221 protein-coding genes and 1 tRNA gene (2 of these 222 cut by a window edge) are annotated in these 230,686 nt (G+C 50.4%); 102 read left to right on the plus strand and 120 right to left on the minus strand.

What is annotated here, in order from left to right; genetic code table 11:
• A protein-coding gene (galE, locus tag JWZ98_RS12985) for a UDP-glucose 4-epimerase GalE (protein WP_205450359.1) crosses the window boundary here: on the plus strand, positions 1-199 show its 3' end. It extends 848 nt beyond the left edge of the window; 199 of the gene's 1,047 nt are visible here — the last part of the coding sequence; its start codon lies beyond the left edge, outside the window; it ends in the stop codon at positions 197-199.
• Here the strand turns inward: galE and JWZ98_RS12990 are convergent.
• A complete protein-coding gene (locus JWZ98_RS12990; protein ID WP_205450360.1) occupies positions 196-1,317 on the minus strand; it encodes a sensor domain-containing diguanylate cyclase in 1,122 nt (373 codons plus the stop codon). The genes galE and JWZ98_RS12990 overlap by 4 nt on opposite strands.
• A gap of 141 nt (positions 1,318-1,458) precedes the next feature.
• On the opposite strand from JWZ98_RS12990, the gene JWZ98_RS12995 reads away from it, so the two are divergent.
• The 9 genes from JWZ98_RS12995 to JWZ98_RS13035 all read left to right on the plus strand — a co-directional run bounded on the left by JWZ98_RS12995 (position 1,459) and on the right by JWZ98_RS13035 (position 14,198).
• On the plus strand, positions 1,459-2,112 hold the full coding sequence (locus JWZ98_RS12995; protein WP_240347986.1) for a sigma-70 family RNA polymerase sigma factor: 654 nt from the start codon (positions 1,459-1,461) through the stop codon (positions 2,110-2,112).
• Between the two features lie 84 nt (positions 2,113-2,196).
• On the plus strand, positions 2,197-3,159 hold the full coding sequence (locus tag JWZ98_RS13000; RefSeq protein ID WP_205450361.1) for a FecR family protein: 963 nt from the start codon (positions 2,197-2,199) through the stop codon (positions 3,157-3,159).
• Positions 3,160-3,356: 197 nt separating this feature from the next.
• Positions 3,357-5,801 (plus strand): TonB-dependent receptor, encoded by a 2,445-nt coding sequence (locus tag JWZ98_RS13005; RefSeq protein ID WP_205450362.1) that lies wholly within the window; start codon positions 3,357-3,359, stop codon positions 5,799-5,801.
• Positions 5,798-7,042 carry a PepSY-associated TM helix domain-containing protein gene (locus JWZ98_RS13010; RefSeq protein WP_205450363.1) on the plus strand — a complete coding sequence of 415 codons (1,245 nt, stop codon included), beginning with the start codon at positions 5,798-5,800 and terminating at the stop codon, positions 7,040-7,042. Before JWZ98_RS13005 ends, JWZ98_RS13010 begins: the two co-directional genes overlap by 4 nt.
• Before the next feature lie 179 nt (positions 7,043-7,221).
• Positions 7,222-7,767, plus strand: coding sequence for an RNA polymerase sigma factor (locus JWZ98_RS13015; protein WP_240347988.1), 546 nt, complete (start codon positions 7,222-7,224; stop codon positions 7,765-7,767).
• Positions 7,768-7,825: 58 nt separating this feature from the next.
• Positions 7,826-8,803: a FecR family protein gene (locus JWZ98_RS13020; RefSeq protein WP_205450364.1), complete on the plus strand. Its 978-nt coding sequence runs from the start codon at positions 7,826-7,828 to the stop codon at positions 8,801-8,803.
• 276 nt (positions 8,804-9,079) lie between these two features.
• Positions 9,080-11,473, plus strand: coding sequence for a TonB-dependent receptor (locus tag JWZ98_RS13025; RefSeq protein ID WP_205450365.1), 2,394 nt, complete (start codon positions 9,080-9,082; stop codon positions 11,471-11,473).
• 194 nt (positions 11,474-11,667) lie between these two features.
• On the plus strand, positions 11,668-12,981 hold the full coding sequence (locus JWZ98_RS13030) for a PepSY-associated TM helix domain-containing protein (protein ID WP_205450366.1): 1,314 nt from the start codon (positions 11,668-11,670) through the stop codon (positions 12,979-12,981).
• A 266-nt stretch (positions 12,982-13,247) separates the two neighbouring features.
• The gene (locus JWZ98_RS13035; RefSeq protein ID WP_033156497.1) at positions 13,248-14,198 is read left to right on the plus strand and encodes an OmpA family protein; all 951 of its coding nucleotides are present in this window, start codon (positions 13,248-13,250) and stop codon (positions 14,196-14,198) included.
• A 115-nt stretch (positions 14,199-14,313) separates the two neighbouring features.
• Here JWZ98_RS13035 and JWZ98_RS13040 read toward each other — a convergent pair whose 3' ends face one another.
• The 4 genes from JWZ98_RS13040 to JWZ98_RS13055 form a co-directional block, all read right to left on the minus strand.
• Positions 14,314-16,149 (minus strand): Hsp70 family protein, encoded by a 1,836-nt coding sequence (locus tag JWZ98_RS13040; protein ID WP_205450367.1) that lies wholly within the window; start codon positions 16,147-16,149, stop codon positions 14,314-14,316.
• Positions 16,146-16,796 carry a DUF2760 domain-containing protein gene (locus JWZ98_RS13045; RefSeq protein ID WP_205450368.1) on the minus strand — a complete coding sequence of 217 codons (651 nt, stop codon included), beginning with the start codon at positions 16,794-16,796 and terminating at the stop codon, positions 16,146-16,148. The genes JWZ98_RS13040 and JWZ98_RS13045 overlap by 4 nt, the downstream gene beginning before the upstream one ends.
• A 113-nt stretch (positions 16,797-16,909) precedes the next feature.
• On the minus strand, positions 16,910-17,296 hold the full coding sequence (locus tag JWZ98_RS13050) for a hypothetical protein (protein ID WP_033156500.1): 387 nt from the start codon (positions 17,294-17,296) through the stop codon (positions 16,910-16,912).
• Positions 17,297-17,604: 308 nt separating this feature from the next.
• A complete protein-coding gene (locus JWZ98_RS13055; RefSeq protein ID WP_205450369.1) occupies positions 17,605-18,003 on the minus strand; it encodes a hypothetical protein in 399 nt (132 codons plus the stop codon).
• Between the two features lie 255 nt (positions 18,004-18,258).
• Here JWZ98_RS13055 and JWZ98_RS13060 point away from each other — a divergent pair, with 255 nt between their 5' ends.
• From JWZ98_RS13060 to JWZ98_RS13085, 6 genes are all read left to right on the plus strand, one after another.
• Complete coding sequence (locus tag JWZ98_RS13060; RefSeq protein WP_205450370.1) at positions 18,259-19,194, plus strand: hypothetical protein; 936 nt, start codon at positions 18,259-18,261, stop codon at positions 19,192-19,194.
• Positions 19,194-20,282, plus strand: a complete 1,089-nt coding sequence (locus JWZ98_RS13065; protein ID WP_240348362.1) for an FAD-dependent oxidoreductase — start codon at positions 19,194-19,196, stop codon at positions 20,280-20,282. Before JWZ98_RS13060 ends, JWZ98_RS13065 begins: the two co-directional genes overlap by 1 nt.
• Positions 20,283-20,297: 15 nt before the next feature.
• Positions 20,298-20,759 (plus strand): amine oxidase, encoded by a 462-nt coding sequence (locus tag JWZ98_RS13070; RefSeq protein WP_205450372.1) that lies wholly within the window; start codon positions 20,298-20,300, stop codon positions 20,757-20,759.
• Between the two features lie 26 nt (positions 20,760-20,785).
• On the plus strand, positions 20,786-21,406 hold the full coding sequence (locus JWZ98_RS13075) for a glutathione S-transferase N-terminal domain-containing protein (RefSeq protein WP_205450373.1): 621 nt from the start codon (positions 20,786-20,788) through the stop codon (positions 21,404-21,406).
• Between the two features lie 209 nt (positions 21,407-21,615).
• The gene (locus tag JWZ98_RS13080) at positions 21,616-22,419 is read left to right on the plus strand and encodes a spermine synthase (protein WP_205450374.1); all 804 of its coding nucleotides are present in this window, start codon (positions 21,616-21,618) and stop codon (positions 22,417-22,419) included.
• A complete protein-coding gene (locus JWZ98_RS13085; protein ID WP_205450375.1) occupies positions 22,416-24,587 on the plus strand; it encodes a YgiQ family radical SAM protein in 2,172 nt (723 codons plus the stop codon). Before JWZ98_RS13080 ends, JWZ98_RS13085 begins: the two co-directional genes overlap by 4 nt.
• A gap of 16 nt (positions 24,588-24,603) precedes the next feature.
• On the opposite strand, the gene JWZ98_RS13090 is transcribed toward JWZ98_RS13085, so the two are convergent.
• The 24 genes from JWZ98_RS13090 to pgaB all read right to left on the minus strand — a co-directional run bounded on the left by JWZ98_RS13090 (position 24,604) and on the right by pgaB (position 48,069).
• Positions 24,604-25,554: a hypothetical protein gene (locus JWZ98_RS13090; protein ID WP_205450376.1), complete on the minus strand. Its 951-nt coding sequence runs from the start codon at positions 25,552-25,554 to the stop codon at positions 24,604-24,606.
• Positions 25,551-26,654 carry a DegT/DnrJ/EryC1/StrS family aminotransferase gene (locus tag JWZ98_RS13095; RefSeq protein WP_205450377.1) on the minus strand — a complete coding sequence of 368 codons (1,104 nt, stop codon included), beginning with the start codon at positions 26,652-26,654 and terminating at the stop codon, positions 25,551-25,553. The genes JWZ98_RS13090 and JWZ98_RS13095 overlap by 4 nt, the downstream gene beginning before the upstream one ends.
• Entirely contained in the window at positions 26,651-27,646 is a 996-nt protein-coding gene (locus JWZ98_RS13100; protein WP_205450378.1) for an NAD-dependent epimerase/dehydratase family protein, read from the minus strand. Before JWZ98_RS13100 ends, JWZ98_RS13095 begins: the two co-directional genes overlap by 4 nt.
• Entirely contained in the window at positions 27,643-28,257 is a 615-nt protein-coding gene (locus tag JWZ98_RS13105) for a class I SAM-dependent methyltransferase (RefSeq protein ID WP_205450379.1), read from the minus strand. The genes JWZ98_RS13100 and JWZ98_RS13105 overlap by 4 nt, the downstream gene beginning before the upstream one ends.
• Before the next feature lie 101 nt (positions 28,258-28,358).
• Positions 28,359-29,171: a methyltransferase, TIGR04325 family gene (locus JWZ98_RS13110; RefSeq protein ID WP_205450380.1), complete on the minus strand. Its 813-nt coding sequence runs from the start codon at positions 29,169-29,171 to the stop codon at positions 28,359-28,361.
• Positions 29,168-29,905 carry a hypothetical protein gene (locus JWZ98_RS13115; RefSeq protein WP_205450381.1) on the minus strand — a complete coding sequence of 246 codons (738 nt, stop codon included), beginning with the start codon at positions 29,903-29,905 and terminating at the stop codon, positions 29,168-29,170. Before JWZ98_RS13115 ends, JWZ98_RS13110 begins: the two co-directional genes overlap by 4 nt.
• Positions 29,902-30,579 (minus strand): class I SAM-dependent methyltransferase, encoded by a 678-nt coding sequence (locus JWZ98_RS13120; protein ID WP_205450382.1) that lies wholly within the window; start codon positions 30,577-30,579, stop codon positions 29,902-29,904. Before JWZ98_RS13120 ends, JWZ98_RS13115 begins: the two co-directional genes overlap by 4 nt.
• A gap of 152 nt (positions 30,580-30,731) precedes the next feature.
• A complete protein-coding gene (locus JWZ98_RS13125; protein ID WP_205450383.1) occupies positions 30,732-31,700 on the minus strand; it encodes a nucleotide-diphospho-sugar transferase in 969 nt (322 codons plus the stop codon).
• A gap of 332 nt (positions 31,701-32,032) precedes the next feature.
• Positions 32,033-32,899: an alpha-1,2-fucosyltransferase gene (locus JWZ98_RS13130; protein ID WP_205450384.1), complete on the minus strand. Its 867-nt coding sequence runs from the start codon at positions 32,897-32,899 to the stop codon at positions 32,033-32,035.
• A complete protein-coding gene (locus JWZ98_RS13135; RefSeq protein ID WP_205450385.1) occupies positions 32,896-33,696 on the minus strand; it encodes an FkbM family methyltransferase in 801 nt (266 codons plus the stop codon). The genes JWZ98_RS13130 and JWZ98_RS13135 overlap by 4 nt, the downstream gene beginning before the upstream one ends.
• The gene (locus JWZ98_RS13140) at positions 33,697-34,455 is read right to left on the minus strand and encodes a DUF268 domain-containing protein (protein WP_205450386.1); all 759 of its coding nucleotides are present in this window, start codon (positions 34,453-34,455) and stop codon (positions 33,697-33,699) included.
• On the minus strand, positions 34,449-35,063 hold the full coding sequence (locus tag JWZ98_RS13145; RefSeq protein ID WP_205450387.1) for a hypothetical protein: 615 nt from the start codon (positions 35,061-35,063) through the stop codon (positions 34,449-34,451). The genes JWZ98_RS13140 and JWZ98_RS13145 overlap by 7 nt, the downstream gene beginning before the upstream one ends.
• A gap of 43 nt (positions 35,064-35,106) precedes the next feature.
• Positions 35,107-36,462: a flippase gene (locus JWZ98_RS13150; protein WP_205450388.1), complete on the minus strand. Its 1,356-nt coding sequence runs from the start codon at positions 36,460-36,462 to the stop codon at positions 35,107-35,109.
• A gap of 15 nt (positions 36,463-36,477) precedes the next feature.
• A complete protein-coding gene (locus JWZ98_RS13155) occupies positions 36,478-37,362 on the minus strand; it encodes a glycosyltransferase family 2 protein (protein WP_205450389.1) in 885 nt (294 codons plus the stop codon).
• The gene (locus tag JWZ98_RS13160; RefSeq protein ID WP_205450390.1) at positions 37,362-38,432 is read right to left on the minus strand and encodes a glycosyltransferase; all 1,071 of its coding nucleotides are present in this window, start codon (positions 38,430-38,432) and stop codon (positions 37,362-37,364) included. The genes JWZ98_RS13155 and JWZ98_RS13160 overlap by 1 nt, the downstream gene beginning before the upstream one ends.
• A gap of 30 nt (positions 38,433-38,462) precedes the next feature.
• A complete protein-coding gene (locus JWZ98_RS13165; protein WP_205450391.1) occupies positions 38,463-39,704 on the minus strand; it encodes a glycosyltransferase in 1,242 nt (413 codons plus the stop codon).
• 25 nt (positions 39,705-39,729) lie between these two features.
• Positions 39,730-40,857, minus strand: a complete 1,128-nt coding sequence (locus JWZ98_RS13170; RefSeq protein WP_033156515.1) for a sodium ion-translocating decarboxylase subunit beta — start codon at positions 40,855-40,857, stop codon at positions 39,730-39,732.
• Positions 40,858-40,999: 142 nt separating this feature from the next.
• A complete protein-coding gene (oadA, locus tag JWZ98_RS13175; protein WP_205450392.1) occupies positions 41,000-42,805 on the minus strand; it encodes a sodium-extruding oxaloacetate decarboxylase subunit alpha in 1,806 nt (601 codons plus the stop codon).
• Between the two features lie 53 nt (positions 42,806-42,858).
• Positions 42,859-43,098: an OadG family transporter subunit gene (locus JWZ98_RS13180; protein WP_036274151.1), complete on the minus strand. Its 240-nt coding sequence runs from the start codon at positions 43,096-43,098 to the stop codon at positions 42,859-42,861.
• Positions 43,099-43,286: 188 nt separating this feature from the next.
• Positions 43,287-43,760: a peroxiredoxin gene (locus tag JWZ98_RS13185; protein WP_205450393.1), complete on the minus strand. Its 474-nt coding sequence runs from the start codon at positions 43,758-43,760 to the stop codon at positions 43,287-43,289.
• A gap of 4 nt (positions 43,761-43,764) precedes the next feature.
• The gene (locus JWZ98_RS13190; protein WP_033156519.1) at positions 43,765-44,289 is read right to left on the minus strand and encodes an ACT domain-containing protein; all 525 of its coding nucleotides are present in this window, start codon (positions 44,287-44,289) and stop codon (positions 43,765-43,767) included.
• Positions 44,290-44,370: 81 nt separating this feature from the next.
• Positions 44,371-44,805 (minus strand): poly-beta-1,6-N-acetyl-D-glucosamine biosynthesis protein PgaD, encoded by a 435-nt coding sequence (pgaD, locus tag JWZ98_RS13195; protein WP_033156520.1) that lies wholly within the window; start codon positions 44,803-44,805, stop codon positions 44,371-44,373.
• Positions 44,802-46,148 carry a poly-beta-1,6-N-acetyl-D-glucosamine synthase gene (pgaC, locus tag JWZ98_RS13200; protein ID WP_205450394.1) on the minus strand — a complete coding sequence of 449 codons (1,347 nt, stop codon included), beginning with the start codon at positions 46,146-46,148 and terminating at the stop codon, positions 44,802-44,804. Before pgaC ends, pgaD begins: the two co-directional genes overlap by 4 nt.
• A gap of 7 nt (positions 46,149-46,155) precedes the next feature.
• A complete protein-coding gene (pgaB, locus tag JWZ98_RS13205) occupies positions 46,156-48,069 on the minus strand; it encodes a poly-beta-1,6-N-acetyl-D-glucosamine N-deacetylase PgaB (protein WP_205450395.1) in 1,914 nt (637 codons plus the stop codon).
• 340 nt (positions 48,070-48,409) lie between these two features.
• Between pgaB and JWZ98_RS13210 the strand changes: the two genes are divergently transcribed.
• The 8 genes from JWZ98_RS13210 (at position 48,410) to JWZ98_RS13245 (ending at position 58,404) form a co-directional block, all read left to right on the plus strand.
• Complete coding sequence (locus tag JWZ98_RS13210) at positions 48,410-50,002, plus strand: SulP family inorganic anion transporter (protein ID WP_101053017.1); 1,593 nt, start codon at positions 48,410-48,412, stop codon at positions 50,000-50,002.
• Positions 50,003-50,129: 127 nt separating this feature from the next.
• A complete protein-coding gene (locus JWZ98_RS13215; protein ID WP_101053014.1) occupies positions 50,130-51,413 on the plus strand; it encodes a DUF2130 domain-containing protein in 1,284 nt (427 codons plus the stop codon).
• A gap of 129 nt (positions 51,414-51,542) precedes the next feature.
• Positions 51,543-51,797, plus strand: coding sequence for an AbrB/MazE/SpoVT family DNA-binding domain-containing protein (locus JWZ98_RS13220; protein WP_205450396.1), 255 nt, complete (start codon positions 51,543-51,545; stop codon positions 51,795-51,797).
• Entirely contained in the window at positions 51,791-52,180 is a 390-nt protein-coding gene (locus tag JWZ98_RS13225) for a type II toxin-antitoxin system PemK/MazF family toxin (RefSeq protein ID WP_205450397.1), read from the plus strand. The genes JWZ98_RS13220 and JWZ98_RS13225 overlap by 7 nt, the downstream gene beginning before the upstream one ends.
• A 215-nt stretch (positions 52,181-52,395) precedes the next feature.
• Complete coding sequence (locus tag JWZ98_RS13230) at positions 52,396-53,580, plus strand: hypothetical protein (protein WP_205450398.1); 1,185 nt, start codon at positions 52,396-52,398, stop codon at positions 53,578-53,580.
• A gap of 9 nt (positions 53,581-53,589) precedes the next feature.
• The gene (locus JWZ98_RS13235; RefSeq protein ID WP_205450399.1) at positions 53,590-56,127 is read left to right on the plus strand and encodes an ArsR family transcriptional regulator; all 2,538 of its coding nucleotides are present in this window, start codon (positions 53,590-53,592) and stop codon (positions 56,125-56,127) included.
• Between the two features lie 26 nt (positions 56,128-56,153).
• Positions 56,154-56,429 carry a transposase gene (locus tag JWZ98_RS23215; RefSeq protein ID WP_240347990.1) on the plus strand — a complete coding sequence of 92 codons (276 nt, stop codon included), beginning with the start codon at positions 56,154-56,156 and terminating at the stop codon, positions 56,427-56,429.
• 421 nt (positions 56,430-56,850) lie between these two features.
• Positions 56,851-58,404, plus strand: a complete 1,554-nt coding sequence (locus JWZ98_RS13245) for an NAD(P)/FAD-dependent oxidoreductase (RefSeq protein ID WP_205450400.1) — start codon at positions 56,851-56,853, stop codon at positions 58,402-58,404.
• A gap of 13 nt (positions 58,405-58,417) precedes the next feature.
• Here the strand turns inward: JWZ98_RS13245 and JWZ98_RS13250 are convergent, their stop codons facing one another.
• Positions 58,418-59,617 (minus strand): cation:proton antiporter, encoded by a 1,200-nt coding sequence (locus JWZ98_RS13250; protein WP_205450401.1) that lies wholly within the window; start codon positions 59,615-59,617, stop codon positions 58,418-58,420.
• Positions 59,618-59,771: 154 nt separating this feature from the next.
• Here JWZ98_RS13250 and JWZ98_RS13255 point away from each other — a divergent pair, with 154 nt between their 5' ends.
• Both JWZ98_RS13255 and JWZ98_RS13260 read left to right on the plus strand, forming a co-directional pair.
• Positions 59,772-61,052: an NAD(P)/FAD-dependent oxidoreductase gene (locus JWZ98_RS13255; RefSeq protein WP_205450402.1), complete on the plus strand. Its 1,281-nt coding sequence runs from the start codon at positions 59,772-59,774 to the stop codon at positions 61,050-61,052.
• A gap of 173 nt (positions 61,053-61,225) precedes the next feature.
• Positions 61,226-61,555, plus strand: a complete 330-nt coding sequence (locus JWZ98_RS13260) for a hypothetical protein (protein ID WP_171695683.1) — start codon at positions 61,226-61,228, stop codon at positions 61,553-61,555.
• Positions 61,556-61,697: 142 nt separating this feature from the next.
• Here JWZ98_RS13260 and JWZ98_RS13265 read toward each other — a convergent pair whose 3' ends face one another.
• From JWZ98_RS13265 to JWZ98_RS13280, 4 genes are all read right to left on the minus strand, one after another.
• A complete protein-coding gene (locus JWZ98_RS13265; protein ID WP_205450403.1) occupies positions 61,698-65,918 on the minus strand; it encodes a DEAD/DEAH box helicase in 4,221 nt (1,406 codons plus the stop codon).
• Positions 65,919-66,038: 120 nt separating this feature from the next.
• Positions 66,039-66,926 carry a succinate--CoA ligase subunit alpha gene (gene sucD / locus JWZ98_RS13270; protein ID WP_205450404.1) on the minus strand — a complete coding sequence of 296 codons (888 nt, stop codon included), beginning with the start codon at positions 66,924-66,926 and terminating at the stop codon, positions 66,039-66,041.
• 9 nt (positions 66,927-66,935) lie between these two features.
• Positions 66,936-68,117: a malate--CoA ligase subunit beta gene (locus JWZ98_RS13275; RefSeq protein WP_205450405.1), complete on the minus strand. Its 1,182-nt coding sequence runs from the start codon at positions 68,115-68,117 to the stop codon at positions 66,936-66,938.
• A 110-nt stretch (positions 68,118-68,227) separates the two neighbouring features.
• Complete coding sequence (locus tag JWZ98_RS13280) at positions 68,228-69,181, minus strand: CoA ester lyase (RefSeq protein ID WP_205450406.1); 954 nt, start codon at positions 69,179-69,181, stop codon at positions 68,228-68,230.
• Between the two features lie 207 nt (positions 69,182-69,388).
• Here JWZ98_RS13280 and JWZ98_RS13285 point away from each other — a divergent pair, with 207 nt between their 5' ends.
• The 4 genes from JWZ98_RS13285 to JWZ98_RS13300 all read left to right on the plus strand — a co-directional run bounded on the left by JWZ98_RS13285 (position 69,389) and on the right by JWZ98_RS13300 (position 73,446).
• Entirely contained in the window at positions 69,389-70,555 is a 1,167-nt protein-coding gene (locus tag JWZ98_RS13285; protein WP_205450407.1) for an aminotransferase class V-fold PLP-dependent enzyme, read from the plus strand.
• Positions 70,556-70,893: 338 nt separating this feature from the next.
• Complete coding sequence (locus tag JWZ98_RS13290) at positions 70,894-71,430, plus strand: hypothetical protein (RefSeq protein WP_205450408.1); 537 nt, start codon at positions 70,894-70,896, stop codon at positions 71,428-71,430.
• 138 nt (positions 71,431-71,568) lie between these two features.
• Positions 71,569-72,417, plus strand: a complete 849-nt coding sequence (locus JWZ98_RS13295; protein WP_205450409.1) for a hypothetical protein — start codon at positions 71,569-71,571, stop codon at positions 72,415-72,417.
• 57 nt (positions 72,418-72,474) lie between these two features.
• On the plus strand, positions 72,475-73,446 hold the full coding sequence (locus JWZ98_RS13300) for a D-glycerate dehydrogenase (RefSeq protein WP_205450410.1): 972 nt from the start codon (positions 72,475-72,477) through the stop codon (positions 73,444-73,446).
• A 118-nt stretch (positions 73,447-73,564) separates the two neighbouring features.
• Here JWZ98_RS13300 and JWZ98_RS13305 read toward each other — a convergent pair whose 3' ends face one another.
• Together JWZ98_RS13305 and JWZ98_RS13310 are read right to left on the minus strand one after the other, a co-directional pair.
• Positions 73,565-74,674 carry a hypothetical protein gene (locus tag JWZ98_RS13305; protein ID WP_101051967.1) on the minus strand — a complete coding sequence of 370 codons (1,110 nt, stop codon included), beginning with the start codon at positions 74,672-74,674 and terminating at the stop codon, positions 73,565-73,567.
• 742 nt (positions 74,675-75,416) lie between these two features.
• Positions 75,417-75,734 (minus strand): hypothetical protein, encoded by a 318-nt coding sequence (locus JWZ98_RS13310; RefSeq protein ID WP_033156540.1) that lies wholly within the window; start codon positions 75,732-75,734, stop codon positions 75,417-75,419.
• 204 nt (positions 75,735-75,938) lie between these two features.
• Here JWZ98_RS13310 and JWZ98_RS13315 point away from each other — a divergent pair, with 204 nt between their 5' ends.
• Positions 75,939-76,112, plus strand: coding sequence for a hypothetical protein (locus JWZ98_RS13315; protein ID WP_225893087.1), 174 nt, complete (start codon positions 75,939-75,941; stop codon positions 76,110-76,112).
• 4 nt (positions 76,113-76,116) lie between these two features.
• Here JWZ98_RS13315 and JWZ98_RS13320 read toward each other — a convergent pair whose 3' ends face one another.
• The 7 genes from JWZ98_RS13320 to JWZ98_RS13350 form a co-directional block, all read right to left on the minus strand.
• Positions 76,117-76,839 carry a hypothetical protein gene (locus JWZ98_RS13320; protein ID WP_033156541.1) on the minus strand — a complete coding sequence of 241 codons (723 nt, stop codon included), beginning with the start codon at positions 76,837-76,839 and terminating at the stop codon, positions 76,117-76,119.
• Positions 76,840-76,935: 96 nt separating this feature from the next.
• Positions 76,936-79,053 carry a cytochrome c peroxidase gene (locus JWZ98_RS23425; protein ID WP_269468524.1) on the minus strand — a complete coding sequence of 706 codons (2,118 nt, stop codon included), beginning with the start codon at positions 79,051-79,053 and terminating at the stop codon, positions 76,936-76,938.
• 270 nt (positions 79,054-79,323) lie between these two features.
• Positions 79,324-80,241, minus strand: a complete 918-nt coding sequence (locus tag JWZ98_RS13330; protein ID WP_129871381.1) for a hypothetical protein — start codon at positions 80,239-80,241, stop codon at positions 79,324-79,326.
• Between the two features lie 623 nt (positions 80,242-80,864).
• The gene (locus JWZ98_RS13335; protein ID WP_101051963.1) at positions 80,865-81,662 is read right to left on the minus strand and encodes a hypothetical protein; all 798 of its coding nucleotides are present in this window, start codon (positions 81,660-81,662) and stop codon (positions 80,865-80,867) included.
• Between the two features lie 420 nt (positions 81,663-82,082).
• Positions 82,083-85,418: a DUF3570 domain-containing protein gene (locus JWZ98_RS13340; protein WP_205450411.1), complete on the minus strand. Its 3,336-nt coding sequence runs from the start codon at positions 85,416-85,418 to the stop codon at positions 82,083-82,085.
• Positions 85,405-85,644: a DUF4266 domain-containing protein gene (locus tag JWZ98_RS13345; RefSeq protein ID WP_051669948.1), complete on the minus strand. Its 240-nt coding sequence runs from the start codon at positions 85,642-85,644 to the stop codon at positions 85,405-85,407. The genes JWZ98_RS13340 and JWZ98_RS13345 overlap by 14 nt, the downstream gene beginning before the upstream one ends.
• 1 nt (position 85,645) lies before the next feature.
• Positions 85,646-86,137, minus strand: coding sequence for a TlpA disulfide reductase family protein (locus JWZ98_RS13350; protein ID WP_033156545.1), 492 nt, complete (start codon positions 86,135-86,137; stop codon positions 85,646-85,648).
• Between the two features lie 926 nt (positions 86,138-87,063).
• Between JWZ98_RS13350 and JWZ98_RS13355 the strand changes: the two genes are divergently transcribed.
• From JWZ98_RS13355 to JWZ98_RS13375, 5 genes are all read left to right on the plus strand, one after another.
• Positions 87,064-87,921 (plus strand): hypothetical protein, encoded by an 858-nt coding sequence (locus tag JWZ98_RS13355; protein ID WP_205450412.1) that lies wholly within the window; start codon positions 87,064-87,066, stop codon positions 87,919-87,921.
• Positions 87,922-87,983: 62 nt separating this feature from the next.
• Positions 87,984-88,799: a VPLPA-CTERM sorting domain-containing protein gene (locus tag JWZ98_RS13360; RefSeq protein WP_205450413.1), complete on the plus strand. Its 816-nt coding sequence runs from the start codon at positions 87,984-87,986 to the stop codon at positions 88,797-88,799.
• 220 nt (positions 88,800-89,019) lie between these two features.
• Positions 89,020-90,555, plus strand: a complete 1,536-nt coding sequence (locus tag JWZ98_RS13365; RefSeq protein WP_240347991.1) for a sulfotransferase — start codon at positions 89,020-89,022, stop codon at positions 90,553-90,555.
• A 682-nt stretch (positions 90,556-91,237) separates the two neighbouring features.
• Positions 91,238-93,388, plus strand: a complete 2,151-nt coding sequence (locus JWZ98_RS13370) for a hypothetical protein (RefSeq protein ID WP_205450414.1) — start codon at positions 91,238-91,240, stop codon at positions 93,386-93,388.
• Between the two features lie 238 nt (positions 93,389-93,626).
• The gene (locus JWZ98_RS13375) at positions 93,627-94,262 is read left to right on the plus strand and encodes a hypothetical protein (RefSeq protein ID WP_205450415.1); all 636 of its coding nucleotides are present in this window, start codon (positions 93,627-93,629) and stop codon (positions 94,260-94,262) included.
• A 180-nt stretch (positions 94,263-94,442) separates the two neighbouring features.
• Here JWZ98_RS13375 and JWZ98_RS13380 read toward each other — a convergent pair whose 3' ends face one another.
• From JWZ98_RS13380 to tusD, 7 genes are all read right to left on the minus strand, one after another.
• On the minus strand, positions 94,443-94,955 hold the full coding sequence (locus tag JWZ98_RS13380; protein ID WP_033156550.1) for a hypothetical protein: 513 nt from the start codon (positions 94,953-94,955) through the stop codon (positions 94,443-94,445).
• A gap of 390 nt (positions 94,956-95,345) precedes the next feature.
• The gene (locus JWZ98_RS13385; protein WP_205450416.1) at positions 95,346-96,065 is read right to left on the minus strand and encodes a hypothetical protein; all 720 of its coding nucleotides are present in this window, start codon (positions 96,063-96,065) and stop codon (positions 95,346-95,348) included.
• 32 nt (positions 96,066-96,097) lie between these two features.
• Complete coding sequence (locus tag JWZ98_RS13390) at positions 96,098-96,838, minus strand: type III pantothenate kinase (RefSeq protein WP_205450417.1); 741 nt, start codon at positions 96,836-96,838, stop codon at positions 96,098-96,100.
• Positions 96,835-97,824 (minus strand): bifunctional biotin--[acetyl-CoA-carboxylase] ligase/biotin operon repressor BirA, encoded by a 990-nt coding sequence (birA, locus tag JWZ98_RS13395; RefSeq protein WP_205450418.1) that lies wholly within the window; start codon positions 97,822-97,824, stop codon positions 96,835-96,837. The genes JWZ98_RS13390 and birA overlap by 4 nt, the downstream gene beginning before the upstream one ends.
• A gap of 41 nt (positions 97,825-97,865) precedes the next feature.
• A complete protein-coding gene (locus JWZ98_RS13400) occupies positions 97,866-98,450 on the minus strand; it encodes a PilZ domain-containing protein (RefSeq protein ID WP_033156554.1) in 585 nt (194 codons plus the stop codon).
• Positions 98,451-98,541: 91 nt separating this feature from the next.
• Positions 98,542-98,898, minus strand: a complete 357-nt coding sequence (gene tusC, locus JWZ98_RS13405; protein ID WP_205450419.1) for a sulfurtransferase complex subunit TusC — start codon at positions 98,896-98,898, stop codon at positions 98,542-98,544.
• 7 nt (positions 98,899-98,905) lie between these two features.
• Positions 98,906-99,295, minus strand: coding sequence for a sulfurtransferase complex subunit TusD (gene tusD, locus JWZ98_RS13410; protein WP_205450420.1), 390 nt, complete (start codon positions 99,293-99,295; stop codon positions 98,906-98,908).
• 127 nt (positions 99,296-99,422) lie between these two features.
• On the opposite strand from tusD, the gene JWZ98_RS13415 reads away from it, so the two are divergent.
• The 6 genes from JWZ98_RS13415 to JWZ98_RS13440 all read left to right on the plus strand — a co-directional run bounded on the left by JWZ98_RS13415 (position 99,423) and on the right by JWZ98_RS13440 (position 106,869).
• A complete protein-coding gene (locus JWZ98_RS13415) occupies positions 99,423-100,874 on the plus strand; it encodes a M48 family metalloprotease (protein WP_205450421.1) in 1,452 nt (483 codons plus the stop codon).
• 475 nt (positions 100,875-101,349) lie between these two features.
• The gene (gene rpoZ / locus JWZ98_RS13420; RefSeq protein WP_033156558.1) at positions 101,350-101,589 is read left to right on the plus strand and encodes a DNA-directed RNA polymerase subunit omega; all 240 of its coding nucleotides are present in this window, start codon (positions 101,350-101,352) and stop codon (positions 101,587-101,589) included.
• A 5-nt stretch (positions 101,590-101,594) separates the two neighbouring features.
• The gene (locus tag JWZ98_RS13425; RefSeq protein WP_020482114.1) at positions 101,595-103,778 is read left to right on the plus strand and encodes a bifunctional (p)ppGpp synthetase/guanosine-3',5'-bis(diphosphate) 3'-pyrophosphohydrolase; all 2,184 of its coding nucleotides are present in this window, start codon (positions 101,595-101,597) and stop codon (positions 103,776-103,778) included.
• A gap of 1 nt (position 103,779) precedes the next feature.
• Positions 103,780-104,175: a RidA family protein gene (locus JWZ98_RS13430; RefSeq protein WP_020482115.1), complete on the plus strand. Its 396-nt coding sequence runs from the start codon at positions 103,780-103,782 to the stop codon at positions 104,173-104,175.
• 42 nt (positions 104,176-104,217) lie between these two features.
• Positions 104,218-106,305: an ATP-dependent DNA helicase RecG gene (recG, locus tag JWZ98_RS13435; protein WP_205450422.1), complete on the plus strand. Its 2,088-nt coding sequence runs from the start codon at positions 104,218-104,220 to the stop codon at positions 106,303-106,305.
• Positions 106,306-106,308: 3 nt separating this feature from the next.
• Positions 106,309-106,869: a chorismate lyase gene (locus JWZ98_RS13440; protein WP_051669950.1), complete on the plus strand. Its 561-nt coding sequence runs from the start codon at positions 106,309-106,311 to the stop codon at positions 106,867-106,869.
• A gap of 36 nt (positions 106,870-106,905) precedes the next feature.
• On the opposite strand, the gene JWZ98_RS13445 is transcribed toward JWZ98_RS13440, so the two are convergent.
• The 4 genes from JWZ98_RS13445 to JWZ98_RS13460 all read right to left on the minus strand — a co-directional run bounded on the left by JWZ98_RS13445 (position 106,906) and on the right by JWZ98_RS13460 (position 111,889).
• The gene (locus JWZ98_RS13445) at positions 106,906-108,945 is read right to left on the minus strand and encodes a GtrA family protein (RefSeq protein ID WP_101051956.1); all 2,040 of its coding nucleotides are present in this window, start codon (positions 108,943-108,945) and stop codon (positions 106,906-106,908) included.
• Between the two features lie 12 nt (positions 108,946-108,957).
• Positions 108,958-109,908: a glycosyltransferase gene (locus tag JWZ98_RS13450; protein ID WP_051669954.1), complete on the minus strand. Its 951-nt coding sequence runs from the start codon at positions 109,906-109,908 to the stop codon at positions 108,958-108,960.
• A gap of 297 nt (positions 109,909-110,205) precedes the next feature.
• Positions 110,206-110,877 (minus strand): zf-TFIIB domain-containing protein, encoded by a 672-nt coding sequence (locus JWZ98_RS13455; protein WP_205450423.1) that lies wholly within the window; start codon positions 110,875-110,877, stop codon positions 110,206-110,208.
• Position 110,878: 1 nt separating this feature from the next.
• Positions 110,879-111,889 (minus strand): SPFH domain-containing protein, encoded by a 1,011-nt coding sequence (locus JWZ98_RS13460; protein ID WP_205450424.1) that lies wholly within the window; start codon positions 111,887-111,889, stop codon positions 110,879-110,881.
• A gap of 80 nt (positions 111,890-111,969) precedes the next feature.
• Between JWZ98_RS13460 and JWZ98_RS13465 the strand changes: the two genes are divergently transcribed.
• Positions 111,970-112,506 (plus strand): gamma carbonic anhydrase family protein, encoded by a 537-nt coding sequence (locus tag JWZ98_RS13465; RefSeq protein WP_205450425.1) that lies wholly within the window; start codon positions 111,970-111,972, stop codon positions 112,504-112,506.
• Positions 112,507-112,606: 100 nt separating this feature from the next.
• On the opposite strand, the gene JWZ98_RS13470 is transcribed toward JWZ98_RS13465, so the two are convergent.
• The gene (locus JWZ98_RS13470; protein ID WP_033156563.1) at positions 112,607-113,146 is read right to left on the minus strand and encodes a copper resistance protein NlpE; all 540 of its coding nucleotides are present in this window, start codon (positions 113,144-113,146) and stop codon (positions 112,607-112,609) included.
• A gap of 271 nt (positions 113,147-113,417) precedes the next feature.
• Between JWZ98_RS13470 and JWZ98_RS13475 the strand changes: the two genes are divergently transcribed.
• Together JWZ98_RS13475 and JWZ98_RS13480 are read left to right on the plus strand one after the other, a co-directional pair.
• Positions 113,418-113,711, plus strand: a complete 294-nt coding sequence (locus JWZ98_RS13475; protein WP_101051954.1) for a hypothetical protein — start codon at positions 113,418-113,420, stop codon at positions 113,709-113,711.
• Between the two features lie 11 nt (positions 113,712-113,722).
• Positions 113,723-113,908, plus strand: coding sequence for a hypothetical protein (locus tag JWZ98_RS13480; RefSeq protein ID WP_033156565.1), 186 nt, complete (start codon positions 113,723-113,725; stop codon positions 113,906-113,908).
• Positions 113,909-113,954: 46 nt separating this feature from the next.
• Here JWZ98_RS13480 and JWZ98_RS23510 read toward each other — a convergent pair whose 3' ends face one another.
• From JWZ98_RS23510 to JWZ98_RS13515, 7 genes are read right to left on the minus strand one after another with little or no spacing between them, the layout of a single operon-like run.
• Complete coding sequence (locus JWZ98_RS23510) at positions 113,955-114,377, minus strand: hypothetical protein (protein WP_165385948.1); 423 nt, start codon at positions 114,375-114,377, stop codon at positions 113,955-113,957.
• Complete coding sequence (locus JWZ98_RS13490; protein WP_033156566.1) at positions 114,362-114,793, minus strand: YcgN family cysteine cluster protein; 432 nt, start codon at positions 114,791-114,793, stop codon at positions 114,362-114,364. Before JWZ98_RS13490 ends, JWZ98_RS23510 begins: the two co-directional genes overlap by 16 nt.
• 4 nt (positions 114,794-114,797) lie before the next feature.
• A complete protein-coding gene (gene ftsX / locus JWZ98_RS13495; protein WP_033156567.1) occupies positions 114,798-115,760 on the minus strand; it encodes a permease-like cell division protein FtsX in 963 nt (320 codons plus the stop codon).
• Positions 115,761-115,762: 2 nt separating this feature from the next.
• Complete coding sequence (ftsE, locus tag JWZ98_RS13500; protein ID WP_033156568.1) at positions 115,763-116,419, minus strand: cell division ATP-binding protein FtsE; 657 nt, start codon at positions 116,417-116,419, stop codon at positions 115,763-115,765.
• A 19-nt stretch (positions 116,420-116,438) separates the two neighbouring features.
• Positions 116,439-118,406, minus strand: a complete 1,968-nt coding sequence (ftsY, locus tag JWZ98_RS13505; RefSeq protein WP_205450426.1) for a signal recognition particle-docking protein FtsY — start codon at positions 118,404-118,406, stop codon at positions 116,439-116,441.
• A gap of 4 nt (positions 118,407-118,410) precedes the next feature.
• Positions 118,411-118,998: a hypothetical protein gene (locus tag JWZ98_RS13510; protein WP_033156570.1), complete on the minus strand. Its 588-nt coding sequence runs from the start codon at positions 118,996-118,998 to the stop codon at positions 118,411-118,413.
• Positions 118,991-119,734, minus strand: coding sequence for an SURF1 family protein (locus tag JWZ98_RS13515; RefSeq protein WP_033156571.1), 744 nt, complete (start codon positions 119,732-119,734; stop codon positions 118,991-118,993). The genes JWZ98_RS13510 and JWZ98_RS13515 overlap by 8 nt, the downstream gene beginning before the upstream one ends.
• An 85-nt stretch (positions 119,735-119,819) precedes the next feature.
• Between JWZ98_RS13515 and JWZ98_RS13520 the strand changes: the two genes are divergently transcribed.
• Positions 119,820-120,080 carry a twin transmembrane helix small protein gene (locus tag JWZ98_RS13520; protein WP_033156739.1) on the plus strand — a complete coding sequence of 87 codons (261 nt, stop codon included), beginning with the start codon at positions 119,820-119,822 and terminating at the stop codon, positions 120,078-120,080.
• 63 nt (positions 120,081-120,143) lie between these two features.
• On the opposite strand, the gene JWZ98_RS13525 is transcribed toward JWZ98_RS13520, so the two are convergent.
• The 10 genes from JWZ98_RS13525 to bioB form a co-directional block, all read right to left on the minus strand.
• The gene (locus JWZ98_RS13525) at positions 120,144-121,019 is read right to left on the minus strand and encodes a cytochrome c oxidase subunit 3 (protein WP_033156572.1); all 876 of its coding nucleotides are present in this window, start codon (positions 121,017-121,019) and stop codon (positions 120,144-120,146) included.
• A gap of 11 nt (positions 121,020-121,030) precedes the next feature.
• Complete coding sequence (locus tag JWZ98_RS13530) at positions 121,031-121,573, minus strand: cytochrome c oxidase assembly protein (protein WP_205450427.1); 543 nt, start codon at positions 121,571-121,573, stop codon at positions 121,031-121,033.
• 155 nt (positions 121,574-121,728) lie between these two features.
• Positions 121,729-123,345: a cytochrome c oxidase subunit I gene (ctaD, locus tag JWZ98_RS13535; protein WP_033156574.1), complete on the minus strand. Its 1,617-nt coding sequence runs from the start codon at positions 123,343-123,345 to the stop codon at positions 121,729-121,731.
• A gap of 53 nt (positions 123,346-123,398) precedes the next feature.
• On the minus strand, positions 123,399-124,529 hold the full coding sequence (gene coxB / locus JWZ98_RS13540; RefSeq protein WP_033156575.1) for a cytochrome c oxidase subunit II: 1,131 nt from the start codon (positions 124,527-124,529) through the stop codon (positions 123,399-123,401).
• A 253-nt stretch (positions 124,530-124,782) separates the two neighbouring features.
• Complete coding sequence (locus JWZ98_RS13545; RefSeq protein ID WP_033156576.1) at positions 124,783-125,178, minus strand: bacteriohemerythrin; 396 nt, start codon at positions 125,176-125,178, stop codon at positions 124,783-124,785.
• 54 nt (positions 125,179-125,232) lie between these two features.
• A complete protein-coding gene (bioD, locus tag JWZ98_RS13550; protein ID WP_205450428.1) occupies positions 125,233-125,928 on the minus strand; it encodes a dethiobiotin synthase in 696 nt (231 codons plus the stop codon).
• On the minus strand, positions 125,925-126,713 hold the full coding sequence (gene bioC, locus JWZ98_RS13555) for a malonyl-ACP O-methyltransferase BioC (protein ID WP_205450429.1): 789 nt from the start codon (positions 126,711-126,713) through the stop codon (positions 125,925-125,927). Before bioC ends, bioD begins: the two co-directional genes overlap by 4 nt.
• Complete coding sequence (bioH, locus tag JWZ98_RS13560; RefSeq protein WP_240347992.1) at positions 126,710-127,471, minus strand: pimeloyl-ACP methyl ester esterase BioH; 762 nt, start codon at positions 127,469-127,471, stop codon at positions 126,710-126,712. The genes bioC and bioH overlap by 4 nt, the downstream gene beginning before the upstream one ends.
• Entirely contained in the window at positions 127,468-128,628 is a 1,161-nt protein-coding gene (gene bioF, locus JWZ98_RS13565; RefSeq protein ID WP_205450430.1) for an 8-amino-7-oxononanoate synthase, read from the minus strand. The genes bioH and bioF overlap by 4 nt, the downstream gene beginning before the upstream one ends.
• Positions 128,628-129,617, minus strand: coding sequence for a biotin synthase BioB (gene bioB, locus JWZ98_RS13570; protein ID WP_205450431.1), 990 nt, complete (start codon positions 129,615-129,617; stop codon positions 128,628-128,630). Before bioB ends, bioF begins: the two co-directional genes overlap by 1 nt.
• Before the next feature lie 70 nt (positions 129,618-129,687).
• On the opposite strand from bioB, the gene JWZ98_RS13575 reads away from it, so the two are divergent.
• Complete coding sequence (locus JWZ98_RS13575) at positions 129,688-130,389, plus strand: ComF family protein (RefSeq protein ID WP_205450432.1); 702 nt, start codon at positions 129,688-129,690, stop codon at positions 130,387-130,389.
• 9 nt (positions 130,390-130,398) lie between these two features.
• Here JWZ98_RS13575 and JWZ98_RS13580 read toward each other — a convergent pair whose 3' ends face one another.
• Positions 130,399-132,000, minus strand: coding sequence for an AAA family ATPase (locus JWZ98_RS13580; protein ID WP_205450433.1), 1,602 nt, complete (start codon positions 131,998-132,000; stop codon positions 130,399-130,401).
• A gap of 226 nt (positions 132,001-132,226) precedes the next feature.
• Between JWZ98_RS13580 and JWZ98_RS13585 the strand changes: the two genes are divergently transcribed.
• The 4 genes from JWZ98_RS13585 to JWZ98_RS13600 all read left to right on the plus strand — a co-directional run bounded on the left by JWZ98_RS13585 (position 132,227) and on the right by JWZ98_RS13600 (position 135,041).
• Positions 132,227-132,763, plus strand: a complete 537-nt coding sequence (locus JWZ98_RS13585) for a flavoprotein (protein ID WP_205450434.1) — start codon at positions 132,227-132,229, stop codon at positions 132,761-132,763.
• Positions 132,760-134,154, plus strand: coding sequence for a DUF6513 domain-containing protein (locus JWZ98_RS13590; RefSeq protein ID WP_205450435.1), 1,395 nt, complete (start codon positions 132,760-132,762; stop codon positions 134,152-134,154). The genes JWZ98_RS13585 and JWZ98_RS13590 overlap by 4 nt, the downstream gene beginning before the upstream one ends.
• 156 nt (positions 134,155-134,310) lie before the next feature.
• The gene (locus tag JWZ98_RS13595; RefSeq protein ID WP_033156585.1) at positions 134,311-134,673 is read left to right on the plus strand and encodes a NifB/NifX family molybdenum-iron cluster-binding protein; all 363 of its coding nucleotides are present in this window, start codon (positions 134,311-134,313) and stop codon (positions 134,671-134,673) included.
• Positions 134,670-135,041, plus strand: a complete 372-nt coding sequence (locus tag JWZ98_RS13600) for a hypothetical protein (RefSeq protein ID WP_205450436.1) — start codon at positions 134,670-134,672, stop codon at positions 135,039-135,041. The genes JWZ98_RS13595 and JWZ98_RS13600 overlap by 4 nt, the downstream gene beginning before the upstream one ends.
• A 7-nt stretch (positions 135,042-135,048) precedes the next feature.
• On the opposite strand, the gene JWZ98_RS13605 is transcribed toward JWZ98_RS13600, so the two are convergent.
• Both JWZ98_RS13605 and JWZ98_RS13610 read right to left on the minus strand, forming a co-directional pair.
• Complete coding sequence (locus tag JWZ98_RS13605; RefSeq protein WP_205450437.1) at positions 135,049-136,125, minus strand: PA0069 family radical SAM protein; 1,077 nt, start codon at positions 136,123-136,125, stop codon at positions 135,049-135,051.
• 451 nt (positions 136,126-136,576) lie between these two features.
• Complete coding sequence (locus JWZ98_RS13610; RefSeq protein WP_033156742.1) at positions 136,577-136,984, minus strand: flagellar basal body-associated FliL family protein; 408 nt, start codon at positions 136,982-136,984, stop codon at positions 136,577-136,579.
• 62 nt (positions 136,985-137,046) lie between these two features.
• Between JWZ98_RS13610 and nagZ the strand changes: the two genes are divergently transcribed.
• The 3 genes from nagZ to JWZ98_RS13625 are packed head-to-tail and all read left to right on the plus strand — an operon-like array spanning position 137,047 to position 139,338.
• On the plus strand, positions 137,047-138,063 hold the full coding sequence (gene nagZ / locus JWZ98_RS13615) for a beta-N-acetylhexosaminidase (protein ID WP_240347993.1): 1,017 nt from the start codon (positions 137,047-137,049) through the stop codon (positions 138,061-138,063).
• A complete protein-coding gene (locus JWZ98_RS13620) occupies positions 138,056-138,601 on the plus strand; it encodes a hypoxanthine-guanine phosphoribosyltransferase (protein WP_205454454.1) in 546 nt (181 codons plus the stop codon). The genes nagZ and JWZ98_RS13620 overlap by 8 nt, the downstream gene beginning before the upstream one ends.
• Positions 138,598-139,338 carry an S-methyl-5'-thioinosine phosphorylase gene (locus JWZ98_RS13625; RefSeq protein ID WP_205450438.1) on the plus strand — a complete coding sequence of 247 codons (741 nt, stop codon included), beginning with the start codon at positions 138,598-138,600 and terminating at the stop codon, positions 139,336-139,338. The genes JWZ98_RS13620 and JWZ98_RS13625 overlap by 4 nt, the downstream gene beginning before the upstream one ends.
• A gap of 97 nt (positions 139,339-139,435) precedes the next feature.
• Here JWZ98_RS13625 and JWZ98_RS13630 read toward each other — a convergent pair whose 3' ends face one another.
• Complete coding sequence (locus tag JWZ98_RS13630) at positions 139,436-139,630, minus strand: hypothetical protein (RefSeq protein ID WP_033156590.1); 195 nt, start codon at positions 139,628-139,630, stop codon at positions 139,436-139,438.
• Between the two features lie 122 nt (positions 139,631-139,752).
• On the opposite strand from JWZ98_RS13630, the gene JWZ98_RS13635 reads away from it, so the two are divergent.
• Together JWZ98_RS13635 and soxZ are read left to right on the plus strand one after the other, a co-directional pair.
• Positions 139,753-140,211, plus strand: a complete 459-nt coding sequence (locus tag JWZ98_RS13635) for a thiosulfate oxidation carrier protein SoxY (protein WP_205450439.1) — start codon at positions 139,753-139,755, stop codon at positions 140,209-140,211.
• Position 140,212: 1 nt separating this feature from the next.
• Entirely contained in the window at positions 140,213-140,521 is a 309-nt protein-coding gene (gene soxZ, locus JWZ98_RS13640) for a thiosulfate oxidation carrier complex protein SoxZ (RefSeq protein ID WP_205450440.1), read from the plus strand.
• 8 nt (positions 140,522-140,529) lie between these two features.
• Here soxZ and JWZ98_RS13645 read toward each other — a convergent pair whose 3' ends face one another.
• From JWZ98_RS13645 to JWZ98_RS13660, 4 genes are read right to left on the minus strand one after another with little or no spacing between them, the layout of a single operon-like run.
• Positions 140,530-141,468, minus strand: coding sequence for a beta-ribofuranosylaminobenzene 5'-phosphate synthase family protein (locus JWZ98_RS13645; protein ID WP_275899112.1), 939 nt, complete (start codon positions 141,466-141,468; stop codon positions 140,530-140,532).
• Positions 141,469-141,523: 55 nt separating this feature from the next.
• On the minus strand, positions 141,524-142,201 hold the full coding sequence (locus JWZ98_RS13650) for an HAD family phosphatase (protein WP_205450442.1): 678 nt from the start codon (positions 142,199-142,201) through the stop codon (positions 141,524-141,526).
• Positions 142,198-143,124, minus strand: coding sequence for a hypothetical protein (locus JWZ98_RS13655; protein ID WP_205450443.1), 927 nt, complete (start codon positions 143,122-143,124; stop codon positions 142,198-142,200). The genes JWZ98_RS13650 and JWZ98_RS13655 overlap by 4 nt, the downstream gene beginning before the upstream one ends.
• A 4-nt stretch (positions 143,125-143,128) precedes the next feature.
• Positions 143,129-144,055 (minus strand): diguanylate cyclase, encoded by a 927-nt coding sequence (locus JWZ98_RS13660; protein ID WP_205450444.1) that lies wholly within the window; start codon positions 144,053-144,055, stop codon positions 143,129-143,131.
• A 158-nt stretch (positions 144,056-144,213) separates the two neighbouring features.
• On the opposite strand from JWZ98_RS13660, the gene JWZ98_RS13665 reads away from it, so the two are divergent.
• The gene (locus JWZ98_RS13665; RefSeq protein ID WP_101051943.1) at positions 144,214-145,770 is read left to right on the plus strand and encodes a Re/Si-specific NAD(P)(+) transhydrogenase subunit alpha; all 1,557 of its coding nucleotides are present in this window, start codon (positions 144,214-144,216) and stop codon (positions 145,768-145,770) included.
• A gap of 10 nt (positions 145,771-145,780) precedes the next feature.
• Positions 145,781-147,169, plus strand: coding sequence for a Re/Si-specific NAD(P)(+) transhydrogenase subunit beta (gene pntB, locus JWZ98_RS13670; protein WP_205450445.1), 1,389 nt, complete (start codon positions 145,781-145,783; stop codon positions 147,167-147,169).
• Between the two features lie 85 nt (positions 147,170-147,254).
• On the opposite strand, the gene JWZ98_RS13675 is transcribed toward pntB, so the two are convergent.
• Entirely contained in the window at positions 147,255-147,878 is a 624-nt protein-coding gene (locus JWZ98_RS13675) for a hypothetical protein (protein WP_205450446.1), read from the minus strand.
• A gap of 176 nt (positions 147,879-148,054) precedes the next feature.
• On the opposite strand from JWZ98_RS13675, the gene JWZ98_RS13680 reads away from it, so the two are divergent.
• Together JWZ98_RS13680 and JWZ98_RS13685 are read left to right on the plus strand one after the other, a co-directional pair.
• Positions 148,055-148,360, plus strand: a complete 306-nt coding sequence (locus JWZ98_RS13680; protein ID WP_205450447.1) for a hypothetical protein — start codon at positions 148,055-148,057, stop codon at positions 148,358-148,360.
• 9 nt (positions 148,361-148,369) lie between these two features.
• Positions 148,370-148,789 (plus strand): hypothetical protein, encoded by a 420-nt coding sequence (locus tag JWZ98_RS13685; RefSeq protein ID WP_205450448.1) that lies wholly within the window; start codon positions 148,370-148,372, stop codon positions 148,787-148,789.
• Between the two features lie 223 nt (positions 148,790-149,012).
• On the opposite strand, the gene JWZ98_RS13690 is transcribed toward JWZ98_RS13685, so the two are convergent.
• From JWZ98_RS13690 to rpoE, 11 genes are all read right to left on the minus strand, one after another.
• Complete coding sequence (locus JWZ98_RS13690; RefSeq protein WP_205450449.1) at positions 149,013-150,665, minus strand: ATP-binding protein; 1,653 nt, start codon at positions 150,663-150,665, stop codon at positions 149,013-149,015.
• Positions 150,662-151,933 (minus strand): HD-GYP domain-containing protein, encoded by a 1,272-nt coding sequence (locus JWZ98_RS13695; protein ID WP_033156601.1) that lies wholly within the window; start codon positions 151,931-151,933, stop codon positions 150,662-150,664. The genes JWZ98_RS13690 and JWZ98_RS13695 overlap by 4 nt, the downstream gene beginning before the upstream one ends.
• A 360-nt stretch (positions 151,934-152,293) precedes the next feature.
• Positions 152,294-152,821 (minus strand): hypothetical protein, encoded by a 528-nt coding sequence (locus JWZ98_RS13700; protein WP_225893085.1) that lies wholly within the window; start codon positions 152,819-152,821, stop codon positions 152,294-152,296.
• Positions 152,822-153,006: 185 nt separating this feature from the next.
• Entirely contained in the window at positions 153,007-153,741 is a 735-nt protein-coding gene (locus JWZ98_RS13705; protein ID WP_205450450.1) for a hypothetical protein, read from the minus strand.
• A complete protein-coding gene (locus JWZ98_RS13710; RefSeq protein ID WP_205450451.1) occupies positions 153,728-154,792 on the minus strand; it encodes a hypothetical protein in 1,065 nt (354 codons plus the stop codon). The genes JWZ98_RS13705 and JWZ98_RS13710 overlap by 14 nt, the downstream gene beginning before the upstream one ends.
• Entirely contained in the window at positions 154,785-156,041 is a 1,257-nt protein-coding gene (locus tag JWZ98_RS13715) for a hypothetical protein (RefSeq protein WP_205450452.1), read from the minus strand. The genes JWZ98_RS13710 and JWZ98_RS13715 overlap by 8 nt, the downstream gene beginning before the upstream one ends.
• Positions 156,042-156,340: 299 nt before the next feature.
• A complete protein-coding gene (locus JWZ98_RS13720) occupies positions 156,341-156,493 on the minus strand; it encodes a hypothetical protein (protein ID WP_205450453.1) in 153 nt (50 codons plus the stop codon).
• Between the two features lie 13 nt (positions 156,494-156,506).
• Positions 156,507-157,913: a DegQ family serine endoprotease gene (locus tag JWZ98_RS13725; protein ID WP_205450454.1), complete on the minus strand. Its 1,407-nt coding sequence runs from the start codon at positions 157,911-157,913 to the stop codon at positions 156,507-156,509.
• 43 nt (positions 157,914-157,956) lie between these two features.
• Complete coding sequence (locus JWZ98_RS13730; protein WP_205450455.1) at positions 157,957-158,901, minus strand: MucB/RseB C-terminal domain-containing protein; 945 nt, start codon at positions 158,899-158,901, stop codon at positions 157,957-157,959.
• 4 nt (positions 158,902-158,905) lie between these two features.
• Positions 158,906-159,412 (minus strand): sigma-E factor negative regulatory protein, encoded by a 507-nt coding sequence (locus JWZ98_RS13735; protein ID WP_171695730.1) that lies wholly within the window; start codon positions 159,410-159,412, stop codon positions 158,906-158,908.
• A 10-nt stretch (positions 159,413-159,422) separates the two neighbouring features.
• Positions 159,423-160,013 carry an RNA polymerase sigma factor RpoE gene (gene rpoE / locus JWZ98_RS13740; RefSeq protein ID WP_020482182.1) on the minus strand — a complete coding sequence of 197 codons (591 nt, stop codon included), beginning with the start codon at positions 160,011-160,013 and terminating at the stop codon, positions 159,423-159,425.
• Between the two features lie 127 nt (positions 160,014-160,140).
• On the opposite strand from rpoE, the gene nadB reads away from it, so the two are divergent.
• From nadB to JWZ98_RS13760, 4 genes are all read left to right on the plus strand, one after another.
• Positions 160,141-161,796, plus strand: coding sequence for an L-aspartate oxidase (nadB, locus tag JWZ98_RS13745; protein ID WP_205450456.1), 1,656 nt, complete (start codon positions 160,141-160,143; stop codon positions 161,794-161,796).
• Positions 161,797-161,986: 190 nt separating this feature from the next.
• Positions 161,987-163,708, plus strand: coding sequence for a lysophospholipid acyltransferase family protein (locus tag JWZ98_RS13750; protein WP_205450457.1), 1,722 nt, complete (start codon positions 161,987-161,989; stop codon positions 163,706-163,708).
• Positions 163,709-163,722: 14 nt separating this feature from the next.
• Positions 163,723-164,739: a M14 family zinc carboxypeptidase gene (locus JWZ98_RS13755; RefSeq protein WP_205450458.1), complete on the plus strand. Its 1,017-nt coding sequence runs from the start codon at positions 163,723-163,725 to the stop codon at positions 164,737-164,739.
• On the plus strand, positions 164,732-165,508 hold the full coding sequence (locus JWZ98_RS13760) for an alpha/beta hydrolase (protein WP_205450459.1): 777 nt from the start codon (positions 164,732-164,734) through the stop codon (positions 165,506-165,508). Before JWZ98_RS13755 ends, JWZ98_RS13760 begins: the two co-directional genes overlap by 8 nt.
• Positions 165,509-165,517: 9 nt before the next feature.
• Here JWZ98_RS13760 and JWZ98_RS13765 read toward each other — a convergent pair whose 3' ends face one another.
• Positions 165,518-165,835: an H-NS histone family protein gene (locus JWZ98_RS13765; RefSeq protein ID WP_033156614.1), complete on the minus strand. Its 318-nt coding sequence runs from the start codon at positions 165,833-165,835 to the stop codon at positions 165,518-165,520.
• Positions 165,836-165,897: 62 nt separating this feature from the next.
• Positions 165,898-166,593 (minus strand): DUF2914 domain-containing protein, encoded by a 696-nt coding sequence (locus tag JWZ98_RS13770; RefSeq protein WP_205450460.1) that lies wholly within the window; start codon positions 166,591-166,593, stop codon positions 165,898-165,900.
• A 139-nt stretch (positions 166,594-166,732) separates the two neighbouring features.
• Between JWZ98_RS13770 and JWZ98_RS13775 the strand changes: the two genes are divergently transcribed.
• The 3 genes from JWZ98_RS13775 to JWZ98_RS13785 are packed head-to-tail and all read left to right on the plus strand — an operon-like array spanning position 166,733 to position 171,454.
• Positions 166,733-169,576 carry a 2-oxoglutarate dehydrogenase E1 component gene (locus tag JWZ98_RS13775; protein WP_205450461.1) on the plus strand — a complete coding sequence of 948 codons (2,844 nt, stop codon included), beginning with the start codon at positions 166,733-166,735 and terminating at the stop codon, positions 169,574-169,576.
• Positions 169,566-170,756: a 2-oxoglutarate dehydrogenase complex dihydrolipoyllysine-residue succinyltransferase gene (odhB, locus tag JWZ98_RS13780; protein ID WP_205450462.1), complete on the plus strand. Its 1,191-nt coding sequence runs from the start codon at positions 169,566-169,568 to the stop codon at positions 170,754-170,756. The genes JWZ98_RS13775 and odhB overlap by 11 nt, the downstream gene beginning before the upstream one ends.
• Before the next feature lie 59 nt (positions 170,757-170,815).
• On the plus strand, positions 170,816-171,454 hold the full coding sequence (locus JWZ98_RS13785) for an MBL fold metallo-hydrolase (RefSeq protein ID WP_205450463.1): 639 nt from the start codon (positions 170,816-170,818) through the stop codon (positions 171,452-171,454).
• Between the two features lie 47 nt (positions 171,455-171,501).
• On the opposite strand, the gene JWZ98_RS13790 is transcribed toward JWZ98_RS13785, so the two are convergent.
• Entirely contained in the window at positions 171,502-171,948 is a 447-nt protein-coding gene (locus JWZ98_RS13790; RefSeq protein WP_205450464.1) for an Rrf2 family transcriptional regulator, read from the minus strand.
• A 111-nt stretch (positions 171,949-172,059) separates the two neighbouring features.
• Between JWZ98_RS13790 and JWZ98_RS13795 the strand changes: the two genes are divergently transcribed.
• From JWZ98_RS13795 to JWZ98_RS13805, 3 genes are read left to right on the plus strand one after another with little or no spacing between them, the layout of a single operon-like run.
• Positions 172,060-172,398, plus strand: a complete 339-nt coding sequence (locus JWZ98_RS13795) for a hypothetical protein (protein ID WP_205450465.1) — start codon at positions 172,060-172,062, stop codon at positions 172,396-172,398.
• Complete coding sequence (locus JWZ98_RS13800) at positions 172,391-172,996, plus strand: cytochrome c (protein ID WP_171695739.1); 606 nt, start codon at positions 172,391-172,393, stop codon at positions 172,994-172,996. The genes JWZ98_RS13795 and JWZ98_RS13800 overlap by 8 nt, the downstream gene beginning before the upstream one ends.
• On the plus strand, positions 172,997-174,502 hold the full coding sequence (locus tag JWZ98_RS13805) for a cbb3-type cytochrome c oxidase subunit I (protein WP_205450466.1): 1,506 nt from the start codon (positions 172,997-172,999) through the stop codon (positions 174,500-174,502).
• A gap of 91 nt (positions 174,503-174,593) precedes the next feature.
• Here JWZ98_RS13805 and JWZ98_RS13810 read toward each other — a convergent pair whose 3' ends face one another.
• A complete protein-coding gene (locus tag JWZ98_RS13810) occupies positions 174,594-174,788 on the minus strand; it encodes a hypothetical protein (protein WP_033156621.1) in 195 nt (64 codons plus the stop codon).
• 445 nt (positions 174,789-175,233) lie between these two features.
• On the opposite strand from JWZ98_RS13810, the gene JWZ98_RS13815 reads away from it, so the two are divergent.
• A complete protein-coding gene (locus JWZ98_RS13815) occupies positions 175,234-176,850 on the plus strand; it encodes a methyl-accepting chemotaxis protein (RefSeq protein WP_205450467.1) in 1,617 nt (538 codons plus the stop codon).
• Positions 176,851-176,962: 112 nt separating this feature from the next.
• Here JWZ98_RS13815 and JWZ98_RS13820 read toward each other — a convergent pair whose 3' ends face one another.
• Positions 176,963-178,546: a GTPase domain-containing protein gene (locus JWZ98_RS13820; protein WP_205450468.1), complete on the minus strand. Its 1,584-nt coding sequence runs from the start codon at positions 178,544-178,546 to the stop codon at positions 176,963-176,965.
• Entirely contained in the window at positions 178,527-180,266 is a 1,740-nt protein-coding gene (locus tag JWZ98_RS13825) for a GTPase domain-containing protein (protein ID WP_205450469.1), read from the minus strand. The genes JWZ98_RS13820 and JWZ98_RS13825 overlap by 20 nt, the downstream gene beginning before the upstream one ends.
• Positions 180,267-180,381: 115 nt before the next feature.
• Here JWZ98_RS13825 and JWZ98_RS13830 point away from each other — a divergent pair, with 115 nt between their 5' ends.
• Complete coding sequence (locus JWZ98_RS13830; RefSeq protein WP_033158119.1) at positions 180,382-180,816, plus strand: DUF6694 family lipoprotein; 435 nt, start codon at positions 180,382-180,384, stop codon at positions 180,814-180,816.
• A 1-nt stretch (position 180,817) separates the two neighbouring features.
• Here the strand turns inward: JWZ98_RS13830 and JWZ98_RS13835 are convergent, their stop codons facing one another.
• From JWZ98_RS13835 to JWZ98_RS13855, 5 genes are all read right to left on the minus strand, one after another.
• The gene (locus JWZ98_RS13835; protein WP_205450470.1) at positions 180,818-181,477 is read right to left on the minus strand and encodes a DUF2959 domain-containing protein; all 660 of its coding nucleotides are present in this window, start codon (positions 181,475-181,477) and stop codon (positions 180,818-180,820) included.
• Entirely contained in the window at positions 181,470-182,036 is a 567-nt protein-coding gene (locus JWZ98_RS13840) for a uridylate kinase (RefSeq protein ID WP_205450471.1), read from the minus strand. The genes JWZ98_RS13835 and JWZ98_RS13840 overlap by 8 nt, the downstream gene beginning before the upstream one ends.
• Entirely contained in the window at positions 182,033-183,406 is a 1,374-nt protein-coding gene (gene pabB, locus JWZ98_RS13845; protein ID WP_205450472.1) for an aminodeoxychorismate synthase component I, read from the minus strand. The genes JWZ98_RS13840 and pabB overlap by 4 nt, the downstream gene beginning before the upstream one ends.
• Positions 183,407-183,485: 79 nt before the next feature.
• On the minus strand, positions 183,486-184,532 hold the full coding sequence (locus tag JWZ98_RS13850) for a hydantoinase/oxoprolinase family protein (protein WP_205450473.1): 1,047 nt from the start codon (positions 184,530-184,532) through the stop codon (positions 183,486-183,488).
• A 9-nt stretch (positions 184,533-184,541) separates the two neighbouring features.
• On the minus strand, positions 184,542-185,537 hold the full coding sequence (locus JWZ98_RS13855) for an ATP-grasp domain-containing protein (RefSeq protein ID WP_205450474.1): 996 nt from the start codon (positions 185,535-185,537) through the stop codon (positions 184,542-184,544).
• 20 nt (positions 185,538-185,557) lie between these two features.
• Here JWZ98_RS13855 and JWZ98_RS13860 point away from each other — a divergent pair, with 20 nt between their 5' ends.
• Positions 185,558-186,241: a HisA/HisF-related TIM barrel protein gene (locus JWZ98_RS13860; RefSeq protein ID WP_205450475.1), complete on the plus strand. Its 684-nt coding sequence runs from the start codon at positions 185,558-185,560 to the stop codon at positions 186,239-186,241.
• 56 nt (positions 186,242-186,297) lie between these two features.
• On the opposite strand, the gene fae is transcribed toward JWZ98_RS13860, so the two are convergent.
• The 5 genes from fae to JWZ98_RS13885 form a co-directional block, all read right to left on the minus strand.
• Positions 186,298-186,813, minus strand: a complete 516-nt coding sequence (fae, locus tag JWZ98_RS13865; RefSeq protein ID WP_033158126.1) for a formaldehyde-activating enzyme — start codon at positions 186,811-186,813, stop codon at positions 186,298-186,300.
• 85 nt (positions 186,814-186,898) lie between these two features.
• Positions 186,899-187,765, minus strand: a complete 867-nt coding sequence (locus tag JWZ98_RS13870) for a triphosphoribosyl-dephospho-CoA synthase (RefSeq protein ID WP_205450476.1) — start codon at positions 187,763-187,765, stop codon at positions 186,899-186,901.
• Positions 187,759-188,661, minus strand: coding sequence for a RimK family alpha-L-glutamate ligase (locus JWZ98_RS13875; protein WP_205450477.1), 903 nt, complete (start codon positions 188,659-188,661; stop codon positions 187,759-187,761). Before JWZ98_RS13875 ends, JWZ98_RS13870 begins: the two co-directional genes overlap by 7 nt.
• Before the next feature lie 87 nt (positions 188,662-188,748).
• A complete protein-coding gene (mch, locus tag JWZ98_RS13880) occupies positions 188,749-189,732 on the minus strand; it encodes a methenyltetrahydromethanopterin cyclohydrolase (protein ID WP_033158129.1) in 984 nt (327 codons plus the stop codon).
• A gap of 5 nt (positions 189,733-189,737) precedes the next feature.
• Entirely contained in the window at positions 189,738-190,838 is a 1,101-nt protein-coding gene (locus JWZ98_RS13885) for an ATP-grasp domain-containing protein (RefSeq protein ID WP_205450478.1), read from the minus strand.
• A gap of 75 nt (positions 190,839-190,913) precedes the next feature.
• On the opposite strand from JWZ98_RS13885, the gene JWZ98_RS13890 reads away from it, so the two are divergent.
• Positions 190,914-191,003 (plus strand) — tRNA-Ser (locus JWZ98_RS13890).
• A gap of 513 nt (positions 191,004-191,516) precedes the next feature.
• On the opposite strand, the gene JWZ98_RS23430 is transcribed toward JWZ98_RS13890, so the two are convergent.
• Complete coding sequence (locus tag JWZ98_RS23430) at positions 191,517-191,714, minus strand: AlpA family phage regulatory protein (protein ID WP_205450479.1); 198 nt, start codon at positions 191,712-191,714, stop codon at positions 191,517-191,519.
• On the opposite strand from JWZ98_RS23430, the gene JWZ98_RS13900 reads away from it, so the two are divergent.
• From JWZ98_RS13900 to JWZ98_RS13915, 4 genes are all read left to right on the plus strand, one after another.
• Entirely contained in the window at positions 191,680-191,895 is a 216-nt protein-coding gene (locus JWZ98_RS13900; RefSeq protein ID WP_205454525.1) for a hypothetical protein, read from the plus strand. The two genes, JWZ98_RS23430 and JWZ98_RS13900, sit on opposite strands and share 35 nt — an antisense overlap.
• Before the next feature lie 132 nt (positions 191,896-192,027).
• The gene (locus tag JWZ98_RS13905) at positions 192,028-192,372 is read left to right on the plus strand and encodes a UPF0175 family protein (protein ID WP_205450480.1); all 345 of its coding nucleotides are present in this window, start codon (positions 192,028-192,030) and stop codon (positions 192,370-192,372) included.
• Positions 192,373-192,378: 6 nt separating this feature from the next.
• Complete coding sequence (locus JWZ98_RS13910) at positions 192,379-192,867, plus strand: DUF3368 domain-containing protein (RefSeq protein ID WP_205450481.1); 489 nt, start codon at positions 192,379-192,381, stop codon at positions 192,865-192,867.
• A gap of 120 nt (positions 192,868-192,987) precedes the next feature.
• The gene (locus JWZ98_RS13915) at positions 192,988-193,590 is read left to right on the plus strand and encodes a hypothetical protein (protein ID WP_205450482.1); all 603 of its coding nucleotides are present in this window, start codon (positions 192,988-192,990) and stop codon (positions 193,588-193,590) included.
• 3 nt (positions 193,591-193,593) lie between these two features.
• On the opposite strand, the gene JWZ98_RS13920 is transcribed toward JWZ98_RS13915, so the two are convergent.
• Positions 193,594-194,085: a hypothetical protein gene (locus tag JWZ98_RS13920; protein ID WP_205450483.1), complete on the minus strand. Its 492-nt coding sequence runs from the start codon at positions 194,083-194,085 to the stop codon at positions 193,594-193,596.
• Between JWZ98_RS13920 and JWZ98_RS13925 the strand changes: the two genes are divergently transcribed.
• Positions 194,053-194,526, plus strand: coding sequence for an AAA family ATPase (locus JWZ98_RS13925; protein ID WP_240347994.1), 474 nt, complete (start codon positions 194,053-194,055; stop codon positions 194,524-194,526). The genes JWZ98_RS13920 and JWZ98_RS13925 overlap by 33 nt on opposite strands.
• An 11-nt stretch (positions 194,527-194,537) precedes the next feature.
• Here JWZ98_RS13925 and JWZ98_RS13930 read toward each other — a convergent pair whose 3' ends face one another.
• Complete coding sequence (locus tag JWZ98_RS13930) at positions 194,538-194,810, minus strand: HU family DNA-binding protein (RefSeq protein ID WP_205450484.1); 273 nt, start codon at positions 194,808-194,810, stop codon at positions 194,538-194,540.
• A 199-nt stretch (positions 194,811-195,009) separates the two neighbouring features.
• Between JWZ98_RS13930 and JWZ98_RS13935 the strand changes: the two genes are divergently transcribed.
• The 8 genes from JWZ98_RS13935 (at position 195,010) to JWZ98_RS13970 (ending at position 206,638) form a co-directional block, all read left to right on the plus strand.
• On the plus strand, positions 195,010-195,432 hold the full coding sequence (locus JWZ98_RS13935) for a putative toxin-antitoxin system toxin component, PIN family (protein ID WP_205450485.1): 423 nt from the start codon (positions 195,010-195,012) through the stop codon (positions 195,430-195,432).
• Positions 195,429-195,683, plus strand: a complete 255-nt coding sequence (locus JWZ98_RS13940; RefSeq protein WP_205450486.1) for a YlcI/YnfO family protein — start codon at positions 195,429-195,431, stop codon at positions 195,681-195,683. Before JWZ98_RS13935 ends, JWZ98_RS13940 begins: the two co-directional genes overlap by 4 nt.
• 37 nt (positions 195,684-195,720) lie before the next feature.
• Complete coding sequence (locus JWZ98_RS13945) at positions 195,721-196,656, plus strand: DUF4007 family protein (protein WP_205450487.1); 936 nt, start codon at positions 195,721-195,723, stop codon at positions 196,654-196,656.
• A complete protein-coding gene (locus JWZ98_RS13950; RefSeq protein WP_205450488.1) occupies positions 196,656-200,045 on the plus strand; it encodes a hypothetical protein in 3,390 nt (1,129 codons plus the stop codon). The genes JWZ98_RS13945 and JWZ98_RS13950 overlap by 1 nt, the downstream gene beginning before the upstream one ends.
• 4 nt (positions 200,046-200,049) lie before the next feature.
• Positions 200,050-200,871 carry a phosphoadenosine phosphosulfate reductase family protein gene (locus tag JWZ98_RS13955; RefSeq protein WP_205450489.1) on the plus strand — a complete coding sequence of 274 codons (822 nt, stop codon included), beginning with the start codon at positions 200,050-200,052 and terminating at the stop codon, positions 200,869-200,871.
• A 76-nt stretch (positions 200,872-200,947) separates the two neighbouring features.
• Entirely contained in the window at positions 200,948-202,123 is a 1,176-nt protein-coding gene (locus JWZ98_RS13960) for a cysteine desulfurase family protein (RefSeq protein WP_205450490.1), read from the plus strand.
• Between the two features lie 178 nt (positions 202,124-202,301).
• Entirely contained in the window at positions 202,302-204,674 is a 2,373-nt protein-coding gene (locus JWZ98_RS13965; RefSeq protein WP_205450491.1) for an ATP-binding protein, read from the plus strand.
• Positions 204,671-206,638 carry a hypothetical protein gene (locus JWZ98_RS13970; RefSeq protein ID WP_205450492.1) on the plus strand — a complete coding sequence of 656 codons (1,968 nt, stop codon included), beginning with the start codon at positions 204,671-204,673 and terminating at the stop codon, positions 206,636-206,638. Before JWZ98_RS13965 ends, JWZ98_RS13970 begins: the two co-directional genes overlap by 4 nt.
• A 148-nt stretch (positions 206,639-206,786) precedes the next feature.
• Here the strand turns inward: JWZ98_RS13970 and JWZ98_RS13975 are convergent, their stop codons facing one another.
• From JWZ98_RS13975 to JWZ98_RS13995, 5 genes are all read right to left on the minus strand, one after another.
• Complete coding sequence (locus JWZ98_RS13975; protein WP_205450493.1) at positions 206,787-209,390, minus strand: DNA phosphorothioation-associated putative methyltransferase; 2,604 nt, start codon at positions 209,388-209,390, stop codon at positions 206,787-206,789.
• Between the two features lie 346 nt (positions 209,391-209,736).
• On the minus strand, positions 209,737-212,232 hold the full coding sequence (locus JWZ98_RS13980; protein ID WP_205450494.1) for a DUF6531 domain-containing protein: 2,496 nt from the start codon (positions 212,230-212,232) through the stop codon (positions 209,737-209,739).
• A gap of 152 nt (positions 212,233-212,384) precedes the next feature.
• Positions 212,385-212,966: a cohesin domain-containing protein gene (locus JWZ98_RS13985; RefSeq protein WP_205450495.1), complete on the minus strand. Its 582-nt coding sequence runs from the start codon at positions 212,964-212,966 to the stop codon at positions 212,385-212,387.
• 751 nt (positions 212,967-213,717) lie between these two features.
• Complete coding sequence (locus tag JWZ98_RS13990) at positions 213,718-214,917, minus strand: IS91 family transposase (RefSeq protein WP_205450496.1); 1,200 nt, start codon at positions 214,915-214,917, stop codon at positions 213,718-213,720.
• Positions 214,918-214,929: 12 nt separating this feature from the next.
• Entirely contained in the window at positions 214,930-215,805 is an 876-nt protein-coding gene (locus tag JWZ98_RS13995; protein WP_205450497.1) for a site-specific integrase, read from the minus strand.
• A gap of 170 nt (positions 215,806-215,975) precedes the next feature.
• Between JWZ98_RS13995 and JWZ98_RS14000 the strand changes: the two genes are divergently transcribed.
• Entirely contained in the window at positions 215,976-216,122 is a 147-nt protein-coding gene (locus JWZ98_RS14000) for a hypothetical protein (protein WP_205450498.1), read from the plus strand.
• Between the two features lie 72 nt (positions 216,123-216,194).
• Here JWZ98_RS14000 and JWZ98_RS14005 read toward each other — a convergent pair whose 3' ends face one another.
• On the minus strand, positions 216,195-217,076 hold the full coding sequence (locus tag JWZ98_RS14005; protein WP_240347995.1) for a LysR family transcriptional regulator: 882 nt from the start codon (positions 217,074-217,076) through the stop codon (positions 216,195-216,197).
• Between the two features lie 154 nt (positions 217,077-217,230).
• On the opposite strand from JWZ98_RS14005, the gene JWZ98_RS14010 reads away from it, so the two are divergent.
• The 6 genes from JWZ98_RS14010 (at position 217,231) to JWZ98_RS14035 (ending at position 221,286) form a co-directional block, all read left to right on the plus strand.
• On the plus strand, positions 217,231-217,776 hold the full coding sequence (locus tag JWZ98_RS14010) for a peroxidase-related enzyme (protein WP_205450500.1): 546 nt from the start codon (positions 217,231-217,233) through the stop codon (positions 217,774-217,776).
• A gap of 147 nt (positions 217,777-217,923) precedes the next feature.
• Positions 217,924-219,213: a pyridoxamine 5'-phosphate oxidase family protein gene (locus JWZ98_RS14015; protein WP_205450501.1), complete on the plus strand. Its 1,290-nt coding sequence runs from the start codon at positions 217,924-217,926 to the stop codon at positions 219,211-219,213.
• A 15-nt stretch (positions 219,214-219,228) separates the two neighbouring features.
• Positions 219,229-219,834 (plus strand): glutathione S-transferase, encoded by a 606-nt coding sequence (locus JWZ98_RS14020; RefSeq protein ID WP_205450502.1) that lies wholly within the window; start codon positions 219,229-219,231, stop codon positions 219,832-219,834.
• 30 nt (positions 219,835-219,864) lie between these two features.
• Complete coding sequence (locus JWZ98_RS14025; RefSeq protein ID WP_205450503.1) at positions 219,865-220,338, plus strand: nuclear transport factor 2 family protein; 474 nt, start codon at positions 219,865-219,867, stop codon at positions 220,336-220,338.
• A 150-nt stretch (positions 220,339-220,488) separates the two neighbouring features.
• The gene (locus JWZ98_RS14030) at positions 220,489-221,091 is read left to right on the plus strand and encodes a sigma-70 family RNA polymerase sigma factor (RefSeq protein ID WP_205450504.1); all 603 of its coding nucleotides are present in this window, start codon (positions 220,489-220,491) and stop codon (positions 221,089-221,091) included.
• Between the two features lie 12 nt (positions 221,092-221,103).
• On the plus strand, positions 221,104-221,286 hold the full coding sequence (locus tag JWZ98_RS14035; RefSeq protein WP_205450505.1) for a zf-HC2 domain-containing protein: 183 nt from the start codon (positions 221,104-221,106) through the stop codon (positions 221,284-221,286).
• Positions 221,287-221,310: 24 nt separating this feature from the next.
• Here JWZ98_RS14035 and JWZ98_RS14040 read toward each other — a convergent pair whose 3' ends face one another.
• Positions 221,311-222,387 carry a cobalamin-independent methionine synthase II family protein gene (locus JWZ98_RS14040; RefSeq protein WP_205450506.1) on the minus strand — a complete coding sequence of 359 codons (1,077 nt, stop codon included), beginning with the start codon at positions 222,385-222,387 and terminating at the stop codon, positions 221,311-221,313.
• Positions 222,388-222,489: 102 nt separating this feature from the next.
• Between JWZ98_RS14040 and JWZ98_RS14045 the strand changes: the two genes are divergently transcribed.
• The 5 genes from JWZ98_RS14045 to JWZ98_RS14065 all read left to right on the plus strand — a co-directional run bounded on the left by JWZ98_RS14045 (position 222,490) and on the right by JWZ98_RS14065 (position 225,639).
• On the plus strand, positions 222,490-222,984 hold the full coding sequence (locus JWZ98_RS14045) for a MerR family transcriptional regulator (RefSeq protein ID WP_205450507.1): 495 nt from the start codon (positions 222,490-222,492) through the stop codon (positions 222,982-222,984).
• Positions 222,985-223,079: 95 nt separating this feature from the next.
• A complete protein-coding gene (locus JWZ98_RS14050; RefSeq protein ID WP_205450508.1) occupies positions 223,080-223,406 on the plus strand; it encodes a hypothetical protein in 327 nt (108 codons plus the stop codon).
• Between the two features lie 15 nt (positions 223,407-223,421).
• Positions 223,422-224,294 carry a DUF692 domain-containing protein gene (locus JWZ98_RS14055; RefSeq protein WP_205450509.1) on the plus strand — a complete coding sequence of 291 codons (873 nt, stop codon included), beginning with the start codon at positions 223,422-223,424 and terminating at the stop codon, positions 224,292-224,294.
• Positions 224,291-225,070, plus strand: a complete 780-nt coding sequence (locus tag JWZ98_RS14060) for a putative DNA-binding domain-containing protein (protein ID WP_205450510.1) — start codon at positions 224,291-224,293, stop codon at positions 225,068-225,070. The genes JWZ98_RS14055 and JWZ98_RS14060 overlap by 4 nt, the downstream gene beginning before the upstream one ends.
• Positions 225,067-225,639: a DoxX family protein gene (locus JWZ98_RS14065; protein ID WP_205450514.1), complete on the plus strand. Its 573-nt coding sequence runs from the start codon at positions 225,067-225,069 to the stop codon at positions 225,637-225,639. Before JWZ98_RS14060 ends, JWZ98_RS14065 begins: the two co-directional genes overlap by 4 nt.
• Before the next feature lie 133 nt (positions 225,640-225,772).
• On the opposite strand, the gene JWZ98_RS14070 is transcribed toward JWZ98_RS14065, so the two are convergent.
• Positions 225,773-226,660, minus strand: a complete 888-nt coding sequence (locus JWZ98_RS14070) for a peroxiredoxin-like family protein (RefSeq protein WP_205450516.1) — start codon at positions 226,658-226,660, stop codon at positions 225,773-225,775.
• 26 nt (positions 226,661-226,686) lie between these two features.
• The gene (locus JWZ98_RS14075) at positions 226,687-227,268 is read right to left on the minus strand and encodes a carboxymuconolactone decarboxylase family protein (protein ID WP_205450524.1); all 582 of its coding nucleotides are present in this window, start codon (positions 227,266-227,268) and stop codon (positions 226,687-226,689) included.
• Positions 227,269-227,423: 155 nt separating this feature from the next.
• On the opposite strand from JWZ98_RS14075, the gene JWZ98_RS14080 reads away from it, so the two are divergent.
• From JWZ98_RS14080 to JWZ98_RS14090, 3 genes are all read left to right on the plus strand, one after another.
• A complete protein-coding gene (locus tag JWZ98_RS14080) occupies positions 227,424-228,299 on the plus strand; it encodes an AraC family transcriptional regulator (RefSeq protein ID WP_205450526.1) in 876 nt (291 codons plus the stop codon).
• Between the two features lie 480 nt (positions 228,300-228,779).
• A complete protein-coding gene (locus JWZ98_RS14085; protein WP_205450527.1) occupies positions 228,780-229,304 on the plus strand; it encodes a hypothetical protein in 525 nt (174 codons plus the stop codon).
• Between the two features lie 712 nt (positions 229,305-230,016).
• Positions 230,017-230,686 carry the 5' portion of a DUF4132 domain-containing protein gene (locus tag JWZ98_RS14090; RefSeq protein ID WP_205450529.1) on the plus strand. Its footprint extends 3,029 nt past the window's final position, so only the first 670 of its 3,699 coding nucleotides appear in the window; the start codon lies at positions 230,017-230,019; its stop codon lies off the right edge, out of view.

The raw sequence follows: 230,686 nt of genomic DNA on the forward strand, positions 1-230,686 counted from the left end.
GATCAATACCTTCATTGAAGTGACGGGCCAAGTAGTACCTTACAAAATCGCACCACGCAGAGCTGGCGATGTGGCGGCCTGCTACGCGGATCCGAGCTTGGCTGAAGCAAAAATAGGTTGGAAAGCGGAGCGGGATTTAAAACAAATGATGACAGACACCTGGCGCTGGCAGAAAAACAATCCCAACGGTTACAGCTAAACGGACTCAGTAACCATCACCAAACCGCCATTCTCAACACGGTTTCTGCCTTTACGTTTGGCTTCGTACAAGGCAGCATCGGCGGTTTGCACCAATTGCAAGGCAATCTCGGCGACAAGTTTTTTCGGCGCCCGGCCGGGCTGGTAAGTCGCCACACCTATCGAAATAGTCACCGGGATGGCTTGATCGCCATACTCCACCCGTAAATTAGCAATACTCAAGCGAATCCGCTCGGCAATTTCCGAGGCCGTACTTTCATCGCTTTGCGACAGCAAGGCCACAAACTCTTCCCCGCCGTAACGCGCCAGCACATCGTTATTGCGCAGCAATTTCTTGATGATACCGGCCACCACAGCCAGTACATGATCCCCGGCCTGGTGTCCAAAACCGTCGTTGATGCGCTTGAAAAAATCAATATCCAGAAATAGACAGGACAAAGGTTCGCGATTGCGTTGGCTGCGATCCAGCTCTTCCTCGATACGCTGCTCCAAAAACCGCCGATTGTTCACGCCGGTCAAGGGATCGACCAAACTGGTGCGCCGCATGGTTTCGACATTAAGATTGTTTTCCAGGCAAATACTGATGACCGAGGCGATGTGCTCGACAAAATCGGTCGCCATGCCCTGCATGAAACGCTCGTTGTGATAACTGCCCAGATTCAACGAGCCCAAATACCGATCCCGACGAATCAGCGGCGCAATCACCACCGACGCCGGTTTTTGTTGATTGGATTCGGAGAAAAACTTCTCGCAAATCGTGGTTTGATAGCTGCCCAGAAACGGCTGATCGGAGAGACCAAAACTATGCCGCAATTGCCATTCGCTACTCGCTAAAAACAGCCCTTCCCGGTCCCGATAATTATAATTATCCACTTCCAGGTAACCGGCGATTTCGTTTTTAGGGTCGATCAAACACAAGCTGATTACGTCCAAATCGAACAAGGCCTTGGCTTCACCGAGAATAAACTCGATCATTTCCGCCAGCGAACTAAGCCCCAGTAAACGCATTTCAAAGCTTTGCAATCGTTTCAAGGTCAGGCTGTTATGCTGGACGCGGTTGAGCATACCGTCCAAATGACTTTCCAACACCCGCAGATCTGTTGTTATATCCTGTTCCAAGCTCGGCCCCACCCGCTTAATCGAGGTGATAAGACTAGCAGTTTTCGCAGGAAAAGTGTGTAGTTGTAGGCACTTTCAGCGCACATCTCCCGTCCACTCTGATTGCAAATAAATCAGGCATTTCACCTATTAAAACGGCATATGCCATACCCCGCAGCCAGGCACTATGCGATTTTGTTTTTAAAAATCAATACACTTGTTTATTGGTTCAAATATTGCTGTAAATCGGCTCTATCGGGTTCCAAGCACGCCAAACACGTCTTCGCCATGAACAGCCTCACCTTCAACATCGACGATTTATTTTTGAGCCATCGCGATTCGTTGATTCACACTATTTTCGGCATCGTCGGCTGCCCGCAAACCGCCGAAGACTTGGCGCATGAAGCTTACATAAAAATGCTGCACGCCCTAGAAATCCAAGACATCAGTTACCCGCGGCCGTTTCTGTACCAAATCGCAAAAAACCTGGCACTGGATCATCTGCGTAAAGAACGTATTCGCCAACGCGCCGATGACTCAAAAACGGCCGATACGGACGAAGATATATCGCTGCTGGACAATTTGCCGGACGGTACTCCGACGCCCGAGCAGCAAGCGTCCGATCAACAAGAACTGGCATTGATGCTGGCAGCGCTTGAGCAATTACCCGAACGGCGCAGGCAAATTCTGGTGTTGCACAAATTTCACCATTGGAATTACGAGCGGATCGCCGCCTATTACGGCATATCGCGTAGCGCGGTAGAGAAGAATGTACAGGCAGCTCTAACTCATTTATTAGCCAGCCGGCAAGACTAGCCATTACCTTAGGCCATACTGATTTTCCTGAACACAGCACCAATACTGATAAAATTCGCCCCATTACCTAATCCGCCAACCGCCATGCCTTTACGTTTTGATCAGGAAGTTCCATCGCCGGGTAATGTCCAAGATCAAGCACTTGCCTGGTTTGCCCGCTTACAAGACCATAAAAGCGGTGCGGCCGATCAAGCCGAGTTTGCCTGCTGGTTAGCCGCCGACCCCACGCATCAAACCGCTTACGACAAAGTAGTACAACTCTGGCAATCGCCGGCATTGAACACGGCCCTAAGCCAATACGCCAGCATCCCACTTCGGCCGCCCGCACAGCGTAAATCGACCATTCGGCGCTGGGCTGTAGCCGCCAGCATTACCTTGATTAGCGGCTGGTTCCTGGCTTCAAGCGGCTGGTTGCAACGCTGGCAAGCAGACATTACCACCGCTACCGGCGAACAGCGCCGAGTAATACTGGCGGACGGTTCCGCGCTGGTTCTCAATACCGATAGCGCGGTAAAACTGGATTACGCCGGCCCACAACGCGGCGTAACCTTATTAAGCGGCGAAGCGTATTTTGAGGTGCAAGCCGACAAAGACCGGCCGTTTATTGTGACGACAGCACAGGGAACCGTGCGGGTGGTCGGCACCCGCTTCAGCGTCAAAACTGGCGATAGTACCCAGGTAAATGTCGAAAGCGGCTTAGTGATTTGTAGCGCCGAACAAGGCCAAAACCGGCAATTAAGCGTCGGCCAATATACCGAGATCGATACCCAAAGCGTTGCAGAAATCAGCACCATAGATACCGGTAAAACCTTTGCCTGGCTAAAAGGCCGCCTGATATTTCAAGATCGAACCTTGGCAGACGTGATAACCGAATTGGACCGCTACCATCCCGGCGCCATCGTCATCGCCGACGCCAAATTGGCAAACACCCGGATAACCGGAAATTACAAACTGGAAGATACCGCAGCCCTGATCCGAACCCTAGCGGACATTGCGGGAGCCAAAACCATCAATATCTCGCCTTATCTGACGGTGTTAAAAAGCTAAGTCCAAAACCTCGCCAACCGTTTGCCGCTCCGGCTTTACGCCGTTTCAAACCTCAGCTCAATTACCTGCACATTAGGCAACGCTGCGTTTGCCGGTAAAAATATCGCTTAACTGACTGTGTATTCCGTTTTCTGAAACGTCTCGGTAGCCATGTGCTTTTTTGCACTGACTATTAAGTTCACAGACCAGGAGTATTCATGTATCGGCTACCACCCATCCCACCCGCCGCATTACGCAAACTCGCCATGGCAATCGCTTTGGCTTTGCCGGCTATTCGGCCGCTACCAGTTTATGCCGCCGAGACCGGCCAAACCGATACTCCCGGCGCCACGCGAACCTTCAACATCCCGGCCCAAGCCTTGACCGACGCATTGAACGCCTTCATTGCCGCTAGTGATTGGCAAGTCGGTTTTCCAGCGGAAATTGCCCAAAATGCACGTTCCAGTGCGGTGAACGGCCATTTTTCGCCGCAACAGGCGCTCGACAAACTATTGCAAGGTACCGGCATTGGTTACCGGCTTACCGGTCCCGGCAATGTAATGTTGGAGAAGAAAGCAATTACCGAACCCCAATCCGCCGCCACCTTACCCCCAGTCACAGTGACCGGCAAAGTCAGCTATGCCGACAGCGACCCGCAAAATCCTTTCTATAACCGGACCATTGCCAGCTCGGCTACTAAAACCGACACGCCGATCATGGATACGCCGTTATCGATTCAGGTGATTCCCAAAGCAGTGCTGGATGACCAACAAGCCATCCGGGTCGGCGATGCCTTGCGCAACGTCAGTGGATATTTCGATTCGCGCGGTGAAGAATATGTCTACGACACGGCGTATTTACGCGGCTTTGCTACCGACAGCCGCCAGTATATTGACGGCCTCCGCGACTTGGCACAGTCGCATTCGCTAGCAATGATCGACCGGGTGGAAGTACTGAAAGGTCCGGCCGGTGCGTTGTACGGACGTATGGAACCCGGCGGCTTGATCAACTATGTCACTAAACGACCATTGGATACGCCGTACAATTCGCTGCAACAACAATTCGGCTCGTTCGATCTCTACCGCACGCTAGCCGATGCTACCGGTCCACTTAACAAAGACGGCAGCTTGTTGTACCGGGTAAACATGGAGTACTTAAGCAGCAATTCTTATATCGACGTCGTCAACAAGGAACGCGGTTTCATCGCCCCGTCCCTGACCTGGAAAATTTCGCCCCGCACCCAACTCGATCTGGATTTTCGTTACCACGACGTCAACGGCCCCACCACCTTCGGCGTGCCGGCCATCGGCAATCGGCCGGCTAACCTGCCGATCAGCCGCTTTATCGGCGAGCGCGCCACCGACAATGGCGATTCCAGCCTACTTTACGGCGGTCTGAGCCTGACCCACGCTTTTTTCGATAACTGGAAACTGAACGCCAAAGTCGGCTACAACTACGAACACCAATTCTCGGCGGGCACTTTCATCAATACCCTGGACGAAGCCACCGGCGACGCCTCCCTGTTCTACAGCGACTACGACTACACCGAGGACAGCATCCAAGGTATTGTCAATCTCACCGGCAACTTCAAAACGTTCGGCCTGGAACATACCCTGACCGTCGGCGGCGATCTTTATAAGACCGACGGCCGCACCAACAGCAGTTATTTCCTGTGCGACACCTGCGGCACCAGTTTCCCATCACCCATCAATATTTTTCAGCCGATTACCTACGACCGGCCCGGCATCAATCTGGCGGCGGAAACCTCCAGCCCGGTATCGACCAGTCGTACCTCTTGGTGGGGCTTGTACATTCAGGATCAAGTCACTATCGCCGAGGATTGGCATCTATTGTTCGGCACTCGTTACGACCAAGCCCACAGCAGTAGCGACGGCGCGGATGTCACCGACGACGGCGAATTCAGTCCACGGGCTGGTCTGCTCTACCGGCCATTGAACTGGCTGTCTATGTACGCCAACTACGTCAAAGCCATGAATGCCGCCAACACCAGCCGCCTGATTCCAGGTTCGCAACGCCGTCCGGAAATGTCGGAGGGCTGGGAAGCCGGCGTAAAAGGCGAATGGAGGGACGGCAAGTTGAATGCCGGCCTGACTTACTATGAGCTGACCAAGAAGAACATCAGCCACTCAGCCGCCGATGCCGCGTTGGCGGCGCAGGGCTTCAACGTGCTGGTCGGCGAGGGCCGCAGCCAGGGTATCGAATTGGATGTATCCGGACGCATTACCGAGTTCTGGAGCCTGATCGCTAGCTATTCGTTTACCCGCACGATGTTTACCAAGGACGTCACGGACATTCAGGGTAAGCAGTTCGCCAACGTGCCCGAGCAAGCCGCCAGCCTGTGGTCCAAATACGATTTCGCCGGCCTCGGCTGGCAAGGCTTGTGGACGGGCGCCGGGGTTTATCTGGCCGGCGAGCGCCAGGGCGACCGCGCCAACAGCTTTCAACTGCCCGGTTACGCTCGCGTCGACGCCGCCCTGGGGTACGCCTTCAACGCCGGACCGTCGAAAATCAGCCTGCAATTCAATGTCGATAACCTGCTTGATAAACGCTATTACTCGGCCTCGACCTGGGAAACCCGCAGTTTCGGCTCGCAACCGGGCATGCCGCGGACTTTTTTAGGTTCGGTCAAGGTTGAATTTTGACATCGGCACGCTTACGACGGCTGAAATCCCGGCGGCAAATCTGGTTGCGGGTGCATTTATACCTGGGATTGTTCGTGGGCGCGGTATTGGCGGTGGTGGGTTTTACCGGCGGCATTCTGGTGTTTTACGAGGAATTACAGGACGTGCTGAATGCCGAGCAGATTCGAATCCAAGCGCCGCCGGCTAGTCAAAGACAGCTTTGTCCGCTGGATGACATCATCGCGGCGGCGGAGACCATCAAACCGCCCGGCAGCCGGTTAGACAAACTGTATTATCCGCGCCATGCCGACACCGCCTACAAATTGCTGTATCACCAACCGGCGCCGGCGCACGCCGAATCGGGCGAGCAGGGCGACGGCTATTACGTTTTCGTCAACCCCTACACGGCACGGGCCACCGGCAAGCAGCTCTGGCATCCCCGCGACCGTTACTGGGGCAGGCCCTTGATCAGCTTCATCATGCAGTTGCACTATTGCCTATTGCTGGATACACCGGGAGTGATATTCGTCGGTATCGTCAGCGCGTTTGCCATTATTTCAATCCTCACCGGCCTGATCGTCTGGTGGCCGCTCACCGGCAATTTCCGAACAGCCCTGACGATTAAACCTCGCGCCAGTTTGGTCCGCTTCAACTTCGACTTGCACAAAATCGTCGGCGTTTATTCGGCTGCGGTGTTGTTAGTGGTGGTGTTCTCGGGGGTGTATTTCAACTTACCGGAGCAGGTCAATGTTTTGGTGAAGCAATTTTCGCCACTACAGCGGCCGAATGCCTGGGAAGGCATGGAATCGGCAAAAATTCATTCCCGTTCTATACCCGGCACCACCGCCATTACGCCGGGTCAAGCCGAAGCGGTCGCCCGTCACCAGTATCCGAACGGACAGATGTGGATGCTAAGCGCGCCGGCGGATGGGCAAGGTATTTACTATGTCTGGAAACGCGATGTGAGAGAACTGAGCCGCTATATCGGTTACCGGGAAATCGCGATAGATCAATACAGCGGCGAAATACTGAAAAGGTATGACGCTGGTAGCGGTTCAGCCGGCGACTTGTTTCTGGACTGGCAATGGCCCTTGCATTCCGGCCATGCCTTCGGCTGGCCGGGTCGGATTTTGGTATTTTTCTCTGGCTTGGCTTGCCCGGTTTTGTATGTAACGGGCGTGATTCGTTGGCTGCAAAAACGCCGAGCAAAATCTGCCGCCGTTATTCAGGCCAAGAAAAATCCCGGCAAAGTCCGCTGTTAAGTCACCGCTGCCGGAGGATTGGCGGCGGATACGCCCTTCTGCTTGAAATGTCGGCTATTTCCCGATGCTTGCCAACGCTATATAACATAGTTTAATTAGACCGACTGTTCGCCACCACTCATCAAACCGCTTAAGCCCTTGAATAATCGCATCGGCTGCAAATTGGGCACGATTTCGGCTTGCCATTGCGCACCATTGAACTTCAAGCCGACATGCCCAATCGCCACATTCACCTTCTGGACTTTCTATTCCAAAGACACAACAAGGAACTGCTGGTGTTCGCCGAACAACGGGCCGGCCGCCAACATGCCGAGGATCTGGTTCAGGATGCTTATCTCAGGCTCTTGCAGCACGGCAACACCGACGCCATCGACAATCACCGCGCCTACCTGTATCGCATTACCGCCAACCTGAGCGGCGACCTACACAGACGCGAGCAAATCGTCCCTTTCGTCAACGACGAAGAATCGGAAACGGACGCTGTAGCCTGCCCGATGCCGCAACCCGATGCGGTCGCCGAAAGCCGGGAACGCCTGCGAATATGCCTGCAAGCGCTGGATAGCCTGCCGGAAATTGTTCGTACCGTGTTTCTGTTACACCGCTTCGACGGCCTGACCTATCCCGAAATAGCCAGGGCTTTCGCGATCCCGCCGCGCACCGTCGAGCGCTATTGCATCAAGGCCTTGGCCCACTGTAGCAAATCCGTCAGCCAGGACATCGATTAATACCGCCAAATTCTCCGCCGGCCAGCGTAGCCGGTTGTGGATGCGATACACTAACACCATGAACCGAATCACCCCGCCAATTCCATCGTCGTTGCACGAACAAGCCAGTCATTGGGTGGTCAGACTGCGCGCGCCCGATTGTTCGGCTAGCGAACGCCGGGCGTTTCAGGATTGGCTGGCGTTAAGCCCTCGCCATCGCCAGAGCTATCAAAACGCCGAAGCGATTTGGCGAGATTTTAGTAGCATCGACGCACAACCCGACCCGCGGCTGATGGCGGCCAGGAACGGTTTACGCCGCGCGCAAATCGAGCGCCGCCGGGCACGCCGCAACCTACGGCTGTCGATAGCCGCCTCGTTACTGATTGCGGCAATAGGCATGCCGCTAGCCTGGGACTGGATAAACACCGACTGTTACTCGACACTAAAAGGCCAACGGCAACACATCGCGCTCCGCGATGGCTCGACGATAGAACTCAACAGCAACAGCCAGGTGCGAGTCCGCTACGGCTGGCGCGGCCGCGAAGCGGTGTTGGATCGTGGCGAAGCCTTATTCAGCGTGGCGCACGATGAAACCAAACCCTTCGACGTCGTCGCCGGCCACGGCAAGATCCACGACATCGGCACCCGCTTCAACGTGTGCATGCTGAATGACACCGCCACGGTCAGCGTCCTGGAAGGCGAAGTCGCCGTTGCCACTGAGCGGCGGCCCGACCCGCAAACTCTGTTGGCGGGCCAGCAAATTAAATACGATGCTCACGGCCTGGCGTCCGCGCCGACCCGTTTCGACGCCACTACTGTCACCACTTGGCGGGAAGGCATGCTGGTATTTAAAAAGACCGCGCTGGCCGAGGTTCTGGCACAACTAAGTCGCTATCACGACATCGAACTCCGCGTCGCCGACCCGCAATTGCAAAACCTTAAAGTCAGCGGCGACTTTCCCACCGACGACTTAAACCTTGCTCTCAATGCCATCGGCGCCGCGCTGCCGATCAAGGCGGTTCGAAAAAACGAGCGACTGATCGAATTCGAACGCTAAGCGACAGAGGACCTGTTCAGCCACACGTCGAAAAACGCATCAGAGGCTTGGCGGGCCCTGGCCGGAAGTCGGTTCGTCACCCCCTGGCTTCCCCGGCACCGCACATTCCAGCGCATGCCGTCGGCAGTTCACGCTTGACGGAAATAAGTGAATTTACGCTGCGCGCGAAATCGTTACCGAAAAATATTTTTAACCACTCGAAAAAAAAGTGGCGCCTCCGCCCTCGAAAACCGCTCTTACTGGGTAGTGAAATCACCACACACCACGGGAGGGCAAATGTATTCACTTTCGAGAACGCTAGTCGGCGGCCTGCTGACCGGCACCACGCTGGTTGCCGCGGCTCAGGAACAAAGCTATCAATTGAACATTCCGGCGCAAGCCCTGTCCGGCGCGCTAGAAACGCTCAAACAGCAGACCGGCCTGCATCTGTTCTACGCGGAGCAAACCCTAGCCGGTAAAACCAGTACCGCGCTGCAGGGCACTTACAGCGCCAAGCAGGCGGTAGCGATTCTGGTCGGCGGCGCCAGCTTGAGTTACACCTTCACCGCCGATAATGCCGTATCGATTAAGCCGCTAGACGTGAACAGTTTGCCGGCGGTCACCGTCTCCGGACAACGCACTTACGACCCCACCGATCCCTATAACAAGGATTACTCGGTTCCCAACACCCGTTTCGCCACTAAAACCGATACGCCGATCATGGAGACGCCGCTCAACGTCCAGGTGATTCCGAAGGCGGTATTGGACGATCGCCAAGCCATCAAACTCGATCAAGCGGTGAAATACGTCAGCGGCGTGACGACCGGCCAAGGCGCGGGCGGCTTGGGCGACCAAGTGACTATTCGCGGATTTTTTAATTTTAACTATTTCCGCAACGGTTTTCGGATCGATACCTTTGGGGGCGCGGACGGCACGCGAGCCATGGCCAATGTACAAAGCATCGAGGTTCTGAAAGGGCCGGCCGCGATGTTATATGGACGTGTCGAACCTGGCGGGATGGTTAACGTGGTGACCAAAAAACCATTGGATACTGCCTATTACGCACTACAACAACAATTCGGCTCTTACGATTTATATCGTACCAGTATCGATGCGACCGGACCGTTGACTGAAAATCGCGATCTGTTGTACCGGATGAACGTATCCTATGAGAACAGCGGATCGTTTCGCGAGCTGGTGGACTACGAAAAAGTATTCGTCGCCCCGGTGCTGCAATGGAACATCAGCCCGCAAACCACGGCTCTGCTGGAAATGGAATACCGTCACGAAAATAACGATTACGACTTGCATTCCAGACCCTTAATCATTGACGGTACCCGAGCCGACGGCAGCTGGATAAACCCGCGCTTAGTCGATATTCCACGCGAACGAAATTTAATGGAAGCCAACCCGAATCCGGTCGAAAATAAATTCGTCGGCTTTAATCTGAAACACCAATTTAACGACAACTGGGAGATCAGCGAGCAACTCGGGATCAATTTATTGGACAGAACGAGAACAGCGCTACTGCCCACCACCCTAAAAGCAGACCAACGCACGCTGAATAGAAGTTTAGTCACCAGCGATTTTTACAGCAACGAAAGCTATTTTACGACCACCAATTTGACCGGCCATTTCGACACCTGGGGTTTGAAACACACTTTATTAATCGGCGGCGATTATTACCTGCAAGACATAAATTCTGTCGGCTATGGCAGCACAACCGCAAGCACTATCGATATTTATAACCCGATTCATACCGGTAATCCGCCCATCAATCCAACCACGCGAGCCGCCAATTCGTTTTCTACCGTTACCGACTTATACGGCATCTATCTGCAGGATCAAATCAAACTGCCTTATAACGTTCATGTCATGGGCGGCTTTCGTTATCAAAATGTGGAGCAGTTCGATGTATTGTCTCAACGGATTGGGCAAAGAGCGGATGCGGTGACGCCTCAGGTGGGTGTGCTGTGGCAACCGGAAAAATGGCTGAGCATTTACGGTAATTATGTCGAGAATTTCGGCACAACCAATGGCATGGGACAAGGCAATACCTTTTTACCGCCACAGACCGCGCAACAGTGGGAAGTGGGATTTAAAACCGCATTTTTCGACGACAGATTAACCAGCACTATCGCCTACTATGACTTAACCAAACAAAACATTCCCACCACCGATTTAACCAATATAAATTTTAGCGTAGCCACCGGCGAGGCCCGTAGCCGGGGCGTCGAAGTGGATATCAAAGGGGAAATTCTGCCTGGATGGAATGCCATTGCCACTTATGCTTACACCAACACCGAAGTGTTGAAGGAAAACAATCCGAATAATATCCCGGTCGGCAGCCGATTGAGAGGCATTCCGGATCATACCGCCACTTTCTGGACGACATACGACTTTCAGCAGGCAGACTTACGCGGTTTAAAAGTCGGTGCCGGCCTCGAACTGGCGAGCGACAGGAAGGCGACCTTCGATTTTCATGATTTCAACTTCGATGGCTATGGCGTCGTGGATCTGCTGGCTAGCTATACCCGCAAAGTGGCAAAAACCAACGTTACTTTACAGCTGAATGTTACCAATTTACTGGATAAGGAATATGTCCACGACGGTTTTGCGTTAGTGTCCGGCACGCGCGCGACCTGGGGTACGCCCCGTTCGTTCTTGGGGTCGGTCAAGGTTGAATTTTGACCGGGTAAGTCGCAAAAAGCGGTAGTCCTTCCCGTTCTTTGCGACCGAACCGCCTCCTGACCATAAAGTTGCGCGAGCGGTGTCAAGTATCGTCATCTCGGCAGTTACAGCCAAGATGACGTTATTGCTGAAACCGCTTTTTAATCAGAAAACCGTCTTGTGTTCCTTAGCCGAAGTCATTTTTAAAAATCGTTATGAAACCAGCTCTTGAGAATTTAACGTCCTGCAGTGCAAAGCCTCCCGCACCCAATGCCAGTGCTAGCCGGTTAACGAAGCTTAAATCCCGTCGTAAAAGGTGGCTGGCTGTTCACCTTTATTTAGGTTTGAGTGCCGGATTGCTGTTGGCGGTCGTCGGTCTGACCGGCGGCATACTGGTGTTTTATCTGGAAATGCAGGAAATACTGAACCCTGAGTTGTCCGTCGTTTCCTTACCCGCCGCAGAACAACGACACTTGCGGTCGTTAGACGACATCGTCGCCGCAGCGGAAAACGCCAAACCGCCAGATAGTCTGTTTTTTAAGGTGTACTACCCACGAAACGCCGAAGTGGCTTACAAATTTTTGTATTTTGTCAGGGACGACAGTAAAACGAACAGTGGCGACGGCTACTATATCTTCGTCGACCCTTATACCGCGCAAGTCAAGGGTTTACAGCTTTGGCATCCCAAAGATCGATATTGGGGCCGGCCTTTGGTCAGTTTCATCATGCAGTTACATTGGTGTATGCTGCTGGGCAAGACTGGCGCCACTATCGTCTCGATTCTCGGCGCCTTTTCCATTTTATCGGTATTGACTGGCTTAATCGTCTGGTGGCCGTTGACCGGTAAATTTAGGCAGGCGCTGACCTTCAAGCGCCGTTCGGGATCAGTCAGATTCAACTTCGATCTGCATAAAATAGTCGGTTTCTATTCCGGCATCGTGTTAACACCGGTATTGTTTTCCGGTATTTATATGACGCAGCCGGAGCGAATAGACGTACTAGTCAAGCCGTTCTCGACTATCACCCGCCCGAATGCGTACAACGGCATTCCGGAAACGATTGATAGCGCCCCACCCAAAGCGGGGCAACAGACGATTAGCTTAGCGCAAGTGGAAACAATAGTGCAGCAAAGCTACCCTGCCGGCCGGCTGTGGATGCTGAATGGCCCCAAGGACAGAACCGACGTGTTCAGGGTCATGAAGCGCGATGTCGACGAATTAAGCCGCTTCGTCGGCTACCGGGATATTGCCGTCGATCAATACAGCGGCGAAATTCTGAAAGTCTACGATTCCGGCACCGGCTCGAACGCCGATGTCTTTTACGATTGGCAATGGCCTTTGCATAGTGGCCACGCTTTCGGCTGGCCGGGACGAATTTTGGTGTTGCTGGCGGGTTTGGCTTGCCCGGTGTTGTATATCACCGGCGTCGTGCGTTGGCTGCAAAAACGGCGGGCGAAACAACCTCTAAAATCACTTAGCCAAAAACAACCGCCACAGGCCGCTGAATCAATTTATTGCCCCCGCCCTTAAATCCCTTTCGCGCTTGGTCTGTCGAAGGGCACGCTCGTTTGGGCTGCGATGCGCTTAGCCCGCGGCATATCCGGGATAAATAGGGCCGGGTTAATAAGCCATTCAGGAAACCATTCCCCCGCCTGCCGGTCCATTTTAAGTGCGAGTTAAGCCTTTAAGGTTTTAATCGCCACGCGGTCCGGGACCGGCTTCTATTGGCAATACCCATAGAATTTATACGCCGCCCGACTCAACGTATTTATGAACAGCATCCAGGATGAAAAATAATGACTAAAAAATTACTTGCTATCGCCATCGGTACCAGCTTGTTGACAGCCTGTACCACTAACCCCTATACCGGCCAGTCCAGCATGAGCAACCTAGGCAAGGGCGCCGGTGTCGGCGCGGCAGTGGGAGCAGGCGCCGGTACTTTATTCGGCGGAAACGACTGGAAAAACGCCGGTCTGGGCGCATTAGCCGGTGCCGCGGTTGGCGCTGGGGTCGGTTATTACATGGACAAACAACAGGAAGAGATGCAGCAGTCGCTGCAAGGCACCGGGATTGAAGTCCAGCGCACCGCGCAAAACCAGCTGACCTTGAACATGCCCAGCACCAGTGATGTAACGTTTGCGTTCGGCAAGGCCGACTTGACGCCGGAAGCCCAGCACGCGCTGGACCCCATCGCCAGAGTGTTGACCAATTACCCGGAGTCGACGATTTCCGTCACCGGCCACACCGATGACGTGGGTTCCGATGCCGACAATCAACGTTTATCCGAAGCACGGGCTACCAGCGTGGCCAACTTCTTGGCGCAACGCGGTGTGAACCGGATGCGTATCTCCCAGCAGGGCATGGGCGAAAGTTCGCCGAAAGTACCGAACAGTAGCGATGCCAATCGGGCAATCAATCGCCGGGTGGAACTGGCGATCAACGCCAATCAAAACGCCGGTGCTGCGCAACAACCGCAGCAAGGCTACCCGCAACAGCAAACCCAGCCTTATCAGCAACAAGGCGGTTATCCGCAGCAGAACTACCCGCAGCAAGGTTATCCGCAGCAAAACCAACCGTATCAGCAGGGTTACCCGCAACAGCAAAGTTACCCTCAGCAGAATCAGCAATACCAAGGTTACCCACAGCAACAGGGGTATCCACAGCAAACTTATCCGCAACAGAGTTACCCGCAACAGAACCAGCAATACCAGCAGCAGTATCCACAGCCTTATTACCAACAACAATAAAGCTTTAGATACAAGCCAGCCATCATAAAAAACCCGCTTCTTTCCGGGAAAGAAGCGGGTTTCAGTTGAGCCCTTGGAAATTCGGCTCTGGTTTAGCCACTAGCTATTGTTAATATCAGGCGTCGCCAGCCCTGACATCAAACTCAATTTTCCAGCGCTGTTGATCGCGTTTGGAAACCGCTTTTAACTCTAAAGTCCCCACTTCGGTCACTGCCACAGACAAATGCACCGGGACGATGTCGCCGGCATGACGCCCCTCTTCCGGCAAAGTGATTTCAATTTCGTCCAGTTCTTCCAATTCGTCGTCCTGCCAATATTCCAGCCTTACCCCTACCGCATCGTCGCGGCGGGTTTTCGAACCGAAAAAGCGGAAGCGTACCGGTTCGCCGATGATCAAACCGAATTCGTCATTAGGCAATTCCTGTTCGCTGCCCTCTTCCATCCCAAACGGCGCGATGCACAAGGCTTCGATCTCCGCCGGCAATCCGGGAACCGCCGGCATGGCGCTCTCAATACCGACGTAATAAGCCGCCGCCGTGCCGCCTTTGATTCTGACGCCCTTGCCTTTGCGGACAAATCCGTAATAGGCCGCGCCATGCGCGACCGCCAAATCCAAGTCGGCGCCTTGCAATAGTCTGGCCGGCGCCGCTTGTTCGGCTTGCAACCAGCTATTTAATATCTGCATCAAGCGCTCGGCCATCACGCCGGCTTTTAACACCCCACCGTTGAACAGTACCGCGGTCGGATGCAAGAAACTGGCGTGTTCGGGCAAGACATGATCGGCTAGCTCGCCGGTCGCTTCTTTTTGCCGCGACAAAAATGCAGCCAGATGGCGAGTAATGCCGGCATCCTGCGCATAAGGCAAACCCGCGGTACGCAAACCACTGCGCGGTCTGACCACCGGCCTTTCTTCTATCGGTACCCACGGTAAAAAACCTTCGACCAAGACGCGGTTCAGTTCGTCGCGGGTCAGTTCGGTGCGCAAGGTGCCGCCAATCAAGGAAGATCCCCGGCTCGCTACGACTAAAGGCATGCTGCCCAACTCGGGCTGGTTGAACAGTTTTTCTTTGGCTTCTCGACAGGCGTGGGTCAAGGCTTGTAGTTGCCAGGATTCCAGGCGCTTGCCGCCGTCTTGTTCCAGTTTGGCTTTAACGGTATAGGCCAGCGCCAAGTCCATGTTATCGCCGCCTAACAAGATATGGTCGCCGACCGCCACCCGGGTCAATTGCAGGTTGCCATCCTGTTCGGTGACCGCAATCAAGGATAAGTCGGTGGTGCCACCGCCGATGTCGGCGACCAAAATCACGTCGCCGATTTGCACATGATTGCGCCAATCGCCTTCGCTGTTTTCGATCCAGCTGTACAAAGCAGCTTGCGGTTCTTCCAGCAATACGGCCTGCCCTAATCCCACCGCGCGGGCCGCTTCGACCGTCAATTCGCGCGCGGCCGGGTCAAACGACGCCGGCACAGTGATGGTGACATCTTGATCTTGTAAATTGTGCTCCGGGAATCGGTGATTCCAGGCATCGCGCAAATGTTGCAGATAGGCTCTGCTGGCGGCAAACGGCGAAATCTTAGTGACGTCTTCCGGGGCTTCGACCGGCAGAATCGCCTGTTTACAATCAACGCCGGCGTGGCATAGCCAGCTTTTGGCGCTGGACACTAAGCGGATAGGGGTTTTGCCGCCCAGATTGCGGGCGATCTCACCCACCAAATACTCGGGTTTGCCGGTCCAGGGTAAGGCCGTCGCACCTTCGGCAATCTCGGCAGGATGTGCCAGATAAGTAAATGACGGTAACTGGGCTTTGTCTTCTATCGTGCCGGGCGCGGTGAGCTGTGGAATGGCCAGTACGTCCAAAAGCACCTGATCGTCGCCGGATTGCAGATCGACATAAGACAGCACGCAATGCGTGGTGCCCAAGTCGATGCCGACCGAATAACGCGCGGTCATAATTCCACCTCGGCCGGCGCGACGATTTTGGCGTTATGGCCTTCGGTCAGTTTCGGCAAGCGCAAATCTGTGACTTGCCAGCCTTTGTGTACCAATGTGCCGTTAAAAGGCGCCTGACCGACGATATTGCCAGTCAATCTGAAAGCCGCTGCGTCGAAGCCTGGGTTTAAAGTCACCCGGTTGCCTTCCTGATCGGCGCTGACCGGTGCCAAGGTAAAATGCTCGTTAACCGCCTTGCTGCACCCTTGGTGCACCACCCGCGCCGCCGCGCCGATTTCGGCATCGGAGAACGCCGCGACATCTTCTTTGATGAAGTCGATGAAACGGGCTTCCTTTTGCAGCAAACTCAATAATTGCAGTGCGGCGTCCGGTGTTGCTTCCTTCAAAACAACCGGTTCGGGCGCGGGCGCTTGCACGATCTTTTCCACTTCGACGATCTTCTCGACGATTTTGACTTCCGGTTGCGGCGCAGGGCTGGGAGCGACTACCGCCGGAGCTGCGGATTTGCAGCGGCGCATGCCCAGCAATACCGAGACTAAAACCACAATCAGAATCAAAGCCAACAGTGCTGCGGTACCGGCCAAACACACGTGCCACAAATCGAAGGTGGTCGGGCGCAAGGATAAATCGATGGTGTAGGTATTCATGAAAAACGAGTGATGGTTGTTAATTGAAACAAGGGCTGTAGCATCTAATCTTCAAGCATGCCGCAACAGATAACGCTAAATTTTTACGCCAATGCCATTGCGGACAGTGGGAGTCAGTTACCAGGCATGCCGGCTTTCTTCGCGGCTTCCGCGTACATTAATTGCTGCAGCAAATTGCGCGTTACCTGGATACGCATTTTCTTCAAATGCCGGTCAGCCACCACGCCCGGCACTTCGGCGTCGGTATAAACTTTGCGCATTTCGGCCAAGGTCGGCTCACAAGACTTAATAATCACATCGGTGGCGTTGCGGCTTTCCATCTTGGCAAACTCGGGTTTTTGCATAGTATCCACTACACATTTTTTATAGGTGTACTGAGCTTGCTGAATTTTCTGGATGGTCTCATCTTTCAGAGTGGTTTCGTTCCATTCTTCCTTGGCTTCCTCGGCACAGGCCAAACCTGCGACCATCATCAATGCAACTACTAAACGGTATGTCATGTTTTGCTCTCCAATGGGGGCGTGATAATGGCTGGCGATTTTACGCGATGCTAGCTGAAATGAACAATCAGTCGGCAGCAGCAGGCGGTCAGAACAGGCCTAGCCTGATCAGCCAGCTCACTGCGGCCAGCTGTAAACTCACCCAGGCTCAGGACAAACTCGCCTTTCAACGCCAAAGCACTAAGATACCAGGCAGTGAGCTAAAAGCCACGCCAAGGCGGCAGGAACGCGCTGCTCATATAAGGGCTGGCGCGGGTCTCTTGGAAATGACCGTATCGAAAAATCCACCCAAATTGGTGCTCTAAAGCTTAGTGATCGCAAACATGCCGAGACGAACCGGCCTGATTTTGGCCTTGAGTGGTATCAGGCAATAAAGGCAGGGCTTCGGTTATTCCGTCGCCGCATTGTTTCATTTGCTGCATAGCTTTATTGGCCGATACGTCCTTACCAAACTCCATCGCTCTGGCCATCGCTTCATCGCGTTTTCCCGCCGCGCATAAGCGCTCCACCTCGGCAGTCATTTGTTTGGCCTGCGCTTGAAAGGCTTGCATGTCGGTCTTATCAATGTGCTTCACGCAGTCTTGCATGGCTTTCATTTTCTGCATCACTTGCTGCATTTGCGCTTTATCCATATTTTTAAACGCATCGTTTTCAGCGGCAGCGGCGATGGGGAGTAGTAACAGCATGGTTATCAATAAATTTCGCATGACTTTCCTCAAAATAATGAACATACCTGGGAACTGTAGAAGTGTTCTACGTGGATAGCAAGCGCTGGCGATAACGCCGACTTAATGGTGTTGTCAGACAGGATCGTCCGATTTTGTCGCATCCACGACATCGTTTGCTAAGCTGCCTTAGAGCGATAATCCCTATCAATCTACATCCTACACACACATGCGGTGATTTGCTCAATTGGCATCATTCTTGATTGCCTTATGGCTTTCGTCATCAGCAGCCCAACGATGGAACACATTTTCCCTCTGCCCCGCCCGATGCCTGCACCGCCCAAACCCAAGCATCCAGTGCTGCAAGCAGGCCATCGCTACAGCATCGACACCCAAAAATTAGCGGATAACCCACTCGGTGATGTAGAGCATGATGTACAAAACGGCTTACTCGGCGATTACTCGTTAAGCATCGAACGGGCTGCGGTAGTGCCCGTGGATACGAAACGTACACCCATACACGCATTCGTGTGGAACAGCGATTTACTGAGCCCGCCGCTCAAAAGCTGCTTAGCCCTTACCACAGCTCACCCGCAGCAACCCAAGCAGAATCGTTTGACCTTGCTTGACGCCCGCATGGCCGCGCCCACCGTAAGCTTGGCGGACGATATGCCAACCCTAAGTATCTCACCTCATTTTGAACTGGCATGGGACACCGCCGGTTTTTGCAGCCAATTGGGCGTCTTGCAGTTGCTGGAGTCTACTCGAACAGCACACTTCGCCAACGGCAAAACAATGACTTTATTGGATACCGAGAGTGAAGAAGGCGACCCGGTTTTGTATCTATCTGAGGAAGACAGGCGTGTGCCGGTCATACCGCTTGGCGGGTTTCAAAAGCAAGGCCAGCAGCAAAAACTGCTGTTCAGCCAAACCGTGACTCAAGCCATTCCGTCCGAAATTGCCGGTAATACTGTCGCGTCGATGAGCGTTTTGGAAAAATACACCGTGTACTTCATGCAAAACGCCGGACCGGATAGGCCGGATCTTTATATTTGGGTGCCCTTACATTTACCTATCGTTTGGGGATGGAGCATCCGGGTACAACTACGCTATGACGGCGTTTGGGATATTTTTCGCAAGAAATTGATCATGCCCAGCGCGTCGACCGAAGCGCCGAAATTACCCCTATGGCAGAGTAACTCCTTGCTACGCCAAACGATGCAGATGGCGTGATGACCATGCTGGACGTGGCGATTGTTGGCGCCGGACTGTCCGGTTTGTCCTTGGCAGAAAAACTGCTGACATACAAACCTAACATTGGCGTATTTGAAGCCCGCGAACGCTGCGGCGGCAGGATTCTATCCGCAGCTGACCCTACCCTGGGTTTTACCGCAGACTTGGGCCCCACTTGGCTGTGGCCTACCGAGCAACCGCGTATTTCGGCATTAGTAAAGCGCTTGGGATTGACGCTATTTCCGCAATGGGACTGCGGCCAAAGCTTATATCACGTGCAAGCAGACTCCCGGCCGGTGACTTACATCGACACTCAGACTCACGCTGAAGCCAGACGGATTGCCGGGGGTTGCCAGCAATTAATTGACCGTTTATTGCAACGGATACCGGGACGGGTGTTGCGCCTTGGATACAATTTGCTATCACTTAGCGATCACGGTAGTTATGTCGATTTGACATTCGCATGCGATAGCACCGTCAGTACCATACAGGCTCGCCAAGTTGTGCTGGCTGCTCCGCCGCGATTACTGGCTAACAGCATTACCTTTCAACCGGCTCTAGCACCCGGTTTGCTATCACTGATGCAAGACACGCCCACCTGGATGGCCGGGCACGCCAAGGCGGTTCTGGTTTACGAACAGGCTTTCTGGCGCCAACAAGGCTATTCCGGCAACGCCATTTCATCCTACCCCGGCGCGGTTTTGGCCGAAGTCTATGACGCCTGCTCCGACGATGCTGGAACATCTGCCCTGTTTGGTTTCTTTGGTTTGCCAGCCCAGATTCGCGAACAGTATCAAGACAGTCTGCCGGCACTGATCGTGCGACAAATGGTCGGCCTATTCGGTCCTGCCGCCGCCAATCCACTAAGAGTGGTGATTCAGGATTGGAGCCGGGAACCATTTACCGCGACTTCTGTAGATCGCATACCGGTGTTCGAACATCCCGCCTACGGCCATCGCGCGCTGCAATTGGACCATTGGCAAGACAAACTGTATTTCTGCGGAACCGAAACAGCCAGTAGGTCCGGCGGCTATTTGGAAGGCGCATTGGCAGCCAGCGACCGGGTTTTTAGCGCATTAACACTCTAACTAAAGGACTTTGACATGAACAATCCAGAGCTTAACGCGAACAGCATCGGCGAATTTAGTCGATTCATAATGGAGCAGAAAGCCAATATGAAGAAGCAGTACGATCAATTACTGGCCCATGACCTATCACACCAACAATGGGATGGTTGTTTTCAGCGCAATATCTTGATCGTCTTGGAAAAAACCTATCAAGACGCCCTGGCTCAATTAAAGACCTTGCCGTTTGATCACACGGGCAGCACCGTCAATCAGGGCTTGGCGGATATTACCAAATCAGTATTGGCGGTATTTGATGGCTTTATCGACGAGTTTTTGTTGATGGTAGTGGATAAACATCGCACTTCCTGCGCCTTATCCAATTTCCCAGACGAGCATAAACCCGATCAGGTTTACCTGAGCGCGGTGCGTAGCGATATCGCCTTGCTGTGGCGGAATTTTGCGCTGGACATTAATGCTTACTTTCTGGAATGCCGCTAAGCAAAACTTTTCCGATAGGATAATTTATGAAACTCTACATGACACCCGGCTCCTGCACGACCGGTATCCATATTTTACTGGAAGAGCTGGATCTGATTTTTGAAGCGCATCTGGTCAATTTAATGGCCGGCGATCAACATCAAGCCGATTATCTGGCAATCAACCCCAAAGCCAGCATCCCTACCCTGGTCCGTAACGACGGTACTGCCCTGACCGAATTCCAAGCTATCGCCTACTGGCTGGCGCGCAGCTACCCCAAAGCCAAACTATTGCCAGGCGACGCGGATGGCGATGCGAAAGCTATCGAGTTGATGGACTATGCGGTCGGCACGCTGCATGGTCAAGGCTTTGCCCGCATTTTTACCACGGAGAAATTCGCGCCCAATCCCGCCGATCACGACGCGGTTAAGGCCCAAGGCTTGGATATAGTCAATAAAGCTTTTGCAATCTTGAACGAGTTGCTGCCAGCCGAAGGCTATGCATTGAGCGCATTCAGCATCGCCGATGCCGCTTTGTTTTACGTGGAATTTTGGGCGGATAAGATCGGCATTACACTGCCGGAAAACTGCTTGAAACACTATCGTTTGATGCTGTCGCGACCGGTTGTTAAACGGGTACTGAGGGAGGAAGGTTATCGCGGGGAGTGACTTTTATCGCCGCACCATCTGTTGTTGCCTTCTCCTGTCCGGAGATTCGCGATGTGAAGCCATTCACACTCATATCCATCAATCAACCGAGTTAAGCCAATATCCCTTCATTTTTACAAGGTGACTAAATCGTCATCCGCACACTATTCACAAGACAAGCGTTGGATTTTCAAGGAAAATAGCGTCCTCTTTACCATTCGCTACAGCGCATGTACAAATATGAAGGCCTGGTGGTACACCAAAGCCACGACGACGAAGGCATCATAGAAATCGTTGATAAGGAGGGCGTCAGGGCCTTGCACTTTGGTTCGCATGCCCGGCAAAGCAGCATGCTGCTGATGGAACCCGACCGGCTACATTCGTTGTATGCCAGGGCAATGATGGCCGGCCTGCTGTTCCACGACACTCCCAACGAAATCCTGATGATAGGTTTGGGCGGCGGCACTATCGCCAAATTCATGCTGCGCCAGTTTGCCGATTGCCGGCTCAAGGTCGTGGAATTTCGTAGCAGTGTGTTAAAAGTCGCACGCAGCCATTTTGGCCTGCCATTCGATCCGCGCCTGAAAATCAAGATTGGCTGCGGCGCGCAACATGTACGCCAAGCCAGCCAGGTGCAAAGCGAACAGCACGACTTGATCGTCATAGACGCTTACGACCACGACGGCATGGCCCCGGAAGTCAGTAGCGAAACTTTCTTCGACAATTGCCGAACCTTGCTGACCAAAAACGGTCTGCTGGTGATCAATTTATGGGGCACCGATAAGGATATGTTCCAGCAAGTGGCCTGGAATCTGGGCCGCGTATTTGAAAGACGCATGCTGTTTTTGCCGGTACGCAATCGCGGCAATGTCATCGGCTTTGCCTTCGGCGAAAACATGGCAAAGCCAAGCATCAAACAATTGATCGACAAGGCCAAGCGGCTGGAACAGATGTATCAACTGGAATTCCCCATCTATTTGCTGGATTTAAAACGCCACAACCCCAACGTCTTCAACCGGATTATAAAATCGTGATACACAACGCTCCCAACATCTTCGGCTACAAAAAATACTGGGCGCACCGCTTCGGTCCAGCGCCGGAATTACCGATGAGCCGCGCGGAAATGGAAGCGCTGGGCTGGGACGCCTGTGACGTCATCTTGGTGACCGGCGATGCCTATGTCGATCATCCCAGTTTTGGTATGGCCGTAATTGGCCGAGTGTTGGAAGCGCAGGGCTTCCGGGTCGGCATCATCTCGCAACCGGATTGGCATAGTGCCGAGGACTTTAAACGACTGGGCCAACCCAAACTGTTTTTTGGGGTGACCGGCGGCAATATGGACTCGATGGTCAATCGCTATACCTCTGACAAGAAAATCCGCTCTAACGACGCCTATACAGCCGATGGTGCGGCCGGCAAACGCCCGGACCGCGCCGTGAATGTCTATTCACACCGCTGCCGCGAAGCCTACAAAAATGTGCCGATTATTATCGGCGGTATTGAAGCTAGCCTGCGTCGGATCGCGCATTACGACTATTGGTCCGATAAAGTGCGTAAATCCATCCTGCTGGACTCCAAAGCCGATTTGCTGGTTTACGGCAACGCCGAGCGGCAAGTGGTGGAAATCGCCCAACGCTTGGCAAAAGGCGAAACCATCGCCGATTTGAAAGGCATACGCGGCACTGTGCATTTTGTGAAACAGGTTCCGCAAGGCTGGATGGAAAAAGATTCCACCGACATCGATAAACCGGGGGCGGTGATTTCTCACGTGAATCCCTATCAAGAACAACCGGCGTGCGACGATCAGGGACGATCGGAGTGCGGCGACGGGTCGGGAACCCGTGCCGCGGAGGATAAACCGGCACGGGCTGAAAACGAGCAGGTGATTCAATTCAAACCCATCGCCAACAAGCAGCGTACGCAGACCGTGATCCGCCTGCCGGATTACGAAGCCGTAAAAGACGATCCGATTTTATACGCACACGCCTCCCGAGTGATGCACGGCGAAACCAACCCCGGCAACGCCCGCGCCTTGATTCAACGCCACGGCAACCGCGAAGTGTGGATTAATCCGCCGCCACTGCCGCTGAGCACGCCGGAAATGGACGGCGTGTTTGACCTGCCCTATTCTCGGCTGCCGCATACCGCTTACGGCAAGGCCAATATCCCCGCGTTTGAAATGATTCAGCATTCGGTGTTGATCATGCGTGGCTGCTTTGGCGGATGCAGTTTTTGTTCGATTACCGAACACGAAGGTCGCATCATTCAAAACCGTTCGGAAGATTCCATCATTCGTGAGATTGAAGCCATCCGCGATACCTCGCCGAATTTTACCGGCCATATCTCGGACTTGGGTGGCCCCACTGCCAACATGTGGCGGCTGGCGTGCAAAGACCCGAAGATTGAAGAGTCCTGCCGTAAGCCGTCCTGCGTCTACCCGGGAATTTGCCAGAACCTGAATACCGATCAAACCCCGCTGGTCAAACTGTATCGGCGCGCCCGCAAGCTACCGGGCATCAAGAAAATTTTCATCGCTTCCGGATTGCGTTACGACATCGCCGTGGAAACCCCGGAATATGTAAAAGAACTGGTGACCCACCACGTCGGCGGTTACCTGAAAATTGCCCCGGAGCACACCGAGCAAGGCCCGTTGTCGAAAATGATGAAACCCGGCATGGGCACTTACGACCGCTTCAAACAGATGTTTGATAAATACTCGAAAGAAGCGGGCAAGGAGCAGTATTTGATCCCCTATTTCATCGCCGCCCACCCCGGCACCGAAGACAAGGACATGCTGAATCTGGCGCTATGGTTGAAACGCAATGGCTTCCGTGCCGACCAGGTGCAAGCATTTTTGCCGTCACCCATGTCTATTGCGACAGCAATGTATCACTCCGGCAAAGACACCTTGCACAAAGTGGCCCGCAACAGTGCGGACATGGCAATTCCCAAAAGCATTAAGCAGCGCCGCTTGCACAAAGCATTTTTACGCTACCACGACCCGAAAAACTGGCCTTTGTTGCGAGAAGCCTTAAAAGATATGGGCCGTGCCGATTTAATCGGCAACGGTAAGCAGCATTTGGTGCCGAGTTTTCAGCCGAAAGCTGATGGAATAGCTAATACAAATGTAAAAAAAACTCAGGCTTTCAGAACTAAACATACCGTATTTTCTGGTAAAGATAGGAAGCGTAAACAAAGATGAACTTTGTGTTTTTAGCTCATAAAGGCTGCTGCCAATGTATAGTCACTCGCCAAGCTTGCCGCCAAAAACCAAGAAGCAATCCAAAGAATCTGTCATTTAGAGTCCACCTGCGCTGAGCCCTCACTTCCCACCCAAAAGTTGTGATGGTGTTAATTGCTCGGCGCAGATCGATGAAGTATTCGCGATAAATATGACGTCTCGTTACCAATGGTAATGGGTAAGAACCGCAATCAACAGCATAACGGACCGCGGAAAAGCCTTTTAAAATGCGTAATTCATGAAAGTGCCAGCAAACCGCTCGGCCATGCGGAAAACGGGTGGCGTTCCAGGGCGCCAGCATAAGCTCTTTATCGATCAAGACATGAACTTCTTCGGGAAATTGTTCTGTCCAATCATCCAGATATTTTTGGTCTCCGAACTTACCGTCTTCCGCGCGTGCATAGCACCACTCTAAGCAGCGGGCTTCCCACCAACGTCGAACTTCTTCTCCGCCATCTCTTTTGAAAATCATAAACTGCACGCAATACTGACCGGAGGTAGCTGATCGATCATACTCCGGAGCGTAAGCATGATCGGTTATCAGTACCTGTTTGCCGGATTCTTCAAACTCCCGAAAAATCTGCCTTGGATTTTTACGAAACCATACATCCGCATCCAGATAAGTCACTCGTTGAACAGACGAATCAGCATCAAAAACAAAACGGGGGGAAAAGGGAGTAAGTGTCCAACAATACTCTGCTATTGTGCGTTGCTGTTTAACGCAAATTAGTTCATCTGTCTCGAGTTTACTTAATTGCAGTAATCGTACATTTGGAAGATCAAGACACCCCAACTTTTCGAAAACCTCATCATCCATGCACAGGACCCATAAGGTATAAGCTCCTGCGTGCCGCTCCATGGACAAATGCAAAGCGAGGCCCTGGGGTAAAAAAAGGCTGTTAAATAAGGTTACGTAATGCTCGTTCATTTGCCCTGAAAAGAATTGACAGCCGCTATAACAGCCGCTATGTCCTCGTCCGACATTTGGGGATGACAGGGCAAAGAAAGACAAGTGTCGGCGTGACGTTCGCTGTTAACCAAGCCAAGCGGATCATGGCAAAGATTACGACAAGGTTCTTGCATATGAATGGGAATGGGGTAATGAATAAATGTTTGGATCTGATTTTTTTGCAAATGCGCTTGGAGTTCGTCACGGCAAGGGCAAGTGATCACGAATAAATGATAGACGTGTCCAGACCCAGATTCAGGCAATGCCAAGCAAGTGACATTGGAATTCTTAATACCGTCAAAATAAGCCGTCGCAATTTGCCGTCGACGCTCGGTAAAATCAGGCAGCCATTTGAGTCGCTCCGCCAAAATGGCTGCCTGTATCTCATCCAACCGGCTATTCAAGCCTAACTCCGGATGCTGATAGCGCACACTTTGTCCGTAGTTACGCAATTGGCTTGCTCTGACCGCCAATTTTTCGACATTTGTCACAATCATGCCGGCGTCGCCAATGGCACCAAGGTTCTTAGTCGGATAAAAACTATACGCTCCCATGACCCCAAAGCTACCGGCTGCTTTACCACCTAATGACGCCAAGTGCGCTTGGGCGCAATCCTCAATAAGCGCAATTTCATAATTTGCACAAAACAAATTCCACAAATCCATAGCACGAATTTGTCCGTAAAGGTGAACCAAGACCACAGCCTTGGTACGTGATGTAACACAACGCCTGGCGCTTTCCAAAGACAGCAAAGCGGTTTGTGGATCGATATCTGCAAAAACCGGTGTGGCGCCGGCCCTTATTATCGCAAGCACTGTAGCGAATGCAGTCATCGGCGTGGTGATAACCTCATCGCCTGGTCCCACTTCGAGCGCACGCAATGCAATCTCTATGGCATCCATTCCATTGCCAACTCCCACACCAAAGGCTAGGCCGCAGGCTAAAGCCCATTGCTGCTCAAAAGCGGAAACCTCCTTGCCCAAAACAAACCAACCCGACTCGATGACGCGCTTCGCAGCTTCAAGCATAGCCTGTTGTAGCTCCGGCGGCTCGGCCTTAAAGTCATTCATCAAAATCATGCGTTCGCGTCCCAATAGTGTCGGTGGTGTTCCGCATAATAAGCCAGGGTGTTTGCTAACCCTTCGCGTAAACCAATTTCCGGTTTCCAACCCAACTCAGAAGTAATTAACGAAAAATCACTGTAGTAATCGCCTATATCAATCGCTTTTCGCTCTGGCGGAAAAGGTATCAATTCAAAAGCACCACCATAGCCAAGTTCAATCATCATCTTTGCCAAATCTTTTAAGCCTATCACTTCCTTACTGCCCAAATTGTATACCTTACCGTTTGCTTGTTCGCTAGCACCAGCCAGTAATAAGGCTCTAACGCAGTCATCCACATAATTAAAATCCCTTAGTTGCAGCCCGTCTCCAAAAACCTTTATCGGATTACCTTCAATTAGTAACCTCACCCAGATACCGAGAAAGGTCTGACGTGCATCCTTGACGCGCATTCCGGGACCATAGGTATTAGTCAGGCGCAACGCGCAAGCCTTAATACCATAAACATTGTTATAAAGTAGGTGATACCACTCGCCAGCCAACTTATTAATGCCATTGACATCCACAGGGCGAATCGGATGCTTCTCATCAACTGGTAAATAATCCGGCTTACCGTAAAGCTGGCGGGTACTCGCGAAAACAATTTTGATTTCAGGATTAACTTTGCGGCACGCCTCTAATATAGAAAGCTGTGCGGCGGCATTAATCTCCAAGTCCGTTCGCGGATCAACCATCGAATCCAGATGGCTTGTTTGACCGGCCAAATTGAAAAGATAATCTTGATCTTGAAGCAAATGCGCTAATGCAAAAGAATCACGTACATCGCAAACATTTACGCAAACACGGCTACGGATACCGGCAATATTAAAGGGATTGCCGCCGTATTGCGGAATTAGACTGTCCACGAGAGTAACGTGTGCACCAAATTTAACTAGGGCACCTGCAAGATTGGAGCCGATGAAACCCAGACCTCCTGTGATTAATATATTTTTGCCTTTGTATGCCTTCAAGAAATTTTTTCCGCCAAAACGATATTATCGAGAAATAGATCCGGGTTTGCAGGTAGTAGCCAACTAAAAAATATACCGCTTAGATTAATTAGTGTCATGACAGTAAACGTTAAGAGTACTTTGCATATTTTGGGGAGAGATCGGCTAATCTTAAAAAGAAAAGCGTTTATCAGCTGAAACAAAACAGATGCATCAGCACAAGTCTTTTTTTGCACGATAATTTTAAACCCGTGAGCTTCCAGCAAAGCGAGCAATCCGAAACTGGAATACCGCCTGTAATCGTAAGGCTGTTCATGTTCATCCCAAACGAACGGAACCGTAAGTAATAATCTGCCATCAGGCTTTAACACACGATTAATTTGCTCTAGAAATTCATCAGGATTAATTACATGTTCGAGCACTTGATTACAAAGTACAGCATCAAAACACACATCATCAAACGGAAAACTTTTACCATCATATAGATAATCGGCGATTCCGCGTGCCCTGGAACAAGCGCTATCTATATCCAAGCCAGTATAAGAACTAAACTTAAAAAGCTGCTTATAAGGCTTTGTGCCGCAACCGACATCCAATATCGTGCCTCCCAATTTAGGTGATAATTCCTTCATGGCCTGGTACAACCCCAATCGAGCGAAATAAAAAGGATTTACAAAAATACCCAACCATCCCGGTGTGTACATTTGTCTAAAATAATACGATCTCAAAAGATTCATGATTCACGACGTTGCAACAACATGCCTTGAAAGGTAAATTCAAAGCCGCTATCGGAATAAACCGTGCCTTCAGGACATGTTATCTCGCCTAACATGCGCCAATCCTGGTTTATTACATTCATAAATGCAGATTCAGAAAAAACCCACATAGGGTAGCTCGCCTTATAAATAGATGGCGGGACGCGCTGAATCAACAATTTGTCTTGGGCGATTTTTGAAAACGGAGTGCGATCGATTATTAAAGTTGAAACACCAGTGAGAGACAACTTTTTCACGACCTCTAACGGAAACTCCAGATACTGTAACACGCTCGACAGAAGAACTACATTGGGTATATTCTCCACTAAACATTCATCAATCGAACTATAGAATTTCAGCACATGGTCTTGAATATAGGTTCTTCCGGCTTCCGCATAATGAGCTTGCTCGACTATGTTCCAACGAACGTGCTGTAAGGTCTTAAAGATTTTACGATTTTGAAAATACGTACTACCTAACGCTCCTCCAAAATCGAGCACGTTCAGCCTACCTGCTGTTTGCGAAGCGACAAGAAATAACCCAGCAATTATAGGCCAATTATATTCAGCCACGTAAAAAAGCACTGAGTCTCTCTCAAACTCCGCCTCGCCCTGTTTAACTTTAAGGGTTGACGTCAGAACTTTTCCCATAATTGAATCCGCGTCGTATCCAGAGCAATGTTGACTAGCCTCTTTCCAAGAATTGACACCATCAATAAATTGGTTACGGCCACGGCCAATCTTTTTAACATAGCGCCTGACAGCAGAAATATCAAAAATATTATGAATCAAACAAAATCCTCTGTGAATTCAAAATCAAAAGGTTCATCAAAAATAATATTTCTGAATGGCCTTTCTGGGAACGGAATATTATTTTCATAAAAATATCTATCGAATATTTTTAAAGCATCCTCTATTGCAAAATAATTAGTAATAACACCCGGCCAAATATACATCAATGACCTGCGAGCCAACCAAGCGCCTAAGACTCTTGCTCGCACTGTTTTATAGCCAAGCGCGTGTAATGCAGAAATTCGGTGGTTACCGTCTAGCACAAGATATCTAACTTGGGAACCAAGCATCATTTTAGCAACAGTTACATATCCATAAGCATCTGGCTGGTAGCCTTCAGATATTTTTTCCAGTGCTCTCTCTAAAAAAACAAACTCCCTGTTTATATGCGAAGCAAGAACCCCATCAAAGCTAAAATGACAAATAATATCTGGATTATCATATGCATTATAAAGATCAAAATAATAGTTATGGCTAATATAATATGGCGCAAATAACCATGGAAACAACCAAGGCCTGTAGACTCGATCAAGGGTCAATCCCAGAGCCGAACCAAAATCCGAGCCATTATATAAAAGAACTCTGAATACAAACTCTTTTTTTATGGTAGAAATATCCTCACCAGCCAATAGCGATATTATATAATCCTCATATATATTACTACCAAATCCACCATAGCGAAAACCTCTATAATGCACACAATCTTCAATCTGAATATCGCAAATATTTTTCATTTATTTAAAACAAGAAAACTGACAATATTTCCTTCATAACATGAAAAGCCGTATTCTTTAATCACACTCAGGCCAGTGCGGCTAGTAAGCGATTTTAACTGCGCCCTTGTAAGAGAGTATGACATGATGTGCGACCAAGGCTTTAGCTTAAGTTCAGTATTACATCTTTTTCTTAGAAAACGGTCTTTTAACTTTTTAATTTTAGTTAAAAAATCATACAAAATCTCTGACCTATTTGACAAATACACTTGCAATAATATTGTTTTTTTTGTCACTCTCCCTAGCTCTTTTAAAACCAAAAACCTTTCATCCTGAGTAAGAAGATGAAATAGTCGACAACAAACCACAATATCGAACGAATCGTCGTAAAATGCCAACTTTTCGGCATTTGACAACATAAGAAATATATCACTATTATCAATTAAAGCCGCCCTTTCTTGAGACTGAGCCAACATATCGATCGAAATATCAACACCAACAACTCGAGAATTGTCGGGATAAAACTGAAAAAACCTACCCGTTCCCACTGGGACATCTAGAATGGCATGATACTTGTTGCATGAAAAATATTCCTGTATGAATAAATTTTCTTCTTCCCAATGTGTTTCACACTGCCTATCGCGGTCATAAGAAAGTGCCACATCGTAGTTATAATTATTTTTAGCAGTTCCCATACCATATCAAACCAGAAAAATACTGAATTAAAAAAATTGAAACTCTTCAAAATCGAAAAAAAATAGATACTGAACTTTTGTATTATCCGACAAACCCCGGTTACGACCACTACACAGAAAAGAGGAAAGGCAAATAAAAGAAGCTCTTAATTTTATATTGAAAAGTTAGCTATATTTTTCAAAATGCGTAAAACTCCTGATACCAATACCGTATTACGAGCCTTTTTAAGTAAATACCATCTAAGTGTTATTGAAAACACATGCTTATCAATAAGCGCTTCGGCGACAAAATTTCGCGCAATTTCCTCGGGATGATTCAAAGGAAAAATTAATGGCTTCGGGGAAGATTCCGATATATATTTTGGGACCGTAGTTGTTGTGTGTGTACCTTTACCTGCTTCACCAAAACCAATATTAGTAATTTGATTTGTTTTTGGCTGAACACCGAGCATTCCGTGAAACCAACAACTAAATGCCCATTGATAGTCCCACCAAGTAACATTCTTAGAATTATAGTACGTCGCATTAAACAATCTCTTCCAATAGTATTCAAAAACTTTACTGCCACTGGACATAGACTCGAGCCCCCCCTGATCCCGCCAACTTGGCCAAGCCGACATAGAATGATCATACTTGCTCCACGCGCGCCGCCAAGTTGCCCAACCCCAAATCTGATTATAGCGTGTAAAAAAGTAACTGGTTTCCGGACAAAATTGTCTTGAAATTAAATTACAACCACTAATAACCCCAACATGCTGGTTTTCACGATAGCGTTCTAAAAGCTCGTCACAATAAGTAAAGAAAGTAGAAATAGGCAATACATCATCTTCAAGTACAATGCCCTCTTCCTCATTTTCAAAGAACCAACTGATACCTTTAATTGGCCCAAACTTGCAACCTAAATTATCATCACTGTATAGAGTTTTTACTTCACATGGCCAATCTACAAGATTTATTACATTTCGAACCTCAGCACAAAGCCGAATATCATCTGAAACATTTCTGCGTGGACCATCTGCCGCCACATAGAGCTTAGGTGGCCTAGCCCTGCGAATGGATTCGAAAACTTGTAATGTTGTATGAGGGCGATTGAATACCAGCAGGAGAATAGGACTTTTCATAATTTGTTTAAAAAAATTCACTCATTATTGTGCGCCAACACGATGAGGCTATGAAAAGCATAATTACACATTTGATAGAGTTATACTTTACCAACCCGCAAATTCTCCAGCTCAGGAGACAACTAAGTAAATTATAAGCCGATAAAACATCCAAAAAAATGTATGCAGGGACGTAATTACTATGAGAAACCCGCCTACAGCAAAAAACTAACCAGCTACTACCATCATCCAAAACAAAATCGACTTTTTATTTACTTTGACTACTTGAGAATCAAAACAACTTATTGGTATAAAAAATATAATATCCAATTAGAACTAATTATTGGAGAATATTATAGACCGTTAACATCAATTATTGTCCCCCATGAAGGGTAAATAGATGGATGAGAATCCACTTTTTGTTTCCATCCATACCAATACTTTGGAACTATCACAAGCGTTTTGTGTTCCATCAATGCCGAGCCCCACCAGGAAAATGAACTATTTGAAATTATGCCGCAAGTACACTGCGACATGATAGCTAAATCAACTTCCGCTGAGTTCCTTGATATTATCTTAGGGCGTATACAATCAAAACACCGCTCAACATAAGATGGATCATCAGATAAAAATATGAAAAATGGATTTTTTATTTTATTTTTTACTATTTTCACTGCATTTTTGAAATAGCGTTTTGGCAAACTAATACCTTTAATCCCACCAAAGTATTCTAGAAGATAATCGCCACGGCGCACATGAATAAACACCTTAGTATACTCATCTGGAATATCATCCAGAAACTGATAGGCTGCCAATCTGTATTCAAGCTTTATTTTAAAATTCGAACTAAATGAATCTAAATCAAAAAAAAACTCAGATTGAAAAAAATCAATATTTACAAAGCTTATTGAAAGCAAACCATTTTTAAAAAAATATCCAGAAAGAGGGGCCTTATTATCATCTTTTTTTTGTTCGACATAACCAACTATACCAAGCCTTGATAGAGGCACAATTAAATAAGGAATCACAAGCCTCCTCATTAAATATATGATATATCTATTACCACAGTTAATGACATCTTCTAAATCGCACTCAAAAACGTCAAAGAACTTAGCCATATTTAGACAAAGAATGATTTCGTTCTTTCTTGCAAACTGTTTTAAAAATGCAAACTGAAAAATCTGATTACCTAGCCGCCCATCAGCCATAAATATAATCATTGGATTGATTTTATAATTGAATTAGAAATTGCAACGTAATTAGCATAGCTAAAATTATCCATATAAGGATAGTATTCTCTTACTTCCAAGCCATTCGCCATAACTTTTGTTAGCGTAAAGCCTCTATTTTGCAAAACAAAATAGATTTCCATTAGACTTGTATGAGAATCTAGATTAGCCCCCCCATATTCAAACTGAATAAAGTCAATAAAATCGCCAGACAAATAGTCACCAAAGCCATGTAACACTTGTAGCTCATGCCCCTCAACATCGACTTTTAAGAAATTAATGTGTCCAACATTATTGGTATGGATATAGTTTTCAGCGGAAACTGCCTCTACTTTTTCAGATTCAGACATTTCTATTTCATAATAAGTCAAATTTCTCTTATGTAATGATGCAAGTCCACTTTGCTCTTTATCATAGTAGATACTTAAAACACCTTCCTGATAAGAAAGCGCTTTTTTATTCAATACTATATTTGTCATGCATCCGAACCTTTCTTGCAACGTAAAAAAACATTTCATAGTTGGTTCAAAAACATGTAGCGAGAATTTTGTTTTGCGTTTATTCGCCATTTCTACAAACATTTGCGAATAATCTCCAACATTAGCACCAACATCAAATACTATTAGCTCTTCTATTCCGGAGAAATAATCCAGCAAATTATCAAGAAAGCGCATTTCTCCATTAGTTGAAAATTCGCAATTATTATTATTTTCAATGATCGAAAATAAGCGCAATAAACCAAGCTTCAAGACTTTTCGAAAAAGACCAGGTCGCGATAACATTCTCATTTACCTTTTCATAAAATGAAATAATCCTGTTCCAAATCCTTTTTGAGCGTCGTAATTATCATACATAGCGCGGCCATAATGGTATTTCTCTTCCAGCAAGATTAAATCGGAAAATAACTCAAACACATAGCTCCTTGAAAATGCCCTATGTGCATTGAAATAAATATTACATTCCTTGTCCACAGGCAAGGAACAATAAAAATTTCCACCTCTTGCCAAGACTCTCTGAATTTCTCTTGCGGCTTTTTCGCTTCCGAACGCATCTATCGGGTCCCCGTATCTTCCCAAACCTATATGTTCTATAACGCAAAGACTCGAAAGGCTGATTATGGAATTATCTGCAAAAGGAATAGAGAGTATCGACCCTTGAACAAAGTCAAAGTTATCGAGCTTTAAATCAATTGGCCGTATGTCGATCATAGTCGTAGGCGTAAATTGAGATATTATACTTATAGTTTTTACCGCTGAACCAATATCAAAATGGTGTTTCGGATGATTTTCAAATATTTTCTTTGCTGCCCAACTGTCCTGAAAAAAATAAGTTGGATCAATTGGAGTCTTGTAACTTTTATCATCAAGACAAGGATGAAACTGCGCACTTTTAAAATTACGGTTTTGTGTCTTGCTTAATGAGATAAAGTCTCTGAAAAACCATATAAATCCTCTTAAATTTGACAACTTAAAATCAATCGTAACCAACCTTAAAATAACATATAAATTTTTAATAATTCTATTTTTTGACAAAACCGATTTTAACACCGCATTATTCCCATTGCTTTTCGTACCCTAGCGAATAATGAACCATCACTTTCTGCTGCCAACCACTTGTTTGATGCTTTTTGCTGAAAGTACTCTCGACACACTAGACTGATTCTTTCAGGCAACAAATAGATAACATCTTCGTATATTACCAACTCCCAATCATGCGGAAGAATCATAATAATTGCCTTAAGCGTTGGCCAACTCTCTAGTTTATGCGGCTTAGGTGGTGGAGACATAAATAATCTTGCATCATCTATTAGAATGGCATAATCCTTTTTATATTTAAATATTAAGCTTAATTCCTCTAACAACGGACATTCGTCATTATCACCATACGTTGCCGCGCCACTCCAATGAGCATCTAACCAAAAAAGAACATTATCATTATTCTCTAAAACTATTTTTATGTAGTCTCTGGTATCGCCTTTTAACATCTGAATATTTTCAACATGTCCAATGTTCGCCTGCGCCATTTTGAACATTGTTTCTGAGCACTCGACTGTGATAACTTTCTTGAACATTCGACTGACCCTTAAAGCAGTCTGTCCCTTATATGTACCTCCCTCAAAAAAAATTGACAGATTCATCAATTTTGCAATATGCATTACCTCCTGCTCTGGTACTCCGAAACGAACTATCCCCACCCTATTACCCCTTCTCTTTTATTAACTTATATGGAATAAATACTGCGCAGACCATCAAATAAAGATTTAACCTAGACGGAGTGTAGAACAAATCAACCATAAATATAGTAATTGAAAAAGAAATTATTGTCGAAATAATTGCCCCTTCAGCACCATAATACGGAATCAATAAATAATTTCCTAGAATATTAACTATTGCACCTATGACTGCCGTTATTAGAGCATATTTAAAAAGACTTTCGTTCACAGTAAATAAAGATTTAGCAACACCAAAATTTGCAAAAAAAAGCCTTATGGCAAACAGTGACAATAACCCTCCTGCTCTTTTATATTCATCACCAAACACAAATAACACAAACTCCCCACCCAAAAAATATATAGGAATAGCAACCACTAAAAACAAAATAAACATTAATCTATATATTTCCAACAATCTTTCATGATAAAGCGTCTCGCTAATCAACTTAGCTTTTGTTATATATGGCGACAATGTGCTCACTATGATTGTCGGCAAAAATGAAAACACTTCTATAAGTCGCATTGCTGCCGAATACTGTCCAACTTCAGCATTACCAATCATATCACCCAACATAACTTGATCAACTCTAGCCTGTATCATGATTGCCAAACTTGAGAAAACGAGTGGCCAGCCATTTTTCATTAGGCTTATAGCTGTACTCTTGTTACAACTCCAGGAACAAATATTATTATGGTCTTTCTTATATGAAACTATTAAAAATAATGAAGTTAACCCAACTTCAATCAATCCCACCCATGCAAATAAAATTAGAGGAGAAAAACTCAAAATCAAAATAACTTTAACTACCGTCACAAATATAAATGCACTGCTTGCTGCTAAAACAGTATATTTTGACCTTACCCTTGCCTGAAAATAGAATTCTATTACATTGAACGACTGAAAAATAAAGCCCGCTGCAGAAATGCCCACCATCCATAGAGTTAGCGTATCACCATTGCGTAATAATAAAATAGCAACAATAGCAATCAACAGCGTCAACGTTCCGCCAATTAGTTTGAGTACAAACGCTGTTCCTAAAAGCTCGTTTTGACGCTCGGGATTTTTTACCAATTCACGCACCACTATGCTATCTATTCCAAACGAGGCGAATGCGCTAAACAATGATGTAAAAGCGATAGCGTAACTCCACAAACCAAACTGTTCAGGGCCCAGATATCGCGCAACCCACACTCCGACGAATAAGCCTACGCCCATCCGAATGATTTTATCGATGAATAACCAACTGGTATTAGCTACAATTAACTGCAGTTCGGACCTCCCAATTAATCGATTACTTATAAATTTTGGAAGAAATTTTATCCACGATAAGTCAGTAGTCATTTAGTGATTCAATAATTAACTGATTTTTATTTTGTAAAAGATGCGCCGTAAACAATAAAGAAAAACATAACGAATGACATATAATGTCACGCCTAAAGAGTATAGGCTTGAAATCGGATAATGTATTTTGAACAACGCATTCACATCAGATAGATTACGATGAGACCTGACGCTTCTCAAAGTTTTCGTGAATTTGAGAATATCTAAACTCTCTGAATTATCCGCGAGCGATGTATGTATGTTACTTATTTGCACGAATACTTTTGGAGCGACATATAGAGCTATATTTTTCTTGAGTGCTCGCAAATAAAAGTCATGATCTGCACCATAGTGCGGCAAGTTTTTTTCATCGAAAAACCCTATTTTGTTAAATACAGAATTAGGAATTAACACTCCTCTTCCGCCTACGATTAGCTTGACTGGAATAACGTCTCTGGAGATCATCTTGGCGCTAAGTTTCTTCGGACCGGCTATAGTGGAAAAGCCTAACAAAAAGCACGTGCTTGGACTGATAGAGGTGATTTGTCCGCTTTGCCAATCGCGCTGGACTGGAGCGATGATGGCGTCAGGATGCGCTTCGGTCAATTTTACCAAGTGACCCACGGTATTAGGCGTCACATAGCAATCGTTGTTTAACAACATGACATAGTCCGCCCCACGCTCTATAGCTGCACGGATACCCAGATTGGTTGCGCCAGTCCACCAAAGCTCGGATGAGCCTTCCAAGCGAATTACGTGCGGAAAATCCTGGGCCAGTCCGATTTTTGTCGTGTCAGTAGTACCGTGATCGACTAGCAATATAGTGAATTCCTGAAATTGGCTAACCGCCAATGCCTCTAGACAATGTAGAGTCTGCGTGTAGCCATTGAAATCGGTAATGACGATATAAAGATTTTTCATCAGACAAGCTTAGTCAAAGCTTCATAAAGTTTTTGGCCTATTGATTGCCAAGCCAACTCTTCTGGAAATAAAGCTATTTCCGGGTTTTGAAGCTGTGAGAGGATTGCTTTAGCCATATCGTTAGGATCAGGATCACAAATAGATGATGGTGCATATTTAAAGATCTGTTCGTGATTGGAAACCCGTGTAGCTACTACTGGTTTTCCGCAAGCGAGGTATTCCGCAATCTTGCACGCGCCTGACATACTATTAAATGTGTCATCGGCATACGGCACGCATACCACGTCACAAGCCTGAATAAGTTTTGGTATGTCAGATTGCCCCAACTCGCCAAAATAGTCTATCCACGACTCATCGAGACAAACATCTGTTACTCGTCCGGCCATTACAAGACGTAAATTCGGCAGAGCCAATCTGATCTTTCGACAGGCTTCGATCAGAAGCGGTCCTCTGGATGGCGTAATGGAACCGAAATATCCAACCAAAGGAATATTGGCCATCAGCTTCATCGCCTGTCTGGCCAGCAAGTCATCGCCTTTATCGAATAAGCTTGTATCAACTCCATTTTCAATTAATAAAGCATTTTGGCTAAGTCCGTTAAGGACTTTTTGTAACAGAGGCTGGCTCGCACATAAAACCAAATCGGCGTTCTTGACCGTATGATCAAACAGCAAAGTGAGTCCTTTAAATCGGTTGATCCGAAAAGACGGGTAATAATCATACACATCGTAGACAAATGGCACTCCAAGTCTTCTTGCTATCCAAAGCCCTAGGTAACCAATGTAAATGTCCCCACTTGCGATGAGAACATCCGGTTTGGCAATACAAGCATTGCGATAGGCATCCAGAAGAAATCGAGGTATCTTGCTTGCCGTTGCTGGAATGGTATGAAAAGAAACACCCGCTTCGTTAACGCTTATTTCTGCGTTATTTCGATAGTCAATGGCATCAACAAGAACATCGCTACCATGGGTCACCAATTGTTTCGGCAAATGGTAAAGCCGCCCAAAGCGATCATGAATTAGATCTTTGTTGGTGTAATACCGCTTACACAGGAAGTAGATGTTCATTACAGCAAACGATTAAATTCAACCCATTGCTCACGGCTTAGCACGGCATAATTGTCGGCTATAAATAGCGACAAACTTACTGGCGATCTCTTTCCAATCATAAGGTTCTGCGGTCAGCCTCCCAAATGCGCACAGTCCTTTTCTTAAAGTTTCATCCACCAATAGCTGCTCAATCGCCTTTGAAAGCGACTTTGTTTGCTTAGGATCAACTAACAACCCCGTTTTTCCATGCTCAATTATTTCGGCAACGCCACCAGTGCGCGTACTTATCACAGCAGTACCGCTAGCCATCGCTTCCAATAAAATTACACCTTGGCCTTCCGTATCGCCATTGCTGTCGACAATTGATGGAGCGATGAAAATATCAGCTGCCGCATAGTAGTCCGGTAAGATGGCGTTCGGAAATCTGCCGTAAAAAACCACCTTATCTTCAATCTTTAAATCAACCGCTAACATTTTTAAACGTTCACGCTCGACGCCATCGCCAATAATCCATAATTCAACGCGATCAAGTAGGTTTTTAGGCAAACCAGCCACAGCCGCTATCAGATCGGCCACGCCTTTTTTTTCAACCAAGCGCCCGACAAATAACAGAATAATTTTTTGCGTATTGCTTGGCTTGAGTACCGCTTGAGCATTGCCGGCCGCAAATTTTTCATAGTCTATGCCCATGGGAATAATCTGCGGCTTGGGCAAATCCGGGCCTACGGCATCGGCAGTGGCTTCGGTGTTGCTGGTCCAAGCTGCGCAATGCTTTATGGTCCAGCGTTTGATAGCTCCTAAAACGCTACCTCGCAACGCAAAAGCGTCACCACCGTGCGCGGTCACCAACACCGGGATTTTGAACAGCTTGCCTAACAATACCGCTACCGTGCCTTGCGGGAAAATCCAGTGGGCGTGTATCAACGACGGCCGGCGGGCAACCATAATCGCGGCCGCTGTCATAAACATGGATAGAACGAAAAAAGGCACCTGCAACAACAACCAAGGCGCAGCCCGCAAGTTGGGTAAAATCCCGGAGCCGTAAGCTAACATTTGCCACCTACGCGGCCAAAAATAACGAAAATGGCGAGAAACTATGCCGTCAGGGTGGTTAGTTGGGTGTATTTCCGGATGATCCGGCGAGAGGATATAAAGATTAACTTTCTGGTTTGCCAGAGCTTCCGCCAAATAGCGTAAGAAAACCGAAGCACTGTCGTCTTTACTGCGAGGATAACTTGATGTCAGCCAAAGCACCTTGATCGGTTTGTCCTTGGCTGACTGGGCACTCATACAGAGTTTAGCTATCTGGGAAGGCCTAACGCACCAAACTCAACAACACACCCGCAGCCACCGCCGAGCCTATTACACCGGCGACATTCGGCCCCATCGCGTGCATTAACAGGAAGTTGTGCGGATTACTTTCCAAACCAATTTTATTAGCCACCCGCGCTGCCATGGGCACTGCGGAAACGCCGGCAGCACCAATCAACGGATTGATCGGCGTACTGCTGAAACGGTTCATGACTTTCGCCATCAGCACACCGCTTGCAGTACCGATAGAAAAAGCGACTGCGCCCAAGCCTAAAATACCCAGCGTTTCCATTTTTAAAAACGCCTCGGCGCTCAGTTTGGAGCCAACCGACAAACCCAGGAATATCGTGACAATATTGATCAATTCGTTTTGCGCGGTTTTGCTCAGTCTTTCGACCACGCCGCTGGCATTCATCAAGTTACCCAGACAAAACATACCAACCAGCGGTGCCGCCGAAGGCAGCAACATGGCGGTCAACACCAGCAACATCAAAGGAAATACAATTTTCTCGGCCTTGCTAACCACTCTAAGCTGTTGCATTTCTATCCGCCGCTCTTGTTCGCTGGTCAAGGCGCGCATAATGGGCGGTTGAATCAAGGGTACTAATGCCATGTAAGAATACGCGGCCACCGCAATCGCTCCCAACAATTCCGGAGCCAATTTGGACGCCACATAAATCGCAGTGGGGCCGTCTGCACCACCGATGATGGCAATCGCCGCCGCCTGCTTAAGCGTAAAATCCATACCTGGAACGGCATTCAACGCCAACGCGCCGAATAGAGTCGCGAATATCCCGAATTGGGCGGCAGCCCCTAAAAACAAAGTTTTAGGGTTAGCCAACATCGGGCCGAAATCGGTCATCGCCCCGACGCCCATAAAAATCAGTAGCGGAAAGATGCCTGCCTTGATACCACCATATAGGTAATAAAGGATGCCGCCTTCGTCTATCATGCCGGCCACCGGAATGTTGCTCAGCACCGCGCCAAATCCTATCGGCAATAGCAGCAAAGGTTCAAAGCCTTTTTTGATAGCCAGATACAACAGCAAAAACCCCACCGCCATCATAATGACTTGCGGCCCGGTAACGTTATAGATACCCGTGCTTTCCCACAACAGTCTAAGATTTTCCATGGATTATGTATTCAATCGGTTGTTTGATCAGAATCACCGCCATCGCACCCGCCAGTAGCGTGGCGCGAATCGCTGATCAGCGAATTACTTAGATCCCGGGCCTAAGCTAACGGCCCGAGACCACGTTAAACGATAAGAAATATTACAAGGTGACCAATACATCGCCGACCGCCACGGAATCCCCCTGACGAACGTTTACCGCGCTGACGATACCGGCTACTTTGGCGCGGATCTCGGTTTCCATTTTCATCGCTTCCATAATCAAAACGACATCGCCTTCGGAGAGATGAGAGCCTACATTGACATTGACTTTAAGCACCACGCCAGCCAGCGGCGATTCCACAACACCACTGCCGCTGACGATAGGCGCAGTGGCTGCCAACATGGGGCCGCTGTCCAAAACGGACTGTACTGTAACCGGTTTAACGACTAAGTCGGCACCGCCGGATGCCACCGCTACGTGATAGTTTTTGCCGTCGACGTTAACAGTGTAGGTCTCTGCGACCACGGCTTTCTGGGTAACGGCGGGCACTGACGCTGTCGCGCTCTCTGCTCCCGGTTTAGGTTCAAAAGCCTCCGGGTTACCGCGGTTTTGAATGAATTTCCAGCCGACTTGCGCAAACAAACCATCAATAAGCGCATCTTCTTCAACACTGTCGGCCAGTTTCACGCCTTCCGCCGCGGCTTTGGCTTTTACATCTGCCACCAGTTTGTCCATCTCGGCTTCCAGCAAATCCGCCGGTCGGCATGTGATCGGTTCGGCGCCGTTCAGCACGCGCGCCTGCAATTCTTTATCGACTGGGGCTGGCGTTGCGCCGTATTCGCCTTTCAATACACCGGCGGTTTCCTTGCTGATCGTTTTGTAGCGCTCGCCGGCTAGCACATTCAACACGGCCTGAGTACCGACAATTTGCGAAGTGGGCGTGACCAGCGGGATGTAACCGAGGTCTTTACGCACTAACGGAATTTCCTGCAGCACCGCGTCAAAACGATCCGCAGCGCCCTGTTCCCGCAATTGGCTTTCCATATTGGTTAACATACCGCCCGGCACTTGCGATACTAAAATCCGGCCATCCACACCTTTCAAGCTGCCTTCAAATTGCGCATATTTTTTGCGTACTTCTCGAAAATAGGCGGCGATCTTTTCCAGCTTGGCTAGATCCAGACCGGTTTCGCGCTTTTGGCCGGCCATGGCCGCCACTATGGTTTCGGTGGGGCTGTGACCGTAGGTCATGCTCAACGACGAGATGGCGGTATCGACATTGTCGACGCCTGCCTCAACAGCCTTGATGTATGTACCGACACTTAAACCGGTGGTAGCGTGGCATTGCATATGGATTGGAATCGCCACGGCTTTTTTTAGTTTGCTGATCAGCTCGTAAGCATCGTAAGGCGTCAACAAACCGGCCATGTCCTTGATGCAGATAGAATGCGCACCCATGTCCTCAATTTGCTTGCCCTGCTCAACCCATTTCTTGATCGTATGTACCGGACTGGTGGTGTAGGAAATAGTGCCTTGGGCATGGGCATCGGTATATAGCACGGCTTTGATGGCGCGGTCGATATTGCGCATATCGTTCATCGCATCGAAAATCCGAAATACGTCTATACCGTTGACCACGCAACGCTCGACAAATTTATCGACCACATCGTCGGCATAGTGCCGGTAGCCCAAAATATTTTGCCCCCGGAACAGCATTTGTTGCGGGGTATTGGGCATGGCTTTTTTCAACAGCCGTAAACGCTCCCAAGGATCTTCGCCCAAATAACGAATACACGCATCAAAGGTGGCGCCTCCCCAGGATTCGATAGACCAGTAACCGATTTGATCAAGCTGCTCGCAAATCGGCAGCATGTCTTCGATACGTAGCCGGGTCGCCAGAATTGACTGATGGGCGTCACGTAATACCACCTCAGTAATTCCCAGGGGCTTATTTACCTTTTCCACTCTTTTCTCCTAATGACGTTTTTGGGCCGAGCACTGCTACCTTGTGGGTATGATTATCCGTGTTTATGTTTTTTGCGGTACTGATGAACAGCTGCGGTAATAGCAGCGATGACAGCCTTATCGTTGCCTGCCACGACAGGTTGATCCGAAAACTTGGCAGGCATTTCCGGAAAGTAGCGGCGGACCAGTTGGGACATCACATTGATAGCCACGATCAACATGGCCAAAAATGCGTAAACCATACCCATGCCTATTAACATCAGCTCAATCCCTGAGGACAGCATTTCGTTCATGTGTTTCGTCCAAATGATTAAAAACTGTGTTCATTATCGCCAAAACCGCCGGATTAAACAATCCTGAGCGGGGCGCAGGGTTTAATTGCCGTAGCCGGCGTAAGGCAAAACAAGATTATTAGACTGTCGTCTTAAGTAGTCTGACGCTAACTGAATAGCCTCATCAATAAGGGTGGATTGGCGCCGATTTATTCAGCAGCCAATTGCAAATATTCCAACACTTCGGCAATGTGGGTTTTGACCTGCACCTTGCGCCATTCCTTGACCAACACACCGTCTTCGTCGATTACGAAAGTGCTGCGCTCTATGCCACGCACTTGCTTGCCGTACATGTTTTTCATTTTGATGACATCGAATAAATTGCAAAGGCTCTCGTCCTGATCGGATAACAAATCAAACGGAAACTCTTGTTTACATTTAAATCCCTCGTGCATTTTCACGCTATCGCGGGATACACCGAGGATAACGGTATTCAATTGATTGAACTGTTCGATATTATCCCTGAACGCTTGCCCCTCCTGAGTGCAGCCGGGCGTACTGTCCTTGGGATAGAAATATAAAACGACTTTTTTGCCGCGATAGTCGCTCAGTTTGACGGTTTTTTCGCCGGTGGCGGCAATTTCAAAATCGGGAACGGCGGAGCCGAGAGTAGCTAAAGTCATCAGATCACCTTTTAATGGGTTCGAGAATAGCGTCGATGTTTAAGCTGTCGCAAAAATCCAGAAACTCTTCACGCAACGATAAAATGCGCACTTCCGGCGGTACCAGCAATACATATTTGGTGGAGAACACCGGCGTGTTAAAAAACGCCGCTTGATGGCGGCTGGCAGTCACTTCTTCGATAGAAATGCCCCTGTCCAATAAAAACGATGTCACCGCGAACAGCACGTCGTTTTTATCCATGGAAATGGTTTCCAATGTGTAAGGCACCCCCTCCAATACTGGCGGGATTTCATCCGGCCGTAAAAAACTCATCTGAATTTCGAATCGAACTTTTATCGCTTCCAGCATACCTTCCAGCTTGGCGATATGATTCCAATTGCCGGCTATCAGCAGATAAGCCGCAGTGATTTGGGTCAGGTTGGACGTGCGCAGTTCCACGACACTGCATTGACAGGCACTCAGGGCCGAGAGGATTTCCGCGATAAAACCGTTGGACTTGCCGCCCAACACTGTGATTGCAAGTTGCATAATGTAAGTCCTTGAATACGCCTAGCGCAGTGTAACATCAACGCCGCGAAAAGCAGAACCGCAACCCAGCAATCCGGACTACTATGAATCTATCTCGGTAATCACCGCGTGATTATCGAAGTGCACGGTTACTTTTTTGCCGGCCCGAGCCTTCAATACCAAGGCTTCATCGACTTTAAACGCCACCGCCAACTGTTGATCAGTGACAGGCGCGGTCCGCTTCGGAGCGACGCTGGCATGCAACCAGGACAAATACAAAGTCCAAAACAACCAAATGCCGGCAATGATCACCACGATCTCGCCGTACAACTGCAACAATTCCAACAGCGTTTTATAACCACCAAACCAGCGGATCTCGTCGGACAGGCTTTTCAAACCCATCAACCAAGCGCCGAGCGTAAACAGGGGCCACAAAAAGTACAACCAAAGCACCCAACTCAATACCGACATAAACGCCGAGCCGCATTTTTGCCGGAAACTTTGTAGATGCGGTTGGTTGATAATGATGTCTTTCATTTCTGCCTCAAGCCTCTATCCAAGGTTACCCACACCGCCCGCTGGCCGCGCTTTTTGCGTAAAGCCTTGATGCAGCCGTTAATCGTGGTACCGACATTGATTAGCCAATAGACAATCGGATACCAAATCATCCAATAGTAATGCTGCGCGGAGCCGCCGCTCTTACGCTCGTAACTGGAATCGATAGTTAAACTGACGGCAAACTGAATCAAACAGGTGACGCATAACAACATACTGGTCCAATGCGGCGATAAATCCTCCAGCGCCTCCTGCGGTTCGCTGCTAAGCCACTCGATCGGCACCAGCGCCAGCATCGCCACCACCAGAAACGCCCAGGTCAAACTGATACAACATTCCAGATACAGCGGCCACATACCGCGTGAACGCCAGCTAAACAGCGGCCGGAAATAACGCAGCAAGACCTCGACTCCACCTTGCGCCCAGCGGCTGCGCTGTTTCCACAAGCCGTTTAGCGTCTCCGGCATCAACACCCAACACAAGGCATTGGGCTCAAAACGGATAGCCCAGCCGGCCAATTGCAGTTTCCAGCTAATGTCGATGTCCTCGGTCACCATGTCCGGACTCCAATAGCCCACATCGTGCAAGGCAGTTTTCCGGAAACCGGCAATCACTCCGGAAATGGTAAATACATGCCCATAAGAACGCTGCGCACGCTTGATCATGCCGACGATGGCGGAAAACTCCCCGACCTGAATTTTACCCAGCAAGGTAGAACGATTGCGGATACGCGGATTGCCGGTCACCGCGCCGACATGCGGATCTTCCAGAAAATGTCGAACGATCCAGGCCGTCGCATTCGGCGCCAGCAAGGCGTCACCGTCAATGCCGATCAAAATTTCGCTATTGGCTAATAATGCTGCGGTGCGCAAACCCACCGCCTTGCCTTGATTGCTGGCTAAATTGACCACTCGAATTTGTGGGTGCTGGTCGGCCAGCTCGTGCAAAATTTCCAGCGTGTTGTCTTTGCTGCCGTCGTTGATCGCAATAATTTCGTAGTTGGGATATTCCTGATGCAGCAGATATTCGATGGTCTCCCGGACATTCTCGCCCTCGTTATAGCAAGGGATCAGAATCGACACGGACGGATATTCGGGTAACTGCGGCAGATCGGACAACACATTGCCGCGATTCCGCTCCCAACGCACGTAATAAATCATGCCGCCCAACATCCAGACATAGGCCATCAGCAACGGATAATAAAACACAAAGCGCGACAGCCATTCGTTGAACTGCCACCACGGCACTTCCTGCAAATATTCCAGGGTGATCAACCACCAGTCGATAAACTGCTGCACCCAGGCTTGGTCTAGCAAGTTTTCCATGTATCGTTTAATCCTTTCTCGAAACCGGGAAGAATTTTTTCAGCTCGGCCAACTTCGGCTGATCGTTAAACACATTATCCGGGTAATAACCGATATGCTTGGCGCCGTGCTTTTTCAATAACTCGAATTGCTCGGTAAACACCGGCATCGCAATATCCTGCTTGGTTTTCCAATTAACCGCCTGCAATTCGAACACCATCTTGTCCAATCCGTCCGGATATTGCGCGGTCTTTTCCACCAACTCTATCAACCATTGTTTGGGATTTTCCGCCTCTTCCATGAAAGGCATCGCTTCCACCGCCACGTAGTCGTAATGCTTTAAAAATGCCGGGAAAGACTGCGCATACCATTCTTCGCTATAAGGCTTTAACAGCGGCAACGAATAAAAATTGCGGGCGGTTTTGATGTAAGGCCGATAGAACCGGACCTTGTCGGTCAAATAATCGGTGAACTGGCCGATCAACTCGGTTTTGTGCTGGGCCCAACGCAAGCGTAACTCGCTGGATGCGTGGATCTTGTCGAACTCGGCCGGCATGCCCCAGACGTTGCGACTGAAGTCCATCGCCAGCGGCGAGACGTCTTCAAAATCCGACAAAATCCCGTCGTCGTGAAACAGAATGCCGTTAAAGTCGCAATGTTTCGCCAGGTCTTCGTAAATTTCGCCGACAAACTGCCGGGCTTCCGGGTTAAACGGCGACAAACGGGTATAGATATGCCGGGACAACTGCGGTTCGCCGTCGCGCCATTCTTTCACGTACCATTTCAGCGGCACATCGGCTTTATACGCCATGATCGGCATCCAGGCATACACTCTCACGCCTGCCCGCGTGCGCAATTGCAAGGTCACATGATTAAACATATCCCGGCGTACCGGCAAATGCCGATTAGGGAAATACAGTTTGTCGGCATTACCGTCGCCATCCGGGTCGGAATAGGCTTGCAGATAAACGGTATTGGCGCCGCTGGCTTTAATTCGCTCCACCACCAAGGCCAAATTCTTTTCGGTCTGCTCTTCGTCCTCGTCGTAGATGTAATCCATATCCACGTGCGCGACCCGCAACTCCTGGCCCACGCGCTGGTTTTTGACGATTTCACCGAACTGTTTGGCGTTGACGTCGTCGGTGATCATCATCCGCTTCATCACATATGCATCGGCCAGGGTATTGGCGCCGTCGTTTAGCCCCATGGTCAATCGCATGCCAGCCAATTTCGTAGCTTCCAGCGCAATCGCGTTATATTCGCCGTAAGGCCACACCATCACCCGCGGCCGCTTGCCCAATATCTGAAACAAACGCTCGGAGCTTTTATCCACTTCCTGGAAAATCCGTTTGCGATAGTCCTCGTCTTTCTCGTATTCGTCGTATTCGTTGCTGTACAAACGCGAAGTGACCGCGCTTTGTTGATTGCCTTGCGGATTGGCGACGATGCCGTGATGTAAATCATAGGTGTGCGACGCAATCTCGACCAGACCGCTGTCCGCCACTTCGCGAATCTGCGCCGGCGTCATCAACGGTTTAACACCGGGCACATTCTGCTGCTCCAGCCAAGAACCGACTACCGCCAAGGTGGCCGGATACTTGTATTTTTTCAGCAAAGGCATGGCCCGGGTATAAAAACTCAGGTAGCCGTCGTCAAAGGTCAACATCACGGCTTTAGTCGGCAACACCTTGTCGCCCTTCATGCAATCCAGCAAATCCTGGACGCTGATCACGTGATAGTTATTCTGCTTCAACCAGGCAAAATGATCGGCCAAATGGTCTTTGTTGACCGCGATCCGATCAAATGGCGGCACCCGCTCTTCTTCTTCGAGAATGTCGTGATAATTCAATACCAGAAAGCTGGAGTTACCCGAATCGGCGGCCAGCAAGGGCTGGGCAAACAAACAGAAAAAGACAAAAATTACACGAGCAACAATGTGCATATTATTAATTTAAGCGGGAAAAGAAACTGGAAACAGCTGGTTCTCAGTGTTAAAAAAGACCAGAATTGGCCGGCCCATTTTACCCGAATCATCAGGCTAGGCCCGTTTTATTTGTCCCTGCGACGCACTGTCGCAGGCCTAGGCAAACGTTAAAACCAACCTGCCACTGCGGCCTCCAACACCCGCTTGGCCATACCCGTAACAAAAAGCCGGAACAGCATCCGCCCACAAACTTCATAACGTTCGGAAAAAACTGGTTATGATTGAATAAAAACCTCATCCAATTCATTGCCCGATTAACTGCGTGCGTATCGGGCCATGCGACCTACCCGGAGAATTCATGCAAAAACCCTCGCTAGCAAATCATTGGCGGCAAGACCTCACCGCCGGCTTTTTGGTATTCCTGATCGCCTTGCCCTTGTGCCTGGGTATCGCCGTCGCCTCCGGCTTTCCACCGATGGCCGGCATCATTTCCGCCATCGTCGGCGGCTTGCTGGTATCGCGCATCGGTGGCGCGCAACTCACTATTACCGGCCCAGCGGCCGGTTTGATCGTGGTGATATTGACCTCCGTGCAAACCCTCGGCGACGGCGATACAATGGCAGGCTACCGCTATACCTTGGCGGCAATCGTCATTGCCGGCGCCTTGCAAACCGTGCTGGGTTACTTCAAAGCCGGCCGCTTGGCGGCATTTTTTCCGGCTTCGGTGGTACACGGCATGCTCGCGGCGATTGGCATTATCATCATCAGCAAACAATTACCGGTGATGGCCGGCGTGCAAAGCCAAGGTGCCAGCATCCTGTCCGGCATCGTGGCTTTGCCGCATAGCCTGATTTACTTCATGCCGCAAATTGGCTTGATCGCGCTGGCCGGTATCGTGGTGCTGATCGGCTGGCCGCAGATTCACCAGCCTTTGCTGCGCAAGATTCCGGCACCCATCATCGTCATTGCCTCCGGCATCCTGCTCGGCCATCTATTCCAGCTCGACCAATTGCAGCCGGGCGAAGCGTTCATCGTTCCTAAAGATGTTTTGTTTGCATCGCACTTTCTGGTGACATTCCCGGACAGTCTGTTGGCCAGTTTTTACCTGCCGGATTTCAGCAAACTGAGCGCCTTGGCGTTTTGGGAAAGTGTGATTTCAATCTGCCTGGTGGGCAGCCTGGAAAGCCTGCTCAGCGCCGCCGCCGTCGACAAGCTCGACCCGGAAAAACGCTACTCCGACTTAAACAAGGAATTGCGCGCGGCAGGTATCGGCAACGTAGTGTCCGGCATGATCGGCGGTTTACCGATGATTGCGGAAATCGTCCGCAGCTCAGCCAACATCGACGCCGGCGGCCGCAGCAGCTGGGCTAATTTTTTTCACGGCGGCTTCGTCTTGCTGTTTGTGGTGCTGTTTCCGGACTTGATCTCGACAATTCCCTTAGCCTCGTTGGCCGCGCTGCTGGTTTATACCGGCTATCGCTTGGCTTCGCCGCAAGCCTTTGCCAAAAGCATGGACTTGGGCAAGGAACAACTGGCTTTGTTCGTGATTACCATTTTCGCGATCCTGGCAACCAATCTGTTAGTCGGCGTACTGATCGGCATCGCCGCCAAATTGTTGCTGCACATCGGCCGCGGCGTGCCCTTGGGCAACTTGCTGTCTATATCTTTTAAACTGCAAGCCAACGGACCAAACAGCTGGATTGTTAAAGTCAGCGGCGCAGCTTTGTTCTCCAATTTTCTGGCGCTAAAAAGCCAGGTAGCCAGCCTGGCAGACGGCCAAACCGTGATCTTCGATTTAAGCGCCGCCGACTTGATCGACCACACCGTGATGGAGTTTATCGCCCATTACCGAGAAGACTACATCGCTCGCGGCGGACGCTGCGAAATTCATGGGCTGGCCGACTTGGAATCCTTGGGCGACCATGCTTTAGCCGCTAGACAGCGCAGATAAATATCGGCTTGCGCCCATCCATCAAACGCAGTAAATCCTCACCCGGCACGGATGCCGGGGTCAAAATGCCAAGTGTGTCTGGCGCCAATACCTGCGTATTCCGAATCTCTATATAAAGCCACTAAACATGACCGAAGCCACCATCACCTGCCCCAATTGCAGTACGCAAGTACCGTTGACCGAATCGCTGGCCGCGCCGCTAATTGCTGCCACCCGTAAACAGTTTGAGCAACAGCTACAACAAAAAGACCAAGCGATTGCCTTGCGCGAACAGGGTATCAAAGATCAGGAAAAACAACTGGCCGAAGCCAAGCGCGGCCTGGACGATCAAGTCGCAGAGCAAGTTGCCAAGCAACTGCAAGCCGAGCGCCAGCGGGTCATTGAGGAAGAAACCCGTAAAGCCAAACAAGCCGCTGCCGCCGAACTGGAACACAAGAACCGCGAATTAGCCGACTTGCACGAAGTGTTGAAAGTCCGCGACGCCAAACTGGCCGAGGCTCAGCAAGCCCAGGCCGAACTGATCAAAAAGCAGCGCGAACTGGATGACGCCAAACGCGAGCTGGAACTGACCATCGAAAAGCGCGTGCAAACCAATCTGGCTGAAGTGCGCAGCCAAGCTAAACGCGAAGCCGAGGAAGGCCTGAAACTGCGGGTGATGGAAAAGGACCAGACCATCGCCTCCATGCAGCAAAAAATCGAGGAACTGAAACAAAAAGCCGAACAAGGCTCGCAGCAACTGCAAGGCGAAGTCCAGGAACTGGAACTGGAAAACCTGCTGCGCGGCAAGTTTCCGTTCGACAGTATCGAACCGGTCGCCAAGGGCGAATTCGGCGGCGACGTGTTGCAACGGGTCAACGGCCCGAACGGCACCCCGGCCGGCAACATCTTGTGGGAATCCAAGCGCACCAAAAACTGGAGCGACGGCTGGTTAGTGAAGCTGCGCGAAGACCAGCGCGCCGCCAAAGCCGAATTGGCGGTCATCGTCAGCCATGCCTTGCCCAAGGAAGTGGAAACCTTCGACGTCATCGACGGCGTTTGGGTCACCAGCCCCCGCGCCGCCTTACCGGTCGCCACCATCTTGCGCCATACCCTGCTGGAAATCGGTTTGGCCCGCCTCGCCGCCGAAGGCCAGCACGGCAAAACTGCCTTGGTCTACGAATACTTAACCGGCCCGCGCTTTCGGCAACGGGTCGAAGCCATCGTCGAAGCCTTCTCCACCATGCAGGAAGACTTGGACAAAGAGCGCAAAGCCATCCTGAAACAATGGGCCAAACGCGAAGCGCAAATTGAGCGGGTGATGAACGCCACAGTCGGCATGTACGGCGACTTGCAAGGGATTGCCGGCAAATCGTTACAAGAAATCGAAGGCTTGGAGATGCGGGCGTTAGAGATGGATGGGGAATTGGAGTGACCTATCGACCAGCCGGTCGATCTGGTTTCCAAGCTCCGGCTTGGGAACCAGAGGAGTAGAGAAATTCACAAAATTGACCCGAATATAAAACCATGTTTATACTCGCGTTTAAACATCCCGGAGATCATCATGACCGAAGCCATACTCGACATCAAACAATGGGGTAATAACCTGGGCGTGCGCCTACCGGCGGCCATTGCCAAAGCAGCCCATTTGCACAACCATCAACGAGTACGGGTATCCGTTGAAGATGACAAGGTGATTATCACCCCGTTAGTCGACGAACCTTTAACGTTGGAACAACGTTTGGCCCGTTTCGATCCCGAGCGGCACGGCGGCGAAGCCATGGCAACCGCGGAAGCAATCGGTGCCGAACGTTGGTAAGCCGTAAGCAAGCAACGGCCTGGGTACCGGAAAGGCAAGACATCATCTGGATTGATTGCAATCCGCAAGTCGGCCAGGAAATGCGCGACATCCATCCGTTTTTAGTGCTTTCGCCAAGCATTTTCAACGAAAAAACCTCGCTGGTGATCGGCCTGCCAATGACAACTGCCGCCTATAACGCCGACAATCCGTTTGCGGTCGCCGTCGGTAAAGCCGGCGGCCGCAAAGCCGAACAAACCAGCTATGTGCTCTGCCACCAACCCAAATCCTTCGACTGGCGCTTGCGCAAAGCCAAACCGCATCCGCTTAAGGTCTTGCCGGGCGATTTGTTCACTCAGCTTTGCGAGCGACTGAATCAGATTATTCAGATTGGTTCGGGCTGATCCCTCTGCACTATAAGGGTAGAGTGTAGTCATTCCAGGCTCTCTCTGCGCCGATATCGCAAACGAACGGTTTTCTCCAATCTCCGCTTAGGGGTTTGGATGGATAGGGGCACATTGTTTTGCCCAATCTATGTGTTTGGCTATAGAACAAAAGCACGTTAAAATTAACGCACGTTATTTTTAACGTACAAAATGCATCTATCAGCGAGGCGCTTATGAAAGCCAATCCCGGCGGTCAGATTGATTTAAACGAAATCATAGGGCGCGATCGCGTCATCGAACAGCTTTGGGAAACCTTGGAGCAGCAATCGATACGCATCAACGCCGAACGCCGCATTGGCAAAACCACCGTCATTAAAAAACTTTACGCATCGCCTAAAGTCGGTTGGGTACCGATTTTCCAGGATTTGGAGCAATGCCATAGCGCCATGGATTTCGCCCAAGCCGTTTACCGCGAAGTCGATGCTTACCTATCTGCACGGCAACAAACCGCGCGTCGGGCAAAGGATTTTTTAAAAGCCATCGGCGGTACGGAAATCAAAGGCGTGCTCAAGTTACCTACCTTTAACGACCAAACGCCTTGGAAGACGTTGCTGAGCAAATCGATCGAAGATTTGGTCGAATCCCAACACCAACAAAACGAACGCCCCTTGTTGCTTTGGGACGAAGTGCCGCTGATGCTGCAAAGCATCGCCGCTCGAGAAGGCCAAGCCGCCGCGATGGAAGTATTGGATACCTTAAGAGCGCTACGCCAGGAATTAGGTGGCCAGGGCTTGCGCATGGTTTTGACCGGATCGATCGGTTTTCACCATGTCATCGACAGTCTGAAACAGCAAGGCTACGCCAATTCGCCTTTGAACGACTTATACGCTTTCGAACTGCCGGTTTTGGACGCGAATTTCGCCCAGGAATTGGCGACAAAACTGATCGCGGGCGAAAACATCGCCACGTCGGATGCCCCCATGTCCGCCCAAACCGTCGCCGAACTGGCCGACGGCTTTCCATTTTATATTCACCACATCGTCAAGGCCGTGAAATTATCCGGGCTGGAGGCGACCGCCGAGGTAATCGACAAGCAAGTCAGCAAACAATTGCTGGACGGCAACGATCCTTGGGAACTGACGCATTACCGCGACCGAATCTCGACTTATTACAGCACTGCTTCCGAAGCCGTCGTTTTGGCGCTGTTGGATAGCATCGCGGCAAGCGACCAGACGACGGCGGTCAACACCATTCTGCATGAGCTGAAAAGCCAAGGCTTGGCTGTGGACAGAGAAGCATTGCTGAAACTGCTGAAAGCAGTCGAACAAGACCACTACCTCGCCAAAGACGAACAAGGCCACTATCGGTTTCGCTTTCCGTTGCTGAAACGCTGGTGGCGACTGTCGCGCGGACTTTAGGAGCCGAAAATGAGCGAATCAGCCTTTTTATCGGTATTCACGCCGAGCCGGACCGCGCCGGAAGATTTGGAAGCCATCTTCGTTCAGCGCCATGCGCTGCTAGCCGATGCAGTGGAACGGGTTAGGGAAAGCGCCGGTAGCGGCCATAAACATCATCTGTTGTTCGTCGGCCCGCGCGGCACCGGTAAAAGTCATTTTTTGACCTTGTTGGTTCACCGCGTCGGCCTGGACGAAAGCTTGCAAGAGTCGCTACGGATTGCCTGGTTGAACGAGGACGAAACCAGCACCACGCTGCTGGAACTGTTGCGCCGCATCTATTTGGCGCTGAGCAAGCGCTACCCCGGCGACTACCATGCGGACGATCTGGAACCCATTTACGATTTGGAGGCCGAGGCCGCCGAACGGCTGTTGGCTACGTTATTGCTGGAAAAGCTGGCCGGTAAAACCTTGCTGGTTGCACTGGAAAACTTGGACGCTTTGTTCGAAGGTTTAGGTAAAGCCGGACAACAGCGCTTGCGGGCCTTCATTCAGGAACATCCGGTGATGGCTATCGTCGCCACCGCCCAACGCTTGGTCGACGACGTGGCCAAGCGTAACAGCACCTTCTTCGGCTTCTTTCAGACCGAAATGCTGGCGATGTTGTCGGTGGAAGAAGCCGCCGAGTTGCTCGGCAAAATCGCCGCGCTCAACCGCCAGGACAAGGCCGCCGCCTTTTTGCGCAGCCCTACCGGCCGTTCGCGGGTACGAGCCCTGCACCATTTGTCCGGCGGCAACCACCGGGTTTATCTGGTGCTATCGCAATTCATTACCGGCGACAATATCAATGCCTTGGTCGAACCTTTCGCCAAAATGGTCGACGAAATGACGCCCTATTATCAGGAACGCATCCGCTGGCTACCGCCGCAACAACGCAAGATCGTCGAATTTTTATGCAGCCGGGAACGGCCGACCCCGGTCAAGGACATGGCCCGCCACCTGTTCGCCAGCCAACAAACCATCTCCAGCCAGCTTAAGGATTTGCGCGCCAAAGGCTACGTGCAATCGGCCCAGCGCGGCCGCGAGTCGTTGTACGAAATCGCCGAACCCTTGATGCGGATATGCGTGGAAATCAAGGAAAACCAGTCGCCCGGCCCGCTAAGGCTCTTGGTGGATTTTTTGCGGGTTTGGTACGACGGAGCTCAACTCGACGAACGTTTGTCGGCCAGCGGTGAAGGCAGTTTGGCGCGTAATTATTTGCAGGCGGCGATCAACAGAAATTCGGTTCTGGGAAATTTGCGGGCACAATTGTTGGTGGAGGATTTTCGGAAGGAATTGAATGACGAGCAGCGTGAAGTCTGGATGTCTTTAATCGAGGACACCGCGGAGATATCTGAAGAATTGGCGCTAGCTTTCGGGGAATTGGCCAAGGGAAATCACGAACTCGGAATACAAACCCTGGAAGAAATATGTAAGGAAGCCGATAAATATCCTCAATCGGTCATTGCAATTGCATACGCTCGCGCCGCCATAGAGTATTTCAATATAGGTAAAATCGATGCAGGCATTCGAATCGTGGATGGCCTGCTTGAGTTATCCCAAAAACCAACTGCACTACTTTTGTTCATACTCAATTCTAGAGCTTCGGCTTATAAACGTCTGGGCATGACCGAAAACGCAGTAAACGACTATAGCCGGGTCATCGATTCAGGCAATGTAGCACCAAAAGAAACCGCAAAAGCACTTCTTCAACGTGGCAGTATAAGAGTTGAATTGGGCGAAATTGAAGAGGCCTTGAAGGATTTCGATAGCGTTGTCGAATTGTACGGCGTCTCGCCGGAAATGATAGCAAGAGCGCATTGGAACAGGGGAAGAGCATTGAGGCTGTTGGGGGACTTCGTCGGCGCGATTTCAGCCAACACTTTAGCAATCGAATTTTCTGAAAAATCGCCGGTATCCATGGCGAGTGCATTGTTTAGCCGGGGCTTGCTCAATTCTCTAGCCGATAGACTCGAAGACGCCAAACGCGATTACGCTAGGATTTTAACTATCGAAAACCTGCCGGATGACTTGTTTGCGGACGCACATTTCGCGCTGGCATTGGTAAGTTTTGCGCTAGGGAGCTGGACCGAGGGAATGGCAAGACTTGTGGACGGTTTAGGTAAATTGGCAGCGGACTGCCAACCGGAAGATGCGCTATTTACAGGCATTGTCGGTTTTGTTTATACCAGCAGTATATCGACAGCCGCCCGCAAACAACGCATCGCCGAATTAGCTCAAATTTTCGTACAATTCGACGCATCGAATTACCTCGGCGAAGCCCTAATACGCCATTTGGGTAATCTCCACCGCGATCCCGAAGAAACACCCAGCCCGGACAATCTGGAACAATGGTATTCGGCTTGGGAAGCCGCCGGAGCTGGCTGCGAAGCCTTGAAATTACCGTTACGCCTCTTACGCACCGGCATCGATTTTCTGAAAACCGGCGCACAGGACCGTAGCGTTTTGCTGGACCTGAACCAAGAAGAGCGGCAAATTTTGGCTCAGACTTTCGATCTCGAGGAAGCCTGAGCAAACCTATTCGTCCTCGGAAAAGCTTGCATATCGTGCTGGATTCCTGGCGGTTTTTGCAACGTGATAGCGGGTTTCAGTTGTACGGTTACGTGATCCTGGAAAATCACCTGCATTTGATCGCCGCTTCGCCGGATTTAAGCCGGGACATGCAGCGGTTTAAGGCTTATACCGCCAAGCAAATCATCGGTCATTTGCAGCAAAGCGGTGAGGCGCGGGTACTGGAATTGTTGGCGTTGTTGAAGCGGCCGCATAAGATCGAGAGCGAGTACCAGGTTTGGGAGGAAGCCATCCGCAGCTGATCGAATCCGAGGCAGCGATGCGGCAGAAGCTGGATTATATTCACCTTAATCCGGTCAAGCGCGGTTATGTGGATTTGCCTGAGCATTGGCGTTATTCCAGTGCACGGAATTATGCGTGAATGGAGGGCTTGATCGAGGTGGTCAGAGACTGGTGAGGATTTGGGAAGCTGGAGCTTCCGAGGGCTGGGTTCCCAAGCTGGAACTTGGGAACCAGAGGCCTAAGGATCGGATTACATTCAGCAGTTTAAAGCAACAAAACTACAGTATTCGAGCCATGAGTAGCACTCTCTGGAGACCAGCCAGTGTCAGTAGTCGAGAGCTTCTGCGCGATGGCGCAACGGCTGAGGTAAAACCAAGCACTTGTTTTCCATTTGGTTTATTCCTAAGCTAGCCGGCTATTTATCTGCATAGAAGACAGCCAATGCGCGGCATACACACGGAATCGAAAAAAGAAGTTTACGACGTCGTCGTTATCGGCGCGGGGATTGGTGGCCTGAGTACCGGCGCATTGCTGGCGAAAACCGGCAAATCGGTATTGCTGGTGGAAAGGCACGACAGGCCGGGCGGTTATGCCCATGGCTTCAAGCGCCGCCACTTTCATTTCGATGCCGGTGTGCATCTGGTCAGTGGTTGCAGTCCGGAAGGCTACGGCAACGGCAGCACTATGAATAAGATTTGCCGGGCGGTAGGCATTGATCCACAGAGCTTGTTTATCCCTGTCCCTTCTTACGCCCGCGCGGTTTTTCCGGATTTCGAAGTCCCGTTGCGAGCCGGCGAAGCGGCGTTCGTAGCCGGCTTAACCGAAAATTTTCCGGCAGAAAAGGAAGGTCTGCTGGCGTTGATCCGCCTGTGCAAAGTCCTGGCGGAAGAAGCCATGCTGGCCGAGGAAGTGTTGTCCCAAAGTAAGGCAACGCGGGTTTCGCCGATGCAAATGCTGGGCAATTTATTCCGCTACCGGCGCACCACGCTGGCGGAGGCACTGGACGAGTTTTTGGTGGATGCCCGCCTGAAAAGCGCTTGCGCGATGCTCTGGCCTTATTTGGGTTTACCGCCGTCGCAACTGTCTTTCCTTTATTGGGCGTCGATGATGGCCGGATACACCTACGAAGGCGGCTATTACTGCCGGGGCAGTTTCCAGAATTACGCCAATCAACTGGCCGCCGCCATCGAAAACCAAGGCGGCGAAGTTTTGCTGAATGCTAGCGTGCGGCGGATTTGTGTCGAAGCCGGTAAAGCTTGCGGCATTGTTTTGGAAAACGGCCAGGTAATCCGGGCCGAAACGGTGGTTTCCAATATCGACATCCGGCAAACCGCCGAATTGTTGATCGGCCCGGAGCACTTGCCAAGCGGGTATGGCGAGGGCTTGGCAAAGCTTTCGCCGTCCTTGTCGATTTTCGCCTGCTATATCGCCACCGACCTGCCGATCTCTGAGCAAGATCATGCCCATGAGGGCTTTTTCTTTGAAACGTTCGACCACGAAGCCAGTTATGCCTGCAGCCAATCCGGCCAGAGCAACTGGTTTTCGGCAACCCTACCCTCCTTCGCGGACTCCTCATTGGCGCCGCCCGGACAAAGCATCATGATGCTGACCACCTTGTGTCCGTTTGACGTGGGCGAATCCTGGCGCATCGCCAAGAGCGGTTTTCAGCAACGTTTGCTGGAAAAAGCCGAACGGCATTTTCCCGGATTGAACGACCATTTGTTGGTCGTGGAGTCCGGCTCACCGCGCACCCTGGAGCGCTACACCCTGAACCACCACGGCGCTGCCTATGGTTTTGCGCCCACCCCGGATCAGATTGGCCCGAACCGGCCAAGCGTAGTCGGCGCCCTGCCCGGCTTGTTCCACACCGGCCATTGGACCCGGCCAGGTGGTGGGGTAGCCGGTGTCAGCGTCTCCGCCTTACTCGCCGCGCAAGCGGTACTGGGTATCGCTAAGCAAGCGGATTTTTGGAAAACCTTAGGGATTGACGACTAAGAGCTTGAGGCATTTATTCTGCACGGGAAATAAGCGCCTGCATCTTCGCCAGTTTCGGCGATACCACCGGCACCGTCAGCATGGTACTGAGGACGGCCATTAGCAACAGCGCGGTAAAGGTTTCACTGCTAATGATTTGTTTATCCAGCAACACATTGGCAAAAATAATCATGATCAAGGCTTTGGTTTGCAATAGCCAGCCAATCAAAGACGCCTCGCCGCGCTGCCATTTCAGAATTTTTCCAGCCAGATGAATACCCAGCAATTTGCCGAACACCGACACCAGCAGCAATAAGCCGGCAACCACCAACACCGCAGCCCCACCCATCGCCCAATTGGTTTTCAAGCCGGCACTGATGAAATACACCGGCATCACGGTCAGCAATAAATGGTGACGCAACAAGTCCATCTGGGCTTGATTGAACCAATGGCCATCCAGGATAGCGCCGGCCAAAAACGCCCCCACCATGAAATGCAGTCCGGCCCAGTCGGCGGCAAAGCCTGTCGCCGCCAAGGCGATGATGCCGACATACCAGCGGTCACGTTCCGGCAGCCAGGCCATCAGTTTGCGAATCCCGTAGGCACTGATCGCAAAACCTAACAAAAACGCACCCTGCCGGCCTACCCGGTCCCAATCCAACAGAATCAAAGCCAGCACCGCCCAAATCGCTATATCGTCCATGCTGGCGTAACGCAAGATACGCTGGCCGATGGGCTGGCGCAGCACTGCCAGTTTTTCCATCAGCAAAATCAAGATCGGCAACGCCGTTACCGCGCAAGACATGCCCATCCCCAGTACGAATTGCCAAGGCATGGCCTTGGCGCCCATCCAACCCGGGAATAGCAGCATCCCCAACGCCGCAACACAACCCAAACCCAAGGGCACACCCAAGGCCAAGCCCGCCGTGATACTGGTTTCCAGACGGTGTTGCCAGGCTTGGCGCAAATCCAACTCAATCCCGGCTACCCAGACAAACAGCATCACCGACCACCAGGCGATGCCGTTCAGTGCCTGTATGACCTGGGTATTGAAAACAAAAGCATAGTAATCGGGAAATGCGCTGCCCAAGATACCCGGCCCCAATAAAATCCCGGTTATGATTTGCACCACCACCAAGGGCGCAAAATAATCGGTCCGACCGATTCGCCAAATGAGGTACGGCAAGCTGTAGATAATGGTCAGGGCGATCAGAAATATTTCAGTCGTGTTCATAGTGCCAATCGTTTGGAGTCAGTCGCGTAAGGCGGGTATTATGGCAAATTTACCGCCGATGAACCGATGCAAGCCATTGCTTAGTAAAGTGGCTTGAATAAAATTAAATCCACCCTGCCCCTAGTCTCGATTTTTCTTACACAGGCAAAACAGCATGGCACAATCTGAACGTTTCGATGCCGCCGTCATCGGCGGCGGTCCCGCCGGTACCAGCGCGGCGATCATCTTGGCCAAAGCGGGCAAGCACGTGGTGCTGTTCGAGCGCTCGCGCTTTCCACGCTTTCAAATCGGCGAATCCTTGTTGCCGGCTTGCTGGGAGCTTTGGCGGCGGCTGGGCGTGACGGAAAAAATCGAAGCCGAAGGTTTTACCGTCAAGCAAGGCGCAAACTTCGGCATGTTCAATCAAAAACCCGATGTATTGCTGCTGACAGCGGAATATCCTGGGTATTTCGAACGACCCTATACCTATCACGTGGAGCGCGCCCGCTTCGATGAAATTTTGCTGGAGCATGCCGCCGAATGCGGCGTTGATGTGCGGCGGGAGTGGGCGGTGGCCGACGTATTATTCGACGGCAAACAAGCGATTGGCGTGAGCGCCGGCCCGAATGATTCTGACCCTGCGCCCATTCATGCTTCAGTGGTCATCGACGCTTCAGGGCGTGAGTCCCTGATCGCCCGCAAGTTAAACTGGCGACGCCCCTTACCGGAACTGAATAAAATCGCCCATTTTGCCCATTTCAAAGGCGGCTTTCGCCGCGACCCGCACGGTTTTATCAATTTTGGAGACGTGATAGACGGTTCGGTCACCACCGACATTCATACCATTGATGGCGGCTGGATTTGGTACATTCCGTTACGCGACGACATCGTCAGCGTCGGTGCGGTCTTGGATACCCGCTTTGCGAAAAACTTGGGCGATTCGCCGCAACAGCGCTTTGAGGCCGCCATCCAAAGTTGCGAGTGCGTGCGAGAGTGGCTGGCCGACGCGGAGCAGGCCATGGACATCAAAACCATATCGTCGATTGGTTACATGAACGAGCGCTTTCACGGCGACGGCTTTATGCTGGTGGGCGATGCGTCGATGTTTGTCGATCCGGTATTTTCCGCCGGGGTAACGCTGGCGATGCGCAGTGGGGTTTACGCGGCCGACGCTGCGCTGGAGGGTTTTGCCAACGGCGACGATTTCAGTGCCGCGCGTTTCAGTCATTACGAAGCCCGCATCCGCGAGCCCATGGGGCGGATCTTTCAAATGATCTACAACTGGTACCGAATTCTGGAACAAAAAGACGCCAACAATATCATCTTACGTTCCCGGCAAAGCCCCATGCTGCGCGAACGCTTTATTGTCTTGCTGTCCGGTGGTTATGACATGGTCAGCATGAAACAAATTCTGGAGGCCGGTCAGGAACCGAGTTCTACGTATTTGATTTCTTGAACTTGATTGGCGTTTAAGTCAGCCAATGATTAGACGCCCAAATATCCAAAGCTTACTAAGCTCGGGGCAGTTAGCCGCGTGACGTTAAGGCGATCTTAATATTGCCGGCTAAAATGACTTCGCCAACGGTTTTAAATTGTTGGCAACCAAATAACGAGACTACCGAGGCACACATGAACAACATCAACACATTTTTACTATCGGGCGCGTTGCTGGCTTTTTTTGGCTTGGCGCAACCCTGCTTCGCCGGCATCGAAACCCCGCGCATCGACCAGCGCCAGGAAAATCAGGAAAGACGCATTGAGCAGGGCGAGGCGTCCGGCGCGTTGACCGACCGCGAAGCCAACCGTTTGGAACACCAACAAATGCGCATAGAACGCCAAGAAGCCGCAGCGAAAGCTGATGGCGTGGTCACTGCCGGCGAACGAGCCCGATTGACCCATCAACAAAACAAAGCCAGCCGCAATATCGCTCGTAAAAAGCATAATTTAAGACGGGATTAACCCAGCGCAATTCAGCCCGGTTCGGCGTTCCCACGAATGCGGGAGCGCAGTAAAATCAAAAAACCAGGAACCCCGTATCTCGGTGCGCTTTAAAATGGACCTACAGTAAAAACTACACCTAATAGCCGGATACGTAGCCTGTTTAAGCTTCGCCTTTCATCAAATTCAGCAGTTCATCAGCCGACACTTTGCCGCTAATATCCGCGCCATCCAACAAGCTGTCGGCCAAATCGCGTTTATGGCTGTGCAGTGCGACGATTTTTTCTTCTATGGTATTTTTGGCGATCATCCTATAGATCGTCACCGGCCGCTGTTGGCCCATGCGGTGCGCGCGGTCTGAGGCTTGGTCTTCCACCGCCGGATTCCACCAAGGGTCCATATGAATCACATAGTCGGCGGCGGTTAAATTTAAACCCACGCCCCCAGCCTTCAGGCTGATCAGGAACAATTCGCCGTCGCCGCGCTGAAAGGCGTCTACCCGTTGCTGGCGCTCTTTGGCCGGCGTACTGCCGTCCAGATATTGATAACGAATGCCGCGCTGCTCGATATAGTTTTTAATCAATTGCAAATGGTCGACAAACTGGCTGAACACCAGAGCCTTGTGCTTGTTATCCAGCAATTCGTCGACGATGTCACCGAACGCCGCCAGCTTGCTACTGGGCAAAGCCACCGCGGCGTTGGCCAGCAAGGTATTGCAGCAACTACGGCGCAATTTGCTGATGGCCGCCAGAATCTGTAATTGTTTTTGCCCGGCCGGCGTATCGGCACTGCTCAAGGCCGCCAGACTATCCCGGCGCAAGGCTTCGTAGAAGGCCATTTCCTCGCTGCTCAGCTCGACATAGATTGGGATTTCCGTGCGCGGCGGCAACTCCTGCAATACCTGGGTTTTGGTGCGGCGCAGAATAAAAGGCTGGATCAGTTTCTTCAATTGAAAACGGGCCTCGGCACTGCGGTCGCGTTCGATAGGGCCGGCGAAGCGTTGATTGAATTGTTCCAACGATCCCAATAAACCGGGATTGATGAACCTGAACAAATTCCACAATTCGCCCAGATGGTTTTCCAAGGGCGTGCCGGTCATGATCAGTTTAAACTCGGCTTGCAGATTCATCGCCCCCTGCGAGCGGCGGGTGGCGATGTTTTTAATCCACTGCGCCTCGTCGAGAATCACAGTCTGGAACTGGATTTTCGCCAACATTTCGGCGACTTGTTCCTGTTGCAACAAGCCGTAACTGCAAATCAGTAAATCATACGGCCCCAGATTATCCAGCAAGCGTTGCCGATCACCGCTACCGAGAATTTGCGGATGCAGTGTCGGCGCAAAGCGGCTGGCTTCGTTTTCCCAATTCATGCACACCGAAGTCGGTGCGACGATCAGGCTGGGGCCGTTCGGGGCGCGGTCAACCAGCAAGGCCAAACCTTGCACCGTCTTGCCCAAGCCCATATCATCCGCCAGACACGCGCCGACGCCCCAACGAGCCAGGCGCGCCAACCAACGATAGCCATCCATTTGATAGTCGCGCAATTCGGCTTGAAAAGTAGACGGTACTTTAGGCTGATAGTCTCGCGAATCCTTCAGCCGTTGCATATGTGCTTGCCAATGCTTATCGGCTTTGAAACCGGCCTCGTCCTGCCAATCCTCCAGCGTCAGGGCGGCCAAGGGATTGATCCGGACTTTCTTGCCGTGCAGATCCGCGTAGGCGCGTAAATCATCGAGGCGGCGGCGAAACTCTTCGGTCAACGCAATGAATTGACCGTCCTGCAATTTCAAGAAGCGGCCTTCGCGATTGTTCAATAAACCCAGCAATTGCTGAATTTCGATGACGGTATCTTCATTAACCTGCAACTCGCCTTGCAAGGCAAACCAATCGTTGTCGCGCTTGATTTGCATGCTAAAGCCGCTACCGTTGGTTTGCCCCAACAACCGAAACCGAACGCCTTCCGGCCATTCCAATATCGCTTGCTCGGCTGGCAACGCCTGTAATTGCAACAGCAGCTCCAGACATTGTTCAGGTTGATTCAGCAAATAATCACCGGCGCCATCGCGTTCCGCCTGTTCCAACACATCGCAAGCCTGCAAAACGGCTTGCGCGCGCTGTTTTTCCAAAGCCAGATCGCGTTTGGTCTGGCAATGGCGGCCGTCGATTTCGGCCAACACGCTTTCGCCGCCATGCCCAGGTTGATAATAGGCGCCGCCGCTGGCGAACGGCCGGATCAGCATCGCCACGCGCAGACCTTCGCCCCAGGGTAATAAATGCACGCGCGGGGTCGCGTCGGCCTGGACTTGCTCGGCGCTGCTGGAACTGCCGCCTATATCCGAATGTACGGTCAACAAGCCGGAAATACTGGTCAGAGTTTGCAAGACCCGGTCTTGCGCCGAGACCGGCACCTCCAGGCCCTTGGCGCCCAATACCGCGAGGATTTTATGATGGTCGGCGGTAAACTCCAGCACGCGCAAGCGCGTGGGCGTTTCCTTGGCGACATAGAATTTTTGTTCGTGCCCGGGCACGGGCTCCAGACTGATTTTGATTTTGTCGCTGCCTGCCAGTTTTTTCACCCGCAGTTCGGCTTCGCCCTTGACCACATCCACCCGCACTTCTGGCGCATCGGCCCAAAACAACAGCGGGTGTCCCAGCAAGGCCTGCGGCATGCTATTGTCGAACTCAAAATAAGTGCCGCTGCCGTACCAGCCGCTATCGCGGTATTCCTTGATATGCGCGCACAGCTTAATGTCCTGTTCGGTTAAATAGTCAAACTTGTTGGTTTCGTGCGCCAACCGTTTCAAGGCAATCGCCCTGCCCTTACTCCAGCCGCCTTTGGCTTGTTGTTTTTGTTCGCGCGGCTCGATGTCCAGATGATGGCTAATGTCATCGTAACTCAACAACCAGACCAAGCGCGTTGGCTTGTCGATAGGGGTGGCGGTATCGGTTTTTTTTTCGGCCTTGGGCAAATTTAATAAGGCATCCAGTGCCAAGTCCCAATCCGGGCGGCTGGCAAATAAATCCGCCAACGCCGGCCTGGCATCGAAAAAGCTGCCATCCCATTGCAGGGAACGCGGCGGCTCTATATGGGTAAAGATCTTGGCTAATTCGGCGGCCGGCCAACGATAGCCGTTGTCCAGCAGATGCCGGTACAGCTTTTGACTCAGTGGCGTGACATGATTGAATTGATCGGCTTTAACCCAAAATTTGATCAGAGTTAAAAACACATGCAGCAGTAATGGCGGGGTAAGCAAGGTATCCGGGTAGCCGCTTTCCCGATAGCCGCTACTGATTTTATAGGTCAAATCGGTGTTTAACAGTTGCTCCCGCAATGACAAATCGCCTTGTAAAAAACGCTGAAACAAGGCCAACTGATGATAAATGCCCAACCAATAATTGTCGGCTTTGATCGCTTGATTGATCAGTGTGCTGAGTTTGGCGCGTTGTTTGGCGTCATTGTTTTTCAGGATAGCCAGCGGGTAAAACACCCCTGCCAAGCCGTAAAAATAGGCAGTGCGTTGTCCGGAAATCTTGCGTAGCTGTGCCAAAGCGCCCTCGAAACGGTTGACCGCTGCCGCGTAATCGCCGCGCAGAAAAATCAATGTCGCCGCAAGCGCTTGCAGCTCAGGATCATTTTGATCCGCCACCCGTTGCTCGACTGCATCCCAGTCACCCCGCAGCAAGCGTAACTCCAAAGCGACGCGGTTCAACAATTCTTGCTGCACACCCTGGCTAACGAACAACAACTGCTCTAAAAAACCATCCAATTTTTCGTCGGCATACAGATACAGCAGTTGATGTAAGCCCGAAAATCCGGCCAGCCCCAGCAATAACTGCGGATGATGGGCGGTAAACCAAGCGACATCCAACGGGTTTAAAAACCAGGACAGATAAAGTTCATTAACCGGCGGCAGTTTGCCCAAGTAGTGGGCACCGGATTCCAGGCACTCGTCTACTTTGGCGTAATCGCCGCGATAAAACTGGATCCGCGCTTCGCGAATGCAGTCGTCCACGGTGCTGTAACGATAGTAGCCATGGCCGGGCGGATTATTCATTTGTACGGCGCCGGCGAACAAATCAAACTCTTTGTCTTCGACCGCTTGCCGCGTCAGCACTTCCGCTAGGGTTCGGCAGCACCGGGTGCCGCCGGATTTGAGGTTTTCTTCCAGCAAACCGGCTTTGATCAGCGGCTTTAGCCGGGCTTTGACAGCTTCCGACTTAAGCGTTTTCTCACCCTCCCTGATACCCAAACTGCCGAGGCATTTCGCCAAATTGATCAGCGAACTATAGCCGTAATAAACCGCCAGCAACTTCATAATAACCTGTTGCTCTGGGGTTAATGTTCGAAAAGTTTTAAGGCGTTCGACTAAACGAGAAGATTGCATGATTCCGGCAAAACGGCAAAAGAGGGGATGTTACCAGCTTGGCAGGGCAAGCTAAAGAACCTCAAGTCAACACAAACAAAAAAGCCCGCCGAAGCGGGCTTTATTTTAGCGGTGGGTAACTTACAGCTTTGCCAATACTTTAGCCACTGTCTCACCCATCGCCGCAGGAGTTGGGGCAATAATTACGCCCAACTCTTTGAGCATTTCCACTTTCTCCGCCGCCGACTCGCCTACTGAGGAAATAATCGCTCCGGCGTGGCCCATGCGACGGCCTTTCGGAGCGGTTAAACCGGCGATGTAGGCCACAACGGGCTTGGTCATATGTTCTTTGGCAAACATACCGGCTTCCACTTCTTGCGGTCCGCCGATCTCGCCGATCATCACCACGACTTTGGTTTCCGGGTCTTGCTCGAATTTTTCCAGAATATCGCGGTGCGAGCTGCCGTTAATCGGGTCGCCACCGATACCGACTGAAGTCGACACGCCGATGCCTAGCGCTTTCATTTGATCGGCCGCTTCGTAACCCAGGGTACCGGAACGACCGACGATGCCGACGTTACCAGGTATATAAATATGCCCCGGCATGATGCCCAGCATGGCTTTACCTGGACTGATGGTGCCGGCACAGTTAGGGCCGGTCAGCACCATGCGTTTTTCCTTGGGAAATTTGCTCAGAAAGATTTTGACTTTCATCATGTCCTGAGTCGGGATGCCGTCGGTAATCGATACGCAGTATTTGATGCCGGCTTCGGCGGCTTCCATGATCGAATCGGCGGCATAAGCCGGCGGCACGAACACGATACTGGCTTCGGCGCCGGCTTGCTCCACGGCGTCCTTCACGGTGTTGAACACCGGGCGGTCCAGATGTTTTTGCCCACCCTTACCCGGCGTGACGCCCCCGACCACGTTAGAGCCGTATTCGATCATCTCCTGGGCATGAAAAGTACCAATCTTACCGGTAAAGCCTTGAACGATGATGCGAGTGTTTTGATCGATAAAAATTGCCATGTCTGTTCCTTAAGCTTGCGCGGCTACAACTTTGTTACGGGCTTCGACCGCTTTCTCGGCGGCTTCCGCCAAGGTATTTGCCGTGATGATCGGCAAACCGCTTTCTTCGATGATTCTGCGGCCTTCCTCGACGTTGGTACCGGACAGACGGACCACCAGCGGCACCTGCATGTCGATTTTTTTCACCGCATGCACCACGCCTTCGGCAATCCAGTCGCAACGGTTGATACCGGCAAAAATGTTGACCAGCATGGCTTTGACGTTTTTATCCTGCAACACCATACGAAAGGCTTTTTCGGTGCGTTCGGCCGAGGCGCCACCGCCGACGTCCAAGAAGTTGGCCGGCTCGCCGCCCGCCAGTTTGATCATGTCCATCGTCGCCATCGCCAAGCCGGCACCGTTGATCATGCAGCCGATGTCGCCGTCCAGACCCACATAGCTCAAGCCACGGTCGGCAGCGGCCATTTCCCGAGGGTCTTCCTGCGACTTGTCGCGCAACTCAGAAATTTTTTGGCGGCGGAACAAGGCGTTGTCGTCAAAGCCCATTTTGGCGTCCAAAGCGATCAATTCATCGTGACCTGTGATGACCAAGGGATTGATTTCCACCATGTTGGCGTCCAGTTCACGCATGGCACGGTAGCAGCCTTGAATCAACTTCACGGCTTGCGGAATCAGATCGGCGTTCAAGCCCAGCGCAAAGGCCATTTCCCGCGCCTGGAAATCCTGCAAACCAACGGCTGGCTCGATGTAGATTTTTTTGATCGCATCCGGATTGTTTTCCGCCAATTCCTCGATTTCCATACCACCTTGCGCGGAGCCAACCATGACGATCCGTTCCTGGGCGCGATCAATCAGCAGGCTGAAATACAATTCTTTGGCGATATCGGTACCGGCTTCGACATAGAGACGCAAGCATTGTTTGCCGGCCGGACCGGTTTGGTGGGTCACCAGTTTTTTACCCAGCAAGGATTCGGCGGCGTCGCTGACTTCGTCGTGGGTTTTGCAGACTTTGATACCGCCGGCCTTGCCACGGGCGCCGGAATGAATCTGGGCTTTAACCACCCAAACGTGGCCGCCGATGTCGCGGGCGCGTTGCACGGCATCTTCCGGGCTATAGGCCAAACCGCCGTCCGCTATTTTCACGCCGTAATCGGCCAATAGCTGTTTTGCTTGGTATTCATGAATGTCCATGGACTCTCTCTAAATGAATGGAAATCTCGTAGGCTGGGTTGAGTATTGGCAAAACCCAGCAAGCACCTTCAAGCTGGGTTTCATTGCATTCAACCCAGCCTACGCTTGGCTTATTTGGTTTTTGCGGCGATAGCTTCGGCGGCGCGCACGATGTTGTTAGCCATCCGTTCGGATGCCGCATCAATCAGACGACCATCCAGCGCCGCAGCGCCTTTGCCTTGTGCAGCCGCTTCTTGCAAAGCCGCCAGGATGCGCTTGGCTTTTTCCACTTCCGCAGCGGGCGGCGTGAATACTTCGTTGGCCAAAGCGATTTGTGAAGGATGAATGGCCCACTTGCCCTCGCAACCCAAAGCAGCCGCGCGGCGGGCACCGGCTTTGTAGCCCTCGGGGTCTTTGATGTCGCCGAATGGGCCGTCGATAGGACGCAAACCATAGGCGCGGCAGGCTACGGTCATCCGGCTGATCGCTGAGTGCCATTGGTCGCCTGGGTAATCGGGATTCAAACCGCCTATATTGACGGTACGGGCACGGTTGCTGGCCGCGTAATCGGCGACGCCAAAATGCAGGGCTTCCACCCGACCGCTAAGCGCACCTTGTTTGGCAATATCTTCGACGTTGGCCATACCCAGAGCGGTTTCAATAAGACATTCGATGCCGATTTTGTTTTTCAGGCCTTCCTGCATTTCCAGCTGCGACAGCATCGCGTCAACCATGTACACATCGCCGTAGACACCAACTTTGGGAATCAACAGCGTATCGATTTTAGCGCCGGCCTGCTCGACTAGATCGACCACGTCGCGCACCATATATTGCGTATCCAGACCGTTGATACGTACGGACAGCGTGATGCCGTTACCTTTCCAATCCAAATCGTTGATGGCCTGGATAACGTTTTTCCGCGCTTGCAGTTTATCGTCCGGCGCAACGGCGTCTTCCAGATCGAGAAACACAAAGTCCACACCACTTTTTAAGGCTTTTTCAAACATTTCCGGACTGGAACCCGGTACCGCCAATTCGCAACGTTGCACGCGCTGGGCATTAGCTTCGTAAAGAGTGTGACTCATGTATGTTTCCTACGGTTGGTTGGCCGGCCAAAAAACCGCGCCATGTATGGGTTGAAGAACGTGACATTTTACTTTCAGGGCCTGCAATGTCAATTGCGCTTGTCAGCTTCGGTGCAGGTTTGCGCCAGTAAACGACTTGCCGAATCACGGCTTCTGTGGCAACATCCCGCGATTTTCTAAGCTTCCAAAATTCCAAGGAGACACCAGATGGCAGGTCGCAATCACCTATTTGTTCCAGGGCCAACCAATACCCCACATGAAATTCTGAGCGCGATGCATGTGCCGATGGAAGATCACCGTTCGCCGATTTTTCCTAAATTGCTGGCGCCGATTTTGGAAGACCTGAAAAAAGTGTTCCGCACCGAAACCGGCCAATGCTTCGTGTTTCCCGCGACCGGCACCGCCGGCTGGGAAGTGGCGATGACCAACTGCTTGAACCAGGGCGATAAAGTCTTGATTTACCGCTTCGGTCAGTTCGGCCACTTGTGGGCGGAAGCCTCCAGAAAATTAGGCTTTGACGTGGAAATTCATCAAGTTGAATGGGGCAAAGGTATTCCTTTGGATCATTTGCAGGCGCGTCTTAACGAAGATAAAAATCACGAAATCAAAGCCATACTGGCGACACATAACGAAACGTCTACCGGTGTCACGAGCGACATTCCCGGCGTGCGCAAAGCGCTGGACGCAGCAAACCACCCTGCATTGTTGTTCGTCGACGGCGTCAGCTCGATAGGCAGCCTGGATTTCCGCCAAGACGAATGGGACGTGGATGCCTCTATCGCCGGTTCGCAAAAAGGCTTCATGCTGCCAGCCGGCCTAGCGATTTTGGGCTTCAGCCAAAAAGCCCTGGCCGCGATTGATAACAGCAACTTCCCGCGTTCTTTCTTCTCATTGAAAGACATGGCGGCCTCCAATAAAGACGGCTACACCCCGTACACCCCGTCAACCCCAATGTTGTACGGTTTGCGCAAAGCCTTGGAATTGCTGCTCGAAGAAGGCATGGAAAACGTCTACGCCCGTCATCACCGCTTGGGTGAAGGCGTGCGCCGTGCAGTGGCGGCCTGGGGCTTGCAAACTTGCGCGCAAGCAGGCTGGGACTCCGATACGGTCACCGCGATTGTGGTGCCGGCCGATAAGGATGCCCGCCACGTCATCAGCACCGCGTACAACAAATACAACATTTCGTTGGGCGCCGGTTTGAGCGAAGTGGCCGGCAAAGTGTTCCGCATCGGCCACGTTGGCGATATGAACGATGTTTCCTTGTTGGGTGCGATTGCCGGCGTGGAAATGGCTATGCTGGACCATGGCTTTGACATCAAAGCCGGCAGCGGCGTAGCAGCAGCCATCGAGTATTACCGCTCAACGGCTAAATAACATCCCTTAGATTTGACGGGTGGCCTGCTTAACCAGCCACCCGTCATTCGATCAGCTAGTTATCCTCTTCGCCCTAGCCCCTATCACTGCCCAAAACAGGCGGATATACCGCCTCCCTGTACTTTAGAACACGAGACAAGCAGCTGTGTTTTGTGCTTTAAGCACCAAAACCAACCATCTTTTGCACCATTCCACACCAAAAACACCTGATTTTTCACATCGAAAACAATTAAAACATCAGTAATTACTTAAAATAAAAGACTTTTTAAATAAGGGCATTGCTATTGCTTGATATTTGTTTGAGTTATCTTCTGACTCCAAAGCCAAAGGAGAAAATCATGAGACACCGCCTATTGTTGTTAGCAGCACTGATCGCTCCTGCTCATGCGGAACTTCATGAACACGAGCCCACTAAAATTCACCATCAAGGATTGCTAAAAAACGCCACTCAAAATAGCTTGGCGCCAAATTCCGACTTTTTAGCACCCGGTCTATGCTGGCTACCCGGCAGCTTAACCGGCAACCATAGCGTCGACCAGATCAACACTTGCGTTATGGAAGCCATTTACACCTCAGGATTAAATCGCGGCAATACCATAGAAGCGCGCGAAATTGGCGCAATGAACTGGTCCGTGATGACCTATCCCGCCATCAGTAGCGGAGCCTGGTCATTTATCCCCGACATTGGTTACCAATTTCTAGTGGAAAAACGCGCAGATGCCCAAGTCAATCAGCCATCCGTGACGGTGCTTAGTGAAAAATCCTTATCATCCATGCCCCTCGCCACGCTAACTTGGTTTGTCTTGGGCTGCATGCTGGGTTCTTTAGCATTGCTGCGTAGGAACCAAGAAAAGCTGGCAATCGTCACCGATTAAATTTTTAGCGGGCGTTTGCACTGTTAATTTCAATTCTTTATAGTCCCATCTGCCGGTGCTTTGTTCAGCACCGGCATTGTCTGGGGCTAGTCCGCTATCTCCCGATCATCAGACGACAAAGCGTTGGGAGATGCGAATATGGCAAAAACTCTATATCAATTGTTAAACATACCCGAGTCCGCCGACGACCAACAAATCCATCGCGCATTCAAGGGTATTGAACGCCATTTGCTAAAACGCGAAGACGACGCCGGCATCGATACACTGAACCGAAGCCGAGAAGCATTTGTAATCCTGTCCGACGCCAATCGGCGCATCGCCTATGATCGTAAATTGGCAGCCAGCCGCTTGCCGCAGGATCTATCGCCACCCGCCACTATCAACCGCCATCCCGTATCACCATGGTTGCAACGAGTAGCGATTGCCGCCCTGTTGCTATTTCCAATTGGCTCTTGGCTTTATCACGATCATCAGCAAACCAAACAACAAGCTGAACTAGAGCGCATCCAAAATGACAAGGCTATTGCTGCCGCCGAATTGCTAAAAAACCAGCGGGAGCAAGCGTTACGCGAAAATCAACAGATTAGCGCTCAATACCAAGACGAACAGGCAGCCAAACGCGCGGAAATGGAATTAAGGCTCAGGCAACAGCAGCTGGATGACGCCAGAATACTGACCGAGCAACAGCTGCAAAACCAAGCTCACGGCCTGGATTTAATGGAAAAACGTCTGAACACGGACGCGCGCGCACAAGAACAAAACATCGCCGAACGCCAAGCCGAACTGCAATACCAAAAACCGGCGATGGCGATGGACTTGCAAGAGCAAAAAGACCAACATTTGGCCCTGCAGCGGCAAAGATCCCTAAAGCAACACGATGAAAACATAGCCAGCATCAATAGCCTGCGGGCAGCACGCTTAAAAGCCTACGACCGTGATCACGGTAATGGCGGCATAATGACCTCCAACCCGGCCGTCGATCCTTAACCACCTCACCACCGATTCTAACCTGAAAGTACCTGAAGTTTTACGATAGGAAATCCCATGAACAAACCCAAAGTCCTGCTTAGCCGCCGGTGGCCGGCAAGTGTTGAAGCCAAATTGCAAGCGCTTTACGACGTCACACTGAATCTCGACGACCACCCCTTGAGTGCTGACGAATTTAGGTTAGCTTTACAAAATTACGATGCGGTGTGCCCCAGTGTTTGCGATTCCCTGCCGGCCGAGGTGCTGAATGTCGCGAACAAGCGCTGCAAAATCCTGGGTAATTTTGGCGTGGGTTATAACCATATCGATATTGCCGCCGCCAAACAACTGGGGCTAATCGTCACCAATACCCCGGGCGTGTTGACACAAAGCACGGCTGATATTGCGATGACTTTGTTACTGATGTCTGCACGGCGCGGCGCCGAAGGCGACAGACTAGTGCGCGCCGGCGCATGGGCCGGCTGGTGCCCAACGCATATGATGAGCAGTGACGTGACCGGCGCCACGCTCGGACTAGTCGGCTTCGGCCGCATCGCCCAAGCCATGGCGCGCAAAGCCCATCACGGCTTTGGTATGAAAATTTTGTATCTCAAGCCCAGTCCGGCAGACCCCGCCGTCGTTGACGAACTAAAGGCGGAGCGTTGCGATACGCTGGAAGCACTATTACCGCGATGCGATTACGTGTCGCTGCATTGTCCGGGCGGCAACGAGACTCGGCATTTAATCAATGAAAAAACCTTGAATTTAATGAAACCCACTGCGCATTTGATCAATACCGCGCGCGGCGATGTGGTAGATAGCAAGGCCTTGATCAAAGCCTTGCAAGAAAAACGCATCGCCGGCGCCGGCCTGGATGTTTACGAAGGCGAACCCAACATAGATCAGGGCTTTTTGGCGCTGGAAAACGCCACACTGCTCCCCCACTTGGGCAGCGCCACGATTGCAACGCGCACCGCGATGGGGGAAAAGGTGCTGGAAAATCTTAAGGCTTATTTCTCCGGCAAAGACATACCGGATCGTATAGCTTAGAATCAAATTATTTATTCTCGAAAGTAAAGTATCCTCCGGGAAAGCGCCCGTGGGGGCTGTTGTGAACGGCTAAAAGCGGTGCTCAGAGGTAGGTTTCCCTCGCGAGTATATGAAAGCATCAAATCACACTCAATTTTAGGCTGGTGCCGTCATTATCAAAATGCCATTGTCGACCTGTTGGTAGTTGAGGCAAAATCAGGTTGGCTTGGTTAAAATCATCCGTGCGAATGTCGTTAGCGGTGATTATGGTGAAACTGTTGCCTATATTAGGCATAAAGCCATTTTTCAGGCTGATGGCGATTTTGGCGCTACCAACAATATAAGCCTCGCCGTTAACGTGCAGCTTGCTGTTATTGTTCAAGCCACCAATTACAAAGTTCAGTGTACCGTCACCGAATACTGAATAACCCATTTCAGGGGTTAGCGTCAATTCACCGAAAGGTGATGTGGAATTGCCGGGCGATATACTAAAACTGGCGTTCCATAATTGTTCAGGAAACTTCAATATCGTACCTGTTCCGGTCAGAATTCCTCCCTGGAAGTCAAGTAAACGTGATCCGAAAGTACCGTTTACCTTAGTTTCGCCTTCAAATTGCTTGTAACTGCCAGATTTGGTAGATATGAAATTGCATGTGCTACCCTGAGCAATCTCAAAATATCCACGATTTTCTATCTCAGGCGCCTCAGAACCCTGCGATTGGCATAGATTTACTCCATTATTGCGGTCTATTATGAATTTGCCGGTAACCTTGTTATCAATTTTGCCCCAGAATATATATGTCCAAGGCATATAGTCCTTTGCTGGGCGAAGTTGTCCACCAATTGTTCGTGGATCTAAGGCGATATTTTCACCAACAGCGTTAGTTACAGCAATGGTACCGGAGTTTTCGATCAGCGCTTGGGCTCCCTGTTTGTAACAATCAAAATATCCGCCGATAGCAATATATCCCTTGGCATAGTTGACCAATTTTTGCCCAGGACAAGTTATTTTTGACGGCAAATAAATACTTCCATAGTTTTCTAGTAATAAAGGTAAGTAATCATCAGTTTCACCAATTACTAGTCCACGATTTATTATATTATCAAAGCCTGGGCTTGATAAACCAGTTATGGTTTGATTGGCTTCAATAGTATACGGTGATGCAAGAGCTTGGCTGCCGGACAATATTAAATTCGCAATTATTAACATTGATTTTATATTGTCATTTAAATGTTTTGATTTTTTCATTAAATTTTCCTTATTTATTGATTAAGCTCAGCTCTTGATGGGGGATGCATAGTTATGACTAAATGTGCATCCACTTACAGTGGCAGTTTAAAGGCTTGTGAAATTTAGGTATTGTTGGATTTCGCAACGAAACTTTTTTCTTTGCTACAAACTTGATAAATGAATAAGACGCAGATACAACTGGTCAGCAGAAGTTTGCCACTAAGTTAAAGCAATATTCAGGCCTATTCCGTTATAAGTTCTTGGCTGTGCAAACTTGCTTCCTTCAAACATACTTAGAGAGCGTTGCCATCCAAATGCAAGACAACATCATCAACTTTAGGTGCGGGTAATGCCCCAAAGTGCGGCAAATGCCTTAGAGATAGAAAGGGTTACTAGGTGTGTAAATACTCAATTCCAAGTCAACAAAATTCCATCGCTTTTTACTCACTGATGATCGGTATCGGAGTGGCGTAAAAACCGTGTGTTATTGAATGGCTGATCGTGTTTTAAAATGCCGTGAAATCGCATGCAGTAGTTTACGCATGATAGCGCAGGCGACTTGTAACGGCTTCCTGCCATTGTCGACCAAGTGCTGGAAATAAGCTTGACCTAGGGATCATCTTGTTTGGCGCTCAGAGCCGGCATATGCATGCCTAACCAATATGCCTGTTACCCACTTTGGATGGCGGCATTTTCTTGTGCATACTTTTGCCCGGTTCAAAGGCCTTGGGATCTAGCCCGGCAAACTGACCCACTCGCGCTAGGACAGGTTGGCCGGTAGTAACAACAGCTCGCCCATCAAAGCAATGGCGCTGGTTTGGTTAATGCCTGTTGCTGGTAACAAATTCAAAATACGCGATAGCTCCGAGTGAGCCTTGCCCCCAATCATCACTTCCGCAGCCAACGCAGTAATGCGTTTTTCCAATTTACTAATCGCCAGCTTGGCATCGCGCAGCAACGCCTTCGGTTTTTTTTGCGTCGCACTCAGCGCGTGCAGATGTTTTTTCTGACCGGGCAGAGCATCAATGCGACCAACAAACCCACGTAAAGTCAGGCGTTGATTGATGGTCGTGCCCAAGCGACAAAACCCATGCGCTCCACATATTTCATCAGGGTATTGGCATCGACAGCATCGGTTTACTGTTTTTCACTAATACCTTGGTAAAGTGTTGCGAGGCCTAGGGATTGCCCCAAATCTCGGGAATACCGGCGTCATGCGACGAAATCGCCAGATCGAAGTGGTAAATGCCGGCACATCCAGGCAGCCCTTGATACCGGCTAATTGACGCTGGACAATGCGTCACATCTGCCCCATCTGGGCAGCGCCACGATTGCAACGCGCACCGCGATGGGGGAAAAAGTATTGGCGAATTTGCAGGCTTATTTTTCAGGCGAGGAACTTCCGGATAGAGTGATCCAATCCGGCACAACAAACCATGAATCGGCTTATCCCTAACGCTTTAAGCAATCGTGGGCTGTTTACGTTTTTTAAAACCCAAAATTCCTAGCAAGCCTACTAAAAACGACCAAACCGCAGCGGGTAATGGCACTGGTGCAGCCAGCATAGTACTCGCAATTTTAACGTCAGCCGAAAGCGTTTCCGATTCACCGGGATTGAGTGAAAAACTAAATACTCCGGAACTGCCATTGACCGTAAACTGCTCGGAAAAAGGCACTGAAAGCGTGGCGTTAAGGCTATCGAAACCATTAAAAGTGTAGTCTGAGTTGTAATAATCAAGATAGACATCGCTGTCGGCAGCCTCACCGGCAACTGCGGCATGAAGTATATAGTTCAGCGTTAAATCCACATTGATTACAGCCGTGCTGGAATTAAAAAAATTCAAACTGAATACACCGTAATGCTGCGACTTAAACTCACCGGCATTGTCTTGACCGCTCACAGAAAAGCTTAAGGGTGTGTCCAGAGTTAAAGGAAACAAACCGGCACCGTGGCTTGGCGTAACCGTACCATTGTCGGCGATCAAGAAAGAGTCCGGACTACCCAACATTTCAAAAGATCCGTCGATATCGAGTCCGTCAGCGCTCGAAGAAAGACTGTAAGTGAGCGTGGCATAATTACTAAATACGCTTACCGCATGAGCCTGCTGCCCGTAAAACACCGACAATATTGCGACTACCGTCGGGTAAAAAAATCTAGCGCTTCCGTTATTTGCAAATCCCATGTTGAGAATCCTAAAATCTAAAGTTCAAATTGAATGTGGGCTAGCGCAAAATCTGATCGCCCCAGCCCACATCTTTAACACCTTGTTTACATACAGCTAAGGTGCCAAGTAAGTATCGAAAGGCCGAATCGGGTCTTGCAAACCATTCGCCCCCACTGCCGGTATGGTCATGGTTTCTTCTATCGCCAGATTGCTGTTCAATGGATTACCTGGAGTCACGGCGACATTGTCCCCGGCATGTCCGTGCGGCACGACAATTTCAGGATGATCGAACGGTGCTTTGTCGTAGCGAACTCGTTCATCGGTGAGCGTTTTCAGAAACTCAATCAAATCGGCTCGTATCGATGCGGGCTGGCCGGACAGAGCGATCTGATTGACAACGATATGCTTGTTATCATTGTTGAAGTTACCCTTTCTGGAATAAAACTCAAGGACTTGCTCCAAAGTAGACATACTGCCGTTGTGCATATAGGGCCCAGTCAATTCAATGTTACGTAAAGTTGGGACTTTAAACGCAGCCTTGGTGGCAATACTCATTTTTTCTGTCGTCAAGTTCGCTAAAGCCGCAGCGGCTGTGGGAATGTAGGCCGAGCTGGCAACGGTACAGTTTTGGTTTCGCAGCAGCCCTTCTTTGCTACCATCTGCGATAATTCCATCAGCTACGCCAAACCAACGAGAAAACGGTATCGCGTTATCCGCCAAAGCTTTAATGAAGTCACAGGCTTGCAAAGTCGAGACTCCCGAATCCAGCACACCAGCTGGATTATCGAGCAAGTATTGGACATATTGCTTGGTAAATGACAAAGGATTACCAAAATCGTCCACGCCATCAACACCCACATCAGAGTCCGGGTCCGCTACGCCAGTGTTGGCAAAACCTAAGTCCATCAATTTGTAATAGCTGGTAGCGCCATTTCGAGTAGTGTCCCGAGTCACAACATTCGCGGCTGGTGTGATACCGCCGATTCTGCCGCCGTCACCGTCACCGATAGCATTCGGACCGTAAGGAATGGGTTGACTAAGCGGTCCGTAATTCATGCCCGGCGTAGGCGTCACCAAACTGGCATTGGTAGCTACCGCGGCAATGCTTAAGGTCGGCCCCCCATGGCACAGTTGACAATGGTTGCCGGTAAAAGCCTCAAACCCGCGTGTCAGGGTATCAATTTTTTCCTGATCGTACCCTAAGTTAGTCCAAATAGGCTCCAAGCTATCGGGATCGCGTGCGGTCAAATCGATTGGGGCCTGGTCCGAAATTAACGTGCCTTGGTATAACTGTAATGCGATACCGAAAAACATCGAAAAATTGGCTTCCATTTGGTCGTAAGGTACTTGTCCCTGACGCCCCCCGAAAGGACCGATACCGCTGTAGGACCAGTATTTCTGATTAAAAGCTTGCTTGATTAGTGCTTTATAAGTGGTATTTAGGCCGGGCCGCAAATTTCCAGCGCTGCTTAAACTATACGGACCAAGCACGCTATCTTCGTTGTGAACCTTTTGGTTCTGCAGCGGCTGCCTTAACAATAGTTTTCTTCCGATATCGGGCCAAACTCGCTGCCGGCATCCCATTTCCGAATCACTCAAAGGCGGAGCAACCGCAAGAGAGGCCAATGAAGAATTGACCAAATGTAAACGTGATTTTTGAACATTCCGCGCATTGACTTTCTCCCAGACACCGGCCGTTGGGTCACGGTCGCCCCATGGACTACTGCCGTTAAACACGTTATTGGCTCTGCCGTCCCAAAAATTGCGATGATTAAAAACCGCGTTGATCACGGTTGGCGCGTTACGCGGCTCAACCCGCCGCGTCCCAATACCATTCACGTGAAACACCGGATCAGCGCCTCTGCCGCATTGATCGTTATTGCCACTAAACTGTGGTGCACTAATGAAGGTTCCGCTAAAAGTACCTGCCGAAGACACTACATCGTCGGAATTAAAGGTGACCTGACTCGCTGAATTTAGCGGATCGCTATATCGACGTAGCGGAAAGTCGGCAACGCTGAGTTCGTGATTGGGACCACCCAAGCCGGTTGGCAACGCTTCGAAGGTCTGCCCGCTGGGCTGAGTACTTTTTTGACCAGGATTGATTTGATTTTTGACGCGGCTATCCGCGCCGGCATGGAAATGACAAGAGCCGCAAGCCATGCCATCGCTGCCGACATTGACATCCCAAAATAACGCTTTACCTAAAGCGATCGCTTTATTCTTGTCCACAACAATTGGATTTGGACCATCGGTAAGTCCCGGCACGGGCGGAACCGGCACACGTTGCAGCGGCATAGGCATAGGCCCATGGGCAACTGCTGCCTGCGACACGAGCAAACAACACATAATAACAATATCGGTTAATCTCATTTTTTGCCTCTAAATTAATCCTATCCGTCGCTTGATCAAGTATGCCGCAACATTGCCACCAACAGCCAACTCGCCAAGTCGCCAAGTCTCGTTGCAAGAGCGGCGAATTCACTCTTGCAACAGTAGCGTTTACCGTGAAAACTTACTCGAATTGCGCTTACCAAAGCCCAGCAAACCGACTAAAGCACTACCAAATAGCCAAACAGCACCAGGCAACGGGACGGGAGCGGCAGTGCTAAGATTCAATCGATACCCAGCGTGCGGGTTAAAGTTACCTTCTCCCGAGTTACCACCCAGATATATTGAATAAACCTGTCCGGCAACTGCGGTAAACACCAATGCGTTCGTAGCGTCTACGGTCGCGTCATGCGTCAAATAGGTTAGGCCGGTGGTGCCCATGGGGTTGTCCGCAGTAAAACTGGTCTCGTTCCAACCCGCATGGTGACTATAGTTGGGGGTTGTAGCCTTGGATGTATCCGTATCCATGCCGGTAAAAACCGTAACACCAAAATTGCTCCACGACTTATCGGGCTCGGAAACATTAAACAGTGGCGTTAACCTGATGGATACTTCGGTGGTAACGTCGGATTTGAACAAGCCTATATCGGTATTGTGCGCCCAGCCGGTAGAGCCATCGAACCAAGCGCCTTTAGCTGTATCGATATTAGCCAAGTACGTTGTACCCGCCACTGGACCCCATGCAGTCCCGTAGCGCGTCGCGGCATCGGCTTGCGAAATCTCCAAAGAATCTCCCGCAGCCGTAACATGCGCCGCCCAGTTCGCAATCGACAAGCCTTCGTAGCCAAACGGCCTTACCGCACCAACTGTTCCCAACCAAGGCAAAGGGGTTCCGGTATTAGTACTATTGTTATTGCGAGTCCAGCCGTCGGTAGATAAGGCCGCCGCATCGGTAGGATTACCGTTGGTAATGGGCTTATTGGTGTTATACATCGTGGTGGAGGCTGAAGCATTTGATACGCCAGCGAGGGTTATTGCGCCGCCAGCGATAGCTAAAGAAATAGCTTTGGCAAGTGTGTTTCTTATCATCAGATTTATCCTAAAAAATATGTCCTAAAAAGTTACTACTGAACTAGACTGCTAATGACAAAAAGGTCATTGTTGATCCCTTACGCTAAGCATCAACCGAGAATTAGCAAAAACGATGCCATAGCGAAAAGCCTTATAAAGCCTCGCCTTAACCAACAATAATCAGACCCCAGGAAGAAAAAACAGGTTAAATCACTTAATTAAATACGGGAATTGGCGCCAAAGAGCGCCGATGCGAATGCAAGACCAACACCGAAAGTATGGTCAGTCACTTGTGAACAAAATAATGCCGTTTTTGGTTAGATTAATAGCGGACCAAAAAACGTCCTTTGCAAATTAGACTTCATATTTTTCACAGTCAACGCGACAATTATAAGACTTTGGTCTAATTTACTTTTTACTAACAAGCGGATTGTTGGTCGTAAATGTTCCATAAATTAATCTATGTTATATACAGCATAGATTTACTGGCATTTACCCTATTTTCGAGCTATTCAGTCAACGGCGAGCAAGCCATTTTCAGGGACTACTTTATAGCCACCACTTCCATTCCGCTACAAACAAAGAAGGGCAAGCCGAACTCGCCTTGCCCTTCAGTTCAAGCAGAATTTCAAATAACCAGCTTAAATCATGGCTTTTCTGCGGCCTTGCGCAATCATGCCCAACAAAGCGGAACCGAACAACCATACCGCGCCAGGAACCGGCACACTTGAAACAGGCGCATCCAGGGTGATATCGTCAATACGAATATCCCAATCAGGATAACTGCCCAAAGCATAGTTGACAGTTGGGCTATGATTAAAGCCCTGGAAAGTCAGCCAGAACGCGCCTATATCACCCCAATCGGAATCGGCAGCCAACAGGTCACTTAAAGTGACGTTCTGATCGAAAGTACCATCATTAGCTACGACATAGCTAGCGATAGGTGCAGTATTACCGCCTTCCGGGTCACTGCTTGAACCGGCACCGCCACTAGTTCCACCGGCAACAGTCAGCAAGCCGTTGTTGATAGCATTGCTGTAACCGTACAGCACGAAATTGCCACCCGCCTCGCCATTGGTTACGTTCAGGTAGATATTTTGCAAGCTGAAGTTGGAAAGATCGGCCATACGCACATATAGGCCGGTGGAATCCGGATGGTACTGCGCTTCGCGATCACCTGAAGTACCTTGACGATGATAATGAGCGCCGGAATCAGTAGGATCGCCCACAGTACCCACTACGATACCGTTTTGAGCGAAGCAATTGGAATCTGGACAGCCACCGATAAAAGCGCCAGTTGTTTCATTGGCGTTACCATAAGTAGCCGCTGTCATTCCTTGGAAATCGACAGTCGCCGCTTCAGCATTAGTCGCTAAAGCCGCCGTGCCAACCAAAAATAAACCACCCAAGGTCTTGAGTGTAAAAGCTTTGTTCATCATCGATAAAATCTCCATCAGATAAAATCTTACGCAACAGACCGATGGCCTGTCATTCAGTTTGAATGTCCGGATTTCGGGGGATTGGACATTTACATTCAAAAGCGCTGGTCAAATCTATTTTCCACTCCACCAACGGCAATCCATGGGAGGCTAAAACCTGGCTTACCGAATTCTTGAGGTGTACGACGATTTGTTCAGCACTTGCATCAGGGAATTCCGCCTAGAAAGCGGGCTTAGCCAGCAGATTTCCCGACAAAGCTAAAGCAGTTATCATGCCATCCTTAGGAAATCATATGTTCTGCGGGCTCCACGGCTTTCGCTCTGGCGAAAAAATCGAATAATTGAGCCATATCACTTATTTTCTGAAAAACCGAGGCAAAGCACTTACATATTTGCTGAGTGGCTAAATACCAGGCCTTTCTAAAACGCATAATTCCAAGTAGCCGACAACACACCTTCGCGCTCCAGCTGGAAACCGTTAAATTTGTCGGCGACAGGCTGCTGCCATTCCACACTAAAGTTGTGACCTGCCATCGCACCATCCGGCACGTTCAGATTTAGACCGAAGCCAACATCCCAGAATTTACCGCCGTAGTTGGCTGGACTGTCAACCGTCGCACCCGAAGAGCTTATTCGATTAAACGCACCGCGTATTTTGCCCTGGTCGGTATAAATACCGCGCAACGTGGCCGAGAGCCAAGTGGACACGCTATAGCCACCCCAAGCCGTGGCCTGAAACATGTCACCCAAGGCGTAACCCGATGGATTTCGGTCCTGTAAACGCTTGGTACCGCTAAGTTGAGCACCCCAACTCCAATCGCCAATTTGACCGGTATAAGTTAAACTGGGCTTGAAGTCCCAGGTACCGCTGCCAAGTTGCATGCCGTAATCTTGTAACTCGCTGTCCGGCTCGTCTCTACCATCCAGCGTCACGTCCACATCGCCGCTAGGCGCACTAACGCCCACGCCGGCATGCACATGATGACCGGGCGCATCGAACACCTTGACCATCGCCACCATCAGCGTGTCACCTAAACCGTGACTTTCGTGCCCGGACCCGTGTGCAGTCTCTGCAACCGCTCCCGGCAATTGTTCCAGGCTCATGTTCATATCCATCAACTGCGGCATCAGCATCAGATTCAGCCAATCAGTAGGTGCGTACATCAAATCAAGCATATGCATGTGCATACCCATTTCGGTCGGCCTCGAGATACAGCTGGTTGTACCGCAAGCATAATTCAACACAGCGCTGTCACCGGCGGCATGCGAGCCTTGATACATACCACCGGACTGATTGGCGTACATGTATCGGTAACCTACCATGATGTCGTCCGCACTATTCATCATATGCGCGAACATCACGCCAGCCGGGGCCGATGCGCCGTGATTATGGTGATGATGGTGATCGCCGGCGCCACCGCCGAAAATTTGTCCCGGTGCCGATAGCGCGATATTGAGTCCTGCATGCGCCATCCAATAACTAAAATCGGCGTAATCACTTTCGCCACCCCCACCCAATTTCAGATTACCTTGATGGGTGTAATACTCCATGCCCAATTCCAGTTTGATACCACGATTGAACTGCTTGGCTACGGTAACACCGCCGCTCAGGGCTCCATAGCCGGAAAGGCGGAAATCGCTGGAATACATCCCGTCGGCGCGTGGCGCCAAAAAATACGGCGCGAAAATATCGGCCTGGGATTGCGAGTAATAGCGCAGACTAGGCGTAACAGTGAGACCGAAAGGCAGTTTTTGCAGCCACTTCATTTCCATAGTGTGGGAATCAATGCCCCAGTCATCCCGAAAATAACGATAATCCATGTGCAAAGCGGCGTCGACCGCCGGGATATATTGATTCAGCCGGGTAGAGAAAGAAAATTGATTCCTTAGATTTGGACGAACTTCTCGGAATAAATCGATACCGACAATTTCCAGATTTGTAATGCCACTCCAGTTTACGGTTTCCGGCGAATTAAACATCTCATAATATTCTTCGGCAGTAACTTCGCCACGTACGTACACATATTTATAAGGGTTGCTAAGGTATCCGCTTTGCCGGGTGTAGTTGGCCGAAAGTTGCAATAATGCATTCTTATTAAGCACTTGGGACAGACCAAGATTGAACCCATTGGACTCACTAGACTCATCAAGCTCAGGATAAATCGCCGGATTGTGACCCGGATCTTGTGAATGATGATCGCTGTGCCCACCACCGCTTCGCGTAACATCATTATGGGTGTAACTATAACCAGCCGAAACAGTGGTAAGTTTGTTATTAAACTCCTGCGAGAAATTAACCGAACCGAAGTTTGAGTTGAAATCGGGCTCGTTCGATTGACCGCCGGAAACCCCCAAAGTAGCGTCATCGAAATAATATTTGGCGCCGAATACGGGTTGCGTGCGGGTTTCTTGCGGCTGAGTCTGGAACGTTTGCTTGACCCGAGTGTTGGGCGGGACAACTTGGTTCAGAAAATTGCGGTATATACTGATTAAGGCGCTCTTTTCGAATGCCGCCTTTTGTGCAGCCGCATTATCAATAATAGCTTGTCGCTGAGATGCAGACGCCGTTTCAAGACTGCTCTGATATGCACTATAGGCCTGCAGCCATGCAATTTGTTCCGGTGTTGCGTTGGCAAATTGCGCTGGCGCAAGATTGATGTCGTCAACCCTCAGCTCAAAATCAGCGCCTGAATTTGTCACATCTTGTATATAACCCTTGTAATGAATCCACAGCGCATTAATATTCGAGAACGATGAATCAAGAGCCAAAATGCCGGTATGGTTGGTGGCAACTTGTTGATAAGCCACTCGATTCGCGTAATTTGCGCCATCACCCGTGCTCAAGTTTTGATTCACTGCCGAATTAAAACCGAGGATTTCCCAGACATCATTAACGCCTGAGCCATTTGCTTGCAGACTGTTAAAAAACATATTTGCAGCGCGAAAAGCCTTACCATCCAATTCGCGGATATAAATGCCCGATGAGTCGGCATGGTATTGGATTTCACGATCTGCAATTGTGCCTTGTCGATGGAGATGCCCGTCGGGATTTAGAGGATCGGAAATTGTGCCGACTACAATGCCATTTTGTTGATAACACCCCGCTCCACCCGGGCAGAACCCGCCAGTATTGGTATCAGCCTTACCGTAAACAGCCGCGTTTACTCCCTGAAAATCGATAGTAACTGCGCTGGAAATAGTCTGCCCCCAACCCGCCGGAAAACCGGGTGCTGGATTAGCAGCTTGATACTGGGTAAGCAGTTGATCGGTATTCGCCGTTATAGCAGCGGTACCCTGCTGGATTAAATTCAATTCGAGCTGTTGGCTTTGGGATCCTATGGCAGTATAGGCTTCGAATGGTTCTTTAAATGACATTACACCTTGATATCCGGCCAACTTGGTCGGATCTACTCCGCCCGAGGCAGCCGAAATCACATCGGCACGATTCTGGTTTTGATCTATTTTCGTTTGGTTCGCCATCACCTCGGGCATACTGAACGACGGTGTCGCCCCACTGTATGTATCCCGATCCACGCTGAAGGTAAACTCCACGCGATCCGACATTGGAATCACAAAATCGCCGTGATATACCTCTACGCGCATTCGGTTATCGCTTTCCTGATAATAGCCGTACTGCGCGTTGGCCTCGGCCTGAGTCGTCGGCGTTGCCGCATGACTATCCAGCCCGGGCAATCCTAACGCTGCAGATGTCAGCGCAGCTAAAACCTTGTTTTTTTCGAGCTTAGTTGCAGCCACAGCCGCCTCCCGAACCGCCGTGTCCACCCTGCGAGGCTTCCTTGCTGGTAAAAATATGATCTCGAAAAGCTTCCCTGTTTGGATACGGCGTGATCGCCATTTCGTCTTTGGCAAGATTACCTCTTTCCCAAGGAGACACGGCGCTACAGCCAAAACATTGAGTCAATACAATCAGAGCCAGCCCTTTGCATATAAGCGAAACAATCCGATTGTTATCCAACAACATCTTATTCGCTCAATAACTGGGTAATCTGCTTGCGCAACCCTTCTTTGTCTTCGTCGCGAAATCCCAAATGAATCATCCGAATTCTGCCTTGTTTATCGACGATAAATGATGACGGCATGGCTGTTACTCCGAAAATGCGCGGACAGTCGCCTTCTGGATTAAACGACATCGGATAGTCGACTGCGGCGGACTTCAAGTATTCTTGCGCAGCCTCGATGTCTTCATCGACATTAATTCCTATCACTTCAAAGCCGTCCTTGAGTTGTTCATTACGTAATCCGTTCAAAAATGGCATCGCTTTTCGGCACGGGCCGCACCAGGTCGCCCAAAAATCTATCAATAACACTTTGCCCTTGTAAGCGGAAATATCTAGCCGATTAGTCCTATATGCGCTAGTTGCGGGGCAACTCGGCACCGAACTTCCTATCTCTGCGGATAACACCATACTGCAATGGGCTATGAGGCAAAACGCTGCTACAACTTTTAATTTCATGGTCTGGGTATGTCTATAATGTTGCTGTTATTGCAGTTTAGTTTTTTGAATCTGCAGTCACAACCTACGCCTCCCGGCCCAGGAAAAGACTACGGACTACTTTTGCAAGCAATACACAATCGACATCTTTCAAGATAAGCCAAGCTCATGCTTGCTGCTACACCCAATTTACAGCAAGTAATATGCCACAAATAATATTGCGCATTATAAAACTCTAAAAACCAGGCAACCGGTCCGGTTGCGGCACGTGAACATGTTACAAATACGCATATCGAAGTTCGTTAAAAACCGTAACAATCTGCCCAGTAAACCAGCAAAATCAAAGCGTTGCGGTGTTCCTATCGGAACCGCCTCCTAGATGCTGTACGGTTTTAATACGTTCGAATAGGCGCAATCAGCAATTCGAATAACGTTCATTTGCAGACATTGAGCTCTGCATTCAACCCAGATTGTCCATTAGAGGCTGAATCGCACTAATATCAACAAGTTACTCTAATGGCATCCATTAGAAATCGTCAGAATTCGGTGTATTTCTGGCGAATGGATTATTTGGGTTCTAGTTTAAACTTGCTTGGCATACTGGTTTATACGTTAGACGAAAAGCCTAAAATACCAGTAATCACCCGCAATTACGTCGATACGTAGCTATATAACATAGTTTAATTATTATCCTTTCAAACCTTTGCTGACTGAATCACCTCACGCCCTCAGCCGACCCCTGATTCAGCCCTTTATAAGATTGTGGCCGACGAAATGTCTAACGAACATGGTACGGATATTGCGGCAGCTTTTGACGTATTGCCTATCCTACGTTGCGACCTATGACCCACTGTTTGATTCCACTGAGCTCTAGCCTTAAAACACATCAAGGACAGGCATGTTCTTTGATTTACATGCCTCTAAAACTTTTCAAGGAAAAAATCACTATGAAGAAATCGATATTTCGCTGCCTGACTACCAGCAGCCTTATTCTGGCGAGTTCGCAGTCCTTGGCAGCAATTGCGCCGCCCACCTTACCAACCGTGATTGGATTCAGCGCCTTAGGTACTGCAACTGCCGGCAAACCCGATCTTCCGGCAAACCCTGCAACAGGCGGCTGCCCAGGCCCCTCGGCTATTTACGGCACATGCTACCAGGAGGACGGTTTTCTGGTGGGAGTGGTTTACGAGGGAGGCGGCGAACATATTCATAGCGCGACAGTTAGCGGGAACAAACGCGCTCAATATCATGCCGATTCCACCGGCATATATATCAGGGCTAAAGACAGTTCCGCCTTTAGCCTAGATAGCATGGACTTCTTTGCCCCGATTAATGCCGGCAACCCTATTTACGGCGATAATCCAACTTATACCGCCTACGATAACGGCAATGGCGGGCAGTACTTGGTACCCGAGCCAATTTCTTCTAGCCCCGACGACACAGCCTTGCTAGGCGACAACGAATATTGGGAAATTCTGGGTTTTAATAGCGCTGCGAATCCAGGCCTTGCCGGCGCGACCAGCGACGGCACCAATTACTCGACGCGCGTGGCGTATCAAACTGTCGCTAATGGCTTCCAAGGCAATTTGCTGCTCAACGAAGACTTTCGAAATATCAATGCCTTCTGGATCCATTACCACGACTTTCCCCGCGTTCCGGACATCGGAATCAGCTTCGGCATGCAATTAGACAACGTCAATATTTCCACGGCAGTGCCGATTCCAAGCGCAGCTTGGCTACTTATCACCGGCCTCGCAGGCATATGGACTGCTGCCGGAAAACTCCGTGACCGAGGTGAGGCTTAATTTGGCTATCGGCATTTGTGAAATCTTTTACAACTCCCTCTTCCCCCAACCTGGAGATATTTATGAATAAAGCAAAACCGGCTTTAGCGGTAATTTGGTTAGCAATGCTTGCAGCAAGTAGTCATGCCGGCGCGGCGATTACCGCCCCAACCTTCGTCGACTTCGGCGTAAAACCCAATAGAGCTTCGCCGAACCCGGTACTACCGGTTGGCGCCTATTACGGCCACGCCAACACCGCCCCCGGCGCCGATGGCACTTGCAATACCACGGCATGCATTTACCAGAATGGTCTTGTCGTCGGCACATTGTCGGAAGCAATCAATACCGGGGGGCATCTACATGCACTGAATTCCGTGACGGATTCCGAGGTGTCTTATCATGCTGATGCACCGGGTATCTATATAAGAGCCCTAGACTCGACCGCGTTTAGTCTACACAGCATACAATTCAAAGCACCTTACGCCGCCGAAGGAAATCCTTATGCCGGCGGAACGCCAATACCGGAAAATTTTGATCCGGCAATTCATTTTTACGAAATCATAGGGTTTAGCAGCGCCTTGAACCCGGATTTGACCAATGGCGACGGCACCCACTATAGCAACCGAGTAGCCTATCAGACAGTTGAAAATGGCTTTTCCGGAACGCTGGCACTGAATCAAGACTTTGCGAATGTCTCGGCGGTCTGGATACATTTCCATGGCGCGCAAAGCGTTGAGGATATAATCGAAATCGGCGCGGAATTCAAAGTGCAAATTGACGATATTGCCGTAGATGCACCAACAGCAGTACCCCTTCCCGCCGCGAGTTGGATACTCGGTAGCGGACTGTTAGGCTTGATTTCGATTGCCAGAAAAAACCGGCAGCCGACATCAGGCTAAGTATGCTCACAACCACCTGATATTAGCTGGCGCGGCTAAGATATAATCAGCGTCAATAACCTATTGAAACCCCAGCGGCAGGAGGCCAAGACAAATTACAGCAAACCGCAATCCCCTAAAGCACCTCACGTAATTGATTTAAGCGAGTTTTGCAACTTCGCTTAACAATAAAACAGCCCCCAGCAGACAACTGTCATTCGATTTTATAGCGATAAACACCATGACCCCATTCATGCAACTCGGCCAGGCCGCCGTCCAACAAAAAAATTTCAGCGAAGCGGTGGCATGGTTTACCAAGGCAGCGGCGGAAAGCCCTAAAGATCCGCAAATCAAGGCCTGCCTGGGACAATCGCTATGCTGGCTGGGGCAGCGCGAGGAAGGCTTGGCGCACCTTCATCAGTCCGGGCAGCTGCTTTTAAAAAAATCCCGTAAAAGCCGCGACATTGGCCTGGCTCTGGATATGGTCGACCAATTGCAGTATTGGAACGATTTTCCCGGTGCACTGGCGCTATGCAAACAAGCCGTGCAAATCAATCCGGGGCAATTGCGCGGCTATCAATTGCTGGCATTGACCTATTCTCGTTTAAATCAGAAAAAACTCGCCCTCGCAGCCGGTAGACAAGCATTGAAATTGGCGCCGAACAGCGCAGTACTGGCGATTTTACTCGCCACTCTGGAAGCTGCTGATGGCCTACACCAAGAAGCCAAACAACGTTTGGAAAAGGTATTGCAAAATGCCTTATTGACCACCGAAGAAAGGTTCCGGGCCCATAAAGAGTTGGCCCGCATCCTGGACAAGCTTGGAGAATATGAACGGGTTTTCCCGCATTTGCATGCGGCTGCCGAACAGGCACCGCGTCTGGCGGAAGTAAAACGCCAAGACGCCGGTTTAGTGCCAAAAATGCTGGCAACGCATAAGACGGAATTTGATAGCGAACTACTCGGTCGCTGGGCCAATACCGAATTCCCCACCGACCAACCCGCACCGGTTTTTCTGTTGGGTTTTATGCGCACCGGCACTACGCTGACCCAGGAAGTGCTGGCCGCCCATCCGGAAATTTTTGTCGCTGACGAAACCGACTTGATTATCTCGACGGCGAAGGAACTTAAGCGAATATCGAATGGACAAGGTAGCGTTGCCGAGCAACTACGCAAGCTCGATTTAGCAGCCGTGCTGCACTTACGTGCGTTTTACTGGCAGCGGGCCCGCGCCTTGTATGGCGATAAGATCGGCACCCAATTATTGCTGGATAAAACCACGATGAACACCATCGATCTGGGCTTGATCAACTGCATTTTTCCGGACGCCAAACTGGTATTTTTGCTGCGCGATCCGCGTGACGTTTGCTTGAGTTGCTTCATGCAAACCATGTTGCCGACGCCATCAACGGTGCAATTGCTAAGCTGGGAAAGCACTGTGCGGTTTTATGCGCAAGTCATGGACTGGTGGCTGACTATCAAGCCCAAACTAACGATGGGTTTTATCGAGTTCCGCTACGAAGACGCGGTATTTGATTTCGAACCGGCATTCCGAAAGGTATTTGATTTTATTGGTTTGGAGTGGGATCCTGGGGTTACTGAATTCCATAAAAAAGCAGCCGGCAAGTACATCGCCAGCCCTAGTTTTAGCCAGGTCGCGCAACCTTTATATTCATCATCAGTTGGCCGATGGCAGCGTTATCGGACGGAATACACTTCCATCCTGCCTGAACTGCAACCCTTTATAAACGAGTTTGGCTACGAAAATCAGTTTTAATTGAGGACTGGGGACGGGATTCATATCCAGGAGCCCGGCCTACTCAAAGCGATTGGTTTTGCCAGCCATTAACCGAGAACAGCCGATCCACATCAACTGAACACAGTTACATCGCAAGCCACTCAGCCCGACCGCGAGGCCTCGATAGTCTGCAATTTAAGGTAAATAACCCAATTTCTGACAAACTAAATAGCCAAAATTCGCCCACAGTAGGGACCCACAGCCAAAAACCAGAGAAACAATGCCGGAATTTGCAAAACAAAAAAATATTTCCCAGCAAAAGCCTCTAAAACATTCCGTTTAGCGAAAACTTACAGCACTTTTAGCGCCGGCAATCTAAATGACTGTGTCATATAACGCATAGATAGGGCATATGACACACTTATCCAAAAGCTAGAAATTTGACATATCGAAAAAATCATCTAGCGACCCGAAGAAGCTTGTTCTCAGCTGAAAAAAATCAGCATCAAATAAATTCTTATCATTGATTTATATAAGTTTTTTCAACAAGATTACGATAAAACACATTCGGGCATGGCTATTGCTTTGGCCTGGGGGATGCCGCGCTGGAACACAATTTAATTGGTTACCATGATCAGAAACATCCGGAACCGTGCTTTCTATCAAATCCCGTCGTTGTGCGCCGCATCAGCCTTATTTAGCTCAACCCAGGATTATAAGCATGAAAAAACAATTAAAAATTCCCTTGGCTTTTGTCGCCGCCATCGCCTTGGGCTATGCTCTTACCCCCAAACCGGAAGCCCCCTTCACCGGCCACGGCAATGTCGATGCCTTAAGTAAAGTCTACGAACGCTGGAAAACCGCACACGAACAACAAGGAAACCTGGAGGTTTTGCGTGTCGGCCTGGGCTTTTCGCGAGCACAATCTCGGCAATTTACCGCTGCCAATGGTGAAGCGGCATTGAATCTGCTGAATGGCCAATTAAGCGTGGCGGTCAGCGGCTTATCCAATCAAGAACAATACGATGTTTGGCTGCTGGATAATCACAACTCCGGCAATAACCTAAACGACAAAGCGGTCAAAATTGGCCCACTGTCAGCCCATGAAGATAAACATTTACTGACAACCCAATTGGACCGCGACCGCTTCACCGGCTTTACGATGGATGCCGTCGCGATTGCCAAAGCCGGAGAGACACCGCAAACCGGCGGCCTGTTATTCGGCTCGCCAAGCTTGCTGCAACGGTTATATTACACCGAGCGCTATTGGCCGGCGGCAACCATAGGCGCCGTAAGGGCAGAACAGAACGCTCGTCCCGCACAAGCGGCGTTCGAATTTTTATTGCCCAAAACCGCGCAAGCCGCAGTAACTTCGTCGGCGGCCACCTCGCCCGAACAACTGACGCAACTGATCGCCACCGGGCAACAGCTGTTTACCGAACAAACCTTTAACGGTAACGGCCGTACTTGCGCCACTTGCCACAGGCCGGACAACAACCACACCATCGATCCCAGCTACATTGCCAAGCTGCCGAAAACCGATCCGCTGTTTGTAGCCGAAACCAATCCGGTATTGGCCGATCTGGAAAAACCTGCGCTGCTCAGACAATTTGGTTTGTTCGTGGCCAATGTCGATGGCTTCGATAGACCGCCAGTCATGCGTAGCTCCTCGCATCTGCTAGGTATTGCCAACACCCTGACCTTCGAAAAAACCATCAACCCAGGTTACGGTAACGGCGAATTCACTCAGGATACGGATTATTTCAACGCTCACGACCCCGAAGCGCAGCAATCCGGTACGCATACGCATGCTATCGGTTGGTCTGGAGACGGCGCACCCGACGGCGGGTCGCTGCGAGATTTCGCCAAGGGGGCCATTAAACAGCATTTGCCCAAAACCCTGATTCGCGCTGAAAACATCGACTTTAGATTGCCTACCGAAGCCGAGCTGGATGCGTTGGAAGCTTATATGCTGTCTCTGGGCCGCAGTGAAGAAATCAATCTTGCCAATATGTATTTCAAGTCGCCGCTGGTGCAAAACGGCTTGCTGTTGTTCAACACCAAAAACAATCCCAAACTTGCGGATGGTACGGTGCTATTCGGCACTACCGGCAACTGCAACGGCTGCCATTCCAACGCCGGTGGCATCAGTTCCACCACCAACGCCAATCCTACCCGCGACACCGGCGTCGAGCGCATGCGCGACCAGTTGCATCATCTAGCCGATCCAAATCTGGCCTACGATGGCGGTTTCGGACAAACCCTACAAACCGATTGCGGCCCAAACTTTAACGAAACCTGTTACAGCGACGGCAGCGTGGCGCCGGCTGGCACCACGACGCGCCCAGCGGGACATCAGGGATTGAATCGTTTTAACACGCCATCGCTGATCGAAGCCGCCGATACCGCGCCGTTCTTTCACAACAACAGCGTGACCACGCTGGAAGAGACCGTAGCGTTTTACAGCTCGGATGCATTTAACAGTTCACCGGGCGCATTTACCTCAAGCAAAGCCAACCGCCAAGGCAAACTGGATTCGTCGCAAGTGATTGCCGTTGCCTTGTTCCTGCGCTCCATCAACGTGCTGGAGAACATCCGCAGCTCCAATCTTTTGGATCAAAAAGCGATTACGTTGAACGGTGACCAAAGCGTCAAAACCTTAAAACTGGCAATTGCCGATACTCAGGACGCTATCGACGTGCTCAAGGAAGCTGTCATTAATCCCTATCCGGATGCGTTAGACAAACTGCAGCAAGCGCTCTATTACGAAACACAGGCAACGAACAAGCTTTATCCAAACCGCACAACGCTCATGCAAAACGCGATAAACCTAAAGAATCAGGCACGAAGCATGATAGTCAGCGGCGGTTAGCATCTGCGGGCCGGGACGGACATGTTCCAGTCCCGGCATTTCGGCAAGCTGTTCGCCTAAGCTTTAAACAAAGCCTCTCCTGCGCTAGCCCACGCGCAGGAGAGGAAACGGATTCCCGTTTTTACGGGCGTAGCAACGCCAGGGAATTTAAAGGCTTGATTAGCAAAACCCACTCGCCCGGCAACGCCCTACCCGCCAGGCCAGCGTAGTCTCCTTTTCAATATGAACCAGAACAACGATGAATAAGCAACTCAACAAACTTTTAAAAACCGGCCTGACCGTACTTATCCCATTATGTGCGGCCGGCAACGCCGACGCCGCAATAGTTACATTTAGTCTCGATTACAGCGGCTTAGCATTCGGAAACGCCGCCACTGCGCAAGGCCTTATCAGCCTGGATGAGCAACTCATTCCCAATCCAGGCTCGGCTTTTCTCGATTTCAGCAACAATGACGCAATCAAGGCTTTCACATTAACCGTGTCCAACGCCACGGGAGGCTTGGGAAACGGCACATTTCAGATGACGGATTTCGATTTTGCCACCTGGGATAGCGCAGGCGAAACACTGGACTTTAGCCAACAATTGATAGGCCAGTGGACGCAAGGTGGCGGTTGGGGAAAAAGCGCTAGATGGGACGGCGGCGCGGGTGAGTTTAACCTTTACGCCAAAGCCGGCTCCTCCGCGCCGACCAGCTCCGGCTACTTTACCTTGGCGGCGAACAACGATTTTCTGAATGGCGATTTGTTGAAATTAGTGTCGTTCAAACCCGTGTCAGGCTCTGTTCAGCCAGTTCCGCTGCCCGCACCCATTTGGTTATTCGGTAGCGCTGTTGGCGTGTTCTTAAGTAGAAAAGCAGTGAAGAAAGACCATTAATTGCTCACTTGTTTATCAATCGTCGCTCCCGGGAAAGCGGTAGCCCAACGGCCACAATGATCCACTAAGCGATTTAAAAGCTCCCGCCATGCGGGAATTTAAAGGTACTCGGAGATTTTCAACAGACATAAAAAAACCGGATGGAGAACGACTCCATCCGGTTTAAAAAGCTCAAAAATTTTAAGCTTGAACGGCCGCTTTACGACGACCGGTATACAGGAAGCCCATCAAAGCACTTGTCATAAACCATACCGATGCGGGGAGAGGTACACTAGTGACAGGGTTTTGATTCGCAGCAGCTTTCAGATCGAATCCAAACAGAAAGCTCAAGTTGCTGGTGACTACGCCTGGTTTTACAAAGGTCAACAAGAACGTATTAGGGGCACCCAATTCATAGTTACCAGCTTCGCTAACCCAACCGCTCGCTGTCAACAGACCCAATTTGAAAGGGCTAGCAGAAGCAAATGTGCCTACACCGTTAAAAGTGTAAACAGGTGCATCAATAGCCAGATCAGCGGTAGCAGAAAAGATACCGAAGGTGTCACTTGAAGTAAATGGGAATGAACTAGAACCGAAGGAGATAAAATTGCTATCGCCGTCAGTAGATTCCCAAATGATGCCTGCCGAACTTACAGTCGAAACCGCAAATAGGCAAACAGCAAGCCAAAGTTTTAAAGATAAAAGCGTTTTCATGGATATTCCCCATTTAAATTAACGTTAACAATTGGTCATCCTTTTGACCACCTTACTCCTTAGTCAAAATTGTTCCTCAATCCCAACTAAGAAGGGGGGTGGATATATACCAACACCCACCCATACAGAATAAAGCAAATATAATGCCACAATTAATTCTGTTTTTTTTCAATAAGTTATAAGAGCAAAAATTGCAAAGTGTAAATATTACCGACACGTTACGAGTGATTTTTGCCTTTTGCCTAAAAAAGTCACCAAATCGGTGCATTACACGTTTTGAACTGCGTCAAAGTAATTTTTCGAACATAAAAAAGCCGGATGAAACTAAATTAGCCTCATCCGGCTCAACGACCGCCATAGCATCGAACAAACGCGACCAGCGTCGGGTACTTATTTCAACGCATTGCCACAGTCTATATCGGCCACTCGTGTATAGCCAACATTCTTGAAAATAGCGCTCTGCCCCCCGACGAAGCGAATAAACAATTCATCCCGGAGTTTATTGCGCTGCCTAATTTCCGCTTTGACGCCTTGCTCGGCCAACTGGTTTTTAAATAGCATGGCGCGCTGCCGATCATTGAACACGCCGAGCGATATTGCCCCTTTGATATCACCATCCGAGATTGGCCAGACATCGTTTAATCCTTTGGCTTTTAACATCATCTTATTGATACGGGTTTGTTCGGCATCTTTTCCAGCCGGGTAATAAACCTGAAAGTCCGAAGAAACCATAGTTGATTTGTTTGCGGCTTTAAACACAGTTAAATGCTCAGCGCTGGCCCATCGCCGCAACGCCTCCTGATCGCTGAACGGCCCGGCCTCATAGCAATGATGGATAGCGGTTTTCTGCCTGTCTGAACCAGTTGATTTAGGCGTATGAGGGCTTGCTTTGAAGATTAAAGCAACTTGGGGCGGGTTTAAGCGCTGCAGAATATCCGTTACTTGCTTGACTTGCAATTCAGTGGCAGCATTGTCCAGATAAGCAGAAATTTGTGCTCCACGCCGTGCCAATTGTCTCTCGCTGACCGTTAGCAAGGCCGGAATATTAGTGACCGGCTCGACTGATGGCGTCAGCGCACCAAAATGTAGCTTCCAGAAAAAAAACAACACATTCAGCAGACATAACAAAAAAAACAGCACCTTCATAAGGCTTTGTCGTTTTGGCAATAATTGAGCAAGCCTTTAAAGACCAAATCGCCGTCTACAATGCTTGGAACGGCCAGATGCGGCGCTAACATCTCCCCATCGCCGCCACTCAACACTAACTGATAGGCTTTGGGCTGACGCACCAAGGCCGCCTCTACCAGACCAGCCGCGGCTAACAAGGTACCGTTATTGATAGCCGCTGCCGTGACAACCGCCAAACTTGTTTCTGCCTGGTCTTCGCTAAAGGGCAGCGCAGCGGTATTGTTTGCCAAGGATTTTTTCATCAGCAACAACCCCGGACTGATTAAGCCGCCCAGATGCCTGCCATCGCTCTCGATGAAATCTATTGTGATGGCGGTGCCACAATCGACAACACAGGTATCCCCAGGATAATAACGATGTGCCGCTTGCAATGCCAACCAGCGGTCCACACCCAACTTCTCCGGCTCAGCGTATGCATTTTTGACGTTAAAAGCTGTTTGCGAAGACTGCGGCATGATCAGCTCTACACCGGGCCATAGTCCCCGCGCCATGTCGCCCAATAAAACGGTCAGAGCATTTTCCGATACCGACGCCATAGCCATTTGCTTGGGTGCGGGGATACCCAGCCAAAACTCACGCAAACGTTCCGGAAAATCCGCTTGGCGATAATCCATAAACATCGTCGGTTTCAGCACACCGGCCTCTGCCTGGGTCCATTTCAGACGTGAGTTGCCAATATCGACCAGTAAAATCATAAGCGCCGAAAACTGACTTCGCCGGACGCAAACACACGGGTTTCGCCATCGGCGAGTTCCAGCAACAACAGGCCTTGATCGTCGATGCCCGCCACCACGCCGCTAAAGCTCTGCTCGTGCATAAAAATATCGACCTGTTTGCCTTGCATGCAATCGTAGCTACGCCATTCGTCGAGATAATGCCCCAGTGCACGGGTCTCGTAATCCGCCAGCACCGGTAGCAACTGATTCAATAACTCGCCCACCAGCCGATTGCGCTGACCATGAACCGACTCCGTCAAAATACCGTGCAAATCGACCCAATCCTGTTCGATGGCCTGACCTTCATGTACCGGCAAATACACATTTAAACCCAACCCTATCACCGCATGGCAAGGCCCGCTACTTTCCCCGGACACCTCAATCAAAATCCCCGCCAATTTACGTTGTCGCCAATAAATATCGTTCGGCCATTTCAAACCCACATCAACAATCCCGAAACCTCGCAACGCCCGGATTACCGCCACCCCAACCGCCAGACTCAATCCGCTGATCGCAGCCGGCCCACCCTGGAAACGCCACAAAATTGATAAATAAATATTGTGACCAAACGGCGAAACCCAATATCTGCCGCGCCGCCCTTTCCCCGCGGTTTGCCGTTCGGCCAGGCAGACAGAGCCGATACCAACGCCCTGCCGCGCCCTATCCAATAAATAAGTATTGGTAGAGTGAATCTCGTCGTGAATTTCCAGTTCACCCAGCAAGGATCGAGCATGCCCCTCCAAATGCTGATCGATCTGTTGCTCGTCCAACAACTGTAAAGGGCTTTGCAAACGGTAACCTTTGCCCGACACCGCTAGTAACTCGATACCGAATTCGGACAACACACTTAAGTGTTTCCATACCGCCGAACGACTCACGCTCAGCAAACCCGCCAATTCGGTCCCCGAGTGAAATTGGCCGTCCGCCAGGACATGTAAAAGTTGTTTAAGTTTAGGAGAGATCAATCGCCAACCTGTCGAACGCGCAGTAAAGCCGGACTATGCAGCTAAAACTCGTTTTTATCACGCAATTGTTGCAATTGTTTCTTGACGACATGCTTGATTAACAGCTCTCTATCGTCTTCTTTGAGATTGACGTACTCAACACAGATAAAGAACGGCCGCTCCGGGCTTTCACCGGAAATATCCTTGCACTGGACAACATTCGCGTAGGCCACGATCACCGCCATACAGGAGGTCAGCAGCATCCGCAGTTCCAGAAGTTCGCCAACCGCTATAGGTGTTTCATTGCTAAAAGCTAACCCAGTGGCGCTGAGACTGACGTCGCGGGTATCGTGTTCGGAAAACTCTTCGCTCTGTGCGCTGATCGCCTGGGCGATCAGGTTGATTTTGGTGTCGATGATCTTCAGATATTCAAACATTTCCGGATCGCGCCTTTCCAGGCGCGGCGACAACATGCGAGCTTCCTGCGCCAACACGTCCAAGGCGGAGGTCAATGAACAATTGCCCAATACATCATTAGAGACATGACTCAAGGCGTCGACATTTTTTTTGTCGATGACTTTGTGCAGCAGATTTATCGTGTCGTTGACTCGAAAATAACGCCTTTTTTCTTCAATTTCATCCGCCATGGTGTGCTCGTCCTCGGTCTACTTAAGTGGGGTAAATATTACGAATAAAGAATTTTAGCTTAAGCGGCTTCAACTGTTTAATTCCACAGCATCAATCAGAAATAATAAGATCGTAACGATGCATCAAGCGGCTAACTTCGACACGCGGCAGACTGACGACAGGCAAGATTAGATCGGTGGATGTGAGTCCGGCCTCCTGCAAAGATTCTTCTTCTACGTACAAATCGTTAACGTCGTAAATTTGCAAGGCCTGAAAAATTGCCGAGGTATCCTTTAAATCTAATCCGCCAGGTTGCTGCTGATTTTTTAATTGCCACACGGCATCGTCGACAAAAAGCAAGGCGACGTGCTGATCAAAGGCCGCGGCAGTCAAAATCGCATCCAGCGTTTCTTGCAGATGCCCCCCGCTGTAAGGCAAGCGGTGCATGATAAATAGATAACGTTTCATGGCACATTTAACCGAAGACAATACTGCGGTCAGCCAGCAGAGTCGCCTCCAGCCACTGTCCTAAACCGGCTATCCGAAACCCCGGCGCCGTGTCGTCATCCTGCTTACCCTGACGTGCAGCCTCATCAAGGCACAATAAACCCCGGCGCTGCGCCGCCGAGATGCACACCACTAAATCCACACCATATTGCTCAGCCAAAGCCGACCAATGTCGAGTAATCGAAAATTCATCCTCAGGCGGCTGGGCATAACGGAAAGCATGATAAATACCCTCCTTGTAAAAAAATACTCGCAGAATTTGGTGCTCGGCCGCCAACGCCGCCTCAATAAAACGATAGGCGTTCAGGCCGGCATTGCTGGCGTAAGGACTGGCATTAACTTGTACGGCATATTTCATCGCGCTGTAAAATAATCGTTAAATTCAATATTCGGCCTATTTTAATACGAGCACGTTCAAGCTGCCCGTTTTTGCCGCGCATTGTTTCGCCATTGAACCAAACTTACTGCTTCCAGTCCGAGCTTCCATGACAATTAAGCCTCTTATTTTCAGCCTTGGCCTGATCCTGTTCTGTCCGTCGCCGCGAGCCTTGGACATCGAAAAAATCCAACTGCCGGACATGGGCGATTCAGCAGGCGCGATCATTTCACCCGCTCAGGAAAAGGAGTTCGGCGAGGCTTTTTTTCGTAATTTGCATCAACAAGCCGAAATTAATCAGGATGTGGAAATCCAACAATACATCCAGAACATAGGTCGGCAATTAGCGTCCCACAGCGACACGCCTTCGAATCCCTTCCACTTTTTTGTCGTGATGGACCCCAATATCAACGCCTTTGCCGGCCCAGGAGGATATATCGGCGTCAATTCCGGCTTGATCCTTTTGACCGAAGCGGAGAGCGAACTGGCATCGGTAATGGCTCACGAGATTGCTCACGTTACCCAACGCCACTTATACAGGTCCATTGAAAAAGCCAGCAAGTTGTCGATCCCGACCGTCGCCGCCACGTTGGCGGCGATTTTGATCGGCACCCAGTCCCCCAATATGGGCCAAGCGGCTTTAATGGCCATCCAAGCCGGCAATATTCAGTTTCAAATCGATTTTACCCGCGACCACGAAAAAGAAGCAGACCGGGTGGGTATGCAAACCCTAGCCGGTGCCAATTACGACCCGCGCAGCATGCCGACTTTTTTCGAACGCTTACAGCAATCGACGCGGTATTACGGCAAAGGCGTACCTGAATTTTTAAGAACCCACCCGGTATCCGAAAATCGGGTGGCCGACACCCGCGGCCGAGCGGAAATCTATCCCTACCGGCAATATCCGGATTCATTAGCGTATTTGTTGACCAAGGCCAAGCTTACCGTGCTGACTGCGCAGGACAAACGCACTCCGCTACAGCATTTCACCACGCTCGAAATGCAAGGCACGCCGGAACAAAGAGCTGTCGCCCGCTATGGCATGGGCTTGGTATATTTGGAAAATCAACAATACCCCGCAGCCAGCGAAATTTTTCAAAAACTCACCGAGCAATATCCGTCGCAACCACAATATATATCGGCGCTGGCCCGCACAGCGATGGATGCGCACGAATACGAAAAAGCCGGCAAATTATTTGAGAAAGCGATTAACACCTTCCCCAGCAATGACGCCCTAAAAATTCAATATACCCGCAGCCTGGTCAAGAACGCTCAACCGCAACGCGCAAAACAAGTGTTACAAAGCTTGTCGGATAGCGAGAAAGACCAGCCGTATTATTACGAACTACTCGCACAGATTTTCGCCGACCTCAAACAGCCCGGAGAATCGCATCGCTACATGGCCGAATACTATTACGCCAGCGGCGAAACCGAAGCGGCGATCATGCAAATCAGATTGGCAAAACAACAGACTGATCTCAGCTTTCAGCTACAAGCCATCCTCAACGAACGGCTAAATTTCTTTCTCAGCGAGGAAGAATCGCGCCGAATGGAACGCTAATTTCAAACATTAGATAAACCTGATGCTAGCTAAGTTTTTGTTTAAGAAAATTAATTTCGGGGCAAAACCATTTCCCGAAATAAAACTGATTTTTTTGTTGGACACCCGGTTTTTTTTAAAATACACTGCGCCCACCTTGAATACGGAGTGCATTCAACCTTAACGGGTTGCATCTTTGAGGGGGGAGGGAAACAGCCGGTAAAACGGCTGATAATAATAACTATAAAATAGTAATTGCTTGACTAAACTGCCCTAAGGCAGGCGTCCAACACAATAACAATAATAATTACAACAAACAGGACGGGCCCGCGTATAGCGGGCTTTTTATTGCCTGTCGTTTTACTTTCTCCACCTAGCCGCTTGCAGCCTCGATTGGCCTAAGTGCGCCGTTTATCTTATAATTCAACCCTGTCCGCTCAGTACTGTTAAAGTCTATCGGGCGAAGATCCCCCGCAAACTCAGATAAGGTTTAATAATGGCACGCGTTACCGTTGAAGATTGTTTGGAAAATGTTGAAAACCGTTTCAAATTGGTGTTACTCGCCAGCAAAAGAGCACGGCAGTTGGAAAAAGGCGCCGATGAATTCGTTCCACGCGGCAAAGATAAAGACACTGTGCTGGCACTTCGTGAAATAGCCGCAGGCTTTGTCAACGAAGAAAATATCGACCGTTTGCATCGCGCAGGTTACGTTTCGGAAACCCATCTGGAAATCTAACACCCATGCCCGAGATAGCTGTCAAACCCGCACCAGCGCTACCTGCTATCGAGCATCCTGAAGAAAAACTTCTTCACCAGCTCTGCGAGATCCTGCGCAGCTATCTCGACCAAGAACAAATCAACGATGTGATCCGCGCCTACCATTTCGGTGCGGCCGCGCATTCCGGGCAATTCCGCAGAAGCGGTGAAGCCTATATCTGCCATCCGGTATCCGTAGCGATCACACTGGCCAGCATGCACATGGATCACCATGGCATCATGGCGGCCATTCTGCACGATGTCATCGAAGACACCCCTATCAGCAAGGAACAACTGGGGGAACAGTTTGGCGTCGAAGTGGCCGAACTGGTTGATGGCGTGACCAAACTCTCCAAAATCGACAGCCGTTCCCGCGCCGAAGCGCAAGCGGAAAACGTCAGAAAAATGTTTCTGGCCATGGCGCAAGACCTACGGGTAATCGTGGTTAAACTCGCCGACCGTTTGCACAATATGCAAACCATGGGCAATATGCCGGTCGATAAAAAACGCCGCATTGCCAAGGAAACGCTGGAAATTTACGCCCCCATCGCCAATCGGCTGGGCATGAACGACGTGCGGCATCAGTTGGAATCGTTGGGCTTTAAAGCGCTCTATCCCAACCGCTATACGGCTATCAATAATGCCGTGAAAAAATCGCGCGGTAACCGCAAGGAAATCATCGACACCATCCAGAATGCCATCCAAAATCGTCTAAACGAATCCAACTTGGACGGCGCAGTAGCGGGCCGAGAAAAAAACATCGCCAGCATTTATCAAAAAATGCTCAGTAAACGGATTTCCTTTACCGACGTTTTTGATGTCTACGCTTTCCGCATTTATTGCCATCAGGTCGACGACTGTTACCGGGCTTTAGGCTGCGTACACAACTTATATAAACCAGTTCCCGGCCGCTTCAAGGACTACATAGCCTTGCCCAAAGCCAACGGCTATCAGTCGCTGCACACCATATTGATTGGCCCTTACGGTGTACCTATCGAAATTCAGATTCGCACCCACGAGATGCATCGTCTTTCGGAATCGGGAATTGCTGCACATTGGCTATACAAATCCGACAACGATAAAAGTGAAACCATCCAGGCTCGCGCCAACGAATGGCTGCGCGATTTATTGGAGATTCAAAAATCCGCCGGCGATTCGCTGGAATTCATCGATAACCTAAAAGTCGATCTGTTCCCGCAAGAAGTTTTCGTGTTTACCCCCAAAGGCAAAATCATCAAGCTGCCGCGCGGCGCGACTATTGTCGATTTTGCTTATCTGGTACATACCGATGTCGGCAACGCCTGTATTTCCGCGCGCATCGACAAGAAACTGGTGCCGCTGCAAACCAAGCTGGAAAACGGTATGACGGTGGAAGTCATTACCGCCACTTGGGCCAGACCGAATCCCCTTTGGCTGAACTACGTCACCACCGCCAAGGCCCGCAGCTGCATCCGCGCCTATTTGAAAAACTTCAATCAGCAGGAAGCGATCAATCTGGGCCGCCGCCTGCTGGAAAAAGAATTGCAAAGCCTGGGCATTCAACTGGAAAATGTCGATAACACCCGTATCATCCAGGTATTGCAGGTGTTGAAAAAACACTCGATGAACGAGTTGCTGGAAGACATAGGCCTGGGCAATCGCATGCCTTTTCTGGTGGCCAAACGCATCAGCCAAACCGACGTGAACGCGGCCGTCAAACTCGACGACAACGAATCGACGCATAAAACGCCTTTAATCATCAAAGGCACCGAAGGCATCGTCGTGAGCCTAGCCAAATGCTGCCGGCCAATTCCCGGCGACTCGATTATCGGCTTCTTCAATCCCGGCAAGGGCATCGTCGTCCATCATCACGAATGCCGCAACAGCAATGAAGTCAGAAAAAAACAGACTACTTGGCTGGATGTGGAATGGAGCCCGGAAGCCAGCGGCGAATTCCCCGCAGAAATTCGCATCGAATTGTTAAACCAACGCGGTTCGCTGGCCACCATCGCCTCGACCATCTCCAGCATGGATTCCAATATCGAAAATATTACGGTGGTCAGCCAGGATGATCGCGTATCGGTGGATTTGCTGACCTTAGCCGTAAAGGATCGCGTGCATCTGGCCAATATCATCCGCAAGCTGAAAAAACTCTCCATCGTTTTAAAAATTACCCGCATCAAGGCATAGCATGAACAAGGAAATCATCTCGACGCCATTGGCCCCGCAAGCCATCGGCACCTATTCGCAAGCCGTCAAAGTCGGCGAGACGGTTTATTTATCCGGGCAAATCCCGCTTGACCCGGAAACCATGCAAGTCGTCGACGGCGACATCGCCGTGCATATCCGCAGGGTATTCGATAACCTGAAAGCGGTAGCCGAAGCCGCCGGTGGCGATTTCAACGACATCGTCAAACTCAATGTGTTTCTGACCGATTTAAGCAATTTTCCTATCGTCAACGAAATCATGGCCGAGTACTTCAGCCAACCCTACCCCGCTCGCGCCGCGATTGGCGTTGCGGCATTACCCAAAGGCGTCGGCGTGGAAATGGACGGCGTGATGGTATTGCGCAACGAATACTACTGATAAAGCCAACGGGGCGCTTTAACTGGCCTCATTTGTGTATTCATGAACCATCCGGAACCGCATAAACAGCCTGTCACCTCGCTGACAGGCATCGGTTCACAATCCGCCGCCCGCCTGGAAAAACTGGGCATCCATACCCTGCAAGACCTATTATTCCACCTACCCTTGCGTTATCAGGACCGCAGCCGTATCGTTCCCATCGCTCAATTATTGCCGGGCATGACCACGTTGGTCTGCGGTACGGTCGAATTTACCGACAGCATCCAGCGTGGCCGGCCCAGCGTGATTTGCCGCATTGCCGACGACAGCGGCAATTTGTCGATCCGGTTTTTTCACTTCACCGTCCAACAAAGCCAACAACTTAAACCCGGCACCCTGCTCGGCTGTTTCGGTGAAATCCGTTACGGTTACAACGGCCTAGAAATGGTGCATCCGGAATATAAAATCGTTTCTGCTGCCGAGCAACTCCTGGAAACCACGTTAACACCGGTTTACCCGCTGACCGAAGGTATTTCCCAATCCGCATTGCGTAAAGCCATCAAACAGGCATTAGCACTATGTTTGGCAAGCGACAACGCGATCACGGACTGGCTACCGGCCAATTTGTTGGCCGAGTATGGCTACCCTACGCTGAACGACGCGCTGCAAACTCTACACAATCCGCCACCGCAGTTATCGGCGGAGATCATCAGCGGCGGCTCCCTGCCCGCCTTAAAACGCCTGGTTTTTGAGGAATTTTTAGCCCACCATCTGGCGCTATTGCAAGGCAAATTGGCTTATAAAAGCTGGCAGTCGCCGGTTTTCGAAATAAACCAGGCTGCGAATCAGGCATTCCTGCAAGGCTTGCCGTTTCAACTGACCGCAGCACAACAGCGGGTTTGCACCGAAATCGAAAGCGATTGCCGCCAAGCACAACCGATGCTGCGCCTCGTGCAAGGCGATGTCGGTTCCGGCAAAACCGTAGTGGCGGCTCTGGCAAGTTTGCTGGCGCTGAACTCGGGTTATCAAGTCGCGATCATGGCACCTACCGAATTGTTGGCCGAACAACACTTTCGTAACTTCAGCCTATGGTTCGCCGAGACCGGCTATCAAGTGCTGTTTCTGACCGGCCAATTAAAAGGCAAATCCCGGCAAGCCACTTTGGAAGCGCTAACCGACGGTTCGGCGAACATCGTGATTGGCACACATGCGCTATTTCAAGACAGCGTGCATTTTCACAAGCTGGGTTTGATCGTCATCGACGAACAACACCGCTTCGGGGTTCATCAGCGCCTGGCCTTGCGCGAGAAAGGCCAGCACGGCGGCTTAAGGCCCCATCAATTGATCATGACCGCCACGCCCATTCCGCGCACCCTGGCGATGTTGCAATATTCCGACCTGGACATTTCCATCATCGACGAGCTGCCGCCCGGCCGTAAACCCATCGCCACCAGCGTAATTTCCTCGGAACGCCGCGAAGAAGTCATCGGCCGTATCGAACATTGGGTGGCGCAGCAACGCCAAGCGTATTGGGTCTGCACCTTGATCGAGGAATCCGAGGCTCTACAATGCGAGGCTGCCGAGAAAACCGCAGCCTATCTATGCCAAGCCTTGCCGAACGTGCGTGTCGGCCTGGTGCATGGCCGGATGAAAGCCGCGGAAAAAGACGCGGTGATGCAAGCCTTTAAAAATCGCGATTGCGATTTATTGGTCGCCACCACGGTGATAGAAGTGGGTGTGGACGTACCCAACGCCGGCCTGATGATCATCGAAAATCCGGAGCGTTTGGGCTTGTCGCAGCTCCACCAATTGCGCGGCCGCGTCGGCCGCGGCGACCAGGACAGCTATTGCCTGCTGCTGTATCAATCACCGCTCTCGCAAGCCGGCAAGCAACGCCTGGCTATCCTGAAAGAAAGCAACGACGGCTTCGTCATAGCCGAGAAAGACTTGGAATTGCGCGGCCCCGGCGAAGTGATGGGCACCCGCCAAACCGGGCAGATACAGTTCAAAATCGCCGACCTAGAGCGCGACAGAGACCTGCTGGAACTGATCCCAGCCGCCGCGCAATTGATCCACAGCCAACACCCCAATGTCATTCAACCGCTGATCCAACGCTGGATCGGCCATAGCCGCCATTACGCCGAGGTTTAACGCTTGCCCGACAAAAGTTTTCTATTCAGCCGCCCGCCCATCTGGAAAAGCCACGAACCAAGCAGCCAACGGCAACTGCCGAACGATCTGCAATCCTGGCTCAATGAAACCGGCTCGCTGACCAAACGTCTGCGCGGCATCCACGGCAGCCGCTTCGGCGTAAAAGTGTTATTCCACCGCTGGAAGCCGGCTTTCATAGACGAATGCCGACTATTGGGCTTGCCGCCCTGCCGCTACCAATTGATCCGGGAAGTGTTACTGCATGCCGATGGCGAGCCCTTGGTACTGGCCCGCACCATCCTACCGGAGCCGACCATCGAAATCGCCCACCGTAATTTATCCCATCTCGGCACCAGGCCCTTGGGTGAAGTGATTTTCGCCTATCCGGATTTGGAGCGCCGCCAGAGACAGTTCAGTCGGGCTGATACAGGCATTTGGTCGCCAGGTTTGCAAACGGCGGTTGGTGTAGACGATGCTATTTGGGGGCGGCGAACGGTTTATGCGATCCATCGGCAACCGTTGTTGGTCGCGGAGTTTTTTCTGCCGGGGGTGCTGAATGTGTAATCGAGAACCGGCTCAAGCCGCCTTTTCTACCATGCGTCATAGTGGCGCTTTTTCGGGAAAATTGACACGCTTGACCGCTTCCCGATCCAATCGTATCGGCGTGTCGCGCAGATACAAATAGGTTCGGCCATCGTGCCGGTAGTGCTGATAAGTTTGCGCTAATCGAAACGGCGAATTCGGCTGTTTCAATGCCGAAAGCAACAAATCAGAGTGGGCAAAATGCGGTTCGATTAACGGGCCTTCAGCAACTACCACAGCACTTGCCGAAACCTGATCCAGCAAATCCAACACGGCTTGCGGCGACTCCGTTCTTAGGGCGTAGCGTTTACCCATGAAGTCCGATTTTGCCAACAACTGCGAACTTCGCACCACGTAGCACTGCAAAAACTTGTCGCGTAACGCCAATTCGGCAGCGAACGCACCCTCCGTACCCGCATGCCCGTCGACAATCGTCACCGTACCCGGCGCCTGGCTGATAATTTGTTCGGCTACCAAATCCATGCGCAAATCAAACCTTGGCGCGCGGTCGACAAGAAAAAACCAGCCGGGAGCGCAAAACACAAAGATCAAGACTGTTGCCACCAGCCAAGGCCTAGCAAATGCCCACTGCCAACGCCGTACTGCGGCTGCGGCACCCATGCTGATAAAAATCGCCATATAAGGCATGGCGGACGACATATACCGCTGATCCAAATCCACCGGCACGATGGCATGAAAGATAATAGTGGCAAGCACCATGGCCAGGCCGGTAAGCCCCGCCTCCCTTATAGCAGGATCCGCCCTGCCGCTCACACTGACGACTACCCCGACTAGCGCCGCGATTGTCCCTATCGGCCCGATATTGGCGTATATGGCTGGAAGGAACGCCGATAAAGCCAAAACAAAGTAATCCATACCCCAAGCGTAATTGAAACCATCGCTGGATATTTTGTAGGTGACTACCGTCCAGGCCCCCACGACAGCCAACGCCGCGAAACCCGATACGTATGTACGCCAATTCAGCAGTATCTGCCAACGTCCCGTCAGAGCAATATGGAAAAATGGGAATACGCCCATTAACCAGCCGTTGCCTTTTACCAGGATAGCGGCTGACGTTAAAGCCGCGTAGGTCAAACCTCTGCGTAAGGTGGGCTGTTGGGTGTAACCACTCCACTGCATGGCCGCCAACACGCACAAGCCAACCAAAGCCTGATCCAACATTAATCGCAAGGTGTTATTAATGGTGACGGGCATGCAGACATAAGCAATCGCCGCCAAAAGCGCCCAAGGCATACCCAGAACTTGCCTGGTAATACGTGCCACCAATAAAGCTGGTAGCGCCCCTATCAGCAAATTGACCAGCATGAACGGAAAGGTAGCATGCGGCAGGATGAAGAAGAATAATGACAGAAACGCATAGTACAGCGGCGGCCAATGCCCAATCGAAATCTTGGGGTAATGCACGTAAAAATCGGTGGCGTACTGCATGGGATTCTGCCCGAATGCTGTGGTGACATACGACCAGATCAGATACGCATTCAAAAAATGAGACCCCTCGTCGCTGCCGGTCAAGCCACTGTCCAAGCCGCGCAAAACTATCATTGCCGCCGCGAGAATCGCGGTGGCAATACCAAATACAGCCAAATCCGGATACCAAGAGCTTGCCCTAACAAAGCCCTCCAAACTTGTTCCGCTAGATAATTTCTGCCGCAAATCGCTGTTTGTATTACCGGCGGCGGCATCACTGAATACGAAATAACGATAGGCGTGAAAACTGAGAATGGTCTGACAAGCGGTTGCCAAGGTCACCGCCAACATCGGCAACAAGCCATAACTAACCAAAACCAAGTAAATCAGGTAATTGATTAAAGCCATGCTCAATGCCACCAGCATATAGCGCCCGCCTTCGCGGATAGAACGGGAATGTTCGACTTGGTAGGTAAAACACCGATTGGCCAACCACGTAAATAGCATTGCGGAAAAAATAGCCGGAATACGCGCCAACCAAGGCGCCAAGCTAAGCTGTATCAGCAAAAAAGTCAGACCGGCATCGATACAAAAGCCGGCTCCGCCGACGAGCAGGAAGCGAATAAACATCCGGATTACAACCTATGCCTGACTTCTGCTGTTTGTCATATACCACATGCGCTTTTGTTCGAGGCGGCCGCGGGCGACGCTATCCAGAATCAAACCGCAAACCGTGAATATGCCAGCCAATAGCACTATGCCTGTTGCCAGAATAGCGGTGGGAAATCTCGGTACCAAGCCAGTATCTAAATATGTCAGCAATAGCGGCAGAGCCAGAACCAGCGCAATCAGAATCAGGCCCATCGCAAGCACGCCAAAAAAACGCGCCGGACGAATTTCTTTGAACAATATCAGAAAGGTAAACAGTATTCTGAACGCATCCCGAACCGTACGCAGTTTGCTGGCGGAGCCCTCTAGGCGCGCGCCGTAATCGGTGGGCATTTCCGCGATGGGCATGCGCAATTGACTGGCATGAACGGACATTTCGGTTTCTATCTCGAAACCGCTGGATATCGCCGGAAAACTTTTTACGAAGCGCCGCGAAAAAACTCGATAGCCGGAAAAAATGTCCGTAAACAGCGGCCCGAATAGACTGCGGTACATCGCATTAAACAGCCGATTACCAAAACCATGGCCGGCCCTATGGGCATTTTCGAATACGTTACGCCGGGTACCTACAACCATATCCAAATGTTCGTCCACCAAACGCTGTATCATTTGCCCGGCAACTTTAGAATCGTAAGTGCCGTCGCCGTCGGCCATGATGTAGATATCGGCATCGACATCCGAAAACATGCGCCTGACGACGTTGCCTTTCCCCGGCCACGGTTCTGATCTCACCACCGCGCCCGCTAGAGTGGCCTCTGCAATTGTGTTATCGGAAGAACGATTGTCGTAAACGTAGACGGTAGCATCCGGAAGCTCTTTACGAAAATCGTCAACCACTTTTCTGATCGACAGCCCCTCGTTATAACAAGGCAAAAGTACGGCAATTTTGCCGATTTTGGAACCGTCCTGAGCATAACTATTCATCAACCATCCTTACTCGCTAAATATTGTTCTTGGGCATTTTCCGAGCTGTCAGAGCCGGACATTTTTGTTATTGCAACACCGCGGATGGGTGTCTTTTGGTTTTTTAACGCGAATTCGAAACCCAACCTCAATCGAGGCATTTTAGGGCCCGACTTATCGAATAAGAATATGGCGGCACGGCGATTTTAGCAAGGCAAAGCACTCACACAGAAATCCCGATTGAAAATAGCGCAAAACCGACCTGCTTCGGCGTTATTCAAAAAAATCACAGCCCAAGTACAACCGGCGACACTAAAGTTACTCAAAAATCTTGAATATCACTTCGGCGACCGACGCCACTAAATCGCCGTCGATGCTTTGTTCGCCATAGCTTTGTTGCGGGCGGGAATAGTCTTTCCGAAAGGCCTTTTTGAATTGCTCGGAGCTGGCTTTTTCTTGTTTGGCAGTGATTTTTTGCTGATTCAAAATCTGGCCGCCGGCTTTTTTCCATTCCAGCAGATGACTGATTTGTCCACCATCCAACCAGATGCCATGGCTTCTGCATTGGTCGATAATCACTCCGCTGCGATAGCCGTAGATCACCCGATTCATTAACACCTGGCACACCGGGCATTTAAGGTATTTTACGGTGGCATTTTTCGGGTAGCGGTCCTTATTAATATTGCTCAGTAGTTCCAGGTTGACGGTAACCACAGGCGCCACCGCGCTATCCAGCAAGGTTTCTATTTCACCGGGATCGAAAAATAAGCCATAGCAATTGGCGCACCGCTCGATATGTAGGGAACCGGCGGCATCCAGACTAATGGTTTGCAGGCTTTGCGCGCATTCCGGGCAAACTCGCTCGCTGGTGGCATCGATGACTTGATAGTCGTGCTTGCCTAGCAAATCGATGTCGTTGCGGACGCCGCAATAACTGCAATACTGTGTGTTGGCAGGCAAGGGTGCGGAACAACTCGTGCAGTTGGCCATGCTAAAACTTATCCAATATTTGTTGTTTCTTGGCGGCGTATTCGGTCTCGGTTATTAGCTGCGCTTCGAATAGCTGCTTCAATTCGGTCAACTTGGCGACGGTTTGATTGCTATCGGCAGCAACCTGATTAGTCGTCGCGCCCAGCGACTGGGCCATACCTTGCCCCAAGCCGATGCCCGCGCCCATCCCCATCCCAAGCCCGGCGCCGCCGCCTTCGTTGCGAGCCGCATCGCGTAAGGCGTCCAACTGCTGCACCTTGGCATAATCCAAACCCACCGCTTGCGCGGCTTGCGCTTCAGCGGTCAGGTCGGCAATACGGTTAATGCGGCGCAAAGTGTCTTCATCAAAATCAGTACCTTCGATACGAAAATCACTAATGCTAAAACCCAGCTTGCGAAACACGATGGCCAGCTTAATGGCTATGCCGCGAGCTATTTCGTCGCGGTTGGCGTCGATGTCGGCAAAGCTATACTGACATTCCGCCAGATAGTCGGAAATGGGATTAATGATCCGCGCCGAAAGAATGTTGCGGAAATCGTCAATGCGCATCTGGTTATGGCTGCCGACGATATTGACGAAAAAATCGTTGGCATCGGCTATTTGGTAGCTGTAGTTGCCGTAAGCTTTTAAAGCGACCGGGAAATGATATTTCGGGTCCTGATATTTAATTGGCGAAGTGGTGCCCCATTTCTGATCGAGAATCTTGGTTTTGCGGAAGAAATAAATCCCCACCTTATGTTCGCTCTCGAAAAACTGCATGAATTTCTTGATCGTAGTCCAAAACGGCACGTTATCGGTTTCTAAATTGATCATGCATTGTTCTTCGATCACCGCTTTGACCTGGCCCTGATACACGAAAATACAGCCCTGCCCCGGACCGACGATTAATTTGGAGGCATTTTTGATTTCGTCGCCGTTTTCAGTCCATTGTGCCAACAACAGATCTGGATCGGGGTTTTCCCATTCGATAACCGAACGTAGTTGCCGTCTGATACCGTCTATAAATGCCATTACTACCCTCGCTGGACTGGAGAAGAATCGATTAATTGCGTAACATCGCGGTTTAATTATGGCAAAGAACCGGAGTTGCGGTGGCAATCAGAGCATATAAAGGCAAACAACCCAAGGTCGGCAAAAACGTGCACATCGACGAAGCGGCGGTCGTGATCGGCGATGTGAGAATAGGCGACGATGTATCGGTATGGCCGACCACGGTGATACGCGGAGACGTCGAAGCTATTACCATCGGCGAAGGCACCAACGTTCAGGATGGCTCGGTGTTGCATGTTTCCCACGCCGGCGACTATTCGCCGCAAGGCCATCCGTTGACAATCGGTAAAGGCGTCACTATCGGTCATCGCGCCGTAGTGCATGCCTGTACGATAGGCGATTATTGTCTCATCGGCATAGGTGCAATTGTGATGGATGATGCCGAACTGGGAGATTATGTGATGCTGGGTGCCGGTGCTTTAGTGCCGCCCGGCAAGAAGCTGGAAGGCGGTTATTTATATGTCGGTACACCCGCCAAACAAATCCGGGCTTTGACCGATGACGAAAAAGCTTTTCTGGAATATTCGGCCAAACATTATGTGAAGTTGAAAAACGACTATTTAGCTGAATTAGAGTAAATTTCATACTCTCTAGGCTGTATCGGCGCTTTGCATCCGACAGCCTATCATGTAACTAGCCGGCGTCATCTAAAACCGGCTAGACCCTTCAGGGAAGAGCTTAATGAATATGCACTTCCCGCGATTTGGATTTATCGCTTCTTGCCAGCGTGTAATCGTCCTGGTCGCCGAGCATGGGCGTACCGTCGCTATTCAGGTGTATCAACGTTCCTTCGTCTTTGATGCTGAATTTGCGATTCAGATCGCCTTTATTGGAGGTTAACGACAGTATGTGAGTTTTGTCATCCCAGTCGTACTTGCCTTTCTCGTAAAACTCTCTGGAAGAGGCTTTTGCGTATTGAGTGACCAATAAGTAATTGTTCTTTTGTTTCAAAGACAAGGTCATTTTGAAACCATCACAATCTTTTTCCTTGCAGGGCAAATAACCGTAAAACACGCCGCGAAATCCCTCGGTTTTGTCCGCGAGTTCCGCATGGGCGGAATGATCCATGTCTTTCTGATGAATCAATTCCCGCGCTTTAAGCGTTTTTTCCTGGAGTTGCTTATCGGATTCCGCCCAAGCCGGGTTTAGCGCCGGAAGCAATGCACCTAAAAAAATCACCGTCACATATTTTTTAATTTTTCTAGTCAATGTTTGCATATGAGATTTTTCTATTTCTGTGAGTAAAGTAATTAGACAAGAACAGCATCGAAGACTACCAGGATAATCGCCAATTTCAACTTCGCGAATATTTTATCGCCGGTAGATGCTGCTTTTTCCAGACTTTTCAAATAAAGCGCCGTCGGCTTTTTACGCCAAATCGCGCCTGATCAGATTGGGGAGAGCAGATAATAGTGCAAAATCCAAACACCACTTGCAGACAGTCTTTGCGAAAACAACGGCAAACGTATAATATTGATACGATATTTGTTTGACAAGCCCGCGCATTTCTTTTATTGTTTCGATTCGCTACCATGAAGCAGCTCAGAAATGCCTAAATCAGGTGTTTTCAATCCGTAGCTGCTTACATGGAGGTGTAACGCAATTCCTGGCTGATGCATTCAATGCTTTCAGCGAAATATTCGATCTGGCTCGACGGCGCGAGCATGCTATAGGTATCGGAGAAATCGCTAAGATTGACGTCAAATCAGTGCCGGCCCCGTTAAAGGGCGAACAGGTTTTTCAATACAAATTCGGTTCGGCACTGGCCGATTTATTATTATAAGAGGTAAAACCATGACAGAAGTAAAACAAGAAAAAGATAACTTCGTGTTGTATTTGGTGCTGGCTACCGCAGTTGTTGTTGGCGCCATCCTGGCGGTAAAAATGAGCGAAAACGAAAAATTTGCCCCCATCAAGGATCAAATTGCCGAAGAGAATCGCTTAATGAACATCCGAGTCATCGGCAACCGCGAGGATTAATATGATGAAAACCACTTTTATCGGCACCTTGTTAGCCTCTTTATTGTTAGCTAGCCCCGTCCAGGCTACCGAATATATTTATCGAGACATAATGGCGAACACTCTGGCCCCCGAGCACTGCCAAGTTGAGAGCAAAGCCAAGGAAAATGCTGCCAAAAACTACAATATCGACAGATTCAGCAAAAAATTCTGCCAGTCCCAAGGTTACGGCTGGCATGTCGACGAGGTAAAAAGCACTGGTAACACAGTTTGCGACACCTGTAGCAACCCACAGGAAGCAAAATGCCGTCAGGAAGATGTCGTAGTGAGTTGCAAACGAATTAAACCGGGTACGGTAGGTATGTTGCCCGGCAAAGGATAAGCTAAAGTCCACCCAAGGGATCGGTAATCCCGGCTTTTCCACACCTGAAGCCGCCGGAAAACGAAGTTGACCGGCGGCCCAGCCAGCCTGAATCAGGGCTGCAACCATTCGATAATATGATCTTCCAGATCGGTAACCTGCGACTCTTTAACCGCATAACTGCTGATAGACACCCCCGCCTCTTTCACCGACTCGCGAGTCCCGGTGATCAAGGGATGCCAGCTAGGCAACGATTCACCGTCGGTTAACAAGCGGTATGCACAGGTTGACGGCAACCAGTTGTATTCGGCAAAGTCATGTTGCTTCAAGTCGATGCATTCCGGCACCAGCGTGCAACGCTCGCTATAACGAGTGCAACGACAGGTTTCTAAATCGATCAAATCGCACGCCACGCTGGTAAAAGCAATTTCTCCGGTGTCTTCGTCTTCCAGCTTGTTCAAACAACACTTGCCGCAGTTATCGCACAGCGACTCCCACTCTTCCGTGCTCATTTGCGCCAGGGTCTTGGTTTCCCAAAAATTCATAGGCTTATTGCGGTTTTAGTTGCCGCAACTGATAGTGCAACACCGCCCAGGAACCAAGTACCGCCAGCATGGACGAAATCATCAATAGCAAAATAAACTCCGAGAAACTCAAAAACAGTAAGTCGAATGAACTGTTATACAAGGTCGATAGTTTCTCCACCGGCGTTTCCAGGATCAACAGCATGATAGTCATGATCAACCAACCGAGAAAACCCGAGATAAAACCCAGCCAGAAACCGGTGTACAAAAACGGCCGTTGAATAAAAGCATGGGTAGCGCCGACCAGTTTAGAAATAAACACTTCGTCCTGGCGATTCTGCAACTCCAGACGAATGGTATTGCCGGTAATGAACGTTACCGCAAACCCCAGTAACAGACTGACCAACATCACACCGCGGCTGGCAATCAGCATGATGGTTTGCAAGCGTGCTACCCATTGCATATCCACCTGCACGAAATCGACTTGCGGGAATTGTTTAAAATCGGACATCAATTTTTCGATGTCTTCGTTGCTTTCCAGCGCATTTTTGGGCACTACTTGAATCACGCTCGGCAAGGGATTTCGTTCCAGCGCATTCAACGCATCGCTGAAGCCGCTATTGGCTTTGAACTCTTCCAGCGCCTGTTTCTTGCTGATGAATTTGACTTCCATGACACTACCGTTTTGCTGGATTTGCTCGGCGAGTTTCTGCCCGGCCGCATCGGTAATGTTGTCGTGCAAAAACAAGGACATCTGATTGCTGGACTCCAGATTGCCGGTTAATTGCTGGATGTTGGCGACCACGATATAAAAACTGCTGGCCAAGGAAATGGCGATGGCCAATACCAGAATGGTCATGGTGGAAGTAAAAGGCGTGCGGCTCAGCCGGCCTAGACTGGAGAACAGTCCATGGGCATGGTTGAGCATATAGGCATGGAATAATTCCAGCAGCCTGCTACCGGTTTGTCTGCGGTGATTGCGTTTCATCGTCAACTCGCTATCAAATGACCTTTATCGAGCGTCAATACTCGATGGCCGAGATGATTAATCAACTCTATATCGTGGCTGGCTATCAACACCGTCACCCCGACCTGTTTGAATTGCTCGAACATGAACATCACTTCGGCGGACAGATCCGGGTCCAAGTTGCCCGTCGGCTCGTCGGCCAGAATTAATTTAGGTTTATTGACAATGGCTCGGGCGATACCTACGCGCTGTTGTTCCCCACCGGACAGGGCCAAGGGATGTTTCCTTTCCTTGCCTAACAGACCCACTTTATCCAGGGATGCCCGCACCCGCCGCGCCACTTCCTGGTGGTTATAACCCGAGACTACCAACGGCAGGGCCACATTATCGAATACCGTTCTATCGTTCAGCAGTTTGTAATCCTGAAAAATCAGGCCCAGATTACGACGCATGTAGGGAATCTTCCGTTCGCCGATGCGCGTAATATCCTGGCCATCCAGCAACACGCTGCCGCGCGTGCATTGCTCCATCATCGCGATCAACTTCAGCAACGTACTTTTGCCGGCACCGGAACGGCCGGTTAAAAATGCCATTTCGCCGCGATGCAAATGAAAGCTGACATCGGTCAAGGCTTCGCCGGCATCGGGATAGCGTTTGCTTACGTGTTCGAATCTCAACATGGTATCTGACTACTGCGCATCACTCTTGAACAAACAGGGCATCGACGAAGGTTTGCGCATTGAAATCCTGCAAATCGTCAATCTGCTCGCCCACACCGATAAAACGAATCGGAATATGCAGTTGATTAGCCAGCGCGAATATAATGCCACCCTTGGCGGTGCCGTCCAGCTTGGTCAAGGCAATGCCGGTCAGTTCTACCGCTTCGTTGAATAGTTTAGCTTGCGACAAAGCATTTTGCCCGGTGCCCGCATCCAGTATCAGCAATACCTCGTGCGGGGCTGACTCGTCCAGTTTGCCCATGATCCGTTTGATTTTTTTCAATTCGTCCATCAAGTTGGACTTGGTATGCAAACGTCCGGCGGTATCGGCGATCAATACATCCACCCCTTTGGCTTTGGCTGACTGTAAGGCATCGAAAATCACCGATGCGGAATCGGCGCCGGTATGCTGTGCCACGACTTGAATATCGTTGCGCTCGCCCCAGGTTTGCAATTGCTCGACTGCGGCGGCCCTGAAAGTATCGCCCGCCGCCAACATGACGCTATGGCCTTGTTGCTGCAAGCGTTTAGCCAGTTTACCGATCGAAGTTGTCTTGCCGGCACCGTTAACACCCACCACCAAAATTACGAACGGCCCATCTTGTTTGGGAATTTGCAACGGCAGGCTGCAAGGTTCCAGCATCGCTAATAAATTTTGCTTCAAGGTTTGGCTCAATAATTGGCCGTCGCTGAGTTGATCGCGCTCCAAACTATCGGTCAGCTGTTTAATCAATTGCGTGGTGGTTTCGATGCCCAAGTCGGCCATCAATAATTGGGCTTCAATGTCGGCCAATAACTCCTTGGTCAGCGCCTTTTGCCCGAATGCCAAGCTGCTCAGTACCCCGCCCAGGCCGGTTCTGGTTTTTTTCAGCTGAGTGGTTAAACGCAAATATAAAGAATCTTCGCTGCTAACCTGAGTTACTTCCGCGGGCACCTGTTCGGTTGCAACAGTCTCAGAGGCTTCGAAGGCTACACTTTCGTCCTCGGTTCCCGTGCGATAACGGCTGTAAAATAGAATCCCCAGCAACGGCAACATCAGCAACGCAGCGACCGCATTATGCGCAACGGCCAACGCCAGAGGCAGCTGGTACTTGACGCTAAAAATCCCTAGTGCGATCTGCAGTAATAACAGCATACTGAGGATATTTCCCGCCAACCGCACCGGTTTTGGATGGCGTTCCGAAGTTGCGGACAACATCAAAGCGCTGAGCACCAGGAAAGTGAAAGCAGCCAAAACGCGATGCAATGCCTGTATCGCCATTTTCGCATCGGCGGAAAGACCGCTGTCCCTAAACAGATCCAAAATACTCAGATAATTGCCGCCCGGTAACCATTCGCCGTTACAACGCGGAAAATCGCTACACGCTAGGCCGGCATAGTTGCTACTGACCCACCCGCCCAGCACAATCTGCGCAAGCAAGACCAGTATCGCCAAACCGGTAAATAGGATGGGGCCGGAACGAACCGGCCTTGCTTCGGCAGCCGGATTAAGCCGCAAATAGCTCCAACCTAAAGTCCAAAACGTAAAAAAACCCAACAACAGATGCGCTGTTACGACGCCGGGTCGCGTGCCGGATGTCACCGTCCACATGCCCAAACCGGCTTGCCCGGCTATCAACAGCAATACCAGAGTGGTCAGCATGACTGCAGGCGAACGCGGTTTTTCCCTCCACGCCAATCCAAACCAAACCAACACCAATAGCGCCAAGCCGCCAGCCAAATAGCGGTGGGCCATTTCTTTCCAAGCTTTTGCGGTATCCAAGGCATACTGCGGAAAGACAGCAGCCGCATCGGCTTTAAATTCCACGCTGTCACTGACGAAAGCCTTGCCGTAACAGCCAGGCCAGTCCGGGCAACCCAAGCCGGCGTGGGTTAAGCGCACATACGCGCCGACGATGATGACTAGCAGCGCCAACAACGCGCAGCACAGAGTTAGTTTTCTGAACATATTTCTAACCGATTTGTGAAATTCTGAGTAACTTGCTTAAGTCGCTTTTGACTTGGTAAGGATCGTAGCCCGGAGCGTATTGCATCATCAGATTTCCTAGTGGGTCCATGATGATCAGCATGCCTTCCGGCAAGGGCTGCGCGTTTAATTGTGTTAACTTTTCCTTTAAGGAGACGGCTGGCAAGGCTTTTAATAAGCGACCGTCATCGCGCCATTCCGCCGGCAGCTGATAAGTTTTTTCAAACAACACCGCCAAGCGGCGAATCCGGGCAATATCCTTACCCATCATCAATGTCAGTTGATGGGTTTTATACAAGGCATCGCGACAGGTTTCCCCGCAGTCCCTCGGCACAGGATTGACCAACACCCAATGGCCTTTCAACTCCTGCATATTTTGCGCAGAAAATGTGTCGTAACCGGAAAATTCATCAGCCGAGGTTACTTGCGGTGGAGTGATCAGCACGCCATTGTTGGTGCCTAGCCTAACGATGTCCGGATTTTTCGCCAAAAACCACGCAAACCCAAAGGGCACGATGGACATGGCGAATATCACTACGATGGTGATGCGGTTTTTTTTATATTGATTATCCACGGTGTATTTTTCGACTGCTAATCCAAATAAATAGGGCTGTTAAGGTCAGCGCTAAGCCGAACCATTGTACTGCATAGGCCCTATGTTTTTCAGGTGGGATTGCCACAGCAATCTTCCATTGCCGTTGATAGCCATCGGGCTGCGCCGAGTCGAGTTCGATCTGATAATCGGCCAACGCATATCCCAACCTATCCGCCAAGAGTTGGCCATCTATTACTTGTACTCTGACCGGCCAAGTTTCCCCCGGAATTTCCGCACCTTTTAATTTCAGACCTGGCTCAGGAAAACGGTTAATTCTGCCACGTACTTGCTGCGTCACAGTGCTGATACCAATGTCCGGCAAAACTTCGCGGGAAGCGCCTAACGGAATCCAACCACGGTTCACTAATATGCCAGGCTGACCGCTATCGGGCAAAAACGGCGTTAAAACCAGGTAGCCGGGTTTGCCGTTTAGCGTTTGGTTATCGATCAAAACCTGATGGTTAATATCGTAGTGCCCAGTCACTAAAACCGGCCGATAGCGCAAAACATCCTTATCTATTCCGGTTTGAGGCGTTAAATCCAAGGCTTCCGCATTGACAGCATCTTGCTGTTGCGCCAGTAAAACCGACTTCTGTTCGCCGCGTCCCAATTGCCAAACCCCCAAACCGCACAACAAACCGAATAACAGCAGGTATCCGCTTAAGGCGAGTAATGAACAACGGAATTCGATACCCCGCATACTAAATTTGATCATCGGTGACTGCTCCTGGGTGGATATGTGCTATTGGCAAGCGTACCTGAATCGCCGAGAATGCAGGTTTTTATTTATTATTGCCGCCATGCTCATCAAAACGCTCACTATCGTCGCATTCCTGGCCATCGTCATCAGCCTCGGGTCCGCGCTGTTTCATATTGTCAAACACAAGGAAGACAGCGATTCGGCCAAGACCGCCAAGGCTTTAACCATGCGTATCGGTCTCTCGCTGGCCTTATTCGTCCTACTGTTCATCGCGTACGCCACAGGCATGGTTCAACCCCACGGCATCGGTGCCCGCATGCATGCCAACCAAAATCCAGCAACTGCAACGTCAAACCCTTAAAAATCGACAAAAAAAAAGCGCGATCCGTAAAGACCGCGCTTTTTCCGGTTTGATTAACAGCTGTTACATCATGTAAACAAACACGAACAGACCCAACCAGACCACGTCGACAAAATGCCAGTACCAAGCGGCTGCTTCAAAGGCAAAGTGGTTTTCCGGGGTGAAATGACCTTTCCAGCTTCTGAACAACACGACCGATAAAATAATTGCACCGACACAGACATGGAAACCGTGAAAACCGGTCAACATAAAAAAGGTTGAACCGTAGATGCCCGAACCCAGAGTCAAACCCATTTCATGGTAGGCTTCGTAATACTCGGTCGCTTGGAATGCTACGAACAAAAAGCCCAAACCAACAGTAGCGATCAAACCTTTGATCAGTTGATCGCGATTTTTTGCTAACAAACCGTGATGCGCCCAAGTACAAGTTACACCGCTGGACAACAGCAACAAGGTATTCAGAAACGGTAAACCAAACGCACCCATCGGTTCGAAATCACCACCTACTTTACCGGGACCGTTGGTAGGCCAAACTGATTGAAAAGCCGGCCACAAAGTATCGTGTGTCGAACGGCCCGGCCCGCTTGGAAAGCCGGTTTCACCCAGCCAAGACACGGACAAATTACGTGTGTACCAAAGTGCACCGAAGAAAACGGCGAAGAACATGACTTCGGAAAAAATGAACCACATCATGCCCATACGATAAGAAATACCGACACCGTGGTTGTACATACCGGATTCGCTCTCCGTAGACTGCAACGCAAACCACAAACCAAGCATCACCAAAAATATCACAAAACCCGTCAGCATCATGCCGGAACCGATCGACGAACCGTTCAGATGATTAGCAAACCCCGCCAGCGTCATCATCAAACCGCCGGTAGCCAAAACCGGCCATACGGCTTTATGCGGTATGTAATAACTATCGTGTGTAGACATATCCTTCCCCTCTATTTTTTACTGATGTTAGTGTTATCAAAAAAAGTGTATGCAAGCGTGACGGTCTTATAGCGTTCGGGTAACGCCGGCTCTACAACGAAACGGACCGGCATGGTTTTTTCTTCGTTTGCTGCAAAAGTTTGTTCAGAAAAGCAAAAACACTGAGTCTTTTTAAAAAACTCTGCCGCCAAGCCGGGAGTAATACTAGGTATCGCTTGGGCAATCATCGGCTTGTTAGTGGTATTTTTGGCATAAAAATTAACGGTGTAGTATTCACCGGGATGCACTTTCATGCTTTTCACTTCTGAACGGAACAACATCGGAGTGGACTCGTTTAAGGACGTGAGAAACTCGACAGTCACCTCCCTATTTTTATCCACCTGATACGCCGCCTCCTGAACCGCTTGACCTTCAACTTTACCGTTCAAACCGGTTAAATCGCAAAGCACATCGTAAAGTGGCACCAGAGCATAACCAAAACCAAACATGGCAATTGCGACAAGCGCCAGCTTACGGACCAACTTGATATTTTTTTGCCCAATATCGTCGCTCATTGCGAGATAGCCTTAATAACCGCAAATACGTATATCGTAAAGGCCACCGCAAACAACACCAAAGCGGTCAAAATGTTTTTCTTTTTTGTATCCATTTCATTACCCAATAAGCCATGTCAAATGACATGGCTTATTTCAGTCACTCATTTCAAGCCTTAAAAATGCTCGGTAGGGATTCTCGCCGGCGGTGTGCTGAAGGTGTGATAAGGCGCAGGCGAAGGCACGGTCCATTCCAGACTGTGTTTGCTGGCATCTTCCCAAACCTCGTCACTCACTTTTTCGCCGGTTCCACCGCGGATGGTGTCGATGACGATGTAAACAAACAACAGCTGGCTAAAACCGTAGATGAAAGCACCAATACTGGACACCATATTCCAATCGGCGAATTGAATCGCATAATCGGGGATACGACGCGGCATACCAGCCAAACCCAGGAAATGTTGCGGGAAGAACAAGATGTTCACCGATACCGCTGACAACCAAAAATGCAGCTTGCCGATCTTCTCGTTGTACATATTGCCGGTCCATTTAGGTAACCAGAAATAACCGGCAGCCATCAGAATGAAAATAGACGCAGGCACCAAGGTGTAGTGGAAGTGGGCAACGATGAAATAGGTATCGTGGTATTGAAAATCCACCGGCGCTACCGACATCATCAAGCCAGTGAAACCACCCATCGTGAACAGCACCACAAACGCAATCGAAAACAGCATCGGCGTTTCGAAGGTCATAGAGCCCTTCCACATCGTAGCGGTCCAGTTGAACACTTTTACGCCGGTCGGAATCGCAATCAGCATGGTGGCGTACATAAAGTACAACTCACCGGCGACTGGCATACCCACGGTAAACATGTGGTGAGCCCAAACGATGAAAGACAAGAAGGCAATCGCACCGGTCGCATACACCATAGAGGCATATCCAAACAGCGGCTTACGGGCAAATACCGGAATGATGGTCGACGCCACACCGAAGGTCGGCAGAATCATGACATACACTTCAGGGTGTCCGAAGAACCAGAAGATGTGTTGGTACAACACTGGGTCACCACCGCCGGCTGCATCGAAGAAGCTGGTGTCGAAGAATTTGTCGGTCAACAACATGGTTACCGCACCGGCAAATACCGGCATGATAGCGATCAACAAGAAGGCAGTAATCAACCAAGTCCACACGAACAATGGCATTTTCATCAAGGTCATGCCAGGCGCGCGCATATTAAAAATGGTGGCGATCACATTGATAGCACCCATGATGGATGAGATACCCAACAAATGCACAGAGAAAATAGCGAACGGGAAGGATTTACCGTTTTGGAAAACCAAGGGCGGATAAAAAGTCCAACCACCCGATGGCGCGCCACCTTCCATGAACAAAGTGCTGGCCAACAATAATACGCCTGCCACCAACATCCAGAAGCTCATGTTGTTCATCCGTGGCAAGGCCATATCCGGCGCACCGATCATCATCGGAATCATCCAGTTTGCCAAGCCAACGAACGCCGGCATGACGGCGCCGAACACCATCACCAAAGCATGCATGGTGGTCATGGAGTTAAAGAAGTTTGGATCGACAAATTGCAGGCCTGGCTCGAATAATTCAGAGCGTATAACCAATGCCATGGCACCACCGACAAAAAACATTGCCAGGCCGAATACCAGATACAAGGTGCCTATATCTTTGTGGTTGGTGGTAAATATCCACCGTAAAACGCCCTTCTCAGGGCCGTGATCGTGGTGATCGTGATGATCATCATGTTCAGCTACGACAGCAGTCATACTTTATACCTCAGCAAAAATTAGAAAATGAGTTCATTGCGAAAATCAGTGAATTACTCATCATCGTCCCATTTAGGTGTGATTTTATTAGGCTGAATCTCATCACCCACGTTGTTACCCAATGCCGGCGCGTTTCTGATGTAAGTGATCAGTTCGGCCAATTCGTCATCCGGCAATTTTTTGAAGGCCGGCATTTTGCTCGTACCTGCCTGAATAAAACCAATCAGCTGATCCATATTGCCGGTGACTTTCGCGCTGCCTCGCAAAGCGGGGAACCAACCGGAGATGCCGTTACCATCGATCTGGTGGCAAGCCACGCAGTTTTTCAGATAAACAGATTCACCTTTTGCCATCAGCGTGTTGCGGGTTTGGTCGCTCAAATCAGGTGCTTGGTTCTGTTTCTCCAGAGTCGCTTTCACCCAGGCGTCGTATTGATCCTGTTCCATCGCCACCACTACCACAGGCATAAAGCCATGGTCTCGACCGCATAGCTCGGTACATTGGCCGCGGTAAGTGCCTGGTTTATCAACTGAAGTCCAAGCTTCGTTGATAAAACCGGGGTTGGCGTCTTTTTTCCAGCCCAGATCAGGCACCCACCAGGAGTGAATCACGTCGCCAGCAGTAAACAGAAAGCGGATTTTCTTACCGACCGGCACCACCAGCGGCTTGTCCACGTTCAACAAGTAATTGGGCACGTTACGCGGGTCCATGGAACTGACCCTATGAGTTTTTTCGCTGGCCTCGTCTAAATGGCTTTCGAAATGCACGCCGCTATCCAGGTATTCATACTCCCAATACCATTGTTTACCGGTGACTTTAATGCTCATCTCTGAGTCCTGCACCTTGTCCAAATCGATTACGGCTTTGGTGGCAGGAATCGCCATACCCACCAGAATCAGGGTAGGAATGATGGTCCAGATGATCTCAACAGTCGTATTCTCATGAAACTGCTCGGCTTTATGGCCCTTTGATTTACGATGATGATAAATCGAGTAAAACATAGTGCCGAACACCGCGATCCCAATAAACACGCAGATCCACAGAATCAGCATGTGCAAATCGTAGAGCTCGTTACTGAGTTGCGTCACGCCCTTCATCAGGTTGAGTGTATAGTCCGCATGCGCAGTCCCCAAGCCTAAAGCCATCAGGACTAAACAAGCGAGCAGTTGCTTTGTTTTCTTCACGGAGCAGCCTCCCCATTGGTAGTTATAAACTTGTATGCGTTATATCTTCGTAATATCGTCGCAAGACCCTTTAACCGGCGAACAATTCCATTTACTGATAATTATCATAAATTAACTGGGCAATTTTAACCCATGACTCACCCACAAACCAGAAGAGGTTTTCCCGTTTGTAAAAAATACACATAAAAAAGGCTTGGGAGCATCGCTGCTCGCAAGCCTTTTGTTGCGTAATAGAGACAGATTTATGCTGTCATTACTTCAATGCTTCAGAATACGCCATGTCGAATTTAGGAATATGGCTATCCAACCAGCTTTTGACCAATTGCCCCACGTCTTCGGTGACTTCGGCTTCGCCAGCATGAAATTTTTTCTGTAAATCCGCGCAGATACCGATCAACGCTTCGTGCTCGGCTTTGTGCCTATCATAACCAGCAAAGCCCTTTGCCACCATTTCCTTTTCTTCGTGAGCAAAGTGATCAACCACATAGGCAATCAGTGCATCCAGCGAAGCGCCAACGGTTGCGCGCGCGGCGCCGCCCGTGGCTTCATCGTACAGTTTATTCAGCAAACCGAACAAGGTTTGGTGCTCTTGGTCGGCAAATCCGACATTAGTGCCATATTGAGCCGCAGTCCAAGTAATTAAAGCCATATAACGTCTCCTGGTTGTTTTTGTAATGGAGTCGTCATTTTGAACATCTGCTCTTCATTTTTTTTGATTTACATCAACTTTTTGCCAGTTTGGCAAACTCAATTTAGCCGCCAACAACTCAAAATCGCCGGCAGCCGAAAACGGCAAAATCCCCAATAGAGGCGCATCCAGACGCTCACGTAAATACGTTAAATTACCGTCAAAACCCGGCATAGCCTGATCAATTTGCACCGCCACCCAACCGGCACAAGACAAGCCGGCCTGGCGTATGGCCGACATAGTCAAGCGCGCATGATTGATACAACCCAGCCTCACACCCACCACCAGAATCACCGGCAAACGCAAGGCTTGCGCCAGACCGGCGTTGTCCAAAACCCCGCTCATTGGCGAATACCAACCGCCTGCACCCTCGACCAGTACCACATCAGCCCGTTGTTGTAAGCGGGTAAATCCATCTGAAACAACATCCACTGAAACATCTACACCACCGCAAGCCAAATGCGGGGATATTGCCGCTTCAAAAGCGTACGGATTGATTTGCGAGTATTCTAGTGACACCGAAGCGTATTGCTGCATCAGTAGCGCATCGGAATTTTTCAGCATCCCGTCATGCCATTCACAGCCGGCGGCCACCGGCTTCATCCCCACCGTACTCAAGCCTTGCATTTGCAGGTTGCGCATCAAGGCAATCGTCGTCCAGGTTTTGCCGACGTTCGTATCCGTACCGGTAATGAAAAACGCGGATTTCATAAGCTGGCCCGCACGACAATAATTTCATAGCTGGCCACTATTTCACCGCCTACCATACTGTTTTCGTAGCGCCGTATCATGCGCTGCAATTGCGAACGGGTGGTGGGTCGCCGATTTCTGGCATCGCTAACATTATGCGCCCCCAGATCTTTTAGCTCATGCATCAAAGCCAGCACCGTGGGGTAAGATAAACGATACATCACAGTATCCACATCAACCCGCCCAAAATCAGCAGCCCTTAAAAAACCACCAATCTGCCCTGCACTATAAAAATCGTTAACATGAACAAAGTCGTCGACACCGGTCCAAGCGGCTTTCAATTCTTTTAAGGTTTCCGGACCGAAGGTTGAAAATACCAGCTGCCCATCCTGACGCAATAATCGCCGTACATCAGCAAATACCGCCGGCAAGTCCTGACACCACTGCACGGCCAGATTCGAATAAACTTGTTGCAGACTGTTATCCGCAAAAGGTAGTTTTTCGGCATCGGCACAAACATATTCTACCGATACAGCACCGTTGTTCCGTCGCGACGCTTGCAGCATGGGCAATGCAATATCCAATGCCAAACAAGACTGATTCAGACCATCTAACGGCAAACTTCGCGTCAAAAAACCGGTGCCGCACCCAATATCCAGCACCCAGCCCGTTGCGGATTGCAACGGATATTTTTGCAGCAGGGCTAATCCCACCTGACGTTGCAACATCGCCGCCGAATCATAACTCCCAGCCGCCGCCGCAAACGAATGCCTAATTTTGGCCTTATCCAACACGGCAAAACTCATTCAGCCGCAGCAACGATGTCGCATAACTGCTGGGCGTGCGATAAAAAAGGCACATGTCCGGCATTTGCGAGGAGATGTAGTTTGACGCGCGTGTTTAAAGTCTTTACAGCTTGCCCGGTTTGCACCGGAATCAAAGTATCTCTATCGCCTTGCATGACCGTGGTCGGACAGTGCAAGCCCACGACGGACTTGCGCAAATCGCTATTTTTCAGAATTTGCAAACCACCCTGCAACGCATCGCGCGCCGGCGCATCGCACTCATGTACTGCCAAGCGCAATTGCTGTAACAACTGCCGGCTTTCCGGCAAGCCCTGCACTTGCAAACCCAAAAAGCGCTGCAAGGTCAATTTCGTGTCGTCGCTAAGTTGGGCGACAAAACCATCCAACACTTCCGGCCTCACTCCCGGCCAATCGGCAGTTTTGACAAATTTAGGATTGCCGGACAGCAAAAACAACGACTGCACTCGTTCCGGACGGCGCGCCGCCATATCCAAAGCCACCGTAGCGCCCAGCGACCAACCTAACAAGCTAAAACGATTGACCGGAATCGCATCGAATAAAGCGGACGTAATAGCCGAAAGGTCATATGCATCCAAACCGGCACTGCGGCCGTGACCGGGCAAATCCAGGCAAATCACCTGGCGATGCCGAGCCAGTTGCCTGGCAAACTCGCGCCAAATGCCGCTATGCATCGCCCAACCGTGCAGCATGACCAACGGTAATCCCCGGCCGTATATTTCTCTATGAATGCCGGTCATGGCAAAGCCTTGGCCAATGCATCCAGCAACGCATCGACCTGCTGTTCGGTGTGATTGGCGGAAAAAGTGATCCGCAAGCGCGCACTGCCGGCCGGCACGGTCGGCGGCCGAATCGCGCTTACCCAAAACCCTTGTTCCAGCAAGCGCTGACTAGCCGCCAAGGCTTGGCCGCTTTCGCCAATCAGAACGGGTTGGATCGCGGTAAAAGAATCCACCAGTTGCAAACCTTGCTGTTGCGCACCTTGCCGGAAACGGCGGATTAGATTTTGCAATTGTTCGCGGCGCCAGGACTCGGCTTGCAACAAGCGCAGACTGGCGCGTGTCGCCTCGGCCACAGCCGCCGGCAAGGCGGTGGTGAAGACATAACTCCGGGCTTTTTGAATCAGCATCTCGATCAAATCCTCGGAACCGGCCACGAAGGCGCCGAAGGTCCCAAATGCCTTGCCCAAAGTCCCGATTAGAATGGGTACGTCATCCTGACTCAAACCAAAATGCTCGACAACGCCGCCGCCGTTTTTACCGAGTACGCCAAAACCATGGGCATCGTCGATCAGTAAACCGGCATGATGTTGTTCGGCCAACTCGACCATCGCCGGCAGCGGCGCCAAATCGCCGTCCATACTGAATACACCGTCGCTGACCACCAAAACCTTGCCGGCGGCAGTAGACAACTTGGCTCGTAAGTCCTCGACCTCCACGTGTCGATAGCGCTGAAAACGCGCCCGTGACAACAGACCGCCGTCCAACAGAGAAGCGTGATTCAAACGGTCCTCCAGCACTGTATCGCCGCGACCCAACAATGCCGAAATCACGCCGAGATTGGCCATATAACCGGTCGAAAACAGCAAGGCTCGCTCCCGACCGGTAAAGGCCGCCAATTCTTCTTCCAAAGCATGATGCGCGCTACTGTGACCGCAAATCAGATGCGCAGAACCGCTGCCAACTCCGAAGCGATCGACACCAGCTTTAAACGCTGCAGCAACCTCAGGATGATTAGCCAGCCCCAGATAGTCGTTACTGCAAAAATTGATCAGCTGCCGGCCATCGACATTCAGCGTAATGCCTTGCGGACCATCGACTACCCGGCGGCGCCGATATAGGTTATCGCGCTCCAGCTGCCGCAGCTGGCCGGCAAAGTCGTAGAAATTATTGGCCATTAGGCGTAGCTGGAACCGCCCATTTTAACGCCCAAGCGCTCAAACAACTGCTGGTCGTGGTTGGTCATTGGATTATCGGTGGTCAGCAACTTATCGCCGTAGAAAATCGAATTGGCGCCGGCCAGGAAACACAAAGCCTGCATCTCGTCGCTCATCGCTTTCCGTCCTGCCGACAAGCGTACCCGCGACTGCGGCATCAGAATTCTGGCGACGGCGATGGTACGCACAAACACGATAGGATCCAGCGCTTCGGTGCCGTGCAATGGCGTACCTTCCACCTGCACCAACATATTGATAGGCACACTTTCCGGATGCTTGGGCATATTCGCCAGTTGCAACAACAATTTGGCGCGGTCGGTTTCCGATTCACCCATTCCAACAATCCCGCCGCAACACACATTGATGCCGGCGTCGCGTACCCGTTCCAGCGTATCCAAACGGTCCTGATAAGTACGGGTCGTGATGATTTCGGAATAGTAATCTTCGGAGGTGTCCAGATTGTGGTTGTAATAATCCAGGCCGCCGTCCCTCAAGGCTTGGGTCTGCTTATCGCTAAGCATACCTAGCGTTACGCAAGTTTCCATACCCAGCGCTTTCACGCCCTGCACCATTTCCACGACTCTTTCGATGTCTCTGTCCTTCGGACTACGCCAAGCCGCACCCATGCAAAACCGCGACGCGCCCTGCTCCTTGGCTTGCTGCGCGGCTTTTAAGACGGCGTCAACCGGCATCAAAGCTTCCGGATTTAAATCGGAGTCGTAGCGCGCACTTTGCGGGCAATAGCCGCAATCCTCGGAGCAGGAACCGGTCTTGATGCTTAACAAACTGCTCACCTGGATCTCGTTGGGATCGAAATACACCCTGTGCACGCTTTGCGCCTGAAAAATCAAATCGTTAAACGGTAGCGCCAGCAAAGCTTCGACTTCGTGTAATTGCCAATCGTGACGGATGGTGGCCGTTGATTCCAAGGGTTTCTGGCTTGCAGACATTCTGATAATCTCCGAAAAGTGAGGACAAAACCGGCGTCGGACACCGACTCATCAACCTGTATTTAAAATTATGGTAAACAACTGGCTGAACATTATACAGAAGAAATTGCTGCCGCCACGTTGCGTGTTATGCGCAAGCCCGGGATACGGCGATTTGGATTTGTGCCTGGGCTGCTTGACCGACCTGCCGCGTAATCTTTCATGCTGCTACCGTTGCGGAGAACATTTCGAGACCGCGATTGATATACCGCAACTCTGCGGCCGTTGTCTGAAGAAATCGCCGGCCTTCGACGAGACCTACGCGCCGTTTTTATACCAAAGCCAGATGCGCTATTTGATCGGCCAATTAAAGTTTGCCAACGATTATAAAAACGCCCGCTTAATCGCGGCCCTGCTGGCCGAGCATATTGCCGATAGCGCGGAACTGCCGGATTGTCTGTTACCCGTACCGTTGCATCCCAAGCGCTACCGCGAACGTGGCTTTAATCAGTCGATAGAAATTGCCCGGCATTTATCCCGGCAGCTCCGCATTCCGCTGGATTTGCATAGCTGCGTTCGCCAGCGCGATACCGGCCACCAAACCGGCTTACCTGCCAAGCAACGCCGGAAAAACATGCGCCTGGCTTTCAAGATTGTTAAGCCACTGAGGTTTCAACATATTGCAATCATTGACGATGTCATGACCACCGGCGCCACTGCCTCGGCGCTGGCCGCTACGCTAAAACAAGCCGGAGTTGGCAAGGTCGATGTCTGGGTTTGCGCGCGAGCCTAAAATACCGTCTCAATTATCCCGGATGGCCGAGTCTGCCAGCGGTAAACCAGAATTTTGCAAGGCATTAAGAGTAGTCAGCAATTTTTCCCGCCGCGAACCCAACAGCTGAAAACCGTGCATCAGCATCGTGATCTCGTCCTGCAAATTGTGTTGATCGACGCCCATGACATTTAAAGCCTCGACCGCCGACGCCAGCGCCAACTCGTGCCGACTTTGGTAAGGCCGTTTAAAGCGGGTCTGAAAGCCATCCCGCAATTTTTGCAGCAATTCTTCGAAATGCTGTTCGGTGAAATCCTCGGCCTGCATGCGTTCCAGCAACACCTGTTCGGCGTCGAATACCTCGGCGTGAAAAGCCTGCCGATAAGCCGTGCATAATTGTTCCACCAAGTTTTTATGCTGTTCTTGCTGTCCTTGTAGCTGCGCCACCAATCGCGCCGCATTTTCTTCCAGGCTGAACATTGGCCGTTGATAACGCATCGCATGCAAAGCCTCCAGCGTCGCTACCAATTCAATCAATCTGGGCTCGGCATAATTTTCGGTTTCCAGCCAACGATAAAACAGCGGCTTGAAGGCATTCGGAAAACGGCCGAATTGCTCGCAGTAGGTTTCTACAAATTCGCCGATAAAGCGTTCCAGCGCCGGTTGGTCGAGCAGTTGCTGCTTCATCGCCAACAACAACCTCCGACTCAACTCACTGATACTCATTTCCGCTCTATCAGCAGGACTTAGCGAGTTAACCGGCTCAGCATCGGCATCATCACCCACAATTTGCCTGGTCGGCGTAGCGCTTAACAGCCTTTGCCAGTACTCCACCAACCCGGTACCTGCGGTTTCGCACCCGATGTGCTTGATAATATTATCCGCCAAGGCCAACAAACAGCGACTGGCCGGGGAATTGACGGCCAAATCCACTACCGACATCTGCAAAGCAACGGCTTTGGGCAGATTCTCGTCGCGAATCACAAAGCCGCCGTACTCCACTTTCAATTTCAAGCATTTTTCCGCCACGGCGGCAAACCGCCGATAGGTATCGGTCGCAGCCGGGTAATCCAGGGCCTGATTGACCACGACGCGCAGGCTGCCCGTATACTGGCGGGTATTCAAAGACTTCAGCAGCGCAAAGGCATCGGTTAGCGCCGCAGGATCACCGCTGACCACTAAAAAAGTTGATTGCGCCAATTCGATAAAGCGCAACAGCGTTTCGGTATGCATCGCAGCCGTGTCGATCAAAAAATAATCAAATTGCGTTTCCAGATCCGCCAATGCAGCCGTCAGCCTATGTATCTGCTCGGCGGAGACAGGCGCACTGCCCATTAGTTGCGCAGCTGACACGACGCCAACATCGTCGCCGGTTTTCAGCAAAATCTCAGTGATAGTTTTTTCACCGCGTAACACCTGCTCCAAACGATATGCCGGCCGCAGCCCGAGCAAAGTGTTGATATTGGACAAGCCGGTATCGACATCGACTACGCAGACCCGCTTGCCGCGCAATGCCATTGCCGCCGCTACATTAGCCACCACACTGGTTTTACCGACGCCGCTCTTGGCACCGGCAAACACGATAAGGTGCGGTTTTGATGGGCCCTGTTCTGAGATATATAAACTGTCCATGATGGCAATGAAATAGGCTGTTTAGGTCGCGTATAGATCGGCAAACCAAACCAGCCGAATTCGGGCAATATTGTAAGCCCAATCTTATAAATTCATGAATTCATACAACAAACCAAATTGTAAATGTCGGCACATAAGCGACAGCCCGGATCGTATCGCCGGCGAATGGTCGATTAGCCACCTTCTTCACGTATAATGCTCTGTCCACAAAACGACTACACATGCCATGACCACACCGCGTCTCGCCTGGGCTATTACCGGCTCCGGACACTATATAGAAGAATGTCTTGAATACATGCTGACGCTGGATAATGTTGATTTGTATTTGAGTCAGGCCGGCGAGGAAGTCTTGAAAATGTACGGTATTCGCCTGGACGACATCCGCGCCAAGATGGCGGTATATCGGGATAAAGCCGCCTCGGCGCCACCGGTTGGTTTGTTCTATAAAGGTTATTACCACACCTTTGTCATGGCCCCCACTACCTCCAATACCATCGCCAAATGCGTGTTGGGCATCGCCGATTCGTTGGTCACTAACCTGTATTCCCAAGCCGGCAAATGCCGCGTGCCCAGCATCGTTTACCCTTGCGACACCCTGCCGGAAATAGAAACCACGGCACCCGGCAAGAAAAAGTTCATGGTCTATCCGCGCCCCATTGATTTGGAAGCCACCGACAAAATCCGCAGCTTTCCTTACACCCAAGTGGTCGATGATGTCGAGCAGCTAATCGTCGCCGTCAACACGCGATTAGCCAGTCTATGACCGAACGCATCCTGTTCATCACCGGCCGACTGGCGGAGAAACAAGTCCGGCAAGTATTGGAAAAAATGCAGCCGGACTTTCAATACAAGGTGTATGTGATGGGCGTAACGGTGGCGGCGTTGATTACCAGCGACATGATCATCCGCCGTCTGCCGGACGCGCAAGGCGCTGACCGGGTGATTTTACCGGGCCGCTGCCGAGGCGATTTGGATGCTCTAGCCCGACATTTCGGCGTGCCCTTCGAGCGCGGCCCGGAAGAAATTAAAGACCTACCCCAGCATTTTGGCATGGCCGCTCAGCATTACGACCTTAGCCAATACCAAACCAAAATTTTCGCGGAAATTACCGACGCGCCTAGCATCAGTGTCGAGGCGGTGATTGAGCGCGCTTATTATTACCAAGCCAACGGCGCGGATGTGATCGACATTGGCTGCCTGCCCGGCACGCCGTTTCCGCATCTGGCCGATTGCATCCGCACCTTGAAGCAAGAAGGTTTCACCGTCAGCATCGATTCGCTGGAAGACGCCGATTTGTTGGCCGGCGGTAAAGCCGGCGCCGATTACATGCTGAGCTTGACCGCCAAGAGTCTATGGATTGCCGACGAGGTAGCGACCACGCCGATTCTGATTCCGGAAACCCACGGCGACTTGAGCACGCTGGATAAAGCCATCGAAATCTTGAGTGCGAAAAACCGCGCCTTCATCGTCGATCCTATCCTCGATCCAATCCACTTCGGCTTCACCGACTCCATCGTCCGCAATTACGAATTCCGCCGCCGCTATCCGGACGTGGAAATGATGATGGGCGTCGGCAATCTCACCGAACTGACCCACGCCGACACCTCCGGCGTCAACGCGATTTTGTTGGGGATTTGTTCGGAGTTGAATATTAACCATATTCTGGCAACGGAAGTGAGTAAACACGCGCGCCGCGCGATCAAGGAAGCCGACAGCGCCCGGCGCATCATGTACACCGCCAAGCAGCACAATACCCTGCCCAAGCATATCGCGCCGGATTTGCTGACCGTGCATGACAGCTCGCCGTTTTTGAACAGCCGCGAGGAAATCGAAAGTTTGGCCGCGGAAATTAAAGACCCCAGCTACCGCATTCAGGTCAGCAGCGACGGCATTCATGTATTTAACCGCGATGGCCTGCACACCGCACAAGACCCATTTGATTTATACCCCAAACTGCACGTCGAAACCGACGGCGGCCACGCCTTTTATTTGGGTGTGGAACTGGCCCGAGCCGAGATAGCCTGGCAGTTGGGCAAGCGCTTCACCCAGGATCAGCAATTGAGTTGGGGCTGTGCCGCGCAAGGCACCGAGCCAACCGTGGATTTACATACCTTCAAACCCGCCGGCAGCACCTTAAAAAAGCACGATGACTAAGCCGTTTGTCGGCTGCACTTGTCGTAAACTCGACAAAGCTTCAATCCATTTCTGCATTAGTCTCGCCAAAACCCCACCATTCCAGGCTCAGTTCATTTGGTATTGGTCTTGCTTGTTTCTTGGCTAAATCCCATTCACCCGAACGAGCCCTCGCACATGCCCGAGTTTCCGTTAAAACTGGCCGTCGCCACCAAGGACAATATTTCCATCAACGAACATTTCGGCCATGCCACAAAATTTTCGGTGTATAGCGTCTCCGAAGCCAGTTGCGAATTATTAGAAACCCGCGAAGTGGCCAATTACTGCCTGGGCCAGCATGCCGACGAGTCCGCAATGCCCGGCATTTTGGCAACCATTAAAGACTGTTACGCAGTGTTCGTGGCGCGTATCGGCGACGGTCCCACCGCCAAAGTCCATGCCATCGGTGTGCGCGCGGTTTCTGAATACGCCTATGCGGCGGTTGAAGAATCCTTGCTGGACTATGCCAAGCGCACCGCAGCCGGCGAGGAGATCGGATGACGCCTGAGCATGTTCAGCAATGGGTGAAAGATCACCCCCTCAGTCCGATTCACGTCGATTGCGCGGTGACGGTGATGCTGAAAATCATCGACGGCAAATGCAAGATGCGGCCGACCGAAAAAGTGTTGATGGCACTGCTTTACGACTGCGTCAAACACTTGCCCGGGCAACTGCTGCAAGCCGATCTACATCCCTTGATTGCAACCGCCCGCACTCGCGAAGACGACGAAGCCCTGAAAAATCTGATTTACGAAAAACGTCTGATGGCGGAAACCGCGATTTCCCGGCCGGTGATGAAAGGTTTTAAAGCGATGATCCGTGAGCAAGGCTTGCTGGAGCGCCGGGATGTAGAAGAAACGGAAGCCTAAGTCGCGTTCAATCGAAAAAATCGAAACTCAGCTGTCCGCCTAAGTTTGGTGGACGAAACAAATCGCTGCGCAATGCCGGTAGAGAACCCGTTAGTTCCAGCTTTCTGGTAATCAGCTTGAAACGCTGCGCCAGCAAATCGGCGTAACTACCGCCGCCCGTTTGGCGTTGATGAAACGCCGCGTCATAGGCTTTGCCGCCGCGGCTGTCCCTGACTCGATTCATCACATGCTCAGCTTTTAGCGGGTAGTTTTGTTGCAGCCATTCTGCAAATAAATCCGCCGTTTCCAAGGGCAGGCGTAGCAGGATGTATTGCACACTTTGCGCACCGGCCTTATGAGCTGCGCTGACGATGCTTTCCAGCTCGTAGTCGGTCAACACCGGAATTAAAGGTGCCACCATCACCCCAATGGGAATCCCCGCCTCCCGCAAGCGGGCAACCGCCTCCAAGCGACGTTGCGGCGCGGCGGCGCGCGGCTCCAAGGTGCGCGCCAGCGTTCTGTCCAGCGTGGTAATCGAAAGATAAACCGAGACCAAACCCTGCCCGGCCATCGGCGCCAAAAGATCGATGTCGCGTTCGATCAAGGCCGATTTGGTGACGATACTGACTGGATGCCGGGTCTCTGATAGCACTTCCAAAATCTGCCGCATGATGCGCTGCTGCCGTTCCAGCGGTTGGTAAGGATCGGTGTTGGTTCCCAAGGCCAGCGGCGCGCAGCGATAATTGCGTTTGGCCAGCTCTTCGCGCAACAACCGGGCCGCGTCGGGTTTAACCAGAATTTTGCTCTCGAAATCCAGACCGGCGGAATAACCCAAATAGGCATGGGTCGGCCTGGCAAAACAATAAATACAAGCATGCTCGCAACCGCGATACGGGTTTATCGACCGATCAAACGGAATATCCGGTGAATCGTTATAGGTAATCACCGATTTGCTGCTATCGATAATGACTTCGGTGGGCAACGGCGGCAACGCTGCATCCAAACAGCCCCAGCCGTCGTCTTCAGCCTGCCTGTTCAATTTTTCAAACCGACCGACTGTATTACTGATACTGGCGCGACCTTTGTAAATTAATGGCTTAGGCATAGCATCATCTTCAAGCAATTGATAACTGGGCAAAGGGATTATACCCAGCACGCGCCAATCTCCAGATAGTCGCACAGATTTTGCCACCCGACATTGGCTTTACCGGTTCAGCGTCTAATCTTACATCCGCTCTTGAACGCTCATCAGACGAAGACCAGACAAACGATGAAAAAGCCGCTGATTAAATATACCACCGGGTTAAACTAAATTTATCTGCTGCCAAATCGACGGTAACGGCGGTTGCTATCAAAACGGCCTCACTGGCACACTCATTCTGGCAGGGAGCTACCTATTGAAATGGGAGCGCCGACCGCGAGAAAAATCCAAGCCTCATAACCGTCAAGAACATAAAGGCGAACGGTATTTAAACAACGGGAAAATCACAGCGCAAAAAAAAAGCTCGCATCGCTGCAAGCCTTAGTTTTGTTTGGGACAATAATGACCGCGGCGTCTAGTTAATTAAAAACTCCGAGAAAAACACATCGCGAAAACCGTCGCTATTTTGAATTTTGCTCAACAGATCAGTTATCACTTGTTTGGTTTTCAAGCGTAAGGCTTCGCGCTGTTCCATACTTTGCAGGTCGGCACTTTTCATGCCGCTGAGCATCATTATCATTTCATGGCGCAGAACCGGCATATGCTTTTTAATGACTTCCAAATGATCGGCACCTTCCACCAGTAACTGCACGTTCAACATCAGGTATTTTTTGGGCTCGGCCAGATTGACGGTAAACTTGGGTTTCATCTCCAGATACTCTATGACCGGCCCGGCGCTTTCGTCGGCTTTCTTCTCGCCGGAGTTCGCCCAGGTCATCGCCGGCAACAGCATCAAACTGATCAACAAAATAAATGTTCGCACGGATTCCTCATATAATGTAGTGACTACACCAAAAGTATATTCCAATTTCGCCATTTGACACCATGAAACCACAAGCTATCGGCCCGGTCATGATCGACATCGAGGCCCACAGCCTCAGTGCGCTGGACAAAGAAAAAATCGCTCATCCCAATACCGGCGCCTTAATCCTATTTTCCCGAAACTACGACAATCCTCGACAAGTCGCTGACTTAATCAAACAGATCCGCGCTGCACGCAACGGTGACATCCTGATCGCAGTCGATCAGGAAGGCGGCCGCGTGCAACGCTTTCAAAATGGCTTTACCCGCCTGCCGGCGGCGGCTTTTTACGCCGAGCAACCTGAGTTGGCAGAAGCTGCCGGCTGGCTGATGGCCAGCGAACTGCTGGCCGTGGATGTGGATTTCAGCTTCGCGCCGGTATTGGATGTGGATTGCGGGGTTAGCGAGATCATCGGTAACCGCTCGTTTTCCCAAGACGCAAAATTAGCCGCAGAACTGGCCGGCGCATTTCGGCAAGGCATGCGTAACGCCGGTATGGCGGCTACCGGCAAACACTTCCCTGGTCACGGCGCGGTGGCGCTGGATTCGCATTTGACGCTACCCGTCGACGAGCGCGACCTGGAAACCATCCGCCGACAAGATTTACTGCCGTTCAAACAATTGATAGTGCAAGGTCTGGAAGCCATCATGCCGGCTCATGTGGCCTATCCGCAAGTCGACCGTTACCCGGCCGGCTTTTCCAGCTTCTGGTTACAGACGATTTTACGCGGCGAACTGGGTTTCGATGGCGCCATATTCAGCGACGATCTGAGTATGGAAGGCGCGGCCAGCATAGGCGATTTCACCGAACGCGCCGGCTTGGCCCAACAGGCCGGCTGCGATATGCTGCTGGTTTGCAATAATTCCACAGCGGCGGAGCAAGTGCTGGATAAACTGCCTATCAGCCAAAACAGCAAACGCGAGCAACGCCTGCAAGCGATGCGCGGCAAATGCCAGCTCGATAAAGACGCCCTGGCAAAAAGCGACAAATGGCAAACCATTTCCAAACAAATCACGGAGTTTTATGAATCCCATGCTTGAAGAAATCGGCATTGTTAAACAGCAAGCACTTTTGCTGCACAGCGCCGACGAAGTCGAAGCGGCGTTGGATAGCATGGCGGCGGCGATCACCGACAAACTGCAAGACAGTAATCCCTTGGTGTTATGCGTCATCAACGGCGGCATCATCGCCACCGGCAAGTTACTGCCGCGTCTGGACTTTCCGTTGAATCTGGATAGCGTCCACGCCAGCCGTTACCGCAACGCCACCTCGGGCAGCGATATACATTGGCTGTTCAAACCTACTACGCAGCTGGCTGGACGTACCGTGTTGGTAGTCGATGATATTCTCGACGAAGGCCATACCTTACAAGCGATAGTCGAATATTGCCGGGAAGAAGGCGCCAGCACCGTTTATACCGCCGCGCTGTTCGACAAAGACCTGCAAATCACCAAACCTATCAAGCCTGACTTTATCGGCCTCACTGTCGCCAATCATTACTTGTTCGGTTACGGTATGGATTACAAGGGTTATCTTAGAAATGCACCAGGCGTATTTGCCTGCAAGGAAGTACTATGACATTGGCTATCATCGGCGGCACCGGCCTCACCCAAATCGACGCACTCACCATCACTGGTGAAGAACGCCTGACCACGCCTTTCGGCGAACCTTCTGCGCCTTATTTGCTGGGTGAGCTAAATGGGAAGAAATTGGTGTTCCTAGCCAGACACGGTAATCCGCATCGAATCCCGCCGCACAAGATCAACTACCGGGCCAATATCTGGGGTTTAAAACAGCTAGGCGTTACTGAGATTATTGGCGTCGCGGCGGTCGGCGGTATCGGCACTAAGATGGCACCGGCCGTTATTGCCATTCCGGATCAATTAATCGACTACAGCTACGGGCGGGAGCATACGTTTTTTGCCGAAGATCTGGAGCATGTCACGCATATCGATTTCACCGAGCCCTATACGCCTTCATTACGCGCAAGAATTATTCAAGCCGCGCAACAGGCAAACATTTCCCTCACCCCATCAGGCACTTACGGCTGCACCCAAGGGCCAAGGCTGGAAACGGTTGCCGAAATTAAACGCATGGCTAACGACGGTTGCGATTTGGTGGGCATGACCGGCATGCCGGAAGCCTCACTGGCGCGGGAACTGGGTTTGGCTTATGCAAATATCTCGGTGGTAGCCAATTGGGCGGCTGGCGTGGTGGAGGGTGAAATCACCATGGCCGAGATCGAGAAAAACTTGGAAGTTGGCATGGCCAATGCCATCGCCTTGTTGAAAGCAACGGTATTGTTCAACGACTAGCAGAAACAGAAACGGATTTTGACGGGGCCCGGATGCCCCACCAAAATCCGCGAATTTGGGAAACGTAGATTACATTTCCCGAACCTTTGCAAAGCGCTTATCTTTTCGTGCCACCGCTGTGAAGTACATCATTGCGGTAAGCTGAGTTGGCGGAGTCTTCGGCGATATTTTTTGCCGCAGTAGCATATTTATCATGCTCGGCATTTTTTACCATCAGTACGGCGCCAGCCGCCAGTACGACAGCAATGACGATATAGAGCCAGAAATTATCTTTTTCTTGTACTTCACTCATTTTGTACCTTCCTTTTGTTGTTTGTGATGGTGGTGCTGAAAAAATTTCAACGGAGCAAAAGATAACAAACGGAAGCTTATATTTTTTGATATACATCAAACTTTTTATGGTTGTTGAATTTTATGCCTAGTCGCCGCCTATTTCTAAAGCACTCCGGTATTTTGCTGACCGCGGCTTTATTGACCGGCAAATTCGCAAACGTCCTTGCCGAGAGGTTGGCAACGCATTTTGCCGCCGACGACTTCATCACCCTTTACACGCAACTTATCGATCAGCGAACGGTGACAAACAGCAACCAACTCAATTTGATCCTGCCCGAGATTGCTGAAGATGGTGCGGTGGTACCGGTCAGCATTACCAGCGAGCTGGAAGGCATCGAGAAACTGTATCTATTCGCCGATAAAAATCCCACGCCGCTGCTGGCGGAATTCGAACTCACACCGCTCATCGCACCCCAGCTCACGGCGCGGATTAAATTAGCGGAATCTTGCAACGTGATTTTGCTTGCGGAACACAACGGAGCGCTACTGCGCACCGGCCGCTGGGTTAATGTGATGCGCGGTGGCTGCGGAACAGGTTGATATGGCCAACAGTATAAAAATCAGAAGCCAACGGCGCGACGGCTATACGGAAGTTAAATTGCTGATCACGCACCCGATGGAAAACGGCCGCAATCGCGACGCCAACGGCGAATTGATTCCGGCGCATTTTATCGAGCGGTTACTGGTTAAATTAAACGATCAACTAATCCTAACCACCAATATGGCCGGCAGCCTATCCAAAAATCCGTTTTTTACGTTTAGATTAATAGCAAATAGCGGCGATAGACTCAGTGCCGAATGGACTGACAATAGACAAAACCAAGATCACGCCGAGCACGTGCTCGACTGAAGCATAGACTAGTTAAGAATAATTTCGGCGGTCTGATTTCGGGCGCTGGCTACCAGAAAACTCAACGGCGATGCAGCAAATTGCCGTTCCAACTGCGCCAACAAATCTGCCGCGCGTTGCGGATCGGCAACCGCGCAAAATCCGGTCGGCCCCCACGAAGTTTGACCTATCGCCACCGCGCCGTGCTCAGCCAGACTAGCCATCGCTGCCGCAACATCCGGACTGGTAAACACCCCCCCCTGCACCGGCGCGAAGTGTTCGCCCACCGCCTGCTGCAACGCAGTAATCACTTCGCCGAATTTATTAAGATTGCCTTCAGCCAACGCCGGCAAACCCTGCATCAATAGCAAGTAACATAAGCGCTCGGCCTGGGTTTGCGGAAACGACGGCAATTGCTGAAAAGCGCTGACCTCCTGTTCGCCATGCAAACCTTGGCCGCGTTGATCAAACACCAAAATAAACCGCCAGTCTCCCGGCACCGCCATTTGCGCAATCATGGGCGGAGTTTTGGTGTCGGGTCCGCGACCGCCGTCCACCACCAAGCCGCCTGTTTCGAAGATACCGATACCAATACCGGAACGCGCACCGCGATCAGAGAGTTGGGCTATTTCCCGCACCGACAGATCCAAACCGTAAAAAGCATTCAACGCTGCACCAACAGCCAGAGCCATTTGCGTACCCGATCCTAAGCCAATATGTTCAGGAATGGCATGGTCGATAGTGATATTGAGTGCATCGGAAACGCCCAGCAGCTGACAAAATTGCCGGGTACATTTCAGCGCGCGCTCGGCGGACGGACCGCTGACTTGCAAATTATCCGCGGCAGTTATGGTGAGCTGGGTATTGATTTCGTTCAGCGCCAAACCGATGCTACCGAAATGCCGGCCCAAAGCCCCGCTCAAATCGATAAAGCCCATATGCAAGCGAGCCGGTGCTATGACCGTCACTGATTGGTACCGCGCTTTCACCACCTGGATTCCGTCAAATACTAAGGAGCCGGCATTATAGCGGATGATGTTGGCGGGCCGAGATAAAATCAGCCACTTGCTGCAGATCGACCATCAGAAAATCGGCGTGTTCGGCAGACCAAGTATCCGCCGGCTGTATTGACGGCACGAAGACGCAAGACGCTCCAGAGGCCAGAGCGGCGCGGACGCCTGTCGGCGAATCTTCCAGTACCAAACAATCCTCAACCGGTTGTGCCAGTTCTGCGGCAGCGCGCAAAAAAACATCCGGTGCCGGCTTTGCCGCGGCGACCATATCGCCGGCAACGATATAAGAAAAAACATCCGTCAATCCGGCCCAGGCCAGGCATTGTTGCGCTGCCGCCAGTGCGCTATTCGTTGCCAGACAGAACGGCAAACGATACAGAGACAATACCTCCAACACGGCGAAAAAACCCGGTTTTACGGCGATACCGTGTTGCTGCACATGCGCGAACCAATAATCGCTACTTAATTGCTGAAACTTTTCCAGATTGAGGCCAACGCCACATTGCTCCTGCAAACGGTGCGCAACCGTCTTTCCTGAGCAACCGGACAAGCTATCCCAAAATTCAGCCGGCATCGCAAAACCAAGCTCATCAGCAGCGGCACGCCAGGCTTGAACATAAGTCGGTTCGCTATCCAAAACCAGACCGTCCATATCGAAAATAACCGCCCGCCAGCGTCGTTCCGTCACCGGATGACCTTAATAAACTCGCCTATGGCTTCCCGATTCGAACCGACTACTATGCGCTGGAGACCGTCTTGCTCGACTTCCAACTGCCCGGCCACTCGAATCCGTTCGCCGATTTGTGCCTGGCCGTTGTAAGTGGCGGTAAAACACACCACGCTATCAACTTGGGGATGCTTGATGGCAAACCGAGCGGGATAATCGAAACTGAATTGGTCTTCACACACTTCGGCGTCGATAGTGATGAAGCCCAGTTTACGATAACTTTTATCCTGTGCTTCCGGATCGGCGACCGCCAGCGACAAATCGAATTTGCGCCCATTGATCATGCCCTTGTTGTACTTGCGCTGCTCGTGCCAGACATATTCGTCAAAGGCAAAATCGCAGGCTCGCCGCTGGTAAGCCTCCAACCAGTCTTCATCGTTTAATGCCTGGCAACGATCTTCGGCAATCAAGGCTTGGACGATATTGCGCGCACGATGAAACTCGCCACGCTCGTAGCACACCAGATCAATATCGGAACTGTGTTTTTGCATACCCACCAGCAGCGAGCCGGTCACGCCGAATCGGCTAAGGTCCAAGCCATTGGACCGCAACAAGCCACACAATTTGTGCAAATCGGCCAATACCGGATCGCCGGGCTCCTCAGCCAACAATCTTTGCAATAATTTTTGAGGCTGATAATGCCGAACAATAGCGGCACTGGGCACGGCGTGTAAATGCGCGTCAAGCAGCGTCGAATAATGCAGATACTGCGGGCAATATTGCTCAAGATGTTGGTTCGCCAGTGCGGTGTCGACCTTGCGCCAAACGCCCTCCAGACAGAGGTAACGCAGAAAACATAAGACCTTCCCATTTTCCTGGCCCTGCACAACGACCGCGAAAATCAGTCCTTCCGCGGTTTTAATAAAATCTTTGGCTCGATACACGGTTTTAATTGAACTCCACCCGGTTACGGCCGCTTTGCTTGGCCTTGTACAAAGCGGCATCTGCCGCCTCCAGCATCTCCAGCGCGGTTCTATATTGGCCGACATAGGTTGCCACGCCCAAACTCAGGCTAACGCACTGAGTCTCGGTATCGCCGTAAACGATGTTTTTTTCAAAAACTTGCCGGCGAATATTTTCAGCAAGCTTAAGGGCATCTTGCAAAGCCGTATCGGGCAGGATCGCCACGAACTCCTCGCCACCGTAGCGACAAATGAGATCACTGCTACGCTCCAATTGCTCCGTGAGAACTTTCGCCACCGCAATCAAACACCCATCGCCTTGCGGGTGCCCCAAGGTGTCGTTATATTTCTTAAAGTGATCGATATCGCAAATAATCAAAGACAACGGCGCTTTATTGCGGCGAGACAGCGCAAACTGCATGGCAAGATTGCTATCGAAATGGCGGCGATTGCCCAAGCCGGTTAATTGATCGCGCAGTGATAAACGCTCCAATTCCCGATTGGCGGCCTGCAATTCCCGCTGAGTGGTTTGCAGCTTTTGCCGCATCACATAAATCCGCTCCATCGCGATCACTGTCAATCGCAAACGGGTAGGATTCAGCGGCTTAGGCAGATAGGCGTCGCCGCCGGCCAAAATACCGTTAACGAACGACTCATCATCGTCGTGCATCGTAAAAAAAATGATGGGAAACCAATCGGCCTTTTTTAGCTCGCGGATGGCTTTCGTGGCCTCGAAACCGCTCAGCAAGGGCATTTCCACATCCATCAAAATTAAATCCACGTCTTGGTCGGCGACATATTGCAAGGCTTCGGAACCGTTTTCCGCATAGGACACCGCATGCCCCATTTCTTTCAGGCATTCCGCAACCAGCTGCCTGATCACTTTACTATCATCGACCACCAATATTTTCATTGTTCTTTTAGTTGGCTTAAGCAGACTCTAGGATTCTAGCGTAATTAATTGAACTCACAGAAAACAATTGATAAAACCGAGTCAATCCCCTATCCTCGCCCGCTGGCTTTTCAGCCTACCAACAATCCGTTATTCCCCTCCAAACCTTAGGAGAAACCATGAAGATCGGTGTTCCAAAAGAAGTTCACGACGGCGAAAAGCGCGTCGCTACCACGCCCGAGGCCGCTGAAAAAATCATCAAACTAGGTTTTGAAGTACTGGTGGAAAGCGGCGCCGGCGACAATGCCAATATTTCCGATGACGCTTATCGTGCGGCCGGCGTGCAAGTGGTCGCCACAGCGCAGGAATTATGGCAACACAGCGATATTGTCATGAAAGTCCGCGCTCCCGAATTTCATCCGCAACTGGCTATCGACGAAGCCGACTTGCTGCGCGAAGGCCAGCAATTGATCAGCTTTATCTGGCCGGCGCAAAACGAAGCACTAATGCAAAAATTGGCCGCCAAAAAAGTCTCTGTGTTGGCCATGGACAGCGTGCCGCGTATGTCCCGCGCCCAAAAAATGGACGCCCTGAGTTCCATGGCCAATATCGCCGGTTATCGGGCCATCGTAGAAGCCGCGCAACATTTTGGCCGCTTCTTCACCGGTCAAATCACCGCTGCCGGAAAAATCCCGCCCGCCAAAGTGTTAGTGATCGGTGCCGGCGTCGCAGGTCTGGCCGCGATTGGCGCTGCGAAAGGCATGGGTGCCATTGTCCGCGCCTTCGACACCCGGCCGGAAGTGAAAGAACAAATCGAGAGTATGGACGCCGAGTTCCTGATGCTGGACTTTCAGGAAGACGGCTCCGGCACCGGCGGTTACGCCAAAACCATGTCCAAGGAATTTATTGAAGCCGAGATGGCTTTGTTTGCCCAACAAGCCAAGGAAGTGGACATCATCGTCACCACCGCCTTGATCCCCGGCAAACCGGCCCCCGAGCTGATTACTGCCGAAATGGTGGCGTCAATGAAGCCCGGCAGTGTGATCGTGGATTTGGCTGCCGAACAAGGCGGTAACTGCGCGCTCACCGAGAAAAACCAGGTGGTGGTAAAGCACGATGTGACCATTATCGGTTACACCAATTTGCCCAGTCGCTTGGCTAATCAATCCAGCCAGCTTTACGCCACTAATCTGCGGCATCTGCTCACCGACCTTACCCCTGGCAAAGACGGCAACACTGTCATCAACATGGAAGACGAGGTGATACGCGGCGCGACCGTGATTAAGGAAGGCAATATCACTTGGCCGCCGCCACCGCCCAAACTGTCCGCTGCCCCCAAACAAGCGGCAGCCGCCGAAGCAGCCGCCGCAGTGGAAACCAAATCTTTGATACCGGAACCGATAAAGCAATGGTTGCCGATTGCCTTGGCTGCTCTGGTGTTCTTTGCGGTCGGAGCGACGGCACCTACGTCGTTTTTGTCGCACTTCACGGTGTTTGTATTGGCTTGCTTTGTAGGCTACCAGGTGATTTGGAACGTCTCACCGTCGCTACACACACCGTTAATGAGTGTGACCAACGCCATCAGTGGCATCATCGTGATCGGTGCTCTGGTGCAGGTGTCCTCGCCTGACTCCATAATCGGAATTTTGTCGGCGGTGGCCATTCTGATCGCATCCATCAATATTGCCGGCGGCTTTCTCGTGACACGCCGCATGCTTGAAATGTTTAGAAAATAAGGAGAGCTACATGTCAAACGGTCTAGTTACGATGGCATACATCGCAGCCTCGATTCTATTCATTCTCAGCCTCAGCGGCTTGAGCAAGCAGGACACAGCGCGGCGCGGCAATTATTACGGCATGACCGGGATGGCGATTGCGATTGCAGCCACGGTATTCGGCGGCAGTGTGACCGCCTACGTCATACTCACGATTGCCTTGCTGATCGGTGGCTTCATCGGCACCAAAGCCGCCGCCAAAGTGGAAATGACGCAAATGCCGGAGCTGGTGGCACTGATGCACAGCTTGGTTGGGATGGCGGCGGTATTGGTCGGCTACGCCAACGCCATGGATCACTCCAACAGTTTGGTCGGCGCCGAAAAAACCATCCACGAAGTGGAAACCTACATCGGTATATTTATTGGTGCGGTGACCTTTTCCGGTTCGGTGATCGCCTTCGGCAAGCTCTGCGGTCGCATCAGCGGCAAGCCGGTGTTGTTGCCAGCACGGCATTGGCTAAACCTGGCCATGCTGGTCGTTACCGTGATTTTGGGCGGCAGCTTTCTGAGCGCGGCAGAAAGCGGTGGCGGTATGCTGCCGCTGGCGATTATGACGGTGATTGCTTTGGTATTTGGGGTACACATGGTGATGGCCATCGGCGGCGCCGACATGCCGGTGGTGGTATCGATGCTGAACAGCTATTCCGGTTGGGCGGCAGCGGCTACCGGCTTCATGCTCAGCAATGACTTACTGATCGTCACCGGCGCCTTGGTCGGCTCCAGCGGTGCGATTTTGAGTTACATCATGTGCCGGGCGATGAATCGACACTTTCTCAGCGTGATTGCCGGCGGGTTCGGTAGCGCGGGTGGTGAAGCGGCAGAAGTGGTCGGTGAGGTACAACCCATTGAAGTGGAAGAAACAGCCCAATTATTGCTGGATGCCAAAGACATCGTGATCATTCCCGGCTATGGCATGGCCGTAGCGCAAGCACAGCACACGGTCAACGAAATCACCAAATTGCTGACCGGTCGCGGCAAAAAAGTTCGTTTTGCCATCCATCCAGTCGCAGGAAGGATGCCTGGGCATATGAACGTCTTGTTGGCAGAAGCGAAAGTGCCGTATGACATCGTGTTTGAAATGGATGAAATCAACGAAGACTTTCCACATGTGGATGTCTCCATCGTCATCGGCGCCAACGACATCGTCAACCCCTCTGCTTTGGACGACCCCAACAGCCCGATAGCCGGCATGCCGGTGCTGGAGTGCTGGAAAGGCGCTGCCACTATCGTCCTGAAACGTTCGATGGCTTCAGGTTACGCCGGCGTCGGCAATCCCCTGTTCGTGCATGACAACACCCGTATGTTGTTCGGCGACGCTAATGATAAATTGCAGGGCTTGTTGAAGGCTTTGCAGGGGTAACATAGTAATATGCCCTGATCGGTGACCGCCAACGAAGTTAATTGGCGGCCACCTCAAACGGGGCAGCCGCAAAGGACGAAGAATATCAAGCCTGTTTACGTTTCAGGCCCAGGAAACCCAGTAATCCGGTACCCATAAACCAGATCGCACCAGGCACTGGTACAGCGGCTGGCGTAATTGAAGTGACCAAATAAACGGTACTATTATCACTGCCCCATGCTCCTGCGCCATTGGTATTGATACTGTTATAGTACCAGACCCATTGCGCGCTGGAATCGATACCGGAGTGGAAGCCCCAGGGCGATATTCCATTGGCACCCTCTGCGACAATCGGGGATGCCGGATTCACCAGCGAATCTACATACATACTCCAACCGGTACCGCCAGTTGAAATAGTATTTGCGCCATTGCCGAATAAATAGTCGTTATTCGACAGCGTAAAAGTACCCAATGCTGCACCCGGGCCACCTTGATTGGTGACTTTTAAAATCAGATAGGAAACAGACGTGGTGGTTAGGTTGTCGACCGAAGAATACGTGCTGCCCCAATCGTTGCCGCTTAGGATAGCAGGGCTACTAATCGAGGTTGCGCTGGAGCTGACGTACGCTTCAAAGGTATTATCGGCAGTAAAAACGCTGGTCAGTAAAGTCGATGCTTGCGCGCCTGATATTGAACCAGCCAGGATAAGAGCCGAAGTCAGTTTTTTCATTTTTCAGATACCTTTAAGTTATGTGAGTAGCGTAAGGTTATCACTTGGTCGTTATCGATCATATTGCCCAAAAGCATTATGACCAAGCCTCCGGTAGTAATAAGCGCTAGTAGCCTAAACCGTGACTAAATAGAGCAGAGGCTGGTTTTGCTACAAGTTAAAAAGTTGGAGTTAATTTGTTTACCTTACCATCAATCTGGAACCTGATCATTACCACCCTCGTATTCATCTGGGTAGCCAAACGTGCCCAAACTTTGCTGGATAAGCAAGGTTTGTCCCATGGCACGACACGCAGCTTGCTGGTGTTTACCTTGGCCTCGCTGCTATCCTGGGGATCAGGCGAAGCCGTCGACTGGACCGAAGCGAAAATCCGGGGCAAGCCACAAATCGCCTCTCGGTCAACGGAAGAAGAGATTGCTCAGCTGTTAGAGGTGTTCAACCAAGTTCAAACGGCAACCCAAACTAAATCATCAAGCTATTAACGAGACATTATGAAAAGACTGCTGGGATCAACGCTGGCCTTTTGTGCCCCCACCTATGCTGACAACTATTTATCGTTTAAAGCACCGAATAAAGCCGATGCGGAAACTTGGCTGAATGCCTTTACCAATGCTCAAGATATGACCCGAGACGGCATGGTGTTAAAAAGTAATTTAAAGCGAGAAGAACTCTCGGAATTGCTGAAATCGCTGCGGGCAAAAGCCGAAACCTTATTCGGTGATGTGGTATCGCCGTTCGGCGATTGCACCAAATCGGTCGAGTCGGTCAATTGGTACTGGCAAACACAACAATCGCTCATTACCGATCCAACGAATGATACCGATAGCAAGGCGGTTAGCTTGGTTACCCTGGCCTGGGAAGGCGGCGAATATTATGCGATATGCTCACGCATGATCAGGGCTTTGCCGTAACGCTGACCCGAATTCTTCTAGCTTTAGTTAGGACTAGTTGAGACGAAAGCGATAAAGACCTGCCTTCCACGACCTTTAGCACCAAGGTCTGTTATTGCTCTGAAAGCGGCCTTGCTTCTGATCTATCACTTAAATCAGTCTGGTAGCATGGGCACCGCTATTTATCGGGGGGAATTGGCAAAAATTCTTACACCCTCATAACGGCAAAATGGTGAATCGCCTGTCAGCCAGCCCGCGGCAAACATACGCGAAAGCACGTACCCTTCCCCAGTTCGCTCTTCACCTCTATCCGCCCATTGTGCTTTTTAACGATCCCATAGGATAAAGACAGGCCCAGGCCTGTGCCCATGCCGACCGATTTGGTGGTAAAAAACGGATCGAAGATTTTTCCAAGCTGTTCGGGCTTGATGCCCTTGCCGGTGTCCTCCACCTCAACCCAAACATTTTGCTCGTCATACGCGGTGCGAATCGTAATTCGGCCGTGATCCTCAATGGCTTGCACGGCGTTGATCAAAAGGTTCATAAACACTTGGTTGAGCTGGGACGCGATGCAATTAATCTCAGGGATTCCGCCGTATTCCTTGACGACGTCGGCCTTGTACTTGATCTCGTTCCACACCACGTTAAGCGTACTGTCGAGGCCCGCCTCAAGATTCGCCGATTGCTGTTCCAGTTCGCCGACGTGAGAGAAATCCTTCAGATCCTTAACGATGCGCCGCACTCGCTGCAGGCCGTCGAGGGATTCCGCTAGAAGATCGCCAATATCTTCGCGTAGATAGCCGATATTGATTTCCTGCTTCAGATGCGTGATATTTTGCAAGGCCTCATTTACCAACGACCCTTCAATCCGTTCGTAAGCCGCCAGCAGTGCCAGCATGCCATCGACATACTCTTGCAAGGTGCTCAAATTGGAGTTGACGAAGCCAATGGGATTATTGATTTCGTGAGCCACACCGGCCGCGAGCTGACCAATCGAAGCCATTTTTTCGGATTGCAGCAGTTGCATCTGAGTTTCTTCAAGCTGCCTGATCAGTTCCTCTTGACGCGCCTTCTCGGCCAGCAATTGCGTATTCGCCATTTGCAGGGATTCAGTGCGCTTTCGCACCTGTTCTTCGAGTTCGTCTCGGGAATCGCGCAACGCTTCCTCGGCCCGTTTGCGTTCGGTAATATCGTTAAAGCCGAAGACGCGGCCGATGATGTGCTCGCCTAGATATTGCGGCCGGGATCTGCATTCGAAAATCCGGCCATCATTGAGGCTCAGAATATCTTCGGTTTCGCTGTTGCCGACGAGCTCCTGTAGGCGCATACGAAATATTTCCGGCTCGGCAACCAACCCGGCAATAAACTCGAGAATATCCGCTTCCTCCCCCTCCAGCAGCAACTCGTCGGAAATGCCCCACATGCTGCTGAACTGGCGGTTCATGTTGGCAATCTTGCCATGCCAATCGATGACTAGAATGCCATTGCCTGTCGATTCCAACGTCGCCCGCAATTGAGACAATATTTGGGCCAGAGCATCCTCGGCCTTGTGCTCGTTCTGTACATCCCTGGCCTGCACCAGAATCAAAGGGCTTCCTGCGTGATCAATGACTTTGACGGATTTGGTCACCGTCAGCATCGAACCGTCGGCGCATTGGTAAAGTCCGTCCTGGGTCTCGATATCCTGGTATTGGCCGTTACGGACGTCCTCCCAATAAAACACGTCTTGCAATGAACTTTCGATGTTGGTGATCGGCATGGCCAGCAATTCGGCTTCCGAATAGCCCAGCATTTTCTCGACAATCTTGTTGGCAACGATGATCCGCAACTCACCGGGTTCAACCAACAACATCATATACCGGCTGTAATCAAGCATCAGATGTTCGAGGCTTATCATCCGGCTCGCTCCTGCCCAGGCGTATTCGGATCGAAATAGTAATTGACCCGTTTGCGCGGACTGAGATAGTTGTATATCTCCCGCGGGACCTGCGCCGGCCTGATCGCCTTTGCGATATTCGCATCCGCTTCGCACGCCGTGTCCACCAGAATCGCCTCATCCCTGGGAATATCCGCGTCGTAAATCAGCACCAGCGGTTTCATCGGCTTGGCGGTATTGACGGTGACGACCATGCCGATCACGCCATTGGAAAACTGCACGATGGTGCCGGGCGGATAAACGCCAAGACAACGGATGAAGACCTGGAGCAGTTTCTGATCGAATTTGTTGCGCAACTTGGCGAACATGGTCGACAGCGCCTCGTGGGGCGTCAGCGCATCGTTAATATTCACCGGATTGCATAATTCATCGTAGTGGTTGGCAATGACAACAATCCGGGAAAGCAAACCGATAGCCTCACCCTTTAGTTTATTAGGGTAGCCAGTCCCATCGAACCATTCGTGGTGTTCGCGGATGATGGTCACCACGGCCGGCGCCAATCCCAGCCGCTGGCCAATATCCGCGCCGTACTGGCAATGCATTTCAAACAAATGCCGCTCAGCCTCATTAAGCGGCTCCTTTTTCATCAGAATTTTTGTCGGAATTTCCTTATGGCCAATATCGTGAAACAGCGCGCCTATACCCAGGCTGCCGACCAGTTCTTGCGGAAGCTGGATGTCGCGAGCCATCATCAGGGACAGCATGGTGACGTTCAAAGAGTGGTAATACATTTCCTCGGCACCCGCTTTGCCGATCATGACATGTATAGCAAGTTCCGGTGCGCAAAGCAGCGAGTCGACAATTTGGTCCACCAATTGCCCAGCCTTGCGCACGGTTTCCGCCGGCATGGTAAACAGGCTTTTCTCAATGCCGTGTATCGTTTTAGCGGTATCGATAAAGGCATTTTCAATCCGCGCCGCCACCTCGCGCTGCTGCTGGATCCGCTCGACCAGCGCCAGTTTGGCTGCCAACGCCGGCGAAATATCCGGCTTGGCGGCAACCTGTGGTTGCTCTACCTGCTGTGTTTTTTTAGGCAGCGGATGGACATCGCTGAGGGCCGGATCGTAACGAATCGATTTCAGCCCAAGACCCTGCAGGGTCTTGATCTGCGCCTCGTTTTTAATCTTGAAATGGCTGAACGAGAATGGGTGATCAAACCACTTGAGATTGAGGTGGATATACAACCCGACCCGCAGCTGATCCATGGTGATGTTGAGGTCATCTTGCATAGGGATTGGCAGTTCGATCAACTTTTGTCAGATGGAAAAATGTCGAATTCATACCGTCTCTACTCATACGCCGCCCCAGACCACTCCCGGTTTTGCGATCATCTTCATACGGAAGACGCCGCTTCAGTGAAGTTTGACCGGAAGCGTAGGGGAAATAAGGAAAATAAGCAAACCAGTGGTCAAATCCAGTTGGACCCTATGCCAATCAAAAGCTTGGGAACTGAATAGCAACTCATTCTCCTCATACCCCCTTAGCAATTGAGCCATGTGTTTCCCTCCTTCTGCATCCGGACGATGATCCATTAGAAGTTAGCTAAGAGTGCCGGTGCTTGCGTTGGCAATTACCTGAAGGTGTTTAGCTTAGCGAGATCTTTTATCCCGTTCCAGTTCCAAATATTTATGCCGCAAATCGACATAATTGCCGCCTATCCATTGCCAAAATGTCGCCGCCGCTTCCGGGTCAGTGCTGATTAACTTCACGGCTATCGCGCCGTTGCTGCTGATGTCGGTAATCTGTGCGTCAATATCAATGCTGGCTTTGGTTTTGACGACGCGCCTGTCGGTATCGACCCGAAAAGTCACCGGTTCGCCCACTTGAAACAAGATGTCGCGTTTTAAGCCGCCCAAAAACTTCAGGCTATACTCCGAAACCGATTGAAACGGCAACACGAACTCTGCATGCCAACGAAACGGCGGACACTGGATAGGTCCGGCGTTCTTGGGAAAATGCACGGTATAGCCGTCATCGACTTTGGCTTTAACCACCCCCCGGGTATAAATTTCGTGGCAATTGGTCAGTACCGCATCGCCCGGCTCCAGACCGTATTTTGCAGCGTGTGCAGTCAGGCTGTTGAAAGCCAAGACAAGTCCCAAAACGATTGTTTTCATGCTGCTCTCCTGATTATTATTGTTTACTTTCATCCCTAAACTTACGGCTCGGCCAACCGGATACTGGAGATCAAATTCCTCCCCCAGCTTGGCGGGTGTACCCTCAGTCTGTATCCGCCACCAAGCGTTGTCAATATGTTGCCTACAATGCAGCTCAGCAGCAGGCGGACAACCCAATCCCTTCTTTATCGCGGTTGCGGTGTGCTGGGTTGATATGGACCCAGCAGACTACGTACCAAGGTATTGGTTTCGTCTATATCCACAGTGATCATATGCCCGGTGTTAGTGCCTAGATAGGGCTGCATTGCTGCTGCCATATACGGGAACACCAGACGTAAGTCGTTACTGGAACCGTTACTTTGTACGCTGGTTTTCCATAACTGTTTGCGTTGCTGCTGTTGCAAATAGGCTTCTTTATCGCAGGCTTCCAACACCAGATAGCGCCGGAACGTCGTGTAGGATTCGGTGCGTTGCGAATAGCCGCCGTAACCCCAACCAAAACCGGGATAATAGCCATTGTAAAATCGGGACATGCGGTACGGATAGTAATAACCCATGTCGTTCCACAATGGTACTTCGTAGCTATACTGGTGGACTTCCGGCGCACCGACCCCGTAACTCAAGAACATCACCAAGTTGCTGTCCTGCAGACTGTTGGCCTTGCTGTAGCCGCGGTTAGCCAGGACTTTTTCGATATAGGTTTTAAACTCGATAAACTGCAAATCCTGTTCGTTTGCACCGGCATTGCCTGGCAATACCACGAATCGCATATCGCTTTGCGGAGCGCTAACGGCGACTAGCGAATCGATTTCCGTGCGGAATTGCAGAGGACGCGGTGTAGTGCTACAAGCCGCCAATAATGCAATCATTAATAAAACCAACAACCGATAACTTACACCTATGAATTTATTGCTGTGCATGGTCACTCCCTGTTTCGTTCGTTGAAGCATTCTCTTGCCATAAGCTTTGCGTGCGTTGCTGCAAGCGAATATCGGCAAGTACCTTTTTATCGTGCAATTCCGCCTGATGGGACAATTGTTCCGAGAGCTGCTGACTTTCCGCAAGCCTTTGCCTAGCCTGCTGGGTTTCCTGGGCCAGCAACTCCGCTTCCAGACGCATGGCCTTTAATTCGTTTTCGTGGCGTAGCTGTTCGGCATACAAACGCTTCTCAAGTTCCAACTGCTGAGTAAGCTGATCTTGTTTGTCTTCCAACAAGCGCCGCTGTTTTTCGGCTTCCTGAGCCTGCATCAGTAATTCCAGCTCGGATATGCGGCGCAAATGTTCCAGTTGCAGGCGTTTTTCGTGTATTTCTTCTTCCTCAAGCAACCGCTGCTGCCGGGATAGCTCGCGGGTGCGTTCTTCATTCAACTCAAAAGTCTTTTTCAACACATTCAGATAAACGCTATCTCGCCCCAACTGCACGTTCGGAAATTCGTTAAAGCTGGCAGTGAGACTACACAGTGCTTGCGATTGAATATGCTGTTGCATTAATACTTGGTTAATAGCCAGCGCAATGCGTTTCTCGGTGTCAATTAGACCGGTTTGAATCCAGTTGCCATCAGCCAGCGTTTGCAACTCAAGATTGATCACATCATCGATAATATCGGCATACAACTGCTTGATGTGTTGGTTAATCGTGGGCAGCATTTCGCTGTTTTTCAGCACATAAGCCAGGGTGGCCTGAAAGCGTAAATCCAGCGCCAAATCCACGGTGCAAAAATCGTCGAACATACTCAGCTGCCGCCGGTATTGCCAGCTTTCTATCGTCAGTGGGTGTATATGATGATAGAAGCGTTTGACGAATTTCTTCGGCCGTAAAAAGAGTTTTTTATACGGCCCGAGTTTTAGCTGCACCACTTGCCGGTCGGCGTCGAAACCAGCGATCCATTGCTCCGCCGCATCGGCAAGCGACTCTTCGAATAAATCGCCGCCAGCCAGCCAGACCTCCAATTCGGTGCCGGGGCTATTCATGGCTAACCACACCGGCGGCGGCAGCGGCTTTTTGTTTAAGCGCGGCGATTTTGTCGGACATTTTTTCGGCAATCAGCGGGTAAAGATTCGGCGCAAACTCCACGGTTCTATCGTCTACTTTACGCAAGAAACCGCGGCTGAGCAGCAAGCCGACCACGAACATTCGCGACCAATCCGAGTAACGACGGGCTTTTTCCAAGTCGGATTTTTCGATGACCATTTCCAGTTCGTCGTTCTCGTTGATCCGAAACTCGGTGAATTGTCGCAGGCATTCAAACACCAGTTCTTCTTCCTGGATCGTCAACGGTCCCGGTGCTGTAAATTCCAAGCGATAAGACAGTAACACGGTGAAAAAATCCACCATCGCCGCGCAAGCAAATGCAAACCAGGAAAACCCGCGCCACATCGCAAACGAGGGTTTAACTTCCTCAACAAACTGTTTATAGGTCATCAGCAAGGGCGCGTCGGGTAAAGACAAGCCCATGCTGCTGGCCAGTTGGTTCACGCCGAGTTGAATATCCTGATAATTTTTCAAAAATTGCGAGTAAGTGGCTTCCTTGTCGTTGGTCACATCCAGCTGATTCAGATTGCTTTGCAACAGTCGGATATTACTGTCCAAGGCCTGAAAAGCTTGTTCCTGCTGTTGTAAGGCCTGCTTTTTTTCCTGATATATCTGATTGTAATGGCGCCAGAACGGCCCCTCGCCCACCTGATTTTTATAGCCAGGGCCAATTTGATTATGCGTACCGAAATAGGCTTGGCTGGCATCCAGCGAAGCTTTTTCCAGATCCTGTTTTTGTTGGTGCAGCATCTGGCTTTTAACCTGCAAAATACTGTCCAGATAATTTTTGGTTTGCTGTCTTAACTCGTTCAGCCTATTGATATGTAGCGTTTCCTGCTCGGATATTTCGTAAAACTTGAAATAGGAAAAAGTCACTGAAGCAGCAATCGCCACCGCCAAAGACGCCACCACGGTAAAGTAGCGCATCCTGTTGGCCTTCCAATGAATGCCGGCCATTTCCAAAGAACAGATAACGATGATGGATTGAATGGCGACGGTGATCACCAACGCAATCCAGGGCGTGATGAAATGCGATAAACCGTAATAGGTCGTAAACCCGGACGACAGGCTGAGCATCAGAACGATGGGTATCGTCCAGATACGCAACATGCTGACGAACAGGGTTTGAATGCGGTTAATAAAATAACCGAGTCCGGTAGAACGGATTTTGATGCTGGGATTTGTCATTATTATTTTTTGCTCCAGCAGAATGCGGGATAAAACGGCGTCAGCTCATACTTAAAAGCGCTCGCCGGTGTCATGGACAATGGCCACCACGGTTTTCTCCACGCCCATCAATGCGGTGCGCGCGCCGCCCGAGATGACCGGAGTTTCGACTAGCTCCACCGCCAAATCAAAATCCGAAGCTTACGGTTTTTGATCATATCGGCAACCCTGGACATAGCGCCCAGGACTGCCTGACGATTTGCTGGATCTTGACAAAAGCGCCCTATTTAGCGAGCGCCCCGCTTGCTCCGCGACTTGAATCATAGCCACACCGATTCAGTCCATAACCGAGCCGCTGGGGTTTTGCGATGCCAACTTGCCAGCACAGTCGCGGAGTTTTCCAACACGACTTTATGTAATTTCACTACCGGGGTATTGCCGATCAAGTGCATTACATCGCTGGCAACAGGCATTGAGTTACCCCTATTATTTCTCGATTTTAAACGCTAAAAACACCGGGCTGCCATTACGTTGTACCAAAAGTGCTATCGATTTTTCAACCGGTAATTTCGCGACGATAGCGTTAAACTCGGCGGCATCGCGAACCACATTATTTTGAATGCGCAAAATAATATCTCCTGGCTGAATTCCGGCGTCCATTGCTATGCCTTTGTTAACTTTTTGTACTATTACGCCGTTTTTCTCAACTTGCGATTGCTGGCGTTGCTCGGTGGTTAAATCGGCAACAGCCAATCCCAGACGGTTCACGGCCACTTCAGGGGCAGCCGCAGGCCCGTTAGCCAAAGAGGAGGGTTGCGCAGGCAGCAAACCGATTTTCACACTAAGATCCTGCTTATCGCCTTGGCGAATGATTTTTACCTTGGCTTTTTCATCGATGGGCGTCATGCCCACTCTAGGCGGCAATTCACCGGACGTTTCGATGACTTGGCCGTTAAACTCAACAATGATGTCGCCAATTTGAATCCCGGCTTTTTCGGCCGGTCCGCCTGGTATCACTTTAGAAACCAAGGCGCCGTGCGGCCGGTCCATACCAAACGACTCAGCCAACTGCCGCGTCACATCCTGAATTTGTACACCCAACCAGCCCCGCGAGACTTTACCTTTACTTTTAATTTGGTCGACTACGTTCATCGCCACATCGATAGGTATGGCAAACGATAAGCCCATATAGCCGCCGGAACGGCTGTAGATTTGCGAGTTAATTCCGACCACCTTGCCTTGCATATTGAATAAGGGGCCGCCTGAATTGCCCGGATTGATGGCCACGTCGGTTTGGATGAACGGCACATAGTTACCGTCCGGCAGACTGCGCCCTTTAGCACTGACGATACCGGCGGTGACCGATTGATCGAAACCGAACGGCGTACCGATAGCCAGCACCCACTCGCCCACTTGCAATTGCTCCGGCGAACCGACTTCCACTACCGGCAGGTCCTTAGCTTCTACTTTTAATAGGGCCACATCGGTGCTTTCGTCGGAGCCGATCAATTTGGCAATCAACTCCCGGCGATCTTTCAATTTAACGACAATCTCGGAGGCATTGTTGACCACATGGTGGTTGGTCAAGACGTATCCGTCCTTGGAAATCACAAACCCTGAGCCCAAGGAGTTGGTTTCTCGTGGTGAATTACCTCCACGCCCAGGGCCCTGGAAAAACCGCCGAAAAAACTCTTCCATTTCCGGCGGCATATCCTCAGGCATTTGCTGTTGATCGACGCCCGCTTGCGGATCTGCAGCCTTTTGGGTCGTGCTGATATTGACCACCGCATCCCCATTGGTTTTAACCATTTCGGTAAAATCGGGCAATTGCGCATAGCTTGCATCAATCGCCAATAAAAATATCAAAACTCCATAAAACAGCTTATTAAGCATGTAATCTCCACTCATACATTTGATTTGTTACAAAAATGACACGCTAACGTAGCGCTATGCCGTCAGCAATTAGCTCGACTGTTTTGGCGGGTACTTCACCCAATACGGTGAACTGGGTATCGCCAATCACCTTACTGAACGAATTGACAGAACCCAGACTATGCAAACCATTCATACCTTGCGATTCTTTGGCTTCCAGATACACCGACACGGTAGAGAAACCGTCGCTAATCAATAGATGATCTACGGCTTTCTGAGATTGCTGGATGGAATTGCGAATAAAAAATACCGGCTCAAACCCAGACGGCCAATTCTTCAATACGAATGTGGCATTTTCAAACGGTTCGGCTTGAGCGGAGTGGATATGTTTGACATGAAAGCTGTTGTCGTCGACATTGCCGGCGTGGGGCTCGGCTAATGAGTCAGTCATTAAATCGGTGAAAACTACTTGCTCCAGGATACTACCGTCCAAATTGTAAACCTCGACTTTCAGCGGCAAAAAATGCTGGGTATCCACCCAGATTTTTCTCGGGTAGCGCAGCGCATCGGTAGGCTCGACACTGACGATTTGCGTCGGCAACATCGCGATGGATTCCTGACCCGACAAAACTAATTGATAATTTTTTTCCAGGTTAGCGGTGTTCTGCGGCAAATTGACGATAAACGAACTATCCAACGGATGATGATTCACCACTTTTTGACTGGTTTCCTTAAATGTACAAGTCACTTCGTTGGATTTACGTGTCACTTCCCGCATCGGCGAATTCAAAGACGCCAAGCGCTCCTGTTCGACGCCGTTTTCAACACTATGCTGATATTTCATCGTATCGAGCTGACCGTTTTTCATGAAGATCACGGTACCCCGGTAGTTGAGGGTTTTCATCGCCCGGTTCATATAATCCAGCCATTGTCGGGCCGTAACTTGATCCTTATCGGCAAAAGCGCTTTGACAAACAACGCACAGCAAAAAAGCTTTTAAAACTCTCACGCGCTTATTCCTGCCGATAGCCCACCACCCGTGCGTAGGGTTGTCCCGCTTGCACGCTATTGACATACATCGCGTTGTCATGAGCTTCCAGATAATCCTTGAATCGAGCATGCATTTCCTCTGCTGATACGTCTTTACCCTGAGCCACCATATCGACCGAACCGAGCGGGTTATGCATTTGTTTATCCACTTTACTGCTGACCCACACCACGGCCAACGCCACCGACGCAGCAATCGCCAACGCCGCTTTTTGCCAATTTACCGCCGACTTTTTTTGGGGTAAAAAGTAGGTAGGTTCCTGCCTAATCTGTTCGTGAATCTTGTCCAAAAAATCGCTGGTAACGTGAGAATATTCGCCAGTCTTCATGACTTGACTGGCAATTTGATAGCGGCGCAACTTGTCTTTCAGCAAGCCGTCGTTCTGCAAAGTCTGCAATAGCGACAGCGCCTGTTGGCTATCCAGTTCGTCGTCTATCAGTTGAGAAAGTTTTTCGTTAAGTTGTTCTTGCATCGATACACCTTTAGTCGAGCAATGGGTTTAATTTTTGGTCTATGGCTTCGCGAGCCCTAAAAATCCGCGAGCGTACCGTCCCGATGGGGCAATCCATTGCTTCCGCAATTTCTTCGTAACTCATCCCTTCAAACTCCCTGAGCGTAATTGCAATCCGCATCTCTTCTGGTAACCTCTCGATAGCTGATTTAATGACCGCCACAATTTGTTCGTTCATCAACAAATTTTCCGGCGTTTCTATATCTTTCAGTTGTGGCGCATTTTCTACTTGTTCGGCATCTTGAACATCGATTTCGTAATCAAAATGACGGCGCGAACGCGACAACAAATAGTTTTTGGCGGTGTTAATCGCTATACGATACAACCAAGTGTAAAAGGCGCTGTCACCGCGAAAATCTCCCAAAGCCCGGTAAGCCTTGATAAAGCTATCCTGCGCCACATCTTGAGCTTCGCTCGGATCCTTGACGTACCGGTTCACCAAGTGGACGATCTTGTGCTGGTATTTGATCACCAAAAGATCGAAGGCGGATTTATCGCCTTGCTGCACGCGGCGCACCAGCTCTTGATCCAGATCTTCGGTATTCGTTTCTTGTTCGTTCACTGCGCTATTTTGGTATTGAAGTGGACAGAATTAAACCTCATTAGTTCTGGCAACACAAAAAAAATTACCGCAGGATTAAAACCAGATATTATTCGAAAACGCTAAAACTATTCATCCGGCCGCAAAGTTGACCACACTGACAGCAAACCAACCCAACAATACCGCTGATTCCCATTACGACATCCTTATCGCCGGCAGTGGCGGTGCCGGGCTGAGTCTTGCGTTGCATCTTGCCGACACCTATAAGGTGGCAGTGCTCGCCAAATTTGCATTGACCGAATGCAGCACTTATTACGCCCAAGGCGGTATCTCTGCGGTATTTGACGAAGAATACGATTCGATAGAATCGCATATCGAAGACACCTTGATCGCCGGCGCCGGCTTATGCGATCCAGAGATAGTCAGACTCACCGTCGCACAGGGCCGGCAAAGCATCGAATGGCTGCGTCAACAAGGCGTGAACTTTACCGAAGAGCGTAACGCCGACGGCGCCAAACAATTGCATTTAAACCGCGAAGGCGGCCATTCGCATCGCCGAATCGTGCATACTGACGACGCCACCGGCAAAGCCGTCTCGCTGTCGTTGATCGAGCGAGCCCAGGCGCACCCGAACATCACCCTACTGGAATACCACAATGTCGTCGAACTGATCACCGCCACCAAGTTGGGGGCAAGCGAACAACGCATATGCGGCGCCTATGTTTTGGACAGCAAATCAGGCAGCATCAAATCGATAGCCGCGAAAGTAGTCGTGCTGGCGACCGGCGGCGCCAACAAGGTTTATCTATACTCAACGAATCCGCACATTTCCAGCGGCGACGGCATTGCGTTGGCCTGGCGGGCCGGCTGCCGAATCAGCAATATGGAATTCATGCAGTTCCATCCGACCTGCCTTTATCATCCGACCGCGCGTTCGTTTTTAATCAGCGAAGCGGTGCGCGGCGAAGGCGCGCATTTAATCCTACCCGACGGCGAGCGTTTCATGCGCCGTTACGACGAGCGCATGGAACTGGCGCCGCGCGACATCGTCGCCCGCGCCATCGATAGCGAAATCAAGAAACACGGTATCGAATGCGTGTATTTGGACATCAGCCACAAATCGCGAGAGTTCATCCAAAAGCACTTCCCCACTATCTATATGCAATGCCTGGAACTGGATATCGACATCAGCCAGCAACCGATTCCCGTGGTGCCGGCGGCGCATTATACCTGCGGTGGCGTATTAACCGACGCCAACGCCCGCACCGACATCCCCGGCTTGTATGCCATCGGCGAAGTCGCCTGCACCGGGCTGCACGGCGCCAACCGCATGGCCAGCAACTCACTTTTGGAATGTTTGGTGTTTGCCGAACAAGCCAACCAAGACATCCGGCGCCTATTTGCTGAATTGCCGGAACCGTTGCCGCTGCCGGATTGGGACGAATCCAAAGTCGGGGACTCGGATGAGGAAGTGGTCATCGCCCACAACTGGGATGAATTACGCCGTTTCATGTGGGATTACGTCGGCATCGTTCGCACCAATAAACGCCTGGAACGCGCCATGAACCGCCTGGTGTTGCTGAAAGACGAAATCGCCGAATACTACGGCCAATTCCGCATCACCAGCGATTTGTTGGAACTGCGCAATTTGGTCATCGTCGCCGAGTTGATTATCCGTTGCGCGCAACAGCGCAAGGAAAGCCGGGGCTTGCATTACACAAAAGATTATCCGGATCTGGACCACAGTCAGCCGCCGCAAAACACCGTATTGACACCGGAAAAACCCGCTCAAAAAGTTCATTGATTGTCGCCATCGAACCCACCATGCCCCCCCTCTAGACCGGGAGAGGGGTTTTTGGTGACTGCCAAGAGTACTTCATCACGCATAATCCACCATTGCCTGCCATTCTTATTCAACCTGCGGACTGACATATTTCTGACATATTCGCTCACTAGAATCCCCCGCCATACTCCTTTTTCCAGGACACTGAGCGATGATCGATGCTGAACGCATTCTGCAAGAAACCTATCCCGACTTTAAATTTGGCAAAGACAATAAGCTGGTCGTACAAGCTTTAAAAAAACTGATCCACGAAGACGATTTCAACGACGTCATCCGTAAAAACCAACATCTACGCGGCTTCGCCTTTCTCGACAAACTACTGAATTATTTCAAATTCAATTATCAAGTCAGCAACGATTGTTACAACAATATCCCCTCCGAAGGTCGCTTGCTGATCGTCGCCAATCACCCGATCGGCACATTGGATGGCTTAGCCCTGGTGAAATTGATTCGATCAGTACGACCCGACGTGCGTATCGTCGCCAACCGGGTTTTATCGCACATGGAACCCTTGCAATCGATCTTCTTACCGGTCGATGTGTTATCCGACAAGAAAAAACTGAAAGACGTTTATAAAGTCATGCTGGATGCACTGGAGCATGAAGAAGCGATCATTTTCTTTCCGGCCGGCGAAGTGTCGCGTATCACCCCTAAAGGCATTCGCGACGGTGCCTGGCAATCCGGTTTTATCAAGCTGGCCCGCAGGGCGCAATGTCCAATCTTGCCGATCTTTATCAAAGCCAAGAACTCCGCCTTGTTTTATAGCGCCTCGACGCTATACAAACCACTGGGCACAATGTTGTTGGTCAAAGAAATGTTCAACAAGAAGGGCCAGGAAATTAAATTCATGGTCGGCGCGCCGGTACCTTACCAAGTTATTGCCGATAGCGAGGAAAGCAATAAACAGCTCAGTCAGCGCTTTCGCAAGCACGTCCAAAACCTGGGCAAGAAAAACAAACCGGCACTATTCGAAACCGTCGCCACCGTAGTGCATCCTTCTGACACCAAAGCGGTGAAGAAGGCCTTGTACCAATCGCGTCTGCTTGGCGAAACTCGCGACGGCAAAAAGATCTTTTTATACCAGTTTCAAGACGATTGCCCGGTGATGCGGGAGATCGCCCGCTTGCGCGAGCTGACCTTCAGAACGGTCGAGGAAGGCACCGGTCTGGCATTGGATCTGGATAAATTTGATATTTACTACAGCCATATCGTGCTGTGGGACGACAACGATCTGGAAATCGTCGGCGCCTACCGAGTCGGCGAAGGCTCGGCTATTATGGCCAGCCACGGCGTGGACGGCTTTTATACGCAAACGCTGTTCGATTTGCGTAGCGAATTTGAAACTTATCTGCCCTACAGCATTGAATTGGGCCGCAGCTTTGTCCAACCGCGTTATTGGGGACAGCACAGCCTGGATTATCTTTGGTACGGTATAGGCGCGTATTTGCGCGAACGCCCGGACATCAAATACCTATTCGGCCCGGTTAGTATCAGCAACGCCTATCCACAGGCCGCCAAAGAACTGATTATCGGTTTTTATCAACAACAATTCGCCTCCGATTTACAGCACACCAAAGCCAGAACACCGTTCGTAATTTCGCAACAAGGCAAGGCATTTGCCGCCACCGAATTCAGTGCCGACTACTCCACCAGTTTCAAAATATTGAATAGCGAACTAAAAAAACTGGGCGTCAAAGTCCCTACGCTTTATAAACAATACGTGGAATTATGTGTCGATAAAGGCTGCCATTTCGTCGCCTTCAATATCGACCCGGACTTTAACAATTGTATCGACGGCCTGATCATGGTGGAGGTCGATAAAATCGCACCCAAGAAAAGACAGCGCTACATTGAAAAATCACTGGCCGGGTAGATTGGCGCGAATTCATGGAAAATCGTTCATTCCCGGAGTTGGATCAGCTGGAAGCACTGATCCGGCAATTCGGCGACCGCGCCCATTGCGAGATCGTCGAGCAAATAAGCTACAAAGACACACAATTTCCCATCCATTGCCTCAGCCTGGGTTCAAACAGCCCGGACGTCCCGGTATTGGCTTTTTTCGGCGGCGTGCATGGCCTGGAGAAAATCGGCTCGGAAGTCATATTGGCCTACTTGCAAACCATCCTGCAATTATTGGATTGGGATCAAGAATTTAACGCTCGTTTGCAGCATTCGCGACTGGTATTTGTGCCCATCGTCAACCCGGTAGGCGTCTATCGGGGAACCCGTTGCAACGGCCATGGCGTGGATTTGATGCGCAATTCGCCTATCGAAAGTATCGGCAATACCCGACTATACAGCGGCCAGCGTTTCAGCGCCAAACTGCCCTGGTATCGCGGCGATGAATCGAAAATGGAAAAGGAAGCCCAAGCCCTATGCCGAGTGGTGCATAAACATCTATTCGACGCGCCCTTGTCGATTGCTATCGATCTGCATTCGGGGTTTGGGATACACGATAGGTTATGGTTTCCCTATGCGTCCTGCCAGACGCCGTTTCCAGGCGTCGCCGAAGCATACGGCTTAAAACAACTGTTTGATCGCTGCTACCCGCATCATTTTTATAAAATAGAGCCCATGAGCCAGGAATACGTCATCAGCGGCGATTTATGGGATTATCTATATGACGACTTTATCGACCGGCACGGTAGACAGCGCGTGTTTCTGCCGTTGACGCTGGAGATGGGCTCTTGGCTGTGGCTGCGTAAAAGCCCGACGCATTTGTTTCAACGTCACGGCTTGTTTCACCCCTTGTTGCCGCATCGCCAACAGCGCATCATGCGTCGGCATCTGACCTTATTCGATTTCTTGTATCGCAGCCTGCTCTATCCGCAAAAATGGGCGACATTGACCAGCCAACAGCAAGACCATAATCGGCAACAAGCGATGGATTTCTGGTATGCCTGAAGCAGCAGCCGGGCAACATTGGTTGTTACTGCGTGGTCTATGCCGAGAGGCTGCACATTGGGGAAATTTTCCGGATATGTTGCAACAGGCTTTTCCCCGATCAACCGTCAGTACTATCGATTTGCCGGGCACCGGCCGGTATTACCAAGAACCTAGCCCGGACAGCATCGAAGCAATAACGGCACAAGTCCGCTGCCAGGCTTTAGACTATGGCTTGCTGGCAAAGCCGGTAACGTTACTCGCACTGTCGCTCGGCGGCATGGTAGCCTGGGAGTGGTTACAGCGCTATCCGCACGACATCGCCGCTGCCGCCCTGGTCAACACCAGCTTTGCAGGCTTAAGCCCGTTTTATCGGCGCATGCGTTGGCAGAGTTATCCGCAGTTTTTTCAGTTATTACTGGAAAGGGATTTGTATCACAGAGAACTGGCAATCCTTCAGCTGGTTAGTAACCGGCAAAATCTCTACGCGGAAACGGCCAAGGCCTGGACCGCCATACAGCAAGTTCGGCCTATCAGCCTTGCTAATGGAATCAGACAGCTAAAAGCAGCGGCACGCTATCGGCCTAGTCAGAAAAAACCCGAGACACCGTTGCTGATATTGAACGGCCGGGGCGACCGATTAGTCGCACCGGCTTGTTCCGACGCCATTCATAATAAATGGCAAATCGACATCTTCAAGCACCCGTGGGCGGGCCATGATCTATGTTTGGACGATGGAGCCTGGGTAGCAAACCGTTTAAAAGACTGGATAAACCAGACTACGGTTTGAATCCGAAGATTATTTAATTTCGAACTCGGCTTTATTGCGACCTGAGGCCAGTAGTTCCTGCATCCATTTCGGCGCCAATCCACGGCCAGACCAAGTTAAGGACGCATCGTTAGGACTACGGTATCTAGCCGCAACTTTGCCGGTTTTTCTTTCGGATTTTTTTTCGCCGTCTTGAATATCGACCGTTACACCGATAGAAGCCGCTAATTCCTTAATTTGCGCAATAACTTCCTTACGTTTACTGGATTGTCTTTCTTTTAATGCTTTTTCGGCATTATCAATAACAGCCTGTAATTCGGCTTCGGATAGTTTATTAAAGTCAGTCATATTTTCCTCGTTAATCAAAAAACGCAAGCAATTCTATCACCCGGCGTTTATAAATAAAACTATTATTCAGGGTTAACTGAAAAATTGACCTCGGAATATACCTTACCTTTCTTATCCGTCAACTGTACTTGCCATTCGCCTTTATCTTTGGCAGACAAGATTTTACTAGACCATACCTTGGTTATTTTATCTTTCATATCCAATTGTTTTTGATGCACGATTTGACCGTTACGCGACCATCGATGAAACAAAGATCTACCCTTCATGTTTTTTATCTCACTAAAATAAAAAACTTCCCGTGATTGGTTAGGAATAACTCTCAGCGGCGACTTAATCGGTTCGCCGGGCTCATCATCCTTCGGCTCGGTATTTAAAGAGGCTCTGATAACCTTGCGGTCCAATATAATCGCCGCCGGCTTTTTAACACTGTCTATTTTTTTAACACTTTCTGAGTTAGCTGATGCCTGCCGCACTATCGCCGGCACTGGCTTTTCCAATAGCGCAGGCTCCTGCCGTTCAACCATTTCAACATCCGGTGTATTTAATTTTTGAACTTTTTCCGTGGTATCGATCTGAGTATCGGTATCTTCATCGCCGCCACCAAACCATGAAAATAATACTATTAGCATCAAAACTAACACCAGAACCGCAACCAGTATCCTGCGAATATGCCAAACCGTTACCGTTTGCGGCTCCGCGTTTATGCTTGGGTGTTTCCTATCATAATTAATTTTGATAACTACTTTATTATCAGCCATGTTTTTTCCCGATATTGAATCAACCAAATGAAACTGGAATCACTTGATGCACTAGCCCGTTACAACACATTGTCCTTGGTAATATAACATTTTAGTTCTAACATAATCGGCTGAACTTGCCGAAAACCTGGATGTTTGCATGAGTAGCCTGCTTAAACAATTTGAAGAGTCCTCCTCATTATACGGAGGCAACGCCCATTTCATCGAGTACTTGTACGAACAGTACTTGAGCAATCCGGAATCCATCAGCCCGAGCTGGCGACAGCGCTTCGACCACATTCGCAGTGGTGCCACCGAGGATACGCCGCACAGTGTAATTGTGGAACGCTTTGAAAAGTTGGCGATTGCGGAACCAGGCAGACTGGCCAGAATGCAGGGTTTTACCGAGCAAAGCGTCAAGAAGCAATCGGCGGTAGCCCGTTTGATCAATCATTACCGGGTCAAAGGCCATCAGATAGCCTCTAACAACCCGCTTGGCCAATCGCAAAGCATTCCAGCCGACTTAGAACCCATATATTATGGTTTGACGGATGCGGACATGAGCACACTGTTCGACACCGGCGGTTTGTGCGGCGTTGATCGCTTGCCCTTAAAAGCCATTATTCAAACGCTTAACGAGATTTACTGCGGCAGCATCGGCAGCGAATACATGCACATCGTCGATGACGAGAAGAAGCGTTGGATCAAGGATAAACTGGAAGGCGCAAAACCGGATTTCAGCAGCCACCCGGAAAAACGCCAATGGCTTTTAAAGTTGCTGATCGCGGCCGAAGGCTTGGAGCGCTTCCTGCACCGCAAATATGTCGGCCAAAAACGCTTTTCGCTGGAAGGTGGTGAGTCTTTGATTCCGATACTGGACGAATTAATCCAACGCGCCGGCGAACACAAAGGCAAGGAAATCGTCATCGGCATGGCCCACCGCGGCCGGTTGAACGTACTCATTAATATATTGGGTAAAAGCCCGGCGGTATTGTTCGGCGAATTCGAGGGCACTCACACGTCCTCGCCCGGCGTATTGACCGGCGACGTCAAATACCACCAAGGCTTTTCGTCCAATATCGCCACACCGGGTGGCCCGATTCATTTGACGCTGGCCTTCAACCCCTCGCATTTGGAAATCATCAATCCGGTGGTGGAAGGTTCAGTAAAAGCCCGCCAAGATCGCCATGGCCCGGATGGTTTTGACGCAATTTTGCCGATATTAATTCACGGCGACGCCGCGTTTGCCGGCCAGGGTATTGTGATGGAAACCTTGAATATGTCGGAAACGCGGGCGTTTTCAACGGGCGGAACGGTACATATCGTCATTAATAACCAAATCGGCTTTACCACCAGCAACCCGTTCGACGCGCGCTCCACCCTGTATTGCACCGACGTTGCCAACATGATTCAGGCGCCGGTATTTCACGTCAACGGCGACGATCCGGAAGCGGTGATTTTCATCACGCAATTGGCATTGGATTACCGCAATACCTTTCATAAAGATGTGGTTATCGACTTGATTTGCTATCGCCGCCACGGCCACAACGAAGCCGACGAACCGGCGGCTACCCAGCCGATGATGTACAAATCCATCCGCGACCACCAAACGCCGCCGCAAATCTATGCTCAAAAATTAATGGCGGAAGGTGTCGTCACCGAAGACATGGTGCAGAAAATGGAGCAGGATTACCAACAACTGCTCAACGAGGGGCAACCGGTATCACGGCCGATTATCGAAAACAATGTTTACTCATACTCAGCGCGCTGGGTGCCCTATCAAAACAAACATTGGGACACGCCGGCCGACACCTCGATAAGCTTGGAGTATCTCCAATTCTGCAACCAACGCTTGCAAAGCTTGCCGGAGGGTTTTGAGTTGCACCCCAGAGTCGCCAAAGTCATGGATGACCGCAATAAAATGGCGGCCGGCGAAATCCCGATGGATTGGGGTTTCGCGGAAAATTTGGCTTATGCGTCGCTGCTACTGGAAAAATATGACATGCGATTGACCGGCCAGGACATAGGCCGCGGTACTTTCTCGCATCGCCATGCCATTTTGCTGAATCAGGCCAACGGTGAAAACTACATCCCGCTCAAACATTTGAGCGAAAACCAGGGCCGCGCCCAAATCTTTAACTCCCTGCTCTCGGAAGCCGGCGTCTTGGGTTTCGAATACGGCTACAGTTCCACCGAACCGAATAAATTGGTGATCTGGGAAGCGCAATTCGGCGATTTCGCCAACGGCGCGCAAGTGGTCATCGACCAATTCATTTCCTCCGGTGAAACCAAATGGGGCAAGCTCAGCGGTTTGGTCATGCTGCTGCCGCACGGTTTTGAAGGCCAAGGCCCGGAACATTCCTCGGCTCGCCTGGAGCGCTATTTACAGTTGTGTGCCGACCACAATATCCAAGTCTGCGTCCCCACCACCCCGGCGCAAATTTTTCATTTGCTGCGCCGGCAAATGTTACGCCAATATCGTAAGCCGCTGATCGTCATGAGCCCGAAAAGCCTGCTACGACACAAGCTGGCGGTATCGACACTCAGCGATTTAACCGACGGCGAATTTTTGAACGTGATAGGCGAACAAGACGATATCGATCCCTACCATGTCACACGCATAGTATTGTGCGCCGGCAAAGTCTATTTCGATTTGTTGGAGGCCCGCCGCCTGGATCAGGAGCAACTGCGCCATGTCGCGATTATTCGTATCGAGCAGCTCTACCCGTTTCCGAACGAACAATTCAAACGCGAAATCGACAAATATCCCAATGTCGAACATATTGTCTGGTGTCAGGAAGAGCCTAAAAACCAAGGCGCCTGGTACCAAAGCAAGCACCATTTTTTCGATTTGCTAGACAAGAATATCCCGATCAGTTATGCCGGCCGGGTCGCGTCGGCTTCTCCGGCGGTCGGCAATTACAAAACCCATCTCAATGAACAACGCGCCGTGGTAAACGCCGCGCTCTATGGCAGCAACGAAGGAAATACACATGAGCTTTGAAATACTGGTCCCCAGCCTTCCCGAATCCGTATCCGATGCCACCTTAGTCGCATGGCACAAACAGGCGGGCGAATGGGTAAACGAAGGCGACAATCTGGCTGATCTCGAAACCGACAAAGTCATCCTGGAAGTACCGGCCCCCAAATCCGGAACTCTTCTGGAACTGGTGGTACAAGACGGCGAAACCGTGGTTGGCGGCCAACTACTCGCCAAACTGGACGCCCAGCAAACCAAACCAGCCCAGGCAGCCGAAAAAACCGAAGAAGCCGTGCTTAGCCCTTCCGTTCGCAAACTGGTTGCCGAAAAGGATCTTGATCCACAAGCCATCGCCGGCTCCGGCAAACATGGCAGGATTCTGAAAACCGACGTCTTGGATTTCTTGAACACGCAAACGAAAGATGCGCCACCTGCGCCTACTCCCGCGCCCGCGCCGGCTACGGAAACCCACTCGCCGTTGTCCGCCACAGCCGTCGCCAGCCTGAGGCCGGAACAGCGAGTGCCGATGACTCGCTTACGTGCCAAAGTAGCCGAACGCTTGCTGCAAGCCCAGCAAAATGCGGCGATGCTGACTACCTTTAACGAAGTCAATCTAAGCGCCGTCATCGATCTGCGCAATCACTACAAAGATCGTTTCGAAACCAAGCACAGCATCAAGCTGGGTTTCATGTCCTTCTTCGTCAAGGCATCCATCGAAGGCTTAAAACGCTTCCCGGCCATTAACGCATCCATCGACGGCAGCGATATTATCTACCACGGTTATTACGACATCGGTATCGCCGTGACTACACCGCGCGGCCTAATCGTGCCGATTTTGCGCGACGCCGACCAACTGGATTTCGCCGGCATCGAAAAAGGCATACACGATTTCGGCAATAAAGCCCGCAACGGCTCAATCAGCGTCGAAGACCTCAGCGGCGGTACCTTTACCATCACCAACGGCGGCATCTTCGGTTCCATGTTGTCCACGCCTATCCTGAATCCGCCGCAATGCGCGATTTTAGGCATGCACGCCATCAAGGACCGGCCAGTGGTGGAAAACGGCGAAATCGTGATTCGGCCCATCATGTACTTGGCCTTGTCATACGACCATCGCTTGATAGACGGCAAGGAAGCGGTGCAATTTTTGGGTATCATCAAAGAGTGTCTGGAAGCGCCGGCACATTTATTACTAAATATCTAACTTACTGATCTATCACTCCCGCGCGAGCGGGAGTCCAACCTCCAGCCAACATCAATTTCATGCGCTACACCATTATTCCCGTCACCGCCTACCAACAAAATTGCACCTTGCTGGTCTGCGGACAAACCAATAAAGCCGCGCTGGTCGATCCGGGCGGCGATCTGGATGTATTGTTAAAGGAAGTCAAAAAGCAAGGCGTGGAGCTGGAATCGATTCTGGTCACCCACGGCCATCTCGATCATGTTGGCGGCGTGGCGGAGTTGGCGGAAATACTCTCGTTGCCGATCATCGGCCCGCAAATTGAAGATAACTTCTGGATCGAGGCCTTGTCACAGCAATGCCGGATGTTCGGTTTTCCGGAATCGGTGAGTTTTACCCCACAGCGTTGGCTGAACGACGGCGATACGGTTAAGGTGGGTAATGAAGTGTTACTGGTGATCCATTGCCCCGGACACACACCTGGCCATGTGGTGTTTTTCAGCGAGGCACAGCGTCTGGCTCTGGTTGGCGATGTGTTGTTCAAAGGCTCGATAGGTCGTACCGATTTCCCAAAAGGCGACCATCAAACCCTCATCGATTCCATTGAGCAAAAACTTTGGCCCTTGGGTGAGGATGTTAAATTCATCCCCGGTCACGGGCCGATGTCGACGTTTGGTGCGGAAATGCGCAGCAATCCTTATGTCGGAGCCTACCGTTAACGGCCTCCTCAACAATCAAAAGGCATACGGAGCGTTCATCGTCACTACTAGCGCTCCAATTTGGTCAGGCTGACGAATTGTTGTGCCGAAGGCTGACTCACCAAATCGCTCAAAACCGCCTTGTCCAAAGTCTGTAAAAACTGCTCGACAGCGCCGCCTAACAATCCTATCAGCCCGCACCCTTTCTCCAGCGCACAACTACCCTGCTTTTTGGGATTAAAACATTCGGCCATCTGGAAGTGCCCCTCCACTTCCCTTACCACATTGCCGACACTGATCTCCCGCGCCGGCCGCGACAAACAAATGCCGCCCCCTTTGCCGCGTACCGTCAGCACAAAACCTTTTACGCCCAGTTTGTGTACCACCTTGACCAAGTGGTTTCTGGAGATGCCGAAAAAATCGGCTAATTCAGTAATTGTTACCCGTTTTTCAGTGTTGATAGCCAGATAAATCAGTACGCGCAGCGCGTAATCGGTATGTGCAGTCAATTGCATGTCGGTGAATTTGGTAAAAGCCGTATTTGAAATAAATGTTAATGACGCTTACACTTGCCGGAAAGTTGCATTTTAAACGCATGTTATAAAACTGTCCGGCGGTAAAATTTAATGTTGATCGAACCCGTTGCCCTATCCGATTTTTTCCTGAGCTTTTTCAGTGCGGCGTTGATCATCTTGCTGGCTACCGTGTATGCGGCGTTGTATGCCTGGTCCAAGATCAGCGGCCGCCGCAAATTCGAGCTCGCCGCCTGGTTAATCTACGTCGCATTGCTGATTTGCGTCGGGGTGTTCAGCTACGTCAATCATTTTAACGATTATTGGCTGCTGCTGTCCTTGTTAATGGTACTCGGCTACGGCTGGATGCCGCGTTTTATCTGGAAGCTGTGCGCCGCGACGCACGATGCAGATACACATCACTCTCATCAATCTGGAGATCATCATGACTGAGCAAAGTCCGCCCCGCTGGGCGTCGGAAACATTCTGGAAAAAAACCGCGATCTGGGTGACCGGCGGATCTTTTGTACTGCTGGTTATTTTAAGCTTCGATTCGATGAAACAAATCAGTGCCGGCGGTCCGCGCGTGCCGGCTTATAGCGTGATAAACAAAGACATAAGTTATCGCTTCGACAAAGCCAAGCAGCGCTACCAACCCACCATAGGCGAGGACGCACCGTTGTTCGGCAAAACCCTCAGCGAAGAAGACGCCGAAAAACTGATCGATCACGGCAAAAAAACCGTACAAGCCAAGAACTGCATGAACTGCCACACCCTGCTCGGCAACGGCGCCTACTATGCGCCGGACTTGACCAAAGCCTGGCTGGATCAAGGTTGGGGAGCCAAGGAATCGCGCGAACAAATGATGGTGAATTTCCTGCTGGACCCGGAAAAAAATGCCCGCACCTACGGCTCCAACCGCAAGATGCCCAATCTGGACATCACGCCACCCGAAGCGGAAGCCATCGTTGCTTTCCTGAAATGGATGTCGTCTATCGACACCAATGGCTTCCCGCATAATTTCATCGCGCTGGGCGAAGAGGAACAATAAATGACCTTACAAGCTTATCAAGAAAAAGCGGCGAACTGCTGGGCCGGTTGCAAGCAACGCCATACCAAACTCATGGCCAATCCCCATCTGAGCGGCGGCCAAAAACTGGCGGTACATTATTTTACCGTGGCGATGGTGTTGTTTATGGCGCAATTGCTGTTCGGCCTGTTGGCCGGTCTGCAATTCATCTTCCCCAGCTTTCTCTACGAAATCCTGGATTTCAACGTCAACCGCATGGTGCACATCAACGCCATGGTGGTATGGATGCTTTACGGTTTCCTCGGCTCGGTGTACTGGTTTCTGGAAGATGAAAGCGGCGTCGAAATCGTCGGCCTGAAATGGGGACAATTGGCGTTCTGGGTATTGACCGGCGCCGTCACCGTCGTGGTCTTGGTGTACTTGCTGATTCAAATCGGCAGCGGTACCGATACCTCACTCTGGTTGATCAACGAAGGCCGCGAATACATCGAAGCGCCGCGCTGGGCCGACATCGGCATCGTCGTGGTGGTATTGACCTTTTTCTACAACGTCGCCGCCACCTTTGCCAAGGGCAAATGGTCGGGCATCGCCGGCGTGTTGACTTTGGACCTGGTCGCGCTGGCCGGTTTGTATCTGGCCGGCATGTTTTACGTCACCAATATTTCCGTCGACCAATACTGGTGGTGGTGGGTGATCCATTTGTGGGTGGAAGCCACCTGGGAAGTATTGGTCGGCTGCATCATGGCCTGGAGCTTGATGAAATTGCTGGGCGTGCGTCGCAAAGTCGTGCAAACCTGGCTGTATATCGAAGTGGCCTTAATGTTCGGTTCCGGTATCTTGGGCTTGGGCCATCACTACTTCTGGATCGGCACACCTGAATACTGGTTCACCATCGGCGGCTTCTTTTCGGCGCTAGAACCCATCCCCTTGGTGGCGATGGTAGTACATTCCATCTACGACGCCGGCGCGCACCGCTTCAAAAACAGCAACCACCCTGCTTTGGCCTGGATCATAGCCCATGCTTTCGGTAACTTTCTCGGTGCGGGCGTTTGGGGCTTCATGCACACTCTGCCACAAATCAATCTGTATACTCATGGTACCCAATGGTCGGCTTCGCACGGCCATTTAGCTTTCTTCGGCGCTTATGCCACCATCAACATCGCCTTCTTCTATCTGGCGGCACAGCAAGCGCGCGGTAAGGTCTGGATGGGCGGCGAGCTTGCCAATGGCTGGCGCTGGAAAACCGCAGCGGTACTATTAAACCTGGGCGTGATGGGCATGACGGTGGCTTTATTGATCGCCGGCTACGAACAATCGTTTATCGAACGCGCGGTGGAAGGCTCAACTTGGGCCGGCTATTTTGCCGCACAAAATCATCCCTGGTTCATGCAAGCAATGGTCTGGCGCATGGTATTTGGTTTGATGACGGCGGCGGGCGGCGGTTTGTTGTTTTGGGATTTATTGGAAATCGGCAAGGGCGAGCAACGGCCCGCGGCAGTGATTGACAGCGAAGCAGTAGCCGAATAAACCAACGGTGTGCTTACCGCTTGGGCATCCACCGATTTTTCAAACGCTTAAGGCGAATACGCTGCCGTATTCGCCTTATAAAGGCTCTACCTCAAACCGGAGAACATTGCGAACAAGCGGTTGGCTTGGCAAATCTCTCACTAGCCTTCTTCGCCGCACTGACCACGTTGCTGATTGAACCCAGATAATAAATCGCCTCTTTAGCCGGCAGCAAAGAGCAGCTGGATTTATGAATCAGGTGGTCACCATTTTCCTGCGCGCTTATCTCAATAAAAAACTCTGCCATTGTCTATTCCTCTTGATATAGGTTTTATAAATACAGGTCGAACCGCGTGAATGATCGAACCTCTGTAGGCCATCGAACATTCGGCCTGAGCGATGTTATGAAAACGACATGAATAACAGTTAATTCAGGCCATTTTGCGGCTCAGCTAACTTACAGCAAGAAATAAACCAGAACCACCGGTAGATTAGCCCTGCTCATTCCGCGTTAAGCAACACCTTGTTTGGGCATTTGTTAAACAACACAAACCCGACAAATAATAAGCTCGCTTACCGTCAACGCCACTCAATCCTAGGTAATCCAAGCATCTGTCGATATTCGCTCACTCGCAGACTGACCCACCGCCTTTGCTATATTTCAGCTCTATCTAAGTGACTGATTGTTGCATTGAAAATTTCTTCTACAATTTCTACTCAGCTTTCACGTTATTAATATAGGGGGAATGCGTATGCTGAATCGTTTTTCGATAGCCGCCAAACTTCAACTGATGTCTTGGTTTGCGTCGCTACTGCTGGCCGGCCTGGCTTTACTTGGCTATCACGCCTTAGATTATGTCGGCGATGCAGCTCACCGCATGGGGAAAAGTAAAGACATCCTCGCCGACATTCTACCGCCCCCCTTATTTCTGGTTGAAGCTCAGTTGATGGCCGAGCAGCTATACCACGACAAAGATAAAGACCCTAAGTATGCGCGGTTAAAAGAATTGAAAATCGAGTACGACACCCGCAATCGCTATTGGGAGTCCGCACAGGAGATTCCAGCCCAACTAAAACAAGCCATATTGGGCACGCAACGCGAACAAGCCGATCAGTGGTGGAAAGAATTGGAGGGACGCTATATTCCAGCAATCAAGGAAGGTGACGTAAAAACAATGGACCTGGCTATGGAACGCCTGGATGAACAGTACGAACGGCATCGCGAAGCATTGGCAGAAACCGTCAAAATTTCCAACGGATATTCCAATGAGACCTTGGCAAACCTTAACCAAACCGTCGGTAGCACAACCTGGTATCTGGTTGGAGTGGCCTTGCTGGGGGCAATCGCATTCGTGATAATGGCCTACGTGATTATCCAACAAATCCGCTACAGCCTTGATCAAGCGGAAAAAGTCACGGGGGCTATCGCCGCCGGCGACCTGACGGTAGTGATCCCCGATGCAGGCGACGATGAAATCGGACAACTTCTCAGAAAGTTAGCGCAGATGCGCAAGAACTTACACAATCTAATCTCCGATATGCACAACGGCGTATTCCAGCTTAATCGATATTCGGCGGACCTGTTGGAGGCCGCCGCGCAAGAATCGATTATCGCCAATAACGGTTACGACGCAGCTTGCAGTATGGCGGCCACTATCGAACAACTATCGGTATCGCTCGAACAAGTCAACGGTAATGCGCTGGACGCCAAGCAGGTTGCATTCGAATCAGGACAGCGCGCGGAGTTATCCACCAAGGTAATTAGCTCCACCGCCATAGAGATGCAAAAAATTTCAGCCATTGTCGTGAATGCGGCTGACTACATTCGCAATCTGGAATCAATCAGCTCGGAAATAACCAGTATTGTCGACGTAATTCACGGTGTCGCCGAACAAACCAATCTGCTTGCTCTAAACGCCGCGATTGAGGCCGCCCGCGCCGGCGAGTACGGCCGAGGTTTTGCGGTGGTTGCAGACGAAGTCAGAACGCTTGCCGAACGCACCAGCACGTCCAGCGGTGAAATTAAATTGATGGTGGAAAAAATTCGTCAAGCCTCCAAAGCCGCTGTGCAGGCTATGGAAAGCGGGGTAACCGGCGTTGAATCCGGCGTAGCGCTGTCCAGCCAGGCTGGCCAATCGGTCAACGAAATTCTCGACGCCCAATACCGCGTGACTCTGTCGGTAGACGGGATTAGCGGCGCACTGGGCCAGCAATCGGCTGCTACACGCGATATGGCTAATCGGGTGGAACAGATCTCGCAAAATGCCAACTCGCTGGCTAAAACCGTAGAGAAAACCAAGCAGAGCGCAGAACAATTGGCACAACAGGCCGCTAGCCTCGATAAGTTGGCTGCACGCTTCAAATTATAAGCATTCAGCGCAGAATGCGGCTGCGTTACTTAGGCACAAACTTAACGATTTCCAGGCTTGGATCACCTGAGTTTACGGTAATGTCAGCACTCAAACCTTAAGCTGAATAATCTCACTTAGCCAATAATACCCGACCCAGAAGGCTGCCATTTTCGACAACCATCGCTGATTCAGCACCGCAACGCTCGATCAACCGCGTCAACTGCTGACCCAGCATTTCGTTCCGTTGCTGCTCGCTCAACAACACCTGCTTGATCTCCGCCATCACCGCCGCCAAGGCCTGCTGCAAACCTTTCTGTAAACCTTTCAATGCTGCTTTCTGCAAAGACGGCTGAATTTTTTTGTGCAGGAAAAACGGAATCAGCCAGCTCAAACCGATCAATAACACACTGTGAATTGCAAAATCGGCACCCAAGTAAGCAGTAGCATCGGCGGCGCTGTGGTAATAGCCGGAGAATACCTGATAACCGACGGCGCCCATCGCCGCCAGCGGTAAGACCGTTTCGCAAATCGCCGTCAATGTCAGCAGAAAACGCTGAGCACCGTTGCCGGGCTGCAATAAAGCCTGTCGACCGGCCAATTCGGTTTGAGCAGTCAGGTTTTTCTCGGTGTTATCGCGGATCCCTTGCAACGCAACTTTCAAGGGTTTGCTGGGGATGTTGGCTTGTGCGGCTTGCAGAACCAGTTCGTCCAGCAAATCGTTCAGACGGTTCTGCGCCCAGTCGTCCCACAGCTTGATGTCGGCTGGTTGGCCCAGGTTCTCCGCCCAGAATTGCGCGAGCTGTTTAATCGGCCAGGCCAAACCTTGCTGTAAGCCGGCTTCGGTATGCAGCCAAAGCGTCTCAAAATTTTGCTGACATTGCACATAATCTTGGCCAGATAAATCGTCAGCCAGTTGCTGCAAGGTCTGCTTTAAATGTTGGCGGCGCAATTGCTGGCTGCGCTGTTCCAGTTGCGCAACGCTATGCTGTCCGGACAGTTGCCGCAACTGCTCCAGCAACCCGGCAAACTCATCGCCGTCCGGTTCGCTGCAACTGGTGCGAAAAATCAAAGGATCGGTAAAACCGGCCTTACCCAGCTGCTGTTTAAAATCGTCGTATTGCACCGGCTGACCACGATCCCACTGATTCATCACAAACAGCCAGGCGTGTTTCGCGCCTTCCGCCAGCAGCAATTGCCAGGCTTTGTTGTCGCGGTAGCGTTCCGGACTGACTACATACAGTAAAACGTCAATATGCGGCAGCCACTCCAATACCAAACGCTTGTTGCCGAGTTCGACGCTGTCGAAATCCGGCATATCAATCCAGACGATATGGCTATTGGCCGCATCGTTGTGCTGGCTGATCTTGATGCTGTCCAGCGGCAAACCTGCCGGCAGTTTGTTAATCGCCAGGCTTTGGTGGTGATACAGAGTCACTTCCCGAGAGGTGGGCCGCTCGATGCCGGCCCGGGCAATCGCCTGCCCCGCCAAACGATTCAATAAGCTGCTTTTGCCGACGCCGGTACCACCCATGAACGCCACAATCAAAGGTCTGGTCTGCGGGTCGGTTTGACTCGCCGCAAATAGAGCTTCCGTACTGCGCGCATCTATTGTGGTCAATAATTGCGCCCGCTCCGCGCTCAATCGGCCTTCGGCTTGCGCGGCTGCAGCCCATTGCTGGGCTTGGGTCAGCAATTCAGAGTAATCGTAAGCCATGTTTCTTCTCTTTCAGCGCCTGCTCCGCGGCGTGGCATTGTTGTTCGGAGATATTAAAACGGGTGGGCGACAGCACGCCTTGCGGCAACAAATACAGCCGCTGTTTCAGGCAGGTCTCAAACAATGCCGTCTTCACGGTATTGAGCTGATGCTGCTTTAATTCGGCTTCGACCTTATGCATATAGCTACCGATGGCGCTTTCCGCCAACAAGGAAGTCATGGTCAGCATCAAGGGCGTGAGCACCAAATCGTGGACGCCGATGCCACCGGCCTGAATAGCCAGCAATAAGGCACCGGCATCGGTGGTAACCCGGGTGGCGCGCAGGCTATTCAGAATCATCGGCTGTTCTTGCAGCTTTACGTATAAACGTTGCGCCGAGGCTTCCACATCTTGTTGAAAATCGCTGTGATAGTCCATCACTGCTTGTCTGTAAATCTGTAATAAATCGCCGCGTTTTTGTCTCAGCGCCATCGCGGTTTCTTTCCACCAGCGACTATCGGCCGGCTCGGTTTCGGTCTTTTCCAGCAAGCGGTCGGCGATCTGGATCAAGAGATGTTCGCCCAACTGATTCAACACCCCGAGTTCCTGATTGGGATTGATGGGCGTGCCGCCGCCCCACGCGAATAATTTACGAAACGGCCAGGTCATGGCCCGCCGGGTCTTGCCTAGCGCTTTGGCGATGCCGGGGATTTCCAGCAAGGTGAGCAAATTTAATAAAGCGTTTTGGAAGGTTTCGTAATGATGCGGATGGTTGAGATAATCCCGCTGGTACTCCTTAACCGCTTGCGCCAACGCTTGATCGACCAGGGTTTGCCAATGATGCTGGGCATGGTGTTCGGCAAACACCGGTTCTAGCCAGTCCAGCCAATAGCGGCTGATTAATTGCTGCTGGCGAGCAACATGTTTGTGACGGGTGACTTTTTTCGCCAGTTCGTTAAAGGCATGCGAGGCCGATTGCGGCCAGTTCGGCACCGCCGGGGCTTTTTGGAATAACAAGGGCACCAGAGTAGGTAAAGGATCGTGACGGGTCTGTAGCCACTTTTGCCGCAACGAATCCAAAATCACCTGCTCGCTGCCCTCATTGAGTTTATTGATGCAAATCAGGGTTGGCTGCTGGAAAACCTCGATGGCTTTCATCATTTCCCACACCGATTGATCGGCGTATTTTTCTTTACTCACCACCAGAACCACGATGTCGGCCAGGGCAATCGTGCGGATCACGCCTTCCCGATAGTCCGCGGCGTCTATCGAATCGAAATCCGGCGTATCCCAGCAGACACAGGCAGGCAACAAAGCTGAAGCACCGGGGCTAGGACTAAGCGAATAGCAGTCGTATCGTCCAGGACGCAATTCAGTTTGCTCCAAACGCTGAAAGCGGCCGAAATAATGCTGCATCCCGTCGCAATCCTCAGGCGTCAGACTGTGGCAAAAACCCTGGGCCTGCACCGTGTAACCGGCCAGCGGGCTCACACCGGCGGCGCTGGCATTTAACAGCAGATTGACCACAGAACTTTTACCAGCCTGCGTCGGCCCGATGACGGCGATTTGCAGCGGAAAACCGGGATTGTTGTCAAGGAGCTCGCCTTTGCGAATAAAGGCTTCGCCGTGTAACAATTGTTCGATACGTTGCTGATAATCCAGGTACTGGGGATTTTTTTTATCCAGCTGCTGTAGCACAGTTTGGTAACGCTGTTTGAGAAGTTGGATAAATTCCAGCATGTGGTAAGCTTGTATTTTTAATTACCGAGTAATTTGGTTTGTTTGGTAACCCGCGTTGCAACCATTATAAATACAAAATTCGGGTTTGTTTATTTAGCCACTGGGGGGCTACATCATGAAAAAAGCGTCTACTGTTTTGGTTTTTTTAATCTGCGCATTTTTAGCCGGTTGCAATAAAAGCAACCAAATCAACGGCAGCAGTTTAAAAACGGTCAATCGATCAATCAGTCAAATCAAGGAAAAATTGCCGCTGGACCAACGCATTGAGTTTGAAGTGTCTTTCTGGACCTTACGCGATGAAATCCGCAATAACAAGGAGTTTTTGGACGCTATCGATGGCAAGACACCGGAACAATTGGTAGAAGCCGGTAAAGAACTGTTTGCCAAACGCAAAGCGGCCGGCAGCAAAGACTATGAGAAATACGACAACTGGGACCAAATGATTTCCCAATACTCGCAAGAACGTATCGACCAAAACCGCAAGAAAACCCCTGACCAACGTGACAAAAACCCACCGGCAAGAGTCGATTACAAAATGCACGCCATGTAAGTTACTTACGCACTGGGGCCGGCAGTTGTTTCTGTTCCACCAGAACCGCGACAAACTGACTGGCCTCGCTGATGGTTTTTTCCATCACCTCGATTAACCGCGAAATATCCACACCGATTTCCATAAACTCGTGCCGCAGTGCCGCGATGGCATGGGCATTCAAGTTGTGTTTTAAAAACAGCACCTGATCCTGAAACGCCGCCAATACCGGATGCATACGGGTTTCTGCGTTCTGCAAGGCTTTTAACAAGCGGGCATATTGCTGCCGGGATTTTTTAAGTTGCTGCTGACTGCGCGCCTTTAAAGCCCGGTTGCTGTATAGAGCCAGCTCGGCTTCCCATTCGTTGAACAACGCTTCGCTAATCTCTTCCACCGCTTGAATGCGCTGGCTGACTTGGTCGGCCTTGCCCTTGCACAGATCGTAGCGGCGTTTGAGTTGCTGATAGCGTTGTTCAAGCGAACTATCCTTCACATTAACGATGCTTTTGAATTTATCCAGTGCATCCACGAACTGATCGCGGCTGTCCTTCAAACTCTCGCAAGCCTGCCCGACCTGCATAACGACAATGTCGCGTTTTTGATGGCCCAGTAAGGATTCCCGGCTTTGATAATAAGCCTTGCGCAAACGCTTGTTCAGTATGGCTTTAATAAAATTAATCATGGTGGGACAGGAAGCGGTCTTTATTGATCACGGTTATTTTGTAGTGTGTCTGAGCGGTGAAGTGCGGGAAAGCAGCATCAAGGACGCCTTGTTGCTGTAAATCCTGCAAACTTGCTTGCCCAGAAACGTAGGCCGACTTAACGATGATTAGCTCATCGGCTTCGATAAAACCAGCCAACCAGGCCGCCAAACTATCCGAAGTAACGTCCCAACTGGCGGCGATATTGGCTTTATCCAATTGCTCGACTTGCGGCGACCAGATCACAACAGAATTGACTTGCGCTGCGCAACGTAATTTTGCCGCATCAGCGACGACAGCAAATTCGGGCATCAGGCTATTCATCAACCAGGCCATTTGCTGCATCGCCAGAATTGCCATCCGGTGCGCCGCCACATCATCAAAACCCCACTGACTTTGCGCGATGCGCACTTGCTCGGCAAACGGCCCGCCGCCGGGCACAATAACAATTGGGCCGGCGCGATTGGCGATTGCCGCCAGGCAAGCGGGCAAGGCGGCTGTTTCCAGCAAGCTGCCGCCCAGCTTGATTACACACGTCATACGCCAAACTGTTGGAGTAACTGCAATAAGGCGGCGGCCTTATCGAAGCATTCCTGGTATTCCTCGTCCAACTGTGAATCGTTGACGATGCCGCCGCCCGCCCAAAAACGTATCGTGCCGTGATTGTGCACCAAGGTGCGGATGGCGATATTGGTGTCCATATTGCCGTCGAAACCGATATACCCGATCGCCCCGCAATAAATGCCGCGCCGATGCGGTTCCAGTTCCTCGATGATTTCCATCGCCCGGATTTTCGGCGCGCCGGTAATCGAGCCGCCTGGAAAGCAACTGCGCAATAAATCGATGGCATGCTGGCCTTCCGCTAGCACCCCCGTCACGGTACTGACTAAGTGATGTACGGTGGTATAGCTTTCTACCGAGAATAAGCTCGGCACCCACACCGAACCTTTTTTGCAACTCTTGCCCAAATCATTGCGGAGTAGATCGACGATCATGACATTCTCGGCCCGGTCCTTGGTGCTGGACACCAAGTCTTCGATCTGTGCCTGATCGGCTTCCCAATCATTCCGGCGCGGTCGGGTACCTTTGATGGGTTTGGTTTCCACGGTGCCGTCGGTGACTTTTAAAAACCGCTCCGGCGACGAACTTAAGACCTGCACATCCGGAAAGTTCAGATAAGCGCTGAATGGCGCAGCGTTGATCTGCCGTAATATTTGATACGCTTGCCATGGCTGGCCTTGGCAAGGGCTTTCAAAGCGCTGGGTCAAATTGATTTGATAGCAATCACCCTCTTTCAAATAATGTTTGATGCGCTGAAAAGCCGCGGCGTAAGCCTGTTTGACCATATTGGCGCGCGGTGCTTGCAGCACTTTAAACGCTGTAGTCTCAGCCGGCGTAGAAATCACACTGAATTCGTTGATTAATCTTTGCTGCTCGCTTTCCGGCAAGTCGACACTGACCAACCAGCTTTGCCGATGCTGGTGATCGACAATCACCGCCCAGCGGTAAATGCCCACCGCCATCTCTGGCAGATTTTCCGAGTCGTCGGCCATCGCCGGTAAACGCTCGATGCGTCTGGCCAAATCATAAGCAAAATAACCAATGGCGCCGCCATTGAACGGCAAACCGTCAACGCTGGCTAAGGGCGCACCTAACTGTTGTTTCAACAACTCAAAAGGATCCTCGGTACTTTCGCTAATCACGCCATCGCGTTCGATAAACGTCATATCACCGCGTGTTTGCAGGGTTACGACTGGGGCATAGGCGATAATATCGAACCTATCCTGGTGGCTGTGCGGCTGCGCGCTATCCAGAAATACCGCCCAAGGCTGCTGCGCCCGCGGGGCAAATAATGCTGCACTGTCTTGAAAATAAGGCAGCGGTTGTTTGATGGGTTTGGCTAAAGGCATTAAGAAGTGCTGTTAAGCGGCCGGAATGTGCCGCAAGGACATGATTTGCAATATACCGATTTTACCCCAGCCGCAGGCTTTAACCAAACCCGCCGGCAAGATAAGCCACGGCGGCGGCCGGCGCACAGTCGCCAGCATTAATATCATTGGTTTTAGCGGTTAATGGTAGCAAATCGGTAAAGTCCAGATACTCCAAGCCCAAATCCGCAGCCATGTCCCGCGCCAGGAAGCGGCCAACACCGGCACCGACTAATTTAATCGCAGAGCCGGCTGCCGCCCTTTGCAATTGTCTGACACAAGACTGGCTGATTTTCTGTATTTGCTTGGTTTTGAGGTGCTCGGCAAATGCCAACCAGAGTGCGTGATCGCTCTCGCTGAATTCGTAACCGGTCAGCCGCGACAAGCGGCGGGCGCTAGCCAAAACCGACTTTTCCGCACCATCGGCGGTGTCGCTCTGATCGTGCGCTTCGTTCAAATCGCCGGTCAAACGATACACATCAGCCATCGTCGCGAAATACTCGGCCATCAAACCCATTGATTGGCCGTTGAATTCTGCATCCTGGGCAATCGCCATCACCGCCGTGCGGACAATGCCGGTATACACCAGCTCGCCGGAGACCAAGCGCTGATAATCCGTGAAGCCTTGCACCTTTAACCTGTGATTTTCGACCAACAAAATATCGGTCGTGGTGCTGCCTATATCCACAAATAAGACATTTGGCAAGCACTTGGCCACCCACATCAGACTAGCCAACCAGTTAGCGGAAGCGATGTCCATGCAATCGGAAGCTTGAATGTGCGCTGCGGGCAAAAAGCCGCGCAAGCCGGCAAATACCGATACCTGCTCGGCATTGAAATGCTCGCAAACTGCCTGAACAATGGCGTTGACACCTTGTTCGCGACTGGTAAAGCAATCCACCAGTTCACCTGTCATGGTCACGGCATGCCGGCAATCTTGTAAATCGAATTGGCCAGCCAAATCGGCCAAAGTGCCATGCAGATACTCTATCCCCTTCCATAATGGACAAGCCTGCTGAGCAAGGGCCTGGATATATCCGGACTGATCCAGCAACGCCAACTTGACGTGCGCACCCCCGATGTCCCAACCTGCAATCTGTTTGTTCATTTTGCCTTTTTAATTGATATGGATTTGAACTGTTTCATTTCTATACGGCTGTAACACCGGTTCGGCATGGCGCAGGCGCAAAACCTGTTCGGCCACGTTGATCCCGGTCGCTTGGCGGATGCCGACGTAAGAACTGGTCAGACGCGGATTAATTTCCAACACCAGCGGACCTAGTTTGGCGTTCTCGATAACATCGATACCTACGTAGCCCCACAATCCGGGCAGCGCGTCGGCTATTTCGATTACCAAATTTCGATAAAAGCTCAGCTTATCGGTTTGTAAATTCACTAAACAGCCTTGCAAACTAAATCGGCCTTGCTGCAAAGCAATTTGCTGGTGGTTATAGCAGATAAGCCAGGCTTGGCCATGCTTAAACAAACAAGACAAACTCGCAGCCTGTCCGTGAATATAAGGCTGTAACACATAGCGATACGGATCGGTTAATTCGGCAATAGCGGGCGGCACCTGCTCGGCATCGACTTGCAAACTATCAAGGCACCCGACGCCGTCCGCAATCTTGACGACAAGCTTATCCGCTAAACCGATACCCTCCTCCACTTCGCTAAGCAGATAAGTTGCCACCGCCGGAATATTCCGTTTCTTCAACGCTTGATAAGTTGAATACTTATTGGCGCATACGCTCAAGGCCGCCGGATTGGATAATAAGACTTCGACATTCGCGGCAAGAGCCAGCTCGGCCAAGCTCTGCAACATTCCGTCGCTTTCCGGTGCGATGGGCCAAAACAGATCAGCTTGTGTCAGTAAATCCCGCAACAATGCAAAGATGTCGCAAGCGGCGCTTACCGTCACAATTTCGCCTGGCAACAGCATATCCGGTCTGGCGCAGCGCTCATCCAAGGGCACACATAGCTGAAGATCGTCCAGACACTTCAGTTCGGCGATTAAAGCCTGTAACATCAAGCTGCCTTCCGTCGCCAGCGAAGCAGGCAATGCCTGCCCGACCAAACCGCCGCCGGTAATAAATTCAAATACCAGAACTCTCAATTCTAAAACTCGCTTGGCTTATGCAGATTATTCCCGTCATTGATTTGAAAGACGGCCTGGTGGTCCACGCTGCAGGCGGAGACCGCAGCCGTTATCAACCCGTGCATCTCACCTCGTCAATATGCGATAGCAGCCAAATAAACCAAGTCGTGTCGAGTTTATTAAAGCTGTATCCATTTCCAAAGTTTTATATCGCAGACTTAGACGCAATCACCGGCCAAGGTAACCACGACGAGGCTATCGACAACTTATTTAGCCAATATCCAAACAAGGAATTTTGGCTGGATAAGGGCAATAGCTACCAAGCACTTGCTGCAACGAATCGCGGAATAAACTGTAAGCCGGTCATCGGTACCGAGTCGCAACGACTACCCGTATCGTTAAAAAATACCGATCTCATCCTATCGCTGGATTTTAAATATAACCAAGTCTTGGGACATCCTGGGTGGCTGGAAAGTCCGGAACTGTGGCCGAAAACTAATGTGGTGATGACCTTGGATTTGGTCGGCAGCAATCAGGGTCCGGACTTTGCAAAACTCAGCCGACTTTGCCAGGATCATCCCGACAAACATTTTGTCGCGGCTGGCGGGGTTCGGGATGTGAACGATCTCATGCGCCTGAAAACTATCGGTATTGCTGCTGTGTTATTGGCTAGCGCCCTGCATAACGGCAGTATCGACGCCGCTACACTGGAAAAATTTTAGGCAAAAAAATACCCCGGCAAGCCGGGGTATCTTCGACAGCCTTTGAAACTAAAAACTTAAACGTTGTTAGTAGCAAATGGGTGTTTTGCACCAGATTTAGCAGCAACAACTTCTTTAGCAGTTGGAGTGCCGGCAACCGCGCGAGCGATAGCTTCTTTGGTGGCTTTGTAGTTGAATTCTTCAATTTTTGCATCGTCTTCAGCCAACCAGTGGATGAAAACACCAACAGAAATGAACAAATCGTCAGCTTCGTCAGCAGGGATAGTGCCGTCTTCAACGGAATCAGCAACAGCCATAGCAACAGCGCGTTGAGCTGGTCCAAACATTTGAACAGCTTGTTTTGCGCCTTTGATGGTTACTTTGTTGAACAGGATGGTTGCAGGTTTAACCAACAGGTTAGGAGCAACAACAGCCAACAGAGTAGAGAAACCGTCTTTGTTGTTTGTCAAAGCATTTGCGAAAGCAGTTTCAGCTGCTGAGCCGCGTGGGCCGATGATCAAATCGATGTGAGCAATTTCGTTGCCTTCACCAACCAAAGATTCGCCAACGCGCAAGTTATTGATTTTTGCCATTTTAAATTTATCCCCTAAAGATTAGATTGAACCAAAAAAATAGACACTTTCGTGTCTCAAGATTGTAGTTTCTGCTTAGTTCCCTCTATAACCCACCGGTTCCTTCACCGATAAGTTGTTCCAGAAGCACCACCAGTACTGTCGCTACAGTTATGTCAGCTGTTGTACCCGGATTGATCCTTTGTGCCTTAAAAGCTTTGTCCAGATCATACAATACTGGCAAAAGCTCTTCAGGCTCACCAGCTGTTTGCATCGCTCTCTCGAGTTTATGCATCTCAGCCTTGATCCACTCTGAATACCGCTCTCCATACTTCCGCTCAATATGACTATCGGGATATTGAGCCAGCATTGCGGTAAAAACCGCTAACGCCGCCCAAGCACAATCGCCAGACAAAACGAAAGCACGATTATATCTTAAAACGCCGAAATCAAAAACGTCTTTAAAAATTGTTGCGTATTGCAACGCAATTCGGTCCTTGTCAGCGGCAAAAACCATGGCCTCGGTCAGCGTCACATCCGCCGGTTTTTGTACGTCGTGCTGTGCAGATTCGCCCAAACCTGCCGGCGCAGCTAAGGTGACAGCCTTGAAAACCCAATCTGCATCCTCACGGGTCGTAATTTCCAGCAATAGCCGTAAACCATCGCGCAAGTTTTCGCCCTTTTTTAAACCGGCAACCACTTGCAACAATGGCGCGCAAAGCAAAATAATACCGAGATTGGTATTGCAAGCCACCGCCTCGCGGGTTGCCTTGACTGCGTAATAAATCTTTTCACCCAAACTATATTGCGGATTGGTAATCGGCTCGCTGCTAACCCGAGCGCTGACACGAAAATCGTCAACGGTCATATCGTCGGCAGCACTATAAACACTAACATTTCCAGGCTTGAACGCTTGCAACTCGATTTCGCAAGCTTGTAGGTAAGCGTCCATCAATTGCTGCCTGTTCAACATACTTTTTCTGGCAGGCAATATCGATCAAGTAAATCAGCAACCAAACATTCGGCGATGTTAATATCGCAAACACTTTGCAAGCCTTTCCAGGCCGGCACACTGTTCACTTCGATAATCCGGTAACCACCATCGGCGTCCTGAATTAGATCCACCCCGGCATAATCCATGTTTAGCACAACAACGGCGGCAATCGCCAATCCTGCTAAAGCCGGTTCCAGTTCGATACATTCACAAGACGCGCCTCTAGCCACATTATTCAGCCAGGAAATGCCGCGCCGCCGCATGGCTGCAACGGCCCTACCGTTAATCACAAACACCCGCACATCGGAATAGCCATCACCGGCGCATTCGACAAAGCGCTGCAAATAATAAATACCGTGACTACTGGTTAGCCAGAGCAAATCGGTAGATTTTTCGATACGCCGAATGCCCTCGCCTTGCGAACCGAACAATGGCTTGCTGATTAGGTAATAGCCGGCGCGCAACTGTTGCTCGGCAATCGCCAATGCGGCGTCGCGTTCCCGCAATACCCAAGTCATTGCGGTCGGCAAACCGCCATGTTGCAACAAAAAACTGGTCATGCCTTTATCGACGCTACGCTCGATAGCGCCGGCATCGTTATAAACCGGTATGCCCAGTATTTTTAAGCCGTGCAAAACATCCAGATAAAACACCACCTCTTCCAGCGAACCGCCGGGCACGCCGCGCACGAAAACCGCCGCCGGTAATTCTTGCTCAAAACCGGGAATAACAATCGGCAAATCCGAGACCGTTAACTGCAATTTGCAGGCAGTCAGCGAGACATATTCGGCGGCATAACCGCGCTCGGCAAAAGCCAAGCACAACTGCTTGCCGTGCCAACCCGGATCATCGGTAATTATTGCAATTCGGCGCAAGGGAATGTATGTCGAAAAAGTTAGCGACACAAGCTAACTGACCTTGCCCTGCAAGGCCTGTTAGCTGTCGAAGAGAGTTAGAGCGAATTAAGCGCCGAACGATAGATCGAGCAAGGCGTTGTCCAATTTACCGGCGCGGAAACTTTTGCCGGATTCGACGGCAGTGACAATCACGCTGGCCGGGCTGAACAACATCGCATCGACTTTGAAAAAGTCGTATTCGTAAGCTTTGAAAATATCGGCAAATGGTTTGCCGTAATCCTTGGACGTTGAACTTGGCAATTCCTTCGCCAGTTTCTCCGCCGCTTCGTCGCTGCCTTTGACGAACAAATGCACTTGGCCGGCGAACAAAATTGCATCATTGGTCCTACCCATCGCTTTGACGAAATTCGGATGCGGCGGGCAAATCGGCGCGCTACCGGAACCATCGACAATGTTTTCCAGCGGAAAGTGCAAAGCGTGTGCTTTATGCATTGCTACTTCCAATACCCGACCGACTACTTGCACACCGCCGGCCAAACTGCTGGTTGGCGTGACGATGATAGTCAAATTGGCCGGCGATACGCCGCAAGCCGCCGCGACTTTCTCGACGATTTCGATTGGCGGCAAGGCGTCGTTTTCTATGACCAGCGCGGTTTGCTCGGCACTATCACGATATTCCAGTTCTTTATAAAGCTCTTCCACCGGCTCTACTGCACCGTCTTTCAACTTAGTTGCCAGTGCCCGCGCGGGTCCGGAACCTAGGGCATAATATTTGCCGTGCGACAAACTCCAACCTGCATATTGGCTACCCAGGCAAGACAGCACCGGATTGCTGGCGTGTACATTAATGGTCAGCGGCCAATGGCTGGTGTATGGACTTTGCGAGATCGTCGCGGTACCCAAGCCGCCCATGCAGATTTCGGTGATAATTCGGCCAGCTTCCAGACCGCCCGGCACCTTAATACCCGCATCGATAATGGTGCAGCCGTTTTCCAGCTTTTCGATACCCAACCGTAATTTATCCGCGTTATCCAACAGTTGTTGAACCAAGGGCTGGGAAAATTTATTGACGCTTGCCTGGTATTGCATGATGTTTAAAGACCTGTTTCCAAAAGATTTGCAAGGATGCGTTGTTGGCGATGCAGATTATCCAGCACCTGCCCCGAATTTTTTCCGGTGGCAATAATACTGCATATCGGCTCGCCTGTGGCAACAATTGAGCCGGGATTCGGCCTATCCGCAGTCCATGACGGCCATATCAGCCGCTCGGGGATCATTACTGTTTTTTGCGCATAAACAATCTGATAAGCTCTCGGCTCCGCCGATAATTCGACACGATTATCCCGGCTGTTTTGACAAGCCTGTAGATGTTTCAAGAGCAGTGATTTACCGTAAAGCTGGGCACTAGCGGAAATCCGCGCATTGATTTCCAACAAGTAACATCTGCCGTCACACAGCATAAAATCCATGCTGTTTAAACCGCGCAATTCATAGGCATTGACAAGCTTATCCAACCAGTCGGCAATTTCAGTCTGAATCGACCTAGAAACCTTGGCATGACTTACAATCCCCGCAAACAGAAACGATTGCCCGCCCTCCGATTTTATCGTCCATTGCTCGTTAAAACCGATTAACTCAACCCCATCGTGACTCGCTGCAAACAACACAGACATCGAGCGGCCTTCGATATAACGCTGCCAATAGCCGTCAACAAACTCGTCATTATGACAGCGCCTAATCCCCAAGCCGCCCTCACCACGCCAAGGCTTTAACAACCAGTCAAAACCATACTCAGGCTTTGTAAACACCACCGGCGGATGCAGAATTGACAAGTAATCGAGTTGGGCAAAAAAATCACGCTTATCTTGGACCCGTTGAAAAATAGCCGCCGAGTTCCCGATAATGCGCCAATGCTTTTCCAGACAGCTCAAGGTTTCCGGGTAAGTTTCCAAACCACTGCCATATACCAATTCGGTCAAGCCATGAACCTCACGAACCGCAGCCAAAGTGACTTGAATATCATCCCAGGCCAATGACGGCACCTGATATGCCTGCTTTGCCATTTGCCGAGTATCGCTATCGGCGAAGCAATCGATAGCCACCACCTCGCATCCGGAATCGACACACATTTGCACCAACATCCTTGCCGATTTGGCAATCACTAACAAACACTTAGGCGTTAAGGGAGATGGCATTCAGCTGCGACAATGAACTGGATTAGCAAAAAACGCTGGATTTTAAAATATTTTCTGTAATAATACGCGGCTGTTGGAGAGCTGGCTGAGCGGTCGAAAGCGGCGGTCTTGAAAACCGTTGAAGGTTTATCCCTTCCTGGGGTTCGAATCCCTAGCTCTCCGCCATTTTTAGTGGTTAAGTTGTTGTTTTTAATTGGTTATTTATCATTTGATAATTTCCAGTCCACCACTTCAGCCCACCACATTTGTTTTTATTAAAACCCGCAGAATAGTCCATATTCTTCGGGTTTTTTTATGCCTACAATCTTCCAAGCCATGATTGACTACGGATGCAATAAACAAGTAATAGGTAGACAACAGTGAACACTTTAAACTTGATTGGATTGCCAACTTCCGTTAGGCCAAATAAATTGACGTCTTGTCCAGAACTTCCTTGAACTACCGCAATTCATGCACTTCATATTCCAGGACATATGCTAATCTCTCGCACATTATCGCAGATCAGATCTTCCCAATCACCACTGTACTTTTTTTAGCGTATTGTAACCAAGGGCACAGAGCCTTAGGCCGCAGGTTTGCATAAAGTCACATACGCTTCACTTCGCATACGAGTCCAACCAAGATCATTTTTAATAGAAGTAACCTACTGATTTTTTGCGAACCGCATAACAATGTGACTTAAGTTGCATTTTCAAAACATTTACCACCTAATCGCTGTATTAGCATGTCAATATCCTCAACACGCCATGCTGTAATCCGTGGCCCCAGCTTGATGGGTTTTGGATAACGACCATTTTTGACCCCAGCCCACCAAGCAGATTTGCTTACCGGTATAAGAGGTATGATTATCCAAGAACGCCGACCGTTTGGCCGCATACGACCAGCAAATTTCGATGAAGCCTGGATTATCGTCGAAGCCCTGAGAGACGGACTTGCTGAATTACCTTACTGTACGACCTGCCATACGCCCTATCTGATCATTCATGGTTGCAAATACCAGCAGGTCTGTCAGATGTGCGTGTTAAACCAAATCTCTAAAACCAGAATCAACACCTAGTAGTTGATCCTCGGAGTAAAGTTGTTGTGGCCGCATGGGTGTCGATTCATTGTCCAAGGAGACAATTTTATGCAGCAATTTTCATTTAGAGGATTATAATCCACCTATCCAATCTTCCTATGTAATCAGACTATGAAAACGGTCAATGTCAGCTGTCTAAAGAACAACCCCAGCGAAGCGTTGCGCATGGCTCACGAGGATATGGTCCTGGTTATGAATCGAAACGAACCGGACGCGGTGATGGTCGGCCTCAAAGCCGCCAAAATCATTGGAATGCCGGGCGTGCGTAAAGCCTTGGCAACGGCACTTTTCAAGGACGGTAACCTGTCCCTTGCCCGCTCCGCTAAACTGGCCGATATGCCGTTGGCAAACTTTATTGCGCACGTCTCGCGCCTGGGTATTTCCGTCATCGATCAAACGGCTGATGAAGTCAAGGATGATTTGGACACTCTGGACCAGTGGCTCAACCAAGCCTGATCGCGGATGACCAAAAAAGTAATTGTCGATGCCAGTCCATTGATCGGGCTGGCGTTGGTGGAGGGTTTAATCTGGCTGCCCCAGTTATTTGGCCAGGTTTTCGTGCCCGAATCGGTTAAACAAGAAGTGTTACCAGGCAAATCGGCACCGGGTAAACAAGCCCTAGCTCACGCATTCGATTCGGGTTGGCTAACGGTATGGCATGAATCCATCACACCTTGTTTAGACATTGATCTGGACGCTGGTGAAACGGATTGCATCAACATCGCGCTATCGTCACCCGAAAACTATTTGCTGATCATGGACGAACGTGCCGGCCGGGCTGTGGCCAAAGAATATCAACTACAGGTCGTCGGTACAGCCGCTGTCATTGGCCTAGCCAAAAAGCGAGGATTGATTTCGTCGGCTCGAGCAGCTTTTGAAGTCTTGCACCGTTCAGATTTTCGAATTTCGGCTACTGTGATCAACAAAATTCTGGCGAGTGTCGGCGAGTGATCCAGTCGTTATGCAGGCCATTTTTCTTTGCCCTAAAAAATGGCTTTGATTTAAAAACCGACTTGGAACGTTAGTTCATTCACGGTAGGATTGTCCAACCGCTTAAGCATGGAGAATACAATGTCTTCACTGTCATCACTCTCAGATCGGTTCAAACGGCCCAGCCAATCGATTCAAACTCGATCAAATCACTCAATGTTTAAGGGCCATCATACAACTGTCGATTGTCCCGAATGCCATCGAATCATGGTGCCGCGCGTCATTACCTATTACGGGCAACCAACAAAATCGATTTGTCCTTTTTGTGGCGAAACCTTCGCACGGTTTCCGAGCGGAGTTAGACAATTTTTACAGCGTTTTTCACAAAAGTCCGTTTCATTCGATGCTTTTAAACGAATAGCTTTGGTAACCGTTGGTTTTGGTTTGATATGGCTTCTTGCAACGATGGAAATATTGCCTAGCGAGATGGAAGCCCTTGGTATATTCGGTAGCATCATTTTCAGCGCTTTCGGCCTAGCTGAATTTTTTTATCAAACGATCGAATTCATTGCGAAACAGTTATCGCACAACAGTAGCTATTATTGGTTGGCTACAGCTTTGATCGCAAATCTGATTCTGTATGTTAGAGATGATCTCACCCGTTACGTTGTGATGGCTTCCTTTCTGATGATAGTTAGATGGATACTGGCCGGTTTTGCAGTCGCGAGAAGTCACTCTCATTGAAAGTTAATAATTTATGCGGCCTCGCGCCCGATTGTAATTCCCAATCTGGTCAATCAGATCCATGCGGCCTTGACCAGCTGCACTTTTAAGTAGCTTGGCGATATCATTACCTTCGACACTGCCTTCCTCTTCTATTAACTGGCTTCTTGCAATACCAAGGGTGCCGCCATATTCGCCAGCAACGGCAATTCCTGCAAACGCTTCAAACATGGCAGCTCGATAATAAGCCTGCTGACCTGGAGTCAACCTATCTGCAACTTCGTTTACTCTCTGATCTGCCCATACTTCCGAGGCGTCTTTAAAACCGGAATACGACTGGTTTGACGCATACTTTATCGAATCCCAAATACTCATCCCTTTTGCCTGACTCTGTTGTACAAACTCAGCAAACTCTCGGATATGTTGATTGCTAACGGAGCCCACAGCTTCCAGATTCTTCGCTGAGTTGTAAAGGCCACCACGGTGATCCTCAGCGAGGACACTTGGCTTGCACATCTTTATCCAGACGACATCAAGACTGTGGCGGACTATGTTCGATGTGCTTCGAATTTACGTGGAGCGATCGGGCCACATGTGACCGATTTACTTCGTATAGGTGTGTCCGTGGTATTGGATTTTCCAGCCAACACCGTCGCAAACCGAAAATGGATGAGATCTCTTATCGACAGAGTCGAATCGGAGCATGTGTTGCATTTTCTTGATGTATCGGACGACAAGTGCTTGACACGTTTACGTGCGAGAAACGCGTCTGGCTCTGGCGCTCACGCTTTTGTAGTGGCTGGTACCGGCAGCCGCCTGAATCCGCAGAAATACGGCGCAGCCTCCAGCGGCCGCCAAGACACCTTAACCCGTACTCAAGGTCGGATGACCGATTTGGATGTCCCCGCAGTCAAACGGCAGTCTGAACTGGAAGGCTGGGGCATGGGGCCGCAATAAGCAGCCTAAAACTACTGAACGGCGTCTTTCAGAGCTTTACCGGCTTTGAACGATGGCAGTTTGGCGGCGGCAATGGTAATGGCTTCGCCAGTTTGTGGATTGCGTCCAGCGCGTTCGGCACGTTCTTTCACTTCAAAGGTTCCAAAACCCACCAACGCTACTGAATCACTGGATTTCAGAGCAGCTTCAATGGATTTGATAATACCATCCAGTCCGCGGCCAGCATCGGCTTTGGTCAGGTTGGCGTGGCTGGCGATGGCGTCGATAAGGTCGGATTTATTCATGCACGTGCTTCCTATGGCGATAGCGTTGAAAAAATAGCTTGTTATTGTATTTACAGACAGAGTCGCGAATCATATCAAGTTCATGAGACATGTGCCGTGTAGGCTTTTATCTAGCTGTTTTACAACCAATGCAATAGTGAAAGTTAATCACAGTTAAAGCGCTTTTACACATGACAGGCAATGTGATATTTTCTATGATATGAGATACGTTTTAGATACCGATGTTATCGTTTCTGCTTTGCGTAGCCCAACAGGGGCATCTGCGGCACTTTTACTAGCAGCGTTGGATGGTTTGTTTGTTATGGTTGCCAATGTACCCTTAGTCGTTGAATACGAAGCCACCTGCAGTTTAGCGGAACATCAACTGGCTGCCGGCTTAAACAAACACGAGGTGGGCCAATATTTGGACGCTTTGGCCGCATTAGTCGATCCTGTTGAAACACATTTTCTGTGGCGTCCTAGGCTGCGCGATCCAGCTGATGAAATGGTATTGGAGGCCGCAGTAAATGGTAAAGCCGATGCTATCGTCACATTCAATCACCGCGACTATGGAACTATACCTAGAGATTTTGGAATCGAAATTCTAAAACCCTTTGAAGCCCTTAAGAGGTTACAACAATGAGCAATACTAGTACTTACCCGCTACGTTTACCGCGCTCTGTGAAAGCTGCCGTTGAAAAGCTAGCCAAAGAAGAAGGCATAAGCCTTAACCAATTTGTGGCGACAGCTGTAGCTGAAAAGTTGGCCGCAATGAATACCGCTGCGTTCTTTTCGGAAAGAAAAAATCGGGCTGATTTCGATGCATTTAAGAAAATTTTAACCCGTGAAGGCGGGCAACCGCCTCGAGCCGGCGATGAACTTCCAATAAGCTAACTTAGCTTTGGGCGTAGTAAAAAATCAGGTAATGTGAATGTTAAATTTTGTTTACAGTGGGCATCAGTCCTTCGCGCTAAGAATAAGCTGGTTACCCAAAGCTGTAGCAGCAATCGAGAATAACATTGATCCATTTGGTAATCCTAGAGAAGGAATGAAACATCTAGGATTAGGCAAAAACATGGTAGAAGCACTGGAGTTCTGGGTTAAAGCAAGCGGTGTTGCCCAAAAAACGAAGGCGCAATGGGAACTCAGTGATTTCGCAACTAAAGTGCTGTCGAGACAGGACGGCCTAGACCCTTTTCTTGAAAATCAGCAAACACTATGGCTATTGCATTGGTTTTTATGCCGTGGCTGGGATGATGGAGAAACAACGATACGCCCTTACGCGTGGCATTTTTTGACCAACGTATTCCCTGACGACGAAATGGTAGCTACTGAAGTTGTTGATCATTTCGCCGGAGCTGTTTCTACTCAAACTAAGCCGCTTTCTGCGGTCACGCTTCGTCAGCATTTCGATGTGTTTATTCGAACTTACGTTGCCGGTGAAAGCGACGTATCCAAGGGTACACCCGAAGATACTCTTGACAGTCCGTTAGCAACCCTTAACCTAATTAAGCGATATGGAGAAAAAAAATTTCCCAATGGTAAACGCGAAACAATTTTCCGCATTGACTGCGGACCAAAGCCTTCTTTTTCAATTGGAGCATTTCGCTTCTGTTTACAAAGCTGGTGGAATCGCTCACATCCAAATGAAAAGCAACTAACTCTAAGGGATATTTCCTTTTCAGAAGACAGTCCTGGTCGGGTTTTTCGTCTGCCGGAAACAGATATTTATGCGCGACTAGTTGCACTGACCCAGAATCACCCGCACGAATGGAGGCTAGTTGAATCCCAAAATCAACGTGGTATTGAAAGGCTTGAGAAAACCAATGCCGATCTGCTTTTGAAATCTATATACGAGCGAAAATAATGGGTCAAACTCAAGACCAACTCTTAAACGCAGATACTGTAATTAATCAATCTACAGTTGGTAGCTTGATAAGGCTTAACTCTCGTTTTAGGCGCTCAGTTCAGATCGAATTAGACCTGCATGACAAAACTTCAACTGATAGCTACGTTACTACAGATTTTATTAGGAATTGTTTTAAACGGATAAGCGCATCATTCAACCAGGATAGTGTCCAGAGAGCATGGCGTCTTACAGGCGACTACGGTAGTGGAAAATCGGCCTTCGCGCTTGCCGTCGCAAAAGCGGCAGCTGGCAGAGAAGCCGAATTACCGACAGAATTACAAGGCATTATTTCTGGACACAACTTGCTACCTGTTATTGTTACAGGTGATCGAGAACCTTTAACCAAAGGAATAGGACGCGCTTTAATCAGTCAGATTGAAGGCCTAAAAAAAGGCGTTCTACCTGAAACGACTGAAGATCTGTTAACGCTTCTTGAACAATCACGTCAAATTGCGGCACAGAATGAAAAAGCTGGTATTTTGCTGCTTTTAGATGAACTAGGAAAAAATCTCGAATATTCGACATTTGACCCGCGAAGCTCCGACGTCTATTGCTTACAACGCTTAGCAGAAACTGCTTCAAGAAGTGAAGACCGTCCTTTCATCTTACTAGGAATTCTCCACCAAGGTATTGCCTCCTACACTGCTTCTTTAGATGCAGCCACTCGACGCGAATGGGATAAAGTCGCAGGTCGGTTCGATGAAATCATCTTTGCCCACCCTATTGAGCAAACCGTTCTGCTGTGCGCAGAGGCATTAAATATTGATGTCGATGGTTTACCCTCGAAAATTGTTCAGGAATCAAGAGAGGCAATGCAATGGGCGGTTCGTTCCGGTATGTATGGAACCACTTCAGCCGAAACACTGGTCGAACTTGCTCCAAGACTGTTTCCTCTTCACCCAACAGTATTTCCCCCGTTACTTAATTTATTGAGGCGATTTGCTCAAAACGAACGATCGCTATTTGGATTCTTATCAGGCTACGAACCTCGAAGTCTCCAGGATTTCTCAAGTATTAGCGTTACTGAGCCTAAATTCTTTCGCTTGGCAAATCTCTATGACTATGTTAAGGAAAACCTAGCGCATACGATGACAAACGGTAGAGCTACGCATTGGCGAATTATCGAAACAGTCATCCGTCAGTCTCAAGACATGGTAGCAGAGCATACTGCGCTCTTAAAGAGCATCGGCATTCTCAATCTAATTGATGATGACTCGCTGCTTGCGACACAAGACATGCTGACCAAAGCGGTCGGTCAAGGACAGCCCAAAAAGCTGAAGAGCGCATTACAACACCTTGAAGCTAAACATGTTTTATACGAAAGAGGTTCCGTTCGAGGTTATTGCCTTTGGCCGCATACGAGTGTCCATCTAGCGGACTGCTTTGAAAATGCGCGACTCCAGTTAGGAGAACCGACTAATTCCATGCGAATGGTTGTGTCGCTTCTCACCCCCCAAACGATTGTTGCCAGACGCCACTATGTCGAGACGGGGAATCTTCGCCATTTTGAAGTGCAATTCCACCCGGCAAGTGAATATGAGCGACTTTGTACAACCGGAATAAAACCAACGACCGGTCTTGAACCTGATGGATATATTCTTGTTCTTCTCCCCGAAAATGATCGAGAGTCTATAGTAATCACTGAAAAGCTTAATAATTCTTCAACACCTCCTGGCTCGAAAATCGTGGTGGGATTAACAAGACCACCAGTTGAATTAATCAGTGCAGCAAATGATTTAAGATGCTGGAAATGGGTTAATGAAAACGTAATGGAATTGGCTGGAGACCAATTCGCACGCCAAGAACTTAATTCCCAAATCATTAATGCGAAGAACCTATTAGACAACCGACTGGAAAAATTAACAGGTTTAAATAGCGGCGACATGACATCAATTAATTGGTTTTGGCAGGGCAAGCCATTCCAGGTCGATGCGAATGGAATTGGGGCAAGTCTCTCAGCTCTATGCGATAACATTTATTCCGAATGCCCGATTGTCACCAATGAACTCATTAACCGCAGGATCACTAGCTCGGCGGCTTCACGGGCACGAACACTGCTAATAGAAGCTATTTCTACCTATCCGGATAAACCAATTCTGGGAATGGATACTACAAAAAATCCCCCGGAATTAGCTATCTATCTATCCGTGTTATTAGCCGGCAATGTACACACTCTTAATCAAGATAAATGGTCGATTGTTATTCCAACCGAGCAAGATGACATTGGAAGGCTCCGCCCGGCTCTGCTGACCATTGACAAATTATTAAAAGACAATGACGGCCAACGGATCGACATTCCTCGCATTTTTGTTGAACTCCGCAAAGAACCGATTGGTGCTCGCGATGGAATGCTCCCCTTACTCTTGGCAATTTATCTGGCTGCATGTTGGCATCAGACGGCTGCCTATGAAAATGGCACTTATCGGCATCGTCTGGGGGGCGAAGAATTTAAACGACTCATTAAGGAACCGGAGCATTTTGAGCTACAACACTGCTCGATTGCCGGTGTGCGCCTGGAGTTATTTCATAGTTTGAGTACTGTACTAGGGCTTACTCCGTCTGACAGCCCGGAAGTTCTCGATCTGGTTCGGCCATTAGTTAAATTTGTTGCAGAGGTTCCTGAATATTCACGGAACACGAAAAAACTAAGCACAGAAGCCTTAGCATTACGAAAATGTTTACTTGAAGCTCGAGAGCCAGGCAAACTGGTTTTTACGGATATTCCAATTGCCGCAGGTGTTTCAATAGATGATTACGATACGCTTGCCTCTAAGCTTCCTAAACTAATTGCTGAGATTCAAACTAGCTATGATATGTTGCTTAATAGAGTTGCCTCAGCCATTACCGACTCATTCGAAACTCATGTTTCTATTGAAGAGCTTCGTTCAGAATTAATCGCGCGATGTGCGGCCATTTCCAACAAACTTGCCGAAGAGGAACTCAAAAGTTTCGTACTTCGTCTTGGAGATGCTCATCTGAATCATCGGCAGTGGTTGGAATCACTTGCCAATCATTTAAGTCGAAAATCCGCGGCACGATGGAATGATAATGACGAAGATACTTTTCATCAGCGTCTTGGCGTTTTAGCTAAACGAATGTTACGCGCGGAAGCTGCCAACTCGGATTTTATTGGAGACATTGGAATCCAAGATGCCGAACGAGTTGTCCGTCTAGCGTTAACCAAGCCAAACGGTATTGAATCTACTCGCATGCTTCATTGGTCGGAGTCGGAAGAAGAACAAGTCACACAATTGGAAACGCAAATTACTAGCCTAATTCAGGAGCATGGTCGCGCGGGCTTAAGTGCTGCAGTCCGTGCCATCTGGAACCAATTTCAAAAAAGTTAAATTTATGCCCGAGTCAATAACCCAACCAGTCCGCCACATTCTTAGCCTCTCCGGCGGCAAGGATAGTGCCGCATTGGCGATTTATCTTAGAGACCGTATTCCAGACATGGAGTACATTTTTCATGATACTGACAAGGAGCTACCAGACACCTACGAATATATTGATCGTCTTGAGGATTACCTTGGAAAAAAGATTGTTCGCACAACATTCGGGACAACTTTCGATGATCTATTACGAATGTACGGAGGTATGTTGCCCTCAAATCACCGTCGGTGGTGTACCAGAGCAATGAAGTTAGAACCTTTTGAAAAATATATCGGGGACACTAATTGCATTAACTATGTTGGCATTCGTGCCGATGAAGATCGAGTTGGCTATATTAGTCACAAGCCCAATATCAAAGCAGTCTTTCCATTTCGCGAAGACGGTATCGATTATGAAGGCGTACAAAAAATTCTCCGTGAATCCGGCATTGGTATGCCCCCCTATACCGAGTGGGGCCGAACACGATCAGGCTGTTTTTTTTGTTTTTATCAGCAAAAGATTGAGTGGGTTCGTCTAAAACAACAATATCCTCACCTATATGAAGAAGCGAAAGCTTACGAAAAGCCAAACCGAGTCAACGGCAATATCTTTTATTGGTGTAAGGACGAACCTCTTTCAGAGCTTGAAAAGCCAGAGCGGATCGCGGAAATTATTAGTAAATGGGAGATGCAGCAAATCCGTCAAAAGCAGAATCAGAAAAACCTCCCGCTTGTAACGACTTTAGCTGGACTGACCGTTGATGAGCAGCCATCCTCTGGCTGCATGATTTGCCACCTGTGACGCCAATAAAACCTTCTTCGTTAAGGATACGAGTATATGTTCAGTTCAGGATCAGTCAGTTAGCAAAACTCATAACATGGAAAAACCAATAGTCTTTCTCGACAACAATTCGACTACCCGCGTCTTAGCAGAGGTTATCGAAGCCATGCAGCCTTATTGGGCTGAGGCTTATTTCAATCCAGCTTCTGTTGTCGGCGAATTGACTGGTTGCATGAACCCCATTTACGAAGCCAAACAAGCACTCTGCGAGGCTTTAAATGCTAGCGACCCTTCTGAGTTCACTTTAACTTCGGGAGCCACCGAAGCAAATAATTGGGTTTTACGTTCCATATTGGATTACGAAACGGAGCATAGAGGCAACACGCACTTCATCGTGTCGGCAATTGAACATCCCTCTATTCTTGAAACTGCTCTCGCTATCGCACGCCATCCTTTAATCGATCTCACATTAGGCGCTGTTAATTCGAACGGTGTGATTGATATAGAGAACATCGTGTCACTTATTCGGCCAGAAACACGTCTGGTATCAATTATGTTAGCCAATAACGAAACTGGCGTAATTCAGCCGGTGGGCGAGCTAGCTCAACAAATAAAAAAAGAATACCCGGAATGCCTAATCCACACAGATGCAACTCAAGCCATTGGCAAAATTCCTGTTGATCTATCTAGTGAACTGAGTGCGGTTGATTTTTTATCTCTATCGGCGCACAAATTTCATGGCCCCAAAGGCGTCGGCGCTTTATACATACGCCAAGGTCGTTCCTTAAAGCCACTTTTGCTTGGTGGCGGCCAACAGGAGGGACGTCGAGCCGGAACTGATAATCCTGCTCTTGCGGCGGGCATGGCCACTGCCTTACGAAAACTAACGTCTGTGCTAGGTAATCAGTTTTCTGCAATTGCTTCATTGCGCGATGATATGGAAACACAAATGGAAAAAATTATTCCAGGACTTCATATCCTGGGAAAAAGTGTTAAGCGCCTTCCCAATACCACACTTGCTATTTTTCCGAACATAGATGGAGAGCTATTGGTTCATCAACTGGCAGAGCATGGGATTGCCGTCTCAACTGGATCAGCTTGTGCTCAAGGAAGTGATCGTCCATCGCATGTTGTAAGTGCGATGGGCATCGACTACGAAAAGGCTAGGAATGCGATTAGAATAAGTCTTTCTCGATTTACAACCGAACGGGATATATTCTTTTTCATTAATAGTTTTTCGAAAATATGCCAATTGGCCTGCAATAGTAATTGAGATCGAAATAAAAAATCAAGGCATATATAAATTATTCAAAACTATTTTTAATATTTCTCAACCACTTAACGAGTTTTGAAGTTTTGAGTACCTAGACTATGCCTATTTTATATTTTTATTCACTTCACTTCTATATGAAACTTTGTGCATTAGAGTTCTTCTCTCATAGGCGCTACTCATGTCTTTTCTAATCTCTGCCCAAACAATTATTCATCTTGGATCAGATCTAATAACATCGGATGCCGTTGCCCTATATGAGTTAATAAAAAACGCAATTGATGCTAAATCGAAAAATGGCGTTGACGTAGAGTTCTTAATTACCATACTTAAAGCTGATTTTTCGGCATTTTTGGATGAGGCAAAACAATCGACAAGTGCATCTCTAAATATACTAAAAAAATCACTTTTAGACAGAATTGTTAAAGATGCGCCTGATGATTTAGTAAAAAATTTTAAGGCCAGTATTTCGAAGGCAACAACAATAGAGCAGTTAATTAGGTATTCTAAAGCTGCGTATCGTGATTGCAATCTAATCATTGTTAGTGATCGTGGTCATGGGATGAGTGAGGGGGATATTAAGGCTAATTTTCTCACTATAGGAGCCTCAAATAGAAAAAAAGCAGTAGAAGAAGCTGTACAAAACGGAAGCAGCCGTGCACCTTATCTTGGTGAAAAAGGTGTTGGTAGGCTTTCTGCTATGAGGTTAGGAAAAAAACTAAAGGTCCAGACGGCTACAGCGGATGATAAACGATTTAATATATTGGAAATTGATTGGGGTAAGTTTGAGCAAGCTTATGACAAACCAGCTGACAGCATCCATTTAGAACCGACCAAGGGCGATATTAAACAACAAGGCTTCGAGTCTGGAACAAAAATTATCATTTCGGATCTACAGTCATCTTGGACGCGTGAAACTCTCCAGAGTGTTGCAAGTGATCAGATAGCCAGAATGATGGATCCTTTTTCATGGTCTGAACGACGTAGATTCCAGATCCGTCTGACATATAACGAACAGAATGTCGACCATAATCGTGTTGTTGCTAAAGAACTTTTGGCTAATGCTCACGCATCTTGTATAGGTCGGTATGAACTGACGGATAATGGCCCAAAACTGACAATTACAATGGAATCTAAGTTGTACGACGGGCAAAATTTGCAACATTTGTTTGATCTAACCGACTTGATTTCAATGACGGGCCTTAAAGATTCTAAACAACCAAGTTCCATTCTTTCATCGCTTGGACCATTTCAATTTGAGTTTTATTGGTTTAATAGGCAACGGCTTCGTGGTTTTGAAGGTGTGGGTGATCGCGAAGAAGTTCGCAAGCTTGTCAAGAATTGGACCGGAGTATGTTTGTTTCGAGATGGTTACCGAGTGTTACCTTACGGTGATGAAGGAGATGACTGGCTTGGGCTTGATAGAAATGCCCTTGCTGCTGGTGGATATAAACTCAATACTAAGCAAATTATTGGGCGAGTATCGATTGGTCGAACAACAAATTCGAAGCTGCTTGATCAAACTAATCGGCAAGGTCTTATCGATTGCCCTGAAAAGTCTATATTAATCGAATTGCTTAATAATATTGTGTCAACACGATTGCACGATTATTTAAATGAAGCTAGCTTGGCAAAAAAGAGCAAAGAATCAAGTTTCGATGCTCAACAAGCCTCTGCAGTAATTAACGCACTCGAAAATCGTGCTAAAAATTCCATTCGAACAATTCGGACTCGTTATCGTGTTGATGAAGCACTGTTGCAGGAGGTAAAAGATGCTTTCAAAGAAATCAAGGATGCTCATGAAAAAGCGGTTGATAGAATCAATGCTGTTGAGGAAGAAAAAGAACGTCTGACACAATTAGCTGGAATTGGTCTAATGACCGAAGTTATTGCACATGAATTGACTAGGGCAACTGAGCGAACCTTATCAGAGTTAAAGTCTATCGGTAAAATAGTGACAGAACCAGGCTTAACTTCCAGTGTGCATGTTCTTCGCCAACAAATCCAAGTGATCCAAAAGCGCCTAAAAGTGCTCGATCCACTAACTATTCCTTCAAGACAGCGTCGTTCTAGTCATAACTTAGTGAAAATTGTTCAAACCATTATGGAATCACATCATGATCAGTTTTTACGGCATAAAATAACCCCAGAGTTAACATTTACTCATAAAGATATCATTGCTTTTATTATTGAAGGCCATGTGGTTCAAATAATTGAAAATTTGATTACAAACTCAATATATTGGCTTGATATTTATCGCCTTGAACATCCAATGTTTAATGCGAATATTTCAATATCCTTGTTAGATGATCCACCTAGAGTTCGTATATCAGATAATGGTCCCGGAATTCCTTCTGGTCGATCAGAATCTGTTTTTGAGCCTTTCTTTTCTACAAAACCCATGGCGGGATCTAGGCGAAGAGGATTAGGGCTTTTCATTGCAAGACAAAATTCAGATATGTTGGGTGGCTCTCTTGAATTAATCGAGTTAAGTCGTGTACATGCTGATCGATTCAATACATTCGAGTTAATATTAAAAAAGGAAGCTAAATGAATTTGGTTGCCCATTTGCAAGATGCAGGAATAAATTTTGTCCACATTATTGATGATGCTTTTGATAAATTTCCAATGAATGGATTATCAATAGATAAAGTGCAATCCTTCCTTGCTGAACTTGAAGAACCTCTTTTCGACGATCTCTGCAAAGTCCTAGATTTACCTCAGGCTATGGAAGATGACGTTATTGAAAAGCTTGTTCAGGTTGAAGGCTGTAAGTGCTTATATGAAAACCGAGAAAAATTTGGGGTTATAGCTGATACTCTTTTCGAAGACTTTACTTCAAATCAAGTAGGTGAAAAATCTCACATTCAGCCCCTTATTGATTTTCTGGTCAGAACTGGAATTCAGTATAAGGAATTTGGTAAGGACTATGATCCAACTGGCATAACTGAACCAGACATAGTATTTGTTGATCTAAAATTATATGAAAATAATATCAATATCGATGAATGTGCTAACGTAATAAAAAAACTCCGAAATGTCCATGCACTTGCTAGCCCGTTAGTGTTCTTAATGTCTAGTTTAGATACTCGTCTTCCTGATTATAGGGAAGATTTCAGAAAAAAATCCGGACTATTTCAAACAGAGTTCGAAGCCATTCCGAAGAAACTATTTGGCGATCAAGATGACTTTGCCTTATTTCTGCGTCAACACGTTAAAGTTCTTAAAATTGTAAGAGAGTTAAGAACTTCTGTTAATGGTTGGAAGGCAGCAATTGATACTGCAAGTGGCAAACTTAGGGATACTCTTATGGCCATGGATTTATCAGACTATTTTGTTCTTTATAGCAATACTACGTCAACTGAGAAAGTTGGACTTGGTACATATATGACAGAACTCCTGTTGGAATATATACAACATGAAATTGAAGAAACGGAAGAGGTTTGGAGGTTTGCGAAATTTCTTGACGAATGGGAGCCCAATAAGATAACCAAAACAAGATTTAGTTTAGAGCCAATTGTAGGGGAATTGTACTCCGCAAACATGTTGCATGCTAACAGGCGTATTAAGGCAGAAGATGAGCGAAGTCTTGGTCCAAAAAATGGCTTTCTAAATTTGGGAGATGTGTTTCTATGTAAAAAGGAAATTAGTCAGGAAAATATTACGAAAGCATGGGTAGTTATCTCACCAGTATGCGACCTAGCGCGTCCTGATGAAATGTTGAAGCGTAATGCTTCCGTATTGTTGTGTGAAGGTGATGTCAAGAAGTTATTGCCATCTATGGTTCCACAACAAGAAGATGGATTGCCACCAACTATAATTAAGTATCCAGCAATCGATGGAATCCAATATATTGTGAACTGGCGTAAGAAGAGGCCTCATACTTGGAGTATGAGAGATATTAAACGGTTAAGTGAACCAAAATTTGCTAAGTGGGTGCTAGCTTGTCGCCTACGCCCCCTTTATGCTCTTCAGATTCAACATGCAGTTACGGCAGATATTAGTCGAGTAGGCGTACAAAAAGCCCCCCACTCATATGTACCTCACGGTATTGAGGTGCTGATTGCAAATGGAAATAAGTGGAAAATGCTGATCGATAAGCATGTTTCCAATCCTCGTGCTGGTGCTATTTCAGAAAATAAAAAAGATCGTAAAGCGGCTTTTATTCTTTCTGACGATCTCATCCGCGAAACGTTATGCCAATTGCGTACCTTGTTAAGTGAACAACCTGAGAATGAATATGCAACCTTAATAAACGAATTAGTTTCTATTGATGAAATAGATACAAGCCTTGTAGCTTTTGAACACAATTGGTCTGATAGCTCTAAAGAACAAAATAAAAATGCAAAACCAGATGCACATGCTGTATATCCATTAAACCATTTAGTCAATCAGAAGCTAAATAAGCTAATAATTGTAGCCTTACAGAATCGCTCAGAGCATAATAAATATTGTGTTGGTTCTACTAGAGACGATAAAAGCCAAGCTTTGTTAGTTTTTAAATATCTAAAGCTTTAATGTTAACAAGGCTGCCGCTTTTCGCTAAGCTCCAGTTTATGTGGTGTTTGCGATAATTTTTCGATAAAAAACAGGTATATAAGCTGATTTTCTGCCATCAAATAATTATCCAAGATTGGACTGATCTTGCCAGGGAATGCAAAACGAATCAGTTCCTTCGTATTCTTGGAATAAGTCTTCCCATCTTACCTTCATTCATCTCAACAATTTGGCGAGAATTTTCATCGCCATAACTCAGATGTATGGGCTTATTTCGCCCATAAATGTAGATCCGATCAAAGGGTAAATTCTGACTAATCCACTGAACCACCTGTTCCATATCCTCATCTTCCACAATGAAATCCACCGCAGCACCTAGTCGCGAACAAATCGGCTGTCCATTTCTATTAAGTTCATGGGCGGCATGTTGATCCAACTTAGGGGCAATACGACCTTTGATCTGCCTAGCTAACTCATGAGAGCAGAAACCATACGTTAGCCTAATCATGCCAAAATAATCTATAACGGGATCAAGGATATTAATGGCAAGTTCATATAACGCATTGTAGCTTTCCGGTTCCTTGGGTAAATTGGGAAGGCCCGTGCGAGTCTGAGTTTCGCCGCATTCAATCAATTGTCGAAAAGTAAAATAGCGACCACAGGAAGTATCAATATCAGGAATGGATAGACTACGGATTAGACGAAACTCTTTGACTTCCCAACGTGCTTGAGAAAGCTGGGCATCAAATTCACTTGGTTTTGGACCATAGCCACTGAAGTTGAGCAAACCAGCTTTTTCTAATGATTCCTCAAAAGCTATCTGCTCAACATAGTGCGGAAATTCTTCGTTTATGTAACGTGATTTACAATAAAGATAGGGCGGTTCAAAACTATCTTCATAGTCGAAAACATCCAAATCTTGTTCACGTAGTTTGATTTTGATGCGTTGAAGCATTCGTGGCAGAGGTTTACCAGTGAAGTCATCGAAACTCACCAGAGTGAGCTTACCAGAATGTATGTGAATTTTGATTAAATCAGCACTAGTCGCGTCACCATATAAACGAAGACCGCAACCAACATAAGTTCTCAATACTGGTGGGAGTTGAACAATTAGCTCGGTTGGCAAGGTAAGAGATTCACTATCTTCCAGCCAGCCAACGCCATGCTCGGCAGCATCACGGCAAGCTGCATCGATATTGTCTGTTTTGCCGGCAGCAAATAAAAGTTTCCGGCCAAGTTCCATTGCGTCGCGATAGTCACCAAAAAAAACTTTTACGTCATTTTGTAAGCGGCTTTCCTGGTGGCGATAAGGCTTACGCCGTTCAAATTGTAGCTGGGCAAAATAAACGCTTAAATCGTTTATCCGCGACTGACGGGCGGTTTCGAGCATCTTCTCAGCGTCGTCTTTTCTGGATTTAATGAATCGAAGTGCTGCCGGTAGTGAACCAAAATTGGCGGATATGGCAGACATATTCAATATGAATTGGTTGGAATCTCCTACCGTTTGGCCATCATCCAAAGTTCGAGTAGGATCGACAGGAATTTCACCTCGATCTGGATCGCGCCCCAATGCGAGGCACATTTCCCATAGAGATTCTAATAGCGCATAGTGCTGCTGGTATTTTTCCTCAGCCTTGTCGTGCTGCTTCGGTTTTTCGGGTCGGGATAAGTGGGCTAGTCTAAGAATATTCCGTCGATTAACCTGACGTCCAGCCATAAAACGTTGTTCGGAAGCTTTATCCTTGAACACATAAAAAATGCCAGGACCCACAGGTATCGGTTCTTCATCCAATGCCTCTGATAGATAGCCGCGCAACTCTCCTTGAGTAAAGTACTTCTGAAATGTGTTGCGAGTGGTTAGCACTCCATCGCCATATGGCCTTCCGCGTACAGTGTCTGGATTGGCCAACATAGCCGATACGACCAATAGCCCATCGGTTAAAGAATAGGCTCCCTGCAAAGCATCTAAACGTTCGATCGGATTTTCGATAACATTGATGACGAAACCGAGATTGACGATATTTGCAGTTCGCTTCTTTTCATTTGGCGCGAAATACGGATCCCAACCCGTCGCGTCAATACCATTCTCTCGCAATCCACGCAAATCGTCTCCCCGACCACAGCCATAGTCAAAAAGAGATTTTGATCCATCAAGCAAACCGAAACGTGCCAGCGTTTGAACAGGTGCTGAAAATCCATAGCGGGTTAAGGCTGTAAGATGTCGATCAACACCTCTAAAACTTGCAACTTGAGGTTCGCCGCTAAAATTTGATTCTTCGTTACCAATGGGAACTAATTGATGATCAACAACACGATAGCCTTTTTGCATCAGCAATGCATTCCATGCTTGCAGAAAGCCTATTCGGGCTGTGTCATCGAACATGCCGATTTGTTCGGCTGCTGTAGTCAATGCTTCAAACTGGGCATAATTTGGATGATCAACTGAAAGTAATAATTCCTTCCGATGCAAAATTGGCGGATTTAGAGAATCTTGGTAAGTTCGAAATCGAAATGAGCCGTTTTCGATATCGACAGTCCAGTAACACCGAAGAATCGGAAAGCTCTCTTCAAAGAAACCTGGGTAATTCAATAAAGTAATACGAGACTCATTTTGGCTCAATTTTACGACATTGAAATCATAGCCAGACTTTAGTCCGGCTATAACCACTGCTGAGTCAATAGCTTTCTGTTTGGTCGAAACTAACGTTTGAATCGAATCAATGTGTAAATACAGATTGCCGGAAACTTGTTTGCCTAGCTCTTTTGTATGCACCCCAAATTTCCTTCCAACTTTTGATATTGGCTAATTTCGAGAGCTCCATCTGTAAGCTCTAAATTGGCAAGAAAGTATATTACAGGGGGGAACTCATAAAAATAGTTTCACATTGAAATCGTCTAAGACCAAACGGAGCGGTACTACTTATATCCGGCAGTACTTGCCATTGCACATCAATGGCCTACTACAAAACTTTGAAGTCGACGCGCTTCCCCAGCACTTGCAGTATGTCGCCCAGCTTACCCGAAATTCTGCATAACTGGCGTTCTGTAGAAACTCCGCCTGGTCCCAAGCTTCCTGCTCGGACAATTTCACCGACAAGCATGTTCTTTCGGTTTGGCCGTCATCTTGAACCGGCCTTATCGGCGTTTTGAGATGAATCGCTTTCATCCGCAACTGATTCGTCTTCGGGAATGACTTCCGGCTCATCCTGCAGTCCAGATTCTTGCCGTGCCAACCGCACCTCTTCACCATGCCCTTGCGCATAAGCCGCCCGGTGCGCCTGCCGTTCTATGGTGACAATTCGGTTCGCCAGGCGCTGCAAACGTTGCTGCCAATGGTAGCGAGCTTCCGCGCAATGCTTGTTGTCGATGACCTGGCAAAGCCAAAGCGTGTCCATGACGATCATGAGTTGGTCCAGTAAGCGAATCAACTCGACAAACTGCGCAATCTGTGGCGAGGCGATGCGGGCGACAAATTCGGTGGGATGGGTATAGGTTGGCGTTTCGGTTATACCGTTGTCGGCTTTGAGTTTTTCCAGGCGAGTTTTTTCCTGCTGAAGTTGCGTGGCACAATCGGCAATGCGTGGCCGTTGAACAGCTGCCGGAACCGGATCATTCGGTACGGCAATTGAAGAAAGAACAAGCGGCCATGCGGGTTTGCCGGGGATTGGTTGAAGCCTACCGTTGGCATCCAGGCGGTATTCGATGCGATTGCCGCCACTATCGCCAACCCGAATCAAGCGGTAGGCATCGTCGTAAGTCAAGGCCAGATAGCTGCCGTCGGCCTCGATGATTTTCACGACCTGCCCCATCGCATCACGTTGATATTGCGTCAATACACCGCCAACCTGTTTACTGATTACCCGGCCGCGCGCATCGTAAGTCCAGCGTGTTTCCAAGCCGTTGGCGTCTCGTATGCTTAACGGCCGCCCATTGGCATCGTAATCCAGAAATTCGCTACGCTGCCCCAAGGCATTGTCTAGCGTTTTTAGATTGCCCGACTCGTCGTAGCCGAAGACCGTAATGTCCTCGACATCCTTGCGTGGGCCGTCGATGGAGGCCAATAAGCCGTTCTCCGTATAACGGTATTGCCACTCTCGGCTTTGCTCGCCGTCACTCTCGCTGCGCCAGATCAGTCTACCGTCGTCGTAACCGAAGGTCGTGGTCTTGTCCGGCGCGGTTATCGATACCGGCAAACGCAAGGATTTGTGCCATTGTGTGGCAATGGTCCGTTCGCTCGGGGTTCCCGCCGCCTCGGTTCTGAACAATTCCAAGCCGCTCGTATCGCGCCGATAACGAGTGACGTTGCCGTTAAAATCACTGGCTTCGGCCACGAAACCGTTGGCGTCGTAGCTCAGCGTCTTATACCCCAGATTTTTGGCCGCAACTCCGCTAACCGAGCTGGGTTTGACCATGTCGAACTGATGGGCGAACTGGTAAACGTGGCTGTTGTTCATCGCGTCGGTGACCTGGCTGTCGCCGTTATCGAGATAAGCCACGGACGTCAACTCGGCGCCGCCCGCGTGCTGGGAGGAAACGGCGCGTCCTTTGGCGTCGTAACTCCAGCTGGCGTAGCGTTTGTTGTTTTCATCGACGATACCGGTCAACGCATGGGGAAAATTTGCGTCTTCGTAGACGTATTTGCGTCGGCTTAGATCGGGGTAAGTCACCGATGCCAAATTGCCGTTGGTGTCGTAAGCGTATTTGTAAGCCTTACCATCGGGAGCCGTGACCGTGGTCAAGCGCCCGCTGGCGTCATAACCTAGGCTTAACGCATGACCGAAGTAACCGCCGATTTTGACCATGCGACCCAGACCGTCGTAGCTCAAAACCGTCGGCTGGCCTCCGCGCAGCCTGACCGACAACAAGTGGCCATCCAGGTCGTAGGTTTCGCTTGCATCGTCGTTGGTTACCAGCAACCAACCGGTCTGCCGACCATTGTCCGCGACCGGATGCAAACGATCAACGACATCAGGATCGGCTTGCCAAGCGCCATCGCTTTGTCTACGAAAGGTCTCTCTACGCCCGTCAGCACGCGTCGCCACGACTTCACCTGCCGCCTCATCGTAATTGAGGGTTGCCGACCAATTGCTGCGCCAACCACCAAGAACCGGCGTGTGATTGGCCTGACTATTGTAAAACCGCGTGAATTCCAAACCGGTGTGGGCCGGGGCAGAGAAGTCAGTTTCCGTCTGAAATTTATTGCCGGTGGCGGTATCAATCGGATTGCCCTCGCAAGCCTTCGGGCAGTCGGCGGCTCGGCCGAGGTTTTTGGGGGCCGCGACTTTCTGAATTCGCAAACTATCGTCGATGTTGCACCCCTGAAGACCAGCTTGTTGCCAATGCAAGGCAAAGTTGTCCTGATCGGCTTGGGTATTGGTATCAGTCCACGTGTAGTAAGCGACGGCGACCGGTATGCGCTTGCCATTATAGATACCATTGGACAGACCGGTACCGAAACTCAACACACCATGCGCGGGCTGAGTAACAACACTGAAACTGCCCGTTCCAGCGGATTCTCCGGTCGAGGTGTAATAACAGCCCCAGCCCGCAACCTTGGTCGTGGTGTTTGCCGAGGCGAACAGGGTATCCGCTTGCGCTAAGTATGGTAAGTTCAATAGGCACAGCGCTAGCCCATATGCCGCCAGACTTTTTCCGCGTTTGAGCGCGAGGCGACTGTAATAGAATGTCAATAATCGATACATGGTAATGTCCTCTTAGGCTTTGCCTATTTAGCAAGGCGTGATCAAGATCGGTTGGAAATTGGCAATTAAACCGTTTTGCGCCGAACGCAAAACGGCAGGAGTGAGGTCCCGAACAGCCAAAAACTGGCTGGCAGTGGCACGCCGGCAATGCTGACCGTAGCTGATTGGCTTGTGGCACTCAAAAGCTCGCCATTTTGATCGGACAAGCTGTAGAGGTTGAGACGTAGTTGAGAGCTACCCATGGACAAGGCGGTGAACTGCAAACTAGCCAAATCGAAACGCTTGGCTTGGCGGGCTCGCAATGTTTCCACATCGTCCATGGAAAATGCGATCAACTCAACCAGACCGAATTCCGGCAGCGTGACTTGATTGAGGGCTGGCTCGTTCCAGAACAACTGGTCACCCAATAATGGGTCGCCGAAGGTCAAGCCCTCGAAACGCAGCTGGTAAGGATCATAGGAGAGTGCTAGATCATAGGCACTCAAAGCCTTATCCTCAGCTAGACCGCTGAAACCGACTGCGATATTGACTGTTTCGCCGGGAACGGCTCGCTGGACTAAAGGAGAGAGGCTAATCGCCACGTCGGCAAAGGCTTCCTGGCTAGATAACAAAAATAGACATGTCACAATAGAGCTGGTGATTCGCATGGGTTCGTCCTTTTTCTTTTAAAGCGTGCCGCATTAAGCTGTACGCAGGTGAATGACAATTGAGCGGCAAGCCCGCTCGTATGCTTATTCGGGATAGAAACCGGACGGTGGGTTGAAAAAATGGAGGAAAAAGCTCGGCGTGGTCAGAAAATCAGGCTATCGCTGGCTCAGAATGAACTTACAACAAAGAAGGAATTATTTAGTGCTTGTTCGGCATGCTTAGCTTGTGCTTGGCTTTATTGCATAGTTCCTGGGCCAAACTAACTTCCGCAACCAAAAGTCGTTGGGACGCCGATTTTGGTCGAGCGACCTCAGGGACAAACGGCCTCGCAATTGGATGACAGCTTTGCGGCCATGAATCTGAAGAGCCTACGGTCACCATTGTTAAGGGTTGTCGGATGCCTGCCCTTCACCGCATGACTGTGCTGCTGTGATAAACCGCCGTGGGCAGGCGTCGGACAAGCCCCGAGGGAGGAAACCGCGGGCTACGCAGCGGAGAGTCAGGATGGGTGACAATCTATGGGGATTTGAATAGTGGGGCTGCCTGCATACTGGTTAATTAACCCGTTTGCTCGGTCATGATAGAGCTTCTTGCGTTGGTGATGGAGACGGATCTGCCCTCTGTGGTCGCTTTTTCGTGACCTCATTGGCCCATCATCAGTGATTTTCCGGCATCTGGCCAAGCCTTTCCGTATCGGCTTTGACCGATGCCTAACGCGATGGGGGTTTGAGGTTGGGCTGGCGTGTTCGCTCATGGCACACCTCTCTGGGGAGATGGTGCCCGAATCAGCGGTTTGCGCGCCAAGATTTCAATGATGATCATCGCGGCTCCGCAGTCCGGGCAGACGAAGATAGGCTGAGCTGCTTTTTCCGGTGTCTTAGCCATAGCCTCCTGGGATTCGGCCTGAGCAGGTCCAACCTTTAGCAGTTCGCGCACCTGGGTTAGATAGTCTCGCCGCCTGGCATTGGCAAGCAGCCCATAATACCGGATACGGTGAAGGCCGCTGGGCAGCACATGCAACAAGAAGCGACGGATAAACTCGTCGGTGGTGAGCGTCATAGTTTTATGCCGCGTCTTGCCTTTGGCCCGGTAATCTTTCCAGCGGAAGGTAACACCCCGCTCGTCGAGAGCAATCAAGCGCGAGTTGGCAATGGCCACGCGATGGGTGTAGCGCGACAGATAGGCTAAGACGGCTTCGGGACCGGCAAACGGGCGTTTGGCGTAAACCACCCATTCGCATTTTCGTAGCGGTACGAGCCATACGGCGAAAGCCGTCGCATCGGAGAGATGGGCATACTCACCGAAGAACTGGAATTGTCCTGTCGCATGTGCTTTGCTCAGTTCTTCCAGAAACCGGCGTCGAAACAGCCGTGACAACACTCTTACCGATAAAAAGAAGCCGCGCTTGCAGTTAATCCAGCGCTCACCGTCCAGCGATAACCCGCCGCCCGGCACGATACCATGCACGTGTGGATGATGGGTTAAGGCCGAACCCCAGGTATGCAGCACCAGTGTGGCGCCGATTTGAGCCCCCAGATGTTTGGGGTCAGCGGCAATCGTCCGTAATGTCTCGGCGGCGATCTCAAGCAGCAAACCATAGATGATCGTTTTATTGTAATAGGCAATGGCGCTGATCGGCGCCGGCAAGGTAAACACCACGTGGTAATACTCGACAGGCAACAGATCGGCCTGGCGGGCTTCGAGCCAGCGTTTGGCCGCGCTGGCCTGGCACTTCGGGCAATGCCGGTTACGGCAGGAGTTGTAGGTGATATCTTGATGCTGGCAAGCGGGGCAGCACAACACATGTCCACCCAATGTCGCAGTGCGGCACTGTTCAATGGCGGACATGACTTTCAGCTGGCCCAGACTTAAGTGAGCCTGCTGAGCTTGTCGCCAAGCGGGACCGTGGATGCGGAAAATATCCGCGACCTCAAGCGCAAGCCGCCCCATGGGCGTACTCGACTACATTGACGGCAAAGTCTCGATCGGACTGACGACCTCCCGCAGAATATCGGTGGCCACCTGTGCATACAATGCCGTGGTCTCCAGTTTCTTGTGACCGAGCAATACCTGTATCACCCGGATATCGACCTTCTGCTCCAGCAAGTGAGTCGCAAAGCTATGCCGCAGCGTATGCATCGATACCCGCTTGTCTATCCCAGCGGCCTCGGCGGCGGCATGGACGGCGCGGGTGAGTTGTCGGGTGCTGAGCGGGTCAACAGGGTCCAAGCCTGGAAATAGCCAGCCGCCTGGCAGCATTTTGCCTTGGGCGTGAGCGAACTTCCACCAAGCACGCAAACGCTCCAGTAACACCGGTGACAACATCGCATAACGATCCTTGCTGCCTTTGCCCTGTTCGACGCGTAAGGTCATGCGTTGGCTATCGACGTCACTGATCTTCAGCGCCACCACCTCGCTGGCCCGCAAGCCCGCGCCGTAAGCGACCGATAAGGCCGTTTGATGTTTGAGATTGTCAGCTGCGGCTAGCAAGCGAGCCACCTCTTCGCGACTCAAGACCACCGGCAGTTTACGTGGCTCATGCACCGCGCGCATCTTGGCCATTAACTCGGGATGATCCAGCGTGGTCTCGAACAGAAACTTCAGGCCGGTGAATTTGGCATTCAGTGAAATCGCCGAAATACCAGAGTCGACCAAGTGCAACTGATAGCGGCGTAGATCTTCCGTGCTCGCCGTATCCGGTGAGCGACCCAGAAACTTCGCGAATCGCTTCACGACGCGGATATAACTGGCTTGGGTTTTGGGGGATAACTTACGCATCCGCATGTCGTCGATCATGCGTTGGCGTAACGGGCTGATGCGGTGTGTGGAAGCAGTCATGACACTTCTCCTATCTTGAAACAAGGCGGATTGCCTCGTCTCTTGGATAGGAAAAACAAGTGATATGCTGTCAATCACCTTCAGACTTTGCTACACAGACTCCATTGCGCGTAGCGGTTTAGTCCATCGACCCTTAACTGCCTGAAGCTTTCCACCAAGTAGAATGTCTCATGATTTTGCCAAAGCTGACATTCTGGGAATTTTGCAAATTGCTAATCAGTCCTGGCGGTATTGCCACCGCCAATAAAACTCAGAAGTATTGGCTACAAGCCCAGCTTGGCGTTAAGGCCGATTTAGCGAACGATCACGCCCATTAACGAGATCATCCTTCCTAATTTTATTACTTTACGCCTCGGGTTGAGTCCCGCACAGATCGGTTGATCTGTTGATTAGTTCAGCGCCAATTCTGCCCGCAGCCTTTCAGCCATCAAATCGACGAACGATCGGATTTTTGCCGACGAGTGACGACCTTCGCGGTGCAGAATATGCACGGGAACCGGTGGGCTTTCGAATTCGCCAAGCACGATTTTCAGCCGGCTGGTCCGTAACGGCTCGGCGATTTGATAACTCAACAGGCGGGTAATGCCCAATCCTGCCATGGCGGCGCTGGCCGCCGAGTCGTTGTCGCTGACACTTAATACCGGTTGCAATTTGATCGTCTGCGCCTGCCCATCGTACTGAAAGCGCATTTCATTGCTCGGATTCAAGCCGCGCGCCAGAATGATGCGATGTTTGGGCAACTCGTCCGGCGTTTGCGGGATGCCGTGTTCGATCAAATAATCCGGCGCGGCACATAATACCCGCCGCACCGAACCCACCCGTAGCGCCCGGTATGATGAATCGGGCAAATCGCCGATGCGGATCGCCACATCCACGCCTTCCTCAAGCATATTGACCACGCGGTCGACGAACAGCGCATTCATTTCCACCGTGGGGTAGCGTCTCAAATACTCGACAATCCCCGGCATGATGAACAAACGTCCGAATAATACCGAGGCAGTCACCGTGAGTTGGCCGCGCGGTTCGGCATTAATACCCAGCGCCGCGTCGTCAGCTTCATCGGCCAAGGCAATGATGCGTTTGGCATCCTCATAATATTTCTGACCGGCCTCGGTCATCCTTACATAGCGGGTGGTGCGGTTTAGTAATTTAACGCCCAAGCGCTCTTCCAACGCAGCAACCGCACGCGTTACAGCCGGTGGCGACATGTGCAGCTTGCGCGCACCGCCGGCAAAGCCTTCAGCCTCGACTACTGCGACATACACGCTCATTAAATGCAGCCTAGCCATTGATAATGCCAATTATCGGAATAGTTAATTGATAATTTTAGCCATTCTTTATTTTTATGCAACAAGACACACTATACCCGCCTGCTGAGTTTCACACAGGCGTATGACAAACCCTTTCATTATTTGGAGAAGCATCATGAGCCGTATTACCACCGTTAGCAACGAAACCGCCAACACCGAACAACGCAGCCTATTGGATGCGATCCAAGGCCAGTTGGGCATGGTGCCTAACTTTTTGCGGGTGTTTGCCCATTCGCCGGATGCCTTGAAAGCTTTCCTCGGCTTGCATCACATCGCCAACCACGGCTCGCTGGACGCCGCCACCCGCGAACGCATCGCGCTGGCGCTAGCCCAGCAGAACCAATGCGAATACTGCTTGTCGGCACACACCGCCATCGGCAGCAAAGCCGGTTTGAGCGGGGCGGAAATCGAAGCCAACCGGGCCGGTTCCAGCCAGGACGCTAAGGCGGCGGTGGCGGTCAAATTCGCCCGCGCCCTGGTCGAGCACAAGGGCGAGGTCACCAATACCGAGTTGCAGTCCATGCGCGACGGCGGTTTCAGCGAGGCCGACATCGTCGAGGTGATTACTCACGTCGGCATGAATGTGCTGACCAATATCTTAGGTAAAGCCAGCCGGGTCAGCATCGACTTCCCGAAAGTGGCGTTAAAACAGGCCGCATAATCCTGAACCGGGCGAAGTACACGGATTGACTTCGCCCTATTTATTGCGTTGAGTGGAATAAGGTATTGCATATTATGGCTATTCAACGCGGGTGACGACTGTGTCACAGTAGCCGCCAATGTTTCAATCTTCATCAGGAGCAAGGTTATGGCCCGCGCTTTTGCCAAAATCAGTTTCACCCCCGACGTCCAAGCAGTACAAACGGAAATGGGCAGCCGCGCGGCCTACCGGACAGCCGAACTCGGCGAAGCCGAAACGGTGGCGCTGGGCGCCTTCGAACAAGCATTCATTGCCGAGCGCGACAGCTTTTACCAAGCTACGGTCAGTCAAAGCGGATGGCCCTACGTCCAGCATCGCGGCGGGCCGATGGGATTCTTGAAAGTATTGGATGAACAAACCATGGGTTACGCCGATTTCAGCGGCAACCGCCAATACATTTCGGTCGGCAATTTACGAGGCGACGACCGGGTGAGCTTGTTACTGATGGATTATCCGCAGCGACAGCGCCTGAAAATCTGGGGTCGGGCGCGAGTGGTGGACACACGCAGCGATCCGGAATTGTTGGCGAAACTGGAACCGACTGACTTTCGCGCCCCGGTGGAGCGCGGTATCGTGATCCGGGTCGAAGCTTTTGACTGGAACTGCCCCAAGTACATTACGCCGCGCTACAGCCAACGCGAAGTCGGAGCACTGTTGGAGCAAACTCGGCGGCACCAACAAACCATCCCGCTAGCACCACAAACACCCGCCGTTTTGGGAAATGGCGCATTGCCTTTGATCATCAGCGGGATTCGCCAATTGACGCCGCGCATTCGCGCCTATGAACTCTGCCATGCCGACGGCGAGCCGCTGCCGAGCTACCGGGCCGGGGCGCATCTGCGCATGCCGATCGCACTGCCGGACGGTAGCATGACCTATCGCGCTTATTCGCTGACTGATGCACCGCTCGAAGAAGATTGTTACCGCATCGCGGTATTGCGAGCAGAAGACGGTGACGGCGGGTCACGAGCCTTGCACGACGGCTGGCAACTGGCAACCCGCATCAACGTCGATATGCCGGACAACTATTTTCCATTGCACGACGACGAGCGCCCGGCAATGTTGATCGCCGGCGGCATCGGCATCACCCCCATCAAAGCCATGGCCGAAACCTTGGCCGCACGGGGTACGCAATTTCAACTGCATTACACCGGCCGAGGGCCGCAAGACATGGCCTTTGTTAAAGACTTGCAACGGCAGTTTCCCAATCGATGCCGGTTTTATTTCAGCCAAGCGCAAAACCCGACCCGATTGGACGTTCCAGGGTTACTGGGTAATGCAACGGCCGATACCGTCATTTATGTCTGTGGCCCAACCCGCCTGATCGACAGCGTACGCCAAACCGCCCGCCAGCTCGGCATTGCCGATGAACGGGTGCAATTTGAAAGTTTCATTTAACCGAAGGAGTCCAACATGATCACCCTGTACGACATGTCGCTATCCGGCAACTGCCACAAAGTCCGTTTATTGCTAAGTTTGCTGGCGTTGCCCTATCAAACTCAATCCGTGGATTTACGCGGCGGCGAGCAGCGCGGCCCGGAATATTTGCAACGCAACCCGTTCGGCCAGGTGCCGGTGCTGGATGACGATGGCCTGATCATTCGCGACAGCCAAGCTATTTTGGTGTATCTGGCCAAACGCTACGGCGGCGAACCATGGTGGCCCGACGATGCCTACCAACTGGCGCAAATTGCCGCGTGGCTATCGACCGCCGCCAACGAAGTTGCCAACGGTCCTGCCACACTGCGGAGACACCACAAATTCGGTAGTCCTATCGATACGGCAACAGCCAGGCAAACCGCCGACAAGGTGCTGGGCATTATCGACCGCCATCTGCAAAACCAAGACTGGCTGGTCGGCGACTCGGTTTCCATCGCCGATATTGCCGTCTACCCCTATTTGGCGCTGGCGCCGGAAGGCGGTTTGGACATAGGCGCCTTCCCCAGCATCATCGCCTGGTTCCATCGTCTGCGGGCTTTGCCCGGTTATGTGGCCATGCCCGGCATGTGGCAGGCTTAACTCAATCCCCCTTCATCACGGAGAAACACCATGACCCAAGAAATCAAAGCCCCTGTCCCACCCTTTACCGCTGAAACTGCGGCGCAAAAAGTGCGCATGGCCGAAGACGCCTGGAACTCGCGCGACCCGGACCGCGTCGCCTTGGTCTATACCGAAGACACGCTCTGGCGCAATCGCGCCGAGTTCCCTATGGGCCGCGATCAAGTCCGAGAATTTTTGCAACGCAAGTGGGCCAAGGAACTGGATTACCGCTTGATCAAGGAATTGTGGGCGTTTACCAACCACCGAATTGCCGTGCGCTTTGCCTACGAATGGCACGACGATTCCGGCCAGTGGTTCCGAAGTTACGGCAACGAGAACTGGGAATTCAACCCGCAAGGTTTCATGCTGCGCCGTTTTGCCAGCATCAACGATTTGCCGATCAAGGCAGAACAGCGTTTGTTTCACTGGCCGCTGGGCCGGCGTCCCGATGACCATGCCGGATTAAGTGATTTGGGGTTGTAAACTATCTTGGTATCCCTATAGAAATCCCAATGAGGTTGCTCGGTACATGTGTCGCCATCATGATGTTTTAAATAGCCGATTATTTTTTGTAAGGTATGACACTCTCCAAACGACTCAGCCTGTAGTCGGTCCGACTAAGGAGATTAACGCATGTTGCTGAGCGCAGAGATGAACCCACCCGATCAATTGAACGAAGTCCTGCTGGCCGAACATCGTCCGGTGTTGTTTCGTTACGCCTTGCTGCAATTGAAGGATAACGAGCTGGCCGACGATGCGGTGCAGGAAACCTTGCTGGCCGCTTGGCAATCGTCTGCGAATTTCCAAGGCAAGGCCGGTTTGCGTACTTGGTTGATCGGTATTTTGAAACATAAGATTGCCGATCATTGGCGGCGAAGTGCACGAGAGATCACCGCCTCGGATTTCGATCAGCACGATGAACTCAGCGGTGAAAACTACGAGGATGACTGTTTCACTGAAAACGGCCGCTGGATTAGCAAGCCTGCTGCTTGGAACGATCCTGAAGCAGCACTCAAGCAACAGGAATTCTGGATGATTTACGAAACATGTCAGAACAACCTGCCGCCGAAAATGGCCCAGGTGTTCATGTTGCGCGAACTGGTTGGATTGGAAGCAGAGGAAGTCTGCTATGAGACAGGCATCAGCGACGCCAATTACTGGGTCACCATGCATCGTGCCCGCTTGCGGTTGCGCGAATGCCTGGAAATTCGCTGGTTTAATCGATCAATCAATTAAAAGGAATGCCTGATGCGTCATTGTAAAGAAATTACCGAATTGGTATCCATCGACTTGGATAAGCCGCTTCGGCTAAGCGAGAAAATTGCAGTCAATGTTCATCTGTTGATGTGTTCTCATTGCCGGAACTTCCGCAACCAAACCGAGTTTATTCGTAAAGCGGCTAGAAGCTATTGGGACCATCGTTCCAAATAGCGCCTAACCGCCAATATCTGCCGTTTAAGATGAGCTTCGCCGGCCGAGCTTTTCCGCCGCCATGCGGGTACCCAATACGCGAGCCTCGATTTTGGCAAATGCGGTATCGCGGCCGGTCGAGGTATCGTCTTCGAATGGCGAATAACCGCAATCGTCGGTCGTTCCTAATTGACCGAGCGGGATAAACTCGGCGGCTTGTAATACTCGGTCGCGAACCGTTTCGGGCGATTCCACATTCGAATCGAGCACGTCGATTACGCCGACGAAGACGCGTTGCTCTGGGCGGAGATACTGTTTGATGACCGCCAGTGCGCGTTCGGGATAGGTTTCGCTGGCCATTTGCACGTAAAAGTTGCTCGCTTTCAAATTGAACAGCTCCGGCAACAATTCGGCATAATCGACATCGGCGCTGTGCGTGCTGTCGCAATCGCCGCCCGGACAAGTATGTACCCCGATACGGCGCCTCAAATCCGGCTGGAAACGTTCCAACACTCGATTGTTCAACTCGATGAAGCGCCTCAAAAGCTGTTTGGACGGGTCCAACTTGACGGCGAGTCGGCCTTCGGTAAAGTCTATCTGTACGCAATGGGCGCCTGATTCCAGGCAGCTGCGTATATCCCTTTCGGCTTGGTCGACCAAATCGGCCAAAAACTTGGCCTCGTCATAATCGGCAAAGCCTTCGCTCGGATACAGCAAACTGAGCGCGGAAGCGGAAATGACGGCTTGCTTCACCGGTACCGTGGCATAACGCATAGCCGCCTGCAAATAATGGTCGGCATAAACCCCGTAACGAAACGGACCCGCCGTCAATCGCGGCAGTTGCCGGCTATGGCCGTCGGAAAAAGGTATCGTCAGACCGTCGGCGGCAATATTATCCAAATTCGCCAAGGGGTAGGTGGCAAAACTGGGTTTGCTTTGCTCGCCATCACTGATCACCGGAGAGCCCGTGGCTTCGAACCGTTGCCCGGTATCGCGCAATGCGGCGTCGTATTCGGCTTGCAACGTTTCGGCGGCCACTTGTCCTTGATGGAATTCGCGCAGACAAGCCAATAAATTCGGCGGGCGTGGGATGCTGCCGATCGGTTCGGTTGGGATGAACATGTGCGCTCCTTAATTTGGGTGATTGGTTGATGTTCGCGGTATTGTTATAGTGAATCGAATACGAACTGTCAACATTATCTAACCTCAATGTAATATATTGTCATGCGATTACCGCCTCGCGAGCAACGCGATGTTTTGAAAATCGGCGAACTCGCCGAACAACTTGCCACGACGCCACGCACGATTCGTCTTTACGAAGAATTGGGCGTGATCGTGCCGGCTCGCACCGAGGCCGGCACTCGTCTCTATGCCCGAAAAGACATGAAGCGTATGGAGATTGCCTTGACGCTCAGTCGCTGCGGAGTGGACCTGGAGACGATAGGCCGCTTAGCGACGCTACGCGACCAGTACGAAACCGGATCGAAGGCGAGTAAAAACGTGCTACCGGAGCTAACCGCTCTGAAAACCGCACTTAGCGATCAAATCGAACGCCTTACCCAACTGGAACACGATATTGCGAAGGCTAGCGATTTGATCGGCCACTGCCGAGATTGTCCCAACCGGCCTAACCGGCAGGATTGCCCTCATTGCGAGGTTGATAAGCAGGTTGAGTCGTCGGATATCGCCCGCTTGATTTGGGACCCCGATACCCCTTAAAAATTTTGTAAGGAATTTCGAACGGCTCCGACTGATAGAGCAGGAAGGCATTGTTGCTTGTCCTGATCATTAATTTATCTATCGGAGAGAACACCATGAACAAAAAAACCTTGTCTTTGACATTAAGCAGCGCGTTGGCTTCAACCTTACTCAGCGCGGCGCCCGCCATTCAAGCGGGTGAAAATCCCTTTGCAATGTCCAGCATCAATCCCGCTCAGCAATTGGCGGCGGCGGACGGTAAATCGGCCGAAGCGGGTTGCAGCGCCAAAATGAAGGAAGGTAAATGCGGTGAAGGCAAATGCGGTGCCAACAAAATGAAGGACATGAAAGGCGCCGAGGGCGGTTGCAGTGCCAAAATGCCGGAAGGCGGCTGTAGCGCCAAGATGCCGGAAGCCGGTTGCAGCGTTAAAACCGCAAAATAAGCCGGAGTCGCGCCGATGTCTATCACCCATCCTTTCCATTTGAACGGTGCCGGTTTGGGCTTGCGCCGCAGCATGCTGCCGGCCTTGCAGGTTGAAGTGCCCGACTGCATCGATTTTTTCGAAGTATCACCGGAAAACTGGGTGGGCGTCGGTGGTTATCTCGGCAAGCAGTTCCGTAGTCTGACCGAGCGCCACCGCTTCGTGGCGCACGGTTTGGCCCTATCTTTGGGCGGCCCCGCGCCGCTCGATACTGCATTTTTAGGCGAACTGAAACAGTTTCTCGATCACCATGATTTTGCCCTGTACACCGAGCACTTGAGTTTTTGCAGCGACGAGGGGCATTTTTATGATTTATACCCGATCCCTTTTACGGAGCGGGCAGTCAAGCATGTCGCCGGCCGGATTCGCCAAACTCAGGATATTCTGCAACGGCCCATCGCCCTGGAAAACGCTTCTTACTATGTCCAGCCGCCACAGGCGGAGATGGACGAACTGACATTCATCAATGCCGTACTCAGCGAAGCCGATTGCTTTCTGCATCTGGATGTCAACAACATCTATGTCAATAGCGTCAATCACGGCAACGACCCAATTGCATTCTTACGCGGCTTGCCCGGCGAGCGCATCGTCTATGGGCATGTGGCCGGTCACGATCTGGAACCTTCTGGCTTGATCATCGACACCCACGGTCAGAATACGATCGAGCCGGTTTGGGACTTGCTGGCCGAGGCCTATCGAAGTTTTGGCGTTTTTCCGACCTTGGTGGAACGCGACAGTAATATCCCGTCATTGGCTGACTTATTGATCGAAGTGGAACGAATTCGTGACTTACAAAATAGTCATCGGCTTTGCCTCAACGCAGATGACATCAGCGAGGTGGCGGCATGAACACGACACCTACATTTCAACACCAGCAACGGCAGTTTCTGAATTACTTGCGTCAACCCCAAGCGCCCCTGTTACCTAATGGATTCGCCCCTGAGCGACTGGCAGTATACGTTGATCTGCTCTACAACAAATTCGACGAGAGTCTGACGGCTTGCTTTCCGGTCATTTGCAGCGTATTAGCCAAAGACGATTGGCGGGCATTGCTGCTGGATTTCATCGCCAAGCATCGCTGCCTGACGCCGTATTACCGGCAGATTCCCGATGAGTTTGTGCAGTATCTGCAACAGGAACGTCAGCATCCCGACGATTGGCCGTTTCTGGCCGAACTGGCGCATTTCGAATGGATCGAATTGCAGTTGTCGATTGCCGAGGCCGAACCAGTAACTCGAAAGCAGCTGTCCGATGCTGAATTACTGAACAATGTGCCTGTATTTGCACCGGCCATACAGTTGCTGCATTACCACTGGCCGGTGCAGGACATTGCTCCAAATTTCCTGCCTAGCGAACCACTCTCAACGGCTAGTCATATCCTTGGTTTTCGCGATAGTGACGATCAGGTGCAGTTCATAGCCCTGAACCCGGCCACGGCGAAGCTGATCCTGTTGTTAAATAACGGCCTGACCGGGCGACAGGCCTTACAGGCGATGAGAGGCGAACTCTTGGACGCGCAATTTTTGGAATTAACCCTATTCGGTCAGCGCATTCTGGCCGACTTGCATAGCCGGGGCGCGATCATCGACGTTCTCGCCCCCGATTACTTGGAACATCAACCATGAACGACGCAACTACAGCTCAAAATAGCGCCTGCATCTCTTGTCTGATTCCATCCTGTATCGATCGGCTATGCAGCACGCCCAGCCAGATTTCTCGATGGTTCGATAGCAACATACATGGTTTGGCGCCGATATTTCCGCGCCTTTTGCTGGCTTACGAATTCGGCGAAGCCGGTCTGGAAAAACTCCAAGGCGATAACTGGTTTGCCGATTTGATCTTTCCATTTCCGTTCAACTTGTTGCCCGCCGACTTTAGCTGGACCTTGGCTACCGGCCTGGAAATCATCGCCCCGATTGCGCTGATATTGGGATTCATGACCCGCTTTTTCAGTGCGGCGTTGATGGTGTTGACCGTGGTGGCCATCGCCGCAGTGCATTGGCCCGCCGAATGGCAGACGCTGGCAGAGTTATGGAAAGGCTATGCGGTTATCGACAAAGGCTACGGCAACTTCAAACTGCCGCTGAGTTATTTGTTTATGCTCAGTTCGTTAGTTTTGAGCGGTAGCGGACGACTGGGAATCGATAACTGGCTAAAAAATCGTGCATCCTCAAATCAGGGATACGGCCGATAATAACTTCCGGGGATTGACCGCATCGGTTTTAGCCACGACGAAAGCCTTAATCGTGGCTAAAGCCGACCCTATAGGATCTTTGACGGAAACACTTTACCCATGTGGTTCAGTTTTTTGTGAAGGTTGAAGGCTTTCAGGCCACAGTGGGAACGACCCGATGACGGCGCAGTACGTCCAGGTAGATGTCAGGCTCGGGGCGAATACGATAGTTATCGGTCTCATGCGTCCAGATCACCTTGCCGTTTTTGTCGGTAATGATAACGGTCGGCAGTACGGTTTCGCGGTCGTAACCCAGCATTTGCATACCCATCGGCAGACCATGAGCCTGTGCTATGCCCAGTGCACGGGCGGCGGCGTTTCCTTCGTCGGTTATAAAATCAAAATCCACGCCGAACTTTTTCGCCAAAGCCTCGGTATTGCCGTGCGGTTGCGGAGAAATCAGCGCAACCCGCACGCCCAGTGAGCTTATGTCCTTATACCGGCTCACCAGTTCCTTGATTTGGGCCATGCACAAAGGGCACCAGTTACCGCGAAAGAAAATCAGGATGGCCGGCTTGTCGGTTAACTGTGCCGAGCTTAGGGTTGTACCATCGACGTTCCTGACGGAAAAGTTGGGCAAGGTCGAGCCAATTTTGAGCAGGGTGCTGGGTTGGCGTCCGCCATAGCTTGAAAACCAGTAGGCATACAGCAAAAATCCGCCCCATGCCGCTAGCGCCAATACCGGGGCGAGAACGCTGGGCGGATAAAATTGACTTGCCCCGGCCTGATAACAAGCCCAAACAGTAAGGCCTGTGCCGGTCGCGCCTAATACGTTAATCAGTGGCAAACGTGCGCTGGTACGCGCGATATTTTTGAATATCATCACCACACTAATAAACATCATCAATGGCGCGGAAGTTAGCACGACGCCACCCCAGCTGACCATGTCCGCGCCGTGATAAAGCATCCAAACGGCATAACCGGTGATGCCCATGATAGCCATCATATAGTTGCCGATAAATATCGATTTAAGTAGGTTCATGATAGATGTCCTGTCTGTTTCAACGGTTAGCCACATTGTTTGCTAGCGCATTGCACCGGTTCTTCCCAGGTTTCGGCCTGGAATGCGGTATCCAGCGGGGTTTCGATGATATGGTTGCTATAGTTGCTAAGCGTTTTAAGCGTCACGCCCAACACCACTTCCAATACCTGCGCTCGGCTATAACCGGCCGTGATAAATTCATCGAAGACTTGAGCACAAACTACACCGCGATTTTTCACCACGTGGCGAGTAAAGTTTGCCAAGACATCCAACTTAGCATCTGGCAACGGTTGCAAGTTTCTGATTGCATCAACGATGGCAGGATCGGCCTTGATCATCTTTTTGGCGATCATTGAATGCGCCGCCACGCAGTAACTGCAATGGTTCTCGGCGCTGACAGCCAGCAGTATGACTTGCCTTTCGGTTGGGCTCAACGATGTTTGATCGAACAGCGCCGTCAACTCGATATAAGCTTGCAGCGCCGCCGGCGCTTCGGCCAGGCCGCCTTGCAGGTTGGGCACGAAGCCGTATTTTTTTAACGACCCTGCCAGCAGCGCTTGAGCATCGGAGGGGGCGGACTGGATAGAATGAATTTTGAATTTTGACATGGTATCTCTTTGAAAATATTGAAAAATAACAAGCTGTTTGCCGCCGAAACCGGTTGCGCCGGTTCTCGTTGCGACGAAGACAGATTAAGCAAACTGGGTCGGCTATCCCATGCCCGACATTCCGGCATTGTTGTTCGATCTTTCGGGAGTGGGTCATGGGTGCCTTAACCCCGCTGGTCAATACGCTTAACCTGCACGCCAGACTGGTGTATTCCGGCGGCGTGTGCGGGCGCTGGTTGATGGATCACAACTCAGAAACGTCAGTGTGGTTTCATTTGGTCAGTAAGGGACAGGGCTTCGTACATTCGCCACGCTGGCCAACGCCGTTGGCGCTGGGTGGCGGCGATTTGATTCTATTTTTGCCGCACGCCGCTAGGCACTTCTTGTCGTATAGCGCCGAGCATGTGCCGGACACGGCCGAAGATACCCGATTGACGCCCTGGCTGGATGGCGAAACAGGCTTCGTCTGTGGCGAAATCGAGCTGGCCGCTCCAAAATCTCTTTTATGGCAAGCATTGCCCGCCGAAATCGTGATCAGGCAAAATCAAGCCGGTAACGTCCTGGCCCGGTTGATTGAGTTGGTGATCGGCGAAGCTTCGGCGCAGCGTTTCGGCAGCGATTCGGTGATCGAACGCTTATGCGACAGCTTGTTTGTGCTGGTTATCCGTTACTGTATCGAGGAAGGTTTGGTGCGCGAGGGCATCTTTGCGGCCATGCAAGACAAGCGACTGGCCGCCGCGTTGGGTTTGATGCATCAACAGCCCTGGCGTGCTTGGACGCTGGCCGAATTATGCACGAGGGCCGGTGTTTCCAAGACGGTGCTGTCGGAGAAATTTACGGCGTTGATCGGCCACTCGCCGATTGAATATTTGACGATCTGGCGCCTGCAAATTGCCGCTCACTGGTTGATGGAACCGACTATGAGCGTCGAACGGGTCGCCGAGCGTTGCGGTTACGAATCGGTGCCGGCTTTCAGCAAAGCGTTTAAACGGCATTTCGGCATCACTCCAGGAGCATTTCGGCGCGGATAGGCTGGTTTTTTACCTTGACCTCCCATGTTTCACATTTTTGCAAGTCTGGTTATTACCGACAATCAGTCGTTCAGAAATTGGAATTGCGGGTTGTTGATTGACTGGAGTTGGCCGATTGGATGAGGTCGCTAAGGGCCGCTATGTAGGCCACCAGTTACAAGAATCTGGATTTGGCTGAGTGGCCGGTTTGGAGTAACGCGACGACTGGGAGGGGGGTACTAACACACCGTCAAAGCCAAGCCATCGAGGTCATTGACTAAAACTTGATCAATCTGACTCAAGACGTTGAACTGCAACGAAAAGCCTAGTTTGGTCACGGTTTTGACACAATGTTATCCACAGAAGCTGTGAATAACTAACCAACCGAAAAATCGACTAGCCCGTCGCGCTATTCGACGCTTGTCGGCTTTTCATAGCTACCATGGCTTGCATCGCTGACCCGGTGATGATTTCATAGGTCGTTTTTAGCTAGCCATCATCATGCAAGAACTCTCTGACCAGCAACTCTTTGCAGCCCTTCAATACGCCAGAAGCCAAGACGAGCAGGCAGGACGAGCGATTTTAGAACGATTCCAATCCCGTCAACCAGTCTTTGCCCAAACCATCTTGCGAGTGTTTCCATCGGTGATGGTCGATTTGGATCAAGCAATGGCCCATTTGTTTATGGACCTGTGTTTTGATGTGATTGCTGTGTACGAACACACCTTCGGCAAAGTCCCCGATCATCGTCTCGTCGGCAATCGCTGGTTTGAAGAACGTGCCGAACGGCTGGATCGAGAGATGAAAATGGCAATGAAGCAGGCAAATCCAAGCCATCCAGACAAGGCGTTTGATCAGGAACGTCAAACGGAACTGGTGGGTTTTCTGCATGCCGCCATCGATCAGCAACCGTGTAGTTCGACAGATACGGTTCGCTTAGCCAAAACGATGATCTTTACCACGGTGCAGATGTTCGACGCGCTTTATGACGCCGCGGGCTCCCGTCAGAATTCGTCCGTTCACTGAGCCATTGACATGTGGTCAGGTCGTACCCAAAACTGCCGCGATTCGACACATTTTAGAATTCAGTTCAATGAAACACCCCATTTCCGCAAAACCCGAACCCTGTAAAGCACAGCCTAACTGGTCCTACCAAGCGTATTTTTTATCGCAACGACAGCGCCTTAAGACGGTCGCAGACCTAACATCGGGCTTCGCACCGTCTCAGGAGCCAAACCATGATCAACCGGCGCGGCAATCCGAACAGCGCGATCAAGTCATCGCAAAAATGGAAGCATTGGCGGCGTCTATTGGTGTCCGGCTTACGATCAGCAATCACTCTTTGGCACCGTAACGGAACGAAAAAATCCCTTTTGCTTCTTTCCTAAGTGGCTTTATTGAACACTAGGGCAACACGGCCCACGGTGCTCGCGAATGATACCGATTATTCGAGCTGCAAGCAGCTGAATGGCTCGATTAAGAAAACTCATTGAAATTGTCTAAAATTGAATTAACCAATATAAAGTCTACAACTTTGTCCTAAGGTCCTCTTCACTGCGGGACATATCTTTTGTGCTAGTCTATTTCGGCTCAAATCGAGAGTTTTCGGCTACCGCCTTAAACTCGTAACCTTTATCCGGCTTACTGTGCCAATAATCAACCGTCATACGCTGCCGACATTTCAATTTCAGCAACATGCGCCAAAACGAAGGCAATAAAAACCACTAGGGACAACCACATGTTCAATAGTCAATCCGATGTTCAAGCGTGTTTTACGTTATTAGACGAACACGAAAAAGGGATTTCCAAATCCATTGCCCGTTATATTCTCTCCGGTGACGATACGGCTATCTTGACGCGTTTGGGACAATTCAGCCGCGAACAATTGCAGGCGGCTGCGGTATCCCCACCACGCAGTCCTTACAGGAATTACCAATTGAGTGAGGAACGTCAAAAGAAAGCCGCCAAGATATACGAAAACTTCGAAAATCTGTATCGCTCCGATCTCTTGGCCGATATCGAAATAGCCCGACGCATGGGCGTGGCCATGGCCGCTTGCGCCGATATGAATAATATCCAACGCCATTATCAAGCTGAAGTGCCGGATTGGTTGGCGGTCTTGATCGCCGAGTTGAATCTGTTAAGGACCTTCGGTGGCAATCGTAACGAACTGCCGAAACATTACGATCAACGCTGGTTTTTATCTTTGGTCCGACAAAACGATTTACGCGTAACGCTGTGGCTGCCGGTTTTGTTGGAGCGCAGGGAAAACCATTGGTATTGTAATTTCGTTAGACAGTTGGCGGAGCGTTTCGACTGGCCGGCATTGCTGCAAGATCCGGAAATTACCGCCGGCATGGCGGCTATGCACTTTTCGGGGCGGGGCGTGTTGGCGGAATGTCTTCTGC

The organism is Methylomonas sp. EFPC1, from assembly GCF_016925515.1.
Classification (GTDB): domain Bacteria; phylum Pseudomonadota; class Gammaproteobacteria; order Methylococcales; family Methylomonadaceae; genus Methylomonas; species Methylomonas defluvii.

Excerpts from the sequence above, each read along its gene's own strand:
- JWZ98_RS13355 (WP_205450412.1), top strand. The coding sequence starts at position 87,064 with ATGAAGAAATCGATATTTCGCTGCCTGACTACCAGCAGCCTTATTCTG.
- JWZ98_RS14075 (WP_205450524.1), bottom strand. The coding sequence starts at position 227,268 with ATGTCAAAATTCAAAATTCATTCTATCCAGTCCGCCCCCTCCGATGCT.
- JWZ98_RS13105 (WP_205450379.1), bottom strand. The coding sequence starts at position 28,257 with ATGAAGGAATTATCACCTAAATTGGGAGGCACGATATTGGATGTCGGT.
- JWZ98_RS13590 (WP_205450435.1), top strand. The coding sequence starts at position 132,760 with ATGACCGAACGCATCCTGTTCATCACCGGCCGACTGGCGGAGAAACAA.
- JWZ98_RS13920 (WP_205450483.1), bottom strand. The coding sequence starts at position 194,085 with ATGTGCAAGCCAAGTGTCCTCGCTGAGGATCACCGTGGTGGCCTTTAC.
- JWZ98_RS13090 (WP_205450376.1), bottom strand. The coding sequence starts at position 25,554 with ATGAACGAGCATTACGTAACCTTATTTAACAGCCTTTTTTTACCCCAG.
- JWZ98_RS13180 (WP_036274151.1), bottom strand. The coding sequence starts at position 43,098 with ATGAACGAAATGCTGTCCTCAGGGATTGAGCTGATGTTAATAGGCATG.
- JWZ98_RS13795 (WP_205450465.1), top strand. The coding sequence starts at position 172,060 with ATGTTGATCGAACCCGTTGCCCTATCCGATTTTTTCCTGAGCTTTTTC.
- JWZ98_RS13160 (WP_205450390.1), bottom strand. The coding sequence starts at position 38,432 with ATGAACATCTACTTCCTGTGTAAGCGGTATTACACCAACAAAGATCTA.
- JWZ98_RS13775 (WP_205450461.1), top strand. The coding sequence starts at position 166,733 with ATGAGTAGCCTGCTTAAACAATTTGAAGAGTCCTCCTCATTATACGGA.
- JWZ98_RS13285 (WP_205450407.1), top strand. The coding sequence starts at position 69,389 with ATGGCAGGTCGCAATCACCTATTTGTTCCAGGGCCAACCAATACCCCA.
- JWZ98_RS13685 (WP_205450448.1), top strand. The coding sequence starts at position 148,370 with ATGAAAAGACTGCTGGGATCAACGCTGGCCTTTTGTGCCCCCACCTAT.
- JWZ98_RS13945 (WP_205450487.1), top strand. The coding sequence starts at position 195,721 with ATGTTAAATTTTGTTTACAGTGGGCATCAGTCCTTCGCGCTAAGAATA.
- JWZ98_RS13275 (WP_205450405.1), bottom strand. The coding sequence starts at position 68,117 with ATGGACATTCATGAATACCAAGCAAAACAGCTATTGGCCGATTACGGC.
- JWZ98_RS14085 (WP_205450527.1), top strand. The coding sequence starts at position 228,780 with ATGCAAGAACTCTCTGACCAGCAACTCTTTGCAGCCCTTCAATACGCC.
- JWZ98_RS13660 (WP_205450444.1), bottom strand. The coding sequence starts at position 144,055 with ATGAAAATATTGGTGGTCGATGATAGTAAAGTGATCAGGCAGCTGGTT.
- JWZ98_RS13460 (WP_205450424.1), bottom strand. The coding sequence starts at position 111,889 with ATGGCATTTATAGACGGTATCAGACGGCAACTACGTTCGGTTATCGAA.
- JWZ98_RS13490 (WP_033156566.1), bottom strand. The coding sequence starts at position 114,793 with ATGAATTTTTGGGAAACCAAGACCCTGGCGCAAATGAGCACGGAAGAG.
- JWZ98_RS13955 (WP_205450489.1), top strand. The coding sequence starts at position 200,050 with ATGCCCGAGTCAATAACCCAACCAGTCCGCCACATTCTTAGCCTCTCC.
- JWZ98_RS13250 (WP_205450401.1), bottom strand. The coding sequence starts at position 59,617 with ATGAACACGACTGAAATATTTCTGATCGCCCTGACCATTATCTACAGC.
- JWZ98_RS13630 (WP_033156590.1), bottom strand. The coding sequence starts at position 139,630 with ATGAGTGAAGTACAAGAAAAAGATAATTTCTGGCTCTATATCGTCATT.
- bioB (WP_205450431.1), bottom strand. The coding sequence starts at position 129,617 with ATGTCTGCAAGCCAGAAACCCTTGGAATCAACGGCCACCATCCGTCAC.
- nagZ (WP_240347993.1), top strand. The coding sequence starts at position 137,047 with ATGAAACCACAAGCTATCGGCCCGGTCATGATCGACATCGAGGCCCAC.
- JWZ98_RS12995 (WP_240347986.1), top strand. The coding sequence starts at position 1,459 with ATGCCATACCCCGCAGCCAGGCACTATGCGATTTTGTTTTTAAAAATC.
- JWZ98_RS13810 (WP_033156621.1), bottom strand. The coding sequence starts at position 174,788 with ATGGCAGAGTTTTTTATTGAGATAAGCGCGCAGGAAAATGGTGACCAC.
- JWZ98_RS13350 (WP_033156545.1), bottom strand. The coding sequence starts at position 86,137 with ATGAAATTAAAAGTTGTAGCAGCGTTTTGCCTCATAGCCCATTGCAGT.
- pgaC (WP_205450394.1), bottom strand. The coding sequence starts at position 46,148 with ATGGAAAACTTGCTAGACCAAGCCTGGGTGCAGCAGTTTATCGACTGG.
- JWZ98_RS13025 (WP_205450365.1), top strand. The coding sequence starts at position 9,080 with ATGTATTCACTTTCGAGAACGCTAGTCGGCGGCCTGCTGACCGGCACC.
- ctaD (WP_033156574.1), bottom strand. The coding sequence starts at position 123,345 with ATGACTGCTGTCGTAGCTGAACATGATGATCATCACGATCACCACGAT.
- JWZ98_RS13040 (WP_205450367.1), bottom strand. The coding sequence starts at position 16,149 with ATGACCGCGCGTTATTCGGTCGGCATCGACTTGGGCACCACGCATTGC.
- JWZ98_RS13290 (WP_205450408.1), top strand. The coding sequence starts at position 70,894 with ATGAGACACCGCCTATTGTTGTTAGCAGCACTGATCGCTCCTGCTCAT.
- JWZ98_RS13260 (WP_171695683.1), top strand. The coding sequence starts at position 61,226 with ATGAACAACATCAACACATTTTTACTATCGGGCGCGTTGCTGGCTTTT.
- JWZ98_RS13835 (WP_205450470.1), bottom strand. The coding sequence starts at position 181,477 with ATGATTAATTTTATTAAAGCCATACTGAACAAGCGTTTGCGCAAGGCT.
- JWZ98_RS13425 (WP_020482114.1), top strand. The coding sequence starts at position 101,595 with ATGCCCGAGATAGCTGTCAAACCCGCACCAGCGCTACCTGCTATCGAG.
- JWZ98_RS13950 (WP_205450488.1), top strand. The coding sequence starts at position 196,656 with ATGGGTCAAACTCAAGACCAACTCTTAAACGCAGATACTGTAATTAAT.
- fae (WP_033158126.1), bottom strand. The coding sequence starts at position 186,813 with ATGGCAAAAATCAATAACTTGCGCGTTGGCGAATCTTTGGTTGGTGAA.
- odhB (WP_205450462.1), top strand. The coding sequence starts at position 169,566 with ATGAGCTTTGAAATACTGGTCCCCAGCCTTCCCGAATCCGTATCCGAT.
- JWZ98_RS13190 (WP_033156519.1), bottom strand. The coding sequence starts at position 44,289 with ATGCAACTTGCAATCACAGTGTTGGGCGGCAAGTCCAACGGTTTTATC.
- JWZ98_RS13335 (WP_101051963.1), bottom strand. The coding sequence starts at position 81,662 with ATGATGAACAAAGCTTTTACACTCAAGACCTTGGGTGGTTTATTTTTG.
- JWZ98_RS13255 (WP_205450402.1), top strand. The coding sequence starts at position 59,772 with ATGGCACAATCTGAACGTTTCGATGCCGCCGTCATCGGCGGCGGTCCC.
- JWZ98_RS13245 (WP_205450400.1), top strand. The coding sequence starts at position 56,851 with ATGCGCGGCATACACACGGAATCGAAAAAAGAAGTTTACGACGTCGTC.
- JWZ98_RS13915 (WP_205450482.1), top strand. The coding sequence starts at position 192,988 with ATGTCTTCACTGTCATCACTCTCAGATCGGTTCAAACGGCCCAGCCAA.
- JWZ98_RS14000 (WP_205450498.1), top strand. The coding sequence starts at position 215,976 with ATGATTTTGCCAAAGCTGACATTCTGGGAATTTTGCAAATTGCTAATC.
- ftsX (WP_033156567.1), bottom strand. The coding sequence starts at position 115,760 with ATGAAACGCAATCACCGCAGACAAACCGGTAGCAGGCTGCTGGAATTA.
- JWZ98_RS13215 (WP_101053014.1), top strand. The coding sequence starts at position 50,130 with ATGACCGAAGCCACCATCACCTGCCCCAATTGCAGTACGCAAGTACCG.
- JWZ98_RS13145 (WP_205450387.1), bottom strand. The coding sequence starts at position 35,063 with ATGCATATTGCAAAATTGATGAATCTGTCAATTTTTTTTGAGGGAGGT.
- JWZ98_RS13960 (WP_205450490.1), top strand. The coding sequence starts at position 200,948 with ATGGAAAAACCAATAGTCTTTCTCGACAACAATTCGACTACCCGCGTC.
- JWZ98_RS13765 (WP_033156614.1), bottom strand. The coding sequence starts at position 165,835 with ATGACTGACTTTAATAAACTATCCGAAGCCGAATTACAGGCTGTTATT.
- JWZ98_RS14005 (WP_240347995.1), bottom strand. The coding sequence starts at position 217,076 with ATGAGCGTGTATGTCGCAGTAGTCGAGGCTGAAGGCTTTGCCGGCGGT.
- JWZ98_RS13035 (WP_033156497.1), top strand. The coding sequence starts at position 13,248 with ATGACTAAAAAATTACTTGCTATCGCCATCGGTACCAGCTTGTTGACA.
- JWZ98_RS13885 (WP_205450478.1), bottom strand. The coding sequence starts at position 190,838 with ATGCCATCTCCCTTAACGCCTAAGTGTTTGTTAGTGATTGCCAAATCG.
- JWZ98_RS13080 (WP_205450374.1), top strand. The coding sequence starts at position 21,616 with ATGTACAAATATGAAGGCCTGGTGGTACACCAAAGCCACGACGACGAA.
- JWZ98_RS13905 (WP_205450480.1), top strand. The coding sequence starts at position 192,028 with ATGAAAACGGTCAATGTCAGCTGTCTAAAGAACAACCCCAGCGAAGCG.
- JWZ98_RS13050 (WP_033156500.1), bottom strand. The coding sequence starts at position 17,296 with ATGACATACCGTTTAGTAGTTGCATTGATGATGGTCGCAGGTTTGGCC.
- JWZ98_RS13380 (WP_033156550.1), bottom strand. The coding sequence starts at position 94,955 with ATGAAAACGCTTTTATCTTTAAAACTTTGGCTTGCTGTTTGCCTATTT.
- JWZ98_RS13600 (WP_205450436.1), top strand. The coding sequence starts at position 134,670 with ATGACGCCTGAGCATGTTCAGCAATGGGTGAAAGATCACCCCCTCAGT.
- tusD (WP_205450420.1), bottom strand. The coding sequence starts at position 99,295 with ATGAAATATGCCGTACAAGTTAATGCCAGTCCTTACGCCAGCAATGCC.
- JWZ98_RS13450 (WP_051669954.1), bottom strand. The coding sequence starts at position 109,908 with ATGAATAGTTATGCTCAGGACGGTTCCAAAATCGGCAAAATTGCCGTA.
- JWZ98_RS13760 (WP_205450459.1), top strand. The coding sequence starts at position 164,732 with ATGCCTGAAGCAGCAGCCGGGCAACATTGGTTGTTACTGCGTGGTCTA.
- JWZ98_RS13575 (WP_205450432.1), top strand. The coding sequence starts at position 129,688 with ATGGTAAACAACTGGCTGAACATTATACAGAAGAAATTGCTGCCGCCA.
- JWZ98_RS13360 (WP_205450413.1), top strand. The coding sequence starts at position 87,984 with ATGAATAAAGCAAAACCGGCTTTAGCGGTAATTTGGTTAGCAATGCTT.
- JWZ98_RS13330 (WP_129871381.1), bottom strand. The coding sequence starts at position 80,241 with ATGATAAGAAACACACTTGCCAAAGCTATTTCTTTAGCTATCGCTGGC.
- JWZ98_RS13000 (WP_205450361.1), top strand. The coding sequence starts at position 2,197 with ATGCCTTTACGTTTTGATCAGGAAGTTCCATCGCCGGGTAATGTCCAA.
- JWZ98_RS13095 (WP_205450377.1), bottom strand. The coding sequence starts at position 26,654 with ATGATTTTGATGAATGACTTTAAGGCCGAGCCGCCGGAGCTACAACAG.
- JWZ98_RS13910 (WP_205450481.1), top strand. The coding sequence starts at position 192,379 with ATGACCAAAAAAGTAATTGTCGATGCCAGTCCATTGATCGGGCTGGCG.
- JWZ98_RS13530 (WP_205450427.1), bottom strand. The coding sequence starts at position 121,573 with ATGAGCGACGATATTGGGCAAAAAAATATCAAGTTGGTCCGTAAGCTG.
- JWZ98_RS13045 (WP_205450368.1), bottom strand. The coding sequence starts at position 16,796 with ATGAATACCTACACCATCGATTTATCCTTGCGCCCGACCACCTTCGAT.
- JWZ98_RS13830 (WP_033158119.1), top strand. The coding sequence starts at position 180,382 with ATGAAAAAAGCGTCTACTGTTTTGGTTTTTTTAATCTGCGCATTTTTA.
- JWZ98_RS13735 (WP_171695730.1), bottom strand. The coding sequence starts at position 159,412 with ATGCAAGAACAACTTAACGAAAAACTTTCTCAACTGATAGACGACGAA.
- JWZ98_RS14050 (WP_205450508.1), top strand. The coding sequence starts at position 223,080 with ATGAACAAAAAAACCTTGTCTTTGACATTAAGCAGCGCGTTGGCTTCA.
- JWZ98_RS23510 (WP_165385948.1), bottom strand. The coding sequence starts at position 114,377 with ATGGTTGCAGCCCTGATTCAGGCTGGCTGGGCCGCCGGTCAACTTCGT.
- JWZ98_RS14030 (WP_205450504.1), top strand. The coding sequence starts at position 220,489 with ATGTTGCTGAGCGCAGAGATGAACCCACCCGATCAATTGAACGAAGTC.
- JWZ98_RS13725 (WP_205450454.1), bottom strand. The coding sequence starts at position 157,913 with ATGCTTAATAAGCTGTTTTATGGAGTTTTGATATTTTTATTGGCGATT.
- JWZ98_RS13075 (WP_205450373.1), top strand. The coding sequence starts at position 20,786 with ATGAAACTCTACATGACACCCGGCTCCTGCACGACCGGTATCCATATT.
- tusC (WP_205450419.1), bottom strand. The coding sequence starts at position 98,898 with ATGAAACGTTATCTATTTATCATGCACCGCTTGCCTTACAGCGGGGGG.
- JWZ98_RS13770 (WP_205450460.1), bottom strand. The coding sequence starts at position 166,593 with ATGGCTGATAATAAAGTAGTTATCAAAATTAATTATGATAGGAAACAC.
- JWZ98_RS13870 (WP_205450476.1), bottom strand. The coding sequence starts at position 187,765 with ATGTTGAACAGGCAGCAATTGATGGACGCTTACCTACAAGCTTGCGAA.
- JWZ98_RS13930 (WP_205450484.1), bottom strand. The coding sequence starts at position 194,810 with ATGAATAAATCCGACCTTATCGACGCCATCGCCAGCCACGCCAACCTG.
- JWZ98_RS13985 (WP_205450495.1), bottom strand. The coding sequence starts at position 212,966 with ATGCGAATCACCAGCTCTATTGTGACATGTCTATTTTTGTTATCTAGC.
- ftsE (WP_033156568.1), bottom strand. The coding sequence starts at position 116,419 with ATGTTGAGATTCGAACACGTAAGCAAACGCTATCCCGATGCCGGCGAA.
- JWZ98_RS14070 (WP_205450516.1), bottom strand. The coding sequence starts at position 226,660 with ATGAACCTACTTAAATCGATATTTATCGGCAACTATATGATGGCTATC.
- JWZ98_RS13805 (WP_205450466.1), top strand. The coding sequence starts at position 172,997 with ATGACCTTACAAGCTTATCAAGAAAAAGCGGCGAACTGCTGGGCCGGT.
- JWZ98_RS13580 (WP_205450433.1), bottom strand. The coding sequence starts at position 132,000 with ATGGACAGTTTATATATCTCAGAACAGGGCCCATCAAAACCGCACCTT.
- JWZ98_RS13150 (WP_205450388.1), bottom strand. The coding sequence starts at position 36,462 with ATGACTACTGACTTATCGTGGATAAAATTTCTTCCAAAATTTATAAGT.
- JWZ98_RS13370 (WP_205450414.1), top strand. The coding sequence starts at position 91,238 with ATGAAAAAACAATTAAAAATTCCCTTGGCTTTTGTCGCCGCCATCGCC.
- JWZ98_RS13545 (WP_033156576.1), bottom strand. The coding sequence starts at position 125,178 with ATGGCTTTAATTACTTGGACTGCGGCTCAATATGGCACTAATGTCGGA.
- JWZ98_RS13940 (WP_205450486.1), top strand. The coding sequence starts at position 195,429 with ATGAGCAATACTAGTACTTACCCGCTACGTTTACCGCGCTCTGTGAAA.
- JWZ98_RS13840 (WP_205450471.1), bottom strand. The coding sequence starts at position 182,036 with ATGACGTGTGTAATCAAGCTGGGCGGCAGCTTGCTGGAAACAGCCGCC.
- JWZ98_RS13755 (WP_205450458.1), top strand. The coding sequence starts at position 163,723 with ATGGAAAATCGTTCATTCCCGGAGTTGGATCAGCTGGAAGCACTGATC.
- JWZ98_RS13995 (WP_205450497.1), bottom strand. The coding sequence starts at position 215,805 with ATGACTGCTTCCACACACCGCATCAGCCCGTTACGCCAACGCATGATC.
- pgaD (WP_033156520.1), bottom strand. The coding sequence starts at position 44,805 with ATGAAAGACATCATTATCAACCAACCGCATCTACAAAGTTTCCGGCAA.
- JWZ98_RS13345 (WP_051669948.1), bottom strand. The coding sequence starts at position 85,644 with ATGTTGTTGGATAACAATCGGATTGTTTCGCTTATATGCAAAGGGCTG.
- JWZ98_RS13815 (WP_205450467.1), top strand. The coding sequence starts at position 175,234 with ATGCTGAATCGTTTTTCGATAGCCGCCAAACTTCAACTGATGTCTTGG.
- JWZ98_RS13750 (WP_205450457.1), top strand. The coding sequence starts at position 161,987 with ATGATCGATGCTGAACGCATTCTGCAAGAAACCTATCCCGACTTTAAA.
- JWZ98_RS13935 (WP_205450485.1), top strand. The coding sequence starts at position 195,010 with ATGAGATACGTTTTAGATACCGATGTTATCGTTTCTGCTTTGCGTAGC.
- pntB (WP_205450445.1), top strand. The coding sequence starts at position 145,781 with ATGTCAAACGGTCTAGTTACGATGGCATACATCGCAGCCTCGATTCTA.
- JWZ98_RS13625 (WP_205450438.1), top strand. The coding sequence starts at position 138,598 with ATGACATTGGCTATCATCGGCGGCACCGGCCTCACCCAAATCGACGCA.
- JWZ98_RS13595 (WP_033156585.1), top strand. The coding sequence starts at position 134,311 with ATGCCCGAGTTTCCGTTAAAACTGGCCGTCGCCACCAAGGACAATATT.
- bioF (WP_205450430.1), bottom strand. The coding sequence starts at position 128,628 with ATGGCCAATAATTTCTACGACTTTGCCGGCCAGCTGCGGCAGCTGGAG.
- JWZ98_RS14010 (WP_205450500.1), top strand. The coding sequence starts at position 217,231 with ATGAGCCGTATTACCACCGTTAGCAACGAAACCGCCAACACCGAACAA.
- JWZ98_RS13155 (WP_205450389.1), bottom strand. The coding sequence starts at position 37,362 with ATGAAAAATCTTTATATCGTCATTACCGATTTCAATGGCTACACGCAG.
- JWZ98_RS13635 (WP_205450439.1), top strand. The coding sequence starts at position 139,753 with ATGCCTAGTCGCCGCCTATTTCTAAAGCACTCCGGTATTTTGCTGACC.
- JWZ98_RS13005 (WP_205450362.1), top strand. The coding sequence starts at position 3,357 with ATGTATCGGCTACCACCCATCCCACCCGCCGCATTACGCAAACTCGCC.
- JWZ98_RS14015 (WP_205450501.1), top strand. The coding sequence starts at position 217,924 with ATGGCCCGCGCTTTTGCCAAAATCAGTTTCACCCCCGACGTCCAAGCA.
- JWZ98_RS13125 (WP_205450383.1), bottom strand. The coding sequence starts at position 31,700 with ATGAAAAGTCCTATTCTCCTGCTGGTATTCAATCGCCCTCATACAACA.
- JWZ98_RS13455 (WP_205450423.1), bottom strand. The coding sequence starts at position 110,877 with ATGGCCAACTGCACGAGTTGTTCCGCACCCTTGCCTGCCAACACACAG.
- bioH (WP_240347992.1), bottom strand. The coding sequence starts at position 127,471 with ATGACCGGCATTCATAGAGAAATATACGGCCGGGGATTACCGTTGGTC.
- JWZ98_RS13135 (WP_205450385.1), bottom strand. The coding sequence starts at position 33,696 with ATGAGAATGTTATCGCGACCTGGTCTTTTTCGAAAAGTCTTGAAGCTT.
- JWZ98_RS13705 (WP_205450450.1), bottom strand. The coding sequence starts at position 153,741 with ATGCACAGCAATAAATTCATAGGTGTAAGTTATCGGTTGTTGGTTTTA.
- JWZ98_RS13800 (WP_171695739.1), top strand. The coding sequence starts at position 172,391 with ATGACTGAGCAAAGTCCGCCCCGCTGGGCGTCGGAAACATTCTGGAAA.
- JWZ98_RS13130 (WP_205450384.1), bottom strand. The coding sequence starts at position 32,899 with ATGATTATATTTATGGCTGATGGGCGGCTAGGTAATCAGATTTTTCAG.
- JWZ98_RS13210 (WP_101053017.1), top strand. The coding sequence starts at position 48,410 with ATGCAAAAACCCTCGCTAGCAAATCATTGGCGGCAAGACCTCACCGCC.
- JWZ98_RS13665 (WP_101051943.1), top strand. The coding sequence starts at position 144,214 with ATGAAGATCGGTGTTCCAAAAGAAGTTCACGACGGCGAAAAGCGCGTC.
- JWZ98_RS13300 (WP_205450410.1), top strand. The coding sequence starts at position 72,475 with ATGAACAAACCCAAAGTCCTGCTTAGCCGCCGGTGGCCGGCAAGTGTT.
- JWZ98_RS14065 (WP_205450514.1), top strand. The coding sequence starts at position 225,067 with ATGAACGACGCAACTACAGCTCAAAATAGCGCCTGCATCTCTTGTCTG.
- JWZ98_RS13695 (WP_033156601.1), bottom strand. The coding sequence starts at position 151,933 with ATGCAAGATGACCTCAACATCACCATGGATCAGCTGCGGGTCGGGTTG.
- JWZ98_RS13820 (WP_205450468.1), bottom strand. The coding sequence starts at position 178,546 with ATGGCTTACGATTACTCTGAATTGCTGACCCAAGCCCAGCAATGGGCT.
- JWZ98_RS13120 (WP_205450382.1), bottom strand. The coding sequence starts at position 30,579 with ATGGGAACTGCTAAAAATAATTATAACTACGATGTGGCACTTTCTTAT.
- JWZ98_RS13445 (WP_101051956.1), bottom strand. The coding sequence starts at position 108,945 with ATGTTTATTCGCTTCCTGCTCGTCGGCGGAGCCGGCTTTTGTATCGAT.
- JWZ98_RS13825 (WP_205450469.1), bottom strand. The coding sequence starts at position 180,266 with ATGCTGGAATTTATCCAACTTCTCAAACAGCGTTACCAAACTGTGCTA.
- JWZ98_RS13965 (WP_205450491.1), top strand. The coding sequence starts at position 202,302 with ATGTCTTTTCTAATCTCTGCCCAAACAATTATTCATCTTGGATCAGAT.
- JWZ98_RS13060 (WP_205450370.1), top strand. The coding sequence starts at position 18,259 with ATGGAACACATTTTCCCTCTGCCCCGCCCGATGCCTGCACCGCCCAAA.
- JWZ98_RS13620 (WP_205454454.1), top strand. The coding sequence starts at position 138,056 with ATGCTTGAAGAAATCGGCATTGTTAAACAGCAAGCACTTTTGCTGCAC.
- JWZ98_RS13900 (WP_205454525.1), top strand. The coding sequence starts at position 191,680 with ATGATTATCCAAGAACGCCGACCGTTTGGCCGCATACGACCAGCAAAT.
- JWZ98_RS14080 (WP_205450526.1), top strand. The coding sequence starts at position 227,424 with ATGGGTGCCTTAACCCCGCTGGTCAATACGCTTAACCTGCACGCCAGA.
- JWZ98_RS13710 (WP_205450451.1), bottom strand. The coding sequence starts at position 154,792 with ATGAATAGCCCCGGCACCGAATTGGAGGTCTGGCTGGCTGGCGGCGAT.
- JWZ98_RS13700 (WP_225893085.1), bottom strand. The coding sequence starts at position 152,821 with ATGAAAACAATCGTTTTGGGACTTGTCTTGGCTTTCAACAGCCTGACT.
- JWZ98_RS13470 (WP_033156563.1), bottom strand. The coding sequence starts at position 113,146 with ATGCAAACATTGACTAGAAAAATTAAAAAATATGTGACGGTGATTTTT.
- JWZ98_RS13305 (WP_101051967.1), bottom strand. The coding sequence starts at position 74,674 with ATGAAAAAATCAAAACATTTAAATGACAATATAAAATCAATGTTAATA.
- soxZ (WP_205450440.1), top strand. The coding sequence starts at position 140,213 with ATGGCCAACAGTATAAAAATCAGAAGCCAACGGCGCGACGGCTATACG.
- JWZ98_RS13295 (WP_205450409.1), top strand. The coding sequence starts at position 71,569 with ATGGCAAAAACTCTATATCAATTGTTAAACATACCCGAGTCCGCCGAC.
- JWZ98_RS13185 (WP_205450393.1), bottom strand. The coding sequence starts at position 43,760 with ATGACTTTAGCTACTCTCGGCTCCGCCGTTCCCGATTTTGAAATTGCC.
- JWZ98_RS13480 (WP_033156565.1), top strand. The coding sequence starts at position 113,723 with ATGACAGAAGTAAAACAAGAAAAAGATAACTTCGTGTTGTATTTGGTG.
- bioC (WP_205450429.1), bottom strand. The coding sequence starts at position 126,713 with ATGAGTTTTGCCGTGTTGGATAAGGCCAAAATTAGGCATTCGTTTGCG.
- JWZ98_RS13235 (WP_205450399.1), top strand. The coding sequence starts at position 53,590 with ATGAGCGAATCAGCCTTTTTATCGGTATTCACGCCGAGCCGGACCGCG.
- JWZ98_RS13605 (WP_205450437.1), bottom strand. The coding sequence starts at position 136,125 with ATGCCTAAGCCATTAATTTACAAAGGTCGCGCCAGTATCAGTAATACA.
- JWZ98_RS14045 (WP_205450507.1), top strand. The coding sequence starts at position 222,490 with ATGCGATTACCGCCTCGCGAGCAACGCGATGTTTTGAAAATCGGCGAA.
- JWZ98_RS13860 (WP_205450475.1), top strand. The coding sequence starts at position 185,558 with ATGCAGATTATTCCCGTCATTGATTTGAAAGACGGCCTGGTGGTCCAC.
- JWZ98_RS13415 (WP_205450421.1), top strand. The coding sequence starts at position 99,423 with ATGACAATTAAGCCTCTTATTTTCAGCCTTGGCCTGATCCTGTTCTGT.
- JWZ98_RS13785 (WP_205450463.1), top strand. The coding sequence starts at position 170,816 with ATGCGCTACACCATTATTCCCGTCACCGCCTACCAACAAAATTGCACC.
- JWZ98_RS14060 (WP_205450510.1), top strand. The coding sequence starts at position 224,291 with ATGAACACGACACCTACATTTCAACACCAGCAACGGCAGTTTCTGAAT.
- JWZ98_RS13220 (WP_205450396.1), top strand. The coding sequence starts at position 51,543 with ATGACCGAAGCCATACTCGACATCAAACAATGGGGTAATAACCTGGGC.
- JWZ98_RS14025 (WP_205450503.1), top strand. The coding sequence starts at position 219,865 with ATGACCCAAGAAATCAAAGCCCCTGTCCCACCCTTTACCGCTGAAACT.
- JWZ98_RS13690 (WP_205450449.1), bottom strand. The coding sequence starts at position 150,665 with ATGATAAGCCTCGAACATCTGATGCTTGATTACAGCCGGTATATGATG.
- JWZ98_RS13280 (WP_205450406.1), bottom strand. The coding sequence starts at position 69,181 with ATGAGTCACACTCTTTACGAAGCTAATGCCCAGCGCGTGCAACGTTGC.
- JWZ98_RS13430 (WP_020482115.1), top strand. The coding sequence starts at position 103,780 with ATGAACAAGGAAATCATCTCGACGCCATTGGCCCCGCAAGCCATCGGC.
- sucD (WP_205450404.1), bottom strand. The coding sequence starts at position 66,926 with ATGGCAATTTTTATCGATCAAAACACTCGCATCATCGTTCAAGGCTTT.
- recG (WP_205450422.1), top strand. The coding sequence starts at position 104,218 with ATGAACCATCCGGAACCGCATAAACAGCCTGTCACCTCGCTGACAGGC.
- JWZ98_RS13720 (WP_205450453.1), bottom strand. The coding sequence starts at position 156,493 with ATGCCTGTTGCCAGCGATGTAATGCACTTGATCGGCAATACCCCGGTA.
- JWZ98_RS13675 (WP_205450446.1), bottom strand. The coding sequence starts at position 147,878 with ATGAAAAAACTGACTTCGGCTCTTATCCTGGCTGGTTCAATATCAGGC.
- JWZ98_RS13170 (WP_033156515.1), bottom strand. The coding sequence starts at position 40,857 with ATGGAAAATCTTAGACTGTTGTGGGAAAGCACGGGTATCTATAACGTT.
- JWZ98_RS13265 (WP_205450403.1), bottom strand. The coding sequence starts at position 65,918 with ATGCAATCTTCTCGTTTAGTCGAACGCCTTAAAACTTTTCGAACATTA.
- JWZ98_RS14055 (WP_205450509.1), top strand. The coding sequence starts at position 223,422 with ATGTCTATCACCCATCCTTTCCATTTGAACGGTGCCGGTTTGGGCTTG.
- JWZ98_RS13520 (WP_033156739.1), top strand. The coding sequence starts at position 119,820 with ATGCTCATCAAAACGCTCACTATCGTCGCATTCCTGGCCATCGTCATC.
- ftsY (WP_205450426.1), bottom strand. The coding sequence starts at position 118,406 with ATGTTCAGAAAACTAACTCTGTGCTGCGCGTTGTTGGCGCTGCTAGTC.
- JWZ98_RS13400 (WP_033156554.1), bottom strand. The coding sequence starts at position 98,450 with ATGGCGGATGAAATTGAAGAAAAAAGGCGTTATTTTCGAGTCAACGAC.
- rpoZ (WP_033156558.1), top strand. The coding sequence starts at position 101,350 with ATGGCACGCGTTACCGTTGAAGATTGTTTGGAAAATGTTGAAAACCGT.
- JWZ98_RS14035 (WP_205450505.1), top strand. The coding sequence starts at position 221,104 with ATGCGTCATTGTAAAGAAATTACCGAATTGGTATCCATCGACTTGGAT.
- JWZ98_RS13850 (WP_205450473.1), bottom strand. The coding sequence starts at position 184,532 with ATGAACAAACAGATTGCAGGTTGGGACATCGGGGGTGCGCACGTCAAG.
- JWZ98_RS13990 (WP_205450496.1), bottom strand. The coding sequence starts at position 214,917 with ATGGGGCGGCTTGCGCTTGAGGTCGCGGATATTTTCCGCATCCACGGT.
- JWZ98_RS14040 (WP_205450506.1), bottom strand. The coding sequence starts at position 222,387 with ATGTTCATCCCAACCGAACCGATCGGCAGCATCCCACGCCCGCCGAAT.
- mch (WP_033158129.1), bottom strand. The coding sequence starts at position 189,732 with ATGCAATACCAGGCAAGCGTCAATAAATTTTCCCAGCCCTTGGTTCAA.
- JWZ98_RS13320 (WP_033156541.1), bottom strand. The coding sequence starts at position 76,839 with ATGGGATTTGCAAATAACGGAAGCGCTAGATTTTTTTACCCGACGGTA.
- JWZ98_RS13585 (WP_205450434.1), top strand. The coding sequence starts at position 132,227 with ATGACCACACCGCGTCTCGCCTGGGCTATTACCGGCTCCGGACACTAT.
- JWZ98_RS23430 (WP_205450479.1), bottom strand. The coding sequence starts at position 191,714 with ATGCGGCCAAACGGTCGGCGTTCTTGGATAATCATACCTCTTATACCG.
- JWZ98_RS13230 (WP_205450398.1), top strand. The coding sequence starts at position 52,396 with ATGAAAGCCAATCCCGGCGGTCAGATTGATTTAAACGAAATCATAGGG.
- JWZ98_RS13065 (WP_240348362.1), top strand. The coding sequence starts at position 19,194 with ATGACCATGCTGGACGTGGCGATTGTTGGCGCCGGACTGTCCGGTTTG.
- JWZ98_RS13365 (WP_240347991.1), top strand. The coding sequence starts at position 89,020 with ATGACCCCATTCATGCAACTCGGCCAGGCCGCCGTCCAACAAAAAAAT.
- JWZ98_RS13020 (WP_205450364.1), top strand. The coding sequence starts at position 7,826 with ATGAACCGAATCACCCCGCCAATTCCATCGTCGTTGCACGAACAAGCC.
- JWZ98_RS14020 (WP_205450502.1), top strand. The coding sequence starts at position 219,229 with ATGATCACCCTGTACGACATGTCGCTATCCGGCAACTGCCACAAAGTC.
- JWZ98_RS13790 (WP_205450464.1), bottom strand. The coding sequence starts at position 171,948 with ATGCAATTGACTGCACATACCGATTACGCGCTGCGCGTACTGATTTAT.
- JWZ98_RS13515 (WP_033156571.1), bottom strand. The coding sequence starts at position 119,734 with ATGATCAAATTTAGTATGCGGGGTATCGAATTCCGTTGTTCATTACTC.
- pgaB (WP_205450395.1), bottom strand. The coding sequence starts at position 48,069 with ATGCACATTGTTGCTCGTGTAATTTTTGTCTTTTTCTGTTTGTTTGCC.
- JWZ98_RS13055 (WP_205450369.1), bottom strand. The coding sequence starts at position 18,003 with ATGCGAAATTTATTGATAACCATGCTGTTACTACTCCCCATCGCCGCT.
- JWZ98_RS13970 (WP_205450492.1), top strand. The coding sequence starts at position 204,671 with ATGAATTTGGTTGCCCATTTGCAAGATGCAGGAATAAATTTTGTCCAC.
- JWZ98_RS13390 (WP_205450417.1), bottom strand. The coding sequence starts at position 96,838 with ATGATTTTACTGGTCGATATTGGCAACTCACGTCTGAAATGGACCCAG.
- JWZ98_RS13070 (WP_205450372.1), top strand. The coding sequence starts at position 20,298 with ATGAACAATCCAGAGCTTAACGCGAACAGCATCGGCGAATTTAGTCGA.
- JWZ98_RS13115 (WP_205450381.1), bottom strand. The coding sequence starts at position 29,905 with ATGAAAAATATTTGCGATATTCAGATTGAAGATTGTGTGCATTATAGA.
- JWZ98_RS13030 (WP_205450366.1), top strand. The coding sequence starts at position 11,668 with ATGAAACCAGCTCTTGAGAATTTAACGTCCTGCAGTGCAAAGCCTCCC.
- bioD (WP_205450428.1), bottom strand. The coding sequence starts at position 125,928 with ATGAAATCCGCGTTTTTCATTACCGGTACGGATACGAACGTCGGCAAA.
- JWZ98_RS13525 (WP_033156572.1), bottom strand. The coding sequence starts at position 121,019 with ATGTCTACACACGATAGTTATTACATACCGCATAAAGCCGTATGGCCG.
- JWZ98_RS13165 (WP_205450391.1), bottom strand. The coding sequence starts at position 39,704 with ATGAGTGCCCAGTCAGCCAAGGACAAACCGATCAAGGTGCTTTGGCTG.
- pabB (WP_205450472.1), bottom strand. The coding sequence starts at position 183,406 with ATGCCTTTAGCCAAACCCATCAAACAACCGCTGCCTTATTTTCAAGAC.
- JWZ98_RS13715 (WP_205450452.1), bottom strand. The coding sequence starts at position 156,041 with ATGACAAATCCCAGCATCAAAATCCGTTCTACCGGACTCGGTTATTTT.
- JWZ98_RS13375 (WP_205450415.1), top strand. The coding sequence starts at position 93,627 with ATGAATAAGCAACTCAACAAACTTTTAAAAACCGGCCTGACCGTACTT.